Below are 229,912 nucleotides of genomic sequence, written 5' to 3'. Positions count from 1 at the left end.
CTGACGGAGCTGCGCGTCGACGGTGGCATGACCGCCAACGAAACCCTCATGCAGTTCCAGGCCGACCAGGTTAATGTGCCGGTGGTTCGCCCCGTGGTCGCCGAGACCACCGCTCTGGGCGCCGCCTACGCCGCTGGCATCGCTGTCGGTTTCTGGGAGGGCGAAAATGACGTCACCGACAACTGGGCCGAGGACAAGCGCTGGGAGCCTAAGATGGACGAGAGTGAGCGCGAGCGTCTGTTCCGCAACTGGAAGAAGGCCGTCACTAAGACCTTCGACTGGGTGGACGACGACGTCAAGGAGTGATCTTGCTCTGATCCTGATGAACCGTTGATAGGTGGTGCCCCGTGCCTTTGAGCGCGGGGCACCACTGCGTTCAGTTCTTTGTATCGTTGCCGGGCACGTGGTTCGCCTCGCTGCATCGATTCGGTTGCCTCATAGATCCCGTTGCGTCACGAGCCGAACATGGCAGCTACCCGTGACGAAAAATGCCGACTCGGGTAGGGGTCGGGAAATCCTGGGCTGGATGTATTCGTGGGGCGGGAATTTTTGTACGGGGCGGCGTGTGGTCAGGGTTGCAGACCAAGTGCATGGGCCGACGCGGCTGTGGCCACGTGGCCGCGTTGGGATGCGTCAGCCGGAGCGGGACGCCTCAAACCTCATGGGGAGCCGATGACTGTAATATCAGCGATCCCGCCCTGAAACCGGGTAGCTGATTTCGCAGGAAGCTCGGTCAGGTACACCAAAAGGTGCCTGGTCTTTGTATTCTTCGACGGTTTCAACGTCACGATCTTCCCAGCCCCCGTCACCGCCGCGACGCGCGTCCACTCCTTGATCGTCTTCATCGGCGGCTGATCCGAGGACACGTCATGCGTCGGCTCCCATAGCGAGATATCCGTACCGGAACCCACCAGCCGTACCATGACCGAGGTGACCTTCGTGATTCGGCCCAAGTCGACGACGAGTCCGACCCCGGGCTTAAGATTCCCGAGCTTCGCCGAGTTGCGATAAACGACGGTGTGCCACGCTGTCGATGGGTTACCGTCGATAGCGAACTTCACCTGGTTATGGTTCTCCTTGGCGTCGCCACCGTCCTCGGAAGGATCAAACTCCTGAGCATGCGTCAGCTTGACAGTTGTCGGATTACTGGACGTTTGTGAGGCGCCGCTGTCGGAGTGGCGCATCCCGACAGCGATGAGACACACAACCATGACCACAGCCGTTACAGCCACGAGGATCGGTGGCCAGCGCCGGTTATGTGGACGGGCTTTCGCGAATACCGGCTCGTCTTCAGCGTCGGTGGACCAGTCCTGAGAGGGTAGCTGAGTGGCGTGAGGGTCGTTACGGCCCGACCATGGTAACGGCCCTGGGTGACGGCCCCATTCGCCGGCAGCAGCTTCCGGAGACCAGTAACCCTCCTCATCAGGACCGTATTCTTCAGCTCGCTCAAGTTCATCGGGGTCCTGCGGTGCCATCGACACCGAGGATTCGTCTGACCACCACGGGTCTTCTTCGGTCCGAGACGTCTGACCTACGGGGAAACGGATGCGGCGCTCCAAGTCAGCGGCGACATCGGCGGATCCTAGGGTCCGCCCTAGAGACTGCGCGATCTCGTTGGCTGTACGCAATGGGACCTCGTCATAGTGAGGAACCCGCGAGAGGATTTGGTCACAAAGGACGTCGAGGGCGGGGGAGACCCCGGCTCGCACCTCACACGGGGTGAGCCAGTCATGAGCATCTGTAGGTGCCGGTGGCAGCCCCCACGACATGGCCGTCGCCGGTTCCACGAAAGGTCGGTGCCCCTGTCCGTTGGGCCATCGAGATACTAGGCAGGCGTAGAGAACGCGACCAATATCCGTCACGTCAGCGACTTCGCGGTCCGGCCAAGAGCGAGAAATATCCCCCGGCCGGGGATGCAATGCGGCCCCAATGAGGAGACCACTGATCTTAAGGTTCCCTGTTGAGGTGACCAGGATGGTCCCGGGGCTGATGCGTTCATGGAAGATCCCCTGGGCGTGTAACGGGGCCATAGCATCAGCGATCTCATGGGCGATCCACGCCGCCTCCAGCGCTGACAGCGGGCCGGTTTCTAGCAGCTCCTCGATCAACTTGCCAGGTGCGTATTCACTGACGACCCACGAGGCTGGTTCTCCCGGCCCGGCGACGACAGCGTCAAGGACCCGTAAAAAGCGCGAATCGGTAGCAACAGCGGCGCGCCTAGCAGCGTCAAGGACAGCAGGGGTGCGACGACCATGTGGGGCCAGGGCGTAGATAAGAACCGGGCGGTGCAGCTTAGTGTCGAAGGCCCGCCATGTAAGCGAAGGCTCCGGACATGAAATCTCTTGGTCGAGACGGTAACGCCCGCCCAGAAAAGACCCCGCGGAGAGGTGAGGAAGTTTGTTTATCTCATAGGAGCCCGAGTCATATGGATCGCGGTAGCGGTCGGCGGGGTCTTCGAAAGACACTGCCACCTCCTACCCGATCGATCCGACTGTGCATCCTCAACGATACCGATCCGGGCCTGGAACTCTGGGATTGTCACGCGGTGAGGTCGCGAGTGTCGGTGTGAGAGCTCCGTGCAGAATCGTCACTTGAGGCTGCTTCCTGATCCTGTTGTGCAGGGGTGGCTGGCGTGCTGTCAGAAATGTCATCAAGCTTCGTTGCAGGTTGCTTAGCATCTCGGGCTGCGGTCTCGGTGCCGCGCTGGGAATTTGCCGTCACTTGTCGGATTCTCAGCACCGTCGCGATGATAAGCACCAATGCCGACACGACGATGATGATCCAGCCCACATCATCCATTTGGGTAGCTTTGACGACGAAAGTTGACTGAGAACCCAGGAGCCGTCCCGACGGAGTCGACAGGTGAGCCTGCATCTCAACGACACCGTTTGAACTCGCTTTCGGAGCAAACTTGATGGTTTGCGTTTCTTTGGGCTGTATCGCAACAACCTGGGTGTCTGGGATGTCAATGCGTTGCGGGTTTTCTGAAGTGACTACGACCTTGACATGAACCGTCTGCGCTAGCGAGTTCGTGATCGTGAGTGGGAATTCGTTACGTGACGACGACATCACAAAATGGGATGCCGAGTGCAGGACCAGACCGTTACCGGCAATGACCTCCGACGCCGGGCGCATAACGTCGGTAGCCCACGCCTCCCGGTCCTTGAGTGACGCCGACAGCGTCCGGCTGACAAATTTCGCCGAGGTCAAAGAAGCCGTCTCCGGCGAGGCCCCGACCAAATCTGACCAGCCGTCAGCATCAACGCCCACGTCGTGCTGGATTTGCCACCACGAATCTTTGAGGATCGTGTTTCCGGCATGACTTTCTGGCAGGTGTAGCACTGGCTTAGCCCCGTTGAGAATTGTCGACAGGTTCTGCAGGTGGAGCCAGCCGATGGGAGCAGTGGCCCGAACGTCGTTCACGGTGGTCACGAGGGTGACAGCAGGGATCGACTCACGAGTCATGAGGAGGGCTTGGGACAGCAGCATTCCGCGTCGCTGAGAATCACTGTTTGATTGGGGATGGCCGCCGGTTCGGACCGTGTTGGCCAACCCGATGATCTTCACCCCAAAGTCCTCACGAACCCCCTTACGAACTGATGCTGCGCAAGTCAGTATGACGGAGGGGGAGAGCTCTTTAGCCAAGGTTTTGAGCGACGAATTGTCCAGTTCAGCGGTGGGATCGATGATAGCTAAGGGCAAATGCGCTGCGGGGTTGGAAGGGTCGACGGCGTGCTTAACCGTCAGTAAAAGACTGGAGCGTCCTTGCCGGGCGGCCCCGATGACGTCAGCATTTCCGTAGGGCAGGCGATATGCCCGGCCTGACGATAAGAGAGGCTCGACGAGATTGAGCCACTCCTTGGCTTGCTCTTGGCCAGTTCCGGCGACAGTGTGTGAGCCCTTGCCAGCTACCAGATAACCCGACGCCATGGCACGAACTTCGTCGATAAGACTCGGATCAACGAGCACGGTGGCATTGCGGGTATGTGCTGCCTCGGCGAGGGGTTTCAACCGGCGGGTGATGTCATCGGATAGGGATTCGTCGGTGAAGGTACCGTCAATGCGTCGCGAGGGTGGGGCGGACAGCACGATAACAGGGGCCAGATTTGCGCTGGTGTGAGCGTCCGAGAGCACCGTGAGTACCCGTGCTCGTCCGACGGTTCTCCGCGGTTGATTTCCCGGGGACGCCTGTACGTGAACCCCGACTGCATAGACAGCATTTGGCGTCGTCAGACCCATCTGAGCGGGTGTACCGGTGACGGTGAACGACCCGGTGTCTCCTGGCTTAAAGGTCTGGTTGGCCTCGGGGTCCGTGATGTTAAAAATTGACGCCTCTTTCGGCTCGCGGAACCAGCGCATCCCCACTGGCACGGTAGCCGGGGAAGCGAGGAGGTCAGAGAGGTCCCGAGTGTCGTTGATCTCGTCCTGGGAACGCCAAAAAGACGCCTGTACCCACGTCATGGACACCGAGGAGGTGTTCGTGACCGTCCCTTTAATCGTGATGGGAGTTTTGGGATCACCCGTCGGCGGCGTGACGGAGGTAATCGCCACCTTGACTAACTCGGAGGCGGTGCGCGCCTGGGCAGGGGATGATCCCGTCACAACGGTCGCCAAAACTATCAACAGGCCTAGTAGCCAGGCGGCTGGGCGAAGGCGGGAAGGAGAAGGCACGTCTGTCATGGTAGTTGGCCGACCTGCTTCAGCTGTGACCATCAGAAAGGTTTAGCGATCCTGCGTGGCCCACCAGGCCAGCAGTGCGTTTTTCGCCTCGTCGAGAGTATGCGGGCCTTCATCCAGGCGAAGGTTGAGCAGGAATTTGTACGCCTTGCCAACCTCTGGTCCCGGCTTGATATCTAAGGTCGCCATAATTTGCTGGCCGTCGAGGTCGGGTCGAATGGCGGCGAGCTCCTCCTTAGCGGTCAAATTGGCGATGCGCGCCTCAAGATCGTCATAGGCGAATTCCAGCCGCTCGGCTTTGCGCCGATTGCGAGTCGTGCAGTCAGATCGGGTGAGGATATGGAGGCGCTCCAGTTGGTCGCCGGCGTCTCGAACATAACGACGAACCGCCGAGTCAGTCCAACCTTGATCACCGTAGCCGTGGAAGCGCAGGTGCAATTCGACGAGCTTGGATACCTCCTTGACGACCTGGCTGGGGTAGATGAGGGCTTTAAGGCGTTTGCGTGCCATCTTCGCCCCGACGATGTCGTGGTGATGGAAGCTCACCTTGCCGCCGGGCTCGAACTTGCGCGTCGAGGGCTTACCGATGTCGTGCAGCAGGGCCGCCAGACGACCCGTGAGGTCCGGATCGTGGCCGCGACGTTTCTCTAGGTCGATCGACTGGTCCAAAACCGTTAAGGAGTGTTCATAGACATCTTTGTGACGGTGGTGCTCGTCGCGCTCGAGACGCAGTGCGGGGAGTTCGGGGAGTACATAGTCGGCAATCCTCGTAGTCACGAGGAGGTCCAGTCCCTCACGGGGGTGGTCAGTGAGGAGAGTCTTGGAGAGCTCATCGCGAACACGCTCGGCTGAGATGATCTCGATGCGAGAGGCCATGTCGGTCATGGCGGCACGTACCTCGTTCGTGACGGTAAAACCCAGCTGAGAGGTGAAACGTGCCGCCCGCATCATCCGGAGAGGATCGTCACTGAAAGACCGCTCCGGAGGGAAGGGGGTGCGCAAAATTCCCGACACGATGTCGGTCAGGCCTGCGTAAGGATCCGAGAAGGTTCGGGTAGCGGCATGAAGGGCCATCGCATTGACAGTGAAGTCGCGGCGAATAAGGTCATCCTCGAGGGTCTCGCCGTAGACGATCTCGGGCTTGCGTGAGTCCGGATGGTAAGCATCCGCGCGGTAGGTCGTGACCTCAACCACCCAATCGTCAATCTGGGCGCCGATCGTTCCGAAAGCTCGGCCGATATCCCAGGTCGCGTGGGTGTGTTGGCGTAGGATCGCCTCAGTGTCATCGGGGCGGGCATCGGTCGTGAAGTCGAGGTCGTGACCCAGTCGGCCCATAAGGGCGTCGCGAACAGATCCACCAACGAGATACAAATCGTGACCAGCCCGTGCGAAGGCCTCACCTAGTTCGGCCACCAGCGGGATCTGCTCGAAGAGCGTATTGATGCGGTGCTCGAGCAACTGCGGCACAGTCATCCCGGATTCGTCGGGGGTAGGACGCAGGACAGTGGGCAGCGTGGTGGTGCTGTTGATGTTTTTTTCAGGCATGGCGGCAAATAGCCTACGCGACATTGGCGTCGAGACTGGTGGGTAGTAGGAACACCACAGGGTTTATTCAGATCGGTCGTGTCGTAAAGGCTGCCGGGGGCCTGATCAGGACAGCTTACGACCGCGCGAGCTCTGGGCAGCGGTACCGCGAGATTTGCCGATGCGTGCCAGGGTACGCACCCGCGACCACTCGCAGAACAGTGAGAACAGCACGATGCACGCCAGCGTTATCCCAGCTGCCCAGCCGGGTAAATGACGGTACGCGGCCACCCACAGCACGAGGGCAAGAACGCTCAGGGACAGGTAGGCGCGATTTACCATGACCCCGAGTTTACGGGTTGTGACGAAAAGTGCCGACATTATGCATGTCGGGGCGAAGGAGTGAGGATACGGGACCCGAGGCGGGAGAAATGGTCATCGAGATAGGGGAGCCGGTTTCGAGCCACGACATGGTGGCGTGCCATGCTGAGACCATGCGTCCCGATCCGAATGCGCCGGTCGTCGTAGCCGTTGACTCGTTTAAAGGCTCACTGAGCTCTGGGAAAGCTTGTCGAGCAGTCCGGCGAGGGTTTTCTGCGGCTGATCCGGATCGTGAGGTCATCACGATCCCGGTTGCTGATGGTGGGGAGGGGACTGTTGAGGCAGTTCTAGCGGCCGGTTGTCATGCTGTCACCGTCAAGTGTCACGGTGCCACAGGAGACCTCGCGGAAGTCGACTACGCAATGCGTGACCGCCATGCTGTCATTGAAATGGCTACCTGTTGTGGTCTAGAGAGGGCCGACCGGGTATCCGGGCCGCCGACACCCCGGCGTGGCCTCGTGGCATCCAGCCGCGGCCTTGGCGAGGTCATCGCAGCCGCCCTGCGTAAAGGGGCGACCGACATCACCGTTGGGGTCGGTGGGTCAGCATCCACTGATGGCGGCGCAGGAATGTTGGAAGCCTTAGGTGTGCGTCTGCTCGACAAAAATCTCGCGCCAATTTCTCCTGGGGCAGCAGGGTTGACGGAACTCACACGCCTCGACCTATCCGGACTCAATCGAAAATTGTCGGGGGTAGAGCTGACAGTTGCGTGTGACGTCACCTCGCCGTTGCTCGGACCGGAAGGTGCGGCTGCCGTGTTTGGTCCTCAGAAGGGCTTGGACCACGAAGGCATCGCGGTTGCTGAGACCGGTCTGACCAGGCTTGCCGACCTGATGGAACCAGCTATCGGCAGTACTTACCGGGGCGATCCGGGATCCGGTGCCGCCGGTGGAGTTGGTTGGGCGCTTCGCTGTCTGGGAGCTAAATACCGCCCGGGGGCAGCTGCAGTGCTCGGATGGGCCAAAGCAGTGTCAAAAATCTCTGGGGCCGGACTTGTTGTCACTGGCGAGGGTCGACTTGACGGGCAAACCTTGCTAGGCAAGCTTCCCGACACGATCCGCAAGATTGCTCTCGACGCAGGAGTGCCGGTATGGGCGGTGTGTGGGAGGTGCGACCTGCCCGAGGAGAAGCGTCGTGTTTTCGAGCGTATCATCTGCTTGTCCGACATTGAGCCTGATGTTGAGGCATCGATGGCCCAAGCTGGGCCGCTGTTGAGTCGGGCGGTGGAGCAGGCGGTGCGGGAGGAGCTCGGTCGCTGACCCGGTGAACCCGCCGGAAAAGCGTCCGACGTCTGCGGCGTCGAAAACTGTCACGTCCTGGGGGGAGAGGCGAGTTCTCTGCCCACGAAAGGTGTGCCACGTGGTATCTGGCGATGGCCGGGGCCGAGGAAACTTGGGATCGTGATGAAAAGGAAGGCCGGACTGTCGATCAGAAAGCCCTGCGGATCCGAGCCGCGTCGAAGGCGTCCTTACACTCGCGGCGTAGGGCGCGCAGAACATTATTATGCTGGTTGGCGATGCATTTCGTCATGACCTGGAAGGTCATCGTGTCGCCGGTGATGTCGCCGACGCCCAGCACCAGCGGCTTGTCGAGTAGGGTTCCTTCAAATTCGACTTCGAGGTTGTCGAGAACCTTACGGATGACGCGGATCACCTGGTTGGGATCTTCCAGAGCGTGCACGTTGATGTCAGTAAACGAGGTCGTCCAGCCCTGAGTGACATTGCCCACCTTGGTGATCTCACCGTTGCGTAGATACCAGGCTGCGCCATTCCAATCCCGGATCCGCGTCACACGTAGGCCGACATCTTCAACGAGCCCCTCCACTTCATTGATTTTCACCGCGTCACCGACGCCGTACTGGTCCTCGAAGATGATGAAAAGTCCCGCCAGGACATCTTTGACGAGCGTCTGTGCGCCAAAGGCTAGCGCCACGCCAACAATTCCGGCGGAGGTGAGGATGGGGGTGATCTTGAAGCCGATGGTACTGAATCCCGAAAGTAGGGCGACGATGATGATGATCGTCACACCGACATTCGAAAGAAGTCCGCCAACGGTTGCGGTGCGCTGATTTTGTCGATCGATCCTCGCGCCGGTCGCCTCTGCGAGGATGCGACGTGTGCGGCCTGGCATCGTCGCTTCGCGTTTCTCGGAGCGCGACACCATGAGATGAATCGTCCAATCAACGCCCTTGCGGAGCAGCCAACGGGCGATGATCGCTACAGCGATGATGATGGCGATGTGGATAAGTGTGTCCCATGTCCACACGTCGGATTTCAGCGGAGGCATGGTCTCCCTTCGCGGTCGGGTACAGGCGGTGGATGTGCTCTCAGTAACACTTCCACCTTCCCACGTCGGGCAAGAAAACCCCCGCCCCGGACACGCCCGAGCCACCAACGTGACAGGATCGATGTATGAGCGACGAAAACGTCTCCCCAGCAGCACGCCTTCCTGACGGTGATGAGCTAGCGGCTGAGCGACCGCTGGACCCACAAGACCTGCCTGAGCATCTGGCCGAGCCAACGCAGATGCCTTCAACCGGCCCTCAGGTTGCTCAGGCCGTAGTCGAGGCGGTCGGTGGTACACCCCGTGCGGATGGCATGGTAGACGCCGCCGAAGAGGTGCGCATCGATGTTCTGGCTTTTGCTGATGCGCCCGCGCCGGGCTGGTCGACCTGGTCGACGGTGAGTCTGCACGCTGAACCCAATGCCGTCGCTCTCGTTGACGGCACCAGCAGCGACATTCGCGCGGAGCTTATGGTGGTTGGCGCTCCCGGTTCTGACGTCATGGGCAAGGTCCTGGGATCGTGCGCCTTCGCGGTGCTCCGTGATCACTGGTCGATGGCTCCCGGGATCGTCTTCGGCGATGTTGTGTCGATGTACGCGCCGAATTCCACTACCCCGCATCTCATGTGGTGCCATCCCTTCACCACCCCCCAGCTAGACCAGGTGGACATTGGCGACATGAAGGTCCACTGGTTACTTGGCGTACCGATCACCGAGGCTGAGCGTCAGTGGCTGGAGGCCAACGGGTTCGACGCTTTTGTCGAACTTCTTGATGCCAAGGCCGTTAACTACACCGACCTGCAACGCCCGTCGGTGGTCTGACGGACCGGTCAGGCCGACTCTCGCCAAACTACTTCGTTGGGTAGTAGGAGGTGGGGTTGGGGGAGCTCCTGGCCGCGAATCTGCGCGATAGCCATGTCGGCCAAGGCAATTCCCGTTGCCCTGGCATCGCTGCGCACCGTCGACAGCGGAGGATCGTTGAGAGCCGCGATTGGTGCATCGTCGAACCCGACGACACCGACGTCCTGCGGGACCCGTCGACCGACCTCGTTGAGGGCTCGGGTTGCTCCCGCCGCCAGCAGATCTGAGGCCGCGACAACACCGTCGAGGTCCGGGTGAAGCTCAAGGAGTTCCTTCATTGCCCGCTTGCCGGCGGTGAGGGTCCATTCATTGACTGTGGTGTGCCCTAAGGCGGCATTTTTCGCACCTTGGTGGAACCCGTCGAGACGCAGCTGGGTGACCGGGGCCCACGATGGCCCTCCGATAGCGACTAATTTTGATCGACCAGTGGCTACGAGTCGCGCGGTGATAGCCCGGGAACCTCCGACGTTGTCGGTGTCAGCTGAAGGGATGTCAAAGCCCGGAAACGGCGTGGATGAGGTGACGAGGGGAGTATTTGTGGCCATAAGACGCGCGATCAGCGGGTCGTCGTTGCTCATCGCTACCAAAATTGCCGCGTCGAAAGATCCCCCGGCAATCAATGACCCGACCCGCTCAGCGGATCGGGAAGAATCGACGAGGGCTAGCAGCATCTGGTACCCGTGCTCAGAGAGGCGAAGATTCGCTCCCGATGCCATCGGCGACAGAGTTGGCTCACTGTAGAAAACGTCGACTTTTTCGCGGGCTACGAGGACCACAGTGTCGGTGGACTGGACTCGTAGCGACCGTGCTGCTCGATTGGGTACATAACCGGTGATAATGATCGCGTCGGCGACAGCTCGTGCGGTTGCGGGGGCAACGTTGGTGTGGCCGTTGAGAACCCGTGACACTGTGGCATGGGAGACACCGGCGACCCGAGCTACCTCGTGCATAGTGGGTCGGCCTGTTTCCGCACTCATCGACAATCCTCCTCATTATTCCGGTCCACCATCGGTGACGCTCGATTGTGCGACCCCACTTGTCGGAGGTGGGCCACGAGTCGTAATGTACACGTGTACACAGCGATTGGTGGATTCTAGGGCGGTATCCAATACACGCCGGTCGGCAGGCTACGGGTCCACTCGTGGCCCATTTACTCAAGGAAGAGGGTTGACATGATCACACGCCGTACTCGTCGGATGGCCTCTGTTGCTGCGATCGTCGCCGGAACACTCGTGCTCGGCGCCTGTGGTAGTTCCTCGGGGGGATCCTGGTCGTCCGGTAAGGCTGCGTCGCAGTCCGCGGCAGCTTCCGGCCCGGTCACCATCAAGTACTTGCACCGTTTGCCCGACGGGGAAGGGATGACGAAGGTCGCTGATATCGTCAAAAAGTGGAACTCGGAGCATCCTGACATCAAGGTTGAAGCCACGAAATTCCCGGGCAAGGCCAATGAGCTCATGCCCAAGCTGGAGGCTGACGTAAAGGCTGGGACTGCCCCCTGTCTGGTCCAGTCGGGATATTCCGAGGTCCCAGACATGTACGTCAAGGGCTTGGTGCAGGACGTCACCAACGAGGCTGAGAAATATAAAGGCCATTTCTCGGGTGCCTGCGGGCAGATGTCTGTTGGCGGCAAGGTCGTTGGTCTGCCCCAAGACACTGGCCCACTGGTGTACGTCTACAATGAGGCCGAGTTTAAGAAGCTTGGCATTGGGGTTCCGAAGACCTCTTCTGAGTTGCTTTCCTCCGCCAAGAAGGCTGCTGCTAAGGGCAAGTACATCCTCGGATTTGAGCCCGATGAAGCCCAGAATTGGCTATCCGCTCAGGCTGCTGCTGCGGGCGCTGTGTGGTACTCCGCCGAAGGCGATAAGTGGAAGGTTGATACCAACGGCGACAAGAGCAAAGTTGTTGCCGATTTCTGGCAGAAAGCCCTCGACGACAAGAGCGCTGTCACTGACGCCCGTTGGAGCGACGCGTACACGAAAGACCTTGTCAGCGGGAAACTCATCGGCAATATCGTTGCTGCTTGGGAGACTGGCTTCATGCTGGACGCCCTCGATAAGACCAGCTACAACGGTCAGTGGCGCATCGTCCAGCTGCCATCTTTCGGCGGATCAGACATGACTGGACCTGACGGCGGCTCCGGTGTCGCCGTCGTCAAGGGCTGCAAGTACCCCGCTCAGGCGATGCAGTTCAACGACTGGTTCAACACTCAAGTCAACGACCTCGCTACCCAAGGTTTGGTCCCCGCCGCTAAGGGGCAGGTGACTACTCCTGAGAAGATGAAGAAGCAGTTTGGTGGCCAAGACGTCATGGCCGAGCTTGCTAAGGCAAATGAGAGGCTCGCCCCGAAGTTCGGGTATATCCCTGGCTTCACTGTCGTGGGCACGAAGATGAACGAGAAAGGTGCTGGTGCCGCTGCCGGCAAGGCTAAGGTCGGTGACATCTTCCAGACTGCGCAAGACACCTCGGTCCAGGCGCTTAAGGACGCTGGACTCCCCGTGAACGGGTGATTTTCACGCAAGGTGGTCGGCTCCGGGTTGGGCGAGGGTAGCGGCGTGCGCAGTCCGGACCGATCATTTTTGCCGATTTGGGGTCTCCTATGGCTCAGGAGGCCCCAAAGCCCACCTCGACTGACAGTTTTGATCTGTCATTGACGCAGTCCGCGGCGATCGCCAAGGTCGCCGAACGGTGCGGGAAGATCCGCACCGTGACAATTCTTCACAGGAGACGGCATGTCCTCATCCACGATGGCTAGTCGCAAGGCCAGACACGAGGCGCTAACTGGCTGGTTATTCGCACTGCCATTCACCATCGTCTTCATCATCGTGTTCGTTGCTCCCATCATTGAGAGCATCCGGGCTGGGTTCCACAAGCAGGTTGCCGAGGGAGGCGGCCTTTATGGCGGAGGCCGGACAGTGGAGAAATTTGTCGGTCTAGAGAACTTCCAGGACGTATGCACGAATCCAGCCTTCTGGCACGGCATCGGTCGCGTCATGCTATTCGGGGTCTTCCAAATCCCGATCATGATCCTTGCTGCACTGTTCCTCGCTCTGGTTATTGACTCGTACTTGGTGCGCCATCTCGGGTTCTGGCGCCTTTCGTACTTCTTGCCCTACGCGATCCCAGGGCTTGTGGCCGCGATTATGTGGACCTACCTCTACGTGCCCGAGATTTCCCCTTTCGCGGGACATTTGAGCTTCAGTCTCTTAAGTTCTCACGTCATCCTCGCATCAATGGCCAATATGACGACGTGGACCTTTACCGGTTACAACATGTTGATCTTCTTAGCTGCCCTACAGGCGATTCCATCGGATCTCTACGAGGCTGCACGTATCGACGGCGCCTCCGGTTGGGAGATCATGACGAAAATTAAGATCCCAATGGTTCGAGGCGCGGCTATGTTGGCAGTCCTACTGTCCATCATTGGTACTGTGCAATTGTTCAACGAGCCGACCGTTTTGGCCACCGTCGCGACTTGGATGCCGCGTGATTACACGCCCATGATGATGGCTTACAACACTATGAACGGAAATATCAGCCCGAGCGGGGCCGGTCCGGCCTCGGCGGTGTCCATCATGATGGCCTTGGTCGCTGGGGTGCTCGCAATGATCTACGCCCTGGTCCAGAGGAAGGCGGACTGACATGGCGCACGGCAAGACCGCCGTCACCAAGGATGGCATCCCTTACCGCCCCTCATTGGATGGTCTCCCTCCTCGATCGATTGCCCCCTCCAAGGCGGCCCGGACAATCACATTGGTGATCTTGGCCGTTGTAGCTTGCTACTTTTTGCTGCCTATCATCTGGCTGGTCATCGCGTCTACCAAGAACAACACCGATCTGGTGAGCACTTCTGGGTTCGCCTTCGGCGAGTTCAACTGGGCCGCCAACTGGCATTCTCTCATGGCCTGGACCAAGGGGATGTTTCCGAGGTGGGTGCTCAACTCATTGCTGTACTCAACGGTGTCAGGAGTCGTTGGGACGCTTATCTCTGTCTCCTGTGGATATGCGATATCTAAATTCCGGTTCCCGGGGCGCCGAGTGTTGCTCGTCGTCATCATGATTGGCCTGCTCATGCCGGTGGCGTTGCTTACCGTTCCGTTGTACTTGCTGTTTATCAAGATGCACCTGGTCAACACCATGTGGGCAATGATCATCCCATCGATGGTCAGCCCGTTTGGGGTGTTCCTCGGCAATGTCTACGCCGATTCGTCGGTGCCAACGGAGCTCCTCGAAGCCGCCCGTATTGACGGGGCGGGAGAGCTCCGGATCTTCTCCACTATGGTGCTGCGTCTGCTGGCTCCGGCCATGGTGACGATCTTTCTGTTCATTTTCGTTGCGACGTGGAACAATTTCTTGCTACCGCTGATGATGATCACTGATGAGAATTTGCAGCCGGTGACTCAGGGACTGTACGGCATGATGGCCTATTTCGCTCCGGACAAGGGCGCTGTGATGCTCGCTTCCGTCATCGGAGTGGTCCCGTTGGTGATTTTGTTCCTCGTCCTCCAGCGTTACTGGCAGTCCGGACTTGCTGCTGGAGCTGTCAAGGGGTGATGTCCCACACGTCAGGTGTGCATGGACTCACGCTACGTAGGTGTTTGTCGGGGCGGGTTTCCCCATTCTCGGTGGCCGTGCTCGGTGTGCAATTCCGACGGAACATCGTGCCCCCGAAACGGTCCGTGTCCCGAGTTTTCCTCCTCTCCGTGCACAAAAACGTCGGGCCGGTCACTGTCAATGCAGTGCCCGGCCCGACGTGTCGTCGTGGCGATGGAAATCATTCGGCGGCGCTGGGACGAGTCATGTCGGCGGGGACGACCCACTTATCGAAATCCTCCTCGCTCATGCCGCCGACCGTCAGAGCGGACTCCCGCAGGCTGATGCCCTTATGGTGAGCGTTCTTAGCGATCTTCGAAGCCAGGTCGTAACCGATGTGACGGTTGAGGGCCGTGACCTGCATGAGGTTCTTGTCGAGGTTCTCCTTGATTTTGTCGGGGTTTGGCTCGATGCCGTAGGCGCAATGCTTATCGAAGCTGATGCACGAATCGGCGATAAGGCGGATCGACTCCAGGCAGGCATGGGCCATGACGGGCTTGAACACGTTGAGCTGGAAGTTGCCTTGAGAACCGGCAAAGCCGACTGTCGCGTCGTTACCGAACACGCGGGTGGCGACCATCGTCATGGCCTCGCACTGGGTCGGATTGACTTTGCCAGGCATGATCGAAGAGCCGGGCTCGTTTTCGGGGATCAGGAGTTCGCCGATACCGTTGCGGGGGCCGGAAGCGTACCAGCGGACGTCATTGGCAATCTTCATGAGGGCGTCGGCGAGGACACGCAGCGACCCCGAAACTTGCACTAGGGCGTCGTGGGCGCTTAGCGCGGCGAAAAGGTTGTCGGCCTGCTTGAACTCAATGCCAGTCTCCTCGGTCGCGTGCTTAGCGACGGTCGGGCCGAAATTAGGGTGGGCGTTGAGGCCGGTGCCGACGGCGGTGCCGCCGATGGCTAGTTCACGGGCGCGTGAATCGGCATAGCGGATGCCGTCGAGGGCGAAATCGATTTGGGCGACCCAGCCACTAATGACCTGGCCGAGACGGATCGGCGTTGCGTCCTGCAGGTGGGTGCGGCCGACCATCACGACGTCGTCGTACTTTTTGGCCTTCTCGTCGAGAGTGTCGCGAAGCTGCTGGACGGCGGGGTAGAGGCGCTCAGTGAGGGCACACACGACGGCGATATGCATGGCCGTCGGGAAGGTGTCGTTGGAGGATTGGCCACGATTGACGTGGTCGTTGGGGTGGACGGGCTTCTTCGACCCGCGTTCGCCACCGGCCAACTCAATCGCACGGTTGCTGATGACCTCGTTGGTGTTCATGTTGGACTGGGTGCCCGAACCGGTCTGGAAGACCACCAGCGGGAACTCGTCATCGAGTTTTCCGGCGATGACCTCGTCGGCGGCCTGGACGATGAGGTCGGCAACGTCGCCCGGCAACTCACCCAGTTCCTTGTTGGCTAGTGCCGCGGACTTCTTGAGAGTTCCGAGAGCACGGATCATATCTCGGCCCCAAACGAAGGTGTCACGGCCGATCTCGAAGTTGTGGAGGGAACGCTGTGTCTGGGCTCCCCAGTAATGCTCGGCGGGTACTTCGACCTCGCCCATGCTGTCTTTCTCAATGCGCATCTCTGCCATGTCGCAAGCCTACTTTGCACGGGGATGTCACAGGTGGCGGGGTGGTGGGATTTTTGGTCAGGGAGGTCGCGGACACATAGGGGGAGGGTGCGGCCAGGGATTCGGTCTATGAGGCTGTGAGCTTGGGCTTGCGAGATGCGGGCGGCGCCTTAAGGAACCTGTGGACAACTCCAATAGTTTCCGCGGTAGTTATCCACAGATGTCGAATTGGGTGACGAAAATACCCGGCTTCAAACGACAACTGAAGATATGGAGTTAGTTGACATTCTGGAGGCCAACGGTGGTGTGGCCAAAATCAGTTCAGTGGGACGAGTCGCTCGGCAGGCGCGGCGGGCAGCACGGGAAGGCTACGTTATTAGACCTCTGCCTAGAATCGTCATGACTGCTATGGCCGCTAGGCACCCAGAGGCGTGGATGCGAGCCGTTAGGTTGTGGCGCCCGAGCGCGATCTTCACTGGCAGAGCTGCTTTGTACCTGGCGGGGATGAGAGACCTCAAGATGACCGAGATTGACGTCATCGTCCCACATTCGATGCCCCGGTGCTCGCGTCGGCCATGGCTAAGGTTCCATCGCGCTGGGAGCGAGCCCGTCATTGAGGACCGGTACGGTGTGCGTACTATCTGTGCCTACACGTGCTTTTGGTTGGCGTTGCGTGGGGACTGGGAGGCCGCCACGGAATGCCTTCGGAAAGGCTACGTGGCTACCGAAGACCTTCGCGGAGTTCGCCCTAAGGTGGCAAGGAAGGCTCCATCCAGCGTTGTCAGAAGAGTGTTGCGGCAGTTGTTAGACCGTCCATGGTCTGTCGCTGAACGGGAGATTCATGCGTTGTTCCGCCGCCACCGGATCAGTGGATGGAAGGCAAACGAGAGGTTGTGGATTGACGGGAACGTCATCTTCCCGGACCTCTGGTTTAAGAAGGAGAACGTGGTCGTCGAGGTCGATAGCTACGCCTTTCACGGGAGGCCGGCAGATTACGAGGCGACGGCTAGGCGCCACGCGCTGTTGGTTGGAGCTGGATTGCGCGTCATTCGGGTCACGCCGAATATGATTCGGGATAATCCGGAGCTGGTACTCGACACCGTCAGGTCAGCGCTCTGGGGCCGCCATAGGGGTGTGGTTGCAGCGGCATGAAGCGGCAAGTCGGGTCTGTGGCCAGGTGCATGCCGCTTGTGTTGGGGTCCGTCTTTTTGTCGGATCCGGGCGTTGCACGATTGCGAAAAATGTCAGCACGCTGGGGTTTGGGGCTGGATCATGCCCGGTCCGCCGGAGGCCAGACATATTTTGCTGTTCTTCTCGACGGGACCGCGAATGAGTGGGTTCTCCGATTACCGCCGTGCTAATTCAGTCATTGTTGCGCGAAGAGGGAAGACGTGGATAGGCACGAACCGTTGTATTCGGGGACCTCGTGCAGGCTTGTCGTAGCTGATTCACGGGTCATGGAAATAGCTGCCGATCCGCCTCGGTTGTCGTCGAATCGGCTGCCGCGGACGATTTTTGCCGGGGCAGCGGTTGAGGCGGCTTTCTGAGTGACAACAGGAGCCGGGGCTGTGGTTTTTATCGGTGGGGCGGGTGCCGGAACACGGGAGGCAGGCTTGGTCGCCGGCTCGATTTCAGGCCGAGAGATCTCAGGCCGGAGGGATTCGGGGTCGTGAAAACTCACGGAATCCGGAGGCTGATGGGAGGGGCGCGGTGCATAAGCATGATGCTGCGAAGACCCTAGTTCCGGGGATGGGTGATGTTGCTGAGGTTGCGCGGGTTCAATGTGCTTACCGGGCTCATCAACGTTGCTGGGCAACGCATCGGTCAGAGCAGCGAAGGAGCCACCGAACAGGCCCTTGTCCGGAGAGGCGGAGAAGCTGTCGGCCCTGTTTGCTGATGATCGAGGTCTACGTTCAATGACCTTCTTGTCGTCTGTGGGGTTGGCGTTCAGGTTCCCCAGGTTTTGCTTGTCCGAGGTGGACTCGTGGTGCTCGCCGTTTTTGACTCGTTTGGCCTGGGCCTTCTGCCTTTGAACGACCCACATGATGATCGTCATGACCAGCACCAAGCTGAGGAGCGCACCCAAGGCGCTATGCCGTATAACGACGATGAGGGCGAAGAAGAAGAGGATTGCCCAGGTGTGCGTGCTAGCTTGCGATTTCTTGCCTGAGGTGCCGTTACTACCGGTGACCATGTCGCTAGGATATGTGATTGATGCGTCGCCCTGACGGACGGGTAGAAATGGAAAAGGATCATCTTAAGTGACCGGATGTTGCCCTACCCGCGCGCGGACTCGAACTGATTCCTAGGATTACCCACATGACACACGATCCCGTGGCACAAACGGCTCCTCACAAGGTCGTCATCATGGCGCGTGGTTTGGGAACGCGGATGCGCAAATCTGTCGAGGGAGTCTCCCTTACGGCAGACCAAGCAGCTGCTGCTTCAGCCGGCGTCAAGGCAATGATCAGTCTTGATGATCGTCCATTTCTCGACTACGTCATCTCAGCGCTAGCCGACGCTGGCTTTGACGAATTTTGTCTGGTGATCGGCCCTGAACACAACGTAATCCGGGACTACTACGACTCATGCGAAAAATCGCGGTTGTCGATTGTCTATGCGGTCCAGGAGCATCCTCTGGGTACTGCGGACGCCGTCGCAGCCGCCGAGGAATTTGCCGGTGATGACCGTGTGCTGGTTGTGAACTCTGATAATTTTTACCCGGAGGACGCGGTCGCCAGGCTTCGCGAGGTTCCCGCCTCAGGAACCCTAGGTTTCACGAAGCGCGCCATGATCGCGCAGTCCAACATCGATCCTGAGCGCATTCGTGCCTTCGCCCTGCTGGATTCTGATGATTCAGGTCAACTTACGGATATCATCGAGAAGCCGGACCCCCACATCGTTGATGCTGCCGGAGAGACTGCGCTGGTGTCGATGAACTGTTTCCTTCTTACCCCGAGAATCTTCGAGGCGTGCCGCTCGATCGACAAGTCGGAGCGCGGGGAGTACGAGATTGTCGATGCAGTGCGCTGGATGGTAGAGCATGGCGAGCATTTTGATGTCGTTCCGGTCGAGTCGGGAGTTCTCGACATGTCGAACCGCGGCGACATTACGTCTGTAGTGGAGGCTCTCAGCAGCCGTGAGGTGAAACTGTGACACGCTGGTTCGTTCCGGGACGGATAGAGGTCCTCGGCAAGCACACTGACTACGCTGGCGGGTCCACGCTGGTGGCTGCCGTGGATCGCGGGGTGACGATTTCAATCGAGCCGGGTGACAGTGGGATAGCGGTGTCGACGGACGCCGCTCCCGGTGAGCTGTCCTTAGCCGCGGGTCATGATCCAAAATTGCCGGCTGGTCACTGGGGTAGGTACGCACAAGCCGTTGTTGACCGTTTGGCGGCAAATTTTGGTGATTTGGCCCCCGCCAGGATTCGGCTCACTTCCGACCTGCCGTTAGCCAGTGGGATGAGTTCCTCCTCTGCCCTCATCAGCGCGATCGTGTTGGGCCTGGCTGATTTCAATGGGCTGCCTGATACCCGCACCTGGCAGGACAACATCACCGACGATGCCGATCTCGCCGGGTATCTGGCCTGTCATGAGAACGGTATGACTTTCAAGAACCTGGTAGGGGCCGCAGGTGTGGGCACTTTTGGCGGTTCAGAGGACCACACCGCAATGGTGTGCAGTAAGGACGGGCAGCTCGGTCAATTTCGCTTCTGCCCGATTCGATTGCAGCAACGGGTCCCATTCCCTGAAGACATGTCCTTTGTCGTCATCGTTTCTGGGGTTGCGGCCGAGAAGACTGGAGCTGCTCGTGACCTTTACAACGCGGCATCGTTGGCGACGCGCGAGATCATCGAACGGTGGAATTCGACCACAGGTCGTGAGGACGCTGTCCTCGGGGATGCCCTAGTGACCGACCCTAATGCTGAGAAGTTGCACGAGGTGGTGAGCGATCGCGCCGATCTCACTCGGCGCCTCGATCACTTCCTTACCGAGTCTGAAAGCATCATTCCAGAAGCGTCGAAAGCACTGGCGTGTGGCGACCTCGAAAGATTCGGTCGAATGGCTGACGAGTCGCAGCGTGCGGCCGAGGATCTTCTTGGCAATCAAGTGCCACAGACATCGGCTCTCGCGCGCATCGCTCGCGAACTTGGAGCGACTGGGGCCACCTCGTTCGGGGCAGGGTTCGGTGGCTCGGTGTGGGCTCTCGTGCCTAATGCCGAGGCTCCGGAGTTCGCTAGTATGTGGCTCGGTAAGTACCGCGACGAGTACCCGGAGGAGGCTGGAGAGGCCGTTACCGTGGTCACACGTCCGGGGCCCTCCGCCCGGCGCCTGGACTGATTCGTTCGGCAGCCCGCTCATCGTATTCCTGCTATCGCGCAGGAGCGATGAGCGCAGTTGCCATGGGGCTGGGTTTTACGAACCATGAAGGCTTTTTCGACCTAACCTGTGAGCCATGGCGGACGAAATAGAATTTGGCACCGGCGGCTGGCGAGCCATCATCGCAGACACGTTTACTCGCTTAAATGTTGAGCGGGTCGCTCAGGCGCTTGCCGACCGTATACACGACGAAAATCAGGAACATCGCCCTGTCGTCATCGGATACGACCAGCGCTTCCTTTCCCCAGAATTCGCTTGGTGGGCAGCGGAGGTACTCGCCGGTAACGACATCGTCGTGAGAATCATCGACCGGCCTGCTCCGACCCCGATGATCATGTGGACCGTTCGGGACATCGGCTGTGCCTACGGTATGGCGGTGACCGCCTCCCACAACCCTGCCACTTATAACGGTCTCAAGGTGTTCACGGAGGGTGGCCGTGATGCCAAGGTCGAGATCACCGAACCCATTCAGCACCGCGCCAATTCCATCAGCCCAAAGGACATTAGGCGCATGCACCGCACTGATGCCCTTCGTGACGGTGTAATTGAGGTGCAGACATCAATGAACTGGTACATCGACGCGATCCTTGATCACGTCGATCTGGAGGCCATCCGTCACGCTCACCTCAAGGTCGTCCTCGACCCCATGTTTGGCGTTTCCCGCACCTGCCTCCAGACCATCCTTATGACGGCCCGGTGCGACGTCGATACTATTCACGAACGTCGCGACACCCTCTTTGGTGGGCGCCTTCCTTCTCCGAATTCGCGAACCCTCCAGACTCTGGCCCAGGAGGTTGTCGAGCGTGGAGCCGATATCGGCATTGCCACTGATGGTGACGCAGACCGCCTCGGTATCATTGATGACCAGGGGCATTTCTTGCATCCCAACCAGATCCTCGTGTTGCTGTACACCTACCTTCTGGAGGACAAGGGATGGCAGGGGCCCTGCGTGCGTAACCTCGCGACGACCCACCTGCTTGACCGTGTCGCCGAGGCCCACGGGCAGACCTGTTACGAGGTACCGGTCGGATTTAAGTGGGTGTCGTCCAAGATGGCCGAGACCAACGCCGTCATCGGTGGTGAGTCCTCCGGTGGTTTGACCGTCCAGGGGCATATTGCAGGTAAGGATGGTGTCTATGCCGGTACCCTGCTGGTGGAAATGATCGCCAAGCGGGATAAGAAGCTTTCGCAGATCTACGCCGACATCGAGGAGCGTTACGGTCGTCTAGAGATGGTGGAGGACGACTTCTCCTTCGCCCCTGAGGACAAGGAGTACCTCAAGAGGCGTATCTACCAGGACAAGGACCTGCCCGACTTCGGCCTAGAGGTCGATCACATCAGCGACATGGACGGGGTGAAGGTCTATTTCGCTAACGGTGGGTGGATCATTGTTCGGTTTTCTGGCACGGAGCCTCTCCTGCGGGTTTTTTGCGAGATGCCTGTCGCGCAGATGGCTCGCGAATGCATCGACAAGGTCGTGAAGCACTACCACTTCGAGTGAGTAACCAGCGCTGCTCTCCTCACACGTCCTGTCCGGTTGGGGAGAGCAGCAACCTGGTGACGATTTCTCCCGATCGGAGCATGGTCCCGGCCCTCACGTGGTCGGTTCCCAACCGAATCGGGGATTTTAGTAATACGAGGCATACGGCGGCGCGTAGTGGTTGGGCAATACTCTCCTCCAGCCATTGCACGATGACGAGCTTGGGCTCGTCACTGCCCGACCCAGCACCGATTCACGCGTTTGGAAATGGCGCAAGTGATCTCGTAGCTAATGGTTCCGAGGAGTTCGGCCATGTCATCAGCGGTCAGAGTTTCGTCCCCCTGGGTTCCAATGAGTACCACCTCATCTCCCACTGTGACGTTCGAATCGGGGCCAAGATCAACCATGAATTGGTCCATGCAGATCCGACCGACGATGGGATGAACGGACCCTCTAATGAGGACGTATCCTTTATTTGACAGCCCTCGGGACAGTCCGTCGGCGTAACCGACTGGGACGGTGGCGATTTTTGTCGTTTCGCTGGCGGTCCATGTTCTGCCGTAGCCGATGGTATCACCCACACTGACAGTTTTAACGAAGGTGACGTGGCTGATCCAGGACAGGGCAGGGTGTAGGTCGGCACGGTCGGCGTGAGGGTTGGGATCGTATCCGTACCCAACGATGCCGGCGCGCACCATGGAGGTTTTCCCCAGATCGTGCCCGAGGATGGCGCCGGAATTGGCCAGGTGCACAAGGGGGAACGGCCCACGATGTGTTTCTACCAGCGAGACAGCAGTCATGAAAGTGTCGATCTCGCGGCGGGTGAACTCCGCCCCCTCCGGCACATCGCTGATGGGCAGGTGAGTGAAGACGCCTTCGACTTCGACGCCTTTGGCGCGGTCAGCGGCAGCAGTGAGTTCAGCAAGGCGTTCAGGACACAGCCCGATGCGTCCCATGCCGCTATCAACAGCGATATGAATCTTGGCAGTGACTCCTAGTCGTACAGCGGCTTTGCTTACCGCCTCCAGGGTGTCGAAATCCACCACGGTGAGACGAATCCCGGACGTAATGGCTGCATCCATGTCCCAAGGATCGGCGGGGGAGAGTTTGAGTATGGGCAGGGTGATGCCGGCTTCAACCAGCTCTTGGCCTTCAGCGACCGTGGCGACGGCGAGCCAGTCGGCATACCGGTGTTTTTCGACATAACGCGAGACTTCGACTGCCCCATGTCCATAGGCGTCGGCCTTGACGGCAAAGAGGACCTTTCGGTCGCCTGCGCGTTTCCTCACGACGGCGAGGTTTGCAGCGATGGCAGATAGATCAATAATGGCGTGAGAAGGCGATGGACAACGTGGCATGTGTCATAACTCCTGTGAACTGTCAGAAATAGCGAAGCGCCGGGTTGGTCCGGTGCCGGGCCGGGTTGAGCAGGGCCGGGACGCTTCGGAGAAAGGCTGGGGACATTGGCTGAGAAGCGGCGAGTAGGGGATAGAAAAGTAAAACCTGAGGATTGAGGGTCGGTAGTAGAGAACTGCGGCGCAGGCACGGCGTTCAGGTGGGACCGTGCCTGACGATTATCGTCACTTAGCTATCTCCCTTCGGATGGGCCTCGTCGGTGCCTACGTCGTCATGGGTGGCGTGGTGGCGGTCGAAGAACCAGCCGACGCCGAGGATGACAAACCATATTGGTGTGAGGGCCAGAGCTCGCGCAGTGTCGGCTTCCTGGGCCAGCAACACGAGGATGAACACGAAGAACACCAACACGGCCCAGCACATGCCGCGACCTCCAGGCATGGGGTACTTCGATGCAGCATGGGCTGCGGGAGCAACCCTGCGGTATTTCATGTAGCTGATGACGATCATGCTCCAGACGAAGATGAATAGTACCGACGAAATTGTCGTCACGAGGGTGAATGCCTCGACAAACGACTCTGATGAGGCTAGGAGCAGTGCCGTGCTCAGGACCAGGACAGTGATGACGAGGCCCCAGCGGGGGACGCCGTTCTTACTGAGTCGGCCGAAAACCTTCGGCGCCATGCGCTTGTGAGCGAGTCCGAAAAGCATTCTTGAGATGGAGTAAATCCCAGAGTTAGACGACGAGGCTGCCGATGTCAGGACGACGAAATTCATCACGCTAGCTGCACCAGCGAATCCAACTAGCCCGAGAACCTGCACGAACGGGGAGGAATCTGCCCGGACCTCGTCCCACGGAACGACAGTCATGATTGCGAGCAGGGCACCGACATAAAAGATGAGGATTCGAGCGGGGACGGCGCTGATAGCCCGAGGCAGGGTCTTCTCGGGATTCCGTGTCTCGGCGGCGGTAGTCCCGATGAGCTCGATTCCCACAAACGCGAATGCTGCCATCTGAAAACCAGCGAAGAACCCACTCCAGTCGTTGGGCATGAAACCGCCACGGTTCCACAGGTTGGCTACGGATGCCATGCTTCCCGACGGAAACTGTAACTTCATGACCGCCAGCACGATGGCGAGGACGATGAGGGAAATAATCGCGATGATCTTGATGAGCGCAAACCAGAATTCTAACTCTCCAAACATCCTTACGGTGAGCAGATTTAAACAGAGTAGGAGAAACAATGTGGCGGCTGCGAGCAGAGCTGCAGTCCCTCTATTCTTAACCCAGAAGTCCCAATAGGTTGTAATTCCAATGAGCTCGGCCATACCGGTGACGATCCAACAAAGCCAATACGTCCACCCTAGAAAGAATCCAGCCCAGGGGCCGACCAGGTCAGCTGCGAAGTCTTGGAAACTCTTGTAGTCGAGGTTGTACATGAGCAACTCGCCCATAGCCCTGACGACGAAGTAGAGCATGGTGCCGATGATGAGGTACGACACGATGATGCTGGGGCCGGCGGCGCGGATGGCTTTGCCAGAGCCTAGGAACAGTCCGGTTCCGATAGCCCCGCCGATGGCGATGAGCTGGATGTGGCGGTTGTTCAGGTTGCGATGCAGATGGGCCTGTGGGTGGTGGCTGGATGGCGACGATCCAGCTTCCTGTGCGGTTAAACCGTGGTGCTCGTTTGACGCCAATGCGTGCGGGTGCCGCTCCCCGTCTGGAATCCGGTTAAAACCAGTCGTATCAATCGCCTCCTAAAAACGATCACCAAGATCGGGGGCGCGCGATGAGGCTGAATCGACGATGACTCAACTTGCCGCGACGCGATTTATTGCAGTGTAACACCGGTGGGTTTACGTGCGACGGATTTGATATATGGTCGGGGCAGGATAATGGTAATCTAAGGAGGATTCACGGCTGTCTGTGCGAACATGTCCATGAAATTTTCGCGCAGGTGTTGACCGATGTGTAACGGGGCGCTGAGGTGGTCGAGCCAGCATGTTGCAGTGCGCAGTCAACCGCGTCACCTCGGTTCACGTGAAAATCCCCGAGCCCCGGCCCGGCGAGCATGTGGCGTGTCTGCGACGCCGGGGGTGACGGTAAAATTAGCGCAGCGCCTCTTTACGCTGTTCGTGGCGGTGGTGCACGAAGTACATCGATCCGATGAACGCGAACCAGATCGGGGTGATGAGCACTGCGATCCGAGTGGTTGGGTCCAAGGTAAGAATGACCAGGCTGATGGTGAAGAAGGCCAGCACAACCCAGCACATGGGGACGCCACCAGGCATCTTGTAGATGGACTCTTCGTGGAGCTGTGGGCGTTTGCGGCGGTACACGATGTAGCACACAACGATGAGTGACCAGGTGAAAAGGAACAGCAGGGCGGCAACTGTCGTCACCAGGGCGAAGGCCTGCATGATCGAATCCGAGGTGTAGAGGGAAGTGATGCCGTTTAGCAGCAGCAGGCACGAAGCGACAAGTGCGTTGCGCGGCACGTTGTTACTCGACAGTTTTCGGAACCGCGAGGGAGCCTGACCGTCGAGAGCTAAGCCATACATCATTCGTGAGGTCGAATACAGACCAGAGTTATCCGAGGACGCCGCAGCGGTAAGCAGGACGAAGTTCATCACACTGGCGGCCGCGCCGAATCCCGCCAAGCCGAACAGCGACACGAAGGGGCTCACCCCGGGCACGACTTTGCGCCACGGAATGACAGCGGTAATAGCAAGCAGGGCGAACACGTAGAACAGGGCAAGCCGCACCGGGATGGCATTGATCGCCTTTGGGAGAGTGGTGCAAGGATCCTTAGTTTCAGCGGCAGCAGTACCAACGAGTTCGATACCAACGAAGGCGAAGAACGCGATTTGGAAGCCACCAAGGAAGCCCATCAGGCCGTTGGGGAAGAAACCGCCATCATTCCACAGGTTGGCGATAGTAGCGGGGTCACCGTCAGGGGAGACGAAACGGCTTGCCAACAGCGCGATGGCGACAATGACCAGTGCGCCGACTGCGATGAGCTTGATGAGGGCGAACCAGAATTCGGCTTCACCAAAAAACTGCACGGCAATGATGTTGAGGGCGAGGAGGGCAGCGGCCAGGGCGGTTGCGGGTAGCCACTTCGGGATATTTGGCCACCAATATTGGAAGTAGGCGGTAATAGCGGCCATGTCGCCCATGGCGGCCACGATCCACGAGAACCAATACGTCCAGCCGGCGATAAAACCACCAGCTGGGCCAAGTAGATCCTCAGCGATATCTCGGAAAGACTTGTAGTTGAGATTGGACAGCAGCATCTCACCGAGGGCTCGCATCATGAAGTAGAGGAAAAACCCAATGAGAGCGTAGATGAGAGCACTAGACGGGCCAGCAAGGTGGATGGTGCTGCTGGATCCCATGAACATTCCGGTGCCGATGGCACCGCCCAAAGCAATGAGCTGTAGGTGACGGTTGGTCAGCCCGCGTTGTAGCTCGCGCTCCTCTGTGGGGCTTTCCAGGTCGAGAGTGGCTGGCGGTTTCTTCACGGGTCTGGCCAAGGCGCTGCGGCGCGGTGCGTCGACGGACTGCGTTTCTCGTGCACTCACAGGAACTCCTTTGTTCGGTGAAGGTGGTGACGGTCGCCTCATAGGCGATGGGGAGTGGCCGCTGCCTTCCACACAGCAGAGGAGGTGGCGGTGGCGAGTAAACCGGCATAGGTAGGCCAGAACCTCACTTCGGTGCCGATCTCGACGGATTCGGAAGAATCAGTCATATCAACGATGAGGTGATCCGAACTGGCTCCCAGCACGATGTGGCCGGGGTCGACGGGCGCCAGATCGGACGGATTGACGTCCTGACGCCCGAGATTACAGATGGCACGCAGTCGAATACCGCGATCAGTGAAGGTGACATGTTGACCGAATGCGTCCTCACCGGTGCGTCCCAGCGGAATCGACGGCTTGCGCTCGAGCTCGATGATCTCGGCGACGACCTCGACGGTGTCTTGACGAGTTTGCGGCCATGGTGACCGATCCAAGGTGTTGCGCCCCAGAATGATGGCTTCACCAATGCGCAGATTGTTGATTTCGGACGGCATGGCACCACTCATCATGAGCGGAAGATTTGCCGAGTTCCCGCCTGAGATAAGACCCAACTCAAGGCCGGTGGCCGCGCGCGCCATATCGCGTAGCTGGACTAGGCGAGTCATATTTTCGATGCTCGGTTGGACTCCGCCGTAGCAGGCCAGGTTGGTACCGACCCCCTTAACGTCGATGCCGGGCAGGGCGGCTGCCGAGGAGACAACATCGACGAGATGGTCGGGCCACACTCCCTCACGCAGATCACTGACATCGACCATGACGATGACTCCGTGGTGGGTTCCGGCCCGGACAGCAGCCTCCGATAAGGCGGTCATCGTCGTGAGGGAGGAGTTGAGAGAAATGTCGGCGAGCTGAACAGTGTCGTCAATGTCGTGACGCCCGGGGGCTCGCAACAGCATGGTTGGCAGCGAGGTGCCACATTCGGCGATCTGACGCAGGTTTTGAAGTCGAGAATCAGCAAGCATCGTGACGCCGGTGTCCTCCAGAGCCTGGAGGAGCACTGGGTGGGCATGTAACACCTTGGTGACTGCTGCGACCTGAACGCCGTGTTTGGCGCATTGAGTGACGATTGCTCGCGCGTTGTCGCGGATACGGTCGGCGAAAATCTCCAACCGGGGAGTGGAGCGGTTCATGATGTGCTTTCCAACCCGTGTGGGGTGTCGTTTTTTGTCACGTCGGGTGGGGCAGCGTCATCATTGACACCTACCCCCTCGTCGCTGGGCAGTTTTGTGTTGCCAGTGAGGGATTCGATCCAGGCCGCGAAGGTAGGACGGACCTCGTCGGGATAGCACTGGGCTACCGTCCCGAGGGCGGAGAATCGATAGTCGCGGTCGATTACGATGGTGGCTTCAGGGCTGGGCAACAGTTGGGCGCCAGCTCCGGTACAGATTCGGCGGAGAATATCCGCACCGCCCGGCACTCGAGTCAGGGCCCCACCGGTTCCCACCACCCAGCGGACCGCGCTGAGGTCTTTGCCACGCACCACCTGGGTCTTGCCGGTCGGGGTGAAGATCTCGGTCACCGTCCCGGCGTGACGGCCCACCCCGGTCTCGACAGCCTCCCGGGCAAGCCACCGAGTTACCTCGGCTTCCCGCTCGTCGCTGGGAATGGCGCGCAGCCACTCCAGACGCTCCTCGTCCTCCCCTTCGTCAGTCATCGCCGCAACGCGACGTGCGTTAACGAAGACGCCGAGGTCTCCCTCGACGGTTCTCTTGGTACGTGGTTCGGGGTCGATCACCCGAGCCGACCACTCCGAGGACCCGTCGGTGACGCTGTGAACGTCAGTTGTGGCACCGCCAACGTCGACCACCACCGCATCGCCCACAGCATCGGCGAACAACTCAGTGGCGAGCAGTACGGCTCCTGGGGTTGGCAGGATCTCGTGGTTGGTCAGCTCGGCTAGGCCGTACATGCCTGGGGCAGCGGTGATGTGATCGTTGAAGACGTCATGAATGACAGCGCGCACCGGTTCGACACGCAACACGTCGACGTCAGGGAAGACATTGTCAACGCATGTCAGCGGCTGGCCGGCATCGGCAAAAATGTGCTCGACCCGCCGCCTCGCTCGGGAATTTCCGGCATAGACCACTGGCACCCCAAGCTGGGCGGACGCAATGACTTCCGCGTTCTCGACAACGATGCGTTTCTCTCCGTCATCGACTCCACCGGCCAGCAGGATGATGTTGGGGCGGTTCTCATGGAGATCTTCCAGGTCGAACTCGTCCATTGCCCCGACGGTGGTCATAGTGACAATGGCCCCGGCGCCTAGAGCCGCTTCGCGGGCAGCCCTGGCCGTCATGGACCGAGTGAGGCCATGGACGCTCATACGCAGTCCACCGGCCGCCGAGGAGTTCACGAAGATCTCCCCGGCGGCCGGAGGTGAGGCGCATTGCTCACGCATCTGGGCGATCGCGGCATCCGCGCCGATACGCACGTCGCCGGCGGCCACCGAGGTGGGGGCGAATCCCTGCCCGATGTGGTGCAGTAGCCCGGACTCCATGCGGAAGGCGTTGGCTTTGGTGATGGTGGAGCCGATCTCCAGAGTCGTGAGCACGGTCATATCGATCAGGCTTCCGCGCGGGTCCGCATAGTGCGCACGATGGCGTCAAGGACGTCGATGCCCTTGGTACCGCGCCCGAAGGTGGCGTCCAAGCCGGTCTCTGCTGCCATCTCCCGGTTCACCTGGGTGCCGCCGGCGACGAGAACGACCTTGTCGCGGATGCCCTTCTCGGTGGCCAGATCAGCCAACTTCCGCATCATGGTGCGATGGATGTCGTTGTGACTGATGATCGTGGAGATGAGGATGGCGTCGGCGCCACTCTCGATAGCGGCATCGACCATCTTCTCCACCGGCACCGATGTGCCAAGGTAGCGATATTTCACCCCGTACTTCTCGATGCCACCGTGCTTGATGTCGAGGATCTCGCGCAGCCCGACGCTGTGCTCGTCCTCACCGACAGTGCCGGCCACCACCGACAACTCGTGGTCGGTGACGAATTGGCGTAGTTCGTCGGCGGGTAGCAGTTCGATCTTCTCGGGGATCGTCAGCTTGGATGGGTTGACGTCGACGTGGGTCGCCTGGCCTTTGACCTCAACGAAGCATCCTTCGGCGGGGTGCAGCACTTGCAGGTTGCATACCTGTGGGTCGGTGATGCCCATCTTGCGTGCCATCTCGACGGCCGCCTCGCGGGCGATGTTCATCTGTACCAGGACGACACCGTCACCGGCCCATTCAGCCTCGGGCCGTAGCGCTGTGCCGTCGCGGAACGGGCGGGTGCAGGCCAGGCGGGTCGCGGCCGAGTCGTTGGGGTCGAGCTCATCGATGTAGACGATTTTCTCGGGTTCGCACAAGGTGCAGCCGTCGATGAGGTCGCACGGCTTGTTAAGGCCCTCGGGCAGGTTGTTGTTGCCGAAATGGTCGCAGACTGGGGCGAGGTAGTCGGGGTCACGCTCGACGACGGTTCCCTCGGCGATTCCGCCTTGGCCGTCACGGGCGATGCCGTCGTGGTTGCGTTCCGGGAATTCTGCCGAGTCGACGAAGAATCCGTCCTCAACGGCGACGAAGTAGCCACCCACGTGCAGCATCTCGGTGAGGAAACCGATCGCCCGCTCCTTGAGGTCACGCACCATGTGGCCGAGTGGCCCCTCGCGGTTGATGGTCACCATCTCCTTGATGCCATCGAGAGCGGCCCAGGTCTGTTTGACCGTCTGGACGCCGCGGACAGAGTTGTGGTGCCAGGGCAGGTTGCGGCCTTCATCAGGGGTGATGGTGCTCTGGATGTCCGCGCTGGTCAGCATTGAGATGAGAGTGTCGATGGTGTGGGTGCGGATGGCCTCGGCGAGGTCGGACTCGATGTACCGGGTGTTCTGCTGGGCGCGCATTTTGTACTCGCTGAACAGATCGCGCAGGGCCACTGCGTACGGCAGGTCGTACCAGAGTTTCGGCGCCGGGGGAGCGCTGGGCGGAACCGTCGACAGGCCGATGAGGTCCTTCGGTATTCCTACCAGCACTGAGTACATGCAGTTGAGGCCGTGCTGGACCATGAGCTCGGGCATGACCTTCCAACCGTGCCGGGCAGTGGCGTTGGCGTTGTGTGCACCGTCGATTTGGAAGATCTGAGCTCCCGCCATCACCTTCTTGGCTTCACCGGCGTCAACATAGCTGCGGTAGGCGTTGATGTTGCGGTACAGCAGGTTGTATTGCGGGTCTTGATGAGCACCGTTAACCCCCTCTTCGGCGAAGAGGACGGCCACCTCAGGGCGGGCGACTCCGGACACGTAGGAGTGGAAGTTGATGGGGCGCCCTACCTCGTCCTCGATGAGGTCGCAGGCCTTGCGGCTAGCGCGCAGCTGTTTACGGGTGATCGGAACGCCGCCGATACCTTCCGGGGTGCCCTCTAGTAGTCCGTCGATGTGGCTCTGTCCGGTGGTGCGGATGACCATGATGTGGTCAGCTCCGTGCCAGGCCGCCATCCTCATACGGCGCAGGTCGTCCTCGAAGTGCCCCGAAGCGATCTCGGAGGTGACGACGGGTGCCGGCTGGGGATCAATGTTCTCGAAGTACTCTGCGGCGGGCAGAGGCATGCTCTGCTTCAACGGGGTGGACATGTTCCGGTAATGGAAGTCGCCCATGTCGATTCCCTCTTCCGGCACGTTCCGCCAGGTCCATCCCTTGCGACGGGGGTGGTAGTGCTCAAAGTCGGTGAGGATCTCCTCGACATTGAGTTTGGTATTCGGGCCTGGGGGGTCCTGCTCGGTGCGGGGCTCGACGGGCTCCGAAGACGTCACGGCGGACTTGTTATTCGGGCCGAGTTGCTCGCGTTCGCGGACGTGCTTGTGGTGCAGGCACGTGTCTTGGATAGTCATGCCGAGGCTCCTTCCTTGGAACCCGTGGTTGCTGTCTTTGCAGGCGGCAGCGGGCTGCCGTCGAATAGTTCGTCGAGGGCCTTGAGGTCCTCGGCTATGCGGGTAGCTGCGTCACGCAGACCAATGCCGTCACGACGTGATAGCCGCAGCACGGCGTGGCCAGCCCCTTTGCCACCCAGACCTGCCGCGAACACGTTCTCCACGACGGCGTGGGTTGTCACCGAGTCGATGCCCATGCGCAGTAGGACGGACCGTTCAATGGATGGGGTGGTGTGGGTGCGGGCGAGGTCAACGACCGGGGTCATAACCTCTTCGCACAGTTGCCAGAAGCGTTCCTTGAGGGCGGCGTCGTCGAGATCGGCGAGTTCGGTGCGCAGAGCTTCGTAGCGCTCGACGCGCTCCTGATCTGGGTTGGACATCATGCTCCTTTCGTGTGCGTCGCCAGCTCAGTGCCGATCAGGCGGACGTCGTCAGTGGTGGTGTTGGTCTCAGCCGCCAGGAACTCCAACTCGGCGTCTCCCCATTGCTCGGGTGCCACGATCTGACTGGCGTGGCGCAAGTAGCTGTGACGCAGCTTGTCGAGGTCGAGTGGGTGGACGCTCACTTGATCGAGGCGTTCAGGAATGATGATCGCTTTGCCCGGGACGTTGCCGGCTGGATCCCCGCGCCGAACCTCGATGCCGCGCGACCGTGCGAAGGACAGCTGGCTGTTGTGGTGTTTTCCAGCGCCGGTGTACTCGGTCTCTTGGACGACAACGATCTGGTCGCGCTCCATCTGACGAGCCATGGCAACCGCGGCCGTCAGGCTGGTGTTGCCGGCCGGTCCGCGCTCGAGGCCTTCGATCTTGGTGAGAAGCTCGGTCATGTAGAAGACCTCGCCCTGGGACACTAGCTGGTAGCCGTCCATGTAACGCAGCGGACGTGCGGCATTGCGCGGGACGTCGACGCGGTCCGGCCAGGTTGCGAAAGGCACGCCGAAGCCGGTGTGGCCGGTCGTAAACGACTTGTTGTTGAAGTCGTGGTCGGAGGCCATGTGCAGCCCAGTGAGATCTACCGATACGGCGATGACCTGGGTCTGGTTGCAGCCCACCTTGCGCAGGCCGCGGGTGGTCCCGGTGATGTTTCCGCCACCGGCGTGAGTAACGACGACGGCGTCGGGCTGGCGTCCGTAGCGTTGCTGCACCTCACGGCCGATCTCGGCGCCGAGAGTTTCGATGCCGGCGATGCCGTAGGGGGTGTAAAGGCTGGCGTTGAAGTATCCGGTGTCCTCCAGGGTGCGCAGCAGCACGTAGAAAAGTTCCGGTCCAACCGTCAGCTTGATCACTTCTGCGCCGTAGGCCTCGCAGGCTCGGGATTTTTCGACAATCTCGGGTTGGCCGACGTGTTGGGAGTCGTAGATTTCTTGGATGACGATGCAGGCCAGCCCGCGCTGAGCGGCTTGGGAGGCAACGCCAGCGCCGTAGTTTCCACTGGTTGCCGTTACTATGCCGGCGAACCCCTTGGCTTGGGCCTCATGGGCGCTCAGGGAGGCACGACGAGCTTTGAAGCTGCCCGACGCATTAGCAGCCTCGTCCTTGAGGAGAATTCGGGCGCCCTTTCCAGGGCCGGCGATCTCACGGACGGCTTCGGTGAGACGGTGCAACTCGTACAGCAGGGTGTCGCCAACTTTGGTCTCGGCCTGGATGCGTGCGACGTCGTCGAGGCCGTAGCCAGTGGAGGACATCAGGGCGTCGTAATCGAAGATGAGGTCACCGTGTTGAAAACTGTCATAGTCCAGGGCGAGGGCGCGCCGCATGATGTCGCTGCGGCGGGCCATGACGTCGTCATATGAGTTGCTCATGACTGGTCCTCCTGCCCGTGAAATGTGATGGGTTCGTGCGTGGTGCCGATGGTCAGCAGCTCGGGCACGGTGTTGCCGAAGCTGTGGCTGTAACTGGGATTGACGCAGTCGAGGACGCCGGTGTGACGTCGTCCGATTATCGAGGTGATGGTGACCTCGTCGCCGATGTGTGCTTCTTCGTCGAGAAATCCGCTAACCCACTGCACGAGAGGGGTGGCGGCGGTGTCTTCCGGTACGGCAGCGGCCCGTTCGGAGGGCTGCAGGATGATGGTACGGACCTCGACCCAGGTGCCCTTCGGAATGGGGCTGTCCGCTAGCGGGGCGGTGTGAGATATATCTGCCATGGTGACCTCGCTCAGCGACGCTCGTAGGCCGACGGTCCCATGAGGGCACACGGCGAGGGCAGGTCGATGATGCGCTTGAGGCCGGGGGTGGCAGCGACGATGCGCGGGATGGTGTTGACGCAAATTCCCGCGGTGGCTTTGCCGCCGGCAATTTCTGGGCCTGTTGACATGGAGATGTCCGGAACACCAGTGATGGTGATGAAGTCGCCGGTTTCCTGGCCTTCGGCCTCTGGGGCGACCTGCTGCGGATGGATGAGTCGGATGACCTCCTCGTCTGCGCGGCGACCGACGGCGGTGTGGTTGCAGCCAGCTACCTGGCCTGGCTCGACGGTACGGTCGCGGGCGGGACGGGCGACCTTGGCGATGATGGGCTCGATGTGTTGCTCGATCGAGTCGACTCCCAGTCCGAGGGCGTCGCTGATGAGCCGGATGGACTCGGGGAAACCTACGTGGCCAACGATGGATCCGTCTGCCACTCCAGCCTTGAACTCCTCGGGGGTGGTTCCAACCCCCTGGGTATGCAGCACAGTCTGGCCATAGGGGGCGAGGTCGTTGACGCGGCGCGCTTCGATATGGGTGACTTCCTGGCTTCCGGAGCTGAGGGCGACGACAAGGTGGTCCAGCACGAATCCGGGGTTGACACCGACACCAACAGCCGAGACGCTGTGCTTTTTGGCGAGTTCGTCGAGTTCCTTGGCCATGTCGGGGTTCTGGGCCTCGGGACAGGACATCTCTTCGGCGATGCTCACGACGTTGATGCCAGCGGTGATGATGGTGCGCAGATCGGCGATCTGGTCGCGGACCCACGAGGTTGTGGCGATGGTGACGACGTCGACCTTATTGGAATCGAGGATGGAGGCGGGATCGGTTGTGACGTTGGCTCCGAGAGGATCGATGCCGAGGACCTCACCGATATCCTTACCGTCCAGAGCCGGATTGACGTCGATAGCCCCGACAAGCTCCAGTCCGTCTTTGGCCGTGATGAGTTTGGCCATGCCCTGGCCCATCGCTCCCAGGCCCCACTGGACGACTCGGATGGGATTGGTGGCGGTCATTGTGGTTCCTCCTGACGACGATGTCTGATGCTGAAGAGCCGGCTTCCTTGGCGTCACTGTCAGTCACAAGCGCTGTGCTAGCGGCATTTCTGCGGTCCAAGGGGCCTGCCCTGACCTGCAGCTGTGCAGGCCGACGGCTCTTCGCTGATCCGTGTGGTCCTTACCTTGGCACTGGGAGTTCGTGCAGCGATCCTTGCGACAGATGTGCGCACAATTGGCGGGGTAGGTGCACATTATTTCCAATTGAAGTGAGACACTTTTAAGGATCTTCTCAGCGTCGGCGAAGGAGCCACATGTACGAAGAGCTTGACCGACGACTCGTCAACGTCTTGCAGATCGACCCGCGTGCCAGTTGGGCCAAGGTAGGCAAAGTTTTGGGTGTCTCTCCGACGACCGTCGCCCACCGTTGGCAGCGCCTGGTCGATGACGGAATCGCATGGATAACTGCGTGCCCGAACCTCAATCAGCAGATGACGGCCATTGTTGAGGTCGACTGCCATACCGAGAGTCTCCCCCAAGTCATCAAGACACTATGCGCTAACCCCATGATTGTCAGCATTGACGAGACGACGGGGGACCGTGACCTTCTCTTGACAGTCGTTGCGCCTGATCTTCCCACCCTGTCAGACATGGTCATTGATTGGATCGGAGGGCTGCGTGGGGTTCATGGCTCGCGCAGCGCCTTGGTGACATCGGTTGTTATCGGCTCGAATTCCTGGCGCATCGATGCACTGAGTAAAGCGGAGAAAATCCTTGCCAGGGGCCACCGACCAGGAGAGTTATGGATGCTGCCTCCTGACGACCTGGACCGGGAGCTGGCTCAGGAGCTCGCTGTCGATGGACGTACCAGCGCCACCTCACTTGCCCGTACCCTCGACATCCCCGCCAGCACCCTGCATCGTCGGCTGCAGAAGTTGCTAACCAACCGGCAGATCGAATTGCGGTGTGACGTCGCCCCGGAGCTGGGCGGGTGGAGTTTGGAGTGCACGTGGACCGCCACCATCCCTCTTAACCACAAGACTCGAGTGCTGGAGCTGTTGCGCCAGCAGTCGGGACTGCGCTCATGTATGTGGATCACGGGTAGTAACAACCTACGGGTCAACTTTCGGGTGGAGCGTCAGAGCGGAATCGGCATGATCGAGTCCGCGGTTGCTGAGGCAATACCGGGCCTAGCTCCTGCGGAGACGATTGTGTATATGCGCAGCCACAAGTCCATGGGGTGGGTTTTGGACCGGGACGGCCGCGCCACCGGAGAGTTTGTCTGCCCGCCGCTCATTGGGGCATTCGAGAGGGCCGATCACTAGCACTGCCGGTTTCAGATGGATGGATCCCGAGGTTTACGGGGTCAATGTGGAAAAGTCGAAAGTTCCTTTGTCATGCCGTGGTATTGGGGCTGTATCGATGCTTATTCTCGTGGTAACTAGTCGCAGCCGGTTAACGATGTTGTTGGCGGGTGTTGTTGTAAGGAGTGTGTGTGATGCGTGTTGGTGTTCCTACTGAGGTTAAGAATAATGAGTTTCGTGTGGCTGTGACGCCGGCGGGTGTTCATGCGTTGGTTGGTCGTGGGCATGAGGTGTTGGTTCAGGCTGGTGCTGGTGTGGGTTCGGGTATTTCGGATTCGGATTTTGTGGGTGCTGGTGCTCGGGTTGTGGGTGATGTGGAGTCGGTGTGGGGTGATGCTGATTTGGTGTTGAAGGTGAAGGAGCCTGTGGCGGAGGAGTATGGGCGGTTGCATGAGGGTTTGGTTCTTTTTACGTATCTTCATTTGGCTGCTGATGAGGTGTTGACTCGTGAGCTTTTGGGGCGGGGGGTGACGTCGATTGCGTATGAGACGGTGGAGTTGGGTGATCGTTCGTTGCCGTTGTTGTCGCCGATGTCGGAGATTGCGGGTCGGTTGGCTGCTCAGGTGGGTGCGAATTGTTTGTTGCAGTCTGCTGGGGGTCGTGGTGTGTTGTTTGGTGGTGGTTCGGGTGTGCGTCGTGGTCGGGTGAGTGTGCTTGGTGGTGGTGTGGCTGGGTTGTGTGCGGCTCGTGTGGCTGCGGGTATGGGTGCTGATGTGACGGTGTTTGATGTGGATGTGGCGCGGATGCGTTATATCGATGAGGTGTGGGGTGGGCGTATTGGTACGCGGTTTTCGAGTCCGTTGGCGGTTCGGGAGGCGTGTGGTGAGTCTGATGTGGTGATTGGGTCGGTGTTGGTGCCTGGTGCTCGGACTCCGCATTTGGTGGATCATGAGACGGTGTTGGGGATGGTGCCGGGGTCGGTGTTGGTGGATATTGCGGTGGATCAGGGTGGGTGTTTTGAGGATTCTCATCCGACGACGCATGCGGATCCGACGTTTGTGGTGGGGGGTTCGGTGTTTTATTGTGTGGCGAATATGCCGGGTGCGGTGCCGTGTACGTCGACGTATGCGTTGACGAATGCGACGATGCGGTATGTGTTGTTGTTGGCTGATGAGGGTTGGAGGGGTGCGTGTGGGTCTCGTGGTGATTTGCGGTGTGGTTTGGCGACTCATGGTGGGAAGTTGTTGAGTGCGCCGGTGGGTGAGGCGTTGGGTATTGAGTGTGTGCCTGTGTCTGAGGTGTTGTGAGGTGTGTGGTGGGGGGGTGAAACCACACCACCCCCCACCTACCGTGCGCTCAGACCAGCAGGGGAACGAGAGACTGCTTATCGTCCTGGGAACAGAAGGCTGCTTTCAGCGCATTGCGCTGGACAGCCAGGGCGTCGTCGCGGTTCCAGCTGAATGCCTGGGAGACTAGCGATATCTCTCGAGACGTCGTCGTACGGCTCATGAGGCGGTTATCACAGCTCACCGTGATGTTAAATCCGGCAGACCACAGCGTCGATAGCGGATGCTCGGCAACCTTGCGGCAGATGCCGGTCTGGGTGTTCGACGTTGGGCAGACCTCCAACGGCACCTGATTCGACAGCACCCGCTGGGCTATCGGGCCCCATTCGGACTCGTCGCGGTCTTCAATGATCCGCACTCCGTGTCCAAGACGCTCTGCCCCATGATTAAGGGCGTCGAGAACCGACTCCGGCCCAGCAGCTTCGCCGGCATGGACGGTGAGGTGGATTCCGGCCGCTTGGATGCGCGTGAGTGCGTTGGTAAACGGGGTCAGCGGAAAACCATCCTCCGGCCCAGCAATGTCGACGCCAACGACCCCCGGAGCATGGTTGACAGCAAGATCTACCACGTCCTCGGGGACGTCGAGATGCCTCATGAGGCACAGGATTTGGCGGGCGATAATCGTTGCGCCCGACCGTGATGCAGATTCCATCCCGTCTACTAGGCCGGCCTGGACTGCCTCGGTGGCCGCCGCAGCGGACAACCCGCCTGTTAAATGCTGTTGGGGAGCCCATCGAGCTTCGGCGTAAATAACACCGTCAGTCGCCATATCAACCACGAATTCCCGTGCGATGCGCCGGAGGGAATCAGCATCCTGCATGAGGCCGACAGTTTCGGTGAAGGTGTCGAGGTAACGGGCCAAAGAGCCAGAATCGGCTGACTCAAAGAACCAGGTCGCGAGGTCCTCGGGCGTTTGTGCAGGCACGGGGCGGCCTCGCTGTGCGGCGAGTTCCAAAACTGTCGCCGGACGTAGCCCACCGTCCAGATGATCGTGTAGCACGACTTTGGGGAGATTCATCGCTTCGGCCACATCCACGCGCTGGAGTCTATCGGCGTCGCACCGGGGAGAAGCGCGGAGTAGCCCGAAGTCTGGTGAACAAAAATCCCAAGCGAAGGGTGGTCGGGGCACCCTGATGGCCTGATGCGCCCGGAACCGACAAAAATGGTTAGGGGAATCGGATATAGGCACGGGGCGTATGCGAGGGCCAGAGACACGTACGAGTCCCCAGACACACGCCGGCCTGGGAGGTCGAGTTTCCTCCCAGGCCGGTTTACGTCAGGCACGCTTGTCGAGTGGTACGTAATCTCGCTTGTCAGACCCGGTGAAGATCTGACGCGGACGCCAAATCTTGTTGCCTCCGCTGGCAACTTGTTCTCGGTACTGGGCGATCCACCCGGGCAGACGTCCCAGTGCGAACAGCACGGTGAACATATTCATCGGGAAGCCCATGGCCTCGTAGATGAGGCCGGTGTAGAAATCAACGTTTGGGTAGAGCTTGCGCTCTTTGAAGTAATCATCGTTTAGCGCGGTCTCTTCAAGTTCCTTGGCGATCTCGAGAAGGTCCTCACGACCGGTATGGAGTTCCATAATGCGGTCGGCATGTTTCTTGATGATGGCGGCGCGTGGATCGTAGTTCTTGTAGATTCGGTGGCCAAAGCCCATCAGCTTGATGTCGGATTCTTTGTCCTTGACCTTACGGACGAACTCCTTAGTGGTCATGCCGGAGTCGCGAATAAATTGCAGCATTTCGAGGACAGCCTGGTTTGCGCCACCGTGCTTCGGGCCGGACAAGGCGTTGACGCCTGCGGCGACCGCCGCGTACATGTTGGCACCCGACGACGCGACCATACGGACCGTTGAGGTTGAACAGTTCTGCTCGTGATCAACGTGCAGGATGAGCAGGGTTTCCAGAGCGCGGGTGATTTCGTCATTGAACTCGTAGGATTCAGTCGGGAAGCCGAAGCTCATCCGGATGAAGTTCTGGACGTAGCTCAGGGAGTTATCGGGGTAGAGGGTCGGCTGGCCCATCGAGTTCTTGTAGCCGAAGGCGGCCAGGGTGGGGACCTTGGCGATGAGGCGAGTGGTGGCCGCCTCGATTTGGTCGGGATCAGTGCCGGAGGATTTCTGTGAGAAGGTCGACAGGGCCATGATGCCTGCAGCCAGCACAGGCATCGGGTGGGACCGACGGGGGAAGCATCGGAAGAGGTCACGCATCCGCTCGTCGATGAGGGTAGTGCGACGAATACGCTCCTCGAAGCCGTCCAATTGGGCCTTGCTTGGCAGTTCCCCATAGAGGACAAGGTAGGCGGTCTCAAGGAAGGTCGACTGCTTAGCGAGCTGCTCAATCGGGTAGCCGCGGTAACGCAAAACTCCCTGCTCACCGTCAATGTAGGTGATCTGTGACTCGCAGGATGCCGTGTTGACGAATCCCGGGTCGATCATGACGTTGCCGGTCTTGTTGAGCAGACCCGCGACGTCGTAACCCACCTGGCCGTCAGTGGCGACGACCTTGCTGAAATCGAGGTGGGTGTCTTCGTCGACGAACCTTGCACTCGAACCCATCGTGCGTTCCTTCCTGGCGGCCTCGTCGGACAATCACCGGTGGCCGGACATACGTGGACGGGTGGCACTGCGGGTTCGTTCCCGAGCGTCACCACGGTGTGAACTATGGCACAACCAAGGCTACGGCTAGCGAATGCAAATCACCAAGAAACCGGCATATTTCTCATGGTCCAGATGTGTTCGGGCGTCGGCTGACAGTTTTCGTCACTGGGTTGGAGCGACCAACTTAGACCCGGTAGACGTGCGTAGAGGCGGCCCGCTTAATAGCGAACCGCCCCTACAAGGCGTTGAGCTCAGCCGAGGATGGTGTAGGTGATCGGGGCCGTTCCCTGACCGATATCCGCAATCCTGGCGAACGAAGCACGCGATAGGTCGACGCAACGCCCGGCGACGTACGGGCCACGGTCATTGATCCGGACGACGGTCGAACGGCCATTACGGACGTTGGTGACGCGGATGCGGGTGCCCAGCGGCAGAGTCTTGTTGGCCGCGGTCATGGCGTTCGGGTTGAACTGCTCGCCCGAGGCGGTCGTCTGCGGCTCGTCGTAAAACGAAGCAATGCAGCGGCCGGCGATGCGGCCGGAACCCTTGTCCGAATCGCCGTTGCTCGAATCCTGACGCGGCGGACGGGCTTTGTCGCGGCTGGTATCGCTCCCCCTGTGCGTGTTACGAGAGGGAGTGTCCACCTTAGTGGCTGGGACGTTGCCGGTGAGGTGGGTGCGGTATGCCCAGCCGGTGTAGCCGTTGGCGCGGATTTGGACCCAGTTGCCGTGGACTTCGCCGGTGGGGCGGGCTCCGGTTCCCTGCGCGAGGGCGGTGATGGCCTTGGCTGTGGGGCTGGGAGCGGTGCGCACGTTGACGTCGCTGGTGGTGTGGATGGGGGCGTCGTCCTTGGCTGGAGTTCGTGGTTTGGCTGGGGTACTGGGTTTTGTGGGTTCGGCGTGTTTGATGGGCTGGGCGGCTGGGACGTTGCCGGTGAGGTGGGTGCGGTATGCCCAGCCGGTGTAGCCGTTGGTGCGGATTTGGACCCAGTTGCCGTGGACTTCGCCGGTAACTTGGACGCCTGCACCGCTGGCAAGCTGGTTGATGACCTGCCCGGACGGCGAAGGGGCGGTGCGCATGTTGAGCCCGCTGGTGGTGCGGGTGGCGGCGTTGCCAAGGGCTGGACGACCCTGGTCGCGGCTCGTCGAAGAGTCGTTCTTAGCGTCAGTCTTTGTCTTTGGCTTGGCGGGGGTCGCAGCTGCCTTCCCCGTGGTGAGGTAGCGTCCGTAAATCCATCCGGACTTGCCGTTGACGGAGACCGGGACCCAACCGCCGTCAGGACGCCCGGTGACCTGCACCTGCTGACCACGCTCGGCAACGGTGAGAACTTTGCCAGCATTAGCAGAGTCGCTACGAACGTTAACCGGGACAGCGGCGATCATGGTGTCGGGAAGAGGGTCGGAGCCGAAGTGCACCGGGTGGACGTTCTCCTCGGTGAGGTAGCGCTGGTAGATCCAGCCGCTGGTGCCATTGACGGCAACGGGGACCCACCCGCGCACCTTCTCGCCGGTGACCTTCACCGACTGGCCGCGTGCCGCGACGGTGAGCACTTTGCCGGAGTTGGAGGAGGCAGACCGCACGTTGACGTCCGCGGTCGTGTACATCGTCTGCGTATTTGCTGCGTGTGCGACCGAGCCAATGACGGCCGGTGCAACAACGCTGATACCGGAGGTGAGGGCGATGGTGGCGGCAGCACCTCGGACTGAGCGCTTGGGGCGGATCACGGTGTGACTTCCTCTCGCCATTAAAGGCATCGGGGCTTCGATCCCGGCGTTTCCGGGACGGGTGGGACATTAGGAATTCACCACCGGTCGTCCCAAGGACGTTGAGGGTTTGAGCGTGTCGCGTCAACTGGTGATAGGCCACCGCCGACGAGGGCTGAAACCGCGTCATGGAGCCGAAAAGAAGCCGTCAAACTGTGAGGACACCTAGACATGATGAAACCCTCTACCTTGCATCGAGGTAGAGGGTTTCGCAGGTGTGAGGGGACTAACTCACACTGCGCTGAGTTTCTGCCAGCCGCTCCAGTCGTAGCACCAGCAACCGATACCTTCGTCCGGCTTGAACATACGGTTCGAACCTGAGTTGATGACGGGATCACCGGCGGCGCAGAAGTTAAACAGCCATCTGGCGTTCTCGGTGGATAAACCGACGCAACCGTGCGAGACATTGGCGCTGCCCTGAGAGCGCTCGGACCACGGCGCAGCGTGGACAAACTCACCGGTGTAGGTGACGCGCATGGCGTACTTGACCTTGAGGTGGTAGTAATCCGAGCTCCCTTTAGGGATGCCAACCGTCGAGGAGTCCATGATTCTGGTGACATCGCGTTCAATGATGACCTTGGTGCCAGACCGAGTAGTGGTGCTTGCACCGGGCTTCCCGGTGGTTACCGGGATCGTGCGCACAACTTTGCCGTTCTGGAGGACGTCCATTTTGTGTTTGTTGATGTAGATCTTGACGATTCGCGCCTGACCAACCTGGAAGGAACCCTTGACGTCATGGGTGATCCAGCGGTGACTGGAGGTCGGGAGACCGGTGAGGTTGCCGCTCACGTTGACTTTCGTGCCGGCCTTCCAAAAGTCCTTGGGGCGCCACATCAACTGGGAGTGGTCGAGCCATCCCCACGCTCCCTCCTGCTGTGGGGAGACATCAATGTGCATGGCCTTCTGAATCTTGGCGCGCATGTCAGCGTCGATGACCTCGTGCCCGAACTTGATGATGACCGGCATGCCGATGCCAACCGAAGCATCGTTGTAGAGCATCTCGACGACGTTGACGGCACCATCGATGCTCTTGATGTTCTTGGTCACCGTCGTTGTCGGGCCAGCATGGGGGTCGGTATTCGAGAGGGTCGCAGCGACGGTGTAAGAGGTCTTGAGACTCCAAGGTTTCGACGGGGTCCACACTGCGTCCTTGAGAGTGCCCGTGACCTCGCTGCCCTCGGAATCCGTGACTTTGACGTCCTTGAGGGTTCCATTGGCGACAGCAAACTTCAGCGCATCACCTGGCTGGAGCTCGGTGATCGGGTGGTCTGCGGTGATTGTCAGAGTGGCGGGGGTTGGGGTCGGAGTAGGCGTCGGGGTGGCAGAGTTCCCACTAGAGCCAAAACCGTTACCAACGGAGGTCTTGGCGCAGGCAGCGGCTGTCATTGGCAAAGCGACGGCACCTGTAGCCAGAACCGAACGACGGGTCAGTCTCGATGGCACAGTACCTCCATGATTGTGTGCGCGAAATGAGAACTCTGATTCATTTTTTAGGGGAAGATGAACGGGATACATGATACAGCGCGGCGCTGGCGCCTCCCTAAACGTCGATACGTCATCTGGAGCGCCGTTCACTAAACGCTAACCGGCTGGATCGGGGGAGTTGTGACGTGAAGCTACTCTGGCATCTGCATCCCCTCATGCGACCCGGTCCTGGAGGTTTCCTATGCGTGATGACAGTGACGAGCAGCTCGCGGTGCGTAAGCGTCCTGACTGGCTGACGTGGCTCATCGTCGTTGTTGTGACGATCATCGGTGTCGCCATCATTGCCCTTTGGTGGTACTGCCTGCTGAACTGAATCAGCGAGATAGCTTTACGAAGCGGCGGACTGTCCGATACAAATCTTGGGGCTCGCCATACCTTGTACGCATAGGAAGTATGCTTACGCAAAAGATGGCATGTTCCGAACCGTGATTTTTATGCAACTTGTTCCAGGAATTTCCGTGAAGGTTGCAGCCCTCGTCATGAGTGCTGCGGCGAGTCTGTCTTTGACGGCATGCGGTGGTTGTGACGACGGGGCGAAGGTCGCTGGTAGGGCGGTGAGTGTCGCTGGTGCTACCTCTAGCCCCTCCTCTGATCTGCTTTTCATCAAGAGAAAGCTTAATAAGAACGATTTTTCTAACGCCTTGATTAACGGCTTGAAGAAGATGACGACGTATCGCATGGATCGTTCCATGAACATCGCAATGCCTCGGGGAGAGGCAATGGCCGCCCTTAACCAGAGCGTAAAAGCCACCTACTGGCTCGACGACTCCAAGAGGGTTGTCGGAACGATCCACGGAGGTCTCGAAGCTAAGGAGCACGAGGTCGTCCGGCCTTGCCATAGGTAATGGATCGGACACATACGCCACGCAGGGTTCGACAGAGGGTTGAGAAAAATCACGAAGAGGGTCGGCGAGTCTCACAACAGCCTCTTCCCTCATGGGCCTGGCGAAAATCGTCGAGCCACTGGCTCACGAGGATCGGCCGGGGCCGATCTCCTCGTCGAGATCCTCCCGGCGAGGAGTACCGGCAGCCTGCCGTGCACGTGCCATGCGACGTCGCGGGAATACGGGGGCATCGTTGCTTCGAATCGGGCAGTTTTCGCGTCGTGGCGATGGCCGCGGCGCTCGAGAGCCCGGACCCATGTATGTAGTGGGGATTTTTGTCACGGCACCCTCCGGTCTACTCGAAGTAACTCCGTTATGGTCGTAGAACTAGGAGGTCATGAGTCGCGAGGCTGCTGCGGTGGAGGTTTGCGATCCCCTCGCTGTTTATGCCGAGGCTGAAAGCGGCCGTAGACCAGATTGCTGCGGTCAGGCTTGGTGCTCATCCTCTTGCGTGCGGTGGAGCTCCTCGAGGGCACGGATTCGCTCGGCGTCGAAGTCGATACGAGTGTGATCGGCACGAGTGGAAGCTAAAAGGCGGTACAGCACCATCATAAATATCACCCAGACAGGAGCGGCGATAAGGGCCTGACGAGAATCTGCCGAGAAGCCCAACATGATGAGGATGGTGATGAAGAAGAGGATGCCGATCCACGACATCACACGGCCAGCAGGCATCTTGAAGGCTGATTCCGCATGGCGTTGGGGATGCTTACCCAAGTACTTGAGGTAGCAGACCAGAATGAGTCCCCACACCGACAGATAGAGCACCGAGGAGACCCCTGCAACGAGGGAAAAAGCATCCATGACTGAGTCGTCAAGGGTGACGAGGACGATGGCTGGCGCAATGCACATCGCAGTGAGGATGAGGGCATTGCGAGGAATGTGACGACTGGACAACTTGGCGAAGACTGGTGGGGCGTCTTTCTCGCGTGCTAGCCCGTAGATGATTCGGGAAGTAGAGAAAACTCCCGAGTTCGCTGAAGATGCAGCGGAGGTGAGCACAACAAAGTTGACGATATGGAAGGCAATAAGGATCCCAATAAAGCTAAACATTTCGACAAAAGGGCTTGCCTGCGGATTGATGAGATCCCACGGCTGAACTGCCATGATGACCCCTAGGGCCAGAACATAGAAGATAAGGACACGAGCCGGGATTGAGTTGATAGCCTTAGGAAGATTATGCTCAGGGTCTGCCGTTTCCGCTGCTGCGGTGCCTGTCATTTCAATACCTTGGAACGAGAAAATGGCAATTTGGAAGCCGGCTATGAATCCCATGAATCCGGTGGGGAAGAATCCGCCACGGTCCCACAAATGAGAAAATGACGCGGCCGGAACCTCGCTGCGGGGTGGCTGGAATCCGGTGATCGCAAGGTAGCCGCCGACAAGGATTAATGCGATGATGGTGACGATCTTAATCATCGCAAACCAAAATTCCATCTCGCCAAAGAGTTTTACGGCGACCATATTAAGACATGTCAATAGTAAGACGATGCATGTGGCGGGTATCCATTTATCGAGATGAGGGAACCAAGCGGCCAAGTATCCACACATCGCGATGGTGTCGGCGTTACCTATGACGACCCAACACATCCAATATGTCCACCCCATGTAGAACCCGGCGCCGGGGCCAACGAGGTCTGTTGCGAAGTCGGCGAAGGACTTGTAGGCCAGGTTCGACAGCAGTAGCTCCCCCATGGCCCGCATGACGAAGAAGAGTATTGCTCCGATGATGAGGTAGACCAGCAAGATAGACGGACCCGCTAGGGAGATGGTCTTTCCAGATCCCAGAAAGAGTCCTGTTCCAATGGCGCCTCCGATGGCAATGAGCTGGAGATGCCGGTTCTTGAGGCCGCGCTGAAGCTGGGGTTCTTCAGTTGGCCCTTCAGCTGGAGTTGTGGCCTGGGTGGCGCTATCCATGTGACTCATCTACACCCTCCCGGTATCAACGGTGCCCCTGCTCGCGTCATTGCGGAACAAAGGACCAACGCAAGTTTAGACGTTGCATAGGTTCACTGGGGCCAGTAGTCGATAAAAAGATGTTCAGATGTGGCAGGTATCACAATACGTGGGATGAGGGATAGGGAGGGATAGGTCTCTGTCACTGGTGATGGGATAACCGAGACAATGTCATAGGGCGACGCGTAAGATCGATTGTGGATCAGCACCGATGCTGGTCCCCCGACGATGTTGTTGGCGGGTGTTGTTGTAAGGAGTGTGTGTGATGCGTGTTGGTGTTCCTACTGAGGTTAAGAATAATGAGTTTCGTGTGGCTGTGACGCCGGCGGGTGTTCATGCGTTGGTTGGTCGTGGGCATGAGGTGTTGGTTCAGGCTGGTGCTGGTGTGGGTTCGGGTATTTCGGATTCGGATTTTGTGGGTGCTGGTGCTCGGGTTGTGGGTGATGTGGAGTCGGTGTGGGGTGATGCTGATTTGGTGTTGAAGGTGAAGGAGCCTGTGGCGGAGGAGTATGGGCGGTTGCATGAGGGTTTGGTTCTTTTTACGTATCTTCATTTGGCTGCTGATGAGGTGTTGACTCGTGAGCTTTTGGGGCGGGGGGTGACGTCGATTGCGTATGAGACGGTGGAGTTGGGTGATCGTTCGTTGCCGTTGTTGTCGCCGATGTCGGAGATTGCGGGTCGGTTGGCTGCTCAGGTGGGTGCGAATTGTTTGTTGCAGTCTGCTGGGGGTCGTGGTGTGTTGTTTGGTGGTGGTTCGGGTGTGCGTCGTGGTCGGGTGAGTGTGCTTGGTGGTGGTGTGGCTGGGTTGTGTGCGGCTCGTGTGGCTGCGGGTATGGGTGCTGATGTGACGGTGTTTGATGTGGATGTGGCGCGGATGCGTTATATCGATGAGGTGTGGGGTGGGCGTATTGGTACGCGGTTTTCGAGTCCGTTGGCGGTTCGGGAGGCGTGTGGTGAGTCTGATGTGGTGATTGGGTCGGTGTTGGTGCCTGGTGCTCGGACTCCGCATTTGGTGGATCATGAGACGGTGTTGGGGATGGTGCCGGGGTCGGTGTTGGTGGATATTGCGGTGGATCAGGGTGGGTGTTTTGAGGATTCTCATCCGACGACGCATGCGGATCCGACGTTTGTGGTGGGGGGTTCGGTGTTTTATTGTGTGGCGAATATGCCGGGTGCGGTGCCGTGTACGTCGACGTATGCGTTGACGAATGCGACGATGCGGTATGTGTTGTTGTTGGCTGATGAGGGTTGGAGGGGTGCGTGTGGGTCTCGTGGTGATTTGCGGTGTGGTTTGGCGACTCATGGTGGGAAGTTGTTGAGTGCGCCGGTGGGTGAGGCGTTGGGTATTGAGTGTGTGCCTGTGTCTGAGGTGTTGTGAGGTGTGTGGTGGGGGGGTGAAACCACACCACCCCCCACCTACCTAGAGTTCGCTAGAGGTCGTCGCGACTTACCGCACCTCGTCCGAGACCATCCTGGCAATAGTCCTCAGTTGCAGCCACCACTGTTCGCGGGGACGACGATGAGCGGCGTCAATGAGAGAGGGCATGGTGTCCATCGAACAGGGCCGCATGCCTGACTCGTTGACGCCAATGAACCATGAACCGTCCTGATGCGCCGCCAACTCGTCGTCGATGAGATTGAGAGCGCGATACCCGAGTCGGTTGGCGAACAAGCGGTCGAAAGGTGAGGGCGAGCCGCCTTGCTGCATATGCCCTAGTACCACCTGGCGTACGTCATACATGCCGTGTGATTCCTCCTCCAGCAGCCGCGCGATGAAGTCGGTGGTGTAATTGTGCGATGCGTTCTCGTTGCGCACGGCAAGGAAAAGTCGTCGTCCGTGGGCGAATAACTCCCGCAACCAATGGACGTCGTTGGCTAGATCGTCCAGGGAGATGCCGTCCTCGTTGGTATAGATCCGCTCAGCGCCAGCTGCGATACCCGACATCAACGCGAGGTATCCGCAGTCACGACCCATCGTCTCGACGACGAAGCAGCGTCTGGACGCGATACCCGACTCCTTAATCTTGTCCATCGCCTCGACGATGACGTTGAGAGCGGTGTCGGTGCCGATGGACAGTTCCGAACCGGGGAGGTTGTTGTCGATAGAAGCCGGGATGCACACCGTCGGAATACGGAAAGCCGGGTACCGGTCCCGCTCAGTCATCATGGTGTAGATACCTTCGTAGGCCGAGTAGCCACCAATGACGAGCAACGCGTCGATGTGATGATCCTCCAGAGCGCGGCTGACAGCATAAAGGTCGCGAGTGCTAGGGATCTCGCGGCGGGTACCCAGCTCAGCGCCGCCTTCCCCGGCCCAGCCCTCGACGTCGCTCCAGGCCAATTCCGACATGTCCCCGGTCGCTAGTCCGATGAACCCGTTATGGATTCCCACAACGGTATGACCGCGGGAAATCGCCAGTCGCACTGCAGCACGGGCAGCAGTATTCATGCCCGGGGCCGGACCGCCAGCGTGCATGATCGCGACGCGCTTGCGGTCGGCGTCACCAGCGGTGTCGGAAGTGGTACGAGCTGGTTCACTGAGTTCGGTGAAGATCGCGTCCATCTCGACAAAGGAACGTCCCCTCATCCGCATGGCCTCGTTGTAACGGCCCTCCGTAATGAGACCGGGCACCGACTTCGTGTCAGCGACGGCCTTGACCAGGGGGAGGCGATGTATGCGGTTGGACCCAGTACCGATAACGCGCCCCTCGGCCTCTGGAGTGGTCGAGAGCACCTCGTGAACCGCGTGATAACCCAACCAGGTCGACGCCCAGCGGTCATAGGCTGACGGTCGTCCGCCGCGCTGGACGTGGCCCAGGATGGTAACCCGGGCGTCCTCACCGAGTTTGTCCTCAAGCACCTGGCGGACGTACTCCGAGGAGATCCGGTTCCCGGAACGATCGGTGGCGCCCTCCGCGACGACGACGATCGAGTCGCGTCGACCCGCCTGACGGCCACGTTTGAGCTCGGCGCACATGCGGTCCTCCCAACCGTCCTCGGGCGGCCGTTCCGGAATAAGAACATAGTCAGCCCCGCCGGCAACTGCTGCCATAAGGGCGAGATAGCCGCAGTGGCGGCCCATCACCTCAACGACGAAGGATCGCTGGTGGCTGGCTGCGGTGGAGGCGAGGTCGTCGATGGCATCGACAATACGGTGCAGAGCAGTATCGGCACCGATGGTCATATCGGATCCGACGAGGTCATTGTCGATGGATCCGACGAGCCCGGCGATCATGAGGGCGGGGTGTTCCCGGGCTACCTCGGCGCTCACCTGGCCGGTGTCGACGAGTTCAGCGACCAGGTCTGTCCACTCGGTGCGCAGCACATCCAGGCCGGTGAGCGAACCGTCACCGCCGATGACGACGAGACGATCGATCCCGTGTTCGAGGAGATTTCTGACAGCCTTCAGGCGCCCCGGACGTTCGCGCATCCCCTTGCAACGGAAGGTTCCGATCACGGTGCCGCCACGGTTGAGGATCGAGCCGACGTCGTCCCACCCGAACCTACAGATGCCATCGCCACCATCGATCATTCCCTGGTAGCCCTCGTATATCGCATAGACCTCGGCTCCCACACTTAGCGCAGAGCGCACCACAGCCCGCACAGCAGCGTTCATGCCCTGAGCGTCGCCACCGCTGGTCAGGATGCCAATGCGCAGACCATGACCGTCGGGGAGAGTGGGGGTGAGCCTCATCTCGTCATCAACATGCACAGATCAATATTGCCGCGCGCGGGTGGGTACCGGGTGAATTGTGACTGCTCGTCCTGGCTGCTGGGATTTTTCGTCACCGGTCGCAGAAGGTGCCCCAAAACTGGGGCTCGGGGCGAGGGTTATCCCTGGGGCGCAGACCGTAACGGTTTAGGACCGCTCGTCGGGAACTGTCTCAAGGTCGTCAAGCCAGGCCCGGACGACGGCATCCGAGGGCATCCGCCAGTCACCGCGCGGACTCAGTGAACCTCCTGCGACGACCTTGGGACCGTTGGGAAGAGTTGACCTCTTGAACTGATTTCCGACGAACCGGCGCAGAAACAGCCGCGTCCAGTCCTTGATTGCTGACAGGTCATAGGAGTGTCGGTCCTCGTCAGGGAACCCGGGAGGCCAGGAGCCTACCGATGCATCCCGCCAGGCATGGTGGGACAGGAAAATGATCCGGCTGGGGCGCATCCCGTGGCGCAGCAGGTGGTACAGGGTGAAGTCCTGCAGCTCGTAGGGACCTATCTTCGCTTGAGTGGACTGGATCTTCTCGCCGGGATGAGCGGGGACGAGCTCGGGGGAGATTTCTGTCCCCAGCACCGACTCGAGCACCACATTAGTGGCCTCGTTGAACTGGCCCGACGAAATGCACCACCGAATGAGGTGCTGAATGAGGGTCTTGGGTACCCCGGTATTGACCCCGTAGTGGCTCATCTGATCGCCGACCCCGAAGGTGCACCAGCCCAGTGCTAGTTCCGACAAATCACCGGTGCCCAGCACGATGCCGCCGCGCTGGTTGGCTATCCGGAAGAGGTAGTCGTAGCGCAGCCCCGCCTGGACGTTCTCGAAGGTGACGTCGTATACCTCGGCGCCGTCACCGGCGGGATGGCTCATTCCCTTGAGCATCTGGGTGGCAGCCGGCCGGATGTCCAACACTTCGCACGGGATGCCGAGGGCGCGACATAAATCTAGGGCGTTGTTTTTGGTGTGGTCGGTGGTAGCGAACCCCGGCATTGTGAAGGCGAGGATGTCGGTGCGCGGCCGGCCCATCTGGTCCATGGCTTTGGCGGCGACGAGCAGGGCGTGGGTGGAGTCGAGACCGCCGGAAACCCCAATGACGATTTGCGGTGATCTCATTGATTCGAGTCGACGACGCAGTCCATAGACCTGGATGTTGTAGGCCTCGTAGCAATTTTGGGCGAGCTGGTCAGGGTCGTTGGAGACGAAGGGGAAGCGGTTAACAGGGCGTTCCAGGCCGATGTCGTCATGGGGCGGGTCCAGAGTGAAGGTGGTGGTGCGCCACGGGGCTTGAGTGGGCTGGGCGAGGGCGTTGTCGTCGAAGGACCCCTGACGCAACCGCTCCTGCCGCAGCAGGTCGAGGTCGATATCGGCCAGGCAGTAGCCCGGTTCTGGGGAGAACCTGTCGGTGGCGGCAAGGAGGGAACCGTTTTCGTAGATCATCGTCTGGCCATCCCAAGACAGATCTGTGCTGGACTCTCCGGGACCGGCGGCCGCATAGACGTAGGCCTGCAGGTTGCGCGAGGACGTGACTTTGCACAGCTCGTGGCGCTGGCGGGATTTTCCGACGGTGATGGGGGAGCCCGAGAGGTTTACTTCCACGATGGCCCCGGTCAGAGCGGCCTGTGAGGACGGGGCGACCGGCATCCAGAGGTCCTCGCACACCTCCACATGGAAGATGAGGTCAGGCAGATCGGTGGCTCGGAAGAGCTGGTCGGGTCCGAAGGGGATCTCAGTAGAAGCCGCGTGAGATTTTTGTCGTCCTGATAGGTCAATCATCCCGGTGGTGCCTGCGCCGACGGCGAAATGACGTTTTTCGTAGAACTCCCGATAGTTGGGTAGGTGACTCTTTGGCACCACACCGAGGACTTGCCCGCGGTGGATCACGACCGCACAGTTGTAAAGCCGGTTGCCACGCTGCAACGGCGCCCCGACGATGATGACCGGGAAGAGGCTACGGGATGCTTGGCGCACCGTCTCGATGGCGTCGAGTACGGCGTCAAGCACGACGTCTTGAAGCAGCAGGTCGTCGATGGCGTAGCCCGTCAGGCATAACTCGGGGAACACGGCGATCGCGACGCTTCGGGAGTCGAGTTCCCGACAGGTGTCGAGAATCCCCGCCACGTTCGAGGCGGGGTCACCGATATGCACCGTCGTGGTGCAGGCGGCGACTCGCGCAAATCCTTGGTCATAGGTCGAGTGGAAGTTCCCCTTCATGATGCCAGTCTCGCAGACATTGACGCGGGGGCGAGGAATCTTCGGTCACCCTAATTCGGCGGTGCGCGGTGGGTTCGCGCCGGTGTGGGAGACGGTAATCGCGACATTCATCGGGGAGCCCCCAGGATGCTCACCCCTTGTGCCCCATCATTGACAACATCAATCAATGACTCCCTAATAACAAGTGCCCCCGGCATGGTCCTCTCCTCCCTGTCGGCCCCTACACGTCTCTCCCGAGGCATGAGTCGTCGGGCTTTGAGGGGAGCTTCGCAGTTCTGCTACCGACGTTGTATTCGTACGGTTACGGTGGGGCCTCTAAACTTAACCCGATGCATGCCCCCGGACGTACCTCGAACCCGGAACCGCGCGTCGGCTCAGGCCCGTGGCGTGGTGGCGGTTTTCTTGCTGCCCTAGTGACAATGGTCTGCCTAGTTGCTGGCTGCGGATCGTCAATGCCCGCTGCTTCAGAGCCATGTATCGACTCCGTCCCTGGTGCGGGCGATATGCGTTCCCGTCAGCAATATCCGGTGACGTGCCCTACGGCGTCCCCGAAATCGACCGCTAAGGCTGCGCATAAACAACCGGATCCAGATGGGCCGTCAAGCAATGAGGGCGTCAATGATCCCGAAGATTCTACGGGCCCGAAGGCTGACGACTCAGCCCCGGTGACTCCTACCCCAACCCCACCGGCAGCATCTCTTACCGTCGGTGCGAAATCCTCAGCTGGACCTGGCAGCTACGTCCTGTGGATCAAAGCGGAGAATCGCATCTACCTCGTAGCTCACGGTCTAGTGAAACGGGTCATGCTCACTACTGCTGAGCCGTGGAAGACCCCTGTTGGGAACTACAAGATTCAATACAAGACGCGGCACGCGGCTTTTACTGAGGATGGCATCCGCTGGTATATACCTAATTTCCTGTCTTTTTATCAACGCCCCGGCGCGACGGGAACTATCGGTTTCCACCAGATTCCCTGGGACGAAAAGACCAAGAAACCTGCCCAGCCTGTCTACACCTTGGGATTGCCCGGATATTCAAGTCACGGCTGTGCTCGGCTGGCCCCCAAAGATTCTGAGGCTCTCTACAGATTTGCTCATGAGGGCACAAAGGTGAAAGTGCGGTGAGCCGTCGACGCAACGAGGAGAACACCCTCGATGCGAGGGCGCGGTTAGGTCACAACGTCGATCAGCGCAACTCGGACATTCTGGGTGCTACCACTGAGTCAGCGCGGGTAGGTAGGTCGGCTGGTGTGTTCACCGCTGCTATGGCCATTACTGGACTGGTGTGGGGGCTGACTTTGGCGATCTGGGCGACGAGCCCTGGAGCTGACGGCACCAGGGCGGGCATGCCGGTACAAGGATGGTTTGGCTGCCTTCTGATCGGGCTGCTTTACGCTATGGGAGTAACGGTAATTCTCATCATCCCGGTCGTCCTCATGGCGGCTCTGCTGGGCGGACGCCTCGTCCGGCAGAGGAGCCAACGCATCGCTGGCGGGGCCGTCGGGGCAGTGACAGTTCTGGTTGGAGCAGCAGGTCTGTACGCCCTCATCTTGGACTTGTCTGCGGTGGTGGAGGTCTCATGGCCAGCCGTTGTGGCAGCCAGTGCGCTGGGATACTGGTGGGGGCCATGGGTAATGGTGGGGCGGAGTTCACGATAAAGCTGTAGCCCTAGCGTAGAGTGTGGCTTATGACACAGCAACACACCTCGACTATCCCGCCTGCCCCTAAGGCCCTCACAATCTCCGCTTGGGTTGCCATTGGGTCCGTGATCGTCCAGGCTGTTTTGGCCTGTTTCATGCTTTCCGGGGTTCACGGTCTCGGTGACGCGCACATGGGCTTCGGCATTGTGACCCTGCTGGCGGCGATCGTCGCGGCCGTTTTGGCCGTGATGTGGAAACGTCGTGGCGGATCGTTGGCGGTTGTCGGTCACGCCGTCGGTATGGCGGTGCTAATCCTTGTCCAGTATGTCCTCGGTGAGCTGAGCAATGGTGGCGCCATCAAGTGGATTCACGTGGTACTTGGTGTCGTCATTGTGATCGGCCTGCTCGTCCTCCCTCAGTCGATCGGCAAGAACTCCAGTAAGTGACCGGGGCTGGCGTTAGCAGGAGATTTTTGCCGTCACCGCTCCGGTGACAGTCACCAGGTCCGACGGCGACAATTCCACCGACAGACCTCGACGCCCGCCTGAAACCAGCACCCGCGGCTGCCCTAGCACCGACTCGTCGATGCAGATGGGTAGCCGCTTTTTCTGCCCCAAAGGCGAAATTCCCCCGACGATGTACCCCGTGGCGCGCTCTGCTGCCGCTGGGTCAGCCATAGCGACTTTTTTCGCACCTACAGCTGAGGCAAAAGCCTTAAGATCAAGCTGGCGGCTCACCGGAACGACGGCGACGGCAAGCTTGCCCGAGGGGACCAACTCGACGACCAGGGTTTTGAGCATGATGGACGGGTCGAACCCAAGTTTCGCGGCCCCCTCATCGCCGAAATGATGGTTGGACGGATCGTGGTCGTAGCTGTGCAGGACATGCGGGATCTTGGCCTTGGCAAGGGCTTTGGTTGCCGCAGATGCAGAGTCAGACGCAGGCATCAGTTCTCAAATCCCGCCCAAGTCCGCAACCGGTGGGTCGTGTCCTCGTCTTGGGGAACTGGGTGGCCGTCAATACTGAGGATGGGGGCGACGCCACGCACCGATGACAACAACCAAGCCCCCTGGGCACGCAACACCTCACCGTGTTTCATGAGCCAGGTAGATGTCTGGACCCCGTCTTCACCAGCGGCCTCGAAGACGGTACTGACGGTAATGGAGTTCAGGATGCCGGTGGGACCGGTGGGGGTTGTCCACAGTCTGTCGTCAGCTGCGATGACTAACCCAGAGGTTGGTCCTTCGAGCAGGTAACCGTCGGTAGAGGTGAAGATGGCGTCGTCGGCGCCCTGGGATCGGGCATAGCGCAGAGCTGCGACGTTGACGGCATAGGACAGGGTCTTGACCCCACCGAGGAGCCAGGGAGCATCGGCGAAGGCGTCGCTAGTGACCCCACGGGATAGACACAGCACGTCGATTCCCTCCCGTTCTTCGATTGCAGTTTCGGAAAGGGGAGAGATGATGAGAAAACCTCGAGGCGGTCCGGGGACGACCTGACGACCATTGGTGTAGACGAGTTTGAGGGCAGCTTCGCCGGGGATACGCCAGGTGCGTGCCGCTTCTTCGATGAGGTGGTTCCAGGAGTCCAAATCGGGGGTGGGGCCGTTCACTCCAGCGATAGAGCGGGCGAACCGGGACAGGTGCTCGTCGAGGTGGTCGATTCGCGATGTTCCATCCTGCGCGGTCACGATACGAGTTGTGTCGAAAACGCCATCCCCACGCACCAGCCCGAGATCGTCTGCATGGCACACCATCGTGGATGGTGACACGACCCCTTTACCGAGGATGGCTAGCAAGTATGGAACACTTGAATTCATGCGTTCAGCCTAGTTGAGTGATGGTTGAGTGGTCATAAGGGCTGTCAGCCGGGGCCACAGATGTCACGTATGGTTGGGCGTCAGCGTTCAGCCAGTCAGGTTGGCGCCATGCTACTAACGGACCGGGGGATCATTAATGACGGAGACGCATCACTCGTCGCAACCACGTCAGACGTACCATCATGGTCATCTTCACGAAGTCCTCGTAAAGAAGGGTCTGGAGATGGCTCGCAGCGGTGGCACCGAGGCTGTTGTGCTGCGTGAGGCTACTCGCCGCGCAGGAGTATCACCTAACGCCGCGTACCGTCACTTCGCGAATCGCGAGGCCCTTCTTGATGAGGTGGGTCTGGCGGCTGCCGACCAAATCGGTGTCGTCATGCGTGAAGCGGTGGCTGAGGCCCAGCCCATCGACGATGAGAGCATGGCAGTTTCCCAACTCGTGGCTGCCTGCCGTGCATATCTTGATTTCGCTCTGACTGAGCCGGGGCTCTTCGACGTGGCGTATCGTATTTCGGATACGGGGCTTGACGCTCTTAACGTGGACCGGTCGAAAGCACCGAATCTGCCCGATTCGGTAATCCGAGATGTCCTTTCAGATCGAGAGGTCACGCTTTCTGATCGGGTTGACGTCCGGAGCCTCGTCATTCTTCTGTGGTCCGTGCTTCACGGTTTTGCGTCGCTGTCGACTTCTGGTCCCCTGCGTGGTGAGAAAACTCCTGAGTGGGCTGATCGGGTTCTCGATGTCATTCGTGCGTCCCTGCGCGGTGCGATAGCACGAGCTTGATGGTTCGAGGGGGTCGCGATCCGGGCTCCGAGGTTGGGGCCGGATACCGTCAGATTCTGAATCTGGCAGTGCCTGCTTTCTTGTCCCTGATTGCTGAGCCGCTGTTCCTCGTTGCAGACTCCGCAGTGGTCGGGCATCTGGGCACCGCCGAGTTGGCAGGCCTGGGTGTGGCTTCGGCGGCCTTGACGACCTTCACAGGGCTTTTTGTTTTCCTTGCCTACGCGACGACGGCAACATCGTCACGTCGAATGGGGGCGGGGGACCGTCAGGGAGCTGCCCAGGCTGGTGTGGATGGCTTGTGGCTGTCTGTCATCATTGGCCTGCTTGTGGCGATCATGCTGGTGGCTATTCCGACGACGGTAGCTGGTTGGTTTGGAGCTAGCGGTGCGGTTGCAGAACAGGCGGGACGCTATTTGCGCATCACCGGTTTTGGAGTGCCCGCGATGCTCGCCACGATGGCGATCACAGGAGTGTTGCGTGGGTTCCAAGACACTCGCACGCCCTTAGTTGTGACGGTCGTCACCTTTAGTGCGAACTTGGTGCTCAATCTGTGGTTCGTGCTTGGTATGGGTTGGGGCATCCAGGGGTCCGCCATGGGCACCCTCGTCTGCCAGATAGCCATGGCGGTGGCTCTGGTGTGGGTGCTGCGGATACGAACTCGCGGCCTCGACTTAAGTTTGGTGCCGCACCTGAGCGGCATTGCTTCAAGTTTGCGTGATGGTATTCCGTTGCTCATTCGAACCCTGGCGTTGCGTGCCGCTCTCTACGTGACAACCTGGGTCGCCGCGCGGTCTGGAGCGATCACCATGGCGTCATATCAGGTGACGATGACGATGTGGAACTTGCTACTCATGGCCATGGACGCCCTGGGTATTGCCGGCCAGGCCCTCACCGGGTCGAGCCTGGGAGCTGGTGACGTCCGTCGTACCCGGTCACTGACGGCCACGATGACGCGATGGGGGCTTGTGGCGGGCGTTGTTATTGGCATCGTGCTGGCGGCTTTCCATCAGGTGGTTCCTGCCCTGTACACCGACGACCCCGCCGTACACCGAGCGGTCGCTGCTGGTTTGCTTGTCGTGGCAGCTCAGCAGATCGTTGCTGGCCCGGCTTTCGTCCTCGATGGGGTGCTCATTGGGGCTGGTGACGGCCGATGGTTGTCGGGTGCTCAGGTTGTCATGCTCCTGGTGTATCTACCGATGGCCTGGGCTGTGCACCTCTTGGCGCCGTCAGACCCGGCCGCTGCAGTGGTGTGGCTGTGGGTTGCCTTCAGCGGGTTCATGATCGTGCGGTGTGCAATCTTGGCATGGCGTGCGCGCGGAGACGCCTGGATGAGGACGGGCGCCTGAGCGGGTTTTGGGAGCTTGAGGGGGTTGAGCGGCCTATGGCCGACGAGCCACCCTAGAGTCACTCGAAGTCCACGCGCTGCGCTCCGGGTACGGAGTCGTACCTCTCTGGGGCGCTAGTAAGCACCACGATCTGGCTAGTCTGGGCACCTTGGGCTACCTCAGCGAGGACGTGCCTGACCCTCACGGGATCGGAGTAGACCAGAGCATCGTCGAGGATTACCGGCACCCCATCGTCGGGGTCGATGAGCCGAGCGGCGGCCAGCCGGACGATCAGTCCCAACTGTTCGCGGGCCCCTGACGACAGCTGGTCCCATTCCAGTCGGGAGCCATTGAGTTGACGTGCCACAACCGACAAGGTGGAGTCGATCTCGACGTGAAGATCCTGGCCAAAGACCCCGCGTCCAATCCGGTCGATTTGGGTGGTGAAAGGTGCCACGTAAGACTGTCGCACGTGGTCCAGGTGGGCTAACAGAGTCTGGTACAGCAACTTGGCTGACCGTGCACGCTGCTCCAATCCAGTCACTCGTCGAGCCAGTTGGTGTTCCTTGATAGTGAGGGAGTCGACCTCGGTCTGACGCTGCTGGCGGCCAAGTCCCTGCAGCTGTCCGTTGAGTTCTGCCCGACGACGGATGTTGCTCTCGAGGCGGTCCGTTGCGGTCGTCAGTGCCACCTGCGTTCCTTCAGCTTCGGTGTGGACCTGCTCGGGGTTGCGTTCCGCTAGCGCGGCGTGGGCGCGGTCGGCCTCGGCCTGTGTGAGTCGAGCCTGCTCCTGGGCGGCTGTGAGCGTCTCGGTGAGGGCTTTATCGCTAGTGATTTTGCGTGCAGCCGTCAGTTCGGTAGAGAGCCTGGTGACCGTTTCGGCGGTTTTTTCAGCGTCGATATTTGCCCGGAAGACCTTCTCATGAGCCTCGATGTGGCGCTCTTCCACCGTTCTTAGCCGGTTGTCAGCCTGACGTTGGGCGGTACGCGCTTCATTCGCTGCGGCGACAGCCTCCTCTTCCAGCTTCTGAGCCTCGGCGGCCGTGACGCTGACGGTTTCGGTGGTGCGCTCAGCCATGACTTCAAGCTCTTGGATGGTGACTTTGCCCTGCTCCTCCTCGAGGTGTTCCCGCCAGGAAGAGATGTGGGTCTCCATGACCTTGCGTTCAGCTAGACGAGACTCTGCCTGCTCCAGACTCGTCACACCTAGGTCCTTGAGTTGTGACACTACGTCTTGGTGGGCCTTCACGGCATCGTTTCCTAAGGTCATGACCTCAGAGGTGGGGGAGATCCGCACCCGCCAAGCCTCACCCATCTCCATGACGAGCTCGTCATCTACCCGGCGCTGGTTCGTCGCACCGATCGGTACATCGAGGTCGGCGCCGTCAATGCGTAGTGAAACCCCGTCGGCGAGGTGTTCGATGGCTAGCTGGGGGCTAGCCATCAATGCCTTATCGCGGGCAAGGTCGTCGGCCTTGACGGCTTTCCTTAGCGCGGATAGTGCCTCGCTGGTCACTTTCTCGGTGTCAAGGCGTTGCTGCTCGGCCGTTATGCGCTTCTTGAGTTCATGGATCCTGTCGAGCTGTTGTCGAGCCTTGGTCGACTCTTCACTAACTCGCGCGGCTGTAAGGGTCTGCCGAGCCTGAGTTTCGGCCTCTTCGGCCTGGGTAACCTTCTTCTGAGCCTCATCGACAGCTGTCTGGGCTTCCTCGCGTTCCTCGGCGACGTTTCGGCCCAGCTCCGATAGTTCTGCGGCCACGCGCTGGCAGTACTCATATTTATCCTGGGCCGTCGCGAGATCGTCGATGAGCTTGGCCCTCATATCGTGGGCCGCCCTGGCCTCGGCATGACGCTGCGCTGCTTCCTTGGCAGTACGTTTGGCGGTCTCGACTTCTTTCTCGAGGTCGGTGAGGCTCGCAAGGGCAGCCTCGGCTTTCTGGCAGTCGGACTTTTTGGATGCCACCACGGTCTGATCGTGGCTGATCTGTTCGTTGATTCTGCTGAGGGAGTCGACGACTTCGTCGACCTCTGCGAGTCTCTCTTGTCCTTTGGCAAGGTTGCTGTGGATCTCCTCGAGCTCGTCGCGATCTGCGAAGACGTTACGGCGCTCTGATCCCCCGGGTGTGAAGTACTTGTCATACTCCGCTCGAGCCCGATCCATGAGTCCGCCTCCGGAACCCTCGTCAGGTTGCTGCCCGCCAGCTTGTTCCAAGGCAGCGGTGAGGGCCTGGGAAGAATCCAGCCGCAACGGGGATAGTCCGCTGGCCTGCATGAGACGCAGCGCGTTCCACAGAGTCATATCTGCGCCAGACAACAGAGTTTCCATCATCTCGACAGCCTCGTCGCCGGTGATGGTCTGGCCAGCACGAGGCCCGGCAAGGAATTTCAGTGAAGACTCCTTGTCCTTGAGAAAGCATTTGCGATGAACGAAGTGGTGATCGCCGATCGTCATCTCAGCTTCGACGACCACCTGCAGAGATGTGCCATAGGGCTGAGCGGTTCGGACTTTGCGGGATTTCGATGAGGCTTTGGTGCCGGTATCGAGGAGCAGGTCGAGGGCTTCCACCATGGAGGTCTTGCCGATCTCGTTGCGTCCGGTTGCAATGACAACCCCACAATCGGGCAACTCGAGGGTGCGTTCGTCAATCGCTTTGAAATTTTCGACGTGGATGCGGTGCAGCTTCATCGTGATACCTCCGCAGTGTGTGCAGTAGTTGCGGTACCGACTTCTTCAGCGCTGACGAGACGGTGCAGCAGGGTGAGCGCAGCGACGGCGTCTTCACTGGTAGCGCATATGTCCGACAATTCTTCGGCAGCATCTCGTACCCAGCCGGGCACATCAGCCTCAGTCAGGCTGACATCGTCTCCCACCACGGTGAGGTCATGGCGGTTTTCACTCGGTTCAAGGCTTGCGAAGACAGTTTCATAGTCAGCGATGATCTCGTCGAGCTTTGCCTTCTGAGAGATAGTGACCTGGCCGTGAAGGTCGTAGCGGATGATGGTGCGATCTCGGTGGTCGAAGGAGTCGAACCTATCGCGCAGGGCCTGTAGGTCTGCCTCGCTGGCTACCTCCTGGCTCACTCGGGCATGCAACCACGTGCCAACATTGATCGTCTGGCAGGTAAGAGGATCACCGAGGTCGACGATTACCGCAGTGCCGACACTCTCCTCGTTGAAGCTCGTTGTCTCCTGGGTTCCGCTGTACCGGATGGCGGCGTGGTTATCGTTGGTCGGCCACGCGATATGACGATCGCCCAACGCGACATAACTCAGCGCCCCCCGGGCAATCGCATCGTCGAGAGGAGCTCGCGAGATGAGGGCTTCACGAGCATCCCCCGATAGCCCCTCAAGCTGGCCATGGCCGACCAGGATGCGTGGCGTCTGGGCGGGCTCCAGGTTCTTCACAAGGTCGGCGAGGGGGTCGGTCGACGGGTGACGGGTTGTCAGCGGAGAGGCAACGATCGTAGCGATGACGACCCCGTTGCCGTCAGTGATCTGGATCTCTGCGTGGTTTCGCAGCACCTGGACGTTGCTCGGGCAGCGCCGTGCGAATTCTGGCCCATCCCAGAGACACCCCGGCTCTAAGCTGTCGTGATTTCCGGGCAGCAGGTACACGGGGAGATCAATGGAGGCCATCGCCTCACACGCGCGGGCAATGATCTGAGTGGAGACATTGTGGGTTTCGAAGACATCTCCGGCGACGACGACAAACTCGCAGCCCTCCTGCCGGGCAACGTCGCCCAGCCTGCGCACCGTCTCGATCCGATCGGCAGTAAACCGTGCCTGCGGGTCGTCGTCGCCGCGCTTCGACAGGTAGTGCCGAGTCATCCCCAGTTGCCAATCTGAGGTGTGGAGAAATCTCGTCATAGCAGCATGATAGGAAATGACTCCGATACTGTTTGTGTACGCGTGTTCCGGTAATGTTCTGGCTTGTCAGGGCCAGTTTCAGCGATGATCTGACGCTCAGCTCTGCTTGATAACGCTGATAGCGGCGGAGGTGGAGCGGAAGGCCGTCGTCGGGTCGTTCTCGACGTCGAGGACATCAGCGGACTTCACGTGGGCGTCGCGATCGGCATTACCGGAGGCCAAGGACGCGGTCTGGGCAGCCACCTCAACGGAGACGCTGGACGTGTCAACAAGAAAGTGCTTCGGTGGCAGAAGATGTGCTTACCGCCCTTATACTCGGCAACAAAGGAGGCACTGTGACTGAGGACTCCGCCGTTTGGCTCGACGACCACCAGCAGCGCGTATGGCGCTTGTGGCTGGAAGTATCGACCACCTTGCCTGCCGTGCTTAACCGCCAGTTGTCCCGCGATTCGCAATTGTCGGTGCAGGACTTTGAGGTGCTCGTGCGTCTTTCTGAGACCGACGGCGGCGAAATGAGAGTCGTGGCCCTGGCAGAGCACATGGGATGGGAACGCTCCCGGCTGTCCCATCACCTCACGCGTATGGAGAAGCGAGGCCTCATAGAACGTCGCGTCTGCTGTTCGGACGGCAGAGGGGCCATCATTCACCTCACCGATCAGGGCACGGCGGCATTACAACAGGCCGCCCCGGGCCACGCTGCTCTGGTCCGACGCGTCGTTTTTGGCGGGCTTAATTACGGCCACCTCAACGACCTCGAAGCTATTCTCTCGCGAATTTGCCAGAGTCTTGCTGAAGAAGACAAGGCCAACCCCACAGACCACAGTTGAAGGTACTTCACCTCGCCGTGTCATGTCACGTCTCGTCCCACCTAGGGAAACGGTCACATTCGCGAAACCGAACCAGCTTTATCATCAGCCCCACCGACGCAGATGAGGAGCACATATGGCAGTAGTGGCCACGGGCATCCCGGCGGAATCCGGCGAACCCGCTATGGACAAACCCCGCATGAAGGGCCGTCACCTGGTGATGATGAGCCTTGGCTCGGCCATCGGAACCGGACTCTTCGTAGGGTCTGGCAAGGGTGTGGCTGCAGCTGGACCAGCAACCTTGGTGGCATATATCGTCGCCGGGTTACTCGTCATCGCCATCATGTACATGCTCGGCGAAATGGTTGCAGCCCATCCCGACTCCGGGGCGTTTTCGGTCTACACGTCCCGAGCCATGGGCTCAGCAGCTGGCTTTGCGATGGGGTGGGTCTGGTGGATTGAACTAGTCGTCGTCGTCGCGGCCGAGGCGATCGCGGCGGCGTCGACCCTTGTTGCCATGTGGCCAATAGCCCCCGTCTGGCTGCTCACCCTCATTTTCCTGGTCGTCCTCACCGCAATCAACCTGCTGGGAGCTGACAGATTCGGAGAGTTCGAGTTCTGGTTTGCCCTGCTTAAGGTGGTCGCCGTCGTCGTCTTCCTTGCCATCGGTGTGCTGCTTATCTGCGGAGTCTTGGCGGCTCCCGCAGCGGGAACATCCAACCTCGTCGGCCACGGCGGATTCCTGCCCAATGGGTGGTCTGGGGTGGCGACGGCCCTGCTTTTGGTCGCCTTCAGCTTCGGCGGTATCGAGATTATGGCGGTGGCGGCTGCCGAAACCGAAGACCCTGCCCACAATGTCTCCCGGGCTGTGCGCACCATCGTTTGGCGAATCCTGGTGTTCTACATGGGTTCAGTAGCCATCATGGTTATTGCGGTGCCTTGGGATGACCCCGAGCTCGGCGCCTCCCCCTTCGTGGCCGTCCTTAACCGGGCTGGTATCCCGGCAGCCTCCGAGGTCATGACCTTGGTCATTGTGTTGGCCTTGCTGAGCTCCCTCAATGCCAATCTTTATGGGGCTGCCCGGATGCTTGGCTCCTTAGCGGAACGCGGCATGGCCCCTCGCGTCGCCATGCGAACCAGGGGTCGCTCGGTGCCGACGGTCGCGGTGCTGGCCAGCGTGGCCTTTGGGTTCTGTTGTGTGCTGGCTACTTTCGAATGGGGCGACGCCGTACTCGGTACCCTGCTTAACATCGTCGGTTCAACCATCATCGTCACCTACTTCTTCACCATCTGCTCTCAGTACGTGCTGCGTCGCCGCGCTGAGAAGGAGGGCACCCCGCTGCCGATGCGGTTGAAAGGGTTTCCGATGGTGAACTGGGCTGCAATGATCCTGCTGATTGGCATCGTTGTACTAGGCATGTTTTCCCCCGACGTTCGAGCTCAGCTGATGTCAACGGGCGCGCTCGTCGTCATCCTCTATGTCATTGGGGTGGGATGGTCCCATCACGCCGGACGCAGCCCCTTCCGTCCCACGACCGACTGAACTCAAGCGGATGACGGTCCCGGGTCGTTCGGGGGGTTTGGGGGGCCGAGCGAGCAGCTCGTGTTTACGGTCTTTGGCCCGAATGATTTCCGGGACGATCCGAGGCGTATCACGCTGGTGAGCGGCTGGGGTGGGAATCGTGGTCGGATGGGGGGAGGGAACTGTTGCGGGCTTGGATTGCGGTTTGGCGAGCGGCTCAGCAGCAGGCTTCGAGAGGGAAGCCTGCTTTCCGGATGGCTTCTTGATAGCGGGCTTCGGGCTAGCCACTTCGTCGTCAGATTTAGGCTCTGATAGTTTCGTGACGCGGCCCATGGCATGGACACGTCGGCCCTCCAGGCGATCCTTGAGCTGGGAGGTGTAGATCGAAGTATCCCCAACAACTCGGCCAGCGACGGCGACGGCGATCATGCCAGGAGCGAGCATCGACAGGTTTCCGGTCATCTCGCCAACCATGAGCAGCACGCCGAGTGGGGCATGGGCAACCGCACCGAAGCAGGCGATCATGCCGACAATGACGAAACTCATCGGTGAGGATGGGATACCTGGCAGCCCCTCGAGGAGGCGCCACAGTGCCGCGCCAGTGGCTCCGCCAATGACCATGCCAGGGCCGAAGACGCCGCCGGAACCGCCCGATCCGATGGACAAGGTCGTCGAGAGGATCTTGGCGAAGGGGATTGCCAGCACCATGAGCAGCGGCATCCGCACGAGGTTGCTGGCGAACATCTCTTGTTGCACTGAGCCGTAACCGGTGCCCAATGCTGCCGGGATGAGGAGTCCAAGCAGCCCGACTCCCAGACCACCGATAGCCGGGACGAGCCAGCCAGGAACCTTGTCGAGATGGTCAAAAAACGTGGTGCCGCCATAGAAAACCTCAACGTAAAGCTTGCCCATGAGGCCAGCAGTGAGGCCCAGCAGGACGAACCAGATGAGTTGCAAGGGCTGGGAGAACTGCACTCCACTGAGCGATCCGAAGATTGGCTCGAATCCGTATACCGACCCGAAGACCACGAAGGCGACGATCGACGACACCAGGGAAGGCATGATCGCGTCGGATTCCATATCGTCGCGGTAGAGCAGCTCCGCACCTAGTAACGCGCCGCCCAGTGGGGCGCGGAAGATGGCACCGATGCCTGAGGCAGTGGCTGCTGAGACGGCAATCCGGGCGTCCGGGGTGGCGATTTTGAGCTTCTTGCACAGTGAAGAGATGACGGTCGCGCTGATCTGGGCAGTGGGGCCCTCACGTCCACCCGAACCGCCGGAACCTATCATGAGGGAAGATGCGATGATCTTGACTGCCGCGACTTTTCCTTTGAGAGCTGTCGGGTCGTGATGGACGGCATGAATGGCGTTGTCAGTGCCATGTCCTTTGGCGGTAGGTGCGACGAAGTACACCAGGGTTCCCGAAACTAGGGCGCCTCCGGCGACGACGAGCGGGATGGCCCAGGGACGGGTGAGCCTGGTGCCGGCGGCACCGCCGCCCTCCCCCAAGGTGCCGGGTGGGGTATAGCCGCCCAACGTTTCGAGTAGCCAATGCGTGCCGGTTTTCAGGCAGAAGAAGAAGATAATGGCACCGACGCCAGAGACGATGCCGATGACTGTGCCCATAAGCAGCCAACGGTTCAGGGAGTCTCGGAAGGCCTTGGGACGGTGCGGAACGAGGGCACGGCGCAGGCGCCTGAGTCGTTTGGCCCATGCGGCTCGGGTCTCGGGGTGGATGGCGGTCTCGGTCATTGCTGGTTGGAATCCTCTGCGCAAGAGCGGTTGGGGGTGCCGTGTCCGCTGGCCTCGGCTGCGCGGGTAAATAAGGTGAATCCGGTGACGACGGTGTCGATCTCGCCTGGCTCGAGGTAGCTGAGTAAGTCGACGAGTTGACGACGACGGTGCTCATTGACGTTTTGCACGAGTGTGGCCCCTCGGTTCGTCAGGGAGAGCACATTGGCGCGACGATCGTCGGGATCGGGAGAACGGTCAATGAGCCCTTTGGCGACGAGGCGCTCAACCATACGCGCGATGGTTGAGGAGTGGACGTCGAGGTCACGAGCCAGATCGACTCCGCGCGTCACTCCAGCGTCGATGAGGACGAGGAGTCGGTATTGCGGCGCGCTGACGTCTTCGGCAAGTTCCGCCAGGGAGCGGGCTGCTACGTCGACGAGCGCCCACGATGCCTGCAAAGCGATTTCAACATCAGTGTGATCGGGGGTCAGCCCGTTCGTTGCATCCCGCGACATCTGCACAGCGGAATTGTTGCACACTGCATTAGTTTTGGCGACGCGCTGTGTGCCGGTGGCGCGGTCACCTACAGTGATGCTATGGCCCGCATTATTGTCACCGCACCGCAGCTCATGTCCGTCGTTAACGAGGAGCTCCCCGGTCACGAGGTCGTAGGTGGCGACCACTTCATGGACCGCCAGGAACTGTCGCGCCAGATCGCCACCGCTGATGCCATACTGACGAGCTTGTCCGATCCCCTCGACGCCGAGATGATTGGTCAAGGCAAGAACCTGAAGGTCATCGGTCAGTGCGCCGCTGGTTTTAATAACATCGACCTTGACGCCGCTAGGCAGGCTGGGGTTGTCGTCACATCGACCCCAGGCGTCCTCCACGAGGCCACTGCCGACCTTGCCTTCACGTTGCTTCTTGAGGTCACTCGTCGTACTGGCGAAGCTGAACGTTGGGTGCGTGCAGGCAGGGCTTGGCGCTACGATCACACCTTCATGCTCGGCGCTGGTTTACAGGGGGCTACCCTCGGCATTGTCGGTCTGGGGCAGATCGGTGAGGCTATGGCTCGACGCGGAGCAGCCTTCGGTATGAATGTCATCTACAACGCCCGCCATGAGAAGGATGTCGCGGCGATTGACGCCGTCAATCTCAATACCCAGCCCACTCGTCGCGTCGAGCTCGACGAACTGTTCGCAACCTCCGACGTTGTCTCTTTGCACTGTCCACTCACTGATGAGACCCGTCATCTCGTCGACGCTGACGCCTTGGCTGCGATGAAGAAGACCGCCTACCTCGTTAATACCGCTCGTGGCGCCTGTGTCGACGAGGCTGCCCTGGTGGAGGCTCTTAAGACGGGTGCGATTGCTGGTGTAGGTCTGGATGTTTTCGAGGAGGAGCCGACGATTACTGCGGACTTGCTGACGTTGGAGAACGTCGTGCTGCTGCCCCACCTTGGGTCGGCTGCGCTGCCGACCCGCGAAGCGATGAGTCGTCTGGCTGCTCGCAATATCGCCAAGGTCCTTGACGGTAAGCCGGCTGAAACCCCGGTGGAGTGATTCGTTCGCTCACAGCGTTGATGTGGTAGGCCCGGTTCTCGTTGGCGGAACTTCGTCGCAGAGAGCCGGGCCCAGCTGTGTTCTTTGACGTGAAGGAAAGCACGCAATGACGCGGTCAGAATTGTCTCAAAGCGTGTGGAAGTGGCTATTTCCGAAGTCCTGTTTTCTGTATTTAAACAACCGATTAGTTATCTAAATCATGGTGTTGAAGACGGGGTCTTGTGACACGGAAATCGCGTTATAGCGCGGTTTGCACGTCTGTTCTAGGGGGTGTGCACGAACATGCACGAAAGCCGTTTTCGGTGGTTGTTACACATCGCTTTCCCTAACCTTGTCACGTACCTGGCAACGGTGGCGGGGCATCGAGATCCCTGAGCCACCCCCCCACACGCCGGATGGTTTCGAAGGGAGCATTCAATGAGGACCATGGACGCAGACGTCGTTGTCATCGGTGGTGGTGCCACCGGTGCGGGCGTCGTGCGGGACGTCGCGATGCGTGGATACCGCGCCGTCCTGTTGGACAAGGCCGACCTCGGCCAAGGAACCACCGGTCGTTACCACGGCCTGCTCCACTCTGGTGGACGATACGTCGTCTCTGACCCCGGATCGGCGACGGAATGCGCTGAGGAAAATGAGATCGTCACTCGGATCCACGCTGACGCCGTTGAGAAGACCGGCGGCTTGTTCGTGGTGACCCCAGAAGATGACTTGGAGTTCTCTGATCAGTGGGTTGAGGGAGCTAAGAAGTCCAAGGTTCCCTTCGAGGAAATCTCCACCGCGCAGGCCCTGCGTCGCGAGCCTCGTCTGAACCCCGGCATTAAGCGCGCCTTCGCTGTTCAGGACGGTTCGGTCGATGGCTGGCAGATGGTGTGGGGCGCCGCCCACTCCGCCATCGAATACGGCGCCAAAGTCATGACCTACACTGCCGTCACCGAGATCATTCGCGAGGGAGACCAGATCACCGCCGTGGTCGCCCACGACCTTAAGCACGACGAGCAGATCCGCATCGACTGCAAGTTCGTTATTAACACTGCTGGCCCGTGGGCGGGACGCATTGCTGAGCTTGTCGGCTGTTATGACGTTGACGTTGTGCCAGGCCGCGGCATCATGATCGCGATGAACCACCGCCTGGTGAACACGGTAGTCAACCGCTGTATCTACCCTGCTGACGGCGACATCCTAGTGCCGGTGCACACCGTGTCGATCATCGGCACCACCGACGTCAAAGCTGACGATCCGGAGCGGCTGGCCATTCCTCGCAACGAAGTGCAGCAGATGCTCGATTCCGGCGAGGCCCTTATCCCCGGATTCCGCGATGCCCGTGCCGTACATGCCTGGGCCGGTGCCCGCCCGCTATTCAAAGACAAGCGAGTCTCTGCCACCGATACCCGCCACATGTCCCGCGGTATGAGCGTCCTCGACCACGGTTCTCGCGACGGTGTTAACGGCATCGTCTCCATTATCGGCGGCAAGCTCACCACCTATCGTCTGATGGCCAAGAATGTTGTCGACGTCATGTGTGAGCAACTTGGCGACGACCGTCCCTGCCGTACCGCAGACGAGGCTGTGCCCGGATCGACCGTCGGCAAGAACTACCTCATCACCCACCGTCTGGGCGAGAACGAAGAGCGTCGTGCCGGGACTGGTTTGGTCCGCGGTGGCGACCCGAAGACCGTGCCGTCATCGAAGAAGATTGACAACCAGGTCATCTGCGAGTGCGAGCTCATGAGCCGCAAGATGTTCACCGATCTGCTAGCCGAGCAGCCCGACGCCACCTTCGACGACCTGCGTCGCCAGCTGCGTCTGGGTATGGGTCCCTGCCAGGGTGGCTTCTGCTCGATGCGCGCTACCGGCATTGCTGTTGAGGAGGGCACCATTGACGCCGAGCGCGCCACCGGTCTGCTGCGTCTGTTCCTCAAGAACCGGTGGATCGGATTGTGGCCGATTCTCTACGGCGAGCAGGTTCGTCAGACCGCCCTTGACGACTGGATCTTCCAGGGCACCTTCGACGTTGAGCACCTTCCCACCCCGCAGCAGGAGGTTGAGCTGTGAGCACCACAACCGTTCCCACTCAGTCGGTTACTGCCGACCGTTTCGGCGCTCAGCACGTCGTCGTCATTGGATCTGGCCTCGCCGGCCTCACCACCGCCCTGCGCCTGCGCCGCGGTGGCGCCCGGGTGACCCTCGTCACCAAGGGTGTCGGCGGCCTGCAGTTGGGTCAGGGCACTATCGACATCCTCGGCTACACCCCGGATCGCGTCGAGAAGCCCTACCAGGCTGTCCAAGAATTCGCGTCCCAACACCCCGCTCATCCCTACGCCAAGATCGGCGTTGAAGCCCTGAAGGAGGGCATCGACTTCCTGCGCGAGATTGTCGGTGACTCCTACCTGCTTGGTGACGGGGAGGCCACGATCAACATGCCGACCGCCGTCGGTGCGATTCGTCCTACGGCCCTGGTCCCGCCGTCGATGATCAACGGCAACCTCAAGGACGGTGACAAGGTCGTCGTCACTGGGTTGGCCCAGTACAAAGACTTCCACGCTGGTCTCATCGCTCAGAACATCAACCGCACAACGCTGCCTGGCGGTGGCCATGCTTCAGCCCGCGCTGTCGTGGTCGATTTTGAGCCCCGCGAGGGCGAGTACGACGCCACCGGTTTGGCGATTGCTCGCTCCCTCGACGATGTTCGTACCCGTCGAATGCTGGCTGAGGGGCTTAGGGGATTTGTCAATCCCGGTGAGATCGTCGCCTTGCCGGCCGTGCTCGGCATCGATAACCACAGCGAGGTCCTTGCCGACTTCAAGAAGATCCTCGGCGCAGAGGTGTTCGAGATCGCATCCCTGCCACCCTGCGTGCCCGGCATGCGCCTCAACAACAAGCTTGTCGTGACCGCTAAGAACGAGCGTGTTGACTATGTGCTTGGTTCGAAGGTCACCGGCTGCACGGTGGCCGACGGCAAGGTTGTCTCCGTGACCGTCGGAACCGCTGGTGCTGGCAAGGAGATCAAGGCTGACGCCATCGTCCTCGCTGGCGGTGGCTTCGAGTCCGGAGCCCTCAAGCTTGACTCTCACGGCCACCTGCATGAGACCATCCTCGACCTGCCGGTCACCATGCCGGAAGGCGTCAAAGAGGAGGATCTCATCCACGGTGATTACTGGGGTTCCCCGCAGCCGCTCTTCCTGTGCGGCGTCGAGGTCGATGAGACCATGCTTGTCACCTACCAGGGTAAACCTGTCCATTCCAATGTCTACGCCGCCGGCGGCGTGATCGCCGGTGCCACCAGGTGGCAGGAAAAGTCGGGTGAGGGCATCGCCCTCGGCTCGGCCATCAAGGCTGCCGATGCCATCCTGTCGTCGGTCAGGGCAGGCGTCGCGACCAAGGAAAGGAACTGATCATGGGTGTTATCGAGGAGACATTCGCCGGACACGAGGTCTCGCGCCAGTCGCTCGACGCCTGCGTCAAATGTACTATCTGCGAGACGATGTGCCCGGTCGCCAAGGCCACCCCGCTCTACACCGGTCCGAAGTACAATGGCCCGCAAGGCGAGCGCTACCGTGACGGGGCTTCCGTTGACCACTCCCTCGAGTGGTGTAACTTCTGCGGCATCTGCACCCTGCACTGTCCGCAAGGGGTGAAGATCGCGGAGCTCAACGAGCAGGCCGCTGCGAAGATGAAGCACCAGAATGGTGTTCCGCTGCGTGATCGCCTCATTCCGCTGACCACTCTTGAAGGACGTGTGCTGTCCCCGATCGCCCCGCTGGCTAACTGGGGCCTCAATCAGAAGCCGATCCGCATCGCTGTCGAGAAGATCATCAAGGTCCATCGTGATGCCCCGATGCCAACCGCTCAGACCGAGACTCTCAGCAAGTGGATGCGCCACCACAAGCCCGCCAAGCCAGCTACCAAGGGTCCGATCGTCTTCTTCCAAGGCTGCGCCGGCGGTTACTTCGAGACCGAGACCTCCAAGAAGTCCATCGAGGTGCTTGAGCACCTGGGCTATGAAGTGCTCGTCCCGAAGCAGGGCTGTTGCGGTCTGGCTAAGCAGTCGAACGGTCTGTTCGAGGGTGCCACCAAGGACATCCTCAGCTTGTGCGATAAAATCATCAGCCTCGGCAAGGGTCTGACAGTCGTGTCCTCGTCCGGCTCCTGTGTCGGCATGATGAAGCACGAGGCTCACGAGATTATGGGTGTTGACGATCCTCGTCTGCACGACGTGTCGGTACGTTCCCGGGACTTTTCAGAGTTCCTCATGGACGAGTACCGCAATGGTGAGTTCGACGCTTCGCAATTCCGTCCGATCGACATCACGGTTCCCTATCACCAGCCCTGCCAGGTCAAGAGCCAGGGCATGGGATTCCCGGCAGTTCAGCTTATGGAGCTCATCCCGGGTGTCAAGGTGCTGGAGTCTAACGAGCCGTGCTGTGGTATTGCCGGTACCTACGGTCTGAAGGCCGAGCGCTATGAGGTCGCTCAGAAGATCGGTGCGGGTGTGTTCAAGCACATGCAGGATCACAACGAGGGCGTTGGGGTGTGCGATACCGAGACGTGCCGTTGGCAGATTTCCAAGTCCTCGGGTGTCAAGATCGTGCATCCGGTGTGGCTGCTGCACCACTCGCTCGGACTGTCGAACAACCTGCTCGACTGATCAAAGCCTGCTGAACCTTATCGCTCTTCGGTGGCGTGGGGGCTCAGCTTCGCCGGACCTCCTGCGATCCGGAGTCGGCCGGGACCTGCTGTGGGGGCGGGCCCCGGCCCTTTCACGTGCTGCTGCGATGTCGGGCACAACTTCCGGCTGGGGTCGCCGGCCGGCCGTCGAGGGTCGTCTTGCCGTGGCTGGTCAAAAATTGCCGGTTCGAGGCGGGTCCGATCACTGCTGTGATGTGGCCTGTTGTGGGTCGGGATTTTTTGTCACCGGGGGGGTTGGGAAGGCACGGCAGGTCAGGGGGGTGCTGACCGCGCGACCGTTGTGGCTTATGTTCGGGGGCCCGAGACCGTGGGGTCCTGGGGAACCCACCACCGCCAAGGGGCGTCAACGTTGCGGCTGATCCCTACTCGCGGGCCCTGTCGGAATTCGGCAATCTCCGGTGCGGGTTCGAGGCGCCAGCCCAAGGCAGATATCGCATCATTGCCGATGATGCTCACCGGGTTTCCAGACTCTTCGAGACTGGCACCCAAAGCTGACCCCATATTTCCTGGTCCGCAGGCAAGGCGGTTCTCGGCGACGTTCCCGCGATGCCGACGAGCATCATCGTGGCCTGCTATGACTTGCCCGCCACGCAGCAGCACGGCAGATGCCTCCCCATCTGGTGAACACACGAGGTTCACGCAGCGATGCATGCCGTAAGACAAGTACACGTATATGTGAGAAGGCGGCCCGAACATCACGCGGGCGCGCGGGGTTGGCCCACGAAAGGCATGGGATGCTGGGTCGTCGAGTCCCATGTACGCCTCGACTTCGGTGAGACGGATCCCCACCGGGCCGCGCCAGATCGTTGCTCCGAGTAGGAGCGGGGCGACCTCGATAGCGGGAGCCGAGAGGTCGATCATGCCTTGGTGTCGCACAGGAAGTGGCACGCGGTGCAGGTAGCGGCGGTCACGGTGATGACCGCTGGCCAGGCACCGGTCTTCTTTGCCAATCCGTGAGAAGCTCCGAGAGCTGCCAGGTAGGTTGCGCCCAGCAGGCCAGCAATCGTCGGTCCGCTCTTAGCGAGCCAGGTGCGGCCAGCCCAGCAGCCAGCAGCCGCGAGCACGGCTCCACCCAGTGGCCGGACCCCGGTAGTGCGAGCAGTGAGCCATCCTCCGACGAGCCCGAGGCCGGCCACCTCGGCGGTGTTGACGTTTTCTGCCCTGTTCAGCTTCATGACCCGAGTCTAGCTGGGCGGCTTAGGACGCCCGGGTAAACCCCGATTCGGGTCGAGATCGTCAGTCGCCTCAAGGCGTCGCGAACCGCCCATCTTCTAGACGTACTGGTGCCCGGTAAGCCGGGGCGAGTATGTTATCGAAGGATCACAGCGTAATGACGACTTTTCCGATCATGGTGCCGGACTCGACGGCTGCGGTGGCCTCACGCACATGCTGGGTTGTCAGACCCTCGATATGGCGGGTCATCGTCGGACGGATCTGCCCCTTCTCGACGAGGTCGGCGATGCTGGCCAGTGCCCGGCCTTGTTCGGCGACGTCGGGCGTCGCGAACTGTGGACGGCTGAACATCGACTCGCTGGTCACCGTTAACGACTTTGACTTGAAGGCCATGAGATCGAATGAGTCGGTTCCGTCGATCATGACCAGATGTCCGAACGGTGCGATGATCTCAGCCAAAGTCGATGCTGGTGGCGTATAAGCCGAGAGAATGCCGTCGAACCCGGTGATCCCGAAGTCGTTGACCTGCGGGGCGAGCGGTTCACGATGGTTAATGATTCCGGTGGCTCCCATATCCTGACACCATTGTGCACTCTCTGGGCGCGAGGAGGTCGCAACGACCGGCCCGCTGGTAATAGCACGAGCTAGCTGGATGGCTGCCGACCCGACGCCACCAGCGCCGCCGATCATGAGGAAGGCTTTGTTACTGCGTTCTTCGGGGGTACCCAGACGGATGTGGTCGATGAGGGCTTCCCATGATGTCAGAGCAGTGAGTGGCAGGGATGCGGCCTCGGCGATAGATAACGATGGCGGGCGTTTCGAAACGATCCGCGAGTCAACCAGGGTGAATTGCGAGTAGGTGCCGGGACGATCGCGGTTTCCGGAATGCCACACCTCGTCACCGACGCTGAAACCGTTGACCTCCGATCCGGCTGCGCGCACGACGGATGCAGCGTCAAACCCCAGCACGCGGGGATGCGAGAGCGTTCCAGCCCCCTTACGCAGCTTGATGTCGATGGGATTGACCGAGACGGCTTGGACCTCAACGAGCAGGTCGTGCGGGCCCGGCTCCGGTATTGGCAGGTCAACGTCAACGAAACATTCGGGATCGGAGACCGGCAGGGGCCCGGTGATGGCAACGGCGTGCATGCTTTCCATGACCCCACGGTAGTGCCGACCGGGTTGCTTGGGTACCGCTGTTAGCGCTGCATGTCGACGAAACGCGAGTAGTGGCCTTGGAACACCACTGGCACGGTCCGTGTCGGCCCGTTGCGGTGCTTGGCGACGATGATATCGGCCTCGCCGGCGCGCGGGGACTCTTTGTCGTAGACGTCCTCTCGGTGCAACAGGATGACGACGTCAGCGTCCTGCTCGAGTGACCCGGACTCGCGCAGGTCACTCATCATGGGTTTCCTGTCGGTGCGCTGCTCGGGGCCACGGTTGAGCTGGGAAAGGGCCACGACAGGGATTTCGAGCTCCTTAGCCAACAGTTTGATCTGGCGAGAGAACTCCGAGACTTCCAGCTGACGCGACTCCACCTTTTTGCCAGAGGTCATGAGCTGCATGTAGTCGATGATGACGAGCTTGAGGTCGAATTTTTGCTTCATCCGCCTTGCTTTGGCGCGGATTTCCATCATCGTCAGGTTAGGGGAGTCATCGATGAACAACGGTGCTGACGAGATCTGTGTTGTTTTGTCAACCATGCGCTGCCAATCCTCTTCGGACAGGTGCCCCGCACGCATCCGGGACAGCTCGATCCCTGCCTCGGCAGATAGCAATCTCATGACGATCTCGTTGCGCCCCATCTCGAGGCTGAAGATTGCAGCTGCGAGATGGTTCTTGATGGCGGCGGCGCGGGCAAAGTCGAGGGCTAGAGTGGATTTTCCCATGGCCGGACGGGCGGCGACGATGATCATCTGGCCGGGCATGAACCCGTTGGTGAGCTCGTCAAGGTCGGTGAACCCAGTAGGAATGCCGGCCATGGCGTCGCCGCGAGCCTCAATGGCCTCAAGCTCGTCAAAGGTGCTCTCGAATAATTCCGAGAGCGGGTGGTACTCCTCACTGGTTTTGCGGGTGGAGACGTCGTAGAGGGTCTGCTGGGCGGCGTCGACGATGTCGGCGACCTCTCCTTGCCCCTGATAGCCCATCTGAGCGATGCGGATTGACGCTTCGACGAGGCGACGAAGGACGGCTTTCTCGGCGACGATCTTGGCGTAGTATGCCGCGTTCGCGGTGACGGTGACATTGGTTAGTAACTCTGCGAGGTACAGGCGTCCGCCGGCTCGCTCGAGTTCGCCACGGCGATCTAGTTCATCGGCGGTGGTGACGGTGTCGGCAGGGTCGCCGCGACCGTATAGATCGGTGATGGTGTTGAAGATGAGCTCGTGTCCAGGGCGGTAGAAATCGACGCCCTTGATCTCTTCGACGACGTCGGCGATGGCGTCTTTGGAAGACAACATGGCACCTAGTACGGACTTTTCGGCGTCAATGTCCTGGGGAGGGTTACGGTCCAAGGACGGGCCCGGCTCGGCGGGTGCGCAGGACATGGCGGCTCCTTCACGGCTGATAGGGGGCTAGTGTGCCACGTTTTAAGTACTCCCGGACAAGAGTTATCCACAGGTCTTGTGGGTAATGCCTGGATGGATGTGGACCGCCTGGGGATAATGTGTGGATAACTCGGTGGATCGGGGGATATGCCGTGGAATACTATCTAGTAACTACTCTTTGACTAGGGGTTATAGTCGTTGTGTGAGTTATTGGACGAAAATTTTCGGCGTGTCGCGGGGGAGACGGTGTTCAGCTGGGATGTGTACAAGTAGGGTTTGAATGCGACGTGAGTGCCATCTAGCGACACGTTATCCACAGGGGCTGTGGATATGGATGGTGGCCTCCGGAGCGGGTTAGATGGTCCGTCAAACCATCGGCAGGCCCGGCGAGTGTGACGTGAGGTCACCGGGAGATTGCGCCCTTGTCTGAGATACCCCCTCGGGGTACTCTCTGATGCAGAGGAGGATGCATGACCAACTCGGGTGACGGCTGTTGTGCCCCTGGCGGTGACCATGTCGCGGGGGATCATGACGTCGAATCTTCGGCGCCGAGGGAAACCTGCGGGGCATGTGGTTGTAACCACCCCCAGCATGGATATCTCGGGCATAAGGACATGCACCTGCGCCGTCTCAAACGGATCGAAGGGCAGGTGCGCGGCCTGGAGCGGATGGTTGATGAGGAGAAGTACTGCATTGATATTTTGACTCAGGTCTCAGCAGTCACCTCGGCACTCAAATCCGTTTCCTTGGAACTGCTCGCTGAGCACATGAGCCACTGCGTTGCTCGTGCGGCACAAGCTGGTGGGCAGGAGGCCGAGGATAAGATCACCGAGGCCAATCAGGCCATTGCCCGCCTCGTCAAAGCCTGATGGCAAGCACACTTGGAGGAACAATGCACAAGACCTACACCATCAATGGAATGACCTGCGAGCACTGCGTCAAGGCAATCACCGAAGAAGTCTCGGCCCTTGACGGCGTCGATAACGTCACTGTCTCCCTCGAATCAGGCTCAATGACGATCGACTCGGCTGAAGAGATCCCCTTTGGTAAGGTCGCCGATGCCGTTGATGAGGCCGGAGAGTACACCGTCGCCGAAGCCTCATCTCTTGACACTGCCGGTCACCCCGGTGGTCAGTGCGGCTGTGGAGGTCATGGCCACGCCGGGAAGAAGGCTGAGGGATCGGGTTGCGGCTGCGGCGGACACCAGCACTCCGAGGAGGCTGCTGCTAAGCATGCCGAGCACGCTAGTAAAGGCGGCTGCGGCTGCGGCGGTCACCAAGCCTGAGCCATTAGTCTCCGTTGAGATCTTGACGTCGGGCCCCGGGTTCGGACCGCATGACGCCGTTAGACCCCGACCCCCGACGTTGACTTTCCCTACAACCCCCCGGCCTCCTGGATCGTTGGGGCTGCCGGTAAGAGAGCCGGTAGCCCCCGACATCCCGGATTCCGGTGGGTCGTCCACGAAGGAAACACATGTCTACCCCGACTCACCCCGACGCGCAGTCTGAGCTGAAGGACGCGACGGAACCTACCTCCGTCAACCTCGACATCACAGGTATGAGTTGCGCATCGTGCGCCGCCCGCATTACTAAGAAGCTCAACAAGGTTGATGGGGTCCAGGCCACCGTCAACTACGCGACTAGCAAAGCTCATGTCCTCACCACGAAGCCTATTGAGGTCGACGATCTCATCGGGGTGGTCGAGGCTGCTGGCTACGGGGCTAGTGTCCCCACGCCGGCCGCACCACCCGAGGACCACGCGGCGAAAATTCGCGCCAGACTGATCGTTGCCATCATTCTCGCGGTGCCGGTCATGCTGCTCTCGATGATTCCAGCCCTGCAGTTTGACGGATGGCAGTGGCTGGCGCTGGCTCTTAGCCTCCCGGTCGTCTTTTGGTGCGGGGAGGGTTTCCATCGCGCCGCCTGGACGAACCTGCGGCATGGCGCAACCTCAATGGACACTCTCATTAGCCTCGGCTCTTTGGTCTCGTTGGGGTGGTCTGTCTGGGCGCTGATGTGGGGCAGTGCTGGACATGTCGGTATGCGCCACCGCATGACATGGGCCCTGGAGCGCACTGATCCTTCCTCTGCCCTATATCTGGAGGCATCAGTCGGCGTTATTACCTTTATCCTCATTGGGCGGTGGATTGAGGCCCGTAACCGCGCTGAGGCCGGATCGGCCTTGCAAGCGTTGCTACGGATGGGCGCCAAGTCGGTGCGGATGATCCGTGACGGGCAGGAGGTCACCGTCCCGATCGAGGCCCTCACGGTGGGGGATCACTTCGTAGTGCGGCCGGGGGAGAAGGTCGCCACCGATGGTCGGGTTGCTGAGGGAAGCTCAGCGATCGACGCGTCTCTTGTTACCGGGGAGTCATTGCCGGTCGAGGTGGCGGTCGGTGACGAGGTGATCGGCGCCACCGTTAACACCTCTGGACGGCTTGTTGTGGAGGCAACCGCCGTTGGTTCAGATACCGAGCTGTCACGCATCGCCACCCTTGTTGAGGCTGCTCAAACCAGTCGCTCTAAGACCCAGGATCTCGCCGACAAAGTCTCGTCGATTTTTGTGCCGACAGTTTTGATCATCTCGGCCCTGACGATGATTGTGTGGGCTGTATTGGGTCAGGGGGTCACGGCGGCTTTCACCGCTGGGGTGGCGGTTCTCATCATTGCGTGCCCCTGTGCCCTGGGCTTGGCGACCCCCATGGCCCTGCTTGCTGGCACGGGTCGCGGTGCCAGGTTGGGTATCGTTATTAAAGGTGCGAGGTCTCTGGAAAGGGCCCGCGGCATCGACGTCATGGCGATGGATAAGACCGGCACCCTCACCACTGGCCGGATGGCCGTAGTCGCGGTGTGGGATGAATCTGGACGTGTGGTGAACATTTCTGACAACCCACCCGCACTTGCTGTTACAGCAGCGCTTGAAGTGGGGTCGGAGCACCTGATTTCGCGGGCCGTCGTTGAGGCGTGCCCAGGTGTGGCCTCCGCCGAGGACTTTCGGGCTCTGCCTGGCCTTGGGGTCAGTGGGACTGTGAACGGGTTGCCGGCCAAGGCGGGGCGGGTGTCGCTTTTTGACGCCATCCCTGACGCGTTGTCGAAAAATGTCGAGCGAGCCCAGGCTGAGGGCCGTACGGTGCTTGTGGTGGGGCGAGGCGACGACATTCTCGGTGCCATCGCGGTGAGCGACGAGATCAAGCCGGAAGCTGTCGTTGCGGTGAAGCGGATGGTTCAAGCTGGCGTGCGCCCGGTGCTGGTGACGGGTGATAATTCCGGCGCTGCAGCTCACGTGGCGTCAGAATTGGGCATTGGCGAGGTCATGAGTGAGGTCATGCCCGCGGACAAGGTCGACGTTGTCACTCGGCTGCGTTCGGACGGCTCCCGCGTCGCGATGATGGGGGATGGGGTCAATGACGCTGCTGCCCTCCAAACGGCAGATTTGAGCATCGCTATGGGGACTGGCACCGATGTCGCTATTGCTGCCAGCGACATCATCTGTACCCGAGGTGATCCGCGTTTGGCGGTTGACGCCCTGTCTCTTGCTCACGCCACGGACCGCACGATTCGTCAGAACTTGTTCTGGGCCTTCGCTTATAACGTGATTGCTATTCCGGTCGCCGCCGTGGGCTTGTTGAGCCCGGTTATCGCGGCTGCGGCAATGGCCTTTAGCTCGATCTTCGTTGTCACGAACTCGATGAGGCTGGTGCGTTGGCATCCTGGGATGAGCGATTCAAACTGAGAACCTGGGATGGGTCCACCGCCGGGGTCTCGTCAGGAGAATGGCTTTATAGCACGGTTCCCACGAAGTCTGGGGCCTCGGCGACGTCGATGTGATCCGCGCCGAGCATGCGTTCAAAACGAGCGAATCTTAAGTTTCTCAGCAAATCTTTGGATTCTCCGGATGATCTGCTCTATGGTGTTGCCCGTGCCTTCCACCGGAGGTACGTTGGCGCGTGCCAGTGTGGCTGACGCCGATCTCCGTACCGGGCCCTCGAGCCCCCGATACTGAAATGGTCGAATGTCGAAAGTTGTAGCTTCCGCGATTGCCGGGGCCCTCAGCCTTACCTCGGCTGGCGGCCTGACGATGGTCCAGGCACTTGATCGAGATACCGTGACCTTCTCCGTGGACGGAGTCTCCCAGCAGGCCAAGGTTAAGCCAGGCACGGTCAAGCAAGCTCTCGCCCAGCAGGGGATTCCAGTTGGCCCGCACGACGATGTGCAACCCTCGCTGGATTCTGAGATTCACGATGGCCAGGTCATCACCGTTAACTACGGTCGCCGTGTCGTGGTCACTATTGACGGTAAGAAGGTGGTCCGTTGGACCACGGCTAAGAACGTGGCCGAGGTTTTGGCTCAGCTGAACCAGTCAGATCCTGACAACCTCGTGTCGGTGTCGCGTTCGCTGGATATCTCGCGTGCCGGGCTGTCCTTCTCGATGCAGACGGCTAAGGATGTCACGGTCACCATCGGTGGCAAGACTCAGAAGATTACCGCGGTTGGAACCGTTGCTGACGCCCTCAAGGCGGCGAAGGTTGAGGTTGATTCGAGCGATGCCGTTAACCCGGGTCTGGGTACGCCACTGTCCGATGACATGAAGATTACCCTGACGATGGTTGACCAGAAGTCTCAGAAGCGTCGTGTCGCCGTGCCCTTCTCCACCAAGAAGGTCGAGGACTCCAGCCTGTCCAAGGGCGAGATCAAGGTCATCACTAAGGGTGTCAATGGCATCAACGAGGAAACCTGGACCGTCGTCTTTAAGGACGGCAAGAAGGTGTCCGAGAAGAAGGTTTCCAGCAAGGTCGTCAACGCCCCTGTGACCCAGGTCGTCAAGGTTGGCACTAAGACTGCGTCGTCGAGTTCTCCTTCGACGCGTTCGTCCTCCGCCTCGCACCGTTCGACAGCATCTCAGTCGTCCGATCCGGTGACCAGTGGTACTACCTGTTTGGCATCTACCTACGGTGAGGGTGACGGTACTGCTGGTGGCCCTACTGCTTCCGGTGAGACCTTCGACCCGTCGGCCTTCACTGCTGCGTCGAAGACCCTTCCGCTTGGATCGACTATCCGCGTCACGAACGTCAGCAATGGTCGTACTGTGACTGTGCGCATTAACGATCGCGGTCCTTACGTCGGTGGACGATGCCTCGATCTTTCAACGGCCGCGATGAACGCTATCGCTCCCGGACAGGGTCTGGTGACCGTCCGCTACAGCTGATTACAGCCTGTTTGACGGCGCTTGGTGTGCTGCTGCGGCATCCCTGAGTCGTTCGCACCAAAGAGACGCCTCATTCGATGGGAAAGCACACGTCGCAGACCGGTTCCTCCATGCCGGTGGTGTCCCAGTCGGCCCAGTAGGCCTCGCGTGGTGCGGCGCTGCGCACTAGCCCAGCTTCTTCAAGCCAGGCGTCAAAGGCATCGTAGATTTCGTCGATATCGGGGTATTCCAGTTCGGCTTTGGTAACGGTGACCCACGCTTCCCGATGGGCCTCAACGGTGCGGACAGCGACGTCAAGGGGGAGCACAGCGTCATCGATAGTGCCTCGGATCGGCTGGCATACCTCGACGGTTCCGTCATGTTCGGCAGTGAGACCATCGTGGTAAATGACAAACGGGGAGGCTTTGCCGAGGGTGGGATCACCGGGGGCAAGGCGCTCAAGAATCCCGAAGGCTTCGTCCATGAAGGGGCCGAGCTCATCAATGGACACCACCCGGATCATCGAAATGACCCGGCAGGCCTCGACCTCCCTGATATTGACCGTGCGATCCATTATTGACCTCCGTTTGGCCGAGGTGGCTCAGCCGGCTCCTTGCTTGTGCACGTCGAGTGGTTGGTGGATGCGGTGTCGCCGCTCTCGGAGGCCTGGCTTAGCGCGCGGTGGCGTCCGTATTCGTCAAGGGTTGGCATGCCGTAGGCGCGGGCGGTTTGGTCGTGCAACTCAATGACCTGGCGACGAATCCGTTCGGAGAATTGGTGGGCGATCTCGCCGGGAACAGGGTCCATAGGGTGTCCAATAGCCACGTGGACCAATGGACGTCCTTTTGGTAACCTGGCTTGCTCGGACGGCATAGCCGCCCATGCTCCTACTAAAGCAATCGGGATAACCGGAACCCCACGTGAAATAGCCAATGCGGCAGCCCCAGGTTTGAAGGTGTCCATTGCGCCGGTGCGAGACCGGGTGCCCTCCGGAAAGATCAGCAGGGGGACGCCATCTGTCAGCAGTGACCCAGCCATACCGCGGTGGGAACGGGGACTACGGGCACCCTGCTTACTTTTGCCTTTGCCTCGGTCGACCGGGAACGCGTTGAAGAAGAGCACCGGAGCGATGGCCTTCCACCAGGCGGTGAAGAAATAGTCAGCAGCGGCCCCGGTAGCTAGGTACTTTGACAGCCGCTTGGGAAGGGCCCCAAAAACGAGCGGCGCGTCGAGGTGGGAGGAATGGTTAGCGACGGCGACGTAGGCACCGTCGAGCCCGTCGAGGTTGTCGGCTCCGTGGACGCTCACTTTGACGACTTTCCACACCAAGGGACGCAGCAGAAGCATGTTCGCTGCCTGCCGCGTCACGGCGGACAGATCATTCGTGTACCGGCCCCGGTCCTTAGTGGGTTTGACGCTGGCCATCTCAGGCCTCGCCTCCCGGAGTGTGTCGAGGATGGTCGTCCTTGTCTCGAGACGAGGACAGAGTTCGTGACAGGAATCTCATAGCGGAACGTGGGGTATGTGTGGCCACTGCGATGAAGAACTTCCAGAGCGGGGTAGGAATGGATACTACCTTGTCATGGTCAAGGTCGTTGAGAGCCTCGCGTACCAGAACTTCGGCGTCGATCCAGAAAAAGTCCGGCAGATGGTTGGCGGTGACGTTGGCGCGTGAGTGGAATTCGGTGTGTACCCATCCCGGGCACAGCGCCATGGCCTTGACGCCGGTGCCGGCCAGCTCGTTGGACAGGCCCTCGGTGAAGGTGAGTACCCACGCTTTGATGGCTGAGTAATTGCCAGTGTTGATCCAAGCGCTTGACGAGGAAAGGTTGAGGATGGCCCCATGCCCTCGGGCCTTCATGGCCCGTCCTGCTGCTGCTGAGAGCACCAGGACTGCCTGCATCATGACCTCGACGGCGCGGTCGTGTAGTTCAAGGGCCTCAGGGTCGAGGATCTTGGCGTGCACTGCGAACCCAGCGTTGTTGACCAATAGATCGACGGGGTGGTTGGGGTCCTCCACCCGGGTGGCGATCTGGTCGACGTCCTCGCGGCGCGATAGGTCTGCTGCAATGGTCTCGACGGAAACTCCGTAACGGGCCTCAACGTCCGCCTTGATCGCGGCCATGCGCTCGGTATCGCGGGCGACGATGACGATGTCGTCGCCGCGGGCAGCCAGTTGGGTGACGAATTCGCGGCCGATGCCTGATGTTCCGCCCGTGACCATGCTCGTTGCCATACCGTCCAATCTACGGCACTGCGGGGATGGTCACCATCATCGCAGCGACTTTCATCAGCGTTCCGTCATAACGAACGTCGGACAGTCGCTACCTCATGGCACAGTATCGACATGACGAAGTGGATCATTGGCGGTCATGTTGACACCGCTGACGCCGTAACGCAGGCGGCAGCACGTGGAGCCGACATCGCTCAGATCAGCCTGGGCGATCCGAAGTCTTGGAAGAAGCCGGTGTGTGACTTTCCCGGCGGCTCGCTGGCGCTGCGGGAGGCCGCTGGGGAGGCTGGGCTGACGCTGGTTGTGCACTCTGCTTTCGTTATCAACGTCGCTTCCCTCAATAACCGTATCCGCATTCCTAGTCGCAAACTGTTGCAACAGACCCTGGATGCCGCTGCTGAAGTTGGGGCGATGGGGGTTGTCGTCCATGGTGGCCACGTGCGTGCCGGGGAGCCGATTGAGAAAGGTCAGGACAACTGGCGCAAGGCTATTGACGGCCTTGAAATGTCGGTGCCGCTATTCGTCGAAAACACCGCCGGTGGGGACAATGCGATGGCGCGGTTCCTGGAGAGGTTGTCGGGTACGTGGGAGGCCATCGGTGCCGCGTCAGGGCACGAGAACGTCGGGTTCTGTCTGGATACCTGCCACGCTTTCGCGGCCGGTCTCGACATGGCGAGTCTGGTCGACGATGTGCGTGGCATTACGGGTCGGATCAACCTGGTGCACGCTAATGATTCTCAGGGTGCTGTCGGGTCGGGGCGGGATCGCCACGCCAACCTGGGGGAGGGTCAGTGCGAGGCCGATACCCTCGTCGGTGTCATCCGTGCTGCGGAGGCCCCGGTCGTCGTCGAGACCCCAGGGGAGGCTGAGGGCCAGGCCCGCGACATCGCCTGGCTGCGTGAGCGCTTGTGACCGGCACCTGCGCGGGGTGATCGCAGGACATTACGATGGGGGGTTAGGTCGATACCGGTAAGGGAGAATGGTCATGGCAGCGAGCACACATCAGCCCGGTAGAGCTGAACTTGACCCGGCCGGGGAGCTTCTCGGTAAACCTGTACCGGGGGAGAACCTCATTGAGAGCCACCTCGCCCACATGTTCCGCGCCACGGTTACCAACCACGGGTTCCGTCCCGCTACTCGGGTTCGTCAGGGCGGTCAGTGGATTATCCGCACCTATGTGGAGACTGGGCGTCGCGTCGCCGGGCTCGCCCGAGCCTTTGTCACTCCCGGGCTGCTCACCGAGGATGGCCTGCAGCGCGGGGATCGTATTTCTCTGTTCGCCGGTAATTGCCCGGAGTGGATCGAGGCTGATCTCGCGGGCATGACGATTGGCGTGATCCCGGTGCCGATTTACCCGACGTCGACCCCTGATCAGATTGTTCACATCGTCACTGATGCTGGGGTGCGTGTCATCGTCACGGCTGGTCCCAAGGAGCTCGACCGTATTCTCGAGGCCCGCGATCAGATGCCCGGCCTTGAGACGGTGATCCTGATAAATCCGGCAGATCAGGTTGGTGATCATGACGGTTTGACGGTGCTGTCCCTGGAACAGGTGCGTCAGGCTGGGGTTTCGGAGGAGATACAGGCGGTCGTCGAGGAGCGCATGGGGCAGTCATGCCCCGACGATGTTGCCGCGTTGATTTACACCTCGGGAACCACGGGTGAGCCCAAGGGGGTCATGATCAGCCATCGGGCCGCGTTGGCTGAGTTGCAGGCACTTGACGCCTTCTTCGACGTCACCTCAGCTGATCACTCGCTGAGCTTCCTGCCGCTCTCGCACGCTCTGGAGTGGGGATGGTCGATGGCGGTGATTCGACATGGTTGCCTCAATACCTTCGTGCCCAACCCGAAAACGATCTCGGCAATGTTGACTGAGGTCCGCCCAACCCTTTTCGTCTCAGTGCCGAAACTGTACGAACAAGTCATGAGCGTGGCCCGTGAGAAGGTTTCTGATTCTCCGGCCAAGCTCAAAATCTTTGAGTGGTCAATACGGATTGGTCGTGAGTGGTGGCAAGCCGAGCAGGAGGGACGGCGCCCCGGCGTATCTTTACGAGCGCGTCACGGGGTTGCCGATCGTCTCGTCCTCAAGGCCATCCGTGACGCCATCGGTGGACCCAAGACTGTGCTTGCGGCCGGCGGAGCTCCACTGCGCAAAGAGGTCGAAGAGTTCTTCGCCGCCTGCGGGCTGTTGGTGTGCCAGGGATACGGGCTGACAGAGGCCTCCCCGCTGGTGAGCTTCAACTCTCCAGGCGGATACAAGTTCGGCACTGCTGGCAGGCCGCTAGTGGGTAGTCAGATGACAACGACTGAGGACGGGGAGATTCTCTACCGCGGTCCCAACGTCATGAAAGGATATTGGAAGGCCCCTGAGGCCACTGCCGCAGCAATCGAAGATGGCTGGTTGCACACTGGGGATATTGGGCACATCGACGAAGATGGTTTTCTCGTCATTACCGATCGCCTCAAAGACATCATTGTCACCCTTAACGGCAAGAATATTTCGCCTCAGCCGATCGAGAATTCGCTCATGAAGGACCCCCTCTTCGAACACGCGGTGTTGCTGGGCGATAACCGTCCGTGCCTGACTCTGCTCGTTAAGCCGTCGCTGCCTCAGGTAGAAGAGTTGGCCGAGAGGTTGCATATCACCTCAATGACGGGCCCGGAAATGCTACGTTCCGAGGAGCTAGCGGAGGAAATTCGTCGCCGGGTGGCCGAGATCACCGAGAAATTGCCTCATCAAGAGCAGATTCGTGATCTGCGAGTGTTGTGGGACGAGTTCACCACAGACAACGGACTGCTCACTCCAACCCTCAAGGTACGCCGACGTGAGGTGGAGAAGAGATTCACCGAGATCGTTGAAGAGATGTACGCGCGGCTTGCGGCCCGACGAAGGGCTGGTAAAAGAGACTCCAAGCACTGATTCGGGGGCGCGGGCGGGTTCGCTCGGCGTTGTTCCGTTGGCGCAGTGCGTCGGTGCGGTGCACCACGATCGGATCCATCTGCTGGGTGGTACCCGTGGAGCGTGTCAATTTTTGTCGGCACGAGGGTAGTTGCAGCACTACTGTGGCCCGCCCTCGCCTGGGCCGGGGTTTTTCGTCGCCAGGTCATGGGTCCCGGTGACAAGGCCAGGAGTAGAATCTTGATGAGTGCCGACCCCGCTGAACAAGGTGGCTTTCCGGGCGCCCACGTCGCCGTGTGATGGCTCGGTGCCGGTGGGGCTACGCCGGCCATGGAGGTCGGCGGCAACCATTCCAGCGCTCGCTGGCAGCCGGGCGAGCGCGCCCCCTCAACAAGGAGAACGATGAAGAAATACGTCGGAATCACAGCATGTCCGACCGGTATTGCCCACACCTACATGGCTGCCGAGAAGCTGGAGGAAACCGCCAAGGAGACCGGTAACCAGATCAAGGTCGAGACCCAGGGATCGATTGGTGTTGAGAACGAGCTCACAGCTGATGACATTCGCGAGGCTGATGCTGTGGTTGTTGCCGCCGACACTGAGGTCGATCTGTCCCGCTTCGACGGCAAGCGGGTCCTGGTAACCGGCGTTCAGGACGGTATTTCACGCCCAGCCGAGCTTTTGGAACAGGCCTTAACCGCTCCGACCCGTGGGGGCGCTGGGGCTGCCGAACCTTCCGACGAGCCAGCCGCCGAAACGGGAACTACCTCGGCCAGTAAGGATGGCAAGGAGTCCGTTGGTCACACCTTGTACACCGCCCTCATGGCTGGCGTGTCCCACATGATCCCGTTTGTGGTCTGCGGCGGCATCATGATTGCTCTGGCTTTGGGCATCGGTGGTAAACCTACTGCTGGTGGCGTCGCCGTTCCTGAGGACAGTTTCTGGCAGACTATCCTGCAAGTTGGCACGTTGGCCTTCTCCCTCATGATCCCGATACTCGCCGGTTTCATCGCCCAGGCCATTGCTGACCGTCCTGGTCTTGTCGTCGGTATGGTCTCCGGTTTCATCGCCAATAGCGGCGCACAGTTTCCCTACCTGACAACAACAGGCCCCGGTGGCACAAAGACCGGCCTCAATACCGGATTTATCGGTGCCATCGTTATCGGCTTCATCGCTGGCTACGTCGCCAAGTGGATGAGGAAGATCCCGTGGCACGAGTATGTCAAGCCGATCGTGCCGATCCTGATCGTCCCGATTTTCGGCACTGCGATCGTCTCGCTGCTGTACGTCTATGTGCTCGGCCGTCCGCTAGCTGCCCTGTTTAACGGGTTAACCCACTTCCTGGCCAGCATGACAACGTCGTCGATAACCGTCCTCGCTATCATCATTGGCCTCATGGTCAGCTTCGATATGGGCGGTCCAGTCAATAAGGTCGCCTTCCTCTTCGCCGGGGGCATGATTGCCGTTGATCAGGGCAAGGTCATGGGACTGGCCGCGGCTGCCATCCCGGTTGCCCCGCTCGGCATGGGCCTGGCCACTCTCATCGATCGTCGTCTGTTCACCAAGCAAGAGCGTGACGCCGGTATTGCTGCCCTCTTTATGGGCTTGTTTGGCATCACCGAAGGTGCGATCCCCCTTGCCGCGGCTGACCCAGCCCGCGTGATCCCGTCGAACATGGTGGGTGGAGCCGTTGCCGCTGTGCTGGCTGGCATGTTTGGCGTTCATGACGTCGTCATGCATGGCGGTCCGATTGTCGGTGTTCTCGGAGCGTGCAAGCCTCTGCTTGGGTTCTTTACGGCGATCCTCATTGGCGCTTTGGTGACGGCTTTCATGTCCCTGGCCCTCAAGAGAATTGCCGCCCGCAAGAAGGATCGCGCTGTCACCGCGTGAGTCACCTCGAAAGGAGTTATGACATGGCTACCATCGCAGATCTGCTTGACGAGAGATCTATCGATCTATCCCTCAGCTCAGGAGACAAGGACGACGCTATCGAGAGGATGGTCGATCTCGTCGATGCTAGTGGCGCCTTGCTTGACCGCGGCATGCTTATCAAAGCGGTCCGCGCCCGTGAGGAGGCAGGCACCACAGGACTCGGCGACGGCATCGCTATCCCGCACGGTAAGTGCGACGGTGTCGACCGCCCGGCACTGGCTTTTGCCCGTAGCAACGAGGGTGTGAGCTGGGGAGCCCCGGACGGTTCTTTGGCCAACCTGGTCTTCCTCATCGCTGTTCCCGAGGCTGCCGCTGGTAATGAACACTTGCGGATTCTCGCTTCGTTGGCGCGTTCCCTAGTCAAGGCTGATTTCCGTAACCAGCTCCTGGCTGCCCCTACTCCTCAGGAAGTTCGCGAGGTGCTGGCTGGCATCAGCGCCTGACATATTCCGGCCCAACGATGTTTGACGAAGTCGGGCGGGAGTGACCATTTTTGTCAGCTGGCCTGGGGGATGGGCACCACCGTTCCCCGGGCCGTGCCGTGTCGGGAATTTTCGCCATCGGATGAGTTGGACGGGGTGTGAATCACCGATCGGCAGGGTTCCCTAAACTGTGCAGCCATGGGATTGCGTGACCTGCTGATGAATCATGGGATGGCCGAGGGCGGCCTTGACCTCCCGGACGTCCTGAACGCTCTCGCTAAGGGTGCGGTACTCGTTGATGTGCGGACAGCTCGTGAGTATGAAGCCGGGCATGCGCCCGGGGCCCGGCTCGTTAATCCTAAGGAGTTGCTCGCTGACCCCTTCACCGCTGTGTATGGCGATGACCCGCTGGCTGAACCCAACCCCCATTTCATCCTGGTGTGTGACACGGGGTTTCGGTCCGGTCATCTGGTAGCTCCGGTGCGGGAAAAGGGCTACAACTGCGACTTTCTCGCTTCCGGGCTGCATGCTTGGCGCGCGGGTGGGGAGATTCTCATTCCTGGTCCGCCACGAGGTCGCTGAAGCTAACCTCGCGAAACGGGTGTCAGCGTCTGCGCCGCACTTCCTCCTTAACAGAGGCTATGTTCCACCCCGGCGTACTCCATAACAATCCCCACAAAAACATCTCCCTCTTACCGATCGGTGAGGGGGAGATGCGTCGTCATGCGTCAGCGGCGCGACTTATGGGTGGCCGTGACTGTCGTGGTGATGACTGCTCCCAGGCCGACGATCCCGGCAATTCCGGGTAGACCGATCGCGGGATCACCGCCGGTGGAAGGCAGCTGGTAGCGGCGGTGTGGGGTTGCGGAACGGTTCGATCCGTCGGTGTGGCCAGGTAGTGAGCGAGATCGGATGGGATCGCCATGTTGCAATAGCCGTAGCAATGTGTTGAATTCGGAGAACGGCGGGTAGCCCGGTATCCTTCTTCACTAGCTGCCTGTCATGACAGCTGGCCGATCGGGAAGACCCCGATCGGTGGCATTCGCCCTCCTGCCACGGGATGTACCCGTGGCCGCTGAGACCAGAGGAGGTGGAGTCAGCGTATGCGTAAGTACGAGGTCATGATCATCATTGATCCGACCGTCGAAGAGCGTCAGGTCGATTCCCTCATGGAGAAGTACCTGAAGGTCATCACTGACGAGAAGGGCACCGTCGACAATGTCGACGTGTGGGGCAAGCGTCGTCTCGCTTACGACATTCAGAAGAAGTCGGAAGGCATCTACGTCGTCGTCAACGCGACCTGCGAGCCCGCGACCATCCAGGAGTTGGATCGTCTTCTCGCCATCGACGAGAAGATTATGCGCACTAAGGTCATGCGTCCCGAGATCCACTGAGGATCGCGGGTCCCACAAGTCTGTTTGCCCTGTTTCCCAGGCGATACATGGGAGACTGTCCAGGGTGAACGGCACACTGGAACCAGTGATTGCAAACTACTAGAACTACTGCGATCTGGAGACTGACATGGCTGGCGAAACACCCATCACGGTGATTGGCAACTTAACCGCCGATCCTGAGCTGCGCTTCACCCCCAACGGGGTGCCTGTCGCGAACTTCACGGTGGCATCAACCCCGCGAACCTTTGACCGACAGACTAATGAGTGGCGTGACGGTGAGGCCATGTTCCTCAACTGCTCGGTGTGGCGCCAGTTCGCCGAGAACGTCGCTGAGTCCCTGTCCAAGGGAATGCGCGTCATCGTCAACGGCAACCTCAAGGCTCGCTCCTATGAGGACCGCAACGGCAACCGTCGCACCTCCTATGAGATTGACGTCATCGAGATTGGTCCGTCGCTGAAATTCGCTGCGGCGAAGGTTTCGCGTAACCAGTCCTCCGGCGGAGGTAACTGGGGTGGAAACTCCGCTGGTGGCCAAGGCGGTTGGTCTGGTGGCAATGGTGGCCAGGGTGGTAACTGGGGTGGAAACCCCGGGAACCAGGGGTCCTATAACAACGGTGACGCCAACCGTGGTGGTGGAGTCGATCCCTGGGCTTCAGCCCAGACCGACGAGCCCCCGTTCTGATCGGTAGGGCTACACCGCTGACAAGCGGCGTCATCAACAAACATCAGGTTCGGCGCCCCTATTCGGGGTCGCGGACAAGGCACATTCCGGCAAGAGCCGGGCTTTCATACGAAGGAGAGCACCACAATGGCCGGTCCACAGCGCAAGTCTGTGAACAAGAAGAAGGTCGTCCCCATCAAGACCGTGCATATTGGCGCGGTCGACTACAAGGACACCGCCCTGCTGCGCAAGTTCATCTCTGAGCGAGGCAAGATTCGCGCACGTCGCGTCACCGGGCTGTCTGTCCAGGATCAGCGCAAGGTCGCTATTGCGATTAAGAACGCACGCGAACTCGCACTGCTCCCGTACGCCTCGACGGCTCGCTGAGAAGGGGGAAGACATGAAGCTCATTCTCACTGCTCCGGTGGCCAAGCTCGGTGTCCCCGGTGACATCGTCGAGGTCAAGGACGGTTATGGCCGTAATTACCTGCTGCCGCAGAATTACGCCATCAAGTGGACGCGCGGTGCTGAGGCCCAGATCAAGGACATCACTCGCGCCCGTAAGGCTAAGGAGATCAAGTCCAAGGAGGAGGCTGAGCAGATCCGCTCGCAGCTGGAGCACCTGGTCGTCCAGGTGACTGTCCAGGTCGGCGAGAACGGTCGTCTGTTCGGGGCCGTGACTCCTGGCGATATTGCGCTGGCAGTCAGGAAGGCCGGTGGCCCCGCCCTCGAGAAGCGGTCCATCGAGATCACTAAGCCGATCAAGACCATCGGCAAGCACACTGTCGGCGTCAAGCTGCATGACGCTATTAAGGGTCACGTCACGGTCGAGACTGTTCCCGCCGCGTGATCTGACGTACACGCAGACATAAGGGAGGGCATCCAACTGGGTGCCCTCCCTTTGCTCCGTCACCACCGGCGAAAGTAAATGACGAAGTAATCTCATTACGGTGCTTCAGGGGTTTCGCGCGCGGCCGCCAATACCAAAGATGATGTGCCAACCCCAGGTAGCGATGGTGTTGAGTGCAGCTCGTCCGGCACTGTGCTCCTCGCGCTGTGTTTCACTTGCCACCGTTGGCACCTCCTTCAGCGTCGTGGTTGGAACGGGGCCCGTCCTTGAAGGAAAAGGTGACAGTGTTCACAGCTTTATAACACATGTGAGGGGGTGAGTTGTGACAGACGACGTCGACTGGCAGCCCGGTATTGTGTTCACCCACACCTTGTCCCTTACCCTCGACGACAAGGCCCAAGAGATCCTTCAAGGTATCCGGGACCAGCTCATGGCAGTTGGCGTACCTGTCTTGCACCAGCCAGCCCATATCACGGTCGCGGCGGTTTCGACCATGGAGGGAGTCGACTCTCATCTTGTTGATGTCGGGTGGCCCGAGAGAATCACGCTCACGAAATCATGTCGCCTTCCTAATTCCGACGGCGTCGTCGGGTTGTGCCCTCACGACCCCACCTCTTCTGACCCCGTGACGATTTTTGACACCTCGAGCGAGGGGAAGCCGAAATTGTGTTCCGCACCTCCCTCTGTTGGTAGTTTTCGCGCGCTGACCTGTCTACCGGAGGTCCTCCGGCGACCTCATGAGTTGCTGCACCGGCGGTTGGCTGCGGCGGGGGTCATCGCTTTCAACTATTACGGCCCTAAGTGGTGGAATCCCCACGTCACGATGGGGTATCAAGTTCCGCCCGAACTACAAGGGCGAGCCGTCAGAATTGTCGCTGGCGTGGGGTCTTTGGAAGTGGGGGTGGCAGGGGTCTCAGTCTGGCGGGTAGGTGATGGCCACACCTACCGTCTGTGGCCCTGACTAGGCGGCGAAAATCGCCGATCTCACGTACCGTCAGATTTCCCTCGCCACTGCGGGCTATCCGGGCATCGCCGCCTGGGTGCGGGCCTAGGCGGCGAGGAATCCATGGCCGCGGGAAATCATTAAGCGGGTGCGGATGACCCAGCCTTGAAGGCCTTCGGCACCGAGCTGGGGACTCGTAGCCAGGGGCGAGAGTGAGTAAGTGCGAAAAACGTCGCCTCGAGTAGAGAAGGGTCACTGAGATGATGCGGCGTGACCCGAGGTGACTTTTTTCGACACCTATCCACCGGTCACTGGCCTGCGCTTGGATCGCCCACATAACATTGAGACATGAACATGTCCGATGACATCCTCAAAGCTTTCAACGATCAGATCACCCTCGAACTCACTGCCGACATGACCTACCGCCAGTTGGCTATCGAGGCCGACGCACAGAATCTTTCCGGGATGGCTGCATGGCTACGCCATCAGGCTGACGAGGAGATCGTTCACGCCAACAAGTTCATTGATCACACCCTCGATCGCGGTAGCCATCCGCGTATCGGCACTATCGAGGCCCCTGAGGTTGAAGCCGGCCTCTCTGCACTGGAGATCTTCCAGGCTGCTCTGGCCCACGAGGAAAAAGTGTCTGAGGCTATTCGCGAGCTCTACCGTGCCTGCACCTCAGCTGGTGATATCGACGCGATTCCGCTGTTGCAGTGGTTCATCAATGAGCAGATCGAGGAAGAGGTGACCGTTGGCGAAATCGTCGGTCGCATTGAACTCATTGGGGACGACGGCCCGGGGTTGCTCCGTCTCGACGCCGAGCTTGGTTCCCGCAACGTGGAGTCCACCGAAAACGAAGGGTGACGTTAGACCTCTTTCGGGAAACGATATGCGCGGCCTGCGCCATGGTCGCTGTGCGGTTGTGGCGCGCGTAACGAACGGGAACCCGGTCCCGATCACGGCTGCCAATATGAGGTGACAGGGATGCGGACGTTGTCGCTCTCAGCGTCTAATGTGTGAGCCCGGGTGCACTGGCCCCCCATCCGCACGGCCCCCAATCGAGAGGTTTTCATCCGTGAACTGGCTGCACGCCATCATCCTCGGCATAGTCGAGGGCATCACCGAGTTCCTGCCTGTCTCCAGCACCGGACATCTGCGTATCGTGGAGAAGCTGCTGGGATACGACATCCAGGGTGCCGGGATCACTGCCTTCACCGCGATCATTCAGGTCGGTGCGATCATTGCCGCCATTCTGTATTTCTGGTCTGACATCGTGCGCATCGTCGTCGCATGGTGCAAGGGTCTGGCCCACAAAGAAGACCGTGACGACCCGGACTACACCCTCGGCTGGGGAATCATCTTGGGCTCGATTCCGGTAGGCGTCGTAGGGCTGGTATTCAAGGACGCCATCGAGACCACGCTGAGCTCTCTGTGGGTGGTCGCCATTGCTCTTATCCTCTGGAGCGGTGTGATGTGGTTGGGCGATCGTCAGTTGGGCCTCAACAGGGGCATGAAAGAGATTGGCATCGTCGACGCCATTGTTATCGGGTGTTTCCAGGCTCTGGCCCCGCTCTTTCCTGGTATCTCCCGTTCGGGTGCGACGATTTCTGCCGGTTTGTTCCGCAAGTTCGACCGTGCCACAGCCACCCGACTCTCATTCTTCATGGGCATTCCGGCGCTGGTTGCGGCCGGGATTTACGAGTCGGTCTCCGCCGCTAGTGACATTTCCATCGCTCAAGGTGGTGCTGTCGCGATCGGTTGGGGACCGACGATTCTGGCGACCATGGTCTCCCTCATCATGGCCTACGTTTCCATCGCGTGGCTGCTGAAGTTCATCTCGTCGAATAAGTTCACTGGGTTCATGTGGTACCGCGTCGTCGTGGGGCTCATCATGATTGGTCTGATTCTGTCCAACGTCGTCACCGCCTGACCTGAAATGCGACAAGTTTGGTGTGAGCAGGGAATGCCCCAGGTGGACGGCTCTTAGTCTCCCGACTCGGCCTCCATGGAGCGGTTGAAGTCCTGCTTTATTGCGCGCCAACCGTCAGCGTCGCGACCAGCGAACCAGTAGGCCGACAGGTGAATGCGGTCCCTGGGCAACCCACGTTCTAGCCGCAGATGGCGGCGCATCGGACGGACCATGGCGGCCTCTCCGTGAACGAAAGCGTGGGTGTTCTGGGGAAGGTCTAGGCCCTGGACGGTGGCGACGATCCCGTCGGGGTCGCGAGGCGCCGTCACGACGGTGACACGGTCGGTCAGGGGGAGGGGATAATCATGGCGGCCGTTGACACGAACGATGGTCGCTCGGGCCGATGTCGGCAGCGCGGCGAGGGCATTCGCGACCGCGGGGAGGGCCACCGCGTCGGCGACGGCGAGCAGGTGGCAGATGTCGTCGGGCGTCTGCCAATGACCGCCCGGCCCACGAACCGCGACTTGATCTCCCGGCTGGACGGCCTGGGACCACTGCATGCCGGGCCCACGATGGGCTTCGGCCCCGGCCTCAGGGCCAAACTGCAGGACGTCAATGCCCCACGACCCATCCTCGAACCACCTGCGCCGGGTGTATGTGCGTAGAAGCGGCAGTGCTGCATCGTCACGGACGGGTTGGCGCAAGTCAGAGCTATCAGCTGGCAGGACGATTTTGACGTGGTCGTCGACCGAGGTGATAGGTGGCATACCGCATGGCCCGAAGTCGATCGAAATGACATGGGGGATGTCATGGCGGACCTCGCGGATCCGTGCGAGACATTGGGTTTTGGCCATGGGGGTCAGGTTACAGCAATTACGAAACGGTTGAGTTTTTAAATGGGCGGAGGTCCTTGCCGAGCGGGGGTACCCGAGGGTCCGAAACAAGCTTCCTTGGGAGTTATCCACAGGGTTATCCACCAACTGGGGACAACTCACATGGATGTAATTTCAACCAATGTCGTTTCCGAGTTCAGCTTTCTGAGTCCTCATAGGGGTGGTGACGGTGCTGACCGAGGCGTGCTGCGAAAAATGTCAGCACAGCCGGGGAAGGGGCACTGGAGTGCCTGGTTCTGACGTTGGCTGACAAAAATCGCCGGGTAGCAGAGCGGTGTCCGTCGGGAGTGGGAAAGGGGTACAGGAGCAGGCGAGGCGTGAGGGGACCCCACATATAGGCGCTGATGTGTTGCCGCCGGGTGGACAATAGACCGGCAGCGAACTCAGGAGGTCAGGTCAGTGACGGTTCCAGAACTTTTCGGAGACCCGGATCAATGGCCTGACGACGACCTTATCGCGATCACAGGAGTGCTCAGCCCGCACCTAGTGTTGGCGGCCCTCCATGAAGGTGTCTTTCCTATGCCCATTACCGACGATGAGGTGTCGCAGGAACTCCGGGGTGCGACGGCGTGGTGGTCTCCCCTGCGCCGTGGCATCCTGCTGCCCGGCCGGCTTAAGGTTGCCCGCAGCTTGCGCAAAACGACCAAACACCACACGACGACCGTCGACCGTGCCTTTGATGAGGTCATTACGCGGTGTGCAGACCCGACGCGCCCCTATGCCTGGATTGACGATCGGGTTATGGAAGTCTACCGGTATCTCCATGATCGTGGGTGGGCCCATTCAGTTGAGACGTGGGACGCGCAAGGCCGTCTGGTAGGAGGCCTCTACGGCGTCAATGTTGGGGGATTTTTCAGTGGTGAGTCTATGTTTCACGACCCGGAGTATGGCCGTGATGCCTCCAAGACGGCTCTGATGAGGTTGGTCTGCGAACTCGGCCCTGGTCTCCTCGACGTGCAGTGGAGCACCCCACATTTGGCCAGTCTTGGCGTCATTGAGGTGGACCGTGCTGAGTACCTTGCCCTTCTTTCCGACGCCCTTGAGCGTCCGAGCCCACAGTGGACGAGTCCAGATGACCCAGCGTGGAATGGCGGTCACTTACTCGAGCGATTGCGAAAAATGCCCAACTAGCGGAGTCGCGGTTTCGAGACCGCAGTATGCGCAGCGGCTGCGGAAACGATATGTGGGCTCACAGCTTAAGTACAGAAAATGCCGATAATACTGACTCCGTAACGCGATTCGTACTGCTTGTAAGAAGCGGTCAGATGATGGCTCGAACGGCGATGATCGAACCGCTGTTGTCGTCGTTCCTCGAGCGGCCATCCGGGTACCTTGCTGGAAATCTTGCAGCATTTCACTTTCCGGAAAATTAATGTGTCGAGAATTGAGTCCCGTCTCGCGGAGGACCGCCTCGGTCAGTGCTGCTTCTCTACCGATACCATCGGCTATGTCGAGGACGAGAGGATGGTTGATGCACTGAAAAGGGACGTATCGAATCGGTCGATGTAGTGATCTTCCTTCGGTTCTATCAAAAGCTGTTTCACAAGGGGTTTTACCTTGCTAGAAGGGCCCAGCGTGGTCTGTGGTTTCAGTGGTGAGAACTATGCCGCAGTAGAGGAGTAGATTGTCCAGGTTGCTGGACAACAATGACGGCCTCGCCTTCCCGAAAGTCGCGCATTTTATCATAGTTAGGTTGTCGAAACAAGGGTTTGGAGAATTCGGTAGAAGTCGGTCGTCAGGATGGTTTGTGTGTGACTCTCTGGTCCGTATCGTTGAAGGCATCAACCGAGCCCGTTCGGTTCCCCGGCGGGGTGTGGTAGAAATTAAAACGAAGGGACATAAGAATGACGAATGACAAGACGCCTACGAACGCTACTATCGACGCTCTTTACGGCCGCAGTGTTGTTGACCAGTCCGGTAACAAGATCGGCGAAATCGGTCAGGTATACCTCGATGACGCCTCAGGCCAGCCGGCTTGGGTGACCGTCAAGACCGGGCTTTTCGGACGCAATGAGACCTTCGTCCCCTTCAAGGGCCTGGAGACCTCAGGCGACCAGATCCGCGCTCCCTACACCAAGGACAAGGTGAAGGACGCCCCGAACGTTGACCCCGACGGTCACCTCTCTGAGGACGAGACTGACGAGCTTTACCGTTACTACCCAGACACTTTCGCTTCGGATTCGAAGGCCGCCGATACAAACACCAACCAGGGTGTTGCTGGTCAGAAGGTTGCCAATACCGAATCTGCCGCTGATACCAAGGCTCAGACCACGGCTGATCAGAAGTCCCCGGTCGCCGAGGATGGTTCGGTCGTCCGCCATGAGGAGCGCCTCAACGTGGGCAAGGAGCGAGTCGAGACTGGACGCATGCGGATCCGCAAGCACGTCGTTCACGACACCGAGACCGTGGAGGTTCCGGTTGAGCGTGAGGAGATCCACGTCGAGCGCGTTCCCCTTGACGAAAGGGTCGCTGCTGACGATGCCAAGCTCTCCGAGGGCACCCAGGACATCGTGACCCATGAGGAGCGCCCGGTCGTCAATAAAGAGACTGTCGGCGTCGAGAAGATCAAGATTGGTAAGGAGGCCGTGCAGGACACCGAGACCGTGTCCGGCAAGGTTGCCAAGGAGCAGATCGACATCGATAACGCCAAGCACACCAAGTGATGTACTGACGACGGGTGAGGCTCAGGTCCCTACGACCTGGGCCTCTGTCTGCGTCGGGATGCCGTTAGGCCGGTAGGATCGGCCACATGATCGATCCCAAGCTCCTGCGAACGGATCCGGACGCCGTTCGCCGCTCCCAGGTCGCCCGCGGCGAGGACCCCTCGGTCGTGGACGACGTTGTCGCCGCAGATGAGGCTCGTCGTGAGGCTATTGCTGCCCATGAGAACCTGCGTGCAGAACAGAAGGGACTCGGCAAACGGATCGCTAAAGCATCCGGTGACGAGAAGGCGGAGTTGCTGTCCCGTACTAAAACGATTTCCGGTGAGGTTGCTGACCTCAAGAAGGCCGCGGACGAGGCAGACGCCAAGTTCACCGATATTGCCAAGACTCTCGGCAATGTCGTTATTGACGGGGTTCCTGCTGGTGGCGAGGATGAAGGTGTCATCAAGGAAACCGTCGGGACTCCCCGTGATTTTGCTGCTGAAGGATTCGAGCCCAAGGACCACCTCGAGATCGGTGAAGCCCTCGGCGCTATCGATATGGAGCGCGGCACAAAGATTTCTGGATCCCGGTTCTATGTCCTCACCGGCGTTGGCGCTCAGTTGGAATTCGCGCTGCTCAACCTAGCGATGTCCAAAGCGGCTCAGTGGGGATTCACCCCCATGATTCCGCCGGCCCTCGTCAAGCCGTCGGCTATGGAGGGCACTGGATTCCTCGGTCAAGCTGCCGATGACGTTTACTACTTGCCTAAGGATGACCAGTATCTTGTCGGAACCTCCGAGGTGGCTCTAGCGGCTTTCCATTCTGACGAGATTCTCGACGATGCCGAGTTGCCCAAACGCTACGTCGCCTTTTCTCCGTGCTATCGACGCGAGGCTGGCTCGTATGGCAAGGACACCCGCGGTATCTTTCGCGTTCATTGGTTCGACAAAGTCGAGATGTTCGTTTATTGCCTACCTCAGGAGGCTGAGGCCTGGCATGAGAAGTTGCTGAGTTTCGAGAAGGACTTCATCACCGCGCTACAAATCCCGTTCCAGGTGCTCGACGTTGCCTCCGGTGACTTGGGTCTGTCCGCTGCCCGCAAGTTCGATTGTTACGGCTGGCTGCCAACCCAGAACCGCTATCGTGAGATCACCTCGACGTCGAACTGCACTACCTTCCAGGCCCGACGCCTGTCTATTCGCCATCGCGGACCTGACGGCGTTGAACCCCTGGCCACTCTCAATGGCACCTTATGCGCGATGACTCGCATCATCATCATGCTGTTGGAGAACCACCAGCAGGCTGATGGCTCGGTGCGCATACCCGAGGCACTGCGTCCTTATCTGGGTGGGCGTGAGTTCATTGAGCCTGTGAAGTGAACGACGACCCGTACTACCGGGAGCTGCCCGACGGCACGATTAAGCAGGTTAACCCGTTTACCGGAACGAAAGTGTGGACGGTTCCGGGCCGCGGTGCGCGCCCACTGGGTAAGCCAGCCGAGCAAACTCGGGAATTGACCGACCATGACCGTCGTGCCGCGTGCGTGTTCTGTCCCGATAACTGTTTGTCTACGCCGCCGGAGAAGACCCGGCTGGTGAAGCGAGCGGGCGGCCTGGTGCGCGGTCATGATCTTATCCGTTGCGTTCCGGCTGACCGACTCGACGCGACGGTCCCGGAGTTTCGACGCGTCCCCAATCTTTTCGAGATTCTGTCGTGGCGGTATTGGCAGCTCAACTGGGGGATGAGCTTGCCTCGGGCGGCGCGGGACTGGCAGGAGGAATACCTGTCTAACCCGTCAGGGGAGGCCCACGTGAGGTCGGTCCTTAACGTCAAGTTCAAGGCGGTGGGGTCAGACCGGCGCGCCGAGGACCTCGGTCCCCAAGAATTACGCGAGGCTTCCGCAGCCTTCTTTGCCGGCGGACATGACGTCATCGTCGCTCGTCGCCATTACACCGATGAGGGCACGACAACCGCCGACGTTGCTGGGTCGGCGAGTCTTACCGTCAACGAGCATCGGGCGTTCATGGCGCTGACCGTCGATTCAATGGCTCAGCTGCATCGTCACAACGAACATGTGCGATATGTGGTGGTTTTCCAGAACTGGCTTAAGCCGGCTGGGGCTTCTATCGACCACTTGCATAAGCAGGTGGTGGCAATTGACGAGGTCGGTGCCGATAACGAGTCGGTGCTGCCGAAGGCTGTCCTCGACCCGGGCATTTTTAATCGATGGGGACCCGACTTTGCGGTAGAGCATGGTCTAGTGCTGGCCTGCAATGACGGCGCCGTCATGACGGTTGGATTCGGGCATCGCTACCCGTCGGTGGAGGTGTGGTCGACGAGCCGGGTTGATCAGCCCTGGCGGGTTGACGATGAGGGAATTGACGCCGTCTCAGATCTCCTGCATGCCGCGCACGTAGCCGTCAGCGACGATGTGCCTGCCAATGAGGAGTGGCATTACCGCCCGATGGGTACGGGAGTGCCGGTTCCGTGGCGGATCATCCTTAAGCTGAGAACCTCGACCCTGGCCGGATTTGAGGGCGGGACGAAGATTTACGTCAATACCATCTCACCGACGACGTTGGCCGCCATGCTGTTGCCGAAGTTGTTTGAGGCGCGGGCAGCTGGGCGAATCGCGGCGATGAACTTGGGGGACGAATGCGAGATCCCCAGGGGAGTGCTAGCCGTGACCCGGGAGAGGTGAGAGGTAGGCGCAGTTTAGCGCCCGAGCTCATACTCGATTGTGCATGGATCACCAGCACTGCGCGCAGTGATCATGGGACCCACATCGAGACCAGGTGGGGAAGTAGCTAGCCTGTGTTCATGGAACCCAGCCGGTCAACAATTACGGTACTTGAGGTATTGGGTGCTTTGTCTGAGCATGTTGAGCCACAATATGCAAGTGCCTTGGCGCGGCGGCTGGGCATTCCGAGAACTACGACGTACCGAATACTTGCTGCGCTCGTGAGCGAGGGCTACGCCGTCCATGATTCAGAGTTGGGTAGGTATTCGCTTGGCCCAGCGGCCTACGAGTTGGCTGCTGCGTACCAACGGCAGGAGCCGTTGCGCCGTGTGAGTCTCCCGATTATCGACCATCTTGTGGACGAAACCCATTCGAGTATTCATCTTGCATTACTTCGAGGATCTGAAGTCATATACGTTGTGGAGCAGCGTGGTATTCATACCCCCTCACTCATAACTGAGGTCGGTGTTCGACTCCCGGCTGAAATTACTGCGAGTGGGAGGGCGATGCTGTCCTGCCTGTCATGGACTCAAGTGGATGCGTTATATCCGAGTTCGGCTGAATTGTCGGCTGGTCATTCAAACTCGCCGACGTCGACTACTGAGCTTCATGCGATGCTCGCTGAAACACGAAAACGCGGGTGGGCACGCGAAATCGATTCGGTGACGGTCGGATGGTCGACTCTGGCTGTCCCAGTTGTAGATGTCTCGGGTTATCCGTTGGCTTCGCTTGCTACGACGTACAGAACGGCGCTTGAGAGCAGCCAGCTCGATCAGGCGCTCCTTAGCCATCTCTTCGCGGCTGCTCGAGCGATCCAGTATCGACTGGGTGCGCGCTGAGCTGCCGAAATTGATATAAAGATCACACTGTACAAGAAATTGCGTCAGATTTATCACTAAATTGTGGCGGTGTTTCTCATCTGGAACTGACTATTTCTTATGTGAAACAGCTGACGGTGTCACAGTATTGCGTGCTTTCGATGCTGCTTAGTATCTTGCTTTTTGTAAGAGAAATGCTGAAAGCAATGAAGCCGGAAGCGCGATCGATGATGATGTGGAGTCAGAATGCTGTATCACTTGTCAGAAGAGCATGAAATGCTGCGCCAGTTTGTTCGAGAATTCGCTGAGTCGCAGCTTGCTCCCAACGCTGCAGAAGTCGACGATAAAGGAGTATTTGCGCAGCAGCAGTATGATGCTCTCGTTGAGGCGGGTTTCGCGGCTCCTGGAATCCCAGAGCAGTATGGTGGCGACGGTGCGGATGCGATTGCGTCCGCAATAATCATGGAAGAGGTCGCTCGAGTCTGTGCGTCGTCGTCCACCGTCATATCGTCCAATGAGCTTGGTACCGTCCCTCTCCTCAAATACGGTAGCGAGGAGCAGAGGAAACGTTATCTTTCTGAAGTTGCTTCGGGTAAGGCACTTTTCGGATATGCGCTCTCCGAGGCTGATGCTGGATCAGATCCAGCTGCACTTAAGTGTCGAGCCGACGAAGATGGGGACAGTTTCGTCCTGAATGGCGTTAAGGCTTGGGTCACGGAGGCTGGCGAGGCCAAGTACCTGGTGGTATTTGCGGTTACTGACCCAGACGATCCGCGCCACAGAATCAGCGCGTTGATGGTCCATGCAGATGACCCAGGCATTAGCTACGGGGCTCCAGAGCACAAAATGGGGATACGCGGGTCAGTTACCAGGGAAGTGGTTTTCAAGAATACGCGTATCCCCAAGGAACGAGTAATTGGCCGTCGAGGGCACGGTCTGAGTGTTGCTCTAGGTACGCTTGATAACTCTCGTGTCTCGATTGCTGCTCAAGCAGTGGGAATTGCCCAAGGAGCTTTAGACATTGCCACGGATTACGTCCAGAAGCGCAAGCAGTTTGGCCAGCCACTGTCCAATTTTGAGGGAATCCAGTTCATGCTCGCAGACATGGCAATGCGTTTGGAGGCGGCGCGAGCGCTTACATACTCTGCAGCTGATCGTAGTGGGCGCCAGACTGACGATGTGAGTTACTTCGGCGCGGCGGCCAAATGTTTCGCTTCCGACACAGCGATGGCAGTGTGCACAGATGCAGTTCAGCTGCTCGGTGGCATCGGCTATTCCAAGGATTCTGCTGTCGAGCGGATGTTCCGGGACGCCAAGGTAACACAGATCTACGAGGGCACGAACCAGATCCAACGGATCGTTATCGCGCGTCAGCTGTTTAACCGGTCACGCTGACGTCTGTGTCCGGGATGAGTAAGAAAGGAACTTGATCGTGTCCAAAGGTGTGCTCGAGGGAGTCAAAGTTCTCGATCTCTCGCGTGTCCTGGCAGGCCCGTACTGCGGTGCTTTCCTTGCAGATCTAGGTGCTGATGTGGTCAAAGTCGAGGCACCGAATGGTGATGACGCGCGCCATTTGGGACCTTTCAAGGGCGAGGAGAGCGTGTACTTCGCTGAATTGAACCATGGTAAACGGAGCGTCGTCCTGAATTTCAAAGATCCCAAGGACCACGAGCGTTTCATGAAGCTCGTTGAGCATGCAGACGTCGTGTTGGAAAACTTTCGACCTGGGGTCACGAAGCGTTTAGGAGTGGATGCAGAAAGTGTGCACAAAACCAATTCGCGAATAATATACGCCAGCATTTCGGGCTTCGGTCAAGAGGGGCCGTTCCGAAATCGTCCCGCGTATGATCTCATTGTACAGGCGATGAGCGGAATCATGGCTGCCACGGGTCCTGAAGGAGGAAAGCCGACACGCGTCGGTGAATCACTGGGCGACGTCGTTTCAGGGATTTTCGCCGGATGGGCGATTTGTGCAGCACTGTATGAGCGTGAGCGTACTGGGGTCGGTCGTACTGTCGACGTTTCAATGTTCAACTCTTTGCTTGCGTTGCAGGTGACTAATCTGAGTCTCCTTCTTGCCGATGGAAAATTGCCGGGACGAATCGGAAATCGTCATCCGGTTTCGGTTCCATTCGACACCTACCCTGCTAAGGGCGGACTGGTTGCCTTGGCAGTGGCAAACGATCGAATTTGGGCACGCTTGGCCGACCTCATGGGAAGGCCGGACCTTGGTACCAACGATGCCTATCTCGGTGATATGAACCGCGCGAATAAACGACAAGAGCTCACGCAGTTGGTGTCCGGGTGGACGCAGACGATGACCGTTGCCGAACTGTTGCGGAAGACCGAGGAAGCAGGTGTCCCTGCTGCACCCATCTGGGATCTCAAAGAGGCGCTTGAAAGTGAGCATGTGGTTGCGCGCCATTCGCTCGGTCACTTCACACACCCGGAGCTCGGAAAGATGCCGTACCTACGATTTCCGGCGGACTTCGGGTGCGGCGATCTGGAGGTGTCGTCGGAACCGTCGCCTCGTTTGGGTGAACAGACAGCGGGAGCCGTCGCCGCTGAGTGGGGCCGATCGGCGAATGACGACAGATGAATGTCTGACGCGGGGTTCGTGAAGTTCGCGGGAGTTTTGTCTGCCATCCGCTAAGTGACTGATGACCATAATCGGACCGATATTATCTGTCGGCCAGAAGGGAAAACCCATGACAATTGCTGTGGCATATAAAGTAGCCGCTAATCCGCAGGACGCACGTGTAGAACCGGATGGGAGGATCGATTGGTCCCGCGGGAAACTCGGCATCAGTGACTATGATCCGGTCGCGATTCAGGTTGCCAGAGAGGCGGCCGATGTTTCTGGTACCGAACTTGTGGGTGTCAGTGTTGGAACGGTCGCAGCGACTGCTGCCAAGGAGAAGAAAAACGTCTTGGCTCGTGGTCTGGATCGAGTTATGACCTTGGGGGACGACAAGACGAGTGAATGGTCGAGCGTCCAGGTTGCGGGCGCGCTCGCGGCTCTCATCCAACGAATCGGGGGTGTCACTTTAGTCGTTACTGGAGATGCGTCTGTTGACGAGGGTGCGCAATTGATGCCTGCGCTTGTTGGAGCTCGCCTCGGATTTCCTACTTTCCTGGAAGTCACGCACGTCGAGCCTTCTGGAACGGGTTGGCAAATTACGCAAAACTACGACGGTGGTAGCCGTGTTGTCCGCACGGATGGTGCTGCGGTTATTGCCACCACTCCAGATGCGACGACTCCGAAAGCGCCGGGAATGAAGGACATTCTTAAGGCGGCGAAGAAGCCGATTGAGGATGTGAAGTGCTCCGAGTTGGATCTTTCGCGGGCAACGGTGAATGTTGTCTCGCGTGGGCCAGCTCCGGTGAAGGAGCGGAAGCATCAAGTTTTCAGTGGGGATGGTGCTGCTGCCCAACTTGTTGCTGCACTCCGTGATGCATCGGTCATTTGACAAGAATTAAACAGGCGTGAAAGGGAGTCTTGATGTCGACGAGTTGGATTGTCACTGCGCAGCCAAACATTTCTCATATGCTGGAGTTGGCTGGCCAGAGAGGTGACAGCACGGTCGTAGTGACTGTTGGTGTGGCTGCCGATCGTTTTTCCGGGGCCGATCGCGTTGTTCAGATTGAACTTCCGGCAGCGGTGCCGGTCGAGGCGGTGGCTGGATTCGCGGCGGAACAGGTCGCAGCTGAGCCCGGCGATGTGGTCCTCGCTGGCACTTCTTCTGCGGACCGTGTTCTCGCAGCTGCGGTGGCTGTCCAGCTTGATGCACCCACTTATCGTGGTCTGCAAGAGCTGGAAGCTGGCAAGGCTACTGTGCTGCAGTTGGGTGGTGTGTTGGAGCAGACGCTCTCGCTTTCCATGCCGATCGTGTTCGTGTGCGAACCTGGGGGGCCATCTGAGGGACCATGCCCTGAGCTGACGCAGGTGAGCGCAACCGTAGATGGGGCCACCGTGGTCTCCAGTGACAAGGCTGGTAGCCAGGCCACGAATCTGGCTGCTGCGAAACGCATCGTTGCTTGTGGACGCGGTTTTCGTGAGGAGGCAGACCTTCATATTGCGCATGACTTGGCTGCACAGTTAGGTGCGGAGCTCGCGTGCTCGCGTCCTCTAGCTGAAGGGGTGAGCTGGTTTGAGAAGAAACTCTACGTAGGAATCTCCGGAGCACAGGTTTCACCTAAGCTCTACATTGCGGTGGGAATTTCTGGCCAGCTGCAGCATGTTGTCGGCATGAATAAGTCCCAGACTGTCGTCGCTATCAATTCGGATTCAGATGCGCCTATTTTTGAGCAGGCTGATTATGGAATTGTCGGAGACCTCTATGCAGTTCTTCCCGAGCTGACAAAGGCATTGGCGCGATGACTGGGATCGCAGAACTGTTGCGGGGTGTGGGCGCCCAGCCTTCGGAGGCACCGCCGCCGTTGTGGGATGTCCCAGGCGTTGAGCCTGATTTCGATGTCATTGTCGTCGGGGGCGGTGTGGCTGGTGCCGTCGCGGCGTACGAGCTAGCTGGTGAGGGCCACGAAGTACTCCTTGTCGAGCGTGGCCAAGAACCTGGAAGCAAAAATCTCTCAGGAGGTGTTCTTTACTGTCGGGTCCTTGAGGAGATATTTCCGAACTTCCTTCGAGATGCTCCGGTCGAGCGCAAGATCACTCGCAATCAACTGATGTTTCTGAATAGGGATTCATCTGTTGCAGTTGATTATCGAGATGCGCGACTCGTGGACCCCGTTAACGCTGTTACCGTCCTCCGGGCGAAACTTGATTCGTGGCTGTCGGAAAAATGCGAGGAAGCCGGCGTCACTGTGATGTCAGGTGTTCGCGTTGACTCGTTGATCGAGCGTGATGGGCAGTTCGTCGGCGTTCGAGCTGGTGACGATGAGTTGTATTCGCGCGTGGCCATTGCTGCAGACGGCGTGAATTCATTTCTGAGTCGTGACGCTGGACTCCGTGGACCGGAGCCTAAGAACAATCTGGCCGTAGGTGTGAAGTCGGTCATTGGCCTTGACCCGAAAGTCATCGAGGAACGGTTCCAGGTCAAGAACGGCGAGGGGGCAGCGTACGCGGTCGTTGGCGGCTGCACGAAAGGTATTGGGGGAGGTGGGTTCCTTTACACGAATATAGACAGCGTGTCAGCCGGGGTCGTCCTACGGTTGGATGATTTGGAAAGGAGTGGGGAGTCAAGCTCGCAGCTGCACGACCACTTCTTGACTCACCCGGTTGTTTCGCCACTCCTAGCGGGCGGCGAATTGCTGGAGTACGGCTGCCATCTTGTAGCTGAAGGTGGTGCCAGTATGCAGCACGACCTGGTTGCACCAGGGCTCTTGATCGTCGGCGACGCTGCTGGCTTTACGCTGAACACGGGGTTTACGGTACGGGGGATGGACCTCGCTGCAGGTTCTGCCCTCGCCGCTGCGAAATCGGTTGATCTAGCCTTGCGTAACCATGATGTCGGTCATGGGGCCCTGGATGGTTATGTCTCCACTTGCAATGAAAGTTTCGTGGGTCGCGACATGAATACTTACCGGAACGCCCCGGCATTCCTGGAATCTCCAGAAATGTACAACGATGTCGGTAAACTCGCGGCGGACGTGATGTATCAGATTTATGGTCTCGATATGACCCCTCGAAAACACTTACTTCCGACGGTAGCCTCTGCGGTGAGGTCATCGAACCTGAGTTTTTCCCAGCTCGCCTCAATCGGGTTCAGGGCAATGAGGGCATTGTGATGACAGCAAAAAGTGATGGTTTCGGATCTGTGGCCAGTCGTCTTGCAAGAAATCATTATGACGTGGATGAGGACAACAGCCACATTCATGTTAATCAAGACATTGCGCGCAGAACAGGGACGGGAAAGCTATTGGTACGAGTGTGCCCGGCGCACGTGTACTCAGAGGAGCCCGATGGCACTATTTCCGTGGAGTACGCAGCGTGTCTGGAGTGTGGCACTTGTCTGGCGGTTGCTGCGCCAGGGTCGCTTGAATGGCACTATCCCGCAGGTGCAATGGGTATTTCGTTCAGAGAAGGATGAAGTCCTTGTGGGCGACTGTAAAGCGACATGGCCGTCGCTCGGTAGGAGGAATTGTGGTGTCCGCACCAAATAGTGCTCAGGATGAAGTTCGTCATGGAAATCCGGCTCCAACCGTTTCGGGAGCTGGTCGCGGTGTTGAGAAGCGAACCATTGATATGGTGCCTGACAGCGAAAGGCACGGTACTCCGAAGAGTCAGTTCACGCTATGGTTCGGAGTGAACATGCAGATTACCGCTGTCGTGAATGGTGCTTTGGCGGTTGTTTTCGGAGCCGATGTCGTATGGGCGTTAGTTGGTCTTTTCATCGGGCAGATCATCGGTGGCGCCGTCATGGCGCTCCATTCCGCTCAGGGGCCCGCGCTGGGGCTTCCACAGATGATTAGTTCGCGGGCACAGTTCGGCGTTTATGGCGCTGCGCTCCCGCTGTTTCTCGTACTGCTTCTCTATTTCGGCTTTGCCGCTACTGGAACTGTCTTGGCTGGATAAGCCATTAACAATGCATTTGGTGTCCAGTCCAGGTGGATCGGAATTCTGGTTTTGCAGCTTTGACGGCAATTATTGCCATGTTTGGGTATGACCTAATCCACAAGCTGGGGAAGGTGTCATCGACAATTGGTCTCCTGGGGCTGCTTTATGTCGCGGTTCGTCTGTTCCAAGTGAGTTCCTTTGGGCCGCAGCTGACTGATGTGCACTTCTCAGTGGTACCTTTCCTTCTGTCGATTGCTTTAGCGGCAGGATGGCAGTTGACTTACGCACCGTATGCCAGTGATTACTCACGCTATCTTCCCCGTGACACGAAGTTTGGGAGTGCGTGGTTTGGTCCCTTCGCGGGATCAGTACTTAGAGCTACGATTTCGATGACGCTGGGTGTGTTCATTGCTGCTGCTGGTGGTCAAGCTTTCATTGGCGATCAGGTTGGGTTTATGGGGAACCTTGCCCAGAATCGTGTTTTGGCGATCTTGGTTTTCATCTCCATTGTGATTGGCAAGCTGACTATCAACACCTTGAATGCGTATGGCGGAGTCATGGCGTTGTCGACAGCTCTTTCGGGTTTCACCGGTAAGAGTAGCGTCTCTCCGAAAACTCGTTTCGGTTTCGTGATTGGTTTCAATGTTGTGGTTGTCCTGACGGCGCTCGCGGCGTCCTCGGATTTTCTGCAAGTGTTCAAGTCTTTCATCTTGACTCTGCTGATGTTTTTCCTGCCGTGGTCGGCGATCAACCTGCTGAACTATTACCTTATATGTCGTCGCTGTATTGACATTCCTGCGCTGTACACTCCGAGGGGCCGCTATGGCAAGCTCCACTGGCCGACCGTTGTTGTTTATTTGCTCGGCGTCGTTGTGCAGATTCCGTTCATCTCTCAGGCCTTTTATGTGGGGCCGGTCGCCGCAGCGATGGGTGGAGCGGACATCTCGTGGCTCGTGGGCCTTGTTGTTACAGCGTTGGTATATTTTCCGCTTGGCAGACGAGCGTTTGATTACCCCCTGGAGATAGTCTATCCGAAGGATGTGGAGCTGGATCCGAGCATTGTTTCTCGGTAGGTTGGTGGTTTTGCTGTGGTTGTTCCTGGAGAACACCCGTATGCGAGTCTTTTGCTTGGGGGAATGTAAATGGTCGTGGTCCACAGGCTTGTGGACCACGACCATTGTTAGTTGTGAGAGGAACCTTGCGTTGTTTCCTGAGGCTGTCAGGCTCCTGTTCCTGTTGCTGGGAGGGCCTTCGCGTGGATCAGTGCGGGGGCCGCGATGTGGGTGTGATGAGACCCGAGGTTGTGGCGGTCCGTTGTACGGCTGATCGGCGTGGTGGTTGTGGCCCCGTGGGTTGGGGTTGGGGTTGGGGTTGGGGTTGGAGTGGGCGTTGGGGTTGGAGCCGGCGTTGGGGTTGGAGCCGGCGTTGGGGTTGGAGCGTCGGTGTCGGCGTCGGCGTTGGGGTTGGAGTCGGTGTCGGTGTCGGAGTCGGGGGTGCAGGCCTTCTGCACGAGTCCGTCCAGGGTTGGTAGTTCAGCCTTGAGTTGCTTGTAGATTGCTACGGCTTCCTGGGTGTTGCGGATGTCGACGATTTGCCGGGCGATGTCCTTGACGAGCTTGGCGGTGTTGAACGCCAGTAGCGGCTCCTTGGCCAGGCGCTTGACGATATGCGGTGCAAGGCTGATGGCAATGGACTTGTCTATTCCAGCCCTGACCAGGTGAGTGACGATGCGTGCACTCAGGATCGGAGAGCTGATAATCGCGGTTGCGACAGCGGCGTCGAAGGCGCGGCCGATGACGTGCTCGATGGCTGCCTTCTGGAGATGGACGCCCCTTTGGATGAGAAGAGCTGCTTGGGCGGCGATCTCAGCTTTGATGAGTTCGAACTTCGCGATGGGCCCGAGGGCGGGGTTCAGTGCGGTGGCGACGATCGCCACGGCGGTGGCTCGTGCCAGGTGCTTGTCGATACCAGCAGCGACGAGGTTTGCGATGACCGCGCTCTTGAACGCGGCTGATCCTAGTGCGTTGGGGATGATCGACGCGCCTAGGATGGCCTTGAAGCTGAGGTCGATGGCTGCAGCTGCGTGTTGGACCGCAGCGTCTGCTACGAGGCCCAGCTGGGAAGCGACGAGGACTTTCAGTCGATGGTGGTTGAGGGTGAGGGTACCCTCTGCTGCCATTTCGGCGGCGATGCGGGGGGCCAAGGCGGCTGCGTCGGCTGCGCTGAGTCCGGCCTTGACGAGTGCTCCGACGATCGCGCCGCGCAGTTTCAGGTCGTTAATGATGGCTTTGCGGCAGTCCGCGTCAATCTTTGTCTTGGCGCTGGGGCTGAAGGCGGCTGTCTGGGTTATGGAGCTGTTCTCGTTAGAAGCAGCATTCGCGGGGGGGAGGGTGATAGCTGATAGTGAGCCGATCAAGGCAGTTGCTGTCACAGCTGCCACGGTGATCCTTGTCCGACGCATCGTTGTCTCCTAAGGGTTAGAAACTTAGTGATAGCTAACCTGCGGCTAGCAAGCTGAAATGCTACCACTAGGACAGCTCGCCTTTTTCACGTATGCCGATTGCCGACACGAACAAAAATAATCACACCAAAACCCACACAGCTGCTTTCATTGCATAGGTTACGAATTACATGCGCGTACTTTGAACATGGTGATAAGCATCCGGTCAGCGATACTGGGGGAGCTTGCTTGCGACGTATCTCACATGGGTGAGGACGTGTGAGCTGCGGAGGCCTTTGATGCCGGCAGACATGAGTGTTGATCTCGTATGCTCGACGGTCAGCTCTGCAATGTGGGTATGGTCGCCCAGGCGATAGGCATAGTGGCCGGTCGAATCGGGCACAGTGAGTGTGATGATCGTGACTTCGTCGTCAGTTCCCGCTGGGTTGCGTGCCTATCAGCCGTGTTGTGGTCTGCACGTTTTCGCCCAGGTTCGCCAGCGCCTCAGTGAGTGCATCGGCGGTGGCGTGCAATTCCTCGTCGGTAACTGGGGCGAGGGCGTCGAGGATGAACAACGCCGTCCGAGTGGTATCGGTGAGGCCGGTGCGTCGACCCTGCCGCCAATTCCACCGCCGGCACGTCACCCCGGCGTCGTCGCACCAGATGGCCTCACCGATTTCAGGGTGCTCGATCACGGCCGCTCCGTTCGCGGTCGTGTCGAACGACTCTTCTCCCGTGGCACGGATCAGACGTGCCGGGCCGTTGTAGCGATGAAGGTCCTCGCCGCCAAGGGGAATCTGGTGCAGCACCGAGATCGCGTTGTAGACGTCAGTAAGCGCGTTCACCCGCGGGAGACTTTTCTCGGCGCGGCGGGTGAGGGCTTCGAGACAGTTGCGCGTGCGCTGTGGCTTCGCCCCGAAACTCCGAAATGCCTCCCGCCACGAGGCGATATGCGCAAGCTCATTCACTGGCGAATCTGCCAGGAGATTACGCGCGTGGGCCTCCGCCTGAGCGATGAGTGTGTCGACCATGTCGTTGCCCTCTCCGGACGCAGGCGGGGTGAGGCCGTCGACCACGAGCAGCAGGGCTCGGTAGTCTGGGCGCAGTTCGAACACGGCCTTGTCCACTGTGCAGGCGTCGAGGAACGTCTCGGGAGCCATGGGTTCAGGCATCGGGGTTTCCTTTCAGTGCGCGGTTCCCACGTCCGGCTCGAACACCGTCAGTGAGAACCGGGCAGAATTATCTGTTGAGTTTATGTAGGCATGGGCTGCGTCGCCGTAGAACGACAACGCATCGCCGGGGGCAAGGTCGTAGCGGTTTCCGTCGACCTCGACGGTGACTGTCCCCTCCTGCACGTGCAGTAGTTCTCGGGTGCCGTCGCTGTGCGCCTCGCTGTCGTGACGCTCACTTGGCGCGAGCGTCCAGTCCCACAGTTCGACCACTTCCGGCGGCTCCGTGCCCGCGACCAGCATGCCCTTGCCGCCTGCTTCGCCAGTCCAGAGGGCAGCGCCCTGTCCATTGCGGGTGAGTTTCGGGGCGCGCGAAGCCGGGGGTTCCACTAGGGCTGGGAGCCCGACACCGAGCGCGTCCGAGAGTCGCAGCAGGGTGCCTACGCGTGGATTCACTGCGCCCTGTTCGACGTTTACGAGCACGCGGCGGCTCACCCCGGCGTACCTGGCGAGCTGATCGAGCGTCCATCTCCGGGCCATGCGCTGTTGCTTGACCCGTGCGCCGATCGCATGTGCCAATGGCTCTGCGCCCGTATCCATATAGTGCATGATACTGCACTTTGTGGGCAGTGCAGTTATTCCGGTTGAAACTGCAACACACGGGAGATGATCGCTGGTGTTGCCGCTCAGCGGAGGTCCGGGGAGCCCTCGTGGTAGGTGGTTGAGGGTCGCGTCGATAGTGGTTTCAGGCGAACCACCGATTGAGCTCGTTGGCGGTGCCGCCGTCCTCAAAACATGGTGCGATGTCGTCGGCGGCGGCTTGGACCTGTTCGGAGGCGTCTCCGATGGCTACGCCGCGCCCGGCCCACTGCAGCATTTCAATGTCGTTGTTGCCGTCACCAATGGCTAGGACGTCTTTCGGGTCGATCCCTTTGAGGCGGCATAGAGGGTCAAGGGCAGAAGCTTTGGTGACTCCCTCTGGGGTGATGTCGAGCCAAGCTGACCAGCCGATGACGTAGGACACGCTGTGGAGGTCGAGGCTGTGCGCCAGGTCCTGGAAGGAGTCGGCGTAACCGTTGGGATCACGGATGATCACCCGCGGGGCAGGGCGTGATGCCAACTCCTCAATCGATTCGATGTGGAGCGCGCCCTGCAACTCCCCGACGGGGAAGAGCTGGTTGAGTCGATACCCGACGCCAACTTCTTCGACGGCGATGAGCGCCTGGGGATAAACGTCCATAACGTGGTCAATGATTGGACGCGGGTCAAAGGTGATCTCGGTTTGAACCTTGAGCGGAGACATCGTCGCGGTGACGGCGCCATTGGACACGACCGCGTGTCCGCCTTGCAGACCGAGTGCCTCGTGGATCGGGACCGCGCCGAACAAACCTCGCCCGGTCGCCAAGACGGCGGGGACATCAATCTTGGCAACCGCTTCACGGACCGCGTGCGGAAGTTCCCCCTGATGATTGACGAGGGTCCCGTCAATATCGAGAGCCACCATGCGAGGAGTGAATGTCATGTCAGCCAGCTTGCCACCACGTGATGATCAAGCGGTGAATAAAACGTGACGTTCTCAGGCAGCCAAGCTTGCACGGCCCGGGTGGGGACGGCCGGTCACTGACTCGTAGGCAGCAGCTAGACGGGTTGCAGTGACCCTCGAAGACCTCTCGCGACGTGGAGTCAGCGAGGTGTCGCGTGCCCGCCGCAGGTGCCGTTTCACGGTAGATAGCGAGCAGCCGAGACGGTCTGCGATGAAGCTCAGGGGCTGGTCGGGGTGAGCCCGGCGAAGCCTCATGACGTCCTGAGTGGCAACTTGATGGCCGCGACCGATGATTCCGGCGAAAGATTCCACATCGTCCGGGCGCACCCTGACGCCGAGGTAGGAGCGGATGCGGGAGCGTTGGCGTGGCGTTGTCCCAGCGGCGAATCCAGCGACGTCGTGATCGAGGATGGCGTTCTCCAGGCACTGTTCGAAAAGAGGGCAGGTAGAGCAGGCAGCGCGAGCGCGGGCCTGCAGAGTGCGCTCCAGTTGCTGTTCGTCGGGCGTCGCGGCAGTGCTATCGCCCTCGAGCAAGGGGTGTTGGAAGACCGCTCTGAGGTTGGCGCAGGACGGAAGAGTTCGATCGTTCATCCGATTCACGATGGCTCCTTTCCAATGGGCCAAGGCGGCTGTTCGACGTCAACTGCCAGTGATATTACAAGTGCTTTTCGCAACTTCATCTGACGTTGACAGTGATCAAATTGGACGTCCAAACGCGCTTGTCAGGCCGATGTACACAGATTCAATGCGGAGTTTTTGCTGTTGGAGGCGAATGGGAAGGGTGATTTTCAAAATAGCTTGATGTGTACTTTTGGATAGGACGTTATTTGGATGGTCGACTTTCGTCTATATGCCTACGGTGTCCACTCCGTAGTGGATCCCGCGTGGGAAAACCGCCGTTGTCCCGGTTAGAGTGCCTAGGTGGATGCAGCAACATACATGGCACTTGTACTGGTGCTCGCGGTCGGTGCCCAGTGGCTCGGATGGCGGTTACGCCTTCCCGCGCTGCTGTTCCTCCTCGTGATCGGTTTCGCCCTCGGACAGTGGGTCACTCCCGATGAGATCTTCGGGAGGAAGCTGCTATTCGATGGTGTCAACCTTTCAGTAGCAATTATCCTCTTCGAGGGGTCACTTGGACTCAAACTTCGCGAAGTCCGTGACCTCGGACGACCGATTTTTCGGCTGTGCACCGTCACCGCAGGGCTGGCGTGGGTTCTCATCACCGGCGCGGCGATGGTATTGGGGTTTGATGGCCGCGTTTCCCTGCTGTTGGGCGCGATCCTCATCGTCACTGGCCCAACGGTGATTAACCCGATCCTGCGTCAGTTGCGTCCTACTCGGCGAGTGAGTGCTCTGTTGAGGTGGGAAGGAATCGTCGTCGATCCGCTCGGCGCCATCCTGGCATTACTGGTGTATCAGGCCATTACCAGCATCGACGGATCTTCCATCGGACAAGGCGTCTTGAATCTGGGGCTCACCCTATTGGTCGGGCTGCTCTTCGCTGGCCCCATCGGGTGGATCGTCACCGCGATGATGAAACGGCACCTCATCCCGGACTTCCTACAAGGCGTGATTTTCGTTGGGGTCGCCGTTGGAACGTGTGTTGGCGCTAACGTCATTCGGGAGGAATCGGGCCTGGTCGCCGTTACGATGCTCGGCATCTACCTGGCGAACCAGCGCAACCTCGAGCTTGAGCCCGTCATCGAGTTCAAGGAACACCTGCAGGTGCTCCTCGTTGGCGTCCTATTCATCATGCTTGCAGGACGCGTGACCCCGTCTCAGATCCTCGACATTCTGTCTACGGGCCTGATTTTCGTCGCGCTGCTTGTGCTCATCATTCGGCCCGCTTCGGTGCTGTTAGGGTTAGTCGGTACCGAGACGACCCGCCAAGAACGCACCCTGATGTCGTTTATGGCCCCGCGAGGAATCGTGGCGGCGTCGGTGGCGTCGATTTTTGCCATGCAGTTCAGTGAATCCGCCGACCACGTGCGCGAGCAGGCGAAGCAGATCGCCGCATCTGATCCGGAGCATTCCAAGCGGTTGTTCTCCTTTGCCAACCAGATCGCTGGTATGGCCAGCCAAGTCGACCGACTCGTACCGCTGGTCTTCCTCGTGATCGTCTGTACTGTCGCTATCTACGGTCTGGGTATTGGAAGACTCGCCGAGAAACTCGGGTTGGCCTCTGCGAGCCCGCGTGGAGTGATGTTCGCGGGGTCACCTGCTTGGACTATCGATACCGCCAAGACCCTACGCGACCTCGATGTGCCGACTCTCATCGTCACCCGACGTGCGTATGACCTGTACGCGGCACGCAAAGCCGGTCTGAGATGCGAGGCTGCGGACTTTCTATCTGAATACGCCACCGAAGATATGGACCTTGCCGGAATCGCTTCGATGGTGGCGTGCACGCCGGATGACGACACCAATTCAATTGCGTCCGTGCACTATCGGCGTGCGTTGGGACGGGCGAACGTCTTCCAGCTGGAGCGGATGGATGAGAGTGATGACGGTGACGCCACTACCGGCACCGCGCAGATCCTCAAAGCAAGGACGGCCTTTGACCCCCCGACCTCGCACTCGGCGATGGACAAAATGTGGCGTAATGGCAAGCGGGTACGACGGGTCAAGCTGGACGAGAACCGCAACTGGGAAAAGTTCCGAGAGGCCATGCCGGACGCTGTGGTGATGTTTGTCGTTAAGCCTTCTTCGGTGAACGTTGCCACCAACGGGATGAATGTTCCCAAAGAGGACTACACCATCATTTATCTGGGTGACGAGTGGAAAGACGCTCCGGAGCCTGTTGCCGCTCAGGAGGAGCAGCCGAGTCGACAGACGATGTTGGTGCCATCTTCGGAAGAGGCGGTGCGAGATCGCATTGACGCCGACCGGAGAGCTGCTGAGGGGAAGAATAAAGCGGCCGTTAGCGCGACTGCTGGTGATCCGGCTGACACCACGGTTGATCATGGTGACAAGGGTGGGAAGTCTGAGCAGACCTCGGAGGCTAGTGGGGGAGTCGAGGATCCGGTTCGGCCGCGATTCGATAAGTTGAGCCCGGGAAGGCCGTCGCCGGTTTCTGCGGACTCACCGAGCGAGTGGTGAGGGACAGCTGAGGACGTTCGTTCCCCTTGGTGCCGTCCCCAGCTCCACTCACACGGCCTGGCGCTTCCGGACGACTCTCTCCGCCGTCCACACGGTGGCTCCAATAACGGCTCCTGCGATTCCAGCGACTAGGAATCCCCACTGCCAACCGTTGGCGTCCATAATGGCGCCGATGAGCGGGGCTGCCAGGGCCGTCCCGCCGTTGAGACATGATCCCTGCCATCCGATGATGGTGCCTCGTGAGTCTGCGGGCACGAGATCGGTCAGCGCATCAATGGAGGACGTAATCGTCGGAGCGCAGAACACCCCGCCCACAAATAGCAGGATGGCTGTTGACGCTGGGCCGCGCGACAAGGCTGGTAAGGCGGTGAGCGTCCCTAGGAATACGAGGAGAAGTGCGGTCGACGCGCCTCGAGGCAAGGCTCCATACAGTGTGCCGCCGATGGCTGACCCAAACCCGGATGCGGCCAGCACCCAGCCGATCATTTCGGGGTGGCCCATGGACCTCATCTCGGCGACTGCCGTTAACTCAAGTCCCCCAAGACAAAACCCGGTGGCAACGACTGCAAAGAGGATGGATGCTGACCGGGGGGATAGCCACGCCATCTTGCGGCTACGTGGCGCCGGGACGATCGGCGTGGCCGAGGCTGGAGTAGCAGGCGGGGCTGGGCTGCCCTCAGAAGGCTCTGTTGTTGCGGGATTGAGGGCCATCAGGCCGATGGCTCCGATGGCGGCAACGAACCCGCATGCCGTGATGGTAATCCGGGTTCCGATTGTCGTCGCTGCGATGATGGCAACTGTCGGGCCGATCATGTAGCAGATCTCCACGGTCACAGAATCGAGTGACAATGCCGCGCGGCGTCGTGACGCGGGCACAGCCGCCATAAGGACCTGACGCGGAATGGTGAAGATGGGGTAATTCCACAGCCCGCCGATCGCGCACAGCACGAGAAGAGGGAAATACCCTAGCCAGGGACACAGTCCCCACGTGATCGTGGTGGTGATGAGTGAGGGAAGCATCGTGCGCCGCAGCCCGCGGCGGTCGACCATGCTGCCGCGCCATGGTCCAGAAATCATGGTCGCGACGGTCACCACAGTCGTTACCGCTCCGGCGCGCACATAATCCAGATGAAGCGAGCTGACGACATGGACGCTCATGACGATTCCGAGGCTGAAAATCGGAATCCGGATAAGGGCTGACAACAGGAGGGTCGTCCACACCTCCCGAATAGCGATAACATCCCGGTAACCGTGCACCTAAGCACTCTATAACGATGTGGCGTATTAGTACCTCGCCGTCACCCAAGTTTGAGTGGGGTTGCGCAAGACGATACGAAGTCCCGCTCACAGTAGTGCGGTCAGTGCAGCCTTTTGCGGATAGATGCTGAGTTGCGGATAGACGCTGAGTTCTCGCTGGTCCTGATGAGTGCGATGACAAATTCGGTCTGCATCCTCGTCATGGCAATGAAGAGAAATGACGGAATCCAACCGAAGATGATCGCCATGGTGGCAACCGGGGTGCTGCCTTTATCATCTGACGCTAATGAGGCGATGCTGAAAGCAGCCCACAAGATGACGGCGAGAATAATGGATAGGGCTGGGAGACGTCGGGTTATTGCTCGTAGCGGTAGCGCGTCACGTGATGATCCATCTAGACGTCACCTTTCTGATGGCGCGAGGTGGCTCAAGAAAACTCATTCGGGCCGACCAGGTATCCCGGGCGGCCCGAACATGTGGCGATCAGTCGACGCCAACTTCCATTGCGGTAGCGTTGAGAGCCTTTTGGCTGTCATCGTCATCGTCGCCGTTGGACGCGATAGCTGCTGCGCCGCCGGTCTCAAGTTGTCCGACGAGGTCGGCGTGGCTGGTGAGCTGGCCTTGCGCAGAGTAGAGCTCAAGCTTTTCGCGGGTGTCGGCGATATCGAGGTTGCGCATCGTGAGCTGGCCGATGCGATCGGTCGGGCCGAAGGCAGCCCCCTCAACGCGCTCCATCGACAACTTCTCAGAGTGGTACGAGAAGCTCGGTCCGGTGGTGTCAAGGATGGAGTAGTCCCAGCCACGACGCAGTTTGAGCGTGACCGATCCGGTAACGGCGCTGGCGACCCAGTGGGTGAGAGATTCACGGATCATGAGGGACTGCGGGTCGAGCCAGCGTCCCTCATAGAGCAGCCGCCCGAGGCGACGCCCCTCGTTGTGATAGGTCTCCAGGGTGTCTTCGTTGTGGATGGCGTTGGCGAGACGTTCATAGGCGATGTGGAGCAGAGCCATGCCCGGGGCCTCATAGATGCCGCGGGATTTCGCCTCAATAATGCGATTTTCGATCTGGTCGCTCATGCCGAGGCCGTGACGACCGCCGATGGCGTTGGCCTCCAGAACGAGGGCGACTTTATCGTCGTATTCTTTGCCATTGATGGCGACGGGCAAGCCCTGCTCGAAGGAGATCGTCACCTCCTCAGTATCGATCTTGACGTCTGGGTCCCAGAACTTGACGCCCATGATCGGGTTGACGGACTCGATGGAGACGTGCAGGGATTCAAGTTTCTTGGCCTCGTGGGTGGCGCCCCAGATGTTGGCGTCGGTGGAATAGGCCTTTTCCTTGGAGTCGCGATAGGGCAGGTTGTGGGTGGTAAGCCAGGCGCTCATCTCGTCACGGCCACCGAGTTCAGCGACGAAGTTTTCGTCGAGCCACGGCTTATAGATGCGCAGCTGCGGGTTGGCGAGTAAGCCGTAGCGGTAGAACCGCTCGATGTCGTTGCCCTTATAGGTGGAGCCGTCGCCCCAAATGGAGACGTCGTCGGTATGCATAGCGCGCACCAACAGAGTGCCGGTGACGGCGCGACCGATTGGGGTGGTGTTGAAGTAGGGGCGCCCGGCGGAGCGAACGTTGAACGCGCCGCACGCGATAGCGCTCAGTCCCTCCTCGACGAGCGCTGCCTTGCAGTCGACAAGTCGGGAGATCTCAGCGCCGTAGTCGAGGGCGCGACCCGGCACTGACGCGATGTCGGGCTCGTCGTACTGACCAATGTCGGCGGTGTAGGTGCACGGGACCGCGCCATTTTCGCGCATCCACGCGACGGCGACGGAGGTGTCGAGTCCTCCGGAGAATGCGATGCCGACGCGCTCGCCGACGGGAAGCTGAGTGATGACCTTGGACACGGTAATCACTCTAGCGTATATATATGCATCATTCCAAATGGATATGCGGTTGGTTGGGCTGAACGTTGCTGGAGATGATGAGGTACCGGCTATCGGCTGGCGGATGGGATGCGAATAGCTGGACCGCGTAACTATCGGGGCTACTTCTAGAACATAAAACGACCTGCCATGGGTCAGCCATGACAGGTCGTTGTGGATTCTTAGGGCGTCAGAGGGTCAGTGCAATCTTGCCGAGCACCTCACCGGATTCGAGCCGTTCGTGGGCCTTGCCTGCCTCGGACATGGGGAAGGACTCAACCGGGGCGGGTTTGATGCTGCCATTGGTGTAGAGCGGCCATGCAACCTCACGGACCCGCTGGCAAATCTTGGCTTTCTCTTCAAGGGGGCGAGGGCGCAGGCTAGTAGCGGTGACGAAGGCGAGCTTGTTGAGGAGCTTTGCAATATTGAGCTCTCCCTTGACGCCGCCCTGCATTCCGATGATGTCGAGACGCCCGCCAATGGCGAGAGCATCGACATTGAGGTCGAGGTACTTAGCGCCCATGACGTCGAGGATGACGTCGGCACCACGACCCTCCGTAGCCTCCTTGATGCCGGCAACCCAGTCCTCGTGATAGTCGAGGGCGACGTCGGCACCGAGGGCGCGGCAGAACTCCTGCTTCTCGGTGGTGCCACAGGTGGTGATGACCGTGCACCCGAGCGACTTGGCGTATTGGATAGCGAACTGGCCGATACCGCCGGCGCCGCCGTGCACGAGGAAGGTTTCACCCCTGGCTAGTCCGACGTGGTCCATGTTGGAGATGACGGTGGCAGTAACCTCAATGAGTGTTGACGCGGTTACCGGGTCGATGCCCTCGGGGATGGGCAGGAGTTGGCCTGCTGGGACGATGACATACTCGGCGTAACCACCGCCGGCTAGCAGCGCAATGACCTCATCATCCTCGGACCAGCCTGTGACGCCTGGGCCGAGGGAGGAAATGACGCCGGTAACCTCCAGGCCCATGGTTTCCGAGACGCCCTTCGGCGGCGGGTAAAGGCCTTGGCGCTGCAACAGGTCGCCGCGATTAATGCCGGCCGCCTTCACCTTGACGAGGACTTCCCCAGGGCCAGGTTTCGGTGCGGGGACCTCGGTCCATTCAATGCATTCAGGGCCGGGACGATGGCGCCCCTTGGAGTCTGTCTTGTCGGTCGGGCGGACGGTGATCGCATGCATGTGTTAAGCCTGCCACAGGGGTGAGCGCTCCCACATCCTTCACGCAAGCAGACGAAGTTTTCCCCAGTTTCCTGGCGTTATCCACAGATGCCACACATGAGGGTTCTCAACGGGTAGTGGTGCCCCTCATGATTCCGTCATGGTGATGAGACAGGATCGCGCTGGACGACGCTGTTGGTGCTTGATGATGGCCCTTGTCATGGTCGGTCTAGCAACAGTGGCATGTGGCGCTGATGAGGATTCCACTGGTGCGACGGGCGGGATAACTCCAGTTGCGAGCGTGGCCCCGACACCAAGTCCGGCCCTAACACCGAGTGCGGAGGCGCCGAAGTTTGTGAAGGTGACGGCAACGCCGGCTCCAGGGACGAAGCAGGATGCGTTGTTCTTGGAAGCGAAGAAGGTCTATGAGACGTATCTGGAACAGACTCTGCTTTTTGAGCAAGAAGGTGGGGGTGAATCTTTACCTCTAGAACTCCAGAAAACAGTAGACGGGCCATGGGAAAATGTTCTCGAAGAATATTATAAAAAGGTGGAAATGCGAGGGCATCACGTAACTTCCCAGTCTGCTGGGTTCGGAAAAGTAACTCTGTCTCGCATTAAGACAGAGCACTCCTATCTAATAACGCTTAGATCGTGTGTAGATCAGCGTCAGTGGGTGTTTGTGGATAAGTCTGGAGGGGAAGTGTCTCGAGGTAATGTACGCCAGATTATTATGTCGATGGCTAAGGAAAATGGGTCGCTCGTGATTACTGCTGCTAGCTCTAAGGGTGTAGATAAATGCGTCGTGTAATCTGTCTATTCTTAGGGGTTATTGTGATTTATGTCGGCCTCATGTCCACGCCGGCTTTTGCTGAGCAAGGTATTAGTATCACGGACATGGAAAATACGGGGAATGTGACGGTTACATATCGAGGTAAGGGTTCTCATCATAAGTCGGGGATCAAAATACGGGAGGGCGCTAAGCGCGGTACGCCTGGGCATGGTGGCTCTCATCACAGGCGGAGTAACCCCTATGCAGGTAAGCGTCAACCCCCCACGTCCCCCAAGTCATCAGAGCCAGTGGATCGGCGAGTGAGTGACGCTTATATCGCCTCATCTATATTGTCATTGGCCAGTCCTAGGATTCCGTACCTGCTTGGACTCAACTTGAGTCTAATGGAACCGAAGCCTAACCGTACGACGCCATCTCCATCTCCCGTAAGGCCTAAAGTGTCAACTCGGGAAGAAGCCCGTGACTGGTCTGTCGATCTTGCGACGAATATTCACCTTGCTAAGCCAGTTGTCTACGTTGAGCCGCGACCTTCGGCCAACAAGTGGAACATTACTGCAGTGGGGCAGTCGTTATGGTTCCACAATCCCGGGTCAGAACGTCACACCTCTAGCGATTCCTCGCGCAGAATTATCGTTTCCCTTGACGCCACACGAGTCGAGACCATCTACAACACCGGCGAGAAAACCGTCCGCTGCGCTCATTCAACCCCACGCCCGAAAAATGCCGATCCGCGAGCCCAATCTCCGGACTGCGGTTACATCTACCAGCACCCAGGAAATTACACCGTGCGCATGACTGAGGTGTGGCAGGTGAGATGGCGTTCAGGTGATCAATCTGGCCAGATCGTTACGAGGCGGTCGTCCTCTAAGCCGCTGAAGGTCAACGAACTCATTGGCGTGCTCACACAACCCGGAAGACGGTGATGGCTGACAGATGCTGCCGGGACAGGGCGAACCTCGTAATTGCCGTCGTCCAGGGGCCGGAATTTAGCGTCACTGGACGATGCCCGCGTTCGGATTCGTCAACGTCTAGGCGAGGTATGAGCGGGTCTAGGTCCGGGACGATGAATATGCCCGATGAATTATGGCTAAGATGGGGCCACCGGGTCGTGCCCGGTTGGCGAGATCGCATAGTGGACGAGTGCAGCCGCCTTGAAAGCGGCCGAGGGCAACCTCCGTGGGTTCGAATCCCACTCTCGCCGCCACGGAGCCTGTCCCCAGGTGCGGTACCCGAGGGCCAGGCTCTCGCATGTCAGCCTTGCAATGATGGGAGATGGGGATGCCCAGGATGGACGTGACGGATCTTCCACCCGGCACGACCAGGCACGTCATGTCGCCGGAACCTCCTATTCGTGGTTTCATCATTGCCGGCGTCTTGTCCATCGTTGGTGCCGTCCTCATGATCGTCAGCATCGCCAAGAGCTGGCACGAGGTGGTGACCATCATCTTTATCGCCGTCCTCGCCTGCGGTATCGCTTTGGCTGTCACTGCAGCATGGTCCATGGTTCACATGAAGCTCTACGTCGATTTGGATGATGAGGGCTACCACATCCACGGCGCCGGACAGGATCGCCGCGGAACCTGGGACAAGGTCACGAAAGTCGCGCTCACCGAGTCACGGTCTCGCCTCACCCTCTACCATGGCCAAGTTGGGCGTACCCACATCGTCCGTCCCGGAATCGGAGACCCCAAAGAGATGGACGACTTCGCCGTCGACGTCGCACACCGCCTTGACGAATCACGCGGATACCGCCAAAATATTTAACCTACCATCTAACCCGGCAGTGGCGTTCCGGAAATACTCTGGAACGCCACTGCTGTTGTCTGACGTGCATGGCTTATATCGCTGCGGGCCACATCGCGGCGGCTTAGCCCCTTCCTGCAGCCGACTCGCTGGCCTCCTCGGCTACTTCCGGCACCTTGACCGGGCGGAGTCTCACCCACACGAGGAATACTGCCCCTGCGACGAGCAGGCACATTCCAGACACCAGGTCGGCGTGAGCGTCAGATCCCTTTACCAACCCAGTAATCGTCAAGATGATTCCGTAGAGGCCGAGCAGCACACCTATGACGGTCCGAATGTCCATCGCGCGAGCGACCTTACTGCGATTGCGACGAGCCGTAGCAGTTCCGTTGGACATGGCAAGCTCCTCAGAAAATGATGTTGAGAACGACGGTGATGGCGAGCACGATCATGCCGAGCGGGACCGTACGGCGATACCACGGGAGATCCTTCTCCTGTGGGTCGACGAGGTGCTCCTTCGGGGTCTCCGAGTACACCAACCTGACCAGCTCTGCTGCAGGCTTAGGCTCGGTAAACAGGGACACCACAATGCTGACGATGATATCTGCGACGAATCCGACCGTAGCGGCAAGGAATGCCGTCCCCTGGCCTGGCAAGGTAAAAACTCCCGCTAGGCTCATAACCCACACCGTCACCGCACTTAGCGTGCCGACGACCAGGCCCGACCAGCCTGCATGCGGGGTTGAGCGCTTCCAGAACATGCCGAGGATAAACGTTGCAAACAGCGGAGCGTTGAAGAATCCGAACAACGTCTGCAAGTAGTCCATGATGTTGGAGAACCCGGACGCCATAAACGCCGTTCCAATGGCGACGACGGTCGCGATGACTGTGGCAATGCGTCCCACCTTGACGTAGTAGTCGTCGGGCTTGTCCTTAATGACGTAGTGCTGCCAGATATCCACGCTGAAAACGGTGTTAAACGCCGAAATATTCGCCGCCATACCAGCCATGAACGCAGCTAGCAGACCTGTGATCGCCACGCCCGTCAGACCGGTCGGCAACAGGTTGCGGATGAGAAACAGCACAGAATCGTTGTACTGGACGAAACTACCTGACGCGCCACCAGCAACCTTCTCACCAGCCTTCATGCGGGCAATTTCAGGGACGAGGATCGCAGCGAGCATGCCTGGCAAAACGGTGAGGAAGGGCACGAGCATCTTCGGGAAGGCCCCGATAATCGGCGTCTTGCGTGCAGACGACAGAGAATCGGATGCCATTGCCCGCTGCACCTCGACGAAATTCGTCGTCCAGTAGCCAAAAGACAGCACGAATCCGAGTCCGAGCGTGATGCCAATGACAGACATCACTGGACTGCCGAATCCGGACAATGCTTGGCCAGGCCAGGAATGAAGCTGCTGGGCAGCCGGCGTCACGACGCCAGGATGAGCCTCGGCGGCAGCAGTGATCTTGGCCTTGAGGCCACTCCAGCCACCTACCCGATGCAAACCGATGATGACAAGGGGTAGGAGGGAAGCGACGATGATGAAGAATTGCAGCACCTCGTTATAAATAGCCGCCGACAAGCCACCAAGGCTGATGTAAGCGAGCACGATCATCGCGGCAACGATGAGGGCAACCCATAGCGGCCATCCCAGCAGGGCACGGACGATGGTTCCAAGCAGGTACAGGTTGATACCGGCGATAAGAAGCTGGGCTAGCGCGAAGGAGACCGCGTTAACGAGGTGCGCTGCTGGGCCGAACCGTTTGAGCATGAACTCTGGCACGGAGCGCACACCGGAGCCGTAGTAGAAGGGCATCATGACGATGCCAAGGAACACCATCGCGGGTATAGCGCCGATCCAAAAGTAATGGACCGTCGGGATGCCGATCTGGGCTCCATTAGCCGACATTCCCATGATCTCGACGGCGCCGAGGTTCGCCGACACGAATGCCAGCCCTGTCACCCATCCGGGCAGGCTGCGTCCGGACAAGAAGAAGTCGAGGGAGTCGGACACCTGATGTCTGGCGGCCAGTCCGATTCCCAGAACGAACACGAAGTAAATGAGCAGTATCAGGTAATCAACGAACCCTGCGTTGATGAGTGTCTCCAACGGCATGGTGCGGAGTGGTCCTTTCGGTTGGTGCGGGGGGAGGAACGGCCTCGTTGGCGTCGCCCCGTGGGGAACCATAGACCCCGGTGCGGCATGAGCGCATCTGCACCCGGTAGTTTTGAGTACGTAAACATTTTGAGTGAGCGAAGTCGACGCAGCGCCACTGGCATCGTCGTACGCTCAGCCTCGTTGTCACGGGATTTTGACCGGCAAAGGAGCCATTTATGTCGCAGACACCCCACGCCATTGCGGCAGATCACCAGACCCCGACGATCGGCACAGCATGGTCGGTAGAGGAGGGTGCCACTCGCGCCCGGCACCTCTTTGGCGGGCACATTGGTGGTAGCCCCGATGGCGTCTGGGCGGCCCCCGGACGTGTCAACATCATCGGCGAGCACACCGACTACAACAACGGTTTCTGCCTGCCAATCGCCCTTCCCCATCGCACCTACGTCGCTGCTCGACGCCGTGATGACGACAAGGTCATCCTCGTCTCCCAGCTTGACGACAGCGTTCTCACCTGGGAGGGAACCCTCGACGAGATCGCTCCTGGGGCGGTTGCTGGCTGGAAGGCCTATACCGGTGGTGTCGCATGGGCGCTGCGTCAGGCCGGGCATGGCCTCGGGGGATTCGAGGCTGCACTGGTCACGTGCGTCCCCCTGGGTGCGGGACTGTCGTCGTCGGCGGCCGTCGAGTGTGGCGTCGGTCTGGCCCTCGCCGACCTCTACGACCTTGATCTCACCGACTCTGACTCCGGCCGTATTGACCTCGTCAATGCTGCCCGCGCTGCGGAGAACGAGGTTGCTGAGGCTCCCACTGGAGGGCTCGATCAAACCGCTTCGCTGCGTACTACCGAGGGTCACGCCCTCCTCATCGATTGTGACGACTGGTCGGTTCGTCAAGTCCCCTTCAACCTGGCCACCGCCGACCTAGAACTGCTTGTCATCGACACCTGTGCTCCCCACCGGCTGGTCGACGGCCAGTACGAGGCGCGACGGCGGGCCTGCGAGAATGCCGCACGCATCCTCGGAGTTGGTAGCCTGCGTGACGTCGGTGACTTGGGGGCCGCCGTGGCCGCCCTCGATGACGAAGGGATGGCTAGTTGCGTCCGCCACGTCGTCACTGAGAACGACCGTGTTACCCAGTTCGTTAAGCTCCTCGATACCGGCCAAATCCGCGAAGTGGGGCCGCTTATGAACGCCTCCCACGACTCCCTGCGTGACGACTACGAGGTCACCTGTCCCGAACTGGATACCGCTGTCGACGCGGCCCGCGCTGCTGGTGCTCTTGGCGCGCGGATGACTGGCGGCGGATTCGGCGGTTGCGCCATCGCTCTGGTCGATCGCGACGTTCGTAACAAGGTTGCCACGCAGGTCGCGGACTCCTTCCGGGAGGCCGGTTTCGCCCACCCCGAGTTCTACGTCGTTACCCCTGGCCCTGCTGCCCTGAGGGTGCAGTGATATGACCGAGCGGCAGCGCCGAGGACCGTCTCGCCCCTCAATGGGTGATGTCGCCGCGGCTGCCGGGGTATCCCAACAGACCGTCTCGCGGGTCGTCAACAACTCCGACGCCGTGCGCAAGAAAACTGTCGACAAGGTTCTCAAGGCCATGACCGAAGTCGACTATTCGCCCAATGTGGCTGCTCGCAGCCTGCGCTCGGGCCGCACGAGTGCCATCGGCGTCCTTGCTACCGACCTTTCACACACCGGAGAGCTGCGGACCGTTCAAGCCATTGTCGATGCCACCCGCCGCAGCGAGCTTGCCGTCGTCCTTGATCGTCTTGAGCCTGCTGACGACTCCGTCAGGTCGTACCGGCGCGCGATGAAGCGGATGGCGGGGCGAGTCGACGGCTTCATCATTGAGGGGCTTGAGCTTGACCATCCCGAGGACCTTGAGGTACCGCCGGGAACCCCAGTCGTGATGGCTGGCTCTCCGTGCAGTCGTTTCTCGACCGTCGGATGTGACCAGGCCTCCGGTGTGCGTACCGCCGTTAACTATCTCTTGGCATTGGGGCATCGCACAGTCCACCTCGTCAGCGGCCCGGACTATTCCCGCCAGGCTGTGGTACGCCGCCAGGCCTGGCAAGAGTGCTTGGAGACCAACGACCGCGAGATCCCCGATGTCATCATCGGGGACTGGACGGCCTCGTCAGGACGCGATGCGGCAAGCTACCTCAAGGACGCCGGAGCAACAGCCGTGTTGGCCAGCAATGACGAAATGGCGGCAGGAGCCGTCATCGGTCTGCACGATATGGGTGTCAGGATCCCGGACGATATGTCTGTGGTGGGATTCGACGACGTCCTGGGAAATACGGTGTGGCCGACGATGACGACGGTGCGACAGGACTTCGCGGCGGTCGGTCAACGCCTCGCCGAGGAGCTCCTAGCCCAGTTGCAGGGTGCTCCGAGGAAGTCGGTCATGGTCCCGGCCCCGTTGGTGATTCGGGAGAGTACCGCACCCCCGCGACATTGACCCCGAGCGACACCTACGAACCGCACAGGCGCGGCCCCAGGAGAGGCGTCAGGGCTGCTGCGGGTTATAGGCGCAGGCGTCAGTCACAGATTGGGAGACGTCGTGGTTATCGGGTGACGGGCGTGGAGCGGGGGTCTGCGGGGACTTCTTTAACCCGCTGTGGCTCGGCGGCGCCATGGCGGTCTTGTGGGTGTTAGCAGACGAAGCCCGCGTTACCGGCTTGTTCTTGTTTTTTGACGCAGAGACGCCATGGATGGCGGCCTCCACCTGTTTGCGGATGAGATCGTAATTCGGGCGGGAAGAGAAGAATCCGTGCTTGCCATTGGTGAAAACGACGCGGTTGATGTTGGCGTCACGCATGTTGATGGCGAGGTCGACGAAGGCCGGTAGCATTCCCTGCGGTATGTCAGAGACTACCATCTGCCCGGAAGCATCAGCGATCGATTCGAAGCGAGTCAACACAGTCTGCGGGCTGGTTTGGTCAAGAACGGCTTTGATAAGGCAAGACTGGCGTCCCATCCGGTCGTAGTCGGTGCTCGCTGAGCGCGACCGTGCGTACCACATGGCGTGGTAACCGTCGAGGTGTTGGTTGGGGCCAATCTCGAGGTAACCGTCCGGCCTCTTGCCTTCGGTATTGCCGGCGATGGGCAGGCGCTCGTTGATGTTCACCGACACTCCGCCGAGCGCGTCGATGAGTTTCTGAAGGCCGTCGATGTCGAGCATGACGAAGTAGTCGATCTTGAGACCGAGGGCCTCTCCGGTGGCTAGCTTGAGGGCGTCGGCTCCGGGGTAGTCGGTCGCGCCCATGCGGTCGACGTAGTGGGCCTTCACCGTCGACCAGATCTCGTTAGCCATGTAGTCGGGGTTGTCACCGTCACCGTCTTTCCCGACGAAACCGTTGGGGAAGTCCCTGTGCAGCGGCGAATCAGGCGGGAATGGCATTCTCGCGGTGTTGCGGGGGATCTGGAAGATCGAGGTATCACCGTTGGAGGTATTAATCGACGCCACCATGATCGTGTCAGTGTTCATGGAGTTCTCGGCGCGGTAGTTACGCACCTTGCTGTCGTCGGCGCCGACGAGCAGGACGTTGACTCGCGGCTTGGCCGCCCAAATCGCCTTGACGTCCTGGTTGTAGTTGATGGATGGGCGGGTGCCGGACCGCTTATCGGTGAAGATCCGGCCTAGCATGTGGTCTTGATCGTAGGCATACCGGCCAGCGACAGCTAGCGGCGTTGCGATGGTGGTACACAATGCGGTGACAAGGATGGTCGAGACCCAGCGTTGTCCGCGGGTGATGCCCTGAGGTCGAAGATCGAGGTGGGAGAAGGTCAGCAATGCCACCAAGGCGACGGCAAGACTCGGCAAGCCCCAGGTCAGAGCGGTGAGCAACTTGGGTCGCACGACGATCGACGCTGCAACTGTCGGGTTAGCCAGGATGAAGAAAACGGCAATGGTCAGCCCAATGAGGAGAAGACCGATGATCGTCAGGCCTGTGACGCGGCGACGCGGGGCACGGCTACGAGACAGGGTTAAGCCGGGGACGATGGCCCCAAGTACCGTCCATCCCAGGCAGGTGTTGAAGGCATGGTTGCGTCTGGCCTCCTCGTTCCACCGCGACGGTCTGCGGCGGCTGCGGCTAGCTGGTGAAGACTTGGCGGTTGCAGCTCGTCGGGCTGGGGTAGGGCGGGATTTCGGCTCACTGAGGAGGGGCTGTGGGGCGTTAACAGGGGGCTCAGCAGCGGACCGGCGTGGACGCGGGGAACGCGTCGGTGGCCGGGCGGCTGCCCTGAGATCCGCCCGCCGCAGGACATGTGTGTCCTCATTGGCCTCCGGATCGTTCATCCAATCCGGTTGAGCGGCGTGACGTGGAGACGGCGAGTTGGCGCCGCGCGACGCGTCAGCCATGCACATCCCTTTCCGTAAGTGTCGATGGGGCGGACCCCATGTTAACCGCTGCACCCAATGCGGGGCGGTACCGTCTGGCTGGTGGATGGCGATCGTAACTGCCTCAGTGCCTGCGCAGCGCAGACGTCCCTTGTCAGAGGCGTGTCAGTGTCGATGAGGCGCGTTGTCGCGGCCCGGAATTGGAGGGTTGGGGGTTGAGAGGGTAGGCTGACACGGCACTTGGAGGTGTCGCCTAGTCAGGTCTATGGCGCCCGCCTGCTAAGCGGGTTTGGGAGGTAATCCCATCGCGGGTTCAAATCCCGCCACCTCCGCGGATGCCCGGTGACTCTTAATATGAGGGGCGCCGGGCTTTGTGCATGGTGGGGCCGTTTGGTGCCTCGGATGAAGGTCCTGAAGTTGGGATCGACGATACCCCTCGGCGGCCTGGTGTCCCGCATCTAGTGTTCCGGAAACCCGCTTGCCAGGCGGATTTCCGGGGACTGAATTACGCGAATTTGCATTACGGAATCAAGAGCTGTAATGTTTAGCAACGTGCACAGCGCAATGCGCCCGTGGCTCAACGGATAGAGCATCTGACTACGGATCAGAAGGTTGGGGGTTCGAATCCCTCCGGGCGCGCAGATGGAAACCCCGCCTTTGTGGTGGGGTTTCGTCGTCTTGAGGAGGCTCTTTCCGGAAGCAGGCAGGAATATCCGCGTCTCAATTCAGCCCTGTGCTCTTACCTGCGATAAACCACACAATCGGTCCGACAAGTGGGAAGCAGAAGCAGACGACGATCCAGGTCACCCTTCCCGCGCCCGTCACGTAGTCCGATCTGAGAATCGACAAAAGAGCAAAGACGAACGCGATGATCGGAACGGTGATGGCCGAGACCGACAGAATCATGGGCGAAAATTGACAGCAGCCCCGCCCGCCCGTCACGTAGTAGCAGCAATTGACGTCCGGTCGGGCGAAATCTGTACCCCGGTTGCAGCAGCTCTGGCATACGGCCGTGACAGAAAGCCCGTAGTGTTTCCCCATGACGCAGATCTTCATCGTTCACGAGCCCTCCTGCAGCCCAGGCAGACTCGGGCAACTTTGGCGCAACGCCGGGGCAGACGTCGTCGAGATCAACGCCTGGAACCATCCGGTGCCGCCGATTGTGGACGCTGACGCACTCGTGGTGCTAGGCGGCTCTATGAGCTGTCAGGATGATGCTGAGGCTCCGTGGCTCGCCCCCACCCGCCAGCTCATCGCCCGGACGGTGAAGGCAGGTACGCCCTTCCTCGGCATCTGCCTGGGTCACCAACTCGCCACCGTCGCGCTGGGAGGACAGGTCTGCACCTCCGACCATTTCTGCCTTGGAGCGGCCGAGATGCACCTCACCCCGGAGGGAAAGAAGGACCCGCTGCTGTCGGTCTACGACGGACATCGCGGTATTCATTTCAACAACGATGTTGCGGTCGTCCTGCCCGAGGACGCCGTTCTGCTGGCGCGCGATCCCACCGGTCAGATCGAGGCCGTCAGGTTCGCTGAGCGTGCATGGGGGGTACAGTTTCATCCCGAGTGCACTCCCGAAATCTTCGATGCCTGGACTATCGGCCACGGTGAGAAAGAATGGCAGCAGCGTCTTCCTTGGTCAGAGGCCGTCACGGCAGCAGAGACGGTGCGTCGCGACATCGACACCGTCAATGCCGAAGAGGCTTTCGCGGCGCGATTCCAGGAACTTATAGACCCTGAGAAAAGGTGATTCCCGAGGCTCAGTAGGCCTCGGGAATTAGTTGTGAGTATCAGCGACAGACCGTCACAAGGCGACGGCCTCACCCATAACCACCGCGCGAGTGCGCGGTATCCGGAACACCCGAGTGCGATCGGCCTGGTTGCGCGACATAGTGATGTAAAGCATCTTGCGCCAGCCAGCCATTTGCGCACCCTGTTGTGGTTCGTCCCGCTTCACGTCTACTAGGGAGAGGTAGTAGATCGCCTCGTCGAGATGATCCTTGAGCCAAGGACACTTGGCCGCCGCCAGAGCTAGCGCCTTGGGGACGTCCTGGGAATCGGTGAACCCGACGTGACACGCGATATAAGTGATGCCGTCGGTGGGTCTGCCGAGGTCTACTTTCTCAATACGGTTGACGTGCCGCACGTGCGGCACGTTCTCCACCACTATCGAGATGATGATGTTGTGCTCATGCAGCACATGGTTAAACCTGAGGTTATTAAGCAGGGCCAACGGGGTTGTTGCCCGCCCAGGATGCGGGTAAACGGCCAGGCCAGGGACGCGGGTTGGCTTGGTTTCGTGCATCCAGTTGAGGAAGTCGTCCAGCGGCCCCTCATCATCTTGTCGCTGCTTGGCGATGTAGGCGGTGCCGCGTCGCCACGTCGTCATGATGATGACGACGATGGTTGCGAACAACAGCGGGATCCAGCCGCCAGAGGCGATCTTCAACAGATTGGCGGAGAAAATCGATAACTCGACGCCGCCGACAATGACACCAAAAAAGATGAGAGCCCACATCGGCCAATGCCATGCCCGGTGAGCCAGCACCAGAAACAGGCTCGTCGTCAGGAGGAAGGTGCCGGTCACGGCCAAACCATAAGCCGTGGCTAGTTTCGACGAGGTCTGGAAGATGAGGATGAGGGCTAGCACGCCGATAAAGAGGGTCCAGTTGACCTCTGGGATATAGATTTGGCCGCCCTCGGACTTCGAGGTATGACGCACGCCGAGGCGCGGCAGTAACCCCAGGCGGGCGGCCTCTGAACTCATCGAGAACGCCCCCGAGATGACTGCCTGAGAAGCGATGACGGTGGCCATTGTGGCGATGGTGACAAGCGGAATAGTCGCCCAGTCGGGAGCCATCCTAAAGAACGGGTTATCGATCCAGTCGGGGTGCGACAGGATCATGGCCCCCTGGCCCAGGTAGTTGATGAGCAAACAGGGGAGCACAAGGCCGAACCAGGCGAGTCGGATCGACGGAGCCCCGACGTGGCCCATGTCGGCATATAGCGCCTCGGCGCCGGTAATCGTCAAGACGACCGCGCCCATCGCAATGAAAGCCATCGCTGGACGCTCGATGGAAAACAGGATTGCCCAGTGTGGAGACAAGGCCGTAATGATAACCGGGTGGTGGATGATCCACGGAATACCCAGGGCCGCCAAGGTGAGGAACCAGGTCGCCATTACCGGCCCGAAGGCCTTGCCAATGACCTCCGTTCCCCGTCTCTGCACGATGAATAAGAGGGTAAGAATGACGACCGAAGCTGGCAGAACGATCTTTTCTGCATCCGGGTTGGCCACCGTGAGGCCTTCCACGGCGCTCATCACAGAAATCGCTGGGGTGATAAAGGAATCTCCATAAAATAGGCCGGCGCCGACGATGCCGAGTAGGAGCGCCGTCATGCCAGTGCCCTTGTGGCTAGCCATGAGCCGACGCACCAAGGCCATCAGGGCAAGGATGCCCCCTTCGCCGTCGTTGTCAGCACGCATAACGAATATGACGTATTTAACACACACCACGAGCAGGATCGACCAGAAGATCATCGAGATGATCCCCATGACGTCACCGTGGGTTGGGCGCACGGCATGGTTCTCCATGGAGAACACCGTTTGGAGAGAGTAAAGGACTGAGGTGCCGATATCGCCGAAGACGATTCCTAATGCGGCTAGGGCTAGTCCAGGTTTCATGGATCGGATCGGTTCACGATCAGCGATCGGCTGGGTGGCTTTGGCCACCTCCTGCCGTTCATGGCTGCGAATCACTCAAGAAAGTATGGACCTTATCGCCTCACCTGCAAATTGATCGGCGAATCGGACGTAGCGCATGGGCGGGAAAAGTGACCGTGAGCTCCTCTGTGATGCTGTTTTCGTCACATCTGAGATGCGGTGACGCCGTTACGCTCGCGACACAATAATGGCGCTGTAGGGCGGCAGGACGAGGGTCGCAGAGGCTGGATGGCCGTCATAGGCGCTCTCGACGGCGAAGATGTGGGCAGGGTTGTAGCCCCATGAGTAATCGCCGGCGAACTCCATAAGAGGCATGAGTTCGACGGCGTTGACGCCCAGGTGGGTGAGGTGGTCGATCTTGGACTCGACATCCCCCAACTCTGCGGGCTTGTCGTCGTTGGGATCTTTGTCGAAGAAGGTTCCGACGTGCATCTCGTAGATGACGAGTTCGTTCGTCGGTGGAGCAGTGAAGTCATCACCCTCCCAGTCGTAAGAATTGGGGTCGGTGATAATGCCATTGCCGATCGAGTTCGTCACGTGGCGGGCGTAAGGGTCGATGCGGGAGATCACCTGCCCGCCGTTCATGAGAACGAAGCGGTACTCGTCGCCCACCCGCGCTCCGGCCGCCTGACCGTACCAGTAGTCGTTGTCCTCGCTGACGAGCTGGAACTTCGCCGAGCGGACCTGTTTAGCGTCGTTCTTATTACCGGTCGGCTGAGCTGCCCAGTCATCGAAGGTTCCGGTGACGGCGACGGCCTCAGCATGCGGTGCCCACACCCGGAACGCAGCGTTACCGTCGATGAGACAGACGCCCATGCCTTGAGCACGGTCGGCATAGTCGGTAGGGATGGGGTCGTTGGCATTTGGGAGGGAGTCGCCACCGTCTGCGGTCGTGTCATCGGTCATCGTTCTCCTTGTCGTCGGAACAACCGCAACCAACGGTATCCGCCGACGCATGAGAGATGGCCTCGTCGATGGATCGACGGTGGCTACGGTGGGCCACATGTATGACTCCGTTGAACACCTGCCCGCTGCCGACCACCCCGAGCTGCTGGCCGCGACGGTCGCCGGTCGAGTTGCCGAGTTGCCGTCGGCAGTCGTCTTCAGCATTGGTCCTGAGATTGCTGATACCGAGGCGCTGTGCGAGGCGTTCGGTGAAGGCCCAGAGACCTGCGCCAACTGCGTCATCGTCAGGGGGAAGCGTGGTGACATCGAAAAGTATGTTGCATGCCTGGTTTTGGCGACGACCAGGGTCGACGTCAACAAAGTCGTGCGCAAAAAGCTCGACGTCCGTAAAGCATCCTTCGCGCCGATAGACGAGGCTGTCGGCATGTCCGGGATGGAATACGGCGGTATCACTCCGGTAGGGCTGCCCGCTGAGTGGCCGATCTGGATCGATCCACGGGTAGCCGAGGCCGAAGCGGTGTGTATTGGATCAGGGCTGCGCAGTTCGAAGCTCATCGTCAGTGGAGGCGATGTACTCTCCCTGCCCGGCGCTGAAGTCGTCGCGGGGTTGGCGAACTGAGGTTACTTGGGGCTGGTGCGCCGCTCTCAACATCGCTCATCCTAGGGTTGCCGTAGCGGTCACGGTGCCATCGGGGCGACGGACCTTGGCCTCGTCTTCCTCGATGCCGACGGTGAGTCGAGTCGGGGCCGTCACGGCGGCGCGGAACCGGTAAGAAAACTGCTTACCTGTGAAGTCCGTGCCCGTGTCCGCAAACGCCTGAGCCATGAGCAGGGCTTGTAATGGTCCGTGGACCACCAGGCCGTCATGTCCGGCGCTGCGGCAGAAATCGCGGTCCCAGTGGATCCGATACGGGTTCGCTGTCAGGGCTGAAAAGGTCACTAACAGGGGCTCGGTTACCAGGAAGCCGTTGCCGCCGGTGTGACCGGCGCCCTCTGGCGATGGACCTGCGGAGTGAGTCGGCATAAAGACGTAGTCCTGGTCGTCGACAAGGCAGTCCCGGCCGTCCTGGGACCACGTGGACCTCATTGTCACGAAGTGGAGCAGGCCACGATGACCCTTCTTGTCGGTGACTGAGGCCACCTTGGTGGTGCGCGAGGTCTCGCTGTTGAGAGCCAGCGGGGAGATGGTGCGCACCCGTCCGCCTGCGAACATCCTCATCATGCCCGGTTCTGGGGTGATCGGTGAGCCGATCACGTAACCGTTCTCGTCGAGGTTGCCGGGGATGACCGGGTCGAGGAGGAGTCCCCAATGCCAGCATGGTGGGACGACTGCGTGGGGTTCTTGGGAGCCAAGTAAAGCCGCTAAGCCACGCAGGTCGGCTGGGCGCAGGATAGTCATTCCGCCAGGCCGTACAGACGGTCGCCGGCGTCACCTAGGCCGGGGACGATGTAGCCGTGCTCGTCGAGGTGATCGTCCAAGCCGGCGACGATGAGGTGACAGGGGACGTCAAGGTCCCTGACGAGTTTGCGGAAATTCTCAATGCCTTCAGGGGCAGCCAGGATGCACAGGCAGGTGATGTGGTCGGCGCCGCGGCGGACCAGGAACTCGACAGTGCCGCCTAGGGAACCGCCGGTAGCCAGCATCGGGTCGAGGACGTAGCACTGACGGCCAGAGAGATCCTTGGGGAGACGCTCAGCGTAGGTCATCGGTTGGAGGGTTTCCTCATCACGGGCCATGCCCACGAAGCCGACCTCAGCTGACGGGATGAGGCGCATCATGCCCTCGAGCATTCCCAGGCCGGCGCGCAGAATCGGAACCACGAGGGGCTTAGGGCGGGTCAGGGCGACGCCCTCGGTGGCGGTGAGCGGGGTGGTGACGGTGGTTGGCTCGATGCGCACCTCGCGGGTGCCCTCGTAAGCCATGAGGGTGACAAGTTCCTCGACAAGCTGGCGGAAAACCGGGCTGGGGGTGTCTACCGAGCGCAACAAGGTCAACTTATGGGAGACGAGCGGATGATCCATGACGTTGAGTTCCACGAGTCTAACCTTGGCACATGGGGGCGCGTTGGTAGCATTCGGCTCCCGGTCTGATTACGTATTGGCAGGAACGGACAGTGGGGCCGGGTAGGGGAGCGTGGTGCTTCCTGAGAATGTGGCGGGTAAATTGGCCTTGCGACTGTTTCCCCGACGAAATGTCTGCAACGATGGAGACGTTCGCCGCCCCCAAGGAGGTCGTCATGTCCCGGTTCAACGATAACGAGTTCGTCCCCGACGATGACGTCGATGATTACGACGATCTCGATGATTACGACGAGTTGTCTGATGACGACGACTACGGCGATGACGGGGACGACGATTACGACGATGATGACTATGACGACGATCTCGAGGACGCTAGCGAGGACGAGATCGACTTTGTAGTAGCCCTCTACAACGATGACGGTGAGCGCGTCGCAGTTCCTATGGAACCGATGCTCGCTAATGACTTCGATGAGCTCATCACCCAGCTGAGGCGTTTGCCCGGTGATGCTGGCGCTGTCGGTATGGTGTCCATCGACCACCAGTTTTACGTCATCGTCCGGGTGCGTGGCCGAAATGTGCAGGTCTTTCTGTCCGACGCCACCCAGGCCAACGATTGGCCGATAGCCCGCGATGTCGCTGATTTCCTCGGTGAGGACATTCCTGATCCCGATGACGATCCCGAGACCATGGGTGACGGCGACATGCTTGCTGACGCTGGGCTGGGGGAGTTTGACATGGAGGCTTTCGCTGACGCTGACGAGGATTCTGACGAGATCCTGTCCGATATTGCTGCCCGGGTTCACTTCGGGCCGCAGTTCGAGCGGGCCGCTAACACTTCGGCGCGCTGACCTGTGGCCGGTCCGATGCCGGGTTGGCGTCAGGCCATGACCCAGGCGCTTGACGTGGCGCGCCGCGCCGCCACGTGGGGCGACGTTCCTATCGGCGCGGTGATTCTCGGCGCTGACGGCGAAGTCCTTTCCGAGGCTGGCAACGAACGGGAGCGTACCGGCGACCCGACGGCCCACGCGGAGGTGCTGGCCATCCGTCGTGCCGCGGAAGCTCGTGATGGCTGGCGCCTCGGTGATTGCACCCTCGTCGTCACCTTGGAACCATGCACCATGTGCGCCGGAACCATTGTTGCTGCGAGGATCCCGAGGGTGGTTTTTGGAGCCTTTGATTCGAAGGCCGGTGCCGTCAGTTCCCTCTTTGATGTCATGCGCGATCCGAGGCTGCCACACCGGCCGAAAGTCGTCACAGGTGTGATGGCCGAGGAGTCGTCTGCCCTATTGCGCGAATTCTTTGACGGACATCGGGCCTGTACCGTGGACGGGTGACCAACACGACGACGGAACCGACACCCGCAAGATCCGGGGCGACACCACAGCCCGGGGAGAAACGGGTCCGGTTCCCGCGCACTCGGGCATACATCCAGCGCCATGAGTTCCTCGCTTCAGTGACGAAGGTTATTAGTGGCACCGGCCTGGCTCAGCTGATTGCAGCTCTGGCCACCCTCTACGTCACCCACCATATTGACCCAGCTGATTGGGGTATCTACGGCGCCATCATGGCGGTATCCCAGTTCGTCATCCCCGCTGCCGCACTGCGCTACGACATGGCCATCGTGCTGCCTCGTGACGATTCGGAGGCCAAGCGGGTATTCCGACTGGCGACCCGCATCAATGCCATCGTTTCTGGGGTCGCGATGACAGCGATGGTTCCGCTCGGCCCCTATCTCAGCGCCCTGCTGGGCAAGCCCCAGGCCAGGTGGTGGTTGTTGGCGGTGGGCCCGAGCACCTTCACGTATGCCCAGGTGAACGTTGTGAACTTCTGGGCTAATCGACGTAAACGTTTCGGTGTCATCGGGGCCAATGCGGTGTGGTGCCAGTCGACGACGGCGGCGGGAAGGATCGGGTCGTGTGCGGTCTCCCTGGGGGCGTTCGGCCAGGTGATCGCCACCTTCTTGGGCAAGTGTCTGGCTCTTAACAACTTCCGGCGTCAGTTGGGCTCGGACCTGCGTGGCATCAAGGAGGCAGAGGTTCCGCTACGCACCCTGATGCGTAAGTATCGTCAGTTGCCGTTGTTGACGGCGCCCAATGTCATCGTCGACGCTATTCGTCAGCAGGGCGTCAACATGATCATCATGGTGAGGTTTTCGACGTCGGGATATGGACGGTTCTCGATCGCGTGGACCCTCATGCAGATGCCAGCGTCCGTCATCAACCAGGCACTATCCCAGGTGTTCTTCCAGAAATTGTCGGTTTCTGATGCCGGGAGGTTCTACCAAACCGTCAAAAAGTCGGTCGTGAGATCCTTCCTCATCGGCATTGTGCCGTTCGGGCTGCTGTACTTACTCATCCCGCCAGTGCTTCCGTGGCTGCTGGGTGCGAAATTTCACCAATCGGCGGACATCGCGGTGGCGCTGGTGCCGTGGCTCTTCGTCAATTTTGTCACCTCGCCGATCTCAAATATGTTCATCGTGACCCGAAACAATGGCATCGCGCTGGTTTTCGCGATCGTGTATGCGGCGGTGCCGCTGACCTACCTGAACCTTAGTCACCTGTCGATCGTCGGTACGATCTATCAGATGTCCTTCATCATGGCCGGACTCCTGGTGTTCTACATCGGGCTGGCGCTTGTGGTGGCGAAGAGATTTGACCAGAAGAATGTGAAGTTGGACGGCGAGGTCGAGGCTGCGCAGGAGGCTGAGGTTACAAGCGAGGACGAGAGCAACCGTCCCTGACGCTCTCGACGCCTACCCGATGCGTTCCTGACATTCGGATTTTGGTGTGTGGCGACGGATTCGCTACCCTTATTTACGGTGACGTGTCTGAGCGGCCGAAAGTGCCCGCCTCGAAAGCGGGTGTAGCGAGAGCTACCGAGGGTTCAAATCCCTCCGTCACCGCCAGCTGGGTCCCGGGGATATGCATCTCCGGGACTTCATTATGTAGTGCCGCCCGTCGTCCCCAGGGTGCGCCTCGTTCCTCATGGTTCCAGCGGTTTTCGCCTGGTGTTTCACGAGTGCTCTCTGGATTCACCGTGGACCTGGCAGGCCGTCACTGTGGGAGAATTTGGTGCTGTTTACCCGAGGGGTAGGTGTTTCCCTGCTCTGGGGTGTTGGCAAGGGTTGTCGCTCCATTGGCTCATTCGGTGGTCAATAAAGTCACCAAGGAAATCCTTGAGTTTCTTGTGCTCTGGTGGATTTACTTCACTCTCATGCAGCCGGTCAGTTACGCTTTTGGCGCCAGCGTTATGGTGACGATCGTTACCGCCGCAGCGGACCGCAACCCTTATCACCACCTGGCTCCGATCACTGATCTGCGCCCTCAGCTGCGAAGAACCCGTTTGCTCGGTTGCAATAATGGGAGTCATGCAGCCAGCCGACCTCGCCCTATTCCTCGGTGCTGTCGTCGTGCTGCTCGCCGCTTTCGCAGCTCGGATTGGCACTCGTCTTGGTCTGCCGGCACTATTGCTGTTCTTGCTGGTTGGCATGCTGCTTGGCCCGATTGGGTTCGGTATTAATTTCAACGATTTAGCTGCCGCACACGCCATTGGTTTTGCTGCTCTCGTGCTCATCCTTGCCGAGGGCGGACTCTCAACGAACTGGAAGGATATCCGACCAGCTTTGGCCCCGGCTGCCCTGCTCGCAACCGTCGGTGTCGGGGTCTGTTTTGGTGTCATGACGCTGCTCGGACACTATGTGCTCGGTTTGCATTGGAGCGTCGCCGCCTTGCTCGGTGCAGCCACTGCACCCACTGACTCTGCCGCAGTCTTTTCGGTACTGCGCGGGGTCTCGTTACCGAATCACCTGAGGTCCGTGTTGGAGGCCGAGTCGGGCCTCAATGACGCCCCAACCGTTCTCGTCGTCATCGCCCTGACGGGAGTGGCCACCGGGGACTCGAGCGCCGGCGTCCTTCCGCTCCTCGGATCGATCGCCGTCCAACTCATCGGCGGTATCCTCGTCGGTCTGCTGGTGGGGTGGGTAGCCGGCAAGGTCAGTCGGCGTATCACCCTGCCATCGGGCAACCTGTACGCTATCGCCGCCATGGCATGGGCCGTCACTGCCTACGGCACAGGAGTGTGGATTGGCGTCTCCGGGTTTTCGGCCGTCTACGTCGCCGCTGTCGTCATCGGCAACGGCGATCTTCCCTACCAACACACCACCAGGTCCTTCTCAGAAGGCATCGCCTGGATCTGCCAGATCGGCCTATTCGTCATGCTCGGTCTGTTAGCTAACCCCGATCGCCTTACCTGGGGTTCGGTCGGGGCAGGTATCGCTGCCGGTCTGCTGCTCACCCTCGTTGCGCGCCCAGTGGCTGTGGCCGCCTGCACGATATGGTTCGGGTTCGAACGTAACGAACGGCTCTTCATGTCATGGGCTGGCCTGCGCGGCGCCGTGCCCATCATTCTGGCAACCATCCCAATGGCGTCAAATATGGATCGTGCGGACGAGTTCTTTGACGTCATCCTGGTTCTCGTCGTCGTCTTCACCTGCATCCAAGCCCCGACTCTGCCTGCCGCCGCGGATATTCTCGGTGTCGTCGATCCCCAGATGGCTAAAGATGTCTCCATCGAGGTTGCGCCCCTCGACGAGATCGCTGCCGACTTACTGCAGGCCGACGTGCCCAAAGGGTCGCGTCTGGCTGGGGTGACAATCCGCGAACTGAGACTTCCACGCAACTGCGTCGTTTCCCTTATCATCCGCGGTGACAGATCCTTTACCCCGCACGCCGGAACGGTGCTGGAACAAGGTGACGAGTTGCTTATCGTCGTGCCTCAGGGGAAGCGTCGGACCGTCGCTGAGAGGCTTATCGAGATCAGTCGGGGCGGTCGTCTGGCACGCTGGCACGGCCTACGGGTGCAGACTGCTGACTGAGGAATCGTTGAAGAGGTCCGGTAAGCCTTAGGAGGGCTGTTCCCCCGGCGACGCGAGCATGGACGGTGTCGGGGAGGGCGATGGCAGACATACCGACCCGTTGACTTTCACTGACTTTGACGCAGTTGTCTTGAAGTTTGGGTCGCGATCGCCGAGTACCACCTCGACCTCATGGTCGACGCGCTTGGGATCCGACTTCACGACCGCCCCTGGGAAATAACCGGCAACCAGCCCCACCTCAGGATTTTTGGCGTCCTGCCCGATGATGGTGACTTTTTTGACGCTCGGCTGACGGTTAGACACCGAATCGATGACGAACCCTACGTTGGCGAGCTGTTTGGATACACTTCCGGCCAGCCCACGGGTGTGCCCCGAGTTGTACACCGAAACCGTGACGTCCTGGGTCGTCAATTCGCCGTTAACGTCCTGATTGACGCAGGGGGTAAGAGGTGGCGGCGGGATGGGGGCACTCACGGCCTTCCACCCGACGCGGATGGCCACTGCGATGAGAAGGACGAGGGCCAGCAGGGTTAACGGGGTTCCTGCCATCCTCAGATAGTGGCGACGCTCATCGGAAGTCATGATGGCCATTCAGGTCAAGGACACGAGCGTGCAGGGTCTGACGCTGTTGCAGTGCGGCACGCAGAGCGCGATGCAGGCCGTCCTCTAAGTAGAGGTCGCCATGCCAAGCCACGACGTGGGCGAAGAGGTCCCCATAAAAAGTGGAGTCATCCTCGAGGAGATTCGCCAAGTTCAGGGTGCTCTTCGTCGTGACGAGCTGGTCCAGACGCACCTGAACGGGTGCCAATTGGGACCACTTCTTCTGCGTGTACCCGTGGCTAGGGTATGGACGGGAGTCACCGACACGTTTGAAGATCACAGAACGATCCTACAAGCTCCTTGTGATCCTGGCAGATGGGCCCGGGAGAGCATGTGACAGGCTGAGAAATACACCCACTGGGTGCTGAGGGTGCCACCACGATCGGGTTGGCAGCCAACAAAGCGGCCTTTGACAGGATGGTCAGCGCGATCAACGCATGCTGATGTCGGATCTCGGATAAAGCACTTCGATCACCATTGGGCGCGTCTCACTTCGAGACGCGCCCAGCGACGTTGCGCCAGTTGCACAGCGCGGTATGACAAGCTGAATAAAGAGTACGCGTATGCGCGTACGTTCCAGCCCCCTAGCGAGAGGTCGATACATGGACATCAGTGCCATGGATCCCAAGGACATTCCCGGACTGTTCGACGCTGAAGTCGTCGGACCGGACGGCGAGAAGGTCGGGACGATCCAGCAGATCTTTGCCGACGAGGTCACCGGAGCTGCGACCTTTGTGACCGTGCTTTCGCAGGGCCATGAGTACTTCATTCCGGTGCGAGGCGCCGAATACTCCACCAGCCAGGTCAACGTCCCGTTTAGTCGAAACCTCATTGAAACCGCTCCCGAGGCGTCCGAGGAAGACGATCTCTCGCGCGACCGCGAGGCCGAGGTTTACGGGCATTACGGCATGGAACCTGCTCGTCGTTCTGGCTTGGAGATTAGCGATGACGACGACATAGCCATCGCCCATCCCGGACGTGGTGCCGTCAGCGAGTCTGACATTGTCGAGGCCGATGTGGTTGACGACTCTGAGCCTGATGCCGACGAGGCTGGTCAGGGCACTGTCGTCACCCCGATCGTCGTCTCCGAGGCCGGCTCTGACGCTGAGGATACCGATGACGACGAAGAGAACCGTCCCAAGGTGCTCAGCGACGATCACGGTGACGAGGAAGCTCACACCGTCGATTCCGCCCCGGCTGTGGGGCTGCCTGCCGGTGCCAAGCTGCGTCGCTACGTCGTCACAGACCTGGTGACCGTGCAGATCCCGGTGCGCCGTGAGGTGGTGTGCTGGGAGGATTCCGAGGGCAATATCCACGACTTCGACAAGGTTGAGGCGCCCGAGGAAGCTAAGAGGGCTGGGGTTCCGGGTCAAGCGACCTGGTGGTTCAACGACGGCCCGGAGGCTCCGGCTGGTTGATGCCTTAGAAGTATTGAAACTAGCGTCGGCCCCCGATCCACCAGGGATCGGGGCCGACGCTGTCACAATCTGCTGCGATGGTATTCGGTCAGGAGACCTTCGCATAGGTCACGTCGGCAACGCCAGCGCTGAGCGACGAGATCCGAGAGAAGGCGGCCGAGGAGAGGTCTAGGCAGCGACCAGAGACGTAGGGTCCACGGTCGTTGACGCGCACCACGACTGATTGTCCATTGGCTTTGTTAGTGACCTTGAGGCGAGTGCCGAAAGAGTAGGTCTTGGAGGCAGCCGTCAGGGCTGACGAGCTGAAGGATTCACCGGAGGCGGTCTGGGAATCGTCGTAGAAGGAAGCCTGGCAGCTTCCAGCGATACCACTCGTGGAAACGTCGGAGGGCGTGCTGCGCGCTGGACGGGCAGTTGAGCGGGAGGTGCTCGAGGAGTGCTCGGAGTGATGCTCCGCGTGCTTGTACGTGGAGCTCTTCTCGGCCGCTGCGGCTCGCTGGTAGTCGGCCTTCGATTTGAGCAGTCCCAGGGTGACGGCGTCGGTCACGCCAGTCTGCTTGAGAGCGTTGGCCCTTTGGAACACCTTGACGGCGTTGGTAGTGATCGGGCCATAGGGCAAGCCGACCCACTTGGCCGGGAAGTAGTTGAGGGTCGATAGGTCGCGCTGGACAGCCTTCGAGCGGGCATTGTGATCGCCACGCTGGGCGTAGATACCGACCGGACGGTTCACCTTAGTGATGTAACGGGTGGCCACCCAGGCAGTCTTGCCGCGATAGTTGACAGGAGTCCAGCCCCGGACATCCTCGCCGATAATAAGGAGCTTGTCGCCGGGACGGAGGAGCCCGTAGCGTCGATACTCAGTGCTGTGTCCAGAACGGACGTTGAGGTGGACGCGAGAAAGCGCGAACCGAGCGGTGTACGTCGTGGCGCGTTTGGCCTGTTCAGCCGATGCTTTCTTGGTGTGCTGGGTGGGAGCCTTCTCGGCATGAGCCCCAAGGTTGCCGGCAGGGGCGGCGTGAGCCTCCTCGGCGATGGTGCCCATGACGGCGAGACTCGCCGCAGCGGCCAGAGCGACGGTGCGCTTGAGAGTCGTCCCGGCGTTGGTCGAGGTGTTGGTCATGTGATGTTCCTTCCGAGCGTTGCCGCAGGTTTAAAGGGCTTGATGAACTGTACGTGTTCCTGAGAGATTCTCAAAATTTGCTCAGTATAGGTGAGTGGGTGTCACGCGGTAGTTTCAAGTGAAGACGCCGCTGAGCCCTTGCGACAAGGCGCGATGGTAGGTGGAGCAAGACTGGACTAGGGCAGAAAACTGAGAAAATACTGAAGGGACGGTCTCGCTCCTTCAACTCCGCGACAGTGACGACAATGGCCTTGGGAGAGGGAACGAACGCTAGAACCGACGTGAGGGCGTCGGGACCTCATAGGCTGATCCCATGACGTGGAACCGCAACATTCCTGGCCTGCTGACCGATGACGTTCGTCTGAGGGTCCCGCTGAATCGCAGCAATCCTGACGATTTGCGCACTATTGAGGTGTACGCGCGTCTGGTGGCCACCCCCAACGGAACCGACAAGCCCTACCTGGTCTTCCTGCAAGGCGGTCCGGGGTGTGAGTCTCCCCGCCCGACTTTGCGTGACCCCGGGTTTCCCGGTTGGCTGTCGCGCGCGTTGGAGGACTACCAGCTTGTTTTGCTCGATCAGCGCGGCACGGGATTGTCGTCTCCGGTGAGTGAGCCAGTGGGGGATGCGCCTAGTCAGGCCGAGTACCTCACCCATCTTCGTGCCGACGAGATCGTTGAGGACTGTGAGGACATTCGTCGACACCTCGGGATCCAGAAGTGGGCGGCTCTGGGCCAGTCCTTCGGTGGATTCACGTTGCTCAGGTATTTGTCTACCTACCCGGAGTCGTTGTTGGCTGGGTACTTCACTGGTGGTCTGTCGGCGGTCGGGCGATCCGCTGACGATATCTACGCAGCCTGCTACGAGCAGCTGCGTGCCAAGTCGCTGGAGTATTACAAGCGCTTCCCCGGGGACAGGGTGCGGTTCGCTGAGTTGGCGCCGTTGGCGAAGAAAGGCGAGATCGCCACCCCGAGCGGTGACGTCGTGTGCCCATCACGACTGCGGTCGCTGGGGCATTTGTTGGGCGCTTCGGGCGGGGCAGAAAAGCTGCACTACCTGCTGGAGTACCCGCACACTTCGCGGGCGTTCCGTCATGACCTGGCCGAGCTGCTGCCCTACGGCGGACGTAACCCGCTATATGCCGTCATTCATGAATCGTCCTATGCCGACGGTGTGGTCACCGATTGGTCGGCTGCCCGGATGCTACCTGATGACTTCCGGGAGGACCCTACCCTGCTGACGGGTGAACACATCATGCCGGAATGGTTTGACACTGATCAGGAGTTGCGGCCTTGGAAGGAGGTAGCTGACCTCATTGCGAATCATCCGTGGCCGAAGTTGTACGACCCCGACGTGCTCCGGACTGCTGAGGTGCCGTGTGCTGCGGCGGTGTACCACGACGATGCATATGTGCCGCGCAAGTTCTCTCTCGAGACGGCAGCCCTGTTGCCGCAGATGCACGCCTGGGTGACGAGCGAATACGAGCATAACGGGTCGAACGCCTCAGGTGGGACGGTGCTTGACCGTCTCATTAAGCTCGCGAAGGGCGAGATTGTGAGGTGAGATCGGGTTGGCTGGTGGGGTCGGCGGCGATCCGGCATACTCCATCAACCTCGGCCTACGACAGGAAAGATAAATGACCATGAACGACATTCCACAGGCTCCTACCACTTGGTGTGACCCTGACCAGATCGGTGCCCCACTCCCCGAGACTGACGAGGTGGAGGCCGATCCGCAGACCGTGCAGATACCGCCCGCAGAATCCTTCGAGGTGTTGCGTCGCGCCAGCGAGGAGGAGCTGCGAGCTCAAGAGCGAGGTGAGCAACTCAACCCGTTGGAGTCCGGACGGGCCGCGATCACCATTGCCTTGACTCCGCTATGCCAGCTTGAGGGTGCCGTCATGCTCGGCGTCAGCTTGCTAGAGGCCGTCGTCAAGCGGGTTGAGCAGGTCGACGAGGATGCGGTGGAGGCTTACCTACCAGACTGGCTTTTTGACCACGACAACCTCACCGCCGCCGACGTTCCTGAGCTTCTTGTCGAGCGAGTACGTCGTGACTTGGCTGACTCGGTTGTCGTCTCCACCATGGGGAAGGAGGCCGTCGAACAATTGCGCAGCGGCCTGTCGGCGATCCTCGCAGCCCAGCGTCATGACGTCGCCGAGTTTTCCCGCCATGTCAACCCTGACATCGACCCCGAGTGGCTCATTGACGGCTGCCAGGAGATCTGTGTCGCTTTGGCCGCCCATGCCGCGACCATCGGCTGGCAGCGCCCCGAGGTCGATGTCTCCAATGTCTTTGCCAGCCTTGACATGGCTAGCGAGCCCGACCTCGTCCGTACCCTGCTGAGGCAAGCCCAACAATGACCGGGGAACAGCTCGCGCATTGGATCGAGGAGTCGACGTCGACGGTGTTTTTCGGCGGCGCCGGAATGTCCACCGAATCAGGTATTCCGGACTTTCGCTCGGCTGGCGGGCTTTACACCACTCAACATGACCTGCCCTTCCCCGCGGAGTACATGCTCAGTCACAGCTGTTTGGTTGAGCATCCGGCGGAGTTCTTCGACTTCTACCGCACCTACCTCATCCATCCTCAGGCCAGGCCCAATGCTGGTCATCGTGCGTTGGTTGCCTTGGAGCAGGCTGGGGAACTTTCGACGATCATTACCCAGAATATTGACGGCCTGCACCAGGAGGCGGGGTCCCGTCAGGTCATTGAGTTGCATGGGTCGGTGCACCGCAACCGCTGCCTGGATTGTGGGCGGGACCATCCACTTTCGGTGATCATGGACGCTCCTGGAATCCCGCGGTGCTCGTGTGTGGGGGGGATGGTGCGTCCCGAGGTTGTTCTTTATGAGGAATCCCTGCGGAGCCAGGATCTCGACGACGCGATTACTGCGATTAGTGCCGCCGACCTGCTCATCGTCGGAGGAACCTCGCTCAACGTGTACCCGGTTGCTGCTCTGCTGAGGTTTTTCCGTGGTCGACACCTGGCTCTTATTAACCGTGAGGCTACCGGCTACGACCGGGCCGCCGATCTTGTCATCCATGATGGTTTAGGTAAGACGTTGTCTGCGGTTCAGCGTGCCGTGATGCCCTGACGGGCGGCCTCGAGGAGTTCTGGGTGGGCTTGCTGGATGCTAGCTTCTGCTTGCGCCTTCTTCACGACGGCGCAACCGGAAGGAGCATCAATGATGAGTGGCTTTAAGAACCGAATCGCCCCAACTCTAGCTGCCTTGGTGATGGCAACGTCTGCGAGTGTGGCACTCACTCAGCCGGCTGTCGCTTCGGATAACGTCGATAACAGCTCGCATAAATCCATGTCTGAGAATGCTCGCTAGGGTGATGGGTGCCTAGCTGGAAACAGAGTTTCTTTCAAAGATTGAGCGGCGCTAATTAAGAAGTATCAAACTGGAGTGGCATTGGACTCAATGTTAGGCAAGAATCCAGTGGCGGTGAGTGCACAAAACATAATGGCCAGCTGGTAGAAACTGAGAAGTATGCCGATGGTTCCATTGCCATCGATGCTGTTGATTTGCCTGATTCTTCAGTGAATCCCGGCGCTTCAGTAAGAAGTGGTGTCACCGGGTGCGAGCTGTCGAGTGGTACGTGTTATAGCGCCGTCTATACCAACTGCTACGCAAGTGTAGATCCTTGCGGTGATCAAGCTCGGATTCCACTTCGATCGGGAGACCTACGGCGGAGGAAAGGGAAGGATTACGAGGGCCTACGCGGGTGAATAGCGCTGCATTGAATGCACTGTATCGAATCTTAAATTCGAGCGAATTAGCGCGTCTCGGATGCGCTATTCAGGCCAAGGTGGCATCGCGTTTAAAGGATTCCCGTTGGCGGGGGGGGGGTACTGTCTGGATGCAGGTTAACCAGGGCATCAGAACTGATATTGCTGTCACGCATAACTAAAGACTTGGAAGGTTTCATAGAAAATGAGGTTAGTTACGGTATTGGCCGTTGTGGTTTTGTAGCTTTGGTGGCATTTTTAATCTGGGTTTTGAGAAAGTAGAAAAATAGCGAATAAAGCCTAATAATAGGAAGGCTCCGGGTTGACTTTCAACCCGGAGCCTTCCTGGATAATTATTCTTTAATGTCAAGGCCTTGCGTTGGATGTAGTTCAAAAAGCCCAGTCTTCAGTCCTCCCACTTGAGGGTGAGCTCGGCTGCTTCCTCGCTTGATCCCTTGCTGTCAGACACGGCGGTGAACCTCTTTGTCGCGGAGCATTGAGAACCGCTTCAGCAGCTCGAGTTCGGCGTCGAGCTTGGTTCTCAGGGGCCAGCCCGGGCAGTTCGAGTTGGACCTCGGCTTAGTCGAGAGAGGAACGTCGCCAGGTCACGGAGTCGAAGACGGCCCGCACGGATTCGGGAACCGGGGGAGTCTTCGACTTGGAGCCGTTGACGGTCCCAGCTAGCAATCCCGAGCCGGACCGCTCGGCGAGCATCGGAGTACCAAACACGATGTCGCCCGCCTCTCTTGTGAATGGGGACCGGACGCCCGCAGCGAGGACAGCGGCCGTCGATTTCGGGCTGCGTCGTCACCACTGGCGTTGTCGACGTTGTCAAACCGAGGAGGTTCATGCGCTCGATCGTTCCCCCTCCCGCTCCTTAAGAGCCTTGTAGGCGCACCGTCTGCGCAGTCCTCAGAAGTTCCGAAGTGCTTCGCAGTATCGGGCCATGAGTGCCCCACGTCGTCATCGTCGGGGGATGATAGTAATGGTACTATGGGGCCTTGTGTGCTTAGAGAGCTGAGCAGACGAGTGAGTCACGTCGGCTGGGGCGCTCGACAGAAGCGAAGAATCAATGAAACTGCGCAATGATGTCCCGAGTGAGCGAGACTCACGCATTCCCAAAACGTGCACATCGCAGACTACGTTCGCTCCGATGACTGCGCCATCGAGGACCTCGACGACGGCTGCCCCGAGCTATACTCATCGTTGTGGACGCCGACATGATCTCTTGGTCGGCGTTACACCTTTCGGTCGTCGGGGCGGTTACCCGTGACAACTATCCGACGGGGTCGGGCAGCGGTTCGACAAGTCACGTCGTTTATGACCGCGACGGGTGCGGTGGGCGATCTCTTAGGTGAACTGGGGCGTATGTATCAGGATTCCCAGTATTTGGTCCAGCCCAGTGAGTCCTTGGCACTCGTGGGTTAGAACAACAGCGGGAAATCGATGATCATCAAGTTGTTGGCCGACGTGTACGAAGCGTTCGCTGGTTCCGTCCGCATCGCCGGGATCGGCTTGCGGACCTTGGACAGGGGCTCCTACTACTCTCTACTCCACAACGGGATTTCTGTTTTAAGACTTTTTCGACTGCAGGAATCCGTGGTGGAGAACGTGACACTGGACCCCGAAACTGGGGAGGTCATGCCGAATGTGAGGGCCGGGAACCGTCCTCGGTCGACGTCATGGGCGGCGAGGAGTTGTCGGGAGGATAGTGGCAAGGCGTGGTGAACGCTAGGGTGATGTTCCAGGCGGATAGCTTGCTTGTACTCGACGAACTCACCTCGGAGGTGGAGCGACTGGTCGTGCAGAACGTGCTGAGTGCCAATCCGGTCACACATCGAATGGTTGCGCTCCGCAGCACGCAGAAGGTGCTCGTCCTGCAGAACGGTACGATCGCTGACCTCGGAACCCATGAAGAGCTCCTTCGGAGGCCGGGGATTTACGCGAAATTTGTCACGGCGGAACGTTCGTAGTCGTCACATCAAGGGGAGAGATCAGCATGGCCACGCGTTTGAATGCCTTCATTGTCGTCGGGATTCTTAGCATGGTCGGGTGGCAGTTTCAGTGTTAGCTTGCAGCAGTCACGGATAAACTAGGCCCTTCGGCTAGATCGTGCGCAGGACTCACAGAGACGTTCACGCATCCGAGCCGCAGCATGGGTGGAACCGTCTTGATTGTGTTCCCGGCGCCCAGCACGTGGACATGGGAGGCAGCGGCGGACTCGGGGCGTCGAGCACAGCGGCTCGCTACGAGGCAAGCACCTAGGCGCGGCGCTATCGACACTCGCTGCTGAGAAGGGTGTATATCTGTGCGGATGATGGACGACAGCCTGGCAGCAGCGGTCACGGGTAAGGTGGCCCTCGCGTGTGACTTCGGCATACCCCCGCATAGTTGGGGAACACAAATTCATGTGATATATGATTCTCCACGACGACCAACGTCCGCTACTTACATTCCGATGGCGTGACGCATGCAACTCGCCGCCACATAGCCCCCGGCGACTATGGCCATGAAAAAACGTAAAAAGTTCTCATGTGTTCGTACTCGCATCTTCAATGTGTCGCAAAGCACTGCTAAGGCACAATGTGCCCCCTCATAGCCATATGAACACACCACGCCAACCCTCTCCCCTCTGTTTAATTAGTACTGTTATCAATAAGCATCGAGACCTGCATATAACGTCCTATGATGTGCCAGAGTAGCGTCCAGAACAGGAGTTGCGTTCTGATGCGTTCGTACTCATATCAATAAAGCGCCGTAGCTCCTTTTATAGGCAACAAGAGTCTGTCATGCCCTTAGAGATCGAGGCGCTGTTGCCCTCTCTCTACAGAGTCGCACATATCCGCCTATCACGATAATCCCTGATTAATTCGTACTTGTTATCTTGCTAGAGTAAACCCACGGCGGCAGCCCGCCATGCAGGGGCCCGCCCCAACGGGGGTAGGGTGAAGGTGGTGGCTTCGGTCCGCAGACTTCTGATCATCCGGGACCCTCTAGCCCGCACAGAGCCCCGACGTCCATGACTGCTAAACAAGCAGATACCGTAGACTTCTTTTCAGACTTTGCGCCTACGCCTGAGGCAGTCTTGCCGTTGAGCTCTGCCGGCATTGGATCGCGGAATACTAGTTCAACTCCCTAAACCCCTGGGTGGCAGCCGCCCGCCTCTAACAGCACATAGTACCCTGGGGCTGGGCCATCAAACGATTGATGGAATCAGTCGCGAACATGCCAAGCGCGCTGCGGCAAAGACTAAGGAAGAGGCTGGCGCGGATGCTGACTATGGGTTCCGTTTGTATCGTTTGGAGGAATCTTCTGGTCAGGCGCTAGACCAGCTAGAGTGCTTCGACACGGAGCCTTATGACACATCGTTCACTGGAGATTACGCGTCGAAATTTGATCTGAATGGCGCTCCCAGCCATGACACCGTGTTGGCTACGCGACTGGTGAAGGACGGCTACGGGCTAACGGCGACCACCAAGAAGGTGAGGCCGATTAGCCATGAGCTCAATGTGTGCGTGGTGATTCTGGCTGCATCATTAATGTCGGGTTGACGAGTGGAGATGCAGTGGCTCTATGGATTTCACAAGTTCATCATCTTGGTGTCTCCAACTGCGATCAAACTGGGCGCCAAGGCGTTTACAACTTCTGACTATGCCCGCCACGACATCTTCACCGGCCACACCAAACGGATCGCCGCAGGAAACCCCTACGCCCGCCTCAACGATCCTCGTGCAACCACAACTGGTCTCGTTCCCCTGCTCGGTGGCCTCGCGCGCACCGGCCTCATCGTGGCCACGCCCACCGGCTGGCGGCGAACCCGGCCCGAGCTGCGCGACCTCGCCGCTGCTCGCCTTTGCGTTGCAGGCCGCCTCGACGCACGAGAAGGCCGCTACAAGGCCGAACGCGATCTGTGGGAATGGTGGCAGGTCGGATTGGAATGGTTGACCACCCCCGGACGACACAAGCGACGCCACCAGCCCACGGGACAGATTGCGTTCACGTTCGGCCGACCCTGGGACATCTACCCCCTACCCGCGCCGACCAGATGGCCGCGCCGATCATCGAGCGGCCCACGCGCTCATGCACGCCGGCATCACCCCCACCGAGTACTACGGGCCACCGGGGACAGTGCGAGGTCGAGGCCGAGAGCGTCGCTCACGTGGTCGCCGGCATCCTCGGACTCGACACCAGCGCCTACAGCGTCGGCTACGTCGCCGGATGGCTCAAGGGAGACGCCGACCTCATCCGACAGAGCGCCAGCCGTGTACTGGCCGCCGCGCACCGGATCGCCGAAGCTATCATCGAGGACCCCACTGATTAGTTCCAATAGCGCGAATCGCGCCAATAGCATGAAAGGAACGAATAGAATGAACAGTGAGAACAAGCCAGGCCGACGTCCTACGTCGCGCCGGCCTGGCCTATCTCGCCCGCGTTGTAGCAGAGGACTAACTGACGATGGCTTTTACCCGGCGGGTTGGTGGATATTCCTGTCGTTGAGCGGCTGGTCCAGATTGACGGTGGTGGTTCTAAGAGCGATCTACTGGCACTGGGTTGTTCCCGGGGAGTGCGCCTTCCGTGAGGTCGATCGTGACATCTTGTTGAGCTATTTACCGGGAACGATGGAGCGGGTTCCGATGGGGTTGCGAGTGGTGAGGAGAAGGGATGCATTCGCTGCGACAGTGGCGCACTCGGCGGGCGCGTCGGGAAGCGTCCCTTCGTGGAGGGTGATCCGCACCGTGGTGGCGTCTTCGTCGACGATGGCTCGTACGCCGTAGCACTGGGGATTGCTCATGGAAAAGAAAATGCGCACGGAGTCGTCCGAGATCACTTCGTATTGGCTCCATGAGGACGTGTGTTCGTTGTTGAGGTCGGTCCGTTGCTGTATGTCGTTGGGTGATTGTCCTGGTGGCTTTGCTGTGGGACTGTAGCCAGCATCTGTGGTCGCGGAGCTGGGAGGGGATTCGCCCCCGCTGGCAGTGCAGCCCGTCATGGCAATACCAGCCAAGACGGATGCCACAAGCACGGCCAAGAGGCGGCGGGGGTGAATCCAATTATCCATGATGGTGTGTTCACCAGTCGTTGTTCGCAGCAACGAACAAGTCGTTGACGCGACTGTCGAAGTATGGTCCCTGAATGTAGGCGGTACTGTTGGTGGGTCCGTTCGAGGTTACGCTGCGGACGTACCCGAGACCAGTGGTGTTGCTGTATTCGTCGAGCCAGGGGCCGCCCGACGAACCGCCTCCGAAGTTGCAACCGGCAATATGGTTGAACTCGTAGACTCCGAGCCAGCCGGTGCCGCTGGTCCCCCAGCAGGCCCACATGATTTGGCCCCCATTGAGGTTCGCCGGGTAGCCGAAGACGCTGACGTCGAAGCCGAAGCCGCCGCCCCACCTGAAGCCGTGGCCGCCGACCGCGTTTACGACGGGGGCTTCGGAGGTGCTTCCGTCGTAGGTTGTGACGAAGGCGACGTCTGAGTTGAATCCTCGGCCGGATTCACCGTAGTTGATCCAGTCAGTGAACGTGCGGAGCGTGGCAGCTTGGTAGGTGCCATACGTGGTGCCGTTGTTGTAGCCCGGTGCGAATATCCAATTGGTGTGCCATTCGTTTCCCGGGGCGCCATAGACGCAGTGGCCGGCAGTGACGACTAGACGTTTGGAGTCGCTATTAATGGAGGATCCGGAGCACACGTAATCCTTGCCGTCGGTCTGATTATAGTAGAAGACTTTTCCGTTGGTTTTCGAGAAGTTCGTGACCGGGGGTGCAGCCTGCGGCGTGATCGTGGTCGACGTTGCCGCTACGGGAGAGGAGCCGTCAGTAAGCGACTCGTTTGCCGAAGCCTGTTGTTTGAGCTCATCAAACTGTCGGTCTACTTCAGCCGTGCTTGTCGGGGTGTCGGCGGGCATGGCGTTCTTCATGCGTTCGGGTGTCCAGTAGGAGGCGACAATGGGGTCGCCGCTGCTCGCATTGAGGCCAACTTTGCTTGCGGTACTGGACGGTGTGTAGGTCCGATTTGTGTCGGGGTCCGTTACCTGTGCACGTACTGCTGTGGTGGCGGACGACAGTGGTGGATCACTCGGTGAGCTGGGCGATGCGGATGCCGGTGCAGTGATCGAGATGAGGAGAACGGCCGCTGATGCGAAGGTTGCGAGGGTGATGGATACGTTGCAGAACTGGGCCATGTTGATTTCTCCGGGGTGATGGTTCGTGCAGTAACTGGGGGATGGATCACGTCCGGGCTCACCCGCATAAGCAAGAATCACTAGTGTAGCACAGCTTCTGTTGCGATGGGAATGGGCTCACCCCCGCATAGGCGGGGAATACGTTGGTGGCCAGGGCGAGGGAGTGGAGCGCCTGGGCTCACCCCCGCATAGGCGGGGAATACCGACAGTCCAAATCGACCACGTGGTAGCCCTCGGGCTCACCCCCGCATAGGCGGGGAATACCAGCATTGGGCAGGGATACTGGCTCCACCATTAGGCTCACCCCCGCATAGGCGGGGAATACGTTGTGTTCTGTTGCCTTTGCTTCTGTTGCATGGGCTCACCCCCGCATAGGCGGGGAATACCTGGTAAGACGTTTGAGGGCGCTATGAAGAATGGGCTCACCCCCGCATAGGCGGGGAATACCTGGTAAGACGTTTGAGGGCGCTATGAAGAATGGGCTCACCCCCGCATAGGCGGGGAATACCTGTACATGGATGATACATGCCGGTAGGTGTTGGGCTCACCCCCGCATAGGCGGGGAATACGGTGGTCGATGATTTTTTGTATGGATCGGCCTGGGCTCACCCCCGCATAGGCGGGGAATACTCCTTCAAACGATCCATCACATCCTCAAACCCGGGCTCACCCCCGCATAGGCGGGGAATACTGGAGGCCCTGGAGGGGCTTCCTATGGTTCGTGGGCTCACCCCCGCATAGGCGGGGAATACACCAGCCGACTACGACTGATGCAGGAGCTGTTACCAGATACGAGTGTACTCGATCTAACGTCTCGAAACTCTGCGGCGCCGCGCAGCTGAACTCCACCCTGGCCGGAGTGTTGAGGTCTGACCTCGATTGTTTGGCCTCCGCATGAGCTTCAGCCCGTCGAAGTCGACCACTTCCCAGTCATGGCGGTGCACCCGGAACTCGAAGTGTTGTTCACCGCGTACCGTATACACCAAGATTGCGCGGCCATCCCGGCACATCTCGATGACCCTGTCCCACAGTGCATCCCTGACGCGAGTCGGAACGTGACCGACGAAAACTCCTGGGCTGATCTCGAGTAGCCATCGGGTGAGATGGCCGCGTAGACCCGCTGGGCATGCGGTGAGGACAAGCACGGTCATGATTAGCCCCAGGACCTTCCACCGGCCACTACGCCTTCCCGGTCGTCCCACAAGTCGACGATGTCCCAGCCGTATCCCTCGTCAGGATCACCGGGGGCGTTCAGGAGGACATGGATGTCCTGCACGCACTTGGTCAGTAGTTTCGACTCGTGGAAAGCATCGCGCATGGCTCGTCGAGTGATCCCAGCAAGGTCATCGATGTCGCCGGTCGCCGCACACTCGAACGCGACCGGAACTGCCAACGAGGTCTTGTAGAGGTCCGCGACGTCGTAGACGAAGGACCGATCATGGCCCGTGTGAACGAAGCCGAGCCCGGCAGACATCCCCAGCGCCGCGATCACGGAGTGAACTACTCCGTAGAGGCACGTCGTGGCGGCAGTGAGTGCCTGATTCGCTGGGTCCGATGACGTGAAGTCCTTGACCTTGTAGCTGCGTTTGTCCCAGTTTACGCCGAACTTGGTGGCCGCATCCCGATACGCTTGCCGAACTCGAGTTCCTTCGTGGCCCCGAAGTTCCTGCAATGTCAGTCCCGTGGCAACATCATCCGGAAACCTCATCTCGTACATGCGTCGCGCAACCGCCAGCCTCTTCGTGCGGTCGGTGACGGCTTCGGCCTGAAGCTGCAGCAGGCGCGTGGTGCGGGCGAGGGGACGCCCGTGAGCGTAGTACCGGACGCCCTGTTCCCCCACCCACAGTGTCGTCGCACCTGACTCGGCCAGGAGCACCATCGCCTGATGGGTGACATTCGTTCCTGGGCCGAGTAGCAGCGCTCCGATGATTGACGCCGGGACATGCACCGTCCCCCGCTGGTTTGATGCCGTGATGGCGTTGGAATCCCGGTTGACAATGCAGTGCTCGATGTAGATGAAGCTCAGCCGGTCCTGGGCGCGTGCCAACTCTTGGACCTCGGCAGGCCGTGCGCCCGGGACTGGCTTGGCCATCGGTCACCTCACCGTCGGTGCCAGAGTCATCAGCCCGCAGCCGTAGCTTTTCGCCGGCCCGATGCCTTGCACGAGTGCCAGCCGAGCGGCATCGGCATCCTGGATCTGGATGACGCCGTCAACCTGAGTCACTGCGAGCGTCACCGTGGATCGTTGACGCCGAAACCGTAGTATCTCGCGACGGGTCACTTGGGCGGATGGCGCCCCCTGGTCATTGACTGGCACGGTGTAACCGTGACGTTCCACGCGACCGATAAACCAAGTTAGCTGCTGTTCGGCTGTGACCTCGGCGACGCGTTGTCCCCGGGACCCGGCAGACTTGCGTACGGCAGTCGTGGGATTGATCGTGCATCTGAAACGCCACGTCGACCCGGATCGGAGCGCTTGCAGAAAGGGGTCGTAGTTCGCGGACCGACTCGAGGCACCATTGGACCAGCCGGCCTGCTCGTTAAGGGCTGTCAGGTCTGGTCGCAGCGGGCTGACAATCATGAGCCGCGCATCGTGCCTGGCCGGCCCCCGATCCAGACGCCACAGGGTGCGTGCACCATTGGAGACGGACTGGCCGGGGGGAAAGGCACCCAACACCGCGGCATGAAGTCGCTCCGGTGATGCCAATAGGCGCATGGCGTCGCGACGGGCCACATTGATATCGAACTGGGTGAGAAACATCAAGCTCCTTCTAGGCCTGCGAACCAGTCGGGCTCGTCGCTTCCGTTGGGGTTGTCGACGACAATCGTTGTCGTCGTGACGTCGCGCCAGCCGTACTCGCGCCGCTCAGGGTTGAAGCTCAGCGGTATGTCGCGGACGGTGTCGCCGATCTGTCCCGGCCCGGCGTCATAGGCGATGGGAAGTCGGACGGATCGTCCCAGTCGGCGTTGGTGCCACAGCTTGGCGTGCCAAGGCTCATTTTCCAAGGTCTTCACCAGCTCGCTCTCTCGCACGCCTAAGGACACCTGTCCTTCCGTGGGACAGGATCTTCGGCCGAGGTAGAGCGGGAACTCCGGGTCTCTGATTGCCTCGTCCAACGCCTGGAGGAGAGACGGGTCTCCTTCGACCGCCGCCACGAAGACTGCGTCGGCCAAGTAGTAGCGGTTTGACAACGGCATGGCTTTGACGCGGCCGTCCTTTTTGGGATGTGCCCAGTCCATGGCTGTCTGGAAGTCCCGCACGATCGACCCCGGCTGGTCGGTTCGCACACCGAATCGCAGGGTGAGCAGGTCTTCGAGACTGTCGGTGCGACGTCGTCCCTGCGCCGCAGCCAACAACCCGATGACGCCGGACTTCGTCGGTTCCCGTCGTGTGGCCCGGGTCGTAAATCGGCTGGAATCTCCCCAGGATTGCAAGGGCCCCGCGAGGCGTAAGAGCAGGACGGTCACGACTCGTCCTGGAGAAGCGACGTGACCTGGTCGCGAACAGAGGAGACGAGGTCGTCTATCGGCATCTGGGTGCCCATGGTGCCGATGGCCTCGGTACGTGAGCCGACGCGAGTCACGAAGGACGCTTCGGGGGCTCCCAGGAATGCCTCCTCACAGTCGTGTGCGTATGCCGCCACCGCCTGGCACGACGCGGCGACGAATCCGCCGTCGTCGGACGTCACGGGGTCCTCGAAGGCCCCGATGAAGCTCGCGGAACGGCCCTTGCGAACCTGGACGACGACGGCGTCCGGGATTGTGTTGTTGGCGAAGGTGTTCTGTTTACCGGTGGGCATCGACATGATGAACCCACGGACGAAGGCTGAGGCTGCCTGAGCTGTCAGGTCAACATCGCCGAGATTATCCTTGAGAGTCGATACGGCAACGGTCGCGAACCGATACAACGTCTCGGAGGTGAACTCGACAGTGCCGATCATGCCGGCTCCTGCGTCGTCCTCGTCGAGTTTGTAATCATCGACCGCAGTGAAGTAGTCGGACTCGATCTCGACGGCGTGTGTGCTCAGCGCGTGGGCGACCTGCACGGCCGAGTCGACGTTGAGATCCTTTGAATCTGCCACCATGCGCCCGAACAACGCCACCTCGATCCCATGGTCGGAATCGGCTGCTTTTTTAGCGTCGGTTGCGGTGATCTTGCCGTCGGTTGTTGCGGCGAGCTGTGCCAGCCGATCGAGTTGCTGGTTCGAGTAAAAGACCAGGTACTGCGTGCGTTCGATTCCCTCGGCTCCCGACTCGTCCTTCTTACGAGGTTTCTCGGCCTTGAGTCCGAGCGCCTTGACGACCTCGAGAGCCTTCTGCCTGGCATCCTCTTCAGGGAGCCCATATGGGGCCGCAGTGAGTCGGTTCATGAGCAGTTCGACGACGCGCAAGGTTCGCGAACCGGTCTGGTTTGCAGGGAGGAACTCCTTAAAGGAGGTCCGCACGGCCTTCTTCCATGCCTGGGAGCTGACCCGCGCCCGGCGGACCCCGCCATACAGGGCTGACTTTGGTGACCCGGTGTCGTCACGGTTGACGTTGGACGGCGGGACACTCTGGATGACGTGGATGTCGACATAGTACGAACTCATCGGGCTTCTCCTTGGTCGGTTGTGGTAGAGGGAGTCGGGTTGTTGGACGGCGGGATGCGGTGAAGTTGGCGTCCCCAGTCCAAGAGGACGTGGTCGGAAGCAGAGGTCTGGATGCGCCACAGATCAGTGGCAAGCCGTCCGTGGTCGAGCGGTACGCCCTCTGATCTCATGAGGGCGATCAGTCCGCGAAGGTTTTCGATGCGAATGCCCCACTGCTGGGCCCGACACAAATGCTGGAACCGCGAGATCGTACCGGGGTCCCACTCGGACCCGCTGGAACGGCGGGTGGACAAGCTGTGCACGGCTTGACCAAGTCCGATGCCAGGCATGTGCATGGGCTCGGACCGGGACTGTTGGTGGATGGCGTACAGCACGACCGAGGCGTGGACCGCCCGCTCGGCCGCAGTGGCCGGGGCGGCGTTGCGACCTAACAAGTCGTCGGGAAGATGCCCCAAGGTGACCTCCCACACTGCGGGGTCGGTTCCCGGCGCCGCAGCATCGGCATGGCGTAGCGCGGCCATGGTGCGCACTGACCACGCATCACGGGGAACCATAAGGTACCCCCGTTGCAGGTGATTGACGACGTCTAGCGTCGCTTTGGTGACGTCATTCCAGGGTTCTGGCATCACTGTTCCTTCCGAGATGTCTTGGTGTCACGGTGAGGGTCTTCTGGGAGCGGGGCTGAGGTACGCACGCGAGCCACGAAACGCTGCCATGCGCGCGCGCGATCCATGAGGTCTTCTCGCTCGGTGTTGGGAACTGGCACCATGCGTCCCGTGAGCGCCGTCGGACCGGCGTCTCGGCACAGCTGCTCACCGATCTCTCGCACCACCTGTCGCGCCCGCCGCCGCCAAGACAGTGTCGCAGTCTCGACATCCGTCCTGCTAGATAAACGACTGAACCAGTCCCGGTATGTCGGGTCGAGTGCCGCGTAGCCCATCTCCGAGGCGCGTGGCCGTACCCCCTCTGATTCGCTGCCGGTCGCTGCGGCCAGGTCGGTGGCGAGATTCTGGAGTGCGAAGATCAGAGAGTCCGCTGTCTGGGCGGATTCGACGGCAAGCCGACCGAGCTGCTCATCGGCGATAACGGCCATGGCCGCGGGCATGGCGTCGTCGATGGTCGTTGTCACGACTGAGCTCTGTGACCCATATTCCATACCGATAGTTCGGATCCGAGTCACGTGGTCACGAGGTAAGGCTCCGTCGCTGGAAAAGGCTGCGAGTTGCTCGAAGATTTCGGGCCTCAGCCACAGCTCATCCGGCTCGCCAGCCTTCTTCCTGCGTCGGTCGTCGGCAGCTGGCTCACGCACCAGCAGCGGTTCCAGCCCCCGCCACATGGCTTTCGTCGAGTCATGGCTTCGAGGCATGTACACGGTCTCACCGGCAGCCTTCGTCTGGGGGGCGCTGTAGCGCCAAGCGGTGGTCGAGTCGTTGTGAAGAAGGTACTTCCATTCGACTTTGTCACCATTGCATAGCAGGACGTCGACGACCCGGTCACCGTCAGCAATGAGGCGTACCCGTCGGCTCTGCCAGGTGAACAGGTCGGCGCATCCGGTGGGCACCGGATGCTCTCGATCGGGTGTGGCAGTCTGCGGGGGACGCTCCCAGACCGGCACGTCCTGCTGCGGGTCGTCCTGGAGGAAAAGGTTGAGTAAAATAGTTTCAGCCAACGACTTGCCCTCGACGATGACAATTCCCATCGGACCACTGATACCGGTGCCAATGGGGTAGCCTCTGCCTCCTTTGACTCGAGGATCGCCGACAGCCCCCGATTTGATACCCGAGACGTCGAAAGCGTGGGTATGAACCAGCCAGCGCGCGGCCTCGGCGAAGCTCAGCGATGTGGTTCCCGCTCCATCTCTCGTCGTGAAAAACTTGTCGTTAGGAGGAACTTCACTGATGATCTTCGTGAGGCCGGAATACCCACCGTTACTAGTGTGAAGATCGGTGACTTGCATGAATGGGGCGCTGTCGTCGAAAAGGTTGAAGCGGTTGAGCCACCGGTCCGAGTAGGAGTCGATCTCGTCGAGGGGAAGGCCTTCCTCCCACCACTGACCCCAGTCGTCGATCTTCTCGTCATCACTGCGGAATCGAGCCGTTGCTTGAATAGCAATGGCCAAGAGTAGCCGCAAAACAGCTGCCTCTTGGGTGGGAATCTCACCGGCGAGCCCGCGGAACTCGGTGGCCCGGTGAAAGGCTTCTCGGATTGAGACTTCGGTGACGCCGTTGTCCGGCGTCCTTACAGATATCCACGGCTCATCCATGAGGTTGAATGCGCTCGTCATGCGGGTACTCCATTCTGGGGACGGGGCTCAACTGTGAGTCCCCGACTAAGATCATAGTGAATTTGGCGATCGAGAAGGGTTGAGTTGCCATCGGCGTCTAAGACAAGGACGAGTTGCCCACGCAGCCATGGTGACGACTGCCATGAACTCAGATCAATCGGTGCGTTCTCGAGTTCGGTAATCGTCTGATCGATGTCCCAGGGATTCGACAGCGATCGGGGCAGGGTGACCGTGCAGGATGCGACCGCCCGAGCTAGGTCGCCGCCGGGGGCGCCAAAGAGCGGTAGGTCAGCTCCTGAGAACTCTCCGATGCCGTCCATGAGGTGATACCCACCGGAGTTGGTCTGCTGTACGACGATGACTTCGATGGAGTCCTCGGAATCGCGCACCGAGGCGTGACCGCGTGTGTTTTCCGGGTCGACGGTCTTCATGTCGGTGATTCCCTTCATGAGGCTTGAGGCGCCGAAGGGATCGGAAAGTCGATATGTCATAGCCCGAGACGTGGCTGCCTTGTGGCGCGATCTAGATTCGAGGGCGGCGTCTTCCCCGCGACTCGCCCATGCGTCGGGCCAGGTGAATGTCTCCTCGTATGCGATACGGACGAGTCGAGGAATGTCTTGGGGCACGTTGACGATTCCACTCGAAAGGCCGTCAAGAATAGCGGCAGTGCGCAGTAGGAAGTCGGGCTCGTACACCAGTTCGATGCCCCGGCTGAACTGGGGGCCGTCCTCCAGCCAGGCGTCGACGCCGGTGACGAGACAAGTGGCTTCACGCAGGGGAACTGGGCGTTGTCGGTCGTGCCGATGAAGGCGGCCGATGCGCTGCAGCAGAAGGTCTATCGGCGCGATGTCGCTGATGAGCAGATCGAAGTCGACGTCGAGCGACTGCTCAAGTACCTGTGTCCCCACGACCACCAGCCGGTCGGGTCGGCTCTCGCCCGAGCGTCCAAGGCGCCGAACCAGATCGGCCTCACGACGGGCCCGCTGCGGAGCTAAGAAGCGGGAGTGGACGAGCACGACTTCGCAGTCAAGGCGACTATCAAGGGCATCGAAGGTGTCCTGGGCCCGGGCGACCGTGTCGCGGATGATGCCGATGCAACCACCGTCGGACATCTTGTCTTCAATGAGGTTGATGAGCTCGTCAAGGGAGTCGCCCATAGAGCGGACGACAACCTGTCGTCCCGGCGCCGACGTCGAAGTGCCTTGTTGGGCGACACCATCGGATATCGTGGTCACGATTGGGTACTCATCGGTCGTCGTGAGGACCACCTGCGCGTTTCTTCCGTGGCGCCCCTTAGCGTACGCTAGCGCGAGTTCATGACGTTGGGCCGGTGGCAGCGTCGCGGACATGAGGATGACTGGCGTGCGGTAGGCGCCGAGCCATTCGAGGACGACCTTGAGGTATTCGCGCATATAGACGTCGGCGGCGTGGACCTCATCAATGATGACGACCTTGCTCGCCAGACCGAGGTGGCGTAACACCACATGCTTGGCTTTGAGACCGGTGAACAGTGCCTGGTCGATGGTCCCGACGACGTGGTCGGCCAGGATCGCGCGCTTGCGGCCCAAGAACCACTCATGGACGATCGCCGAAGCTTCACGCTGCGTGCCGGCACCTTCGTCGTAGACGGCCATGGTGGCGTTCCACGGCATGAGCTGCTGGTACTCCTCGTTGAGTCCAGCTTTCGAGTGAGCCAGGGAAATGCTTGACGGGTCCTTGGCTGGCACAGCGTCCAGCCATTCCCGAACTCGACCGAACATGGGATTGGACGTGGCCATCGTCGGTAGACCGAAGAAGATGCCGCCGAGCCCGAACCGTTCGGCGAGCACCTGTGCGCACATGAGGGCGGCCTCGGTCTTGCCGTGTCCCATGGGTGCCTCGATGGCGAGCAGGCCGGGTTCGGGCATGGTGTCCGCAACCTCGACCGCTACGCGTTGCATGGCGTTGGGCGCTCCGTGGGTGAGGGAAGGGAAGCTGGTGCCGAACAACTCGTCCACGGAACCGGGGCAGGGGGCAGGCTGCCAGGGGTGAGGGAGCTGAAGTCTGGCAACGGCTCTGCGGACTCGATCTGGCGTTGGTGTGGCGAAGTCGTAGGGGAACAGCGTCTCCGAGCTGGCGATCCAGTCGGTGACGATAACGAGAGCCTCGCAGACTATCTGCGTCTGGATCGAAATTGGGCTGCCCATCCAGGTGGGCAGGAACTCGTCGGCGCCGGTATGCGCGGCCATAGTGTCGAGCACCTCGTCTCGGGTGGCCTTCCAGAGATGCTCCTCGCGGGCCAGCGACAGCTCGACCTTCTCCACGTCGGCGGACGTTGGGTTCGTGCCGTGGTGGCCACCAACGATGGATGCGATGTTGCGGGCACAGCGGCGTGCCCTGGGGGCATCGGGGTAACGGCTCAGTAGCCAGCTGGTGACGTGAGTCTGGCCTAGCGCACCGTGGGGTATCGGTCTGTCCGGCTTCCCAATGACAAAGCCCTGGCGTTCCATCTGGTCGCATAGGTAGCTCGTTGACGTTCCGTTGGTGCGGGGCAACCGTGCCTTGAAGGCGAAGTCGGCGCTGATCTTGCCGACGTCATGGATCCCCGCCAGGAAGCATACGAACGTCTGGGCGGCCCGCTCCCCGCCAAGAGTGTCCGCCAGGAGCGATCGGATGGATTGTGGTTGGAGTCTCCAGACTTCGGCCATGACTCCGGCAGCATCTTCGAGGTGTTGGACGACCGGGAGCCAGTCTCCTACCTCGTTTGTCTTGCCCCAGCAGGACTGCGCCGGTGGGGACCAGGTGTTGAGCATTGTCGCTTCCTTGCGGTTGATGTTGACAGGAATAGTAACATAAGAGCATGGCTCAACTTAACAAGTTGGAAAATAACTGCAGGGCACCCGAAGTTAGTCACCGACCCCCGCAGCGGCGGGGAGAATCGGGCCAGAAACACGTCCTGCCCTACGCCCGCGCACCCCCGCAACGGCGGGGAGGACATCCGAGATGCGGACGACACGCAACTCAACAATGGCTCACCTCTGCATGGGCAGAGCACGCCCCAGGCTACCGGAGCCATGTACACGAATCGTGCGTGGTTAACTCACTTCCACGCTCTGACGGGCGACCTCGAGGAGCTCGCCGGAGGCCACCAGGCGGTGGGCTTCGTCGATTTCGGGGGCGAGGAAGCGGTCTGGCCCGGGGCCAGGAATGGTCTGGCGCATTCGTTCGATGACGTCGGCCACCGGCTTCGAGGGCTCCAAACCGCGCATTTGGATGGCTTTGGCGGCGGTCAGGATCTCGATACCAATGACTGCTCCCATACCGTCGATGGCGCGGCGCAGTTTGCGGGCAGCCGACCATCCCATCGAGACGTGGTCTTCCTGCATGGCTGAGGTTGGAATGGAGTCTACTGAGGCCGGTACGGCCAGTCGCTTCATGTCCGAGACGATGCCGGCCTGAGTGTACTGAGCGATCATATGCCCGGAGTCGACGCCGGGATCGTCGGCCAGGAAGGGATGTAGGTCACGGTTGCGGGCCGGGTCGAGCATGCGGTCGGTGCGGCGCTCACTCATCGACGCGAGGTCGGCTGCAGCAATCGCCAAGAAGTCAAGCACATACGCCACGGGGGCGCCGTGGAAGTTGCCATTGGACTCCACCCTCATGTCGTCGGTGATGACTGGGTTGTCGACAGCCGAGGCCAACTCGACCTTCGCTACCTGCAGGGCATGGGCCATCGTGTCGCGGACGGCGCCGTGGACCTGTGGGGCACAGCGCAAGGAGTAGGCGTCTTGGACTCGCTTGGCGGCACCTTCACGACCGGCCTGGATGAGGTCAGAACCTTCTAGCAAAGCGAGAATGTTGGCGGCCGAGGTGGCCTGGCCTGGATGGGGCCGCAGGGCCTGAAGGTCAGGGGCGAAGACCCGATCAATGCCGCACAGCGCCTGGACGGTCATTGCGGTCGCCAGATCAGCCGTCGGAACGAGAACGTCGAGGTCAGCTAGGGCCATGATGAGCTGGCCGAGCATGCCGTCAGTGCCGTTAATGAGGGCCAGCCCCTCCTTCTCGCGCAGGGACACAGGCTTCAGCCCGGCCTGGGCCAGGCCGGTAGCCGCATCGACTTCGTCACCGTCAGGGGTGAGGACGGTCCCTTCGCCGGTCAGGACGAGGGCACAGTGGGCTAGCGGGGCGAGGTCGCCCGAACAGCCAAGAGACCCATATTCCCCCACGACTGGGACGAGTCCGGAGTTAAGCAGATCGGCGTAGGCAGTGACGACCTTCGGACGTACGCCGGTGTGGCCAGATGCCATCGTCTTGAGGCGCAGGGTCATCATGGCGCGGATGACCTCGCTCTCGACCCGCGGTCCGGTCGACGCGGCGTGAGAACGGATGAGTGAATGCTGCAGAGCCACGCGGTAGTCACGCGGCACCCGGGTGGAGGCCAGCGCACCGAAGCCGGTGGAGATGCCGTAATGAGGGGTGGGGTCGTCGGCCAGGCTCTCGACGAGGTCAGAGGCCCGTTTGACCCGCTCTATCGCGTCCTCTCCCACGGTCACTTGGGCTCCCAGCCGAGCGACTGCGACGACGTCGCGGGGAGTGAGCGGGGCACCGGCGTCAACGGTGGTTGGGTTCATGGTCATCCTTTCTTGGAGCCACGTCGTCGTGGCGATTGTGTCTGTGATGGTCAGGGCCCGTCGTCTCCGATGCAACCAACGTGGCCGATCCGCTGCCGAACGGCGGAGGGCCGAGGGTAAGCGACGATTCTGATGTCAGCCGTCGAGTCGTAGCCTTGGTTGGTCCAGCCTAAGGAACCGGCCCGCTTTGCAAACCCGGTCGATGAGGGGGACACCTGGGCGATACATGAGGTGCAGCCACGACGGGGCGGCCAAGCTCACCAGATCGGCACGGGCACCAGGTTTCACCACACCCACGTCATCGCGGTGAAGTGCCGCGGCACCGCCTGCAGTCGCTGACCAGAGGGCCTGCTCTGGCGTCATACCCATCTCGCGTACCGCGATGGCAAGGCAGAATGGCATTGACGAGGTGAACGCGGTGCCGGGATTACAGTCGGTAGCCAACGCGACCGTCACACCTGCGTCAAAGAGGCGACGGGCGTCAGGGTAGGGCTGTTTGGTGCTGAACTCGGCGGCCGGAAGCAGGGTCGCCACAGTTCCGGTGGCCTTGAGAGCGTCAATGTCTTCATCGGACAAGAAGGTGCAGTGATCGACGGCTGCCAGACCCAACTCGCAAGCTTGTGGGATGACCTCGGAGGGGCCTAGCTGGGCTGCATGGAGGCGCAAGCCCAGCCCGGCATCCGTGCCAGCGCGCAGGATCTCGAGAGTCTGGTCGGGGTCGAAGGCGCCGGTCTCGCAGAACACATCAATCCAGCGCACATAGGGGCGCACGGCGTGCAGCATCTCGCCACACACCAGACGGACATACTCATCAGACTGGCACTCAGGTGCGACGACGTGAGCGCCCAAGAAGGTGACCTCGTCAGTGTGAGAACTGGCCACACGCGCCAGCTTGACCTCCGTCTCGACATCGAGCCCGTACCCCGTCTTGGCCTCAACGGTCGTCGTCCCGCTGCGTGCCATTTCGTCGAGGATCCCGGTCATGACGGCGTCGAGGAACCCCATGGGAGCCTCCCGAGTGCGCCGAACAGTGCGCAAAATCCCGCCAGCCTCGTACCTCTGCCCGTTCATCCGCGCGTCGAACTCATCGCTCCGGTCACCGGCGAAAACCGGGTGGCTGTGAGAGTCGACGAAACCTGGTATGACGCAGGCTCCGGCCATATCGGACTGGTGATCGGCCGCCGGAGCCTGTGCTGACGGACCTACCCAAGCGATCCGATCCCCGCAGATCACGACGGCTGCATTGCGGATTTGTCCGAGCTCGTCAGTACCGACAGATGGATCGTTGGTAACAAGCAGACCGATGTTATTGATGACGATGCTCACGAGTCACGGCCTCTCAGTTCGTCTAATACGTGGCGCAGGTCCTCGGCGACTGCGGCATCAAGCCGGTTCCACTCCCCAGCGACGATAGTGGCCGCTACGTCATTGGCTGTTGCCACTAGGGGCCAGCGCGTCGGGTCCACCCCGGCCAGGCGTGCTGATGACGGCTCGACGACGACAATATCGGCGGGGTCCCCGGCGGCCAGCCCAGCGGATCCAGGCCCGGGTGTGGAAGTCTGGCGTGGAAGCGGCTCAGCTGCCGGACGGAGACTCTCAACCCCGTTTCGTGTACCGATTTTCCACAGCGCCTCACAACCAATGACACCGCGCGTCCCGGTGACCAAGCGAGCAGTGGATTCCAGCATCCGCAATTCGGTAAAGGGGTCGGTAATGACGTCCTCGTCAGTCCCAATTGCCATGCGCACCCCGGCATCCTGCAGGTCCTTGACCCGCGCGATGCCGTCACCCAGATCGGCCTCGGTGGTTGGACACAGTGAGACGACGGTATCCGAAGCCGCGATCATGGCGATGTCGCCGCCGGTCAGATGGGTGGCATGGATGATGGTAGTGCGGTCGGAGAGCACCCCAGCTCGGTCCAGCACTGCTGTCGGCGTCAGGCCATGTGCAGCCAAGCATTCGGTGTTCTCGCGGGGCTGCTCGGAGACGTGGATGTGAATGGGTACACGTTCCGGTAGTCCACTTACAGCTGTGGCCATCTCGTCGGGGCTGACGGCCCGCACCGAATGTAGAGCTGCGCCCATCGTCACCAAGGGGGAGTCGGGCAGAGCATCACACAGCGCGCGCCAACGCTCCAACCACCCCTCGACGCTACCGTCACCAATCCTCTTCTGGTCTACGCCAAGGGGCGCTCCCGGTCCGGCGTGCAGGTAGCAGGTGTCGAGGACAGTGATGCGAATCCCGGCTTCAATGGCGGCGTTGACAAGGGCTAATTCCATCGCATGATCGCGATAGGGCGTCCCGTCAGGCTGGTGATGGACGTAGTGGAACTCACCTACGCTGGTGTATCCGGCCGCCACCATCTCAGCAAAGGCAGCTCGCGCCAGTCGGTAGTAGGAGTCTGGGTCGAGACGGTTGGCTAGTCGATACATTTCGGTGCGCCAGGACCAGAAATCTTCGCCCTCCCCGGCCCCGCGCAGCCCGCGGTGGAAAATATGGGAGTGAGTATTGGCGAATCCCGGCACAGCGACCCCATCGAAGGTGTGTCGATGAGGTTCGGCCCCTATCGTCACCGCAGTGATGACGCCGTTCTGGCTTTGGACGCGCACGTTGTGCGCAATCCGCCCCTCTACCAGGGCGCTCGGGAAAAACCATGTGCTCATTTGACGAGCTCCTCTAGCACGGTTTGCAGCGCTTCGGCCCCGGCTTCGCAGTCGGCGTCACTCGCTGATTCTGCGGGGCAGTGAGAAGCCCCGGTGGGATTGCGGACGAAGAGCATCCCGGTAGGCATCGTCGTCGCTAACGTTGCGGCGTCATGGCCAGCCCCGGTGGATAGCTGGGGGATGTCCTCGCCGAGGATCTGTAGCATCCGCGCGCGCAGGTCGAATGCGGTGCGATCGGTCCACGACTCGCGGGTCCAGACAACCTGGCACCCCTGCTTGTCAGCGGCAGTTTCTGAGGCCTGCTGGATGTCCTCGACGACTTTGGTGACGGTCTGTGATTCCTCGGCTCGGCAGTCCAGCCACATCGTCGCGGCCGAGGCAATGACGTTGGTACCACCTGGCTCGACGTTGATCCGCCCGACCGTCGTCACGCAACCCTCGCGTTCTGCTGCCTCCCGGGCTGCCAGTATGGTCTGCGCCATCGGGACGACCGGGTCATGACGATCGGGTATGAGGGTCGTTCCGGCGTGGTTTCCCTGGCCGGTGAACTCGGCACGCCAACGTCCATGTGGTCGTACCGCGGTGGCAATTGCGACCGGGTGTCCCACATCCGCCAGACCTCGCCCTTGCTCAACGTGCAATTCAACAAAGCAGGATGCCTCAAGCAGAACGTCGTCGGGACCCATGAGATCGGGGTTCAAGCCGGCCTCTCGCCACGCGTCCGGCAAGGACTGCCCATCTCGAGCGACGAGCGTGTGGGCCTCAGCTTTGCTGAGCTTGCCCGACGCCAGCCGCGACCCCAAACAGGGCATTCCGAACCGGGCGCCCTCTTCGTCAGCCATGGCGACGACTGCGAAAGGTTTCGCCGGCATGATCCCGGCTTCTTGCATCTTCGCCACAGCCACCAATGACGAGACGACGCCGAGAGGCCCGTCATAGGCTCCACCGCCGGGCACAGAATCCAGGTGGGACCCCGTCAGGACGGCGTCGGGACCCGGAGTTCCCCACCACGCCCAGATGTTAGCGTTCGCGTCCGTGACGATCGCCAGCCCCAACTCGGTGGCCTTTGCGACGAACCATTCCCGCAGCGCCACCTCCTCGGGACGTAGGCAAAACCGCGAATAAGAGCCGTCCTCGTTGCGTCCAATCGCGGCGATTTCAACCAGCAGACTGGCAGCAGTCCAGGTCGTCATCACTTCACCAATCCGTCAATAAGGGCGTCATCTACCAGGTAGGGCAGGGTGATTTGGGCGTCGTTGTGCTCGTGGTTGAACTCGGTGGCCGTCTCGATGGAGTGAGCGTTGCGGGCCCAGCCGCGTCGCGCCACCCCGCACATGACATCCCATAGCAGAGAACTGCGAATGACGTTGTCGACCCGCTCAGAGCCGTCGAGGACGAGCCCGAACCCGCCGTTGATGGCGTTACCAATGCCGGTTCCGCCGCCGTTATGTAGGGTCACCAGACTCATGCCGCGGGCGGCATTGCCGGCGAAGCACTGGGTAGCCATATCAGCCATGACGTTAGAGCCGTCCTTGATGTTGGCGGTCTCACGGAAGGGAGAGTCAGTCCCGGAGACATCGTGGTGATCACGTCCCAGCATGACCGGTCCGATCTCGCCATCGCGGACCATCTTGTTGAATCGCAAGGCGATGTCCATACGGCCTTGAGCATCTTGGTAGAGGATGCGCGCCTGGGTGCCCACGACCAGGTTGTTAGCCTCGGCGTCACGGATCCAGATGTAGTTATCGCGATCCTGGCCGCGGCGATTCGGGTCGATGCAATCCATCGCGGCATGGTCGGTGGCAATGAGGTCCTCGCGCTTGCCGGACAGGCACACCCACCGGAACGGCCCGTAGCCGTAGTCGAAGAGTTCCGGGCCCATGATGTCCTCAACGTAGGACGGCCAGATGAACCCGTTGCGGGCGTCCCCGTCCTTGGCGATCTCGGTCACCCCGGACTCAAAGACGGTGGCCATGAAGGCGTTGCCGTAGTCGAAGAAATAGGTGCCGCGGTCGGTGAGGGTGCGGATGAGCTCGTAGTGCGTGCGCAAGGATTCGTTGACGCGGCGGGCGTATTCGTCACGATCGCGGGCCAACAGTTCGGTGCGCTGCTCGAAGGTCAGCCCCTGCGGGCAGTAACCGCCGTCATAAGCGGCATGACAGGAGGTCTGGTCCGATAGCAGCGGGATGTTGATGTTGTTGTCGACGGCGTACTTCAACAGATCGACGATGTTGCCGTGGTAGGCGATGGAGATTGGGGTGTGTTCGTCAATGTGTTTTTTGGCTAGCGCGAAAACTTCGTCAAGGTCGTCAGAGACGTGACCCACCCAACCCTGATCCAGTCGGGTCTGGATGCGCGACATGTCGACCTCGGCAATGATCCCGACGGCGTGGGCGATCTCGGCGGCCTTGGGCTGGGCCCCGGACATGCCACCGAGACCTGACGAGACAAAAAGCACCCCGGAGAGATCCCCGTCAGCGGGAATTCCCAGCCGGATTCTTCCGGCGTTGAGAATGGTGTTGAAGGTGCCATGGACGATGCCCTGCGGGCCAATATACATCCAGCCGCCGGCGGTCATCTGTCCATAGTTCGCCACCCCCATCTCCTCACAGATCTCCCAGTCCTTCTGGTTGTCGAAATGGCCGACCATGAGGGAGTTGGTGATGATGACACGCGGGGATTCTGGGCGCGACGGGAAAAGCCCCAGCGGGTGACCGCTCATGACGACCAAGGTGGTGTCCTCGGTGAGCTGGGAGAGGTATTTCTTGATGAGCCGGTACTGCAGCCAATTCTGGCAGACGCTACCGGTCTCGCCATAGGTGACGAGTTCGTAGGGATAGAGGGCGACGTCGAAGTCGAGGTTATTGTCAATCTGCACCTGGAAGGCCTTGCCCTCGGTACAACGACCCTCGTAATCGTCGATTGGGCGTCCCTTGATATGCCCGGCTGGACGCCACCGGTAAGCGTAGATGCGGCCATACGTACGCAATTCCTCGAGGAACTCCGGAACAGCCTTCTCGTGCAACTCCGGGGGTAGATAACGCAGAGCATTGCGCAGCGCGATCTTGGTCTGATCGGGGGTGAGGTGGAATCCACACGATGGGGCCCGACGGATACCGGGTTCGAAAACCGGGTCAGGGGGGAACTCGGCGTCGAGTTTGATCGTCATAGCTGCGGTAGTGCTGCTGTTGTCGTACATCGTTTGCTTCCCCCAATACATTCTTGGTGTCGTTGTGGCGTGACGATCCTGGCGAGGTCGCACACACAATTGCCATGGGCGAATCGCGTCGGTGTGATCGCCGGAGGTTGTCTCGTCAGGGAGACACCATTGACCGTATCACTACGGGTGGAGATGTCATGCGAACCGACCTGCTTAGACTGGTCAGCCTCAGCCGTTGGCACAACTCCAGACGAGAACACAACATGAGGAGAAGTACCGTGAAACGACGCACTGTCATGGCCGCCGCGGCTGGAGCCTTTGCGGCATCAGCCCTTCCGCTGTCGCGAGCGGCAGCGGATGACACCCGGTCTCAGCTCGCCTCCATGACCTTGGACCAGAGGATCGGTCAAGTGCTATGGACCCATGTCTTCGGTGCCAGCGCTGACGACGCTTCAATGGCGAGGAAGAATCAGCTGGCCTTTGGCGATGACGTCCGCACTCCGGCCCAGGCCGTGCAGAAGTACCACCTTGGCGGGGTGCTGTACTTCAACTGGTCCGGTAACATCTCGACGCCCGCGAATCCGGCCGCCGTCGCCCACCTTTCCAACGGCCTGCAAGAGGCGGCGAGGACGTCGTCGACGGCGCCGTTGGCCATCGCTGTCGATCAGGAGGGCGGTATCGTCGCGCGGATTACCTCCCCGGCCACCGAATTTCCAGGGAATATGGCGCTGGGTGCTGTCAATGACCCGCGCGCTGCGCGTGCCCAAGGCGCGGTGCTCGGTCGCGAGCTGGCTGCCCTGGGCATTAACGTGGACTTCGCCCCGGACGTTGACGTCAACACTAACCCAGCCAATCCCGTAATCGGGGTGAGGTCCATGGGGGACGATCCGGTGCGCGTCGGGGTACTCGGCGTCGAGCAGATTCGCGGCATTCAATCCAGAGGGGTTGCGGCCACCGCCAAGCATTTCCCAGGTCATGGTGATACCCAGATCGACTCCCATCTTGGTCTTCCGGTCGTGGAGTACGGTCGCACTACCCTGGAGCGTCACCTGGTGCCCTTCCGCATGGCGATCAGCGCGGAAGTGGACATGATCATGACAGCCCACATCATCGTTAAGACCTTGGACCCGACGATGCCGGCCACCCTGTCGAAGAAAGTGCTTACTGGCCTGCTGCGCGAACAGATGGGGTATCGCGGCATCATCACCACCGACGCCCTGGACATGGAGGGCGCCCAGCTTGCGGTCATGACCGAGGACGAGAAGGGCACGTATACCAGGCTCAAGGCTGCTGCCGACGCCGAGGGCAATGACCCCACGGCGGCCGATGAGGGGCATGCGAGTGCCGAGTTCAACGCCTTTATGAAACCGATCCGGGGGCGTGTTGCGGTGCAGGCTTTCGAAGCCGGATCCGACATTTTGCTGAACCCCCATGACGCTGATGCCGTCGTCACAGCGATGCGGAGGGCTATCGCGGACGGTCGGGTTAGCGAGCGGCGTCTCGACGAATCGGTGCTGCGCATCCTCGCTTGGAAGCGGCGTCGCTGCATTACGGGCAGGCCGGTTGACCTCGCGGCGGCCGATCGTGAGGTACGATCTGGCCGCAAGGTTGCTGACAACATCGCTGCCAGGTCGGTGACGATGCTGGTCAATGACGGCACTCTGCCGCTCAAGCCGTCACGGGTGCTCGTCACCGGAACACGTCGGGGTAATCCGGAGTACCTCGTCGAGCCGTTGCGCTTGGCCGGATTCACCCCGATTCTTGTTCCGTCAACCGGACAGGAACCGACGACAGCCGATGTCGAGAAAGCGGTGACTGTCGGTGTTGATGCCGTCATCGTGGTCACGCACGGGTTGAAACGTGGAGATGCCCAGGACGCCATGGTTAAGGCTCTGGCGCGGACCGGGAAGCCGGTCGTGGAGATTATGACAGGGACCCCGTACGACGTGGCGATGACTCATCGCCCGCATGCCGCGCTAGCTGTCTACTCCAACCGCAAGGTGAGCATGGTTGCGGCTGTCGCGATGATGGCTGGACGAAACCCGGTGGGGCGACTTCCGGTACGGGTGCCCGACCCGAACAGAGGCACAGCTTTTCCGCGCGGTTTCGGGCTCAGCTACCGCGCGACGCCCGGACCCTATGAGGGCCCGGGCGCGAAGACTGCTTGAGCGGGGGTCACGTCAGATGATGTTGACAAGGTCGCAGACGAAGACCAGCGTCTCACCGCCAGCGATCACACCGGAGATTCCTTGCGGACCGTAAGCAAGGTGGTGGGGGATGACGAGTTTGCGTCGTCCACCGACCTTCATACCTTGGACACCTTCATCCCACCCGGGGATCACCTGGCCAGCCCCTAGTTGGAAGGTCAGCGGCTCACCGCGGTTCCAGGAAGAATCGAACTCACGACCATTGCTTAAGGCCACGCCGACGTAGTGCACTTCGACGAGGTTGCCAGCGGACGCTTCAGGGCCGTCGCCGATGGTGATGTCCTCAACGACGAGGTCGTCGGGGGCGGAATCGGGCAGGGTCACTTCGGGCTTGCTCATGACGACAACCCTACGGGATCGACGCGTTTTGGTAATGAGCCTGAGCAGTCATGCTGGACCGCCCAGGCTCCCAGGGTTCAGTCCTCGACGTCGATCAGCCCAGAGTGGTAGGCCTTGACCAGATTTCGCGGGACGCGCAGGACCTTGCCCTCAACGCGGATCTCAACCAACTGTGTTGGCGTGGTCTTCCACTGGGCCCGCCTATGACGCGTGGTCGAACGGGACTTCTTTCGCTTCGGTACTGCCATGGCTTCACCAGCTTGACTTCGCGATTCCGGGGAGTTCGCCGCGGTGGGCCATCTCACGGAAACGGATACGGGACACACCGGCCTTGCCAACGTAGCCGCGGGGACGCCCGTCGACTTGGTCACGGTTACGTAACCGCACGGGGGATGAATCGCGCGGCAGGCGAGACAGCTTACGCGATGCCTCCATGCGTTCGTCCAATGAGGCAGTTGGGCACTTCATGATGGCCTTGAGTTCGGCGCGCCTTTCGGCGTATTGGGCTACGAGCTTCTCACGTTTCTTCTGGGCGACAATCTTGGACTTTTTGGCCATTAGCGGGCCTCCTTGAACTCAACGTGACGACGCACGATGGGATCGAATTTTTTGAGGACGAGACGATCCGGGGTATTGCGTCGGTTTTTACGGGTGACGTAGGTGTAACCGGTTCCAGCTGTCGACCGTAGCTTGATGATTGGGCGCAGCTGTGTGGTCTTTTTGGCCATTAGATTTTCTCTCCTCGTGTGAGCATCTCGGCGACGACAATGTCTACGCCGCGGCGATCGATCTCCTTGATTGCTTTGGGGGTCAGAGTCAGGGTGACTTTTCTACCCAACGAGGGCACCCAGTAGCGCTTCTTTTGGATATTGGGGTTCCAGCGGCGTTTGGTGTGACGTTGGGAGTGCGAGACGTTGTTGCCGAATTCTGGCTTGGTGCCGCGGACCTGACAGCGTCGTGACATGGGTATCTCCTACCATGGGTTGCATATGAGAATCATTATTATATACTGACGACGACGAGATGCGAACTCGTCGTACGCACAGCTGGAGGGACACTGATGAAGCAAGGCATCCACCCCGACTACCACCCGGTGGTCTTCAGAGACATCTCGGCGGACACGGCTTTTCTGACGAGGTCAACGGTCACCAGTTCCGCCGAGATCAAGTGGCAGGACGGCAATACTTACCCCGTCATCGACGTCGACATCACCTCGGCCAGCCACCCGTTCTATACAGGCAAGGCCAAGATTGTCGACACCGCCGGACGAGTTGAGAAGTTCAACCGGCGTTACGGCAAGAAATGAGACATCGGGATGGCATACGCGTCTCTCGTTGGATACGACGGGCTGAGGGGGTGATTTATTGACGTGGTGACGACGCAGGAAGACCTGGACTCGATTGACAATGAAGAGTGTGCCGTTGTCGATCGACATGCCGACTGATCCCTGGCATCGTCCAGTCCCTGGATGCAGCACCCGCCACGTGGACTGTGGTGGGTGCTTGTGTTCTCAGTGAGGCGTTGGTACCGATGTCAGCTCTCCTTGCGAGAGACGGGGCTGATGTCGTCCGAGGCCTTCTCGAAGATCTCGGCAAAGTGACACCGGCAAGCATGTTCGCCGTGGCCGTCGGCGTGCATCGTCAGGGTGGTCTCCTTTTCCGAGCACAACGGTTGCGCCCGCCAGCACCTGGTGTGAAAGCGACACCCGGAGGGCGGATTTGCCGGGGAGGGCACATCGCCATGTAGCAGGATCTGGTGACGCATACCTCGCGCCGAGGGATCGGACACCGGCACCGCCGAGAGCAGGGCCTGGGTATACGGGTGAGTGGAACGTTCGTAGATCTGCTCCTCGTCACCAATCTCCATGATCCTCCCGAGGTACATGACGGCCACACGATCGGAGATGTGGCGCACCACCGACAGGTCGTGGGCGATGAAGATGTACGCCATCCCCAGTTCCCGCTGCAATTTCTGTAGCAGGTTGACGACCTGAGCCTGCACCGAAACATCCAGCGCTGACACCGGCTCATCGCACACCAGCACCTTGGGATTCAGGGCAATGCCGCGGGCGATTCCGATGCGCTGGCGCTGGCCGCCGGAGAACTCGTGCGGGTAGCGGTTGATGTGCTCCGGGTTAAGCCCGACGAGGTCGAGCAACTCTTTGACCCGCTCGGTTCGCTTGCGACGCGGTACAGCGTCAGGATGGATTCGGAACGCTTCACCGACGATGTCCCCCCACCGTCATACGCGGATCCAACGAGGTATACGGGTCTTGAAAGACGATCTGAATGTCACGACGCAGTTTGCGCATCGCCGATCCCGTGAGATTCGTCACGTCGCGTCCCTCGAAGGTGATCGTGCCCGACGTCGGCGGCTCGAGGTTTACCAGCAGACGCCCCAGCGTGGACTTGCCGCACCCAGACTCTCCGACGACACCGAGTGTCTCGCCAGGATAGAGGTTGAAACTGACCCCGTCGACAGCCTTGACGTAGCCGACGGTATGGCGCACCACGCCGGATTTGAGCGGGTAATGCTTGGTGAGGTCACGTACCGACAAAATGGGTTTAGCTTTGTCGGCTGTGGTCTTAACGGTCACGACGGAGGACCTCCTCGGTGTGGTGGCAGGCGGCCCAGCGTCCGGGCTCGACTTCGACGAACTGGGGAGCGCCGCCGACGCGGCATTCCTCGGTAGCCCAGCGGCAGCGCGGGTGGAAGGAGCACCCTGATGGCAGGTTCGTTAGGGATGGCGGCAGACCGCCGATGGCGTATAGCTCGTGTCCCTTTTGGTCCAGGCGCGGGATGGAATCCAGCAGGCCGACGGTATACGGGTGGGCAGGGTTGTCGTAGAGACGACGGACGTCAGCGTGCTCGACGAACCGACCGCAGTACATGACCGCGATGTCGTCGGCCACGTCGGCTACCACCCAAAGGTCGTGGGTGAGATGAGAATCAGCCCCATGCCGGACTCCTCCTGGAGCTCCTTGAGCAGGGTCATGATCTGGGCTTGAACGGTGACGTCGAGGGCCGTCGTCGGCTCGTCGGCGATGAGCACCCAGGGGTTGAGCGCGATCGCTATTGCAATCATGATGCGCTGACGCATACCGCCAGAGAACTGGTGCGGGTAGTTGGTGGCACGTTCCTTGGCAGCGGGAATATGCACCCTCTCCATGAGGCGGATCGCCTCAGACATCGAATCAGAGCGGTTCATACCGCGGTGAACACGGAACATTTCGGCGATCTGCCATCCGACCGGGAATACCGGGTTCAGCGACGACAACGCGTCCTGGAAGATCATCGAGATGTGCTCGCCACGGATCTGACGACGTTTCTTCTCCGGCATCGTCAGCAGGTCTACCCCGCAGTACTCAATCCGCCCGCCAGTGATCTGGGCTGGAGGGGATTCGAGGATGCCCATAATTGCCTGTGCAGTCACCGATTTACCCGACCCTGATTCACCGAGAATGGCGAGGGTTTCGCGTTCAGACAAGGTGAAGCTCGTCCCGTTGATGGCCTTGGCTACCCCGTCACGGGTGCGGAACTCCACGTGCAGGTCGTCGACTTTAAGGAGCAGCCCGTCAACCGGTTCCATGTGAAGACGAGCGCTCGTGAGTGTCTTTCGCGCCATGTCGAAACCTCAGTGCTGTTTGGGGTCGAAGGCGTCCTGTGCCGCCTCGCCAAGGAAGATGAACGCCAGCACCGCCAGAGACAGGAATAGTGACGGGAACAGCAGCATGAACGGTGCCGACCGGACGTATCCCAACCCGGAGGCGTCAGAAATCGACACACCCCACGAGATGGCTGGTTCTTGCAGGCCGATGCCCAGATAGCTCAGTGTCGCCTCGATGGCGATGTAAGCACTCAGATTGATGGTGGCCACTACGATTGCCGGGGCGACGGCATTGGGCAGGATGTGCGAGCGGATGATTCGCCACGACGACGCCCCGAGCGCGCGAGCTGCCTGTACGTAGTCGTGTGGTAGTACCTGAAGCACCGACGACCTCATAAGTCGTGCGATGGACGGCCAACCGAGGATGATGATCGCCCCCACCACTTTGAGCACCATGACGAGATACGGGGTGCCAGGCTCGTTGGGAAAGGTGTACAAAATGATGATGCCGCCGAGCAGCAGCGGGATGGCGTAGAAAACGTCGCCGGTTCGGCTCAGCAGGGTGTCGAGCCAGCCGCCGCGGAAGCCCGCAACCAGACCGATGAAGGCACCGAGAATGGTCGTTCCCAAGGTGGCGAGGACGCCGACAAGGATCGACGATCTGGCCCCGTACACCGTCCGGGAGTACACGTCACACCCCTGGATATCGGTACCAAACCAGTGTACCGCCGAAGGGATGTGCCGGGCCGCTGACAGGTTGCAGTCGGTGGGGTCCTTCGAGGTGAAGATAGCCGGGACGGCCGCCATGACCAGAAAGACGACGATAAGAGTCACCGATATCCAGAACAGGGGGTTGCGTTCAAGGGAATCCCAGGCGTCATTCCACACCGAGCGCGGCTTGGAGTTGCCCAGTACATCGTTCTCGCCGGGCGTGGGATCGGCCATGGCCTCAGGACCGCTAGAGCCGAGCGGGGAAAGGTTCGTACGTGATTCAGTCATGGCTAATCCTCGGGTCGAGTACCCCGTATAGCAGGTCGACGAGGAGGTTTGCGAGCAGATATACCAACACGAGGCAGGTCACCGCACCGACCACCGAGACATCGTCGCGTTGGTTGATCGACCGGTAGACGTAATTGCCGATCCCGTCGATGTTGAAGATGCGCTCGGTGACGATGGCACCACCCATAAGGGCACCGAAGTCATACCCGATGAAGGTGATCACGGGGATGAGGGAGTTGCGCAGGGTGTGCACAGTCACGATCCGTGACGGCGACATGCCCTTAGCCTTGGCGGTGCGCACGTAGTCGGCTCGCTGGTTTTCCAGCAGGTTCGACCTTGTCAGGCGGGCCACGTAGGCCACTGACAACGCTCCCAGCACGAGTCCTGGCAGGACGAGTGCTCCCCATGAGCCGTCCCCGGCTGTCACCGGGAACCAGCCCAGCCGCAAACCGAAGACAAGCTGTGCCAGCGAACCGATGACGAAGATCGGGATTGAGATGACGATAAGCGAGGACACCAGGACGAAGTAGTCGATGAACTTGCCGCGTCGCACACCTGCCCACACACCGGCGAGGATGCCAATGACGATCTCAACGAGCAGGGCGATGACCGCCAGCTTGATCGTTACCGGGTAGCGGGCACCAAGCTCTGAGACGACGGTGTTGCCGTAATAGTCGACGCCGAGGTTTCCGTGCAACAGTTTCTCCAAGTACAGGCCGTACTGGACGAGTAGTGGTTTGTCGAGGTTGTACTCGGCCCGGAATGCCGCCACGTAGGCGGGCGGGCAAGGGCGTTCACCGCATCGTCCGGCCGTGGGATCACCGGGCAAGGCAAAGACTAGACAGAAAATGATGAACGTCGTCCCGATGAGCACTGGGATCATCTGGAGGATGCGTCTGACGATGTATCTGAACATGGTGTTCCTCACGACACCGTCGGTCCGTCGAAACTAATTCGGCGGACCGACGGGTGCGTCATCACGGATGAATCACTTCACGCTGACCGACTGGAAATCGATTGTGCCGAATGGAGTGAGCTTGACATTGGCGACCTTGTTTGACCACGCGAATGGGGTCGAGGTCGTCCACAGCGGGATGTTGGGTGGGTCCGCCACCAGCATCTTCTCGGCCTCCTGGTACAGCTTGTTGGCTTCCCCAGTGTTAGTAGCGGCAGCGGCGTCCGCGAGCTTGGCGTCGAAGGCCTTGTTCGAGTAGTCGTTGTCGTTGCTTGAGGCGCCGGTGGCGTACATCGGGGTCAAGAAGTTCTCGATGGAGGGGTAATCCATCTGCCATCCGGCGCGGAAGAAGCCCTGGAGCTGGCGCTTGGTGATCATGTCGCGCAGGGTCTTGAAGTCCGGGGTGACCTTGAGCTGGCACTTGAGGCCAAGGTCGTTCTTCCAGCCGTTGCAGATCGCCTGAGACCATGCCTTGTGGTCGCCATCACCGTTGACCGCAATGGTCAGGGTGCCCTTGTACCCACCGGACTTCTTGTACAGCTCGACGGCTTTGTCCTTGTCGTACTTGCACATCTGGCCACATTGGTCTTTCTTGTACCCGTCGACGACGGGGGAGACCCAGCCATCAGCGGGGGTTCGGGAGCCAGCGAAAATCTGCTTCGTGATGGTCTCGCGGTCGATGTCCATGCCAAGGGCCTTAACTAGGTCCTTGTTGCTGGCCAGCTGCTTGTCCTTGCCGGAGTAGGTCAGTGTCTGGTTGATGCCCGACTGACGGATGGCCCAGCGGCCAGACAGGTCACTCTTCCACTGGTCGTTGGTGAGCTGGTCGGTCGGGACGAGGTCGTTGATGTCGAGGTTGTTGGCGACCGTGTCGTTGTAGGCCGGACTGGCGTCGTTGTAGATCTTGAAGGTGACCTTGTCGACGTGGCCTTGGTACGCCCCGGCGTAGTTCTCATTCTTGGCGACGGTGATCGCGGTGGCGGTGTTGTCGGTGACCTTGTATGGCCCGGCGCCGATTGGCATCTTCTCCCACTTCTTGTTGGTCGGATCCTTGAGGAAGGCATCCGGCAGTGGGGCGAAGGCGGTGTAGCCCAAACGTACCTTGAGGTTAGAGACCTTTTCGGTGGTTTTGATGGTGAAGGTGTGGTCGTCAACGACTTTGAGGCCGCTCATGGTCTTGACCTTGGGCTTGGTTTTACAAGCTTCGTCACCACACTGTTCGTCGGCGTACCCCTCGATCGGCTCGAAGAAGTAGCCGGACTGCTGGGCATTGGGGCCGTAGGCGGCCCAGTTCCAACCGGCGACGAAATTCTGAGCCTTGACCTTGGTGCCGTCGGAGAACTTGTATCCCGGCTTGATCTTGACGGTGAAGTTCTGGTTGTCCTTGGTCTCGATGGACTGGGCGATGTCCATCTCCGGCTTGGCGGTGTCAGGGTTGTAATGGATAAGGCGGGCTGTGACGGCGTCGAGGACATTTCCGCCGCAGGTCTCGTTGGTGTTGGACGGAATGAGCGGGTTCTGTGGGGTACAGCCGCGAACGGTGATTGATCCGCCGTCTTTGGCCGGGGCGCTGTTATTGCTGCCGCCGGCGGCTGACGATCCGGCAGCCGAGTCATCCTTGGCCGCGACATCCTCGCCGCAGGCTGACAGCGTCATCAAACCTGCGAGGGACAGCGCAATGAGTGGCCTCATGTGACGCATGGTGTCTCCTTCTCACGTCACGTCGGCATCCAACCGACGGTTTCGGGGCACCATGCCATCGCGAAGCGTCATTCGTCAGCCGTTTCGTAAGGCTGGTACAAGATCGTGACCATATTGAAACATGTGTATAATTATTCGATTGGGTGGACGTCAGTCTCACGATGTGGAGATATCTGGGGTAGTCCACCGCGTCATCGCAGGCTTTAGGGGTTTCGGAACACAGATCGTCGTGCCCTTGGACATACGCAAAGGGACCCACACCTGCAGATGCGAGTCCCTTTCTTCTGAAGTTGTGTGAATCAGGAGATCTCGTCGACCAGAGCCTTAGCGAAGGCGGGTAGATCGTTGGGGTTGCGCGAGGTAAGTAGTACCCAGCCGTTGCCGGGGCAACGGAAAAGTTCCTTGTCTACCCAGGAAACTCCGGCATTTTCAAGGTCCGGTCGAATGGAGATATAGGAGGTCATCGTCTTGCCTTTGGCAACGTCGGCGTCAATCAGTACCCACGGTCCGTGACAGATAGCCCCGACTGGCTTGCCAGCAGTTGCGAACTCCTTGACCAGGCGGCGTCCGTCCTCGTCAATACGCAAGGTATCCGCATTGACGGTGCCACCGGGGATGACGAGCAAGTCGTAATCGGAAGCCTTGGCGTCGGCAAGCCTGGAATCAGCGTTCACCTTGGACGCCCAATCCTTGTCGCCGGTGACGGTTTGAATGGACTCGCCGCTGTTGGAGGCGACGGTTACCTCGATGCCGGCCTTCTTGAGGGCGTTGAGGGGCTCGACGAGCTCGGCCTCCTCGACTCCGAAGTCGGTGACGGCGATAAGTGCGCGTGCAGCCACGGTGGTTCCTCCTTCAATCGCTTTCAGTGGTGGAACAAGACCAAAGGCTGAAGTATTCCGATTTCGGCACAGTGGAGCCTCCCCGGCCACCACACTGTTGCTGCGGCAGGGCCCACAGTGTGAGATCACGGCCAGAATAGGCCCATTGAGAGGTGATACAAGATCAGGGTGAGTCCCCAAAGCTGACGAAATCTGTCAACTGAAGAATGGATGGTCGGGGTGACAGGATTTGAACCTGCGACCTCTTCGTCCCGAACGAAGCGCGCTACCAAACTGCGCCACACCCCGCGACCACGGTCATCTTTCCCATTGGAATGGCCGACGCATACTTTAACCCAGCTTGGTCGAAAGCGCCAAGCTGGCCCTGTCAGGGTCGGGGAACGAGGGTAAGCAGGGTGGCCTCCGGCCGGCAGAAAGTCCGGTACGGAGCGAAGGGGGAGCATCCCAATCCGGCCGACACGTGCAGCCACCCGGTGTGTCCGCCGCGGCCGTGCTGAGACAGCCCTTTGGCGCGTTCAGTGTCTAAATCACAGTTGGTGATAATGGCTCCGGTGAAGGGCAGGCATACCTGTCCGCCATGAGTGTGACCCGCGAAAACGATGTCCGTACCATCGCTAACCATGGCGTCGAGAATCTTGAGATACGGGGCATGGGTGACGCCGATATTGAGGTCCGCCTCGCCGTCAGGTGGGCCAGCCACCTCCTCGTAATGGTCGCGGTCGTGATGGGCGTCGTCAGTACCGCGCAAAGTCAACCGGTGACCGGCCACCTCCAGCGTTTCGGACTTGTCGTTGAGGTCGAGCCATCCCGCAGAGGTGAAAGCCTGACGAAGTTCCTCATGGGGAAGCTCTGGCACTGGTTCGGTGGCTTGCTGAGAGTGTCCCCATAGGAGGTACGAGAACGGGTTCTTGAACTTTGGTACCAGGTAGTCATTGGACCCAAAGACGAATGTCCCAGGCCGCTGTAGCAGCCCCGACATGTCGTCGAGAAGTGGCTGGAGCGAGTCGGCCGAGCAAAAGTTGTCGCCGGTGTTGATGACAAGGTCAGGATTGAGAGCGTCGAGTTGACGAATGAACCGCCGCTTGGTCTCCTGGCGGGCTAGCAGATGTAAGTCCGACATATGCAGTATGCGCAACGGTGAGCTGCCGGGCTTTAATACCGGCACCTCGACGTGACGCACCACAAATCGATGCGCTTCGATTACACCGTAGGCCAGACCTGCAACGCCGACCCCAATAACGCTAGCGACCGCTGTGAAGCCCGTCTTCATGGCGGCTCTCATGTCAGCGAGGTCCCGTCGTTCCGGGCGGGTTCTGTTGACCACCTCCGGTGTTACCCCCGTAATCGCCGCCATTATTACCCTCGGTGCCGCCATTATTACCCGCGGTATTATCGCCGGGTGGGTTGTTCTGCTGGCCACCGGGCTGCTCATTGCCGGGGTTGTTTGGCTGGTTTTGTGGCGGCTGCGGAGGGGCGTAGGTCGGTTTAGGGGCTGGCTTCGGGCCCTTCGATATTTTGAGGGTGACGGCGGCTCCGGCGTGGGCTGACCCCTCGGGATCCGTGCCGAGGTAGGTACCGGGCTCTGAGTCGTCCCATACATGCCACACTTTGGTGCGGAATCCCGCCTTAAGAATGGCAGCTTTGGCCTGGGGATAGGTCATCCCGTCAGTGCTGGGAATCTTGATGAGCTTGCCGTAGCGCACCTCGTCGGTGGGAGCTACGAACTCTGTCTTGGGCTTGCCTTGGAGGGCGCCGGCCATCGCCGCACGGTAGATCTTGCCGGCGTCGCTACCACCAGAACCGTTGAGGTAGACCCCGGTAGAGGTCCGGATGCCCTTGATCGAGCGGGACTTATCGCCACGGAAGTAGGAGTTTCCACCATCGGCAGCGATCATCGCTACACCGGCAGCCTGCGGGGTATACCCGTCGAACCAGGCAGCCTCATGGGCGTCGGTGGTACCTGTCTTGCCGGCCTGCGGATAACCACCTGGAATCCTCGCGGGCATACCCGTGGCGTCCATGACACCTGAAAGCACCGAGTTAACGCCGTCAGCAACCTTCTGCGGCATGACTCGCTTGCAATTGCCGGTCGGGACCTTAAGAGGTGAACCATCGCGATTCTTAACCGACGTGAGAATAATGGGGTCGCACTGAATCCCACGTGAGGCGAAGGACGCATAGGACGAAGCCATGGACAGTGGGGACACATAAGCAGTACCGAGGGTAAACGATGGCACCTTCTGGAAGGTCTTGACGATGTCCTTACCGCTAGAGAGTTTCACGCCACTGTCCTGAGCCATTTTGGTGACCCCGCACATACCGACGTCCTGCTCTAGCTGGACAAAGTAGGTGTTAACCGACCACGCGGCCGCCTCACGCAAGCCGATGTTCCACGAGTGTCCGGTTGAGTTGCGCACCCGGAACGGCCCCGACTTAAAGGTGCCCTTACAGCTGGTGAACTTTTCGCCGGTGAAGTCCATGGGAGAGGATGCGGTGTAATGCTTGCTCATGGGTATGCCCTTGGCAATGGCCGCAGCCGTCGTGAAGGCCTTGAAAGTCGACCCTGCCTGGAAACCAGTGGCTCCGCCCATTGAGGCCGGTGCCATGTAGTTGTAGTAGGTTTGCCCGGGCTTGTCGCCCATGATGGGACGAGACTGTGCCATCGCCATGAGCAAGCCGGTGCCCGGCTGGACGATGGCTGTTCCGGCAAGAACTGGGTCCTTGGGCCCGACGACGTTCGAGACGGCGTTCTGGGCGGCATCCTGAACCTTTGGGTCAATACTCGTCTGGATTGTCAATCCACCACGCTTGACCATCTTGGCCCGCTCCTCGGGGTTCTTGCCCAGACTCGGCATCTGCAACAAGCTGCGATACGCGTAGTCGCAGATGAACGGGTACTTCGATGAGATGCAGCCGTTTTTCGGATAAAAGACCTTCGACTTGTCGAAGACGGTCGCCTCGGCCTTCCGAGCTTGGTCAGCGCTGATGAGGTTAAGTTGGGCCATACGTGCCAGCACGATATTGCGGCGGTTCATGGCTGCCTCTGGGTGGTTTACTGGGTCGTAGGCGACCGGGTTCTGTACCAGGCCAGCTAGCATCGCCGACTGGGCGAGGTCAAGGTTGGCGGCTGTGGTCCCAAAGTAGTGATGAGCTGCAGACTCGACGCCGTAGGCACCGTCACCGAAATAGGCGATATTGAGGTAGCGCTCCAGGATCTGCTTCTTAGAGAGCTTCTTCTCCATAGCCACCGCATAGCGCAACTCTTGTATCTTTCGGGTGATCGTCGGCTCCTGGGCGGCTTGCACGCCCTCCTCATTGCCCGCAGCTACGGCAGCCTCGATACGGATCTGCTTGACGTACTGCTGGGTCAGAGTTGATCCGCCCTGCCGGGCTGATCCGGCGATGTTTGTCGCTAGGGCGCGAGCGGTGCCTTTGAGGTCGATCGCACCATGGGAGAAGAATCGGTTGTCCTCGATAGCGACCTGGGCCGTTTGCATCTGCTTGGAGATCTTTGACAACGGAACGTATTCGCGGTTCTCGTCGTAGAAGGTGGCTAGTACCGATCCATCGGCCATCAGAATGTGGGACTTTTGAGCCTGCGGTGTGCTCATCAATTCGGGAGGTAGGTCCTCCATGCTACTGGCAACCATCTTGGCCGTTCCGCCGGTTAAAGCCGCCAGGGGCACAACGAATCCAGCCATTAGCAGTCCGGTCAGGATACTTACGATTCCGAACATGGCCAGGGGGTAGAGCTTGCCGTGCCTGTCTGAGCGCATGTACCCAAGAATACGTGAGGCTTCAGACATACCCGAGTTACCTGGGTCAGCGGCAAGTCTTTCCTGGGTTTACTCCCTGTTCCTACTATCGTGGCAATCGCGCCTGACAGCCTTTGCGTCACGGCGTCACGCAATAGACTGTGGCGCTCCCGTGTACGGCGGGGTCGCCGTACTGTCGCCGGTTAGACTTTGGTGTCCGAACCTGGCAGGAGGGTTGATGACGCGAGTCGTCCAGAAATTCGGCGGGTCCTCAGTGGCCGATGCCGCATCGATTAAGCGCGTGGCGCGCCGTATTGCCGCCACAAAGCAGGCGGGCAATGACATTGTCGTCGTCATCTCGGCTATGGGTGACACCACTGACGACCTGATGGACCTCGCCTTGGAGGTTTCCCCACAGCCCGCTCCCCGGGAACTCGACATGCTCCTGACGACGGGTGAGCGGCAGTCCGCTGCCCTGCTCGCGATGGCTCTGTCTGACGTGGGTATCCCGGCACGCTCGTACACCGGTTCTCAGGCTGGAGTTATTACGACCGCGGCCCACGGCAATGCCCGCATTATTGACATTACCCCCGGGCGAATTGAGAAGTCTTTGGAGGCCGGAGACCTCGTCATTGTCGCGGGATTCCAGGGGGTTTCCCAAACAACTAAGGACGTCACCACCCTAGGGCGGGGGGCGTCTGACACCACTGCGGTCGCCCTGGCCAGCTCCCTGGGCGCTGATTTTTGTGAGATCTACTCTGACGTCGACGGTGTCTTTACTGCTGATCCACGGATCGTCAAGGGTGCCCGACGCATTCCTGAGATCTCCTACGAGGAGATGCTCGAAATGGCCGCTTGCGGTGCCAAAATCCTCCATCTGCGTTGCGTCGAATACGCCCGCCGTGAGGACGTGCCAGTGCACGTACGTTCCTCGTTCTCTGACAAACCCGGCACCTGGGTCAAGGACCCTACCGACATCACGAAGGGATCTGACATGGAAGAGGCCATCATCTCCGGGGTGGCCCATGACCGCTCGGAGGCCAAGATCACCATCGCCGGTCTTCCTGACGCGGTGGGTCGAGCTGCCCAGATCTTCGAGATCATCGCTCACGCTGACATCAATATCGACATGATTGTGCAGAATGCCTCGCGGGTTATGAATGGGCGTACGGACCTCTCCTTTACCTTGCCGATGAATGACGGACCCACGGCAGTCCGCGCCCTGACCGCCGTCAAGGACGAGTTGGGCTACGAGCAGATCCTGTACAACGACCAGATTGGCAAGGTATCGGTGGTCGGCGTGGGCATGAGGACTCACCCCGGGGTCACCTCGACGTTCTTCCGTGCTTTGGCCGACTGCGGCATTAACTTGCAGATGATCTCGACTTCCGAGATTCGCATCTCGGTGGTTGTGGACGCCGATCAGGTTGACGAGGCCGTTCGCGTTGCTCATACCGCCTTCGGGCTCGATGCTGAAGGCGAGGCCGTCGTCTACGCCGGGACCGGCCGTTAAGGCGACCATGCCTGAATCCCATGATGACGACGTTTATGACCTTCTCCGTCTTCCGGAGGCTGCCCCGCCAGTAGACGTTTATGACAGCCTCGACATTGACGCCGTCACTTTCGGTGCCGATGTTTCTCGCCGTAGCCTGAGGCGGTTTGGCGCCGACGAGGACTTCGATCGCACCCGGGTTATCTCCGGGGTCATCACCTCCCCAGCAACGTCGGCTGCCCCCGAGGCTCCTGCTGAGGGGTCGTTGCGTCGCGCCAGCATCGTCATGGCTGCCGGCACGATGGTGTCGAGGATTCTGGGATTCGTCCGCACATACTTGCTCACCGTCATTGCGGCTGGTACTTCATTAACCCTCGACGCTTTCCAGGCCGCTAACACCCTGCCAAATGTTGTGTTCATCCTGCTCAGTGCGGGAGTACTCAATGCCATCCTTATTCCGCAGATCACCAGGGCCATGAAGCAGCCAGACGGTGGTCAAGAGTTCGTCGATCGATTGCTGACGGTGTCGTTCGCGTCAGTGCTCGTCGTTACCACTGTGGCGACGTTGGCCTCGCCATGGCTCTTGGATCTCTATTTCTCATCGAGTGGGGCGACTCGTCACCTCACCATTTTCTTCGGGTTTATATGCATGCCGCAGATCTTCTTCTACGGTCTCTACGCGATCCTCGGCCAGGTACTTAACGCACGCAACCAATTTGCTGCTTTCATGTGGAGTCCGGTGCTGGCGAACGTCATTCAGATTGCCGGATTGGTGTGGTTCCTGGTGCAATTCGGAGCCCATCCCGACCCCGCTACCTGGACCCCTGAGATGGTGTGGGTATTGGCCGGAACGACGACCTTGGGCATCATCATCCAGGGCTTGTTCCTCATCATCCCGTTGCATCGCGGCGGGTTCCGGTGGCGTCCTCGCTGGGGAATCCGCGGCTACGGTCTGGGAGCTGCCGCGCGTATCACGGTGTGGACCTTCACCGCACTGGCCATCGCTCAGTTCGCCGGCATCATCATGAAGAAGATGCTGTCCCACGTACGCCTGGTGCACCCGGAGGTGTCGTCGTCGATTAGTGCCTACGACAACGCCTTCCTGATCTTTATGCTGCCGCAGAGCTTCATCACGACGTCAATTCTTACTGCACTCTTCCCACGAATGAGCCGGGCTAATGCCGACGGCAACAATTCCGCCATGAAAAAGCTGCTGCGTCAGGGATTGGAAATGCCAGCCCTAGCGATCATCCCATGTTCGCTGGCGATGGTCGTGCTGGCCCGCCCCGGCGTGCAGACAGTGTTCTCGCTGGAACCTGGTCAGGTCGGGTCGTTGGCACGAGCCGTGGCGGTCATGGGGGTGGGCCTGCTGCCCTTCGGTATCGCTACCCTGCAGCAGCGCTACTGCTTCGCCCGCGAGGACGGCAAGCTCAACCTCATCATGCAGGCGGTTACTACGGGCGTCCAGCTCATCATCTTGGTGACGATGTTCGTCTTTCCGCCTCAGCATGCCCTTGTCGTCGTGGCGGCTGCTCAGACCATTGCCAACCTTGTTGGAGCGGTGGCGTGGCTGGTGGTGGCTTCTCGCCAGCTCGGCGGTATTGGCATGGGAGAGGTTAACCGACTGTGGACCAAGCTCGCTGTGGCCTCGATCGTTGCTGCGGTTCCGACATACCTCGTCGCTCATGGGATCGACGCTGCGGGTCATGGCGCGTGGGTCGGTCACGCTGGCGGTACCTTGATCGGCGGGGTGCTGTTCGTTGCCCTATTCCTCGTCCTGGCGAAGATATTGCGCATTGTCGAGGTCTTGGACTTGCTGAATCCTATGTTGCGTAAGGTGATGCGCCGGAGCTAAGGCAGGGCGATAGATCGTGTCAGTTGTGACAGCCGAAGCCATTCTGGTTGACGGCAGTACCACGGCAGTAAACTTTGCCGGTTTCGAGGCCACCAGTATTGACGGTCAACTCAGAGACGGTGACGAGTGTCATGCCCTTGTGACGGAGCGCTTCGATTATCCCGCTGGTCGCGTCGGCTGTTGACGAATAGGTGTCGTGCAGCACGATGATCGGCTGGGTGTAGGTCGTGGCGTACTCGGTCACCGTCTTGGTGATCTTGCCGGCGTTACGGTTCTGCCAGTCATTGGAATCGGCGGTCCAGTTGACCATGGCCAGATTCTGTTTGGCCATCGCGGCATCGATCTGCTCGTTGTGCGCACCATACGGCAGACGGAAGAGCATCGTCGGTCGTCCAGTGAGCTTACTTAGGGCATTGACGGCATCGGTAATCTCAGCTGTGCGGCCCCGAGGCCCGAGTGTCGTCAGAGTTCGGTTGCTGGCCGAGTGACTGCCAACCTCGAAACCGGAGCCGGCCAGCAAGGTGGAGGTGTCTGGGTGGTGGTCAACGTTGGTCCCGAGCAGGAAGAAGGTGGCGGCGGCTTTCGCGTGAGTGAAACCATCAATGACCTTCGCAGTAGTATCAGCGGGTCCGTCGTCATAGGTCAGGGCCACACAGTTTTCGACGATGCAGTCGACACCAATTGCCGTTGAGGGGTGGGTCGGTGTGCTGCTCGTTTTGGTGGCCGGGTCGCCCGGGAGGGGCCTGGTGTTCGGAGAATCTGCTGGTTTCGGGCTCGTCTTGAGTTTGGTAAACCATGTCGCATCCGTTGACGGGGTACCGGTGAACGACGTCGGGTGTAGTGAGGCGCCGAGGGCCTTCTGGCCGAGCCCACTGAGCGTCGGAGAGACGGCCTTGGAATCGATGAGAACAGTACGTTGAACGCTATCGATAGCTCCCGCCGGGAACTTCACAAGCAGGTCCCCCTTGGAGTCAAATGACAGTGCAGGTCCGGTGCCATAGGGGGCTTGCGGTTGCTGGAGGGCCGCCTCAGCCTTCTTGCCGTTGACGCCATCGGCATGGGCAGATTTAACAACTTCCTGGCTGAACTTTGGCCAACCGGGCCACGAGATGAGGGCGCTCGCTGACAGGGTTTGTTTCATTGTGGCGTCGTACCACAACGTCGTTGTGGACTGAGAGGTTGTTTTGCCCTTCGTCACTTCAGCCTGCAACTCGACCCCAAGTAGGTCAGTTGTCGAGGAGATGAAATGGCCGGTCATAGTGACCTTCGTAGCCGAATCCCATGCAGCGCCGCGTAGGGTGCGCTCACGGACGACCTCGATGGCCTGGCTGAGATTACGGGCGGTGGTGATAGTTGGGACCTTGATGGAAATGTCTGACGGCTTGCGGAAGGACGTTGATGTCATCGACGCCCCTGAGACATGGTCGCTGGCCACGGAGGTGGATTTCATGGTTGACCGGATGTCTGAGGGCGAGGCGTTGGGGTCCCCGTCGTCGTGAGAGCAGGCTCCAAGTGAGAGCAGGGCAACCAAGGCGATGGCCAGGGCTCGAATCGAGCGACGCGGGGAGGCACTCACGATTTATAGATTAAGGCTCTGCTCAAGTAGGGAAGAATCACAACGCCGAGCGTCGCCGATATTCTGGGAGAGTTCTTCGAATTCTCAGATGACTGGCGATATTGGGGCACACTCTGTCACTGGTTCGTGCCAGTTGTGGTCATCAGTGCAGGTTGGCTATGAGGAAAAGATGAGAGCACCAATGAGGATTGCTGAGACGAAGCAGCAGCACGTTGCCAGCGGGACGAACCGTTTAAGGAACCCAGCACCAAAGGCCCCGCCCTCCATAGCCATCAGCTTGACGTCAACGATCGGTCCGATCGCCAGGAAGGCCAGCTGGGCGGTGGGGGAGAAACTCGTCAGAGAAACAGCCATGAAGGCGTCGGCTTCTGAGCACAGGGCGACGATGACGGCTAGCAGGCTCAATACTGCTGCCTCCACTACAACGTTGATCGTCAAAGCCTGCATCCAGGCGGTCGGAACACAGACCTTGACGGTGGCAGCGATCGCCGCACCAATGACGAGGAAGCCGCAGGATTGGATGAAATCGTGAGTTAGCTCGCTGCGGAAGGTCTCGGCCATTGCGGACATGGTGCGCGGTTGGTGGTCATGTAGTCCGCAGGCCTCCTCGCAGGCAGATCCCGGGGAGCCGTCATCAACCCCGCGGAGAGGACGCCCTAGCCAGATCCACCCCAAACCAATGAGGACGGCGGCCAACAATCCGGCGATGAACCGCGCTACAGCCATCCGAGGATTGACGGTGTAGGCAACCGCGGTGGCTGCTATGACGACCGGATTGATGGCCGGGGAAGCCACCATAAAGGTGAGGGCTGCGGCTGTCGGTACGCCTGCCCTGACCAAGGACTTGGTGGTGGGCACCGAGGCGCACTCGCAGGCGGGAAGGGCGATGCCGGCAAGCCCCGCGACCACTACGGCCAAGGCAGTTTGACGTGGCAGGAAACGGGCCAGAGCCTGCGGTTTGAGGAAGGCTGTTAGGGTCGATGAGATGATCGTTCCCAAGAGCAGAAAGGGTACGGCCTGTAGCCAGATACCGATGAAGATCACGAGCCAGGCATTGACCTGGGGAGGCAGCTCGCTCATATATACGGGTTCTCCGGTACCGGGATCTGGTCGATGCGTTCCACCTTGAAGCGAGTGTCGCCGTTGGGGGAACTAGGCAGGTACGTGCCGGTGACGCGGATCCACGAACCGCCGGTGGGACGAGACGGGGCTCCCACCATTGTCGTCATGAACGGCAGTGCGTCGGCCACGCAGCACCACATTTTGAGTCGGGCCAGCACCCAGGCATGAGCTGGGTCTTCTGGGGCGGCACTGACGAAGCCGATCATCGTCAATTTTCTGCCTTTAAGCGTGGCGATACCGCGGGGATCATCAGCCCGTTGCACGTAGTCGTAGATGGTGAGTTCAGCCGGATTGCCTTTGAGAGCGGGCCATTGGGCCGGTGGTGGACCCATAGGGCCGTTGCGGTCAGACCCGATGTTGTCGCCGCCGTTGTCGTATCCGCCGATGGTTTTCCGGTCTTGGGGTCGATAGCTACCGGGGATACCGACGTAGGAGCCGCCGGTAAACCGTTATTCCACGAGCTCGAGTGAGCCGGAGGTGACGAGGTGCCCCGCACTGCGGGACGGTAACTCGCCGCTCCGAGCAGGGTTAGTGGCTCTAGCGGGACGAATAATCCCAGGGCGACAGGGGCAACGATAAGTAGTCCGATCCGAGCACGATGATGCCCTGTGGTATTCGGGTGACGAACCGCGTGGGCCAGGGTCCACAAGCCCATGACCGTCAGGACCGGACACGCAACCCACAGCAGGGTCGTGATGATGGTGCCGACGAACAGGTGAACGCGGCCACTGAGCAGCAGGTAGAACCCCAGCGCAGCACAGGCCAGCAGAGTGAGACCTTCTACAGCCGTGCGCGCCCCCGGTCGGATCCTCATCCTTTGCAGTTATAGCCGCTTTGTGGCTTGACCGTTCCATTGCAGTAAGCGTGACCTGCCTGGTAACCCCCGGTGTTGAGGGACAGTTCACTGACGCTGACGATGGTCTTGTCCTTTGCTTGAAGATCCTTATAGATCTGCGGGGCGGCGTCGATTGATGCCTTCTGGATGTCGTGTTCAAGGACGATAGGTGCGGTGTACGGCAGCGCAGTCATGACGTTCTTATACGTCATCTCAGGGTTGCGGTTCTCCCAGTCTTCGCTGTCAATCTGCCACTGAATGATTGCCATGCCATTGTCCTTGGCGACCTTGTCAACAGTGTCGTTGTGAGCGCCATAGGGTGGGCGGAACAACAGCGGAGTGGCCCCGGTGAACTGCTTAATGAGCTGCGAGTTGTGCTCCAGTTCACGACGGATGCGATCCGGGGTCTTCGCCGGAAGATTCGGGTGGGTGACTGTGTGGTTGCCGATCTCCATGCCGGCGGCAGCCACCTTCTGGGCCGTATTTGGGAAGGCCATGATGCTGTTGCCCATCTCGAAGAAGGTGATCGACAACTTGAACTTCTTGATGGTGTTGAGAAGTTCTGGGGTCATGGCGCTGGGGCCATCGTCATAGGTGACTGCGACGCAGTGCAGTACCCGACAGTCCGGGCCGACGGCTGTTGATGGGCGACCACTCGTGTCCGTGGCTTTGAGGGACTCATCTACGGGCTGGGAGGTAGTTCCAGTGAACGTGCCGGGATTTGTTGAGGCTTTCTGAGCCTGGGTGCCGAAGTTGCTGAGCATTCCCTTCGTTTTGTCGCTGGGAACGACGAGGGTGACGGCCTTATCGGTGACGACTCCCGAGGCAAAGCTGGCCAAGAGGTCACCGTTGTGGCTAAAACCGAGGGCGGGGCCGCTGCCATACGGGGCCGATTTCGCCTTGACGGCCGCGGCAATTTTTCCGCCGTCGAGGGACTGATCCTTGCCAGCATCCTGCAGCGCTGTCGTCAGGTCAGCCCATTTGTCGGGCTTGACGAGGGCGGGAAAGGAGTATGACTGCTGGGCTGCGGTCGAGTACCAGATGGTGGCCGGAATCGTCTGCTTCTTACCGGCGATAGTGGTCTGGTTGGTCACCAGCACGCCCAATGCGGCGTCATTGGAGGCAATGATCTGGGAGGTGACGTTGACGTCAGAAGCGTTTTGCTGCCAGGAATCGCGCAGCATGCGCCCTTTGACGACCTCTACTGCGGTGCTGAGGTTCCGCGCCTTTGCGAAGCGCGGGAAGATGGCCTTGACCTTCTCGGGGGCGGCATTGAAGGTGATGTCCGTTGCCCCGGCCTGAGCGGCTGGAATCTTCGCCAAGGCGGCGTTCGATACGCCAGCAGTGGAGGAACTGCCGGACTGGCTGGGGTTCTTCACATCGCTATGGGAGGAGCAGGCGCTGAGCGCTAGGCAGGTCGTGAGTGCGACGGCTGTGACCCGCAGAGGAAGGTTAGGTTTCGGCAACATGGAGGAGACCTTACCTCGTATGTGTGGCTCACCGAAGCAATGACGAGCGGGTCGTGGTGACGATGCTCAAGCCGCGCTGTAATGCCACGTGATGGTGATTTATCACTTACCTAGTGATCGTATAACGGCACCGGCTGAGCCCAGGGAATACCTGGGTTCAGCCGCTATGAGGACATCATTGAGTAGTGCTCACTTGTTGTGAGCGTTAATCCAGTTGATGATCGTATCGTCGACCTGATCTTTGACGGGCTCGTTGATGGTCTCGTGCATCAGGCCTTCCCACTCGATGATCTTCTTGTCCTTAGAGCCAATGGCGTTGTACCAGTTGACGTCGAAGTACGAGGGGACGATGCCGTCGTTGGCGCCGTGCATGATAAGGGTCGGCTCGCTAAAGGATGGAGCGTTAAAGGTGTTGTACACCTGTGCGACGCCCATCTGCTTGACCATGCCGAGGCTCATGTACTTGTTGTTGAGGGGATCCTTCTTGTAGTCCTCGATGACGGCCGGGTCGGTGCAAACGCCGTTCGCCAGCGGGTTCTTGAACTGGATGAAGGCCTCGGCGGCGGTCGAGGGCAGGTGGATGGCCTTGGGATGGCGCACCGCTTGGGTCAGCAGGATGCCGTTAAAGCTGGTGAGCTTATCCATCGGCAGGAGTTGGCTGATCGTGGGTGCGGCGTTCTTCTCGGCGTCGGTGAGGTCGTGTGCGGTGACCTTCTCCGGCCCTTCGGTGTCGCGGCCCCATGGGTTGACGGCAATGCCACCACCGTTGCTCACGATGCCGGCAACGGTTCCCGGGTACTTAGCGCCGTAGGATTGGACGGCGAAACTACCCATGGAGTGCCCGAAGAGGAACACCTTTTTGCCGGCGTTTTCCTGGTGGGCGATTTGCACGAACTGGTGCACGTCGTTGACGAGGTTGCTCCAATCGTCGATGTGGCCACGTGGGATGGCGTTGTCGACGTATGGGCGCGCGCTACGACCATGCCCGCGGTGATCGAAGCGGTAGGTTGAGTAGCCGGCGTCGTTGAGACGCTTAGCCAGGTAGTCATAGCGGCCGGAGTGTTCAGCTGCGCCGTGGACGATGACGACGGCACCCTTAGCGTTGGGGACGATGTTCTTGCGGAAGAAGAGCTTGGTGCCCCACTGATCAGTGCTGGTGGTGTACCCGGTGATGAGTTTCGACTGGACGGTGGCAGTGGCCGGGGCTGGAGCTTTGTCAGCAGCTACAGCCGGAACTGTCGCTATAGAGGCTCCGGTAATAGCCATAGTGCCCGCAATGGCCAGTGCGCTCAGCTTCTTGGTGAAGGTCATGTCCCACGCTCCTTTGCATGTGATGTTTGTGCCTTAATGGCCGTAGCCTTGACACTAGATGAATGGAGGCTCATCTGATATCTTGCCAACGTGTACGCATACGAACTTGGTTAGACGTGCATGTTAGTCAGTGTCATGTGCACATAAGTGCTGCACCTACGCATGTGAAGCGGGGACGTGACAAAGGGCTGCGGGAAAACCCGCAGCCCCATTCATGTCGGGCAACATGAGTCACATGGTCGCTCGGTTTATGGCGTTACCGTGAGAGTTAGCGATACTCAGCGGACCTGGCTGGCCGGAAGCCAAGCGGCGGACTGGAGGTCGCCGAGATGGCCGACATGCTGGATCTTCGGGGGCTGCCCCGGGATGTTAATGACGAAGCAAGCCTTGGCGGCCTTAAGGTTGTTGACGATGTCCTGAGCGAGCTGCTTGAGATCGCCGAGGGCGGTGGTGTCGCCGAAAGCCTTGAGAGCATTGTCGGTAATGATCTTGACGATCTTGGTCACGAGAGCACCCGGTTTGGCCAGCAGGCTCGGGTCCTTGAGAACGGTATCGATGATCTCCTTGGCGGAATCAACGGCCACAGCCTTGGACTTGGCGGTGCCGTCCTTGACGAGGATCTTGGCGATCTTGAGCTCGATCTGGTGACGCTCCTGGGCATTTTTCTTGAGGCAGTCGAAATCGATGTGGATCGGCAGCTTCGAGACGTTGATGCCCGGCTTGGCAGGAGCAGAGGGGGCAGGGGCCGGAGTGGCAGCGTGGGCCGGCACAGCCATGAGGGCGGTACCAGTTGCGAGGGCAGCTGCTGCTCCAGCGGCGACGAGGCGGTTCTTGATCATGGTGTGTCCTCTCTTGTCCATGAGTCGGCACCCGATGAGGTGCTCGCGCCGGCTTTGTCCGGCGGACACCACATAAAGTAGGAATAAGGGTTCTCTCAGGTCCACTTCGTAGCGAGGTTGGTGCACTTTCGTCTGTTAACGGAAGCCGAACGGCCACCATGGTGGGCAAAAAAGCCGATTAAAACGCCTCGAGAGCCCCCTCAGCTGACGAATGCGGGAGCAAGTGCACTATATGTGTGATGAAATACAAGCGTAATAAAACCTCGAACCGGACTTCGATCCGAGGCTTCTTATTCGTTGTGCGCGAGAGAGGAGTTGAACCTCCACGTCCCAAGGGACACTGGCACCTGAAGCCAGCGCGTCTGCCATTCCGCCACTCGCGCATCGGGCTCACCTGGCAAACCCAACCCAAAGATGGTAGCACGAAGATGGCATGGAAGTGAAATCGAGGGAGCTTCTCTGTTGCGCGACGCGGGGGCAGTTCATGCCATTCGAAAAATGGCTACCGAGTAGCCTTTCCCTGTGCTGTCTTTCCTCGCTGCGGCTTTCGCCCTCGGTATCGCCGGATTCGATCCGTTGGGGTCCCTGGTGCTGTTGGCAGCACTCGGGCTCGGGGTCAGGCGGCGCGGGGTCGTGACTCTCCTCGTCACCTCGGTAGGGACCTCCGCTGGTTTTGGGATTGCCGGGGTGCTTGGTCTGGGAGCGCTGCTTACTCGGTTGGGCGTCCATGGGTTCCACGTCCCCCACGTGGTGTGGGTGTGCCTCGTGACCGTCCTTGGTGTGGTGTTTGTTGCCTGGGCGGCGTGGCGATCGCGTCCGGGTGCGCCGACGAAGGATTTCGGGGGGGATACTTCTGCAGCGCCACGCTCGACGGCGCCTCGAGCTCTGGCTGTCAGCGGTCTTCTTGTAGGACTGTCGTCCCTCATCGACCCAGCGTTCTGGGCGATGCTGGTACACGCTGCTCATCTTCCGCATCAGAGCTGGGCTGTCGTCGAATCGCTAATTTGGGTCGCCTGTAGCCATAGTCTGCTGATTGTCCTGGTGATCGCGTATCTCATTGGCGGACCAGATCGTGTCGCCAGCATGGTGACGGGTATTCGAGAAAGTCACGCGGTGGCAGTCCGCCGCGGTATCTCAGCTCTTCTGGCAGCCTTCGGTATTCTTCTGCTGGCCGATGTCATTGGCGTTGTGGCCACGGGGCAGTGGTTCTTCGAGATTTAACCCGTTTAGCGCCAACGGCGGCGACGCTGACGACGTCGACCGGCACGTCCCAAGAGCCAGCCCGCCCCTAGCCCAGCAACACCTGCACCCACAGCCACGCCGATCTGAAGCGGTCCCCAGTCGCGAGTCGTCACCGCCACCGTCGACCCGTGAGGCAGGGGAGTCCCCTTTGCCTCGGCGGCACCGATGGCGTTAATACGCTGAGCAATGCGGTCCAACGCCCCTTCCATGACTGTGCGGGTGTAGCCCATGTGAATCGGACGGCCTTGATTGAGTTCGTCCTGCCAAGTCGACTGCAAGGTGAGGATGCGTGTGAGGGCCGGTGCGGTATCGCAGACCGGATCACCCTTCATGCACACCGAATACGTTTCCGGGTATGCCTCCGCTGGAATTGCAGCTCCGGCCTTCGACATGTCGGCATCGAGGGCTTTCTGGTTGATGGAGTTTTGGCTCAGACTAAGCGTGGCTTCGATGATGGCCCGCATCTGGGCGTCACGATTAGCGCCCGGGGTGGCATTCGCGCGCTCACGTAGGTAGTAGAGGATGGCGGCCATACCAATTGCTGACTGGTCGGCGTCTCCACTGACCTCCTGGACGTTCTGGCCGGGGTAATGGTCGGGGTTTCCGACCAGGATGGCACCTGCTAGACGCTGTGGGGTGTCGGTCTGGGCAAGGGCCTGCGTGATGGCTTGTGACCCCTGGGAAAAACCAGCGAGAACCACCCATTCCTTAGGGCACTGCTTTTTCTCGGTATTAAGCAAGGCGATGAGTTTTTTGGCTCCCAGAGCTGCTGAATCGAAATATTCGGTTGATGGCATCGTGGAGTCGAAGAGCAGAGAGCTCATCGGGGTGTTCTGCAAGGTGTGGGGGTCAGCGGCCGGGTAGTTCAGGCACACCTGACGAACGGTCCCCTTGCCTCGCCACTTTTGCGCTAGGGCGTCACGGATTGACGTAATCGTGTCGCCGTACGGCGGGGTCTCCCCCGACCCTCGCACGCCTACAAACATGACCGAAGCACAGTCCATTCTCGCGGCCATGTCGGAGGACACCGGGGTCGAATCCCAGCCCATACCCGCTCCCGGGCCCCCGTCAACCGATGGCCGTGAGGTCGGGGTCTCACTGACGTACGCGGTACTGGTGGTCGTCGGAGTAGGGCTTGGCGGTGCGGCGCTGGCAGAAAGGGGCACCGAAACCAGGCCGAAAAGGACAAGGACGATGAGAAGTGCCTGCCGAACCTTCACGATGTCAGTCAAGCAGGTGCCGCGGACACCCGCGACACCTGCCTCATCGGTACAGGATGGCTCAGGACTGCTGGAAGGTTCCGGTGATTGACGCCGAGTCCAACTCGGTGGTGTGGATGGCGAAGCGCACTTGGACGTTTGCCGCCTCGTCGGGGATGTCGAGGTGTTCAGTCGGCATGGCATGGACAGTGTGGATGTAGCGGTGAGCGGGGCCGGGAGGCGGACAGGCGCCGGAGTAGCCCTCCTCCTGGTAATCGTTGGTCCACTCCCGTACCCCAGCGGGCAGCGGGCCGCCCTCGCCAAGAGAGGTGACGTCGGCCGGGATATCGGCGAGAATCCAGTGCCAGAAACCTGATCCGGTGGGGGCGTCAGGGTCGTAGATGGTGATGGCGTACGACTTGGTGCCCTCTGGGCCGGGTGTCCAACTGAGCTGGGGGTTGATGTTCTTGCCGCCCGCGTCGGCGTGGGCGTAGGCCAGTTCGATTGGCTGACCCTCGGTGATGGATGTGCTGGTGATTTTCATGGGAGTGTCCTTTCCCTGAGCGTGTGTCCATCATGCCAGTCGCCGCTACAAGGATGGAAAACCGGTTTGTAAGGCCAGACTCTGCGCTGTTTCGTGGCAACTCGGGGGGTCGCGTGCAGGTGTGCCACCAATGCGTATACCCTTTATCTTGTGCTGGTTCCCATCGTCAGGCACCAGATGTAGGGGATAACCCTTCGTGTGGCGGTGATGGGAGGCAAGAGGGAATCCGGTGGGAAACCGGAACTGCCCCGCAGCGGTAACAGGGAACGACGGCGACATCACGCACTGGCCAGCTGACTGGGAAGCGTCGCTCGGTAGGAACCCGTCTAACGACGGAGGGCCCTGAAGTCCGAATACCTGCCAGTACCCGGGTCAACGACCCGGTACGACAACGGGCGCGCGGGACGACCCGGGGCTATCCATGCTCCACCTGTGCGCTGCTTCGAGGAGTGAGCATGTCGACGATCGTTCAACCAGACGACCAGACCATTAGTCAGCAACGCGCAGTACCGACGTCCATTCGCAAACGTGACGGCAGGGTGATCCGCTTCGACTCGACGAAGATCGTCGAGGCTGTCCGTAAGGCTTTCGTGGCATGCGGGATTGGTACCTCCGAGTTGCATGCATCTGAAGTTGCCCTGGAGGTCATGTCTCGGCTGAGCGAGATGGGCGAGGAGACCCCGGACGTTGAGACCATCCAGGATCTCGTCGAGAAGACACTCATGGACCAGGGACATGACGACGTCGCCAAGGCATACATCCTGTACCGACAGCGCCGCACCGTCGCCCGTGACCAGCAGTCAGCATTGATGCGCACCCTGCGCGAGATCACCTTCGCGTCCGCAGAGGAAGCTGATGCCAAGCGGGAGAACGCCAACGTTGACGGCAACTCCGCTATGGGGTCGATGCTGCGCTATGGCACCGAGTCAGCCAAACAGTTCAACTTGCTGGAGGTACTCGACCCTGCCCACGCCGCCGCCCACCGTGACGGTGACATCCATATCCACGACCTCGATTTTCTTACTCTGACAACTACCTGCTGCCAGATTAACCTCACCGACTTGTTCGAGCACGGGTTCTCCACCGGCCACGGCGTGCTGCGTGCCCCGCAGTCCATCGGGTCATACGCAGCCCTGGCTTGCATTGCCATCCAGTCCAACCAGAATGACCAGCACGGTGGTCAGGCCGTGCCAAATTTTGATCGTGACATGGCACCGGGCGTCGCCAAGACCTTTAAGCGCGCCGCCCAGACCGGTCTGGCACGAATCTTCGAGGTTCTTGGGGGCGACGAGGACAAGGTCGACGAGGTGCGGGAAGCAGCCTCGGAATGGACGTTGGAACCTGACGAGACTGGTCTTGCTGCCGAGCACGAGCAGGTCAGGCGGCTGTTCGCTGGACTCGTCGACGACACCGATCGCCTTGCCGAGCGGATTCGTCGTCAGGCCCTCGAAGAGACCCGACGCCAGACCTACCAGGCGATGGAGGCCCTCATCGCTAACCTCAACACCATGAACTCGCGGGCCGGAGCGCAGACGCCATTCTCGTCGATCAACTACGGTACCGACACTCGCCCGGAGGCGCGGATGGCCATGCGCTGCCTGTTGGAGGCCACCGAGGCAGGGCTGGGTGGCGGGGAGACCGCGATCTTCCCGATCCAGATCTTCCGGGTACAGAAAGGGGTCAACCTCAACCCGGGCGATCCCAACTACGACCTGTTCCGGCTGGCGTGCCGGGTGAGCGCCAAGCGGCTGTTCCCGAACTTCTCCTTCCAGGATGCCCCCTTCAACGCCGAGTTCTACCGGCCTGGCCACCCCGAGACGGAAATCGCGTACATGGGTTGCCGCACTCGGGTGATGTCGAACGTGCATGACCCGTCCCGGGCCCAGACCTGGGGGCGTGGAAACCTGTCGTTCACGTCAATCAACCTGCCCAGATTGGCCATCGAAGCCCATCACGACGTCGATGCTTTCTTCGCTTCTTACGACCGGATGATTGATCTGGTCATTGACCAGCTCCTCGACCGTCTCAAGATCCAATCTCATAAGCTGGTGCGCAATTTTCCCTTCCTTATGGGCCAAGGGGTATGGATCGACTCCGAGGAGCTGCGTGCCGATGATTCCGTCGCCGAGGTGCTGAAACACGGGACTCTCTCGGTGGGGTTCATCGGGCTTGCCGAGACGCTTACGGCGTTGATCGGAGTCCACCACGGTGAGTCGGAAGAAGCGCAACAGCTTGGCCTGCGGATCGTTGGTCACCTGCGGGAACGTATGGACGAGGCTGCCGAGCGCACCGGCCTGAACTTCTCGGCCCTGGCCACCCCGGCTGAGGGACTGTCGGGGCGGTTCGTCCGAATGGATCGGCAGCGCTACGGGTCGATCCCGGGAGTGACCGACCGCGAGTACTACACGAACAGCTTCCACGTGCCGGTCTGGTACCACATCGGTGCCGCAGACAAGATCGCCATCGAGGCTCCCTACCACGCCTTCACCAATGGTGGCCATATTTCCTACGTGGAGCTGTCGGGGGATCCAGCCCGCAATGTCGACGCCTTCGTGGCGATCGTGCGACACATGGTAGCCAGTGGCATCGGATACGGCTCTATCAACCATCCCGTCGACCGGGATCCACAGTGCGGCTACACCGGAATTATCGATGACGAGTGTCCCGGATGCGGTCGGGCTGAAGAATCGGGCCCCTTCGACCGGATCCGTCGCATCACTGGATATCTGGTGGGCACTTTGGATCGTTTCAACGACGCCAAGCGCGCCGAAGTCAGAGACCGCGTTAAGCACGGGTGAGGATCGCTGGGATCGAGCCGGAGTCGATCGTTGACGGCCCCGGCATCCGTTTCACGGTCTTTACCCAAGGGTGTCCGCTGCAGTGTCCTGGGTGCCATAACCCGGCGACGTGGGATCCCTGCGGTGGTCAGGAGGTCGACGTTGAGGAGGTCATCGCCGCTATGAACTCGTCGGTGTTGGCCAGTGGGCTGACTTTGTCGGGGGGAGAGGCGAGCCGTCAACCTCGTGCATGTGCAAGGTTGGCCCGCGCCGCTCATGAGATGGGGTGGGACGTGTGGTCATGGTCCGGGTACACCGTCGAGGCGTTGATGAGACAGGCACGTCGTGATGCTGAATTGGCCGACATGCTGGGCCAGATTGACGTCTTGGTTGACGGTCCCTTCCAGCTGGTCCACCGCACCCTCACCCTGCCGTGGCGGGGGAGCAGTAATCAGCGAGTGATCGACATGCCTGCCACCTTGCGAGGTGGACGGGCAGTGGAATGGGCGGACCGGGCGAGGAACCTACGGTGACTTGGTGACGAACGTCAGTCCAGCCGGGCGAACGCTCTGGTACGCAGCACTAGGTCGTCGGCCTCGTCGCACTCGTCAAGGTCAACGGTCGCGGTGATTGACCAGTCGTGGTTACCGGCTGGGTCGTCGATGATCTGACGAACTAGCCATATCCGGCTGTCGCGTCGTCTCGATTCGTTTTCGATCATGAACAGACCGGGAGCGCGGGCGTCAGGCCCATCGTTGATCTCGTCGTGCTCGTCCCAGTAGGTGCCCAGAGTGTCCTCCCAAGCGGTGGTCGTCATGGCCGACCGTTCGGGTTCGAGGGCTCCCAAAGCTTCGAAGTCGTCGTCGGCAGCCAGGATCACCTTGCGGAACATCGCATTGCGCACCATGACGGTGAAGGCTCGTTGGTTGGACGTGAACGTCCGCGCCGGGCGGACCTCCTCGGGTTCCTCGTCGAGGGGATGGGTGAGGTCCTCCCATTCGTCGATGAGGGAGGAATCGGTGGAGCGGACAACCTCGCCGAGCCACGAAATGACGTCACTCAGTTCGTCGGTGCGCTCGGACTCGGGCACTGTCTGGCGCAGCGCCCGGTAGGCGTCGGTGAGATAGCGCAGCACGAGCCCCTCACTGCGTTGCACCTTGTAGTGGGCACAGAACTCGCCAAAGGTCATGGCGCGTTCGTACATGTCGCGTACCACCGACTTGGGTTGCAGGGCGTCGGCGGGGACCCACGGGTGGCTCGGGGCGAAAATATCGAACAGGGCGTTCAGAGTGTCTTCAAGGGGGCGGGGCCACTCGATCTCCTCGACGGCGGCCATCCGGTCCTCGTAGTCGTAGCCGTCCTCTTTCATGTGCGCGATGGCCTCACCGCGGGCGGCGTGCTGTTGGGCGATGAGGACGGTCATCGGATTATCGAGGGTGGCCTCGATAACACTGACGACGTCAAGGGCGTGGCTGGGGGAATCCGGGTCGAGGGTCGCAACGGCCTCGCTGGCGAAGGCCGAAAGTGGTTGGTTGAGAGCAAAGTCGTCCTGCAGCGCCTCGTTCATGGCAAATCGGCGGCCCCCAGGTGTGGGTACCTCGAGGCGATGGACAACCTCGGAGCGCAACAAAGACAGCCCAATCTGGACTGCTCGGCGGTAGAGACGGCGTCGTTCAGCGACGGCCGGGGTGGCGGCCTCGACAAGGTGCTGGACGGCCCGGGCGGTGTCCTCGTCACGCTGCAACAGGTTGAGCAGCATCGCCTCGGTGATTCTCATGCGAGCATGGAGGGTCTCCGGGGTGGATTCGATGAGCTTAGTGAAGGTTTCCTCGGAGTAGTTGACGAATCCTTCCGGTGGCTTGTGACGCTGCACTTTGCGACGTTTCTTGGGGTCGTCACCGGCCTTGGCAAGGGCTTTGTGGTTGGCGATGACGTGCTCGGGTGCCTGCGCGACGACGTAGCCGACGGTGTCGAATCCGGCACGTCCAGCTCTCCCGGCGATCTGGTGAAACTCGCGGGACTTGAGGACGCGGGTGCGTCGGCCGTCAAATTTCGTCAGGGATGTGAACATGACGGTTCGAATTGGCACGTTGATCCCGACGCCGAGGGTGTCGGTGCCGCAGATGACCTTGAGTTTGCCCTGCTGGGCGAGAGTTTCGATGAGGCGGCGGTATTTCGGCAGCATTCCGGCATGGTGGATGCCGATCCCGGCGGTGATGAACTTGCGCACCGTCGATCCGAACCCCTTCGCGAAGCGGAAACCGGCGATCTCAGCGGCGATGGCGTGTCGCTCTTCGGTGCTCACCAACTTCATTGACGTCATGGATTGGGCACGTTCTACGGCCTGTTTCTGGGAGGGGTGGACGATGTAAACCGGGGCTTTCTGATCGGCCACGAGTTCCTCGATGGCTTCGTGGTCGGGTTTCATAGACCACAAGTACTCCAGCGGGACGGGGCGGACGACCCCGGTGATGACGCTGGTGGGGCGCCCGGTGGCGGTCGTCAGGCCGACGGAGAGGTCGGAGACGTCACCGAGAGTGGCGCTCATGATGATCTGTTGGGCCTGGGGAAGCTCGGACAGTGGCACTTGCCAGGCCCAGCCGCGGTCGGGGTCGCCGACGAAGTGGAACTCATCCATGACGACCTGGTCGATGCTGGCGTGATGGCCCTCGCGCAGAGCGATGTTAGCGAGGATCTCGGCGGTGCAGCAGATGATGGGGGCGTCTGCGTTGACCGAGGCATCCCCGGTGATCATGCCGACGTTGGGGGCTCCGAAGATCTCGCACAGGCTGAAGAATTTCTCGCTGACGAGAGCCTTGATGGGGGCGGTGTAGTAGGAGCGCCCGCCGGCTGCGACGCACGCGAAGTGGGCGGCGGTAGCGATGAGGGATTTCCCGGATCCGGTCGGGGTAGTGACAATGACGTGATTCCCCGCCAGGATTTCCAGTATTGCCTCTTCTTGGTGCTCGTACATCGAGATGCCGTCGGCGGCGACGGCGCGCTCGATGTGGTCTAGCGCCATGTTGGCGTCGAGGGGGCGGGCACCGGGAGAGTCCCAGCCCGGTTGACGCTCCCCGCGGTCGGTAGTGACGGGGGCACGACCGTCAACCATGTCGTCAAGGGCTTCGGCCAGTCGCACGGTGTCTCCTTGGGGCGGACGATTCAGAAGGGGCTGTGCCCAATGTAGTGGCGGCCTCCGACGAGTGTGGCGGTCGTGAATACGCACTGTGGGTCCCGAGATAATCTCGGGACCCACAGCATGGTGAACGATGGGTTGCGTCTGAACTGGTGAATCAGTGAGCAGTTGGAGTGCGAGTTTCAGCGCTGATGAACCATGCCTGCTGTTCAAGCTGCTGGATGAGGCCGTGCAGGATGTCAGCGGAGGTGGGATCCTCTTCGTCAACCTGATCGTGGACCTCACGCATAGTGCCGGTCACGGACTCGATTGAAGCGGTGACGACCTTGATGGCGTCGTGGGTCAGCACCTCGCCCTGAGGGGATTCCGGCAGGGTGGTGCTCGCAGCTACGACTGCGGGACGACCGTCTGGGGAGGCGTGAAGGGCGCGCATACGCTCAGCGATCTCGTCAGCGCCCTCACGGGCAATTTCGACGACCTCGTCGAGGTTGAGGTGGAGGTCACGGAAGTTGGGGCCGACGATATTCCAGTGGGCATGTTTGTCGACCAACTCCAAGGCGATGAAGTCAACGAGAACCTTTTGAAGGTTCGCGGCAAGGGTTTCGGAGGCCTTGAAACCGGATTCAGCGTTTTCGAGCTTAGTAGTCGTCTGTCCAGCAGGATTCGGAACATTTACGGTGTTAGCCATGCAACATCTCCTTCGTTCGGGGTGGCCAAGCGCCGACCACCGGCGTACATATAGGGCAACACGGGCCGAACGTGTGTTATTCCATCCCAGACACGAAAAATGTGGGCGGCCGAGTGCTGGTCGCTCTTTGTGTCGGCTAGATGCCCCTCATAGGGCATGATGTGACTTATGAGCGCAGAGGTTGACGATTCGGGCCGCACTGATGATCGACTGGCTTTTCCCGACGAAGTGGTGGCGGGAAAGATCATCGCGGTACTTCCTGACGTTCCCGCAGCTGACCTTATGGCTCCTGTTGAAGCGATGATTCAGGAGAAGGTGCGCGTTTTTGCCCTCCCGGTCGCTGATGCTGAGCGTCGTCGCGCTGTGCTGAGGATTTACCGTCGCCGCGCCGTCATTGGTGTCCATGGCGTGATGACCGTCGAGGACGTTCAGGGGCTTGTTGACGATAAGGTCTCTTTTGCCCTCCCGGTGGCCGCAAACCGTGAGGTTCTTGATGCTCTGCGTCAGGCTGGTATCCCCGCCGCCCCCGACGCTCTGACCCCTAACGAGGTACGGGCTGCCTGGGGCGCTGGTGCTGACGCCGTCCAAGTTGCCCCGGCTGACATGGGCTCGGCTAGCTACGGCGATATCCTCACCCGAATGGCTCCCGGGGCTGCCCTCATTCCGCGCGGTGGCGTTGGCTCCTATGCGTTGCGACGCTGGCTAGCCGCAGGTGCCCTTGCGGTCTGTCTTGACGACGTCCTCGTCGGGGATGCTTGTGAGGACGGTATCGTCTCGGCCCTGCGTGAGCGCTGCCGTTCGGTCTTGCAGGTTGTTGCAGACGCGGACGCCTGATCGCACGGTCAGTGGGTGACGCTTTTAGTGCGAGTCAGGGCCATCCCACTCGTCGAAGAGGGAGTTGCCATCCCCCTCGTCGCTGGAATGGACGTTGCCGCCGCGGCGGCGGGTCAAGGAGCCGAGGAGGACACCGAGCAGCAGAACCCCGATGACTCCCGCGAGGATGAGAATCGGTTTGCGCCCACCGAAGGCGTCCACGACGCTACGTCGCGCTGTTGGAATAGGGCTAGTCGACGTCTTAGGGATCCGGCCGTCCGGGGATTCCTCACTGTCATGAGTGGCGACCGGGGTGCTGGGTGACGACGGGGTGGGCGTCACGCTGGTTGGCGTAGGGGAGGGGGTGAGTGTTGGAGTAGGAGTCGGGCTGGCTGACTTCACCTGCACCGTTACCGCCTGTTGCGAAACTCCATACCGGGAATCGACCAATTTGACCGTGACCATGAGTGGGCCGTTTGGGGCATCCAGCGGCACCCGGAACGTGGCTTGATAATTGCCCTGGGAGTCGGTGGGGGCCGTTAATGCCGTCTGGCCGTCAGTACCGAGCAGAATCGCTACGTGGCTGTCGGTGACCCGACGGTGACTGGGAAGGATCACTGTCCCGTTGACATTGAGTAATGCTCCCGGGGCGGCGATCGTCGGTTTCACGGCTGCGGTGAGGACAGTAGGTTGGGCAGCGATTGAGAAAGTGCCGCTTGCTGAGGCTGCCCCGACCCCTTCGGTGCCGTCGAAGGTGGCGGACAACTCGTGGGCGCCAGCTTGCATAGTGGGAGGCAACCGGAAGGTGCCAGACCACGATCCGTTGTCGTGTGTCACGCCGACGGCAAGGGGCTTTCCATCTACTGCCAGGTTGATGAGGGCCCCTGAAACCGGTTGCTTGGTGTGGGTTCGTAATGTCCCTTTGGCCTGCACGGTGCCCGACCGGTCGAGGGACGCGTTCATCGTCAGGTTGCCAGGAGGCGTGGCTCCCGGAGGCGCAGCATGGGCAGCCGAAACCGACCAAGGCGTGGGGGTAGGACATACCGGCGGGGTGAGGATTGACGTCGAGATGACGAGAACCGACGTCAGGGCCAGAGCCCGACGATACTTCGCGCTCACGCGTCCTCCTTCAGTCGATCGCGAATATGATAGGCGAAGCGACGTGATGGTGTGACGACACGAGCACTGCCCCATCTCCTAGGCTTAGGGTTATGCAGACTCCCATCGACGCTACGTCCACCCCCGCATGGGGCACACTCTCCGGCCTAAAGTCCCGCTTCGCTGACGGGCCACATAAACTGCGCCGTTTGTTCGACGCCGACCCTCACCGCGCTGAGCGCTACACCCTTGACGTCGCGGATTTGCACGTCGATTTATCCAAGAACCTCCTTACCGACGAGATTCGTGACGCTCTTCTCGAACTGGCTGCGCAGATGCGCGTCACCGAGCGTCGTGACGCGATGTATGCCGGTGAGCACATCAACGTCACCGAGGACCGCGCCGTCCTCCATACCGCGCTGCGTCGTTCCCGCACTGACGAGCTGCATGTTGACGGCCAGGACGCCGTTGCCGATGTTCACGAGGTGCTCGACAAGATTTACGCCTTTGCGGATAAGGTGCGTTCGGGTGAGTGGAAGGGAGTCACCGGCAAGCCGATTCGCACTGTCATCAACGTGGGCATTGGCGGCTCTGATCTTGGCCCCGTGATGGCCTATGAGGCCCTCAAGCCCTACGTCAAGGACGGTCTGGAGTGCCGCTTCATCTCCAACATTGACCCGACCGATGCCGCCGTCAAGACTGCTGATCTTGACCCCGAGACGACCCTGGTCATCATTGCCTCTAAGACCTTCACTACTTTGGAGACTCTGACCAACGCTCGGTGCGTGCGTGCGTGGCTGCTTGACGGCCTGGTCGCTGCCGGTGCGATTTCCGACACCGAGCAGGCTCGACGTGACGCCGTCGCCAAGCACTTTGTCGCCGTCTCGACGGCCTTGGACAAGGTTGAGGAGTTCGGTATCGACCCAGTGAATGCCTTTGGGTTCTGGAGCTGGGTGGGCGGCCGCTACTCGGTGGATTCCGCCGTCGGGACTTCGCTTGCCGTCGCGATCGGGCCGAAGGGTTTCGAGGACTTCCTGGCCGGATTTCACGCCGTCGACGAGCACTTCGCCACTGCCGAGCCGGAGCGCAATGTGCCGTTGTTCATGGGTCTACTCAACATCTGGTACACCAATTTCTGGGATGCGCATTCCCATGCGGTGCTTCCATATTCACAGTATTTGCACCGTTTCCCGGCTTATTTGCAGCAGCTGACTATGGAGTCGAATGGCAAGTCGGTGCGCTGGGATGGTTCAGCAGTGACCACCGACACCGGCGAGATTTTCTGGGGTGAGCCAGGCACCAACGGTCAGCACGCCTTCTATCAGCTCATCCACCAAGGCACTCGCGTCATTCCGGCCGATTTCATCGCGGTGGCTAATCCAGTCCATCCGACCAAGGATGGCGGTACCGACGTCCACGAGCTGTTCCTCAGCAACTTCTTCGCCCAGACCGCCGCGTTGGCGTTCGGTAAGACCGCCGACGAGGTGCGTGCCGAGGGCACTGATGAGGCCATTGTGCCCGCTCGGGTCTTTGCTGGAGACCGTCCGACAACGTCAATCATGGCCGACGAACTCTCCCCGAAGGTCCTCGGAGAACTCATCGCTTTGTACGAGCACATCACCTTCGTGCAGGGCGTCGTATGGGGTATCGATTCCTTCGACCAGTGGGGTGTCGAGCTCGGCAAGAAGCTCGCCCTGCAGATTGCCCCGGCGGTCAGCGGTGACGACGAGGCCCTGGCCACCCAGGACCCGTCCACCCAGGGTCTGGTGACGTGGTATCGCGAGCATCGGCGGTGATCACTGCGGGGTGGTGTTTGGCGGCAGGGATACCGTCCATACCTTCAATTTCGGGGGAAGTCTTTCTGATGCTCACTTTGAAAGGCTATCTCCTTCTCATGTGAGGTTTGGTGGCATAATTACTAGTTATGTTGGTGTGTTTTCTGGATCAAAGTTTCTGGATCTCTCTGTAAAGGACTTTAACGCAACAGCCTAGCTTACAGACTAGGGCAAACTGGGTTGTCATAGTTTATGAAAATTACTGCTGGGTTGCTAACTGAAGGGAAGGTCTAGCGCGTGGATGTATTATTGATGTCGAGTGAGTCTTGGATTATCTCGATACTGATTGTCACGGTCGTTATTCTTGTGGTCATTATTGGTCTCTTAGTGGTTAACCTCCGCAAAGGCGATAAGCGGTAGGGATAGCGACAGAGTTTTGGATAGGCGGCGTGGTGCCGTGGTGACCTCTTTGTGCTACCACGTGCCATTGCAGTCGCTGGATGCCGTGAGTGAAACACGGGTTATACAGTGGGAGTGTGAGTTCGTGCCGCCGACACCCAATTCGCACTGCGATCGTGTCGACATGCATTGCTGCCTTTGTTGCACTGTTGGGGCCTTGGACGCTGGCTGCGGCACTGTCATACGGCAAGGTTCACGACGTCGCTGACACTGAACCGCGCGACGTCGCCATTGTCCTCGGTGCCCAAGTCCTGCCCTCGGGTACCCCGTCGGCCTATCTGCGAGGACGCCTCGACGTTGCCGCGGATCTCTACCGCAGCGGCAAGGCCAAGGTCATCCTGGTGTCGGGAGACAACCGAGAGACTCACTACAACGAGCCTAAGGTGATGAAGACGTACCTCGTCAGCAAGGGAGTTCCGGCGGCCAGGATCGTCGAGGACTTCGCTGGTCTCGACACCTACGACACCTGTGTTCGGGCTCGACGGATCTTCGGGGTCGACCGGGCCATCATGGTGACGCAGGACTACCACGAGATTCGTACCGTCGCGACGTGCCGGATGACCGGGCTTGATGCTGTCGGGGTTCCCGATCGCACCCAGCCTCGCGATAACGTGTGGTGGTATGGCTGGGGTCGCGAATTCGGGTCCCGGCTCAAAATGATCTGGGACGTCGCCAGCCGGCGAGAACCGACTTTGGGGCAGACTGATAACGGGGTCCGCGAAGCCCTCAACTCGTAAGGACAGACGATTGGCCCCGGCAACCGCGTTGCCGGGGCCAAGCTATGACCGGTTATTGTTGCAGAATCAGAAGTCGGCGGTAGAAGGGTCACCACCGAGCCTGTTGCCGTGATCCAGGCCATCAATTGCGGCGATCTGCTCGTCAGACAGCTCGAAATCGAACACATCAAAGTTCTCGGCAATTCGTGATGGTGTCACCGACTTGGGGAATACCACGTTGCCGATCTGCAGGTGCCAGCGAATGACCACCTGGGCAGGCGTCTTTCCAGTCGCCTTGGAAATATCGGTGAGGACGGGATTGTCGAGGTCCTTCGACTGGCCCAGCGGGCTCCAGGCCTCCGGGTTAATGCCGCGCTCGGCCAGCTCTGCGCGGAAGGTCGCCTGGTTGAACGAGGGATGCATCTCGATTTGGTCGACGCTCGGAGTGGCCCCCTCGATGGCGTCCAGATGCTCGGTCTTGAAATTCGACACACCAATGGAACGCGTCAGGCCCTCAGACTTGAAGTCCTGCAGGGCGTTCCACGCCTCGATGTACGCATCGCCGTACTTGACCGGGGCTGGCCAATGGATGAGGTAGAGGTCGACGTGGTCGAGGCCCAGCTTGGTCAGACTGGTCTCGATGGCCTTGCGAGCATCGTCGGCATGATGGGAGCTATTCCACAGCTTGGTGGTGACGAAAAGGTCCTTGCGATCCAGGCCGGAGTCGGCGAGTGCACGGCCCACACCCTCCTCGTTGCCGTAGATGGCTGCGGTGTCGATATGGCGGAAACCTGCCTCCAGGGCGGCGCTGACGGCCTTCTCGGCCTCGTTGGCAGGAACCTTCCAAGTGCCGAAGCCGAGCTGGGGGATGGCAACTCCGTCGTTGAGAGTGATAGATGGAACGCTCATAGATCCTCCCTGTCGAAACATCGTTATCGTTAAGGCAAACGTCTTTGCAGCGGTGTTTGTTCCAAAAACGTCACTACGGGGCCTGTGGCGCCTCCGACTGTGACGAGCTGGCCCTCTCGTGGGATAATGCCGCCATGTCGTCTCTTCCCTCTCAGCTTGCTGCCCGCATCGAGTCCGCCATCGGAGTTGATCCGCAGTTGCGCCCGGCCACTAAGCCACAGTTCGGACATTTCCAATCCAACGTCGCCCTGCGCCTGGCCAAGGAGGAGAAACGTCCACCTCGCGACGTTGCCGCCGACATTGTTGCCAAGCTAGATATCGAGGATCTGTGCGAAACCCCCGAGATCGCCGGGCCCGGATTCATCAACTTGCGCCTGCGCGCCGACGTTCTGGCTCGGGTGGCCTCTGATTTCGTCACCGATCCCAACGCCGGGATCGCCCAGGCTGAGAAACCCGAGCGTGTCGTCATCGACTATTCGGCCCCTAATGTCGCCAAACAGATGCACGTCGGTCACCTACGTTCCACCATCATCGGCGACTGCTTCAACCGTGTCTTGAGCGCTCAAGGGCACACCGTTATCCCGCAGAACCACATCGGTGACTGGGGCACCCAGTTCGGCATGCTCATCGAGTACATCGTCGAGAAGCGGATGGACGTCGAAGATTTCGACCTGTCCGGTGTCGAGCAGCTCTACCAGGATTCCAAGAAGACCTTTGATGCCGATCCTCAGTTTGCTGACCGTGCGCGCCGCCGCGTTGTCAAACTGCAGGGTGGAGACGCCGAGACTCTGCGGATCTGGCGGACTCTCATTGACATCTCCCTGGAGGGATTCAACGCCACCTACTCCCGTCTGTCGGTGCTGCTGACTGACGAGGACGTGGCCGGCGAGTCCAGCTACAACGACGACCTGCCGCGAGTTGTGGACGAGCTCGTGGCTGACGGCCTGGCTGTCGAGGACAACGGCGCACTGTGCGTTTTCGTCGAGGGGCAGGACGCCCCAATGATCGTGCGTAAGAGGGACGGTGGCTTCGGATATGACGCCACCGATCTCGCTGCGATTCGTCGTCGCGTTGGCAAACTCAAGGCCGACCGCATTATTTACGTCACCGACGTGCGCCAGAGCCATCACTTTGAGGTGCTGTTCCAGGTGGCCCGGATGGCCGGGTTCCTGCCTGACGACGTCGAGGCCGAGCACGTTGGCTACGGCATGGTGCTTGGCCCGGATGGCCGTCCCTTCAAGACTCGTGAGGGTGGCACAGTGTCGTTGTCGGATCTGCTCGACGAGGCCGAGACGCACGCGGCCCCGAATATCGCCTTGGCTGCCATTAAATACGCCGACCTGTCCAACGGCTTGCAGAAGGACTATGTTTTTGACGCTGAGCGGATGGTGCAGACCACCGGTGACACTGGCCCGTATCTGCAGTACGCTCACGCCCGCGTCTCACAGATCTTGCGCAAAGCGGCCGCTGAGGCCAACCCGAACGTCGATCCTGAGGCTGACCTGGATGCGATGGATTGGGGTCGCATCAGCGTCCTCGACGAGCCAGCCGAGCAACAGTTGGCCCTGTTGTTGTCGAGGTTCGGAGAGATCGTCGAGGTTGTTGCTACCGACCTAACTCCGCACAAGCTGTGCACTTACCTCTACGAATTGGCTGGCGCTTACTCGGTGTTTTATGAGCAGTGCCCGGTGTTGCGTAGTACCGGCGAGGTTCGCGGATCGCGTCTGGCCTTGTGCGCGGCTACTCGTCGGGTGCTTGGCCGAGGCCTTGACCTGCTGGGTATTGATGCCCCAGATCGGATGTGACCTGTCGAGTCCAGAACGGGAATGATCTACCCGAGCTGCCCCCGGGATCGACGATATCTTGACCATATCGGTGCCGTACACGGTGTGGTGAAAACCCAGAGGTGCTGGGTGGGATTACTTGTTACAGATCCTGGTTGCCGATTTCGTGGCTGAAAAACAATGGCCATGGCCCACAAGAACTGTGAGCCATGGCCATTGTGATTGGCTGATAAACCACCCCAAGGGGTTATCGCCGATGGTGATCAGAATCCCGTTGACGGAAGATCACTTGAGTGGGGTCAGCACAGGGGCAACACCGTGATGGATGTAATGAGTCCCGGAGCCACCCTGCGAATGGCCTCCCGAGCGGCTGGTCGACTCATCAGAGGTCGCCCCACTAGTCGGAGCCGGAGCCGGGGTTGGCTTTGGCTTCGGTGTTGGGGTTGGTTTTGGTGTTGGAGTGGGAGTTGGTTTTGGTGTTGGAGTAGGAGTGGGAGTCGGAGTAGGAGTCGGCTTCGGGCAGGAGCAAGCCTTCTTCACAAGGTCGTCCAGAGCCGGCAGTTCTTTCTCGAGCTGCTCAGCAGTCTTGATAGCTTTGTCGGCGGTGATAACGTCAACAATCTGTCGAGTGATGTTCTTCATGAGCTTGGCGGTGTTGAGCGCAAGAAGCGGCTCCTTGGCCAGCCGATCGATAATGCGAGGTGCGATCTGGACTGCAAGGGACTTGTCTATCCCAGCCCTAACCAAGTGGGTGACGATACGCGCATTTAGGATGGGAGAACTGACGATTGCCGTGGCAACGGCAGCGTCGAAACTCCGGCCGATGATATGTTCGATGGCTGCTTTCTTGAGGTGCACGCCCCTGCTCACCAGGAGAGCTGCCTGGGCAGCGATCTCGGCCTTAATGGCCTCAGTCTTTGCGATCGGCCCGAGAGCGGGATTGAGCGCAGTTGCGGCAATGGCGACAGCCGTAGCCTTTGCCAACTTCTTGTCAACGCCGGCGGCGACAAGGTTTGCGACCACCGCATCCTTGAATGCCGCTGAATGCAGCGCGTTGGGAATGATTGTCGCAGCTAGAGTGGCTTTGATGCCGAGGTCCACTGCAGCGGCAGCACGCTGGATCTTCGCATCAGTGAGCAGACCCACCTGGGCTCCGATGAGAGCCTTTAGCTTGTGGTGGTTGATGAGGAGGACGCCCTCTTTTGCCATTTCTTTGGCAATACGCGGCGCTAGAGCCACCGCGTCGGCGGAACTAAATCCAGCCTTAACCAACGCACCGGCAATCGCGGCACGTAGCTTTGCATCGTTGATGACTGCATCACGGCAGTCCTTGTCGATTATCCCCTTTCCATTCGTGGCGATAGCGGCTTGAGCTACCGAGCGTGGCCTATTGGAGTTAGCTTCTGCCTGGGGGAGGGGGTGATTGCTGCGATTGATCCGACCAGCGCAGTAGCCGTTGCAGCAGCGACAGCAATTCTTGACCGACGCATTGCTTCTCCTCTTATTTGGGAATCTTATATGGCGGCTAGCGCCTCGGCTAGCTGCTAATCACCACGGTACGACCGTGAGGTGACGTTGGCAAGGGGGGTACGTCCCCAGCTCATGCCGTGTAGAGAATTATCGCCGCAGGCGTAGTTAATTCGCTGGGCTTGGATGATTTTACATGCCACCATGATTGATGGAAATTATTGTATGACGTACCCAATTGCTCGTGATTCAATGGATTATTGATAGGCCTCGTAAATAGAGCAGCTAATATGTGTTAGTCGGATAGAGATGGACACGTCGAAGAAGGAATATTATGTCACGGATTTTACTGTGAAGATCGTTGTCGTTGACATACTTGTGGTACTGAGTAAAATGAATTCATCGCCGGTTTGGCTGCGCAGTTTAAGGAGGCTAAGTGCTGCGGAACTGAGCATCCTATGCTTGCGAGGAAGAATATGCCCTGATTTTTAAGAAGGCGTCGGCGCGTACTCGGTGTGCTCTCGAGGTGGCGGCTTACGGATAGGGTGAGCATGTGACGAGTGGATCCGATATGGGGCATAAGGAGTCCGTAAAAGATGCGGATCGGATTGTGGGTCATATATATGAGTATCCGGGGGTCATCGGTCGGTAGTGGAGGAACTGGCTGAGTATGCCGACGTTCCGGTTTTAATGGTTTGACTGACGAGTTTCATCCGACTTGGGTGTGCGCTGATGCTTTGACGATGCGCGAGCACGCCGAGAATCGTATGCACATCATCAAGGTCGTCTTCGTTGCGTCGCTAACCTGGGGGATCTTGAGAGGTAAGCAACCAGAATTTTGACTAGATGGGGTGGGGATCTCTGCTGCGATGTGGTCAACAGATGATGGCCAAGAATCGGCGTTGGCTTTGCAGTCGATGGCTGACAGGGTGGGTCTCTACCGCTGGATGTACTGGGCTGAGTCTCAGGCTATGGAGCTGGTTTGATAGTGAGAACGAGTACCAATAAGATTGGTATCGTCAAGGATGTAGAAGGTTATGAAGGTCAGGAACTCGTTGCGATTTCTGAAGAACCAGCCCGGCTCCCAGGTGGTGCGCCGTCATGGTCGCGTCTACGTCATCAATAAGAAGAACCCGCGGCTGAAGACCACCCGTCAAGGCTGAACAGGTGAAAGTGACGATCGCCCGTCCTCTGTGGGCGGGCGATGCGTAAGTCAGCATGGTTGCGGCGTGATGCATCTGGCATCGACGAGATTCACGTGCATGAGTTTGCCGATAATGCCGCGTTTAGTTGTGAGTACGGAGACCGCCTCGATGAAGAGGATGGCGCCACCGATCGATGCAAAGATTCCGACCGACGTCTTGCCGAGAATGGACAAGATGAAAGCCAGGCCGATAACGAAAGTGTGACCGCGCCCAGCCGGGCGACCGGTCGAATCTACCCAGGCAAGCTGTCGGGAGTTCGTTCCGGGGGAGACGCCAAGGCGTCCCACGAGCGATATCAGTACGTAGCCGACGTTAATTCCTAGCAGGAGTGCGCTGCCTGCGGAGTGAATGGCCTGCTCAATGGCCGATTTTTGGTCGACGTGGTTGAACTCATACCCGAGTGTGGCGCCGCTGAACAAGCCCCATCCTGCCAGCGTAAGCAGGCCTACCCACATGGCATCACCCAGCAAGGCCATGAAACGTTGCCCCTGAGTCACGGGTGCGGGATCGCCGGTGGGGAGTTTTCGCTCCCTGCGAATCTTGTAGATAAGCGTAGGAACAAGAAGAACTAAGAAGATCGCAACCGACATGAAGGTAAGGATGAATTCTTGCTTGGTCATGAGTTCCTTTCATCCGTGGTCATGGCATCCACCATGCTGTGGCGGAAGGTCGTCGCACATCGTTCCGCGGCACGAAAACCGAGTGATACGTGGGGTTGAGTGCGTGACTGGCCAGGACCCCGCAGATATTCGCCTTCCTACTCCGACGAACGATCCCTAGTTCTCACGTGGCCTCAACCAGCGTCCTTCGCCTTCTTGGCGGCTTTGACGACCTCTTCCTCGGTGGCGTCAGGATGCTCTAGACGCCACTGGGCCTGCCAGGCCGCACCGATGATGCCAGCTCGATTCAACAGCTGGGCGGGCACCATCGGCGTCTCGAGCTTGAGGTACTTGAAGAACTTCTTATGGTCCTTAGAGATACCGCCACCGACGACAAAGAGATCGGGGGAAAAGAGCATCTCGACGACCTCGTAGTAACGCTGCAGACGCTTGGTCGCCCAGTCCTTGTAAGACATGTGCTTGCGATCCTTAACCGAGGAGGCAGCGCGCTTCTCGGCGTCGTGACCATCAATCTCGAGGTGCCCAAGCTCGGTGTTCGGCAGCAGGATGCCGTTATTGATGACGGCAGAGCCGATGCCGGTGCCCAGAGTGGTGAGAACGACAACGCCCGGTACTCCCCTCGCAGCGCCGTAGTGGACCTCGCCCACACCTGCGGCGTCGGCGTCGTTAAGAACGGTCACTGGGCGGCCGAGAGCGTCACTAATATATTTCTCGGCGTGCAGGCCGGCCCAACCCTGATCGAGGTTAGCGATGAAGGGAATGACGCCGTGGCGTGCCGGGGCGGGGAAAGAGATGCCAACCGGCCCGTCACCGATGGTGGGGGCGAAATTGTCGACGATCTCACGCAGCACGGTAACGATGTTCTCGGGGGACGACTTCTCCGGGGTGGGAATGCGAAGCCTCGGTTCGGCAAAGTCTCCGACCTCGAGGTCAACCGGGGCTCCCTTGATCCCGGAACCACCAACGTCAATTCCCAGCACCTTATTCATGGTGGACAAGCGTAACGGTAGATGGTTGGTGCGGGGGAGACTCGGGTGACAGTTCCCGGCCACGGGCGGCACGGGCGGATCCATCTGACCGACGGCGAAGGCCTGGGCGTCCATGGCGTCGAGGTGGGGACAGGAGACCGTCACTGGGCCAGACGAGGTATGCACGTCGATATCAGCCAAGCCGAGTTTGCGTTGTATCGGCCCCTGGGACAGTCTTACCGACTGCGACCGAGCATGAGGAACGACGCTGACGGTCCAGGTAAACAACCCCTGCGCGTCACGACGACCTCCTCGTTGAACCCCCAGCCGACGATTCTCTAATCAAACCACCGGAACCACCGCGCTCGTTTCGGAATCCCATGGAGGGGCACTGCGTCTAGTCGGAACCTAGGCCACAGGGCGTCAAGGGCGGCGCGTACCTGCTCATCATCGCCGATCGGCAACAGTACCGTTGATTGTTCGATTTCGGGCAGCTTGATTCCGCCAAGTACCGTCATCTTGATACGTGACATCCCAAGCGGCCGCCACAGCAGCGGCTGCAATAATCATCCAGCCTCGCACGAGTGGAGTCGCCCAGTGGGGACGTTGCTCAACAACCTCTTCGCCGCTCCGCGCTTCGCTGGCCCTCTGTTCGATCACAGCGCCGCGTCCTTGCCTTCGGCCAGTTCCGTCATGCGGTCGCGTAACGCACGAGCCTCCTCGGATGGCAGCCCGTCAATGGAGGCGCCGGTGGCTGTGATGGCGACGACCCCCGCCCATCAAGTGACGAAAACTCCCAGCACGACGGCGAGGACGACCGTGAGGGCGCTCCAGGTCAGACAGACCATGAGCCTTTTGACGGTCACGTAGTTTTTGGAGACCGGATGCCATTACGCCTCCGGTGGGCTAAAAGTTCGTCCACGTTAGTGGGCTCTAACAAGGGACGATGCCGGCCCCAAGACCATACTTGGGGCCGACACGTCAGCGTGCATGCTGTGGCGACTTCATGCACGCTCACCGCGCGCCGCAGCGAATGTTCGACTCGTCGCGGCGCGCGTCACCGACTGCCGGTGGCGTGGGCATTGACCTCATAAGAGGTATTGGTGGCCTCGAAGAAGTTCACAACCTGCAAGGTGTCATTGGCCGTGGCCATCCACTTGGCAGGGTTAACTACGCGGTATTCTGGCTCGAATCCGAGTTCTTCGAGACGACGATCTGCCAGGTATTTGACATAGTCATTAACGTAATCAGCGTTCATTCCGAGGATCCCCCGCGGGAGCATGTCACGGTTATACTGCTCCTCCATCTCGACTCCCTGAACGATCATATCGTGGATCTCGGCCGCGAACTCGTCGGTGGCGATTTCGGGGTTTTCCTCCAGCACCGTCAGAATGAGGTTCATCCCGAATTTCAGATGTAAGGATTCGTCACGGACCACCCAGTCGATGAGGGAACCGAAGTTGCGAAGGAGGTTCCGCTGACGGAACGACAATGCGACCATAAAGCCGGAGTAGAACCAAATCCCCTCGAGGATAATGTTGTAGGCAATCAGGTTGCGCACGAAGTCCTGCTTACCCTCGACGGTGGTGATATCAAGAGTCTGCTCGGTCATCCGCTTGATGAACGCCACCTCGAAAGCTTCCTTGCGAGCCATTGAGGGGACGTGGATGTGGGATCGGTAGGCCTCGTCGCGGTCAATCGGGAAGGTTTCGAGGACATACTCGAAGGCCATACAGTGGTTGGCCTCCTCCCACATCTGCTTGGCCAGGTATAGGTGGCACTCGGCAGCGTTGACATAGGGGTAGACCCCAAAAGCCAGCGCTTTGTTGACGAGCAGCTCATTGGGGTTGAAGTAGCTCATGAGGTGGGTCAAGGCATGGTGCTCGTCTGGGGTCATCCGGGCAAAGTCGGCAAGGTCCTCATCGAGCTGAATCTCGTTGGGAAACCACGTGTTTGCCACAGCCTGGTTGTAGAGGTCGTACGCCCAGGAGTAGGTGACGGGCTTGAGTAGCAGCCCCTCTTGGATTCCAGAACCAAGGATCATCGGTGTTCTCGCTTTCAGCGGGCAGTATGGTCAATCACTGGCAGGACTCGCACTGTTGGCGCTCCTGGGGGTCAACAGGGCAGGAGGCGCCGTCGATAAGGTCGAGGGAGACGACGGGCTCCACGCTCGCATTGAGCGTTTCGGTAACCGGTTTCCTGATCGTCGCGGCACCTGAGGCCCGACGCACCGCAGTGGCGAATCCGCGACGTGGGCCGTTCCGACGCCCGGCGGCCTTGTTAACGGCCACCGTCGACTGCTCGGCGGTGTGGCGAGGCAGCATGTGCAGGTAGTACGTCGTTTTGACACCCATTCGCCAAGCTGCGGTGTAGAGGTCCTCCATGTCACCGACCGACCGCGAGGCCAGGTAGATGTTGCGGCTAATGGCCTGATCCACCCACTTCTGCGCCCGAGCGGCCACGTTGAGGTAGGCCATCGGGTCCAGGGTGAAGGAGGTGCGGTAAAGACGACGCAAGGGCGCCGGAATTGCCTCAATCTCGCTGGGATCACCCTGACGACGCAGCAATTCCTCGCGGATCGTCTCCCACAGGCCCAGATCCTTGAGGTCCGCCACGAGATTGCGATTAACCTCGAGGAACTTCCCGGCCGAGGTGGTTCGGGAGAACATCTGGGAGAACTGCGGATCCAGGCCGGGCGTTGTGCCCGCGATGAGGCCGATCGACGCCGTCGGAGCGATCGCCATCAAGGTGGCATTGCGCATCCCAGTGCGCACCTTGGCGCGCAGCGCGTCCCAGTCCATCCGCGTCGTCCGGTCGACGTCGACAGGGATGCCACGGTCGCGCTCGAGGACGGCCAAAGTGTCCACGGGAACCATCCCGCGTGACCACCCCGACCCTTCGAACATTGGGTACGCCCCACGTTCGGCGGCCAGGTCGGCCGAGGTGTCGATAGCGTGCCAACTGATGAACTCAACGACCCGGTCGACGATCTCGCACGCATCCGGGGAGTCGTAGGGGACTCGAATCTGCTCGAGCATATCCGTCAGACCCATGACGCCTAGACCAATTGCGCGGTTTTCCTCGTTGGAGCGCTGAGCCTGTGGTACTGCAGAGGCGGTGATGTCGACAAGGTTGTCGAGATGACGTACCGCCAGCCGGGTGGTGGCGGCCAACTGGTCCCAATCCAGACGACGCTTGCCACGCGGGCCGGCGAGGTGCGCCGCCAAGTTCACCGAGGCGAGGTTGCACACCGCGGTGTGGTCGCGGTCCTGTGGCAGGCAGATTTCGGTGCATAGGTTTGACGAGTGGATCGTCCCGGTATTGCTGTTCAACGCGCGAGTATTGATGCTATCTTTCCACGTCAGCCATGGGTGCGACGTCGTCTGTAGGCTCACCAAGATGGCTCGGAATTGCTCGCGGGCAGTAGTGCGCCGAAAGCGCTTGATCTTGCCAGCTTCCGCCTGCTCGACATACTGGGCGTAACGCTTGGAGAAGTCCGATCCGGTAAGCTCGGTGAGATCCGGGGTTTCGGCGGGATCGAAGAGGTACCAGTCCTCGTCTTTGGCGACACGCTTCATGAACTCGTCGGAGATCCACACCGCAGTGTCGGCGGTGCGGGTGCGTCGGTACGGGTCACCGGAGTTCTGCCGCAGGTCGAGGAACTGCGGGAAGTCCATGTGCCAGTTCTCCAGGTAGAAGCACAAGGCGCCGAGCTTCTTGCCTCCCCGAGAGACCGCACGCAGTGTGGAGTCAAAGGTGTGTATGAAGGGGATCGGCCCAGTTGATGCAGTGTTATCTGAGCGGATCGGGGATCCCTCGCAGCGAAGATCCGACATCGACAACCCAATGCCGCCGGTGCCCTTGGTGATCCACATGACGTCGCGGATCGTCTGGGCGATGTGCTCCAGATTGTCCTCAGTGCGCATGACGAAGCAGTTAGATAGCTGAGCCGATGGCGTCCCCGCATTGACAAGGGTGGATCCAGCGGCCAGGTGGCGCAGGTTGCTCATGGAGTCGTAAAGGGCCAGCGCCGAGGAAGTGGGATCGTCCTCAGTGAGGCTCAGCCCCATCGCGACGCGCATCCAGAAGTACTGCGGTACCTCCAAAGCCTGCTTATCGGGAGTGCGCAAGAGATAACGGTTGATCATGGTGCGCACGCCCATGAACCCGATGAGGTCGTCACGAGTGGGGTCGAGGGCAGCTGCAAGCGTCTCGAGGTCGAAATCTCGTCCCAGACGCTCGTCAAGGTGACCATCGGCGACAAGCTTGGCGATCGTGCGCGGGAAATAGTTGCGGTGCAGATCCTGCACCCTCTCGGGGTCGACGTCACCTAGATCGTCATGGGTGTCGCCAAAGACCTCTTTGTAGAGCTTCTTGACGGCGATCCGGCTGGCGATAGTGTCAAAGGCCGGATCGTCCTTAGCGTTGCCTAGGGCCACCTGAATGACGGCTTCGTCGAGGGCGTCGGTGGTCATCCCGTCAAAAAGGGTGATCTCCACCTCTGCCTGCAGCAGGGTTGCCCGGGCGACGGCGTCGTCAAGGCCGCGGGCCGAGTCCATGATCGAGGCAGCGACTTCGTTGCCGTCGTAGGGGGCTAAAGACCCGTCACGCTTGCGGACGCGGATGGTCGAAATGGGGTCGGCGCTCATTGCAATTCCTCCGTGCGATGCCGTGGGCACGCGACCGGGCGGAATGCGGCAGGGACAGTGGTCCCCCTGAACGCTGCGATACTTCCCGCGAGATCGCGAACCGGGCCCCGCGGTTGCGGGACCACACCTGGCAGGTCTTCGGGCTCATGAGCTCGTCCTGATCGGACTCCTACTAGCCGTCGCTTCCCATGCCAAAGCACAGTGCGTCATGACGGCGGTCGTTCTCATATACCGCTGCGGGGCAGCTCCGGATTCACACCGGATTCCCTCTTGGCCCGTGCGAACACGGGAACCACGTGCATTCGTCACTATATGAAGGGCGAGCAAGGGGAGTCAACGGAGGATATTCCCGGGCCTCGCCGTCGGCAGTTTGGCTTCGTAGCATCGTGTTCGACCGCCTGAAACGTTGGAGAAATCACCGCGTACCGGGGCGAGTAACTGCCGCTTTGTTAGTCGTGCCCACCCTTCGTCGGCGCATCCAGGTGTGACGCAGTCCGTGTGGTCAGCCCGAAGAGGATCGTAAGGAAGGTGACCGCGGACAGCGCCGTCACATACCCGATGAAGGCGGGGATCGCGTCACCCTGTTTCGCCCACACGTAAATGAGTGGAGCCGTGCCGCCGAACAGGGAATTCGCGAAACCATGGGCCATCCCAACACCCAGCGCCCTGACATCGGTTGGGAAAAGGTCGGACTTCACAACTGCGGAGATCGAGGTATATCCGGTAAGGAAGATATAGCCCATGAGCAGCATGAGGAATGCAGTTACGGGCTTGCGGGCATGCGACAGACAGGTCACGAGAACCCAGGTATAAACGACTCCACCGGCGGCAAAGAAGAGCAACACCGGTTTGCGTCCGATCCGGTCACCGATGAGGCCTCCCAGCGGTTGCCCGAGCATGAGGATGAATAGGGCGATGAGGTTGACCGCGGTTGCCGCCATCGGAGTGCTGCTGAAAGTCGAATGGACGATATTCGGTGCATTGACGGTGTAGACATAGAAGCACAGGGTACCGCCGCTGGCGATGGTAAAAGCCAGGAGGAAGTTACCGAGATGGTTTCCAAAGAGCTCTTTCAGACTTCCTGACGAGCTGTCCTCACTCGACCGCACGGATTTAAGATGTTCGGTACTCAGCGATTCATCCATCGTCTTCTGCATGAAGAAAACGATGAGCGCTGCGACGCCACCGATGAAGAATGGGATGCGCCATCCCCAGGCATGGATCGTGGCCTCACTCATGAGGGAGGACAGCAGGAGTAGGACGGCCTGGGCTGTCACTAAACCACCCACGAGGGTGAAGTACTGGAACGAGGAGAAGAAACCGCGGTGTCCCTTGGTGGAGGCTTCTGACATGTAGGTGGCCGAGGTGCCGTACTCACCTCCTGTGGCGAATCCTTGCACGATACGACAGATGAGCAACAGGATCGGGGCCCCCACTCCGATGGTGCCTCGGGTGGGCAACACGGAGATGACGAGGGAGCCGACGGCCATGATTGTCACTGCCATGGTGAGGGCGGACCGGCGTCCGTGACGGTCGGCCCAGCGACCGAAGAACCACGATCCGAACGGCCTCATGATGAAGGTCGCCCAGAAAATCGCGTAGATGTAGATGCTCTTGTGCGGGTCGTCAGGCGAGAAGAACTGGTCCTCGAAATAGGCTGCGAACGTCGTGTACGTGTACACGTCGAACTACTCGACGAGGTTGCCCATCGACCCCTTGACGGTGTTCCATACTGCGCGGTACACGTCCGATTCGCTGCGTACTGATGCTGACCTGGTGCTCTGTGCGTCTGACATCTCGTCCCCCGGCATTGGCGGGACCGCATCAACTCGTCGGGCGTGGCGATTGCGGTAGGTCCCGACGGACACGGCCAATCGGCGTGGAGTCGTCATCGACATCGCCGATTCGAGCACTATACGTGTGCCTGGGGTCACGTGACGAACTAATTCTCAGCCACGCGCGGCCGACCGTGGTGGTGAAACCGACTGTCACCGCCAGGCGCCGCGGAATCGCGCCGGGTGCCACGGGGCCTCCTCGTTGGGGACGCCAAGTTCGTGGGCGGCGCGCAGTGGCCAGTTGGTGTCACGCAGGGCTGCCCGGCCAACCATGACGGCGTCGGCACACCCCTTGTTGAGTAGATCCTCGGCTAATTCGCCGGTCCAGATCATCCCGACCGTGGCGGTGGGAACATCCGCCTCGGCGCGCACCCGAGCCGCTAAATCGGCCTGGTATCCCGGGGCTACCGGGATGGGGGCTGACGAATTACCACCTGAGGAGGCATCCACAAGGTCGACGCCAGCCAAGGCGAATCGACGCGACAGCTCGATCGAGTCCTCGACTGACCAGCCATCGTCACGCCAGTCAGTGACCGAGAGGCGGGCCAGCAGAGGCATGTCGTCGGGAATAGCCCCACGCACCGCGTCAGCGACCGCCAACGGCAGACGGACTCGTCCGTCATAATCGCTTCCCCAACCGTCAGTGCGGGTATTGGACAGCGGCGAATAAAACTGATGTAGCAAGTAGCCGTGGGCGCTATGAATCTCGACAGCGTCGAATCCGGCTACCACGGCACGCGATGCCGCAGCCCGGAAGTCGTCAATAATCTTCGAGATGCCGTCCTCGTTAAGGGCGGTGACGGGCGACCCGGCGTACTGCTTGCCATCGGCGGGTGCGGCAGTTGGACCGACAGGAATCCAGCCGCCCTTTTCGGGAGGAACCACCCCGCCATGGAAACCCGGCCACCATTTCTCTGTGGAGGCTTTCCGGCCAGCGTGGCCCAACTGGACAGCAATCGTGCCGCCAAGCTCGTGGACAGCGTCAGTGATGGTGCGCCAAGCTGCCACCTGGGCGTCATCCCACAACCCGGTGTCACAAGGGCTGATGCGGCCTTCAGGGCTGACCGCAGTGGCCTCTGCGACGATGAGGCCGAAGCCCCCCACAGCGAAAGATCCATAGTGGATGAGGTGCCAGGTGCCGGGAATTCCGTCTTGAGAATCCACGGCATACTGGCACATCGGCGGCAGCCAGGCGCGGTTGCGAACCGTCAATCCACGAAGGGTGAGGGGTTGGAACAGCAGCGGTGACGTCATGACTCCATAACATCACGTGTTTCAACCCCCGAGCCCTCTGCTGCCGCCGGCCTCAGACGTGATGGTGGTAATTCGGCTTCCACTCGCGAACGGAGGTTACTTTGACGGCCGTCTTGGGATAGGGGTCAGCCTCCAGTAAGTGGTTGAGGACGTCACGGTCAGGCACGGTATAGATGAGCACCGCCCCGCTTCCGTCGGCTAACGGGCCGGCATTGGCGAGCTGGCCACGCTCGCGCATGACGTCAAGGTTCTCCAGATGGGCCGGGCGCGCAGCCATGCGCTCCTCGGAATGGGCGGGATCGTAATGGGTTTCGACAATGAAAACAGCCATGCAGGGCATCCTAATCGCGTCCGAGGACCATGTCGTGGCGGACATGTTGCCCTTGACATGGGTTGCCATCGCGTGCCGCATGGCCAGCAGTCGTGAACCCGATTGCCACACGTGCGAAAGACCTTGTCAGAGTTGTTTTGGGTTGATGATAGCCGCAAATGTGCGCAGCGCTAAGAGGCGCCTGGTTGGTTGGGTGGCCAAGGTTTTCCGGATTCAGGCGACACTGCAACGCCCGGTCGATGCCGGGGCGGAGTCATACGTACCAGACCTGATGAGCTGCCGGGTTTCTCGGTTGGTGAGGGCGTAGCCGGTTTGCGGTTGCGAGGTGGACCTGGCGAAGATCGTGCCCGCCACCTTTCCGTCGGTGGTCAGTAATGGACCGCCTGAGTTGCCCGGTTGCACGGTGCCGCGCAAAGACAGGATCTCGCGGACGACATCGTCGTCACCGTAAATGTTCTCGCCACGAGCCGTTATTGCCCCGCGCACTCGCGCAGCGTTGACTGTGTACGGTCCGTCCAGCGGGAATCCGGCGATGACCGTCGAGTCCCCGGCGTCTACCGATGAGGTCATTGTTAGGGCAGGAGCCTTAAGTTTAGGAACAGCGAGCACGGCAAGGTCGAGGTCGGGGTCGTAGGCGACGACACGCGCTCGCAGGCGGGCGCCTTGGCCTCCAACCTGCACCGTCACTGTGTCAGATCCGGCGACCACATGGGCGTTGGTGACGACGCGGTGCGGTGAGCTGACCCATCCGGTGCCCTCCGAGGCCCGGTCACATTGATGCGACAGTGATCTCACTTTGACGATGGACCTCGCCGCTTGTCGTACTCCAGGGCTATTGGCGGCGGAGTCGTCGGGGGCATCTCCGGGCAGACGAGGGTCCTGACCGGTAAAGACCTTCGGGAAGGTATCGGCCATCTGGCCGATAAGCCGTGCCGCTTCGTGATTGATTTGGGGTGGAATTGCGCGGTTGGTGGTGTTGATGACGGCTGATTCGTCAATAGCCTGAGTCCATTGGGGAGGCAGAAGTGGGGCCAACGCCGTTGCCCCCACCGCCACTACCAAGGCCGTGGCGGTCGCAGACAGCAATGCGCCGCCAATCCGGTCAAGGGCCCCTAACCCTGCTGTCTCAGAGGCGTGGCATATGCGGCGGGCGAGCCCATTACAGAGGCCATGGATGACTTCGACGATGACGAGGACGACGCCAAAGCGTAGTGGTCCGGTAGCAAGCCAGGACGATGAGTTGTTGGTGATCCGGGACACGATATCTCCCGACGCCCACAGCCCTACCCAGACTCCGCCAATCAAGCCGATGAGGCTGGCGATCCCAGAAATTGCTCCTCGGGTCCATCCGCGCAGGGCGCGGAGGATGAGGATCACCGCGAGGGTGATGTCGAGGATGTGCGCCATGGCTCTCCCATCAGGGGTGGGTGGACGGATCAGCAGCGTCTCAATCGTGCCTAGGAGGCGACATTGGGCCAATATCGTCAAGCTACAGCGTATTCGACTTCGCGGGACTCGCGGTTATTGGTAACTTGACGTCATGAGTCATCATGATGGCGAGAACGTGGGGACGAGCGCGGATTCCGGTTATGACGATTTCGTTATCCTGCTTGACGATGACGGCAACCACATTGGAACCGCTCCCCGGGCGACCGTCCACAGTCAACATACCCCTAGGCATCTCGCCTTCTCGTGTCACGTTCTTGACGTAGGCGGTCGGGTACTTGTGACCCGGCGCGCTTTGACGAAGGTGGCGTGGCCAGGGGTGTGGACCAACACCTGTTGTGGGCATCCACGTGTAGGGGAGACGATTATTGACGCCGCCGTGCGTCGTACTCACCAGGAACTCGGACTCGACCTTGATCCGCGTCGGATGCGCGTCGTGCTACCAGATTTCTCCTATCGCGCCACCGACTCCGGGGGCATCGTGGAGGACGAGTTCTGTCCGGTTGTTGTTGCCCGATTGTCCCTGCCAGAGGAGCTCGTCGAACTTAACCCAGACCCTGACGAGGTTGAAGAGGTGGCCTGGGTTGGTTGGCAGGACATGTATGGCTTGGCCCGGTCAATGCCGGCCCTACTGAGTCCCTGGGCCGTTGAACAGATACTGGAGTTTGGGCCCGATCTTCCCGTGGTGCGCTGACCTTCACTACACCGAGGTGAGAACTTCGCCGTGGTCTGGCCAGGCAGCCAGCATCGACGCTGACACGTGGCAGACTACCAATCGTTCACAAGAGTCGATGGCGATGAGGCCACCGGTTGCTGGGGCGTGGCCAGTGAGGCGCGATGAGACCTCGTCGGTGAGGGCTCCCAGAGCTGCGCGGTCGACGGGCTGTCCTGCCAGTCTCATCTGCGCGTCAACCTCATGAGCTACTACCCTTTGGAGGAAGGCCTCACCATCGCCGGTGCAGGAGACTGCCACGACTCCGTTGCGGGCGAAAGTGCCGGCCCCGATGACCGGAGAGTCCCCGATGCGTCCCTGCGACGAGGCGACGATCCCACCGGTTGAGGTGGCTGCAGCTAGGTGTCCGTGACGATCTCGGGCAACCGCCCCGACGGTGCCGTGTTTCGGGGCGTGCTGTCGTCCGGCTAGCACCCGCTCTAACTGATCGCGGCGCGCTTGGGTGACGAAGTACTCCGGTGGCGCGACCTCAAGACCCCAGTCTTGACAGACCTGTTCGGGCGGGTCACACAGCAACACATGGGGTGAATCCGTCAGAACCTTATGCGCTAGTTGAATCGGGTTGCGGGCGTGACGTGAGCAGCACACCGCCCCGGCGTGTCCGTCTCCAGTCATGACGGCGGCGTCGGTTTCGACGGTTCCGTTTGCGGTGAGAACCCCACCTCGCCCGGCGTTGAACAGTGGATCGTCTTCCATCGCTGTAACGGCTGCGATGACGGCGTCACAAGCACTAACGTCGAGGGCTCGCTGCCCGGCTGCAAAGGCCTGACGCAAGGAGCGACGAAACGTCTCGGCTTCCTCTCCAGTACGTGACGGGACGTTGCCGGCCCCACCGTGAATGATGAGGGTAGGGCCGGGTTGATCGACGACGTGACTGGTCATAACAGGATCGTAAGGCTGGTCACGGGTTGATGTCACTAAGGGTTTATCCACTGGTTCTCACCCCGCCTGTGGGAACGACATTGATGTGTTTTGCCCAGCCGGACCGGTTTTCCACCGGTCTCCTGTGGATAACTCGCTAGCTGCGGTCACGATCATGAGGACACCGTGGGTTCCTCAACCGGAGGTTCCGCCCGCGGCAAATACATCGTGAACATGGCGCCACCACTTGGGGCCCGCGACGCCTTGATCCAACCCTGATGGCTAGTGACGGTATGAGCCACAATCGACAGACCGAGGCCGGTTCCGGGGGTGTTGCGGGCGCGATCAGAGCGGTAGAACCGGTCGAAGATATGAGGAAGATCGGCTTCTGTGATGCCAGGTCCTTCGTCACTGACGATGACGGTGTCGCCCTCCATAGTTACCGTCACAGTTCCACCGGCGGGCGAGAACTTCACCGCATTATCGAGCAGGTTGGTGACAGCCCGCTCCAAGGTGGCCTCGTCACCCAGCACCAAATGGGACTCCAGGTGGACGTCGAATTCCAGGTTCGGGCCGCGTCGTCGTCCCCTCTCGACTGCTTTAGACACCGCATCTGACAAGTCGAAATACTCCGGACGCGGGGGAGGAGCGTCCTCGCGCGAGAGCTGGACGAGGTCGCCAATGAGGCTGGAGAACTCACCAAGCTGGGCGGCCACGTCGTCAAGGATCTCCCCGCGTGCTTCCTCCGGGAGCATGTGGCTCTTCTGGTCGGCCATCAGCAACTCGACGTTGGTGCGCATCGAGGTCAGGGGGGTTCGCAGTTCGTGGGAGGCGTCAGCGATGAGCTGCTTCTGACGCTCCCGGGAGTTCGACAACGAGGACAGCATGTTGTTGAACGACACGGCAAGATCGCCTAGCTCATCATGAGAGTGGACCTGGATGGGCGTCAGATCTTCGGTGGTGGTGACGTGATGAACAGCTCGCGAGAGGTCGCGCAAAGGGCTGGTCGCAGAGTTGCCTGCCACATATCCAGCGATGGCGGTGAGCACGATGCCCACGAATCCGGTGCCGACGAGGACGATCCATAGCGACCCTAGGGTGGCCCTGGTCCCGGTGAGGTCCTGGCCTGTGACGAGAGCGTAGTGGACGCCATCTGAGATGAAGGGGACCGCGACGATACGTACCGGAACACCGCGGGAGTCAATGACGGTGTGTGCTTTAACCCCGATCCCGGTGCGGGCAACTGCTAGCTCTTGAGGTCCCGTGGTGACGGTGACCTCAGCTCCAGGGGCCGTGGTGACTTGGCCGTCGGCGCGTACCAGGATGAGGGTGGTGTTGGTGGCGGCCAACGAGCTGGCTTCCAAACCACCGAGGTTTTGAGGATCGGCGGCGACACTTGGCGAGATGGTAGTCGCCATTCGGGTGAGCTGTTCGTCCAGCTCGCTATACAGCGAGATGCGCGTCATGAGCCATGCCGACAAAGAG

General features: G+C 60.1%; 198 protein-coding genes, 6 tRNA genes, 18 pseudogenes, 1 CRISPR repeat array and 2 riboswitches (2 of these 225 only partly in view). Of the genes and pseudogenes, 92 read left to right on the top strand and 130 right to left on the bottom strand.

Annotated features, from left to right (window positions below; all coding sequences use genetic code 11):
- On the top strand, positions 1-306 hold the end of the coding sequence (glpK, locus tag LRP59_RS01665; RefSeq protein ID WP_002512652.1) for a glycerol kinase GlpK. The gene continues 1,242 nt to the left of window position 1, outside the view; 306 of the gene's 1,548 nt are visible here — the last part of the coding sequence; its start codon lies beyond the left edge, outside the window; the stop codon is at positions 304-306.
- A gap of 353 nt (positions 307-659) precedes the next feature.
- Here glpK and LRP59_RS01660 read toward each other — a convergent pair whose 3' ends face one another.
- Both LRP59_RS01660 and LRP59_RS01655 read right to left on the bottom strand, forming a co-directional pair.
- The gene (locus tag LRP59_RS01660; protein ID WP_148378530.1) at positions 660-2,405 is read right to left on the bottom strand and encodes a protein kinase family protein; all 1,746 of its coding nucleotides are present in this window, start codon (positions 2,403-2,405) and stop codon (positions 660-662) included.
- A gap of 133 nt (positions 2,406-2,538) precedes the next feature.
- The gene (locus tag LRP59_RS01655) at positions 2,539-4,461 is read right to left on the bottom strand and encodes a DUF6049 family protein (RefSeq protein ID WP_002533182.1); all 1,923 of its coding nucleotides are present in this window, start codon (positions 4,459-4,461) and stop codon (positions 2,539-2,541) included.
- On the opposite strand from LRP59_RS01655, the gene LRP59_RS01650 reads away from it, so the two are divergent.
- Complete coding sequence (locus LRP59_RS01650) at positions 4,460-4,726, top strand: hypothetical protein (RefSeq protein WP_002520866.1); 267 nt, start codon at positions 4,460-4,462, stop codon at positions 4,724-4,726. The two genes, LRP59_RS01655 and LRP59_RS01650, sit on opposite strands and share 2 nt — an antisense overlap.
- Here the strand turns inward: LRP59_RS01650 and LRP59_RS01645 are convergent.
- Together LRP59_RS01645 and LRP59_RS01640 are read right to left on the bottom strand one after the other, a co-directional pair.
- Positions 4,723-6,246, bottom strand: coding sequence for a CCA tRNA nucleotidyltransferase (locus LRP59_RS01645; RefSeq protein WP_002531519.1), 1,524 nt, complete (start codon positions 6,244-6,246; stop codon positions 4,723-4,725). The genes LRP59_RS01650 and LRP59_RS01645 overlap by 4 nt on opposite strands.
- 81 nt (positions 6,247-6,327) lie before the next feature.
- A complete protein-coding gene (locus tag LRP59_RS01640) occupies positions 6,328-6,582 on the bottom strand; it encodes a hypothetical protein (protein ID WP_002512648.1) in 255 nt (84 codons plus the stop codon).
- 5 nt (positions 6,583-6,587) lie between these two features.
- Between LRP59_RS01640 and LRP59_RS01635 the strand changes: the two genes are divergently transcribed.
- A complete protein-coding gene (locus LRP59_RS01635) occupies positions 6,588-7,841 on the top strand; it encodes a glycerate kinase (RefSeq protein ID WP_002533181.1) in 1,254 nt (417 codons plus the stop codon).
- A 169-nt stretch (positions 7,842-8,010) separates the two neighbouring features.
- On the opposite strand, the gene LRP59_RS01630 is transcribed toward LRP59_RS01635, so the two are convergent.
- A complete protein-coding gene (locus LRP59_RS01630) occupies positions 8,011-8,868 on the bottom strand; it encodes a mechanosensitive ion channel family protein (RefSeq protein WP_002512646.1) in 858 nt (285 codons plus the stop codon).
- A gap of 125 nt (positions 8,869-8,993) precedes the next feature.
- On the opposite strand from LRP59_RS01630, the gene LRP59_RS01625 reads away from it, so the two are divergent.
- A complete protein-coding gene (locus LRP59_RS01625; RefSeq protein WP_002512645.1) occupies positions 8,994-9,686 on the top strand; it encodes a suppressor of fused domain protein in 693 nt (230 codons plus the stop codon).
- Between the two features lie 8 nt (positions 9,687-9,694).
- Here the strand turns inward: LRP59_RS01625 and LRP59_RS01620 are convergent, their stop codons facing one another.
- The gene (locus tag LRP59_RS01620) at positions 9,695-10,675 is read right to left on the bottom strand and encodes a LacI family DNA-binding transcriptional regulator (protein WP_002520862.1); all 981 of its coding nucleotides are present in this window, start codon (positions 10,673-10,675) and stop codon (positions 9,695-9,697) included.
- A gap of 246 nt (positions 10,676-10,921) precedes the next feature.
- Between LRP59_RS01620 and LRP59_RS01615 the strand changes: the two genes are divergently transcribed.
- From LRP59_RS01615 to LRP59_RS01605, 3 genes are all read left to right on the top strand, one after another.
- Complete coding sequence (locus tag LRP59_RS01615; protein ID WP_002520861.1) at positions 10,922-12,232, top strand: ABC transporter substrate-binding protein; 1,311 nt, start codon at positions 10,922-10,924, stop codon at positions 12,230-12,232.
- Positions 12,233-12,469: 237 nt separating this feature from the next.
- A complete protein-coding gene (locus LRP59_RS01610; protein ID WP_002520859.1) occupies positions 12,470-13,363 on the top strand; it encodes a carbohydrate ABC transporter permease in 894 nt (297 codons plus the stop codon).
- A 1-nt stretch (position 13,364) separates the two neighbouring features.
- Positions 13,365-14,276 (top strand): carbohydrate ABC transporter permease, encoded by a 912-nt coding sequence (locus LRP59_RS01605; RefSeq protein ID WP_002512641.1) that lies wholly within the window; start codon positions 13,365-13,367, stop codon positions 14,274-14,276.
- 220 nt (positions 14,277-14,496) lie between these two features.
- On the opposite strand, the gene fumC is transcribed toward LRP59_RS01605, so the two are convergent.
- Positions 14,497-15,903 (bottom strand): class II fumarate hydratase, encoded by a 1,407-nt coding sequence (gene fumC / locus LRP59_RS01600; RefSeq protein WP_002512640.1) that lies wholly within the window; start codon positions 15,901-15,903, stop codon positions 14,497-14,499.
- A 249-nt stretch (positions 15,904-16,152) separates the two neighbouring features.
- On the opposite strand from fumC, the gene LRP59_RS01595 reads away from it, so the two are divergent.
- Entirely contained in the window at positions 16,153-17,034 is an 882-nt protein-coding gene (locus LRP59_RS01595; RefSeq protein ID WP_002512639.1) for an endonuclease domain-containing protein, read from the top strand.
- A gap of 214 nt (positions 17,035-17,248) precedes the next feature.
- On the opposite strand, the gene LRP59_RS01590 is transcribed toward LRP59_RS01595, so the two are convergent.
- Positions 17,249-18,076, bottom strand: a complete 828-nt coding sequence (locus LRP59_RS01590) for a hypothetical protein (RefSeq protein ID WP_002512638.1) — start codon at positions 18,074-18,076, stop codon at positions 17,249-17,251.
- A gap of 125 nt (positions 18,077-18,201) precedes the next feature.
- Here LRP59_RS01590 and LRP59_RS01585 point away from each other — a divergent pair, with 125 nt between their 5' ends.
- The 3 genes from LRP59_RS01585 (at position 18,202) to LRP59_RS01575 (ending at position 21,765) form a co-directional block, all read left to right on the top strand.
- Positions 18,202-19,038, top strand: a complete 837-nt coding sequence (locus tag LRP59_RS01585) for a nucleotidyltransferase family protein (RefSeq protein ID WP_002520856.1) — start codon at positions 18,202-18,204, stop codon at positions 19,036-19,038.
- Positions 19,035-20,225 carry a galactokinase family protein gene (locus LRP59_RS01580; RefSeq protein WP_002512636.1) on the top strand — a complete coding sequence of 397 codons (1,191 nt, stop codon included), beginning with the start codon at positions 19,035-19,037 and terminating at the stop codon, positions 20,223-20,225. The genes LRP59_RS01585 and LRP59_RS01580 overlap by 4 nt, the downstream gene beginning before the upstream one ends.
- A gap of 115 nt (positions 20,226-20,340) precedes the next feature.
- Positions 20,341-21,765: a phosphoglucomutase/phosphomannomutase family protein gene (locus LRP59_RS01575; protein WP_002512635.1), complete on the top strand. Its 1,425-nt coding sequence runs from the start codon at positions 20,341-20,343 to the stop codon at positions 21,763-21,765.
- Positions 21,766-21,974: 209 nt separating this feature from the next.
- Here the strand turns inward: LRP59_RS01575 and alr are convergent, their stop codons facing one another.
- From alr to ord, 10 genes are all read right to left on the bottom strand, one after another.
- The gene (alr, locus tag LRP59_RS01570) at positions 21,975-23,102 is read right to left on the bottom strand and encodes an alanine racemase (RefSeq protein WP_002512634.1); all 1,128 of its coding nucleotides are present in this window, start codon (positions 23,100-23,102) and stop codon (positions 21,975-21,977) included.
- Positions 23,103-23,328: 226 nt separating this feature from the next.
- A complete protein-coding gene (locus LRP59_RS01565; protein ID WP_002512633.1) occupies positions 23,329-24,795 on the bottom strand; it encodes an amino acid permease in 1,467 nt (488 codons plus the stop codon).
- Positions 24,796-25,206: 411 nt separating this feature from the next.
- On the bottom strand, positions 25,207-26,622 hold the full coding sequence (locus LRP59_RS01560) for an amino acid permease (RefSeq protein ID WP_002533175.1): 1,416 nt from the start codon (positions 26,620-26,622) through the stop codon (positions 25,207-25,209).
- Between the two features lie 98 nt (positions 26,623-26,720).
- Entirely contained in the window at positions 26,721-27,809 is a 1,089-nt protein-coding gene (locus LRP59_RS01555) for an alanine/ornithine racemase family PLP-dependent enzyme (protein ID WP_002512631.1), read from the bottom strand.
- Complete coding sequence (locus tag LRP59_RS01550; protein ID WP_002512630.1) at positions 27,806-29,236, bottom strand: glutamate mutase L; 1,431 nt, start codon at positions 29,234-29,236, stop codon at positions 27,806-27,808. The genes LRP59_RS01555 and LRP59_RS01550 overlap by 4 nt, the downstream gene beginning before the upstream one ends.
- Before the next feature lie 5 nt (positions 29,237-29,241).
- Entirely contained in the window at positions 29,242-31,542 is a 2,301-nt protein-coding gene (oraE, locus tag LRP59_RS01545; RefSeq protein ID WP_148378431.1) for a D-ornithine 4,5-aminomutase subunit OraE, read from the bottom strand.
- Entirely contained in the window at positions 31,539-31,964 is a 426-nt protein-coding gene (gene oraS, locus LRP59_RS01540) for a D-ornithine 4,5-aminomutase subunit OraS (RefSeq protein WP_002533173.1), read from the bottom strand. The genes oraE and oraS overlap by 4 nt, the downstream gene beginning before the upstream one ends.
- Positions 31,961-33,382 (bottom strand): 2-amino-4-oxopentanoate thiolase subunit OrtB, encoded by a 1,422-nt coding sequence (gene ortB, locus LRP59_RS01535; RefSeq protein WP_002533172.1) that lies wholly within the window; start codon positions 33,380-33,382, stop codon positions 31,961-31,963. The genes oraS and ortB overlap by 4 nt, the downstream gene beginning before the upstream one ends.
- Complete coding sequence (ortA, locus tag LRP59_RS01530; RefSeq protein ID WP_002512626.1) at positions 33,379-33,726, bottom strand: 2-amino-4-oxopentanoate thiolase subunit OrtA; 348 nt, start codon at positions 33,724-33,726, stop codon at positions 33,379-33,381. The genes ortB and ortA overlap by 4 nt, the downstream gene beginning before the upstream one ends.
- 11 nt (positions 33,727-33,737) lie before the next feature.
- A complete protein-coding gene (gene ord / locus LRP59_RS01525; RefSeq protein WP_002512625.1) occupies positions 33,738-34,781 on the bottom strand; it encodes a 2,4-diaminopentanoate dehydrogenase in 1,044 nt (347 codons plus the stop codon).
- 293 nt (positions 34,782-35,074) lie between these two features.
- Between ord and LRP59_RS01520 the strand changes: the two genes are divergently transcribed.
- Positions 35,075-36,085, top strand: a complete 1,011-nt coding sequence (locus LRP59_RS01520; RefSeq protein ID WP_002512624.1) for an Lrp/AsnC family transcriptional regulator — start codon at positions 35,075-35,077, stop codon at positions 36,083-36,085.
- Positions 36,086-36,258: 173 nt separating this feature from the next.
- Positions 36,259-37,371 carry an alanine dehydrogenase gene (gene ald / locus LRP59_RS01515; RefSeq protein ID WP_002520843.1) on the top strand — a complete coding sequence of 371 codons (1,113 nt, stop codon included), beginning with the start codon at positions 36,259-36,261 and terminating at the stop codon, positions 37,369-37,371.
- Between the two features lie 49 nt (positions 37,372-37,420).
- Here ald (LRP59_RS01515) and LRP59_RS01510 read toward each other — a convergent pair whose 3' ends face one another.
- The 4 genes from LRP59_RS01510 to LRP59_RS01495 all read right to left on the bottom strand — a co-directional run bounded on the left by LRP59_RS01510 (position 37,421) and on the right by LRP59_RS01495 (position 43,164).
- Complete coding sequence (locus LRP59_RS01510; protein WP_032499890.1) at positions 37,421-38,446, bottom strand: adenosine deaminase; 1,026 nt, start codon at positions 38,444-38,446, stop codon at positions 37,421-37,423.
- A gap of 240 nt (positions 38,447-38,686) precedes the next feature.
- On the bottom strand, positions 38,687-39,973 hold the full coding sequence (locus LRP59_RS01505; protein WP_002514986.1) for a citrate synthase: 1,287 nt from the start codon (positions 39,971-39,973) through the stop codon (positions 38,687-38,689).
- Positions 39,974-40,266: 293 nt separating this feature from the next.
- Positions 40,267-41,769: a septal ring lytic transglycosylase RlpA family protein gene (locus LRP59_RS01500; protein ID WP_080552729.1), complete on the bottom strand. Its 1,503-nt coding sequence runs from the start codon at positions 41,767-41,769 to the stop codon at positions 40,267-40,269.
- Positions 41,770-42,009: 240 nt separating this feature from the next.
- Entirely contained in the window at positions 42,010-43,164 is a 1,155-nt protein-coding gene (locus LRP59_RS01495; protein ID WP_002522183.1) for an Ig-like domain-containing protein, read from the bottom strand.
- A 280-nt stretch (positions 43,165-43,444) separates the two neighbouring features.
- Here LRP59_RS01495 and LRP59_RS01490 point away from each other — a divergent pair, with 280 nt between their 5' ends.
- The gene (locus LRP59_RS01490; protein WP_002514983.1) at positions 43,445-43,576 is read left to right on the top strand and encodes a hypothetical protein; all 132 of its coding nucleotides are present in this window, start codon (positions 43,445-43,447) and stop codon (positions 43,574-43,576) included.
- A gap of 1 nt (position 43,577) precedes the next feature.
- Here the strand turns inward: LRP59_RS01490 and LRP59_RS01485 are convergent.
- The 4 genes and pseudogenes from LRP59_RS01485 to LRP59_RS01470 all read right to left on the bottom strand — a co-directional run.
- A pseudogene (locus LRP59_RS01485) lies at positions 43,578-43,827 on the bottom strand (hypothetical protein); the annotation flags it as partial.
- Positions 43,828-43,908: 81 nt separating this feature from the next.
- Positions 43,909-44,201: pseudogene (locus LRP59_RS01480) on the bottom strand (hypothetical protein).
- Positions 44,198-44,429: pseudogene (locus tag LRP59_RS01475) on the bottom strand (hypothetical protein). The pseudogenes LRP59_RS01480 and LRP59_RS01475 overlap by 4 nt, the downstream one beginning before the upstream one ends.
- A gap of 144 nt (positions 44,430-44,573) precedes the next feature.
- On the bottom strand, positions 44,574-46,073 hold the full coding sequence (locus LRP59_RS01470; protein ID WP_002514980.1) for an amino acid permease: 1,500 nt from the start codon (positions 46,071-46,073) through the stop codon (positions 44,574-44,576).
- Positions 46,074-46,368: 295 nt separating this feature from the next.
- Between LRP59_RS01470 and ald (LRP59_RS01465) the strand changes: the two genes are divergently transcribed.
- On the top strand, positions 46,369-47,481 hold the full coding sequence (ald, locus tag LRP59_RS01465; protein WP_002520843.1) for an alanine dehydrogenase: 1,113 nt from the start codon (positions 46,369-46,371) through the stop codon (positions 47,479-47,481).
- 69 nt (positions 47,482-47,550) lie between these two features.
- Here ald (LRP59_RS01465) and LRP59_RS01460 read toward each other — a convergent pair whose 3' ends face one another.
- The 3 genes and pseudogenes from LRP59_RS01460 to LRP59_RS01450 all read right to left on the bottom strand — a co-directional run bounded on the left by LRP59_RS01460 (position 47,551) and on the right by LRP59_RS01450 (position 52,229).
- Positions 47,551-49,797, bottom strand: coding sequence for a 6-phosphofructokinase (locus tag LRP59_RS01460; protein WP_148378643.1), 2,247 nt, complete (start codon positions 49,795-49,797; stop codon positions 47,551-47,553).
- Positions 49,798-49,962: 165 nt separating this feature from the next.
- Positions 49,963-52,032 (bottom strand): NAD(+) synthase, encoded by a 2,070-nt coding sequence (locus LRP59_RS01455; protein WP_002514212.1) that lies wholly within the window; start codon positions 52,030-52,032, stop codon positions 49,963-49,965.
- Positions 52,004-52,229, bottom strand: a pseudogene (locus tag LRP59_RS01450) (Fe3+-hydroxamate ABC transporter substrate-binding protein). Before LRP59_RS01450 ends, LRP59_RS01455 begins: the two are co-directional and overlap by 29 nt.
- Before the next feature lie 132 nt (positions 52,230-52,361).
- Here LRP59_RS01450 and LRP59_RS11975 point away from each other — a divergent pair.
- From LRP59_RS11975 to LRP59_RS01435, 3 genes are read left to right on the top strand one after another with little or no spacing between them, the layout of a single operon-like run.
- The gene (locus LRP59_RS11975; protein WP_002514211.1) at positions 52,362-53,156 is read left to right on the top strand and encodes a L,D-transpeptidase; all 795 of its coding nucleotides are present in this window, start codon (positions 52,362-52,364) and stop codon (positions 53,154-53,156) included.
- Positions 53,153-53,689 (top strand): hypothetical protein, encoded by a 537-nt coding sequence (locus LRP59_RS01440; RefSeq protein ID WP_002514210.1) that lies wholly within the window; start codon positions 53,153-53,155, stop codon positions 53,687-53,689. Before LRP59_RS11975 ends, LRP59_RS01440 begins: the two co-directional genes overlap by 4 nt.
- Before the next feature lie 29 nt (positions 53,690-53,718).
- A complete protein-coding gene (locus tag LRP59_RS01435) occupies positions 53,719-54,117 on the top strand; it encodes a hypothetical protein (RefSeq protein ID WP_002520841.1) in 399 nt (132 codons plus the stop codon).
- A 12-nt stretch (positions 54,118-54,129) separates the two neighbouring features.
- Here LRP59_RS01435 and ybaK read toward each other — a convergent pair whose 3' ends face one another.
- Together ybaK and LRP59_RS01425 are read right to left on the bottom strand one after the other, a co-directional pair.
- Positions 54,130-54,618, bottom strand: coding sequence for a Cys-tRNA(Pro) deacylase (gene ybaK, locus LRP59_RS01430; RefSeq protein WP_002514208.1), 489 nt, complete (start codon positions 54,616-54,618; stop codon positions 54,130-54,132).
- A complete protein-coding gene (locus LRP59_RS01425) occupies positions 54,618-55,490 on the bottom strand; it encodes an aminodeoxychorismate lyase (protein ID WP_002514207.1) in 873 nt (290 codons plus the stop codon). The genes ybaK and LRP59_RS01425 overlap by 1 nt, the downstream gene beginning before the upstream one ends.
- Before the next feature lie 136 nt (positions 55,491-55,626).
- Here LRP59_RS01425 and LRP59_RS01420 point away from each other — a divergent pair, with 136 nt between their 5' ends.
- Both LRP59_RS01420 and LRP59_RS01415 read left to right on the top strand, forming a co-directional pair.
- Positions 55,627-56,274: a TetR/AcrR family transcriptional regulator gene (locus tag LRP59_RS01420; RefSeq protein WP_002514206.1), complete on the top strand. Its 648-nt coding sequence runs from the start codon at positions 55,627-55,629 to the stop codon at positions 56,272-56,274.
- Positions 56,274-57,620, top strand: a complete 1,347-nt coding sequence (locus LRP59_RS01415) for an MATE family efflux transporter (RefSeq protein WP_002514205.1) — start codon at positions 56,274-56,276, stop codon at positions 57,618-57,620. The genes LRP59_RS01420 and LRP59_RS01415 overlap by 1 nt, the downstream gene beginning before the upstream one ends.
- A 58-nt stretch (positions 57,621-57,678) precedes the next feature.
- Here the strand turns inward: LRP59_RS01415 and LRP59_RS01410 are convergent, their stop codons facing one another.
- The 3 genes and pseudogenes from LRP59_RS01410 to LRP59_RS01400 form a co-directional block, all read right to left on the bottom strand.
- Positions 57,679-60,285 carry an AAA family ATPase gene (locus tag LRP59_RS01410; RefSeq protein WP_002514204.1) on the bottom strand — a complete coding sequence of 869 codons (2,607 nt, stop codon included), beginning with the start codon at positions 60,283-60,285 and terminating at the stop codon, positions 57,679-57,681.
- Positions 60,282-61,466, bottom strand: coding sequence for a metallophosphoesterase (locus tag LRP59_RS01405; RefSeq protein ID WP_002514203.1), 1,185 nt, complete (start codon positions 61,464-61,466; stop codon positions 60,282-60,284). Before LRP59_RS01405 ends, LRP59_RS01410 begins: the two co-directional genes overlap by 4 nt.
- A gap of 31 nt (positions 61,467-61,497) precedes the next feature.
- A pseudogene (locus LRP59_RS01400) lies at positions 61,498-61,688 on the bottom strand (hypothetical protein); the annotation flags it as partial.
- A gap of 113 nt (positions 61,689-61,801) precedes the next feature.
- On the opposite strand from LRP59_RS01400, the gene LRP59_RS01395 reads away from it, so the two are divergent.
- Complete coding sequence (locus tag LRP59_RS01395; protein ID WP_023269397.1) at positions 61,802-62,293, top strand: MarR family winged helix-turn-helix transcriptional regulator; 492 nt, start codon at positions 61,802-61,804, stop codon at positions 62,291-62,293.
- Positions 62,294-62,408: 115 nt separating this feature from the next.
- Entirely contained in the window at positions 62,409-63,815 is a 1,407-nt protein-coding gene (locus tag LRP59_RS01390; RefSeq protein ID WP_002533294.1) for an amino acid permease, read from the top strand.
- 2 nt (positions 63,816-63,817) lie between these two features.
- Here LRP59_RS01390 and LRP59_RS01385 read toward each other — a convergent pair.
- Both LRP59_RS01385 and LRP59_RS01380 read right to left on the bottom strand, forming a co-directional pair.
- A pseudogene (locus tag LRP59_RS01385) lies at positions 63,818-65,546 on the bottom strand (chloride channel protein).
- A complete protein-coding gene (locus tag LRP59_RS01380; RefSeq protein ID WP_002514199.1) occupies positions 65,543-66,049 on the bottom strand; it encodes a MarR family winged helix-turn-helix transcriptional regulator in 507 nt (168 codons plus the stop codon). The pseudogene LRP59_RS01385 and the gene LRP59_RS01380 overlap by 4 nt, the downstream one beginning before the upstream one ends.
- A gap of 75 nt (positions 66,050-66,124) precedes the next feature.
- Here LRP59_RS01380 and LRP59_RS01375 point away from each other — a divergent pair, with 75 nt between their 5' ends.
- The 4 genes from LRP59_RS01375 to LRP59_RS01360 all read left to right on the top strand — a co-directional run bounded on the left by LRP59_RS01375 (position 66,125) and on the right by LRP59_RS01360 (position 71,735).
- Positions 66,125-67,090: a D-glycerate dehydrogenase gene (locus LRP59_RS01375; RefSeq protein ID WP_002514198.1), complete on the top strand. Its 966-nt coding sequence runs from the start codon at positions 66,125-66,127 to the stop codon at positions 67,088-67,090.
- Between the two features lie 417 nt (positions 67,091-67,507).
- Entirely contained in the window at positions 67,508-69,142 is a 1,635-nt protein-coding gene (glpA, locus tag LRP59_RS01370; RefSeq protein WP_002514197.1) for an anaerobic glycerol-3-phosphate dehydrogenase subunit GlpA, read from the top strand.
- Positions 69,139-70,482 (top strand): glycerol-3-phosphate dehydrogenase subunit GlpB, encoded by a 1,344-nt coding sequence (glpB, locus tag LRP59_RS01365; RefSeq protein ID WP_002514196.1) that lies wholly within the window; start codon positions 69,139-69,141, stop codon positions 70,480-70,482. The genes glpA and glpB overlap by 4 nt, the downstream gene beginning before the upstream one ends.
- Positions 70,483-70,484: 2 nt before the next feature.
- On the top strand, positions 70,485-71,735 hold the full coding sequence (locus LRP59_RS01360; RefSeq protein ID WP_002514195.1) for an anaerobic glycerol-3-phosphate dehydrogenase subunit C: 1,251 nt from the start codon (positions 70,485-70,487) through the stop codon (positions 71,733-71,735).
- A gap of 326 nt (positions 71,736-72,061) precedes the next feature.
- On the opposite strand, the gene LRP59_RS01355 is transcribed toward LRP59_RS01360, so the two are convergent.
- The 4 genes from LRP59_RS01355 to dnaB all read right to left on the bottom strand — a co-directional run bounded on the left by LRP59_RS01355 (position 72,062) and on the right by dnaB (position 75,495).
- Complete coding sequence (locus tag LRP59_RS01355; RefSeq protein WP_002514194.1) at positions 72,062-72,637, bottom strand: DNA-3-methyladenine glycosylase; 576 nt, start codon at positions 72,635-72,637, stop codon at positions 72,062-72,064.
- On the bottom strand, positions 72,634-72,951 hold the full coding sequence (locus tag LRP59_RS01350; RefSeq protein ID WP_002514193.1) for a hypothetical protein: 318 nt from the start codon (positions 72,949-72,951) through the stop codon (positions 72,634-72,636). Before LRP59_RS01350 ends, LRP59_RS01355 begins: the two co-directional genes overlap by 4 nt.
- A gap of 145 nt (positions 72,952-73,096) precedes the next feature.
- Positions 73,097-74,107, bottom strand: a complete 1,011-nt coding sequence (locus tag LRP59_RS01345; RefSeq protein ID WP_002533293.1) for a zinc-binding alcohol dehydrogenase family protein — start codon at positions 74,105-74,107, stop codon at positions 73,097-73,099.
- A gap of 41 nt (positions 74,108-74,148) precedes the next feature.
- Positions 74,149-75,495 carry a replicative DNA helicase gene (gene dnaB, locus LRP59_RS01340; RefSeq protein WP_002514191.1) on the bottom strand — a complete coding sequence of 449 codons (1,347 nt, stop codon included), beginning with the start codon at positions 75,493-75,495 and terminating at the stop codon, positions 74,149-74,151.
- 614 nt (positions 75,496-76,109) lie between these two features.
- Between dnaB and LRP59_RS01335 the strand changes: the two genes are divergently transcribed.
- The 4 genes from LRP59_RS01335 (at position 76,110) to LRP59_RS01320 (ending at position 80,700) form a co-directional block, all read left to right on the top strand.
- The gene (locus tag LRP59_RS01335; RefSeq protein ID WP_002520825.1) at positions 76,110-76,364 is read left to right on the top strand and encodes a metal-sensitive transcriptional regulator; all 255 of its coding nucleotides are present in this window, start codon (positions 76,110-76,112) and stop codon (positions 76,362-76,364) included.
- A gap of 23 nt (positions 76,365-76,387) precedes the next feature.
- The gene (locus tag LRP59_RS01330) at positions 76,388-76,780 is read left to right on the top strand and encodes a heavy-metal-associated domain-containing protein (protein WP_002514189.1); all 393 of its coding nucleotides are present in this window, start codon (positions 76,388-76,390) and stop codon (positions 76,778-76,780) included.
- Positions 76,781-76,968: 188 nt separating this feature from the next.
- Entirely contained in the window at positions 76,969-79,227 is a 2,259-nt protein-coding gene (locus tag LRP59_RS01325) for a cation-translocating P-type ATPase (protein ID WP_002514188.1), read from the top strand.
- 279 nt (positions 79,228-79,506) lie between these two features.
- Complete coding sequence (locus tag LRP59_RS01320) at positions 79,507-80,700, top strand: septal ring lytic transglycosylase RlpA family protein (protein ID WP_002514186.1); 1,194 nt, start codon at positions 79,507-79,509, stop codon at positions 80,698-80,700.
- A gap of 70 nt (positions 80,701-80,770) precedes the next feature.
- Here LRP59_RS01320 and LRP59_RS01315 read toward each other — a convergent pair whose 3' ends face one another.
- From LRP59_RS01315 to LRP59_RS01305, 3 genes are read right to left on the bottom strand one after another with little or no spacing between them, the layout of a single operon-like run.
- Complete coding sequence (locus tag LRP59_RS01315) at positions 80,771-81,253, bottom strand: GyrI-like domain-containing protein (protein ID WP_002514185.1); 483 nt, start codon at positions 81,251-81,253, stop codon at positions 80,771-80,773.
- Complete coding sequence (locus LRP59_RS01310; protein WP_002514184.1) at positions 81,253-82,104, bottom strand: lysophospholipid acyltransferase family protein; 852 nt, start codon at positions 82,102-82,104, stop codon at positions 81,253-81,255. The genes LRP59_RS01315 and LRP59_RS01310 overlap by 1 nt, the downstream gene beginning before the upstream one ends.
- Position 82,105: 1 nt before the next feature.
- Complete coding sequence (locus tag LRP59_RS01305; RefSeq protein WP_002520822.1) at positions 82,106-82,915, bottom strand: SDR family oxidoreductase; 810 nt, start codon at positions 82,913-82,915, stop codon at positions 82,106-82,108.
- Between the two features lie 111 nt (positions 82,916-83,026).
- Here LRP59_RS01305 and LRP59_RS01300 point away from each other — a divergent pair, with 111 nt between their 5' ends.
- Positions 83,027-83,824: a deoxyribonuclease IV gene (locus LRP59_RS01300; protein WP_002514182.1), complete on the top strand. Its 798-nt coding sequence runs from the start codon at positions 83,027-83,029 to the stop codon at positions 83,822-83,824.
- Positions 83,825-83,891: 67 nt separating this feature from the next.
- On the top strand, positions 83,892-85,832 hold the full coding sequence (locus tag LRP59_RS01295; protein ID WP_002520821.1) for a long-chain fatty acid--CoA ligase: 1,941 nt from the start codon (positions 83,892-83,894) through the stop codon (positions 85,830-85,832).
- Between the two features lie 138 nt (positions 85,833-85,970).
- Here the strand turns inward: LRP59_RS01295 and LRP59_RS01290 are convergent, their stop codons facing one another.
- Complete coding sequence (locus LRP59_RS01290) at positions 85,971-86,162, bottom strand: hypothetical protein (RefSeq protein ID WP_002514180.1); 192 nt, start codon at positions 86,160-86,162, stop codon at positions 85,971-85,973.
- Between the two features lie 51 nt (positions 86,163-86,213).
- Between LRP59_RS01290 and LRP59_RS01285 the strand changes: the two genes are divergently transcribed.
- From LRP59_RS01285 to LRP59_RS01275, 3 genes are all read left to right on the top strand, one after another.
- On the top strand, positions 86,214-87,701 hold the full coding sequence (locus tag LRP59_RS01285; protein WP_002520819.1) for a PTS fructose transporter subunit IIC: 1,488 nt from the start codon (positions 86,214-86,216) through the stop codon (positions 87,699-87,701).
- Positions 87,702-87,724: 23 nt separating this feature from the next.
- A complete protein-coding gene (locus LRP59_RS01280) occupies positions 87,725-88,186 on the top strand; it encodes a PTS sugar transporter subunit IIA (protein ID WP_002514178.1) in 462 nt (153 codons plus the stop codon).
- Between the two features lie 177 nt (positions 88,187-88,363).
- Entirely contained in the window at positions 88,364-88,747 is a 384-nt protein-coding gene (locus LRP59_RS01275; protein WP_002514177.1) for a rhodanese-like domain-containing protein, read from the top strand.
- 146 nt (positions 88,748-88,893) lie between these two features.
- Here the strand turns inward: LRP59_RS01275 and LRP59_RS01270 are convergent, their stop codons facing one another.
- Entirely contained in the window at positions 88,894-89,097 is a 204-nt protein-coding gene (locus LRP59_RS01270; protein ID WP_002516461.1) for a hypothetical protein, read from the bottom strand.
- A gap of 171 nt (positions 89,098-89,268) precedes the next feature.
- Here LRP59_RS01270 and rpsF point away from each other — a divergent pair, with 171 nt between their 5' ends.
- From rpsF to LRP59_RS01245, 5 genes are all read left to right on the top strand, one after another.
- Positions 89,269-89,559, top strand: coding sequence for a 30S ribosomal protein S6 (gene rpsF / locus LRP59_RS01265; RefSeq protein WP_002514175.1), 291 nt, complete (start codon positions 89,269-89,271; stop codon positions 89,557-89,559).
- A 127-nt stretch (positions 89,560-89,686) separates the two neighbouring features.
- On the top strand, positions 89,687-90,241 hold the full coding sequence (locus LRP59_RS01260; RefSeq protein ID WP_002514174.1) for a single-stranded DNA-binding protein: 555 nt from the start codon (positions 89,687-89,689) through the stop codon (positions 90,239-90,241).
- Positions 90,242-90,367: 126 nt separating this feature from the next.
- Positions 90,368-90,607 (top strand): 30S ribosomal protein S18, encoded by a 240-nt coding sequence (gene rpsR / locus LRP59_RS01255; RefSeq protein ID WP_002514173.1) that lies wholly within the window; start codon positions 90,368-90,370, stop codon positions 90,605-90,607.
- A 13-nt stretch (positions 90,608-90,620) separates the two neighbouring features.
- Positions 90,621-91,070, top strand: coding sequence for a 50S ribosomal protein L9 (gene rplI / locus LRP59_RS01250; protein WP_002514172.1), 450 nt, complete (start codon positions 90,621-90,623; stop codon positions 91,068-91,070).
- 322 nt (positions 91,071-91,392) lie between these two features.
- A complete protein-coding gene (locus tag LRP59_RS01245) occupies positions 91,393-92,031 on the top strand; it encodes a hypothetical protein (RefSeq protein WP_002514170.1) in 639 nt (212 codons plus the stop codon).
- 87 nt (positions 92,032-92,118) lie between these two features.
- On the opposite strand, the pseudogene LRP59_RS01240 reads toward LRP59_RS01245, so the two are convergent.
- Positions 92,119-92,350, bottom strand: a pseudogene (locus tag LRP59_RS01240) (hypothetical protein).
- Positions 92,351-92,361: 11 nt separating this feature from the next.
- Between LRP59_RS01240 and LRP59_RS01235 the strand changes: the two are divergent.
- Positions 92,362-92,880 (top strand): ferritin, encoded by a 519-nt coding sequence (locus LRP59_RS01235; RefSeq protein ID WP_148378635.1) that lies wholly within the window; start codon positions 92,362-92,364, stop codon positions 92,878-92,880.
- Positions 92,881-93,091: 211 nt separating this feature from the next.
- A complete protein-coding gene (locus tag LRP59_RS01230) occupies positions 93,092-93,946 on the top strand; it encodes an undecaprenyl-diphosphate phosphatase (RefSeq protein WP_002514168.1) in 855 nt (284 codons plus the stop codon).
- A gap of 53 nt (positions 93,947-93,999) precedes the next feature.
- Here the strand turns inward: LRP59_RS01230 and LRP59_RS01225 are convergent, their stop codons facing one another.
- Positions 94,000-94,485 carry a siderophore-interacting protein gene (locus tag LRP59_RS01225; RefSeq protein ID WP_254935088.1) on the bottom strand — a complete coding sequence of 162 codons (486 nt, stop codon included), beginning with the start codon at positions 94,483-94,485 and terminating at the stop codon, positions 94,000-94,002.
- Positions 94,483-94,692 (bottom strand): annotated as a pseudogene (locus LRP59_RS01220) (sialic acid synthase); the annotation flags it as partial. The gene LRP59_RS01225 and the pseudogene LRP59_RS01220, both read right to left, overlap by 3 nt.
- A 525-nt stretch (positions 94,693-95,217) precedes the next feature.
- Here LRP59_RS01220 and aat point away from each other — a divergent pair.
- The 13 genes and pseudogenes from aat (at position 95,218) to LRP59_RS01155 (ending at position 108,611) form a co-directional block, all read left to right on the top strand.
- Entirely contained in the window at positions 95,218-95,949 is a 732-nt protein-coding gene (gene aat / locus LRP59_RS01215) for a leucyl/phenylalanyl-tRNA--protein transferase (protein WP_148378632.1), read from the top strand.
- 201 nt (positions 95,950-96,150) lie between these two features.
- Positions 96,151-96,416 (top strand): annotated as a pseudogene (locus LRP59_RS12060) (prephenate dehydratase).
- A 246-nt stretch (positions 96,417-96,662) separates the two neighbouring features.
- Entirely contained in the window at positions 96,663-97,481 is an 819-nt protein-coding gene (locus LRP59_RS01210) for a DUF2382 domain-containing protein (protein WP_002514165.1), read from the top strand.
- Positions 97,482-97,567: 86 nt separating this feature from the next.
- Complete coding sequence (gene serS, locus LRP59_RS01205; RefSeq protein ID WP_002514164.1) at positions 97,568-98,842, top strand: serine--tRNA ligase; 1,275 nt, start codon at positions 97,568-97,570, stop codon at positions 98,840-98,842.
- The gene (locus LRP59_RS01200) at positions 98,839-100,164 is read left to right on the top strand and encodes a DUF4921 family protein (RefSeq protein WP_002514163.1); all 1,326 of its coding nucleotides are present in this window, start codon (positions 98,839-98,841) and stop codon (positions 100,162-100,164) included. The genes serS and LRP59_RS01200 overlap by 4 nt, the downstream gene beginning before the upstream one ends.
- Positions 100,165-100,283: 119 nt before the next feature.
- Positions 100,284-101,042, top strand: a complete 759-nt coding sequence (locus LRP59_RS01195; protein ID WP_002520811.1) for an IclR family transcriptional regulator — start codon at positions 100,284-100,286, stop codon at positions 101,040-101,042.
- A gap of 225 nt (positions 101,043-101,267) precedes the next feature.
- Positions 101,268-102,416, top strand: a complete 1,149-nt coding sequence (locus LRP59_RS01190; RefSeq protein ID WP_002514161.1) for an acyl-CoA dehydrogenase family protein — start codon at positions 101,268-101,270, stop codon at positions 102,414-102,416.
- 37 nt (positions 102,417-102,453) lie between these two features.
- A complete protein-coding gene (locus LRP59_RS01185) occupies positions 102,454-103,620 on the top strand; it encodes a CaiB/BaiF CoA-transferase family protein (RefSeq protein WP_002514160.1) in 1,167 nt (388 codons plus the stop codon).
- 109 nt (positions 103,621-103,729) lie between these two features.
- Positions 103,730-104,491, top strand: coding sequence for an electron transfer flavoprotein subunit beta/FixA family protein (locus LRP59_RS01180; RefSeq protein WP_002514159.1), 762 nt, complete (start codon positions 103,730-103,732; stop codon positions 104,489-104,491).
- A 77-nt stretch (positions 104,492-104,568) separates the two neighbouring features.
- Positions 104,569-105,402 carry an electron transfer flavoprotein subunit alpha/FixB family protein gene (locus LRP59_RS01175; protein WP_002520807.1) on the top strand — a complete coding sequence of 278 codons (834 nt, stop codon included), beginning with the start codon at positions 104,569-104,571 and terminating at the stop codon, positions 105,400-105,402.
- The gene (locus LRP59_RS01170) at positions 105,399-106,769 is read left to right on the top strand and encodes an FAD-dependent oxidoreductase (RefSeq protein ID WP_148378629.1); all 1,371 of its coding nucleotides are present in this window, start codon (positions 105,399-105,401) and stop codon (positions 106,767-106,769) included. Before LRP59_RS01175 ends, LRP59_RS01170 begins: the two co-directional genes overlap by 4 nt.
- The gene (locus LRP59_RS01165; protein ID WP_002531483.1) at positions 106,769-107,071 is read left to right on the top strand and encodes a ferredoxin family protein; all 303 of its coding nucleotides are present in this window, start codon (positions 106,769-106,771) and stop codon (positions 107,069-107,071) included. Before LRP59_RS01170 ends, LRP59_RS01165 begins: the two co-directional genes overlap by 1 nt.
- 53 nt (positions 107,072-107,124) lie before the next feature.
- A pseudogene (locus tag LRP59_RS01155) lies at positions 107,125-108,611 on the top strand (purine-cytosine permease family protein).
- Between the two features lie 146 nt (positions 108,612-108,757).
- Here LRP59_RS01155 and LRP59_RS01150 read toward each other — a convergent pair.
- The 5 genes and pseudogenes from LRP59_RS01150 to LRP59_RS01130 all read right to left on the bottom strand — a co-directional run bounded on the left by LRP59_RS01150 (position 108,758) and on the right by LRP59_RS01130 (position 113,290).
- A pseudogene (locus tag LRP59_RS01150) lies at positions 108,758-109,999 on the bottom strand (adhesin).
- A gap of 410 nt (positions 110,000-110,409) precedes the next feature.
- Positions 110,410-111,138 carry a B3/4 domain-containing protein gene (locus tag LRP59_RS01145; RefSeq protein ID WP_032499838.1) on the bottom strand — a complete coding sequence of 243 codons (729 nt, stop codon included), beginning with the start codon at positions 111,136-111,138 and terminating at the stop codon, positions 110,410-110,412.
- A gap of 24 nt (positions 111,139-111,162) precedes the next feature.
- Positions 111,163-111,747 (bottom strand): XRE family transcriptional regulator, encoded by a 585-nt coding sequence (locus LRP59_RS01140; RefSeq protein WP_032499837.1) that lies wholly within the window; start codon positions 111,745-111,747, stop codon positions 111,163-111,165.
- A 145-nt stretch (positions 111,748-111,892) separates the two neighbouring features.
- On the bottom strand, positions 111,893-112,651 hold the full coding sequence (locus tag LRP59_RS01135; RefSeq protein WP_002520801.1) for an HAD family hydrolase: 759 nt from the start codon (positions 112,649-112,651) through the stop codon (positions 111,893-111,895).
- Between the two features lie 72 nt (positions 112,652-112,723).
- Positions 112,724-113,290: a WhiB family transcriptional regulator gene (locus LRP59_RS01130; protein WP_002514150.1), complete on the bottom strand. Its 567-nt coding sequence runs from the start codon at positions 113,288-113,290 to the stop codon at positions 112,724-112,726.
- Between the two features lie 339 nt (positions 113,291-113,629).
- Between LRP59_RS01130 and LRP59_RS01125 the strand changes: the two genes are divergently transcribed.
- Positions 113,630-115,789 carry a sodium:proton antiporter gene (locus tag LRP59_RS01125; protein WP_002514647.1) on the top strand — a complete coding sequence of 720 codons (2,160 nt, stop codon included), beginning with the start codon at positions 113,630-113,632 and terminating at the stop codon, positions 115,787-115,789.
- 48 nt (positions 115,790-115,837) lie between these two features.
- On the opposite strand, the gene LRP59_RS01120 is transcribed toward LRP59_RS01125, so the two are convergent.
- Both LRP59_RS01120 and LRP59_RS01115 read right to left on the bottom strand, forming a co-directional pair.
- Positions 115,838-117,046: an MFS transporter gene (locus tag LRP59_RS01120; RefSeq protein ID WP_002514646.1), complete on the bottom strand. Its 1,209-nt coding sequence runs from the start codon at positions 117,044-117,046 to the stop codon at positions 115,838-115,840.
- Positions 117,047-117,147: 101 nt separating this feature from the next.
- Positions 117,148-117,342 carry a DUF4282 domain-containing protein gene (locus LRP59_RS01115; protein ID WP_230613997.1) on the bottom strand — a complete coding sequence of 65 codons (195 nt, stop codon included), beginning with the start codon at positions 117,340-117,342 and terminating at the stop codon, positions 117,148-117,150.
- Between LRP59_RS01115 and LRP59_RS01110 the strand changes: the two are divergent.
- Positions 117,254-117,436, top strand: a pseudogene (locus tag LRP59_RS01110) (hypothetical protein); the annotation flags it as partial. The gene LRP59_RS01115 and the pseudogene LRP59_RS01110 sit on opposite strands and share 89 nt — an antisense overlap.
- A 93-nt stretch (positions 117,437-117,529) precedes the next feature.
- Here the strand turns inward: LRP59_RS01110 and argG are convergent.
- Both argG and LRP59_RS01100 read right to left on the bottom strand, forming a co-directional pair.
- Complete coding sequence (gene argG, locus LRP59_RS01105; protein ID WP_187361755.1) at positions 117,530-118,954, bottom strand: argininosuccinate synthase; 1,425 nt, start codon at positions 118,952-118,954, stop codon at positions 117,530-117,532.
- 199 nt (positions 118,955-119,153) lie between these two features.
- A complete protein-coding gene (locus tag LRP59_RS01100) occupies positions 119,154-120,155 on the bottom strand; it encodes an NAD(P)H-quinone oxidoreductase (RefSeq protein ID WP_002514644.1) in 1,002 nt (333 codons plus the stop codon).
- A 139-nt stretch (positions 120,156-120,294) separates the two neighbouring features.
- Here LRP59_RS01100 and LRP59_RS12055 point away from each other — a divergent pair, with 139 nt between their 5' ends.
- The 4 genes from LRP59_RS12055 (at position 120,295) to LRP59_RS01085 (ending at position 122,691) form a co-directional block, all read left to right on the top strand.
- Positions 120,295-120,945: a hypothetical protein gene (locus tag LRP59_RS12055; protein WP_002514643.1), complete on the top strand. Its 651-nt coding sequence runs from the start codon at positions 120,295-120,297 to the stop codon at positions 120,943-120,945.
- 419 nt (positions 120,946-121,364) lie between these two features.
- Positions 121,365-121,850: a hypothetical protein gene (locus LRP59_RS01095; protein WP_148378623.1), complete on the top strand. Its 486-nt coding sequence runs from the start codon at positions 121,365-121,367 to the stop codon at positions 121,848-121,850.
- Between the two features lie 195 nt (positions 121,851-122,045).
- A tRNA-Ser gene (locus LRP59_RS01090) sits at positions 122,046-122,131 on the top strand.
- Positions 122,132-122,199: 68 nt separating this feature from the next.
- Positions 122,200-122,691 carry a hypothetical protein gene (locus LRP59_RS01085; RefSeq protein WP_002520795.1) on the top strand — a complete coding sequence of 164 codons (492 nt, stop codon included), beginning with the start codon at positions 122,200-122,202 and terminating at the stop codon, positions 122,689-122,691.
- A 103-nt stretch (positions 122,692-122,794) separates the two neighbouring features.
- Here the strand turns inward: LRP59_RS01085 and LRP59_RS01080 are convergent, their stop codons facing one another.
- Positions 122,795-123,013 carry a hypothetical protein gene (locus tag LRP59_RS01080; RefSeq protein ID WP_002519553.1) on the bottom strand — a complete coding sequence of 73 codons (219 nt, stop codon included), beginning with the start codon at positions 123,011-123,013 and terminating at the stop codon, positions 122,795-122,797.
- Between the two features lie 64 nt (positions 123,014-123,077).
- Positions 123,078-124,787: a sodium:solute symporter family protein gene (locus tag LRP59_RS01075; protein WP_002514639.1), complete on the bottom strand. Its 1,710-nt coding sequence runs from the start codon at positions 124,785-124,787 to the stop codon at positions 123,078-123,080.
- Positions 124,788-125,005: 218 nt separating this feature from the next.
- Between LRP59_RS01075 and galK the strand changes: the two genes are divergently transcribed.
- On the top strand, positions 125,006-126,241 hold the full coding sequence (gene galK / locus LRP59_RS01070) for a galactokinase (RefSeq protein WP_002514638.1): 1,236 nt from the start codon (positions 125,006-125,008) through the stop codon (positions 126,239-126,241).
- Between the two features lie 40 nt (positions 126,242-126,281).
- Complete coding sequence (locus tag LRP59_RS01065; protein WP_002533283.1) at positions 126,282-127,253, top strand: LacI family DNA-binding transcriptional regulator; 972 nt, start codon at positions 126,282-126,284, stop codon at positions 127,251-127,253.
- Positions 127,254-127,301: 48 nt separating this feature from the next.
- On the opposite strand, the gene LRP59_RS01060 is transcribed toward LRP59_RS01065, so the two are convergent.
- Positions 127,302-129,158, bottom strand: coding sequence for an LCP family protein (locus LRP59_RS01060; RefSeq protein ID WP_014604248.1), 1,857 nt, complete (start codon positions 129,156-129,158; stop codon positions 127,302-127,304).
- Positions 129,159-129,379: 221 nt separating this feature from the next.
- Here LRP59_RS01060 and LRP59_RS01055 point away from each other — a divergent pair.
- Positions 129,380-129,469 (top strand) — tRNA-Ser (locus LRP59_RS01055).
- Positions 129,470-129,703: 234 nt separating this feature from the next.
- Positions 129,704-129,776: transfer RNA gene (locus tag LRP59_RS01050), tRNA-Arg, on the top strand.
- Positions 129,777-129,857: 81 nt separating this feature from the next.
- On the opposite strand, the gene LRP59_RS01045 is transcribed toward LRP59_RS01050, so the two are convergent.
- A complete protein-coding gene (locus LRP59_RS01045; protein WP_002514635.1) occupies positions 129,858-130,043 on the bottom strand; it encodes a PLDc N-terminal domain-containing protein in 186 nt (61 codons plus the stop codon).
- 133 nt (positions 130,044-130,176) lie between these two features.
- On the opposite strand from LRP59_RS01045, the gene LRP59_RS01040 reads away from it, so the two are divergent.
- The gene (locus LRP59_RS01040) at positions 130,177-130,887 is read left to right on the top strand and encodes a type 1 glutamine amidotransferase (protein WP_002514634.1); all 711 of its coding nucleotides are present in this window, start codon (positions 130,177-130,179) and stop codon (positions 130,885-130,887) included.
- 54 nt (positions 130,888-130,941) lie between these two features.
- Here the strand turns inward: LRP59_RS01040 and LRP59_RS01035 are convergent, their stop codons facing one another.
- The 3 genes and pseudogenes from LRP59_RS01035 to LRP59_RS01025 form a co-directional block, all read right to left on the bottom strand.
- A complete protein-coding gene (locus tag LRP59_RS01035; protein WP_002533694.1) occupies positions 130,942-132,822 on the bottom strand; it encodes a potassium transporter Kup in 1,881 nt (626 codons plus the stop codon).
- Between the two features lie 207 nt (positions 132,823-133,029).
- Complete coding sequence (locus LRP59_RS01030; RefSeq protein ID WP_032499834.1) at positions 133,030-133,176, bottom strand: glycosyl hydrolase family 13; 147 nt, start codon at positions 133,174-133,176, stop codon at positions 133,030-133,032.
- 288 nt (positions 133,177-133,464) lie between these two features.
- Positions 133,465-133,677 (bottom strand): annotated as a pseudogene (locus tag LRP59_RS01025) (isoamylase); the annotation flags it as partial.
- Between the two features lie 139 nt (positions 133,678-133,816).
- Here LRP59_RS01025 and LRP59_RS01020 point away from each other — a divergent pair.
- Positions 133,817-134,386, top strand: a complete 570-nt coding sequence (locus LRP59_RS01020; protein WP_002520788.1) for a YbaK/EbsC family protein — start codon at positions 133,817-133,819, stop codon at positions 134,384-134,386.
- 36 nt (positions 134,387-134,422) lie between these two features.
- Here the strand turns inward: LRP59_RS01020 and LRP59_RS01015 are convergent, their stop codons facing one another.
- Both LRP59_RS01015 and upp read right to left on the bottom strand, forming a co-directional pair.
- Positions 134,423-135,166 carry a MaoC/PaaZ C-terminal domain-containing protein gene (locus LRP59_RS01015; RefSeq protein ID WP_002514630.1) on the bottom strand — a complete coding sequence of 248 codons (744 nt, stop codon included), beginning with the start codon at positions 135,164-135,166 and terminating at the stop codon, positions 134,423-134,425.
- Entirely contained in the window at positions 135,163-135,789 is a 627-nt protein-coding gene (gene upp / locus LRP59_RS01010; protein ID WP_002519548.1) for a uracil phosphoribosyltransferase, read from the bottom strand. Before upp ends, LRP59_RS01015 begins: the two co-directional genes overlap by 4 nt.
- A gap of 215 nt (positions 135,790-136,004) precedes the next feature.
- Between upp and LRP59_RS01005 the strand changes: the two genes are divergently transcribed.
- The 6 genes and pseudogenes from LRP59_RS01005 (at position 136,005) to LRP59_RS00980 (ending at position 140,662) form a co-directional block, all read left to right on the top strand.
- Entirely contained in the window at positions 136,005-136,637 is a 633-nt protein-coding gene (locus LRP59_RS01005; RefSeq protein WP_032499833.1) for a tRNA adenosine deaminase-associated protein, read from the top strand.
- A gap of 36 nt (positions 136,638-136,673) precedes the next feature.
- Positions 136,674-137,123 carry a nucleoside deaminase gene (locus LRP59_RS01000; RefSeq protein ID WP_171011480.1) on the top strand — a complete coding sequence of 150 codons (450 nt, stop codon included), beginning with the start codon at positions 136,674-136,676 and terminating at the stop codon, positions 137,121-137,123.
- Entirely contained in the window at positions 137,120-138,529 is a 1,410-nt protein-coding gene (locus tag LRP59_RS00995) for a lipopolysaccharide biosynthesis protein (RefSeq protein ID WP_002514626.1), read from the top strand. The genes LRP59_RS01000 and LRP59_RS00995 overlap by 4 nt, the downstream gene beginning before the upstream one ends.
- A gap of 77 nt (positions 138,530-138,606) precedes the next feature.
- Positions 138,607-138,694: transfer RNA gene (locus LRP59_RS00990), tRNA-Ser, on the top strand.
- 67 nt (positions 138,695-138,761) lie between these two features.
- Positions 138,762-139,068: pseudogene (locus tag LRP59_RS00985) on the top strand (hypothetical protein); the annotation flags it as partial.
- Positions 139,069-139,147: 79 nt separating this feature from the next.
- Positions 139,148-140,662, top strand: coding sequence for a potassium/proton antiporter (locus tag LRP59_RS00980; RefSeq protein ID WP_002514625.1), 1,515 nt, complete (start codon positions 139,148-139,150; stop codon positions 140,660-140,662).
- Between the two features lie 27 nt (positions 140,663-140,689).
- Here the strand turns inward: LRP59_RS00980 and LRP59_RS00975 are convergent, their stop codons facing one another.
- Together LRP59_RS00975 and LRP59_RS00970 are read right to left on the bottom strand one after the other, a co-directional pair.
- Positions 140,690-141,253, bottom strand: a complete 564-nt coding sequence (locus tag LRP59_RS00975; RefSeq protein WP_002520784.1) for a LytR C-terminal domain-containing protein — start codon at positions 141,251-141,253, stop codon at positions 140,690-140,692.
- Entirely contained in the window at positions 141,231-141,542 is a 312-nt protein-coding gene (locus LRP59_RS00970; protein ID WP_002514623.1) for a type II toxin-antitoxin system VapB family antitoxin, read from the bottom strand. The genes LRP59_RS00975 and LRP59_RS00970 overlap by 23 nt, the downstream gene beginning before the upstream one ends.
- 322 nt (positions 141,543-141,864) lie before the next feature.
- Between LRP59_RS00970 and LRP59_RS00965 the strand changes: the two genes are divergently transcribed.
- Positions 141,865-142,680 carry a hypothetical protein gene (locus LRP59_RS00965; protein WP_002514622.1) on the top strand — a complete coding sequence of 272 codons (816 nt, stop codon included), beginning with the start codon at positions 141,865-141,867 and terminating at the stop codon, positions 142,678-142,680.
- 88 nt (positions 142,681-142,768) lie between these two features.
- On the opposite strand, the gene LRP59_RS00960 is transcribed toward LRP59_RS00965, so the two are convergent.
- A complete protein-coding gene (locus tag LRP59_RS00960) occupies positions 142,769-143,800 on the bottom strand; it encodes a septal ring lytic transglycosylase RlpA family protein (RefSeq protein WP_002514621.1) in 1,032 nt (343 codons plus the stop codon).
- Between the two features lie 313 nt (positions 143,801-144,113).
- Here LRP59_RS00960 and LRP59_RS00955 point away from each other — a divergent pair, with 313 nt between their 5' ends.
- The 3 genes from LRP59_RS00955 to LRP59_RS00945 all read left to right on the top strand — a co-directional run bounded on the left by LRP59_RS00955 (position 144,114) and on the right by LRP59_RS00945 (position 146,894).
- Complete coding sequence (locus LRP59_RS00955; RefSeq protein WP_002514620.1) at positions 144,114-145,361, top strand: alpha/beta fold hydrolase; 1,248 nt, start codon at positions 144,114-144,116, stop codon at positions 145,359-145,361.
- 73 nt (positions 145,362-145,434) lie between these two features.
- The gene (locus LRP59_RS00950) at positions 145,435-146,160 is read left to right on the top strand and encodes a hypothetical protein (protein WP_002520782.1); all 726 of its coding nucleotides are present in this window, start codon (positions 145,435-145,437) and stop codon (positions 146,158-146,160) included.
- Positions 146,157-146,894: an NAD-dependent protein deacylase gene (locus tag LRP59_RS00945; RefSeq protein WP_002514618.1), complete on the top strand. Its 738-nt coding sequence runs from the start codon at positions 146,157-146,159 to the stop codon at positions 146,892-146,894. The genes LRP59_RS00950 and LRP59_RS00945 overlap by 4 nt, the downstream gene beginning before the upstream one ends.
- On the opposite strand, the gene LRP59_RS00940 is transcribed toward LRP59_RS00945, so the two are convergent.
- The 19 genes from LRP59_RS00940 to LRP59_RS00850 all read right to left on the bottom strand — a co-directional run bounded on the left by LRP59_RS00940 (position 146,873) and on the right by LRP59_RS00850 (position 171,077).
- Positions 146,873-147,064, bottom strand: a complete 192-nt coding sequence (locus tag LRP59_RS00940; RefSeq protein WP_002520780.1) for a hypothetical protein — start codon at positions 147,062-147,064, stop codon at positions 146,873-146,875. The genes LRP59_RS00945 and LRP59_RS00940 overlap by 22 nt on opposite strands.
- 1,047 nt (positions 147,065-148,111) lie before the next feature.
- Positions 148,112-148,261 carry a hypothetical protein gene (locus LRP59_RS00935; protein ID WP_002514616.1) on the bottom strand — a complete coding sequence of 50 codons (150 nt, stop codon included), beginning with the start codon at positions 148,259-148,261 and terminating at the stop codon, positions 148,112-148,114.
- An 812-nt stretch (positions 148,262-149,073) separates the two neighbouring features.
- Positions 149,074-149,445, bottom strand: a complete 372-nt coding sequence (locus LRP59_RS00930) for a hypothetical protein (RefSeq protein ID WP_002514615.1) — start codon at positions 149,443-149,445, stop codon at positions 149,074-149,076.
- Between the two features lie 2,180 nt (positions 149,446-151,625).
- On the bottom strand, positions 151,626-151,883 hold the full coding sequence (locus tag LRP59_RS00925; RefSeq protein WP_157862689.1) for a hypothetical protein: 258 nt from the start codon (positions 151,881-151,883) through the stop codon (positions 151,626-151,628).
- Positions 151,884-152,135: 252 nt separating this feature from the next.
- The gene (locus tag LRP59_RS00920) at positions 152,136-152,324 is read right to left on the bottom strand and encodes a hypothetical protein (RefSeq protein WP_156190674.1); all 189 of its coding nucleotides are present in this window, start codon (positions 152,322-152,324) and stop codon (positions 152,136-152,138) included.
- Positions 152,325-152,601: 277 nt separating this feature from the next.
- Positions 152,602-153,711 carry a serine protease gene (locus LRP59_RS00915; protein ID WP_002514612.1) on the bottom strand — a complete coding sequence of 370 codons (1,110 nt, stop codon included), beginning with the start codon at positions 153,709-153,711 and terminating at the stop codon, positions 152,602-152,604.
- A gap of 51 nt (positions 153,712-153,762) precedes the next feature.
- Positions 153,763-154,463: direct repeats of the CRISPR family, unit length 29 nt; unit sequence GGGCTCACCCCCGCATAGGCGGGGAATAC.
- A gap of 54 nt (positions 154,464-154,517) precedes the next feature.
- A complete protein-coding gene (gene cas2e / locus LRP59_RS00910) occupies positions 154,518-154,862 on the bottom strand; it encodes a type I-E CRISPR-associated endoribonuclease Cas2e (protein WP_002520771.1) in 345 nt (114 codons plus the stop codon).
- 2 nt (positions 154,863-154,864) lie between these two features.
- A complete protein-coding gene (cas1e, locus tag LRP59_RS00905; RefSeq protein ID WP_002514611.1) occupies positions 154,865-155,803 on the bottom strand; it encodes a type I-E CRISPR-associated endonuclease Cas1e in 939 nt (312 codons plus the stop codon).
- A gap of 3 nt (positions 155,804-155,806) precedes the next feature.
- Positions 155,807-156,472, bottom strand: a complete 666-nt coding sequence (gene cas6e, locus LRP59_RS00900) for a type I-E CRISPR-associated protein Cas6/Cse3/CasE (RefSeq protein WP_002514610.1) — start codon at positions 156,470-156,472, stop codon at positions 155,807-155,809.
- Positions 156,472-157,179, bottom strand: a complete 708-nt coding sequence (gene cas5e / locus LRP59_RS00895) for a type I-E CRISPR-associated protein Cas5/CasD (RefSeq protein ID WP_002514609.1) — start codon at positions 157,177-157,179, stop codon at positions 156,472-156,474. Before cas5e ends, cas6e begins: the two co-directional genes overlap by 1 nt.
- Positions 157,176-158,300 carry a type I-E CRISPR-associated protein Cas7/Cse4/CasC gene (gene cas7e, locus LRP59_RS00890; protein WP_002514608.1) on the bottom strand — a complete coding sequence of 375 codons (1,125 nt, stop codon included), beginning with the start codon at positions 158,298-158,300 and terminating at the stop codon, positions 157,176-157,178. The genes cas5e and cas7e overlap by 4 nt, the downstream gene beginning before the upstream one ends.
- A complete protein-coding gene (casB, locus tag LRP59_RS00885; RefSeq protein WP_002514607.1) occupies positions 158,297-158,926 on the bottom strand; it encodes a type I-E CRISPR-associated protein Cse2/CasB in 630 nt (209 codons plus the stop codon). The genes cas7e and casB overlap by 4 nt, the downstream gene beginning before the upstream one ends.
- The gene (gene casA / locus LRP59_RS00880) at positions 158,926-160,584 is read right to left on the bottom strand and encodes a type I-E CRISPR-associated protein Cse1/CasA (RefSeq protein WP_002514606.1); all 1,659 of its coding nucleotides are present in this window, start codon (positions 160,582-160,584) and stop codon (positions 158,926-158,928) included. Before casA ends, casB begins: the two co-directional genes overlap by 1 nt.
- A complete protein-coding gene (locus tag LRP59_RS00875) occupies positions 160,581-163,376 on the bottom strand; it encodes a CRISPR-associated helicase/endonuclease Cas3 (RefSeq protein WP_002514605.1) in 2,796 nt (931 codons plus the stop codon). Before LRP59_RS00875 ends, casA begins: the two co-directional genes overlap by 4 nt.
- Before the next feature lie 282 nt (positions 163,377-163,658).
- A complete protein-coding gene (gene hutH, locus LRP59_RS00870; RefSeq protein WP_002520769.1) occupies positions 163,659-165,200 on the bottom strand; it encodes a histidine ammonia-lyase in 1,542 nt (513 codons plus the stop codon).
- A 129-nt stretch (positions 165,201-165,329) separates the two neighbouring features.
- Positions 165,330-166,520, bottom strand: a complete 1,191-nt coding sequence (gene hutI, locus LRP59_RS00865) for an imidazolonepropionase (protein ID WP_002514602.1) — start codon at positions 166,518-166,520, stop codon at positions 165,330-165,332.
- The gene (locus LRP59_RS00860; RefSeq protein WP_002514601.1) at positions 166,517-167,857 is read right to left on the bottom strand and encodes a formimidoylglutamate deiminase; all 1,341 of its coding nucleotides are present in this window, start codon (positions 167,855-167,857) and stop codon (positions 166,517-166,519) included. The genes hutI and LRP59_RS00860 overlap by 4 nt, the downstream gene beginning before the upstream one ends.
- Positions 167,854-169,050, bottom strand: a complete 1,197-nt coding sequence (locus LRP59_RS00855) for an allantoate amidohydrolase (protein WP_002514600.1) — start codon at positions 169,048-169,050, stop codon at positions 167,854-167,856. Before LRP59_RS00855 ends, LRP59_RS00860 begins: the two co-directional genes overlap by 4 nt.
- Positions 169,050-171,077 carry a urocanate hydratase gene (locus tag LRP59_RS00850; RefSeq protein ID WP_002520766.1) on the bottom strand — a complete coding sequence of 676 codons (2,028 nt, stop codon included), beginning with the start codon at positions 171,075-171,077 and terminating at the stop codon, positions 169,050-169,052. The genes LRP59_RS00855 and LRP59_RS00850 overlap by 1 nt, the downstream gene beginning before the upstream one ends.
- A 236-nt stretch (positions 171,078-171,313) precedes the next feature.
- On the opposite strand from LRP59_RS00850, the gene LRP59_RS00845 reads away from it, so the two are divergent.
- Positions 171,314-173,185 carry a glycoside hydrolase family 3 protein gene (locus tag LRP59_RS00845; protein WP_002533018.1) on the top strand — a complete coding sequence of 624 codons (1,872 nt, stop codon included), beginning with the start codon at positions 171,314-171,316 and terminating at the stop codon, positions 173,183-173,185.
- Between the two features lie 12 nt (positions 173,186-173,197).
- Here the strand turns inward: LRP59_RS00845 and LRP59_RS00840 are convergent, their stop codons facing one another.
- From LRP59_RS00840 to rpmB, 5 genes are all read right to left on the bottom strand, one after another.
- Positions 173,198-173,563 (bottom strand): FKBP-type peptidyl-prolyl cis-trans isomerase, encoded by a 366-nt coding sequence (locus LRP59_RS00840; RefSeq protein WP_002531744.1) that lies wholly within the window; start codon positions 173,561-173,563, stop codon positions 173,198-173,200.
- Between the two features lie 77 nt (positions 173,564-173,640).
- Entirely contained in the window at positions 173,641-173,811 is a 171-nt protein-coding gene (gene rpmF / locus LRP59_RS00835) for a 50S ribosomal protein L32 (protein ID WP_002514596.1), read from the bottom strand.
- A 4-nt stretch (positions 173,812-173,815) separates the two neighbouring features.
- The gene (gene rpsN, locus LRP59_RS00830; protein ID WP_002514595.1) at positions 173,816-174,121 is read right to left on the bottom strand and encodes a 30S ribosomal protein S14; all 306 of its coding nucleotides are present in this window, start codon (positions 174,119-174,121) and stop codon (positions 173,816-173,818) included.
- Positions 174,121-174,291: a 50S ribosomal protein L33 gene (gene rpmG / locus LRP59_RS00825; protein WP_002514594.1), complete on the bottom strand. Its 171-nt coding sequence runs from the start codon at positions 174,289-174,291 to the stop codon at positions 174,121-174,123. Before rpmG ends, rpsN begins: the two co-directional genes overlap by 1 nt.
- Entirely contained in the window at positions 174,291-174,527 is a 237-nt protein-coding gene (gene rpmB, locus LRP59_RS00820) for a 50S ribosomal protein L28 (RefSeq protein WP_002514593.1), read from the bottom strand. Before rpmB ends, rpmG begins: the two co-directional genes overlap by 1 nt.
- Positions 174,528-174,623: 96 nt before the next feature.
- On the opposite strand from rpmB, the gene LRP59_RS00815 reads away from it, so the two are divergent.
- A complete protein-coding gene (locus LRP59_RS00815) occupies positions 174,624-174,869 on the top strand; it encodes a type B 50S ribosomal protein L31 (RefSeq protein ID WP_002514592.1) in 246 nt (81 codons plus the stop codon).
- Between the two features lie 227 nt (positions 174,870-175,096).
- Here LRP59_RS00815 and LRP59_RS00810 read toward each other — a convergent pair.
- From LRP59_RS00810 to LRP59_RS00770, 9 genes and pseudogenes are all read right to left on the bottom strand, one after another.
- Positions 175,097-176,159, bottom strand: a pseudogene (locus LRP59_RS00810) (ABC transporter ATP-binding protein).
- Positions 176,149-177,152: pseudogene (locus tag LRP59_RS00805) on the bottom strand (ABC transporter ATP-binding protein). Before LRP59_RS00805 ends, LRP59_RS00810 begins: the two co-directional pseudogenes overlap by 11 nt.
- 45 nt (positions 177,153-177,197) lie before the next feature.
- Positions 177,198-178,115: an ABC transporter permease gene (locus tag LRP59_RS00800; RefSeq protein ID WP_187361758.1), complete on the bottom strand. Its 918-nt coding sequence runs from the start codon at positions 178,113-178,115 to the stop codon at positions 177,198-177,200.
- Between the two features lie 46 nt (positions 178,116-178,161).
- Positions 178,162-179,085 carry an ABC transporter permease gene (locus LRP59_RS00795; RefSeq protein ID WP_002514586.1) on the bottom strand — a complete coding sequence of 308 codons (924 nt, stop codon included), beginning with the start codon at positions 179,083-179,085 and terminating at the stop codon, positions 178,162-178,164.
- Between the two features lie 72 nt (positions 179,086-179,157).
- Entirely contained in the window at positions 179,158-180,825 is a 1,668-nt protein-coding gene (locus tag LRP59_RS00790; RefSeq protein ID WP_002514585.1) for an ABC transporter substrate-binding protein, read from the bottom strand.
- 299 nt (positions 180,826-181,124) lie between these two features.
- Entirely contained in the window at positions 181,125-181,664 is a 540-nt protein-coding gene (locus LRP59_RS00785) for a type 1 glutamine amidotransferase domain-containing protein (RefSeq protein WP_002514584.1), read from the bottom strand.
- Between the two features lie 211 nt (positions 181,665-181,875).
- A tRNA-Pro gene (locus LRP59_RS00780) sits at positions 181,876-181,952 on the bottom strand.
- Positions 181,953-182,031: 79 nt separating this feature from the next.
- Positions 182,032-182,946: a metallophosphoesterase gene (locus LRP59_RS00775; RefSeq protein ID WP_002520755.1), complete on the bottom strand. Its 915-nt coding sequence runs from the start codon at positions 182,944-182,946 to the stop codon at positions 182,032-182,034.
- Between the two features lies 1 nt (position 182,947).
- Entirely contained in the window at positions 182,948-185,470 is a 2,523-nt protein-coding gene (locus LRP59_RS00770) for a transglycosylase domain-containing protein (protein WP_002514582.1), read from the bottom strand.
- 187 nt (positions 185,471-185,657) lie between these two features.
- Here LRP59_RS00770 and LRP59_RS00765 point away from each other — a divergent pair, with 187 nt between their 5' ends.
- Together LRP59_RS00765 and murJ are read left to right on the top strand one after the other, a co-directional pair.
- Complete coding sequence (locus LRP59_RS00765) at positions 185,658-186,932, top strand: aspartate kinase (RefSeq protein ID WP_002514581.1); 1,275 nt, start codon at positions 185,658-185,660, stop codon at positions 186,930-186,932.
- On the top strand, positions 186,889-188,766 hold the full coding sequence (gene murJ, locus LRP59_RS00760; protein WP_002520753.1) for a murein biosynthesis integral membrane protein MurJ: 1,878 nt from the start codon (positions 186,889-186,891) through the stop codon (positions 188,764-188,766). The genes LRP59_RS00765 and murJ overlap by 44 nt, the downstream gene beginning before the upstream one ends.
- Before the next feature lie 19 nt (positions 188,767-188,785).
- Here murJ and LRP59_RS00755 read toward each other — a convergent pair whose 3' ends face one another.
- Positions 188,786-190,171, bottom strand: a complete 1,386-nt coding sequence (locus LRP59_RS00755) for a polysaccharide deacetylase family protein (RefSeq protein ID WP_306472660.1) — start codon at positions 190,169-190,171, stop codon at positions 188,786-188,788.
- Here LRP59_RS00755 and LRP59_RS00750 point away from each other — a divergent pair.
- A complete protein-coding gene (locus LRP59_RS00750) occupies positions 190,086-190,265 on the top strand; it encodes a hypothetical protein (RefSeq protein ID WP_002519528.1) in 180 nt (59 codons plus the stop codon). The two genes, LRP59_RS00755 and LRP59_RS00750, sit on opposite strands and share 86 nt — an antisense overlap.
- Before the next feature lie 233 nt (positions 190,266-190,498).
- Here LRP59_RS00750 and LRP59_RS00745 read toward each other — a convergent pair whose 3' ends face one another.
- The 6 genes and pseudogenes from LRP59_RS00745 to LRP59_RS00720 all read right to left on the bottom strand — a co-directional run bounded on the left by LRP59_RS00745 (position 190,499) and on the right by LRP59_RS00720 (position 196,301).
- Positions 190,499-191,422 (bottom strand): permease, encoded by a 924-nt coding sequence (locus LRP59_RS00745; protein WP_002514578.1) that lies wholly within the window; start codon positions 191,420-191,422, stop codon positions 190,499-190,501.
- Positions 191,419-192,278: pseudogene (locus tag LRP59_RS00740) on the bottom strand (TIGR03943 family putative permease subunit). Before LRP59_RS00740 ends, LRP59_RS00745 begins: the two are co-directional and overlap by 4 nt.
- Positions 192,275-193,768 carry a polysaccharide deacetylase family protein gene (locus tag LRP59_RS00735; protein ID WP_148378614.1) on the bottom strand — a complete coding sequence of 498 codons (1,494 nt, stop codon included), beginning with the start codon at positions 193,766-193,768 and terminating at the stop codon, positions 192,275-192,277. Before LRP59_RS00735 ends, LRP59_RS00740 begins: the two are co-directional and overlap by 4 nt.
- Positions 193,769-193,957: 189 nt before the next feature.
- Positions 193,958-195,079, bottom strand: a complete 1,122-nt coding sequence (locus LRP59_RS00730) for an alpha/beta hydrolase (RefSeq protein WP_002514573.1) — start codon at positions 195,077-195,079, stop codon at positions 193,958-193,960.
- Positions 195,080-195,357: 278 nt separating this feature from the next.
- The gene (locus tag LRP59_RS00725) at positions 195,358-195,939 is read right to left on the bottom strand and encodes a hypothetical protein (RefSeq protein ID WP_002514572.1); all 582 of its coding nucleotides are present in this window, start codon (positions 195,937-195,939) and stop codon (positions 195,358-195,360) included.
- Positions 195,940-196,218: 279 nt separating this feature from the next.
- Positions 196,219-196,301: transfer RNA gene (locus LRP59_RS00720), tRNA-Leu, on the bottom strand.
- Positions 196,302-196,440: 139 nt separating this feature from the next.
- Here LRP59_RS00720 and LRP59_RS00715 point away from each other — a divergent pair.
- The gene (locus LRP59_RS00715) at positions 196,441-197,139 is read left to right on the top strand and encodes a membrane protein (protein WP_002514571.1); all 699 of its coding nucleotides are present in this window, start codon (positions 196,441-196,443) and stop codon (positions 197,137-197,139) included.
- A 5-nt stretch (positions 197,140-197,144) separates the two neighbouring features.
- Here the strand turns inward: LRP59_RS00715 and LRP59_RS00710 are convergent, their stop codons facing one another.
- Positions 197,145-198,209 carry a cutinase family protein gene (locus LRP59_RS00710; RefSeq protein ID WP_014604236.1) on the bottom strand — a complete coding sequence of 355 codons (1,065 nt, stop codon included), beginning with the start codon at positions 198,207-198,209 and terminating at the stop codon, positions 197,145-197,147.
- Between the two features lie 232 nt (positions 198,210-198,441).
- The gene (locus LRP59_RS00705; RefSeq protein ID WP_002522607.1) at positions 198,442-198,903 is read right to left on the bottom strand and encodes a YbhB/YbcL family Raf kinase inhibitor-like protein; all 462 of its coding nucleotides are present in this window, start codon (positions 198,901-198,903) and stop codon (positions 198,442-198,444) included.
- Between the two features lie 138 nt (positions 198,904-199,041).
- A riboswitch (cobalamin riboswitch) is annotated at positions 199,042-199,283 on the top strand.
- A gap of 75 nt (positions 199,284-199,358) precedes the next feature.
- On the opposite strand from LRP59_RS00705, the gene LRP59_RS00700 reads away from it, so the two are divergent.
- Positions 199,359-201,701 carry an anaerobic ribonucleoside triphosphate reductase gene (locus tag LRP59_RS00700; RefSeq protein ID WP_252236804.1) on the top strand — a complete coding sequence of 781 codons (2,343 nt, stop codon included), beginning with the start codon at positions 199,359-199,361 and terminating at the stop codon, positions 201,699-201,701.
- Positions 201,698-202,213, top strand: a complete 516-nt coding sequence (gene nrdG, locus LRP59_RS00695) for an anaerobic ribonucleoside-triphosphate reductase activating protein (protein ID WP_002514567.1) — start codon at positions 201,698-201,700, stop codon at positions 202,211-202,213. Before LRP59_RS00700 ends, nrdG begins: the two co-directional genes overlap by 4 nt.
- Positions 202,214-202,227: 14 nt before the next feature.
- Here nrdG and LRP59_RS00690 read toward each other — a convergent pair whose 3' ends face one another.
- A complete protein-coding gene (locus LRP59_RS00690) occupies positions 202,228-204,819 on the bottom strand; it encodes an RNA helicase (RefSeq protein WP_002514566.1) in 2,592 nt (863 codons plus the stop codon).
- A gap of 154 nt (positions 204,820-204,973) precedes the next feature.
- Positions 204,974-205,504: a Dps family protein gene (locus LRP59_RS00685; protein ID WP_002514565.1), complete on the bottom strand. Its 531-nt coding sequence runs from the start codon at positions 205,502-205,504 to the stop codon at positions 204,974-204,976.
- A gap of 168 nt (positions 205,505-205,672) precedes the next feature.
- On the opposite strand from LRP59_RS00685, the gene LRP59_RS00680 reads away from it, so the two are divergent.
- The gene (locus LRP59_RS00680; RefSeq protein WP_002514564.1) at positions 205,673-206,338 is read left to right on the top strand and encodes a bifunctional 4-hydroxy-2-oxoglutarate aldolase/2-dehydro-3-deoxy-phosphogluconate aldolase; all 666 of its coding nucleotides are present in this window, start codon (positions 205,673-205,675) and stop codon (positions 206,336-206,338) included.
- A 24-nt stretch (positions 206,339-206,362) separates the two neighbouring features.
- Here the strand turns inward: LRP59_RS00680 and LRP59_RS00675 are convergent, their stop codons facing one another.
- The gene (locus LRP59_RS00675; protein ID WP_032504799.1) at positions 206,363-207,280 is read right to left on the bottom strand and encodes a hypothetical protein; all 918 of its coding nucleotides are present in this window, start codon (positions 207,278-207,280) and stop codon (positions 206,363-206,365) included.
- Positions 207,281-207,528: 248 nt separating this feature from the next.
- Between LRP59_RS00675 and pgi the strand changes: the two genes are divergently transcribed.
- Positions 207,529-209,211 (top strand): glucose-6-phosphate isomerase, encoded by a 1,683-nt coding sequence (gene pgi / locus LRP59_RS00670; RefSeq protein WP_002514562.1) that lies wholly within the window; start codon positions 207,529-207,531, stop codon positions 209,209-209,211.
- A gap of 515 nt (positions 209,212-209,726) precedes the next feature.
- On the top strand, positions 209,727-210,386 hold the full coding sequence (locus tag LRP59_RS00665) for a vancomycin high temperature exclusion protein (protein ID WP_014604233.1): 660 nt from the start codon (positions 209,727-209,729) through the stop codon (positions 210,384-210,386).
- Between the two features lie 66 nt (positions 210,387-210,452).
- Here the strand turns inward: LRP59_RS00665 and LRP59_RS00660 are convergent, their stop codons facing one another.
- On the bottom strand, positions 210,453-211,274 hold the full coding sequence (locus LRP59_RS00660) for an aldo/keto reductase (protein WP_002514559.1): 822 nt from the start codon (positions 211,272-211,274) through the stop codon (positions 210,453-210,455).
- Positions 211,275-211,330: 56 nt separating this feature from the next.
- Here LRP59_RS00660 and argS point away from each other — a divergent pair, with 56 nt between their 5' ends.
- Positions 211,331-213,079: an arginine--tRNA ligase gene (gene argS / locus LRP59_RS00655; protein WP_002520742.1), complete on the top strand. Its 1,749-nt coding sequence runs from the start codon at positions 211,331-211,333 to the stop codon at positions 213,077-213,079.
- Positions 213,080-213,321: 242 nt separating this feature from the next.
- Here the strand turns inward: argS and LRP59_RS00650 are convergent.
- Together LRP59_RS00650 and LRP59_RS00645 are read right to left on the bottom strand one after the other, a co-directional pair.
- A pseudogene (locus LRP59_RS00650) lies at positions 213,322-214,548 on the bottom strand (adhesin).
- A gap of 323 nt (positions 214,549-214,871) precedes the next feature.
- On the bottom strand, positions 214,872-215,105 hold the full coding sequence (locus LRP59_RS00645; protein WP_002530763.1) for a hypothetical protein: 234 nt from the start codon (positions 215,103-215,105) through the stop codon (positions 214,872-214,874).
- 457 nt (positions 215,106-215,562) lie between these two features.
- Here LRP59_RS00645 and ykgO point away from each other — a divergent pair, with 457 nt between their 5' ends.
- Positions 215,563-215,688 carry a type B 50S ribosomal protein L36 gene (gene ykgO, locus LRP59_RS00640; protein ID WP_002514554.1) on the top strand — a complete coding sequence of 42 codons (126 nt, stop codon included), beginning with the start codon at positions 215,563-215,565 and terminating at the stop codon, positions 215,686-215,688.
- Between the two features lie 50 nt (positions 215,689-215,738).
- Here the strand turns inward: ykgO and LRP59_RS00635 are convergent, their stop codons facing one another.
- From LRP59_RS00635 to LRP59_RS00620, 4 genes are all read right to left on the bottom strand, one after another.
- Positions 215,739-216,350 carry a membrane protein gene (locus LRP59_RS00635; protein ID WP_002514553.1) on the bottom strand — a complete coding sequence of 204 codons (612 nt, stop codon included), beginning with the start codon at positions 216,348-216,350 and terminating at the stop codon, positions 215,739-215,741.
- Positions 216,351-216,523: 173 nt separating this feature from the next.
- Positions 216,524-217,606 (bottom strand): polyphosphate--glucose phosphotransferase, encoded by a 1,083-nt coding sequence (ppgK, locus tag LRP59_RS00630; protein ID WP_002514552.1) that lies wholly within the window; start codon positions 217,604-217,606, stop codon positions 216,524-216,526.
- A gap of 50 nt (positions 217,607-217,656) precedes the next feature.
- On the bottom strand, positions 217,657-217,851 hold the full coding sequence (locus LRP59_RS00625) for a hypothetical protein (protein WP_002533003.1): 195 nt from the start codon (positions 217,849-217,851) through the stop codon (positions 217,657-217,659).
- Complete coding sequence (locus LRP59_RS00620; protein ID WP_252236802.1) at positions 217,766-217,978, bottom strand: hypothetical protein; 213 nt, start codon at positions 217,976-217,978, stop codon at positions 217,766-217,768. The genes LRP59_RS00625 and LRP59_RS00620 overlap by 86 nt, the downstream gene beginning before the upstream one ends.
- Here LRP59_RS00620 and LRP59_RS00615 point away from each other — a divergent pair.
- A complete protein-coding gene (locus LRP59_RS00615) occupies positions 217,916-218,188 on the top strand; it encodes a hypothetical protein (RefSeq protein ID WP_002518199.1) in 273 nt (90 codons plus the stop codon). The genes LRP59_RS00620 and LRP59_RS00615 overlap by 63 nt on opposite strands.
- A gap of 187 nt (positions 218,189-218,375) precedes the next feature.
- On the opposite strand, the gene LRP59_RS00610 is transcribed toward LRP59_RS00615, so the two are convergent.
- From LRP59_RS00610 to LRP59_RS00580, 7 genes are all read right to left on the bottom strand, one after another.
- Complete coding sequence (locus LRP59_RS00610) at positions 218,376-219,362, bottom strand: ribonucleotide-diphosphate reductase subunit beta (RefSeq protein ID WP_002514550.1); 987 nt, start codon at positions 219,360-219,362, stop codon at positions 218,376-218,378.
- Between the two features lie 34 nt (positions 219,363-219,396).
- Positions 219,397-221,967: a ribonucleoside-diphosphate reductase subunit alpha gene (locus tag LRP59_RS00605; RefSeq protein WP_002514549.1), complete on the bottom strand. Its 2,571-nt coding sequence runs from the start codon at positions 221,965-221,967 to the stop codon at positions 219,397-219,399.
- A 111-nt stretch (positions 221,968-222,078) separates the two neighbouring features.
- Positions 222,079-222,279: riboswitch (cobalamin riboswitch) on the bottom strand.
- A 137-nt stretch (positions 222,280-222,416) separates the two neighbouring features.
- Positions 222,417-223,649 (bottom strand): MFS transporter, encoded by a 1,233-nt coding sequence (locus tag LRP59_RS00600; RefSeq protein WP_002533002.1) that lies wholly within the window; start codon positions 223,647-223,649, stop codon positions 222,417-222,419.
- 6 nt (positions 223,650-223,655) lie between these two features.
- Positions 223,656-223,880 carry a hypothetical protein gene (locus LRP59_RS00595; RefSeq protein WP_002514547.1) on the bottom strand — a complete coding sequence of 75 codons (225 nt, stop codon included), beginning with the start codon at positions 223,878-223,880 and terminating at the stop codon, positions 223,656-223,658.
- A 75-nt stretch (positions 223,881-223,955) separates the two neighbouring features.
- Positions 223,956-225,056, bottom strand: coding sequence for an NADH:flavin oxidoreductase/NADH oxidase (locus tag LRP59_RS00590; RefSeq protein ID WP_002514546.1), 1,101 nt, complete (start codon positions 225,054-225,056; stop codon positions 223,956-223,958).
- Between the two features lie 52 nt (positions 225,057-225,108).
- Positions 225,109-225,387, bottom strand: coding sequence for a YciI family protein (locus LRP59_RS00585; RefSeq protein WP_002514545.1), 279 nt, complete (start codon positions 225,385-225,387; stop codon positions 225,109-225,111).
- A 213-nt stretch (positions 225,388-225,600) separates the two neighbouring features.
- Positions 225,601-226,794: a MarP family serine protease gene (locus LRP59_RS00580; protein ID WP_002514544.1), complete on the bottom strand. Its 1,194-nt coding sequence runs from the start codon at positions 226,792-226,794 to the stop codon at positions 225,601-225,603.
- Positions 226,795-226,927: 133 nt separating this feature from the next.
- Here LRP59_RS00580 and idi point away from each other — a divergent pair, with 133 nt between their 5' ends.
- Positions 226,928-227,527 carry an isopentenyl-diphosphate Delta-isomerase gene (idi, locus tag LRP59_RS00575; RefSeq protein WP_002514542.1) on the top strand — a complete coding sequence of 200 codons (600 nt, stop codon included), beginning with the start codon at positions 226,928-226,930 and terminating at the stop codon, positions 227,525-227,527.
- Between the two features lie 6 nt (positions 227,528-227,533).
- Here idi and LRP59_RS00570 read toward each other — a convergent pair whose 3' ends face one another.
- Positions 227,534-228,448, bottom strand: coding sequence for an isoaspartyl peptidase/L-asparaginase family protein (locus LRP59_RS00570; RefSeq protein WP_252236800.1), 915 nt, complete (start codon positions 228,446-228,448; stop codon positions 227,534-227,536).
- A gap of 152 nt (positions 228,449-228,600) precedes the next feature.
- On the bottom strand, positions 228,601-229,912 hold the 3' portion of the coding sequence (locus LRP59_RS00565) for a HAMP domain-containing sensor histidine kinase (RefSeq protein ID WP_002520726.1). It continues 65 nt past the right edge of the window; only the last 1,312 of its 1,377 coding nucleotides appear in the window; the start codon falls outside the window, past its right edge; it ends in the stop codon at positions 228,601-228,603.

The sequence above is a fragment of the Cutibacterium sp. 37298 genome, from assembly GCF_023838685.1.
Taxonomy (GTDB): Bacteria; Actinomycetota; Actinomycetes; order Propionibacteriales; family Propionibacteriaceae; genus Cutibacterium; species Cutibacterium acnes.
Note: the sequence above shows the minus strand (reverse complement) of the source record. Positions and strands in the feature narration are given on the sequence as shown.

Bases quoted from the DNA above. Each gene is read 5' to 3' on its own strand.
- LRP59_RS01650 (WP_002520866.1), top strand. From the start codon at position 4,460: ATGGACACCGAGGAGGTGTTCGTGACCGTCCCTTTAATCGTGATGGGA.
- LRP59_RS01655 (WP_002533182.1), bottom strand. From the start codon at position 4,461: ATGACGTGGGTACAGGCGTCTTTTTGGCGTTCCCAGGACGAGATCAAC.
- LRP59_RS01645 (WP_002531519.1), bottom strand. From the start codon at position 6,246: ATGTCGCGTAGGCTATTTGCCGCCATGCCTGAAAAAAACATCAACAGC.
- LRP59_RS01640 (WP_002512648.1), bottom strand. From the start codon at position 6,582: ATGTCGGCACTTTTCGTCACAACCCGTAAACTCGGGGTCATGGTAAAT.
- LRP59_RS01635 (WP_002533181.1), top strand. From the start codon at position 6,588: ATGTCGGGGCGAAGGAGTGAGGATACGGGACCCGAGGCGGGAGAAATG.
- LRP59_RS01630 (WP_002512646.1), bottom strand. From the start codon at position 8,868: ATGCCTCCGCTGAAATCCGACGTGTGGACATGGGACACACTTATCCAC.
- LRP59_RS01625 (WP_002512645.1), top strand. From the start codon at position 8,994: ATGAGCGACGAAAACGTCTCCCCAGCAGCACGCCTTCCTGACGGTGAT.
- LRP59_RS01620 (WP_002520862.1), bottom strand. From the start codon at position 10,675: ATGCACGAGGTAGCTCGGGTCGCCGGTGTCTCCCATGCCACAGTGTCA.
- LRP59_RS01615 (WP_002520861.1), top strand. From the start codon at position 10,922: ATGGCCTCTGTTGCTGCGATCGTCGCCGGAACACTCGTGCTCGGCGCC.
- LRP59_RS01610 (WP_002520859.1), top strand. From the start codon at position 12,470: ATGGCTAGTCGCAAGGCCAGACACGAGGCGCTAACTGGCTGGTTATTC.
- LRP59_RS01605 (WP_002512641.1), top strand. From the start codon at position 13,365: ATGGCGCACGGCAAGACCGCCGTCACCAAGGATGGCATCCCTTACCGC.
- fumC (WP_002512640.1), bottom strand. From the start codon at position 15,903: ATGGCAGAGATGCGCATTGAGAAAGACAGCATGGGCGAGGTCGAAGTA.
- LRP59_RS01595 (WP_002512639.1), top strand. From the start codon at position 16,153: ATGGAGTTAGTTGACATTCTGGAGGCCAACGGTGGTGTGGCCAAAATC.
- LRP59_RS01590 (WP_002512638.1), bottom strand. From the start codon at position 18,076: ATGGTCACCGGTAGTAACGGCACCTCAGGCAAGAAATCGCAAGCTAGC.
- LRP59_RS01585 (WP_002520856.1), top strand. From the start codon at position 18,202: ATGACACACGATCCCGTGGCACAAACGGCTCCTCACAAGGTCGTCATC.
- LRP59_RS01575 (WP_002512635.1), top strand. From the start codon at position 20,341: ATGGCGGACGAAATAGAATTTGGCACCGGCGGCTGGCGAGCCATCATC.
- alr (WP_002512634.1), bottom strand. From the start codon at position 23,102: ATGCCACGTTGTCCATCGCCTTCTCACGCCATTATTGATCTATCTGCC.
- LRP59_RS01555 (WP_002512631.1), bottom strand. From the start codon at position 27,809: ATGAACCGCTCCACTCCCCGGTTGGAGATTTTCGCCGACCGTATCCGC.
- LRP59_RS01550 (WP_002512630.1), bottom strand. From the start codon at position 29,236: ATGACCGTGCTCACGACTCTGGAGATCGGCTCCACCATCACCAAAGCC.
- oraE (WP_148378431.1), bottom strand. From the start codon at position 31,542: ATGACTATCCAAGACACGTGCCTGCACCACAAGCACGTCCGCGAACGC.
- oraS (WP_002533173.1), bottom strand. From the start codon at position 31,964: ATGATGTCCAACCCAGATCAGGAGCGCGTCGAGCGCTACGAAGCTCTG.
- ortB (WP_002533172.1), bottom strand. From the start codon at position 33,382: ATGAGCAACTCATATGACGACGTCATGGCCCGCCGCAGCGACATCATG.
- ortA (WP_002512626.1), bottom strand. From the start codon at position 33,726: ATGGCAGATATATCTCACACCGCCCCGCTAGCGGACAGCCCCATTCCG.
- ord (WP_002512625.1), bottom strand. From the start codon at position 34,781: ATGACCGCCACCAATCCCATCCGAGTCGTCCAGTGGGGCCTGGGAGCG.
- LRP59_RS01520 (WP_002512624.1), top strand. From the start codon at position 35,075: ATGTACGAAGAGCTTGACCGACGACTCGTCAACGTCTTGCAGATCGAC.
- ald (WP_002520843.1), top strand. From the start codon at position 36,259: ATGCGTGTTGGTGTTCCTACTGAGGTTAAGAATAATGAGTTTCGTGTG.
- LRP59_RS01505 (WP_002514986.1), bottom strand. From the start codon at position 39,973: ATGGGTTCGAGTGCAAGGTTCGTCGACGAAGACACCCACCTCGATTTC.
- LRP59_RS01500 (WP_080552729.1), bottom strand. From the start codon at position 41,769: ATGCCTTTAATGGCGAGAGGAAGTCACACCGTGATCCGCCCCAAGCGC.
- LRP59_RS01495 (WP_002522183.1), bottom strand. From the start codon at position 43,164: ATGACAGCCGCTGCCTGCGCCAAGACCTCCGTTGGTAACGGTTTTGGC.
- LRP59_RS01490 (WP_002514983.1), top strand. From the start codon at position 43,445: ATGCGTGATGACAGTGACGAGCAGCTCGCGGTGCGTAAGCGTCCTGAC.
- LRP59_RS01470 (WP_002514980.1), bottom strand. From the start codon at position 46,073: ATGAGTCACATGGATAGCGCCACCCAGGCCACAACTCCAGCTGAAGGG.
- ald (WP_002520843.1), top strand. From the start codon at position 46,369: ATGCGTGTTGGTGTTCCTACTGAGGTTAAGAATAATGAGTTTCGTGTG.
- LRP59_RS01460 (WP_148378643.1), bottom strand. From the start codon at position 49,797: ATGAGGCTCACCCCCACTCTCCCCGACGGTCATGGTCTGCGCATTGGC.
- LRP59_RS01455 (WP_002514212.1), bottom strand. From the start codon at position 52,032: ATGAAGGGGAACTTCCACTCGACCTATGACCAAGGATTTGCGCGAGTC.
- LRP59_RS11975 (WP_002514211.1), top strand. From the start codon at position 52,362: ATGCATGCCCCCGGACGTACCTCGAACCCGGAACCGCGCGTCGGCTCA.
- LRP59_RS01435 (WP_002520841.1), top strand. From the start codon at position 53,719: ATGACACAGCAACACACCTCGACTATCCCGCCTGCCCCTAAGGCCCTC.
- ybaK (WP_002514208.1), bottom strand. From the start codon at position 54,618: ATGCCTGCGTCTGACTCTGCATCTGCGGCAACCAAAGCCCTTGCCAAG.
- LRP59_RS01425 (WP_002514207.1), bottom strand. From the start codon at position 55,490: ATGAATTCAAGTGTTCCATACTTGCTAGCCATCCTCGGTAAAGGGGTC.
- LRP59_RS01420 (WP_002514206.1), top strand. From the start codon at position 55,627: ATGACGGAGACGCATCACTCGTCGCAACCACGTCAGACGTACCATCAT.
- LRP59_RS01415 (WP_002514205.1), top strand. From the start codon at position 56,274: ATGGTTCGAGGGGGTCGCGATCCGGGCTCCGAGGTTGGGGCCGGATAC.
- LRP59_RS01410 (WP_002514204.1), bottom strand. From the start codon at position 60,285: ATGAAGCTGCACCGCATCCACGTCGAAAATTTCAAAGCGATTGACGAA.
- LRP59_RS01405 (WP_002514203.1), bottom strand. From the start codon at position 61,466: ATGACGAGATTTCTCCACACCTCAGATTGGCAACTGGGGATGACTCGG.
- LRP59_RS01390 (WP_002533294.1), top strand. From the start codon at position 62,409: ATGGCAGTAGTGGCCACGGGCATCCCGGCGGAATCCGGCGAACCCGCT.
- LRP59_RS01375 (WP_002514198.1), top strand. From the start codon at position 66,125: ATGGCCCGCATTATTGTCACCGCACCGCAGCTCATGTCCGTCGTTAAC.
- glpA (WP_002514197.1), top strand. From the start codon at position 67,508: ATGAGGACCATGGACGCAGACGTCGTTGTCATCGGTGGTGGTGCCACC.
- LRP59_RS01360 (WP_002514195.1), top strand. From the start codon at position 70,485: ATGGGTGTTATCGAGGAGACATTCGCCGGACACGAGGTCTCGCGCCAG.
- LRP59_RS01355 (WP_002514194.1), bottom strand. From the start codon at position 72,637: ATGATCGACCTCTCGGCTCCCGCTATCGAGGTCGCCCCGCTCCTACTC.
- LRP59_RS01350 (WP_002514193.1), bottom strand. From the start codon at position 72,951: ATGAAGCTGAACAGGGCAGAAAACGTCAACACCGCCGAGGTGGCCGGC.
- LRP59_RS01345 (WP_002533293.1), bottom strand. From the start codon at position 74,107: ATGGAAAGCATGCACGCCGTTGCCATCACCGGGCCCCTGCCGGTCTCC.
- dnaB (WP_002514191.1), bottom strand. From the start codon at position 75,495: ATGTCCTGCGCACCCGCCGAGCCGGGCCCGTCCTTGGACCGTAACCCT.
- LRP59_RS01335 (WP_002520825.1), top strand. From the start codon at position 76,110: ATGCACCTGCGCCGTCTCAAACGGATCGAAGGGCAGGTGCGCGGCCTG.
- LRP59_RS01330 (WP_002514189.1), top strand. From the start codon at position 76,388: ATGCACAAGACCTACACCATCAATGGAATGACCTGCGAGCACTGCGTC.
- LRP59_RS01325 (WP_002514188.1), top strand. From the start codon at position 76,969: ATGTCTACCCCGACTCACCCCGACGCGCAGTCTGAGCTGAAGGACGCG.
- LRP59_RS01320 (WP_002514186.1), top strand. From the start codon at position 79,507: ATGTCGAAAGTTGTAGCTTCCGCGATTGCCGGGGCCCTCAGCCTTACC.
- LRP59_RS01315 (WP_002514185.1), bottom strand. From the start codon at position 81,253: ATGGATCGCACGGTCAATATCAGGGAGGTCGAGGCCTGCCGGGTCATT.
- LRP59_RS01310 (WP_002514184.1), bottom strand. From the start codon at position 82,104: ATGGCCAGCGTCAAACCCACTAAGGACCGGGGCCGGTACACGAATGAT.
- LRP59_RS01305 (WP_002520822.1), bottom strand. From the start codon at position 82,915: ATGGCAACGAGCATGGTCACGGGCGGAACATCAGGCATCGGCCGCGAA.
- LRP59_RS01300 (WP_002514182.1), top strand. From the start codon at position 83,027: ATGACGAAGTGGATCATTGGCGGTCATGTTGACACCGCTGACGCCGTA.
- LRP59_RS01295 (WP_002520821.1), top strand. From the start codon at position 83,892: ATGGTCATGGCAGCGAGCACACATCAGCCCGGTAGAGCTGAACTTGAC.
- LRP59_RS01290 (WP_002514180.1), bottom strand. From the start codon at position 86,162: ATGGTTGCCGCCGACCTCCATGGCCGGCGTAGCCCCACCGGCACCGAG.
- LRP59_RS01285 (WP_002520819.1), top strand. From the start codon at position 86,214: ATGAAGAAATACGTCGGAATCACAGCATGTCCGACCGGTATTGCCCAC.
- LRP59_RS01280 (WP_002514178.1), top strand. From the start codon at position 87,725: ATGGCTACCATCGCAGATCTGCTTGACGAGAGATCTATCGATCTATCC.
- LRP59_RS01275 (WP_002514177.1), top strand. From the start codon at position 88,364: ATGGGATTGCGTGACCTGCTGATGAATCATGGGATGGCCGAGGGCGGC.
- rpsF (WP_002514175.1), top strand. From the start codon at position 89,269: ATGCGTAAGTACGAGGTCATGATCATCATTGATCCGACCGTCGAAGAG.
- LRP59_RS01260 (WP_002514174.1), top strand. From the start codon at position 89,687: ATGGCTGGCGAAACACCCATCACGGTGATTGGCAACTTAACCGCCGAT.
- rpsR (WP_002514173.1), top strand. From the start codon at position 90,368: ATGGCCGGTCCACAGCGCAAGTCTGTGAACAAGAAGAAGGTCGTCCCC.
- rplI (WP_002514172.1), top strand. From the start codon at position 90,621: ATGAAGCTCATTCTCACTGCTCCGGTGGCCAAGCTCGGTGTCCCCGGT.
- LRP59_RS01235 (WP_148378635.1), top strand. From the start codon at position 92,362: ATGAACATGTCCGATGACATCCTCAAAGCTTTCAACGATCAGATCACC.
- LRP59_RS01225 (WP_254935088.1), bottom strand. From the start codon at position 94,485: ATGCAGTGGTCCCAGGCCGTCCAGCCGGGAGATCAAGTCGCGGTTCGT.
- LRP59_RS01210 (WP_002514165.1), top strand. From the start codon at position 96,663: ATGACGAATGACAAGACGCCTACGAACGCTACTATCGACGCTCTTTAC.
- serS (WP_002514164.1), top strand. From the start codon at position 97,568: ATGATCGATCCCAAGCTCCTGCGAACGGATCCGGACGCCGTTCGCCGC.
- LRP59_RS01195 (WP_002520811.1), top strand. From the start codon at position 100,284: ATGGAACCCAGCCGGTCAACAATTACGGTACTTGAGGTATTGGGTGCT.
- LRP59_RS01190 (WP_002514161.1), top strand. From the start codon at position 101,268: ATGCTGTATCACTTGTCAGAAGAGCATGAAATGCTGCGCCAGTTTGTT.
- LRP59_RS01180 (WP_002514159.1), top strand. From the start codon at position 103,730: ATGACAATTGCTGTGGCATATAAAGTAGCCGCTAATCCGCAGGACGCA.
- LRP59_RS01175 (WP_002520807.1), top strand. From the start codon at position 104,569: ATGCTGGAGTTGGCTGGCCAGAGAGGTGACAGCACGGTCGTAGTGACT.
- LRP59_RS01170 (WP_148378629.1), top strand. From the start codon at position 105,399: ATGACTGGGATCGCAGAACTGTTGCGGGGTGTGGGCGCCCAGCCTTCG.
- LRP59_RS01165 (WP_002531483.1), top strand. From the start codon at position 106,769: ATGACAGCAAAAAGTGATGGTTTCGGATCTGTGGCCAGTCGTCTTGCA.
- LRP59_RS01145 (WP_032499838.1), bottom strand. From the start codon at position 111,138: ATGGCTCCCGAGACGTTCCTCGACGCCTGCACAGTGGACAAGGCCGTG.
- LRP59_RS01140 (WP_032499837.1), bottom strand. From the start codon at position 111,747: ATGGATACGGGCGCAGAGCCATTGGCACATGCGATCGGCGCACGGGTC.
- LRP59_RS01135 (WP_002520801.1), bottom strand. From the start codon at position 112,651: ATGGTGGCTCTCGATATTGACGGGACCCTCGTCAATCATCAGGGGGAA.
- LRP59_RS01125 (WP_002514647.1), top strand. From the start codon at position 113,630: ATGGCACTTGTACTGGTGCTCGCGGTCGGTGCCCAGTGGCTCGGATGG.
- LRP59_RS01100 (WP_002514644.1), bottom strand. From the start codon at position 120,155: ATGCATGCGATCACCGTCCGCCCGACCGACAAGACAGACTCCAAGGGG.
- LRP59_RS12055 (WP_002514643.1), top strand. From the start codon at position 120,295: ATGGTGATGAGACAGGATCGCGCTGGACGACGCTGTTGGTGCTTGATG.
- LRP59_RS01085 (WP_002520795.1), top strand. From the start codon at position 122,200: ATGGGGATGCCCAGGATGGACGTGACGGATCTTCCACCCGGCACGACC.
- LRP59_RS01080 (WP_002519553.1), bottom strand. From the start codon at position 123,013: ATGGACATTCGGACCGTCATAGGTGTGCTGCTCGGCCTCTACGGAATC.
- LRP59_RS01075 (WP_002514639.1), bottom strand. From the start codon at position 124,787: ATGCCGTTGGAGACACTCATCAACGCAGGGTTCGTTGATTACCTGATA.
- galK (WP_002514638.1), top strand. From the start codon at position 125,006: ATGTCGCAGACACCCCACGCCATTGCGGCAGATCACCAGACCCCGACG.
- LRP59_RS01065 (WP_002533283.1), top strand. From the start codon at position 126,282: ATGGGTGATGTCGCCGCGGCTGCCGGGGTATCCCAACAGACCGTCTCG.
- LRP59_RS01060 (WP_014604248.1), bottom strand. From the start codon at position 129,158: ATGGCTGACGCGTCGCGCGGCGCCAACTCGCCGTCTCCACGTCACGCC.
- LRP59_RS01045 (WP_002514635.1), bottom strand. From the start codon at position 130,043: ATGATTCTGTCGGTCTCGGCCATCACCGTTCCGATCATCGCGTTCGTC.
- LRP59_RS01040 (WP_002514634.1), top strand. From the start codon at position 130,177: ATGACGCAGATCTTCATCGTTCACGAGCCCTCCTGCAGCCCAGGCAGA.
- LRP59_RS01035 (WP_002533694.1), bottom strand. From the start codon at position 132,822: ATGAAACCTGGACTAGCCCTAGCCGCATTAGGAATCGTCTTCGGCGAT.
- LRP59_RS01030 (WP_032499834.1), bottom strand. From the start codon at position 133,176: ATGCCTCTTATGGAGTTCGCCGGCGATTACTCATGGGGCTACAACCCT.
- LRP59_RS01020 (WP_002520788.1), top strand. From the start codon at position 133,817: ATGAGAGATGGCCTCGTCGATGGATCGACGGTGGCTACGGTGGGCCAC.
- LRP59_RS01015 (WP_002514630.1), bottom strand. From the start codon at position 135,166: ATGACTATCCTGCGCCCAGCCGACCTGCGTGGCTTAGCGGCTTTACTT.
- upp (WP_002519548.1), bottom strand. From the start codon at position 135,789: ATGGATCATCCGCTCGTCTCCCATAAGTTGACCTTGTTGCGCTCGGTA.
- LRP59_RS01005 (WP_032499833.1), top strand. From the start codon at position 136,005: ATGTCCCGGTTCAACGATAACGAGTTCGTCCCCGACGATGACGTCGAT.
- LRP59_RS01000 (WP_171011480.1), top strand. From the start codon at position 136,674: ATGACCCAGGCGCTTGACGTGGCGCGCCGCGCCGCCACGTGGGGCGAC.
- LRP59_RS00980 (WP_002514625.1), top strand. From the start codon at position 139,148: ATGGGAGTCATGCAGCCAGCCGACCTCGCCCTATTCCTCGGTGCTGTC.
- LRP59_RS00975 (WP_002520784.1), bottom strand. From the start codon at position 141,253: ATGGCCATCATGACTTCCGATGAGCGTCGCCACTATCTGAGGATGGCA.
- LRP59_RS00965 (WP_002514622.1), top strand. From the start codon at position 141,865: ATGGACATCAGTGCCATGGATCCCAAGGACATTCCCGGACTGTTCGAC.
- LRP59_RS00960 (WP_002514621.1), bottom strand. From the start codon at position 143,800: ATGACCAACACCTCGACCAACGCCGGGACGACTCTCAAGCGCACCGTC.
- LRP59_RS00955 (WP_002514620.1), top strand. From the start codon at position 144,114: ATGACGTGGAACCGCAACATTCCTGGCCTGCTGACCGATGACGTTCGT.
- LRP59_RS00950 (WP_002520782.1), top strand. From the start codon at position 145,435: ATGACCATGAACGACATTCCACAGGCTCCTACCACTTGGTGTGACCCT.
- LRP59_RS00945 (WP_002514618.1), top strand. From the start codon at position 146,157: ATGACCGGGGAACAGCTCGCGCATTGGATCGAGGAGTCGACGTCGACG.
- LRP59_RS00930 (WP_002514615.1), bottom strand. From the start codon at position 149,445: ATGGGTTCCGAGGTCAGCGATCGTACCGTTCTGCAGGACGAGCACCTT.
- LRP59_RS00925 (WP_157862689.1), bottom strand. From the start codon at position 151,883: ATGCTATTGGCGCGATTCGCGCTATTGGAACTAATCAGTGGGGTCCTC.
- LRP59_RS00920 (WP_156190674.1), bottom strand. From the start codon at position 152,324: ATGAGCAATCCCCAGTGCTACGGCGTACGAGCCATCGTCGACGAAGAC.
- LRP59_RS00915 (WP_002514612.1), bottom strand. From the start codon at position 153,711: ATGGCCCAGTTCTGCAACGTATCCATCACCCTCGCAACCTTCGCATCA.
- cas2e (WP_002520771.1), bottom strand. From the start codon at position 154,862: ATGACCGTGCTTGTCCTCACCGCATGCCCAGCGGGTCTACGCGGCCAT.
- cas1e (WP_002514611.1), bottom strand. From the start codon at position 155,803: ATGGCCAAGCCAGTCCCGGGCGCACGGCCTGCCGAGGTCCAAGAGTTG.
- cas6e (WP_002514610.1), bottom strand. From the start codon at position 156,472: ATGTTTCTCACCCAGTTCGATATCAATGTGGCCCGTCGCGACGCCATG.
- cas7e (WP_002514608.1), bottom strand. From the start codon at position 158,300: ATGAGTTCGTACTATGTCGACATCCACGTCATCCAGAGTGTCCCGCCG.
- casB (WP_002514607.1), bottom strand. From the start codon at position 158,926: ATGCCAGAACCCTGGAATGACGTCACCAAAGCGACGCTAGACGTCGTC.
- casA (WP_002514606.1), bottom strand. From the start codon at position 160,584: ATGACGAGCGCATTCAACCTCATGGATGAGCCGTGGATATCTGTAAGG.
- LRP59_RS00875 (WP_002514605.1), bottom strand. From the start codon at position 163,376: ATGCTCAACACCTGGTCCCCACCGGCGCAGTCCTGCTGGGGCAAGACA.
- hutH (WP_002520769.1), bottom strand. From the start codon at position 165,200: ATGACCATGAACCCAACCACCGTTGACGCCGGTGCCCCGCTCACTCCC.
- LRP59_RS00860 (WP_002514601.1), bottom strand. From the start codon at position 167,857: ATGAGCACATGGTTTTTCCCGAGCGCCCTGGTAGAGGGGCGGATTGCG.
- LRP59_RS00855 (WP_002514600.1), bottom strand. From the start codon at position 169,050: ATGACGACCTGGACTGCTGCCAGTCTGCTGGTTGAAATCGCCGCGATT.
- LRP59_RS00850 (WP_002520766.1), bottom strand. From the start codon at position 171,077: ATGTATTGGGGGAAGCAAACGATGTACGACAACAGCAGCACTACCGCA.
- LRP59_RS00845 (WP_002533018.1), top strand. From the start codon at position 171,314: ATGGCCGCCGCGGCTGGAGCCTTTGCGGCATCAGCCCTTCCGCTGTCG.
- LRP59_RS00840 (WP_002531744.1), bottom strand. From the start codon at position 173,563: ATGAGCAAGCCCGAAGTGACCCTGCCCGATTCCGCCCCCGACGACCTC.
- rpmF (WP_002514596.1), bottom strand. From the start codon at position 173,811: ATGGCAGTACCGAAGCGAAAGAAGTCCCGTTCGACCACGCGTCATAGG.
- rpsN (WP_002514595.1), bottom strand. From the start codon at position 174,121: ATGGCCAAAAAGTCCAAGATTGTCGCCCAGAAGAAACGTGAGAAGCTC.
- rpmG (WP_002514594.1), bottom strand. From the start codon at position 174,291: ATGGCCAAAAAGACCACACAGCTGCGCCCAATCATCAAGCTACGGTCG.
- rpmB (WP_002514593.1), bottom strand. From the start codon at position 174,527: ATGTCACGACGCTGTCAGGTCCGCGGCACCAAGCCAGAATTCGGCAAC.
- LRP59_RS00815 (WP_002514592.1), top strand. From the start codon at position 174,624: ATGAAGCAAGGCATCCACCCCGACTACCACCCGGTGGTCTTCAGAGAC.
- LRP59_RS00800 (WP_187361758.1), bottom strand. From the start codon at position 178,115: ATGGCCGATCCCACGCCCGGCGAGAACGATGTACTGGGCAACTCCAAG.
- LRP59_RS00795 (WP_002514586.1), bottom strand. From the start codon at position 179,085: ATGTTCAGATACATCGTCAGACGCATCCTCCAGATGATCCCAGTGCTC.
- LRP59_RS00790 (WP_002514585.1), bottom strand. From the start codon at position 180,825: ATGCGTCACATGAGGCCACTCATTGCGCTGTCCCTCGCAGGTTTGATG.
- LRP59_RS00775 (WP_002520755.1), bottom strand. From the start codon at position 182,946: ATGAGAGCCGCCATGAAGACGGGCTTCACAGCGGTCGCTAGCGTTATT.
- LRP59_RS00770 (WP_002514582.1), bottom strand. From the start codon at position 185,470: ATGTCTGAAGCCTCACGTATTCTTGGGTACATGCGCTCAGACAGGCAC.
- LRP59_RS00765 (WP_002514581.1), top strand. From the start codon at position 185,658: ATGACGCGAGTCGTCCAGAAATTCGGCGGGTCCTCAGTGGCCGATGCC.
- murJ (WP_002520753.1), top strand. From the start codon at position 186,889: ATGCTGAAGGCGAGGCCGTCGTCTACGCCGGGACCGGCCGTTAAGGCG.
- LRP59_RS00750 (WP_002519528.1), top strand. From the start codon at position 190,086: ATGGCCTGGCTGAGATTACGGGCGGTGGTGATAGTTGGGACCTTGATG.
- LRP59_RS00755 (WP_306472660.1), bottom strand. From the start codon at position 190,171: ATGACATCAACGTCCTTCCGCAAGCCGTCAGACATTTCCATCAAGGTC.
- LRP59_RS00745 (WP_002514578.1), bottom strand. From the start codon at position 191,422: ATGAGCGAGCTGCCTCCCCAGGTCAATGCCTGGCTCGTGATCTTCATC.
- LRP59_RS00735 (WP_148378614.1), bottom strand. From the start codon at position 193,768: ATGTTGCCGAAACCTAACCTTCCTCTGCGGGTCACAGCCGTCGCACTC.
- LRP59_RS00730 (WP_002514573.1), bottom strand. From the start codon at position 195,079: ATGACCTTCACCAAGAAGCTGAGCGCACTGGCCATTGCGGGCACTATG.
- LRP59_RS00725 (WP_002514572.1), bottom strand. From the start codon at position 195,939: ATGGACAAGAGAGGACACACCATGATCAAGAACCGCCTCGTCGCCGCT.
- LRP59_RS00710 (WP_014604236.1), bottom strand. From the start codon at position 198,209: ATGGGCTGGGATTCGACCCCGGTGTCCTCCGACATGGCCGCGAGAATG.
- LRP59_RS00705 (WP_002522607.1), bottom strand. From the start codon at position 198,903: ATGAAAATCACCAGCACATCCATCACCGAGGGTCAGCCAATCGAACTG.
- LRP59_RS00700 (WP_252236804.1), top strand. From the start codon at position 199,359: ATGTCGACGATCGTTCAACCAGACGACCAGACCATTAGTCAGCAACGC.
- LRP59_RS00685 (WP_002514565.1), bottom strand. From the start codon at position 205,504: ATGGCTAACACCGTAAATGTTCCGAATCCTGCTGGACAGACGACTACT.
- LRP59_RS00680 (WP_002514564.1), top strand. From the start codon at position 205,673: ATGAGCGCAGAGGTTGACGATTCGGGCCGCACTGATGATCGACTGGCT.
- LRP59_RS00675 (WP_032504799.1), bottom strand. From the start codon at position 207,280: ATGAACGCGTCCCTCGACCGGTCGGGCACCGTGCAGGCCAAAGGGACA.
- pgi (WP_002514562.1), top strand. From the start codon at position 207,529: ATGCAGACTCCCATCGACGCTACGTCCACCCCCGCATGGGGCACACTC.
- LRP59_RS00660 (WP_002514559.1), bottom strand. From the start codon at position 211,274: ATGAGCGTTCCATCTATCACTCTCAACGACGGAGTTGCCATCCCCCAG.
- LRP59_RS00645 (WP_002530763.1), bottom strand. From the start codon at position 215,105: ATGCCCCATATCGGATCCACTCGTCACATGCTCACCCTATCCGTAAGC.
- ykgO (WP_002514554.1), top strand. From the start codon at position 215,563: ATGAAGGTCAGGAACTCGTTGCGATTTCTGAAGAACCAGCCCGGCTCC.
- LRP59_RS00635 (WP_002514553.1), bottom strand. From the start codon at position 216,350: ATGACCAAGCAAGAATTCATCCTTACCTTCATGTCGGTTGCGATCTTC.
- LRP59_RS00625 (WP_002533003.1), bottom strand. From the start codon at position 217,851: ATGTCACGTATCAAGATGACGGTACTTGGCGGAATCAAGCTGCCCGAA.
- LRP59_RS00610 (WP_002514550.1), bottom strand. From the start codon at position 219,362: ATGATCCTTGGTTCTGGAATCCAAGAGGGGCTGCTACTCAAGCCCGTC.
- LRP59_RS00605 (WP_002514549.1), bottom strand. From the start codon at position 221,967: ATGAGCGCCGACCCCATTTCGACCATCCGCGTCCGCAAGCGTGACGGG.
- LRP59_RS00590 (WP_002514546.1), bottom strand. From the start codon at position 225,056: ATGACGTCACCGCTGCTGTTCCAACCCCTCACCCTTCGTGGATTGACG.
- LRP59_RS00585 (WP_002514545.1), bottom strand. From the start codon at position 225,387: ATGGCTGTTTTCATTGTCGAAACCCATTACGATCCCGCCCATTCCGAG.
- LRP59_RS00580 (WP_002514544.1), bottom strand. From the start codon at position 226,794: ATGGCGCACATCCTCGACATCACCCTCGCGGTGATCCTCATCCTCCGC.
- idi (WP_002514542.1), top strand. From the start codon at position 226,928: ATGAGTCATCATGATGGCGAGAACGTGGGGACGAGCGCGGATTCCGGT.
- LRP59_RS00570 (WP_252236800.1), bottom strand. From the start codon at position 228,448: ATGACCAGTCACGTCGTCGATCAACCCGGCCCTACCCTCATCATTCAC.